At 71.2% G+C, this 162,458-nt stretch carries 151 protein-coding genes and 2 pseudogenes; 69 read left to right on the top strand and 84 right to left on the bottom strand.

Features of this window, described 5'->3' with window-relative positions:
* Positions 1-245: 245 nt before the first annotated feature.
* Together Ato02nite_RS19740 and Ato02nite_RS19735 are read right to left on the bottom strand one after the other, a co-directional pair.
* Positions 246-1,415, bottom strand: a complete 1,170-nt coding sequence (locus tag Ato02nite_RS19740) for a TetR/AcrR family transcriptional regulator (RefSeq protein WP_213008039.1) — start codon at positions 1,413-1,415, stop codon at positions 246-248.
* A 13-nt stretch (positions 1,416-1,428) separates the two neighbouring features.
* A complete protein-coding gene (locus tag Ato02nite_RS19735) occupies positions 1,429-2,148 on the bottom strand; it encodes a GntR family transcriptional regulator (RefSeq protein ID WP_213008038.1) in 720 nt (239 codons plus the stop codon).
* A 118-nt stretch (positions 2,149-2,266) separates the two neighbouring features.
* Between Ato02nite_RS19735 and Ato02nite_RS19730 the strand changes: the two genes are divergently transcribed.
* The 7 genes from Ato02nite_RS19730 to Ato02nite_RS19700 are packed head-to-tail and all read left to right on the top strand — an operon-like array spanning position 2,267 to position 10,680.
* Positions 2,267-3,616, top strand: a complete 1,350-nt coding sequence (locus Ato02nite_RS19730; protein WP_213008037.1) for an ABC transporter substrate-binding protein — start codon at positions 2,267-2,269, stop codon at positions 3,614-3,616.
* A 2-nt stretch (positions 3,617-3,618) separates the two neighbouring features.
* Positions 3,619-4,524, top strand: coding sequence for a carbohydrate ABC transporter permease (locus Ato02nite_RS19725; RefSeq protein ID WP_246607211.1), 906 nt, complete (start codon positions 3,619-3,621; stop codon positions 4,522-4,524).
* Between the two features lie 2 nt (positions 4,525-4,526).
* The gene (locus tag Ato02nite_RS19720; protein WP_213008036.1) at positions 4,527-5,339 is read left to right on the top strand and encodes a carbohydrate ABC transporter permease; all 813 of its coding nucleotides are present in this window, start codon (positions 4,527-4,529) and stop codon (positions 5,337-5,339) included.
* A gap of 4 nt (positions 5,340-5,343) precedes the next feature.
* A complete protein-coding gene (locus Ato02nite_RS19715) occupies positions 5,344-6,093 on the top strand; it encodes a 6-phosphogluconolactonase (protein ID WP_213008035.1) in 750 nt (249 codons plus the stop codon).
* A 3-nt stretch (positions 6,094-6,096) separates the two neighbouring features.
* Positions 6,097-7,398, top strand: coding sequence for a family 4 glycosyl hydrolase (locus tag Ato02nite_RS19710; RefSeq protein WP_213008034.1), 1,302 nt, complete (start codon positions 6,097-6,099; stop codon positions 7,396-7,398).
* Entirely contained in the window at positions 7,395-8,396 is a 1,002-nt protein-coding gene (locus tag Ato02nite_RS19705) for an N-acetylglucosamine kinase (protein ID WP_213008033.1), read from the top strand. Before Ato02nite_RS19710 ends, Ato02nite_RS19705 begins: the two co-directional genes overlap by 4 nt.
* 10 nt (positions 8,397-8,406) lie before the next feature.
* Positions 8,407-10,680 carry a beta-glucosidase family protein gene (locus Ato02nite_RS19700; RefSeq protein WP_213008032.1) on the top strand — a complete coding sequence of 758 codons (2,274 nt, stop codon included), beginning with the start codon at positions 8,407-8,409 and terminating at the stop codon, positions 10,678-10,680.
* Here the strand turns inward: Ato02nite_RS19700 and Ato02nite_RS19695 are convergent.
* Positions 10,658-10,912 (bottom strand): hypothetical protein, encoded by a 255-nt coding sequence (locus Ato02nite_RS19695; RefSeq protein WP_213008031.1) that lies wholly within the window; start codon positions 10,910-10,912, stop codon positions 10,658-10,660. The two genes, Ato02nite_RS19700 and Ato02nite_RS19695, sit on opposite strands and share 23 nt — an antisense overlap.
* 88 nt (positions 10,913-11,000) lie before the next feature.
* Entirely contained in the window at positions 11,001-11,804 is an 804-nt protein-coding gene (locus Ato02nite_RS19690) for a MerR family transcriptional regulator (RefSeq protein WP_213008030.1), read from the bottom strand.
* A gap of 78 nt (positions 11,805-11,882) precedes the next feature.
* On the opposite strand from Ato02nite_RS19690, the gene Ato02nite_RS19685 reads away from it, so the two are divergent.
* Positions 11,883-12,212: a nuclear transport factor 2 family protein gene (locus Ato02nite_RS19685; RefSeq protein WP_213008029.1), complete on the top strand. Its 330-nt coding sequence runs from the start codon at positions 11,883-11,885 to the stop codon at positions 12,210-12,212.
* 49 nt (positions 12,213-12,261) lie between these two features.
* Here Ato02nite_RS19685 and Ato02nite_RS19680 read toward each other — a convergent pair whose 3' ends face one another.
* A complete protein-coding gene (locus tag Ato02nite_RS19680; protein WP_213008028.1) occupies positions 12,262-13,992 on the bottom strand; it encodes a cellulose-binding domain-containing protein in 1,731 nt (576 codons plus the stop codon).
* Positions 13,989-15,377, bottom strand: a complete 1,389-nt coding sequence (locus Ato02nite_RS19675) for a hypothetical protein (protein WP_213008027.1) — start codon at positions 15,375-15,377, stop codon at positions 13,989-13,991. The genes Ato02nite_RS19680 and Ato02nite_RS19675 overlap by 4 nt, the downstream gene beginning before the upstream one ends.
* A 194-nt stretch (positions 15,378-15,571) precedes the next feature.
* Between Ato02nite_RS19675 and Ato02nite_RS19670 the strand changes: the two genes are divergently transcribed.
* A complete protein-coding gene (locus Ato02nite_RS19670; RefSeq protein WP_213008026.1) occupies positions 15,572-16,036 on the top strand; it encodes a GvpU-like protein in 465 nt (154 codons plus the stop codon).
* A 79-nt stretch (positions 16,037-16,115) separates the two neighbouring features.
* Complete coding sequence (locus tag Ato02nite_RS19665; RefSeq protein WP_213008025.1) at positions 16,116-17,390, top strand: cation:proton antiporter; 1,275 nt, start codon at positions 16,116-16,118, stop codon at positions 17,388-17,390.
* On the opposite strand, the gene Ato02nite_RS19660 is transcribed toward Ato02nite_RS19665, so the two are convergent.
* Genes Ato02nite_RS19660 through Ato02nite_RS19640 form a run of 5 tightly spaced genes read right to left on the bottom strand, consistent with a single transcriptional unit; the run spans position 17,353 to position 22,886 of the window.
* The gene (locus Ato02nite_RS19660) at positions 17,353-18,177 is read right to left on the bottom strand and encodes a carbohydrate ABC transporter permease (RefSeq protein ID WP_213008024.1); all 825 of its coding nucleotides are present in this window, start codon (positions 18,175-18,177) and stop codon (positions 17,353-17,355) included. The two genes, Ato02nite_RS19665 and Ato02nite_RS19660, sit on opposite strands and share 38 nt — an antisense overlap.
* Positions 18,167-19,051, bottom strand: coding sequence for a carbohydrate ABC transporter permease (locus Ato02nite_RS19655; RefSeq protein WP_213008023.1), 885 nt, complete (start codon positions 19,049-19,051; stop codon positions 18,167-18,169). Before Ato02nite_RS19655 ends, Ato02nite_RS19660 begins: the two co-directional genes overlap by 11 nt.
* Positions 19,048-20,286, bottom strand: coding sequence for an ABC transporter substrate-binding protein (locus tag Ato02nite_RS19650; protein ID WP_213008022.1), 1,239 nt, complete (start codon positions 20,284-20,286; stop codon positions 19,048-19,050). Before Ato02nite_RS19650 ends, Ato02nite_RS19655 begins: the two co-directional genes overlap by 4 nt.
* A gap of 13 nt (positions 20,287-20,299) precedes the next feature.
* Positions 20,300-21,898, bottom strand: coding sequence for an FAD-dependent oxidoreductase (locus Ato02nite_RS19645; protein ID WP_213008021.1), 1,599 nt, complete (start codon positions 21,896-21,898; stop codon positions 20,300-20,302).
* Positions 21,891-22,886, bottom strand: a complete 996-nt coding sequence (locus Ato02nite_RS19640) for a LacI family DNA-binding transcriptional regulator (RefSeq protein ID WP_246607209.1) — start codon at positions 22,884-22,886, stop codon at positions 21,891-21,893. Before Ato02nite_RS19640 ends, Ato02nite_RS19645 begins: the two co-directional genes overlap by 8 nt.
* Before the next feature lie 172 nt (positions 22,887-23,058).
* On the opposite strand from Ato02nite_RS19640, the gene Ato02nite_RS19635 reads away from it, so the two are divergent.
* The gene (locus Ato02nite_RS19635) at positions 23,059-24,018 is read left to right on the top strand and encodes a L,D-transpeptidase (protein WP_213008020.1); all 960 of its coding nucleotides are present in this window, start codon (positions 23,059-23,061) and stop codon (positions 24,016-24,018) included.
* 38 nt (positions 24,019-24,056) lie between these two features.
* Here the strand turns inward: Ato02nite_RS19635 and Ato02nite_RS19630 are convergent, their stop codons facing one another.
* Entirely contained in the window at positions 24,057-27,302 is a 3,246-nt protein-coding gene (locus tag Ato02nite_RS19630; RefSeq protein ID WP_246607216.1) for a S8 family serine peptidase, read from the bottom strand.
* Between the two features lie 152 nt (positions 27,303-27,454).
* Here Ato02nite_RS19630 and Ato02nite_RS19625 point away from each other — a divergent pair, with 152 nt between their 5' ends.
* Both Ato02nite_RS19625 and Ato02nite_RS19620 read left to right on the top strand, forming a co-directional pair.
* Positions 27,455-28,021 carry an RNA polymerase sigma factor gene (locus Ato02nite_RS19625; protein ID WP_213008018.1) on the top strand — a complete coding sequence of 189 codons (567 nt, stop codon included), beginning with the start codon at positions 27,455-27,457 and terminating at the stop codon, positions 28,019-28,021.
* Positions 28,018-28,992 (top strand): CU044_5270 family protein, encoded by a 975-nt coding sequence (locus Ato02nite_RS19620; RefSeq protein ID WP_213008017.1) that lies wholly within the window; start codon positions 28,018-28,020, stop codon positions 28,990-28,992. The genes Ato02nite_RS19625 and Ato02nite_RS19620 overlap by 4 nt, the downstream gene beginning before the upstream one ends.
* Position 28,993: 1 nt before the next feature.
* Here Ato02nite_RS19620 and Ato02nite_RS19615 read toward each other — a convergent pair whose 3' ends face one another.
* A complete protein-coding gene (locus Ato02nite_RS19615; protein WP_213008016.1) occupies positions 28,994-32,212 on the bottom strand; it encodes a GH92 family glycosyl hydrolase in 3,219 nt (1,072 codons plus the stop codon).
* Positions 32,213-32,401: 189 nt separating this feature from the next.
* Between Ato02nite_RS19615 and Ato02nite_RS19610 the strand changes: the two genes are divergently transcribed.
* On the top strand, positions 32,402-33,157 hold the full coding sequence (locus tag Ato02nite_RS19610) for a peptidylprolyl isomerase (protein WP_213008015.1): 756 nt from the start codon (positions 32,402-32,404) through the stop codon (positions 33,155-33,157).
* Positions 33,158-33,194: 37 nt separating this feature from the next.
* Here Ato02nite_RS19610 and Ato02nite_RS19605 read toward each other — a convergent pair whose 3' ends face one another.
* From Ato02nite_RS19605 to Ato02nite_RS19585, 5 genes are all read right to left on the bottom strand, one after another.
* Positions 33,195-34,487 (bottom strand): serine hydrolase domain-containing protein, encoded by a 1,293-nt coding sequence (locus tag Ato02nite_RS19605; RefSeq protein WP_213008014.1) that lies wholly within the window; start codon positions 34,485-34,487, stop codon positions 33,195-33,197.
* A gap of 62 nt (positions 34,488-34,549) precedes the next feature.
* Entirely contained in the window at positions 34,550-35,737 is a 1,188-nt protein-coding gene (locus Ato02nite_RS19600) for an endonuclease (RefSeq protein WP_213008013.1), read from the bottom strand.
* Between the two features lie 78 nt (positions 35,738-35,815).
* Positions 35,816-37,255 carry an ATP-binding protein gene (locus tag Ato02nite_RS19595; protein ID WP_213008049.1) on the bottom strand — a complete coding sequence of 480 codons (1,440 nt, stop codon included), beginning with the start codon at positions 37,253-37,255 and terminating at the stop codon, positions 35,816-35,818.
* 77 nt (positions 37,256-37,332) lie between these two features.
* On the bottom strand, positions 37,333-38,538 hold the full coding sequence (locus tag Ato02nite_RS19590) for a fatty acid desaturase family protein (RefSeq protein ID WP_213008012.1): 1,206 nt from the start codon (positions 38,536-38,538) through the stop codon (positions 37,333-37,335).
* 1 nt (position 38,539) lies between these two features.
* Complete coding sequence (locus Ato02nite_RS19585; protein WP_213008011.1) at positions 38,540-39,616, bottom strand: ferredoxin reductase; 1,077 nt, start codon at positions 39,614-39,616, stop codon at positions 38,540-38,542.
* Between the two features lie 90 nt (positions 39,617-39,706).
* Between Ato02nite_RS19585 and Ato02nite_RS19580 the strand changes: the two genes are divergently transcribed.
* Positions 39,707-40,879 carry a PucR family transcriptional regulator gene (locus Ato02nite_RS19580; RefSeq protein ID WP_246607207.1) on the top strand — a complete coding sequence of 391 codons (1,173 nt, stop codon included), beginning with the start codon at positions 39,707-39,709 and terminating at the stop codon, positions 40,877-40,879.
* Between the two features lie 140 nt (positions 40,880-41,019).
* Positions 41,020-42,375 carry a beta-xylosidase gene (locus Ato02nite_RS19575; RefSeq protein ID WP_213008010.1) on the top strand — a complete coding sequence of 452 codons (1,356 nt, stop codon included), beginning with the start codon at positions 41,020-41,022 and terminating at the stop codon, positions 42,373-42,375.
* Between the two features lie 44 nt (positions 42,376-42,419).
* On the opposite strand, the gene Ato02nite_RS19570 is transcribed toward Ato02nite_RS19575, so the two are convergent.
* Positions 42,420-43,046, bottom strand: coding sequence for a PaaI family thioesterase (locus Ato02nite_RS19570; RefSeq protein WP_213008009.1), 627 nt, complete (start codon positions 43,044-43,046; stop codon positions 42,420-42,422).
* Positions 43,047-43,140: 94 nt separating this feature from the next.
* On the opposite strand from Ato02nite_RS19570, the gene Ato02nite_RS19565 reads away from it, so the two are divergent.
* Complete coding sequence (locus Ato02nite_RS19565) at positions 43,141-43,572, top strand: type II toxin-antitoxin system Rv0910 family toxin (protein WP_213008008.1); 432 nt, start codon at positions 43,141-43,143, stop codon at positions 43,570-43,572.
* Between the two features lie 7 nt (positions 43,573-43,579).
* Here the strand turns inward: Ato02nite_RS19565 and kstR are convergent, their stop codons facing one another.
* Positions 43,580-44,191: a cholesterol catabolism transcriptional regulator KstR gene (kstR, locus tag Ato02nite_RS19560; RefSeq protein WP_213008007.1), complete on the bottom strand. Its 612-nt coding sequence runs from the start codon at positions 44,189-44,191 to the stop codon at positions 43,580-43,582.
* Positions 44,192-44,299: 108 nt separating this feature from the next.
* Here kstR and Ato02nite_RS19555 point away from each other — a divergent pair, with 108 nt between their 5' ends.
* From Ato02nite_RS19555 to Ato02nite_RS19540, 5 genes and pseudogenes are all read left to right on the top strand, one after another.
* Entirely contained in the window at positions 44,300-45,256 is a 957-nt protein-coding gene (locus Ato02nite_RS19555) for an acyl-CoA dehydrogenase family protein (protein ID WP_213008006.1), read from the top strand.
* Entirely contained in the window at positions 45,237-46,370 is a 1,134-nt protein-coding gene (locus Ato02nite_RS19550) for an acyl-CoA dehydrogenase family protein (protein ID WP_213008005.1), read from the top strand. The genes Ato02nite_RS19555 and Ato02nite_RS19550 overlap by 20 nt, the downstream gene beginning before the upstream one ends.
* Positions 46,367-47,230: pseudogene (locus tag Ato02nite_RS51690) on the top strand (bifunctional MaoC family dehydratase N-terminal/OB-fold nucleic acid binding domain-containing protein); the annotation flags it as partial. The gene Ato02nite_RS19550 and the pseudogene Ato02nite_RS51690, both read left to right, overlap by 4 nt.
* Positions 47,231-47,236: 6 nt before the next feature.
* Positions 47,237-47,590, top strand: coding sequence for a hotdog family protein (locus tag Ato02nite_RS51685; protein WP_246607215.1), 354 nt, complete (start codon positions 47,237-47,239; stop codon positions 47,588-47,590).
* Positions 47,587-48,717 (top strand): lipid-transfer protein, encoded by a 1,131-nt coding sequence (locus tag Ato02nite_RS19540; RefSeq protein ID WP_213008003.1) that lies wholly within the window; start codon positions 47,587-47,589, stop codon positions 48,715-48,717. The genes Ato02nite_RS51685 and Ato02nite_RS19540 overlap by 4 nt, the downstream gene beginning before the upstream one ends.
* Here the strand turns inward: Ato02nite_RS19540 and Ato02nite_RS19535 are convergent.
* Positions 48,704-49,507, bottom strand: coding sequence for a MaoC/PaaZ C-terminal domain-containing protein (locus Ato02nite_RS19535; protein WP_213008002.1), 804 nt, complete (start codon positions 49,505-49,507; stop codon positions 48,704-48,706). The two genes, Ato02nite_RS19540 and Ato02nite_RS19535, sit on opposite strands and share 14 nt — an antisense overlap.
* Entirely contained in the window at positions 49,507-51,093 is a 1,587-nt protein-coding gene (gene kstD / locus Ato02nite_RS19530; protein WP_213008001.1) for a 3-oxosteroid 1-dehydrogenase, read from the bottom strand. Before kstD (Ato02nite_RS19530) ends, Ato02nite_RS19535 begins: the two co-directional genes overlap by 1 nt.
* Before the next feature lie 50 nt (positions 51,094-51,143).
* On the opposite strand from kstD (Ato02nite_RS19530), the gene Ato02nite_RS19525 reads away from it, so the two are divergent.
* Genes Ato02nite_RS19525 through dmpG form a run of 4 tightly spaced genes read left to right on the top strand, consistent with a single transcriptional unit; the run spans position 51,144 to position 55,405 of the window.
* Positions 51,144-52,778, top strand: a complete 1,635-nt coding sequence (locus Ato02nite_RS19525; RefSeq protein ID WP_213008000.1) for an FAD-binding protein — start codon at positions 51,144-51,146, stop codon at positions 52,776-52,778.
* The gene (locus tag Ato02nite_RS19520; RefSeq protein WP_213007999.1) at positions 52,762-53,550 is read left to right on the top strand and encodes a 2-keto-4-pentenoate hydratase; all 789 of its coding nucleotides are present in this window, start codon (positions 52,762-52,764) and stop codon (positions 53,548-53,550) included. The genes Ato02nite_RS19525 and Ato02nite_RS19520 overlap by 17 nt, the downstream gene beginning before the upstream one ends.
* Positions 53,547-54,401, top strand: coding sequence for an acetaldehyde dehydrogenase (acetylating) (locus Ato02nite_RS19515; protein WP_213007998.1), 855 nt, complete (start codon positions 53,547-53,549; stop codon positions 54,399-54,401). Before Ato02nite_RS19520 ends, Ato02nite_RS19515 begins: the two co-directional genes overlap by 4 nt.
* A complete protein-coding gene (gene dmpG / locus Ato02nite_RS19510) occupies positions 54,398-55,405 on the top strand; it encodes a 4-hydroxy-2-oxovalerate aldolase (RefSeq protein ID WP_213007997.1) in 1,008 nt (335 codons plus the stop codon). The genes Ato02nite_RS19515 and dmpG overlap by 4 nt, the downstream gene beginning before the upstream one ends.
* Here dmpG and Ato02nite_RS19505 read toward each other — a convergent pair.
* From Ato02nite_RS19505 to Ato02nite_RS19495, 3 genes are read right to left on the bottom strand one after another with little or no spacing between them, the layout of a single operon-like run.
* Positions 55,392-56,363, bottom strand: a complete 972-nt coding sequence (locus Ato02nite_RS19505) for a ferredoxin--NADP reductase (RefSeq protein ID WP_213007996.1) — start codon at positions 56,361-56,363, stop codon at positions 55,392-55,394. The genes dmpG and Ato02nite_RS19505 overlap by 14 nt on opposite strands.
* Entirely contained in the window at positions 56,363-56,599 is a 237-nt protein-coding gene (locus Ato02nite_RS19500) for a hypothetical protein (protein WP_213007995.1), read from the bottom strand. Before Ato02nite_RS19500 ends, Ato02nite_RS19505 begins: the two co-directional genes overlap by 1 nt.
* Entirely contained in the window at positions 56,596-57,729 is a 1,134-nt protein-coding gene (locus Ato02nite_RS19495; protein WP_213007994.1) for a 3-ketosteroid-9-alpha-monooxygenase, oxygenase component, read from the bottom strand. The genes Ato02nite_RS19500 and Ato02nite_RS19495 overlap by 4 nt, the downstream gene beginning before the upstream one ends.
* A gap of 93 nt (positions 57,730-57,822) precedes the next feature.
* On the opposite strand from Ato02nite_RS19495, the gene hsaA reads away from it, so the two are divergent.
* The 4 genes from hsaA to hsaB are packed head-to-tail and all read left to right on the top strand — an operon-like array spanning position 57,823 to position 61,271.
* On the top strand, positions 57,823-58,998 hold the full coding sequence (gene hsaA, locus Ato02nite_RS19490) for a 3-hydroxy-9,10-secoandrosta-1,3,5(10)-triene-9,17-dione monooxygenase oxygenase subunit (RefSeq protein WP_213007993.1): 1,176 nt from the start codon (positions 57,823-57,825) through the stop codon (positions 58,996-58,998).
* A gap of 8 nt (positions 58,999-59,006) precedes the next feature.
* The gene (gene hsaD, locus Ato02nite_RS19485) at positions 59,007-59,819 is read left to right on the top strand and encodes a 4,5:9,10-diseco-3-hydroxy-5,9,17-trioxoandrosta-1(10),2-diene-4-oate hydrolase (RefSeq protein ID WP_213007992.1); all 813 of its coding nucleotides are present in this window, start codon (positions 59,007-59,009) and stop codon (positions 59,817-59,819) included.
* A complete protein-coding gene (gene hsaC / locus Ato02nite_RS19480; RefSeq protein ID WP_213007991.1) occupies positions 59,816-60,718 on the top strand; it encodes an iron-dependent extradiol dioxygenase HsaC in 903 nt (300 codons plus the stop codon). Before hsaD ends, hsaC begins: the two co-directional genes overlap by 4 nt.
* On the top strand, positions 60,708-61,271 hold the full coding sequence (gene hsaB / locus Ato02nite_RS19475; RefSeq protein WP_246607206.1) for a 3-hydroxy-9,10-secoandrosta-1,3,5(10)-triene-9,17-dione monooxygenase reductase subunit: 564 nt from the start codon (positions 60,708-60,710) through the stop codon (positions 61,269-61,271). Before hsaC ends, hsaB begins: the two co-directional genes overlap by 11 nt.
* Here hsaB and Ato02nite_RS19470 read toward each other — a convergent pair.
* The 7 genes from Ato02nite_RS19470 to Ato02nite_RS19440 form a co-directional block, all read right to left on the bottom strand.
* On the bottom strand, positions 61,268-62,131 hold the full coding sequence (locus Ato02nite_RS19470) for a hypothetical protein (protein WP_213007990.1): 864 nt from the start codon (positions 62,129-62,131) through the stop codon (positions 61,268-61,270). The two genes, hsaB and Ato02nite_RS19470, sit on opposite strands and share 4 nt — an antisense overlap.
* Positions 62,125-62,298, bottom strand: coding sequence for a hypothetical protein (locus Ato02nite_RS19465; RefSeq protein ID WP_213007989.1), 174 nt, complete (start codon positions 62,296-62,298; stop codon positions 62,125-62,127). The genes Ato02nite_RS19470 and Ato02nite_RS19465 overlap by 7 nt, the downstream gene beginning before the upstream one ends.
* A gap of 103 nt (positions 62,299-62,401) precedes the next feature.
* On the bottom strand, positions 62,402-63,427 hold the full coding sequence (locus tag Ato02nite_RS19460; protein WP_213008046.1) for an acyl-CoA dehydrogenase family protein: 1,026 nt from the start codon (positions 63,425-63,427) through the stop codon (positions 62,402-62,404).
* Complete coding sequence (locus Ato02nite_RS19455) at positions 63,424-64,407, bottom strand: acyl-CoA dehydrogenase family protein (protein WP_213007988.1); 984 nt, start codon at positions 64,405-64,407, stop codon at positions 63,424-63,426. The genes Ato02nite_RS19460 and Ato02nite_RS19455 overlap by 4 nt, the downstream gene beginning before the upstream one ends.
* Positions 64,404-65,489: an acyl-CoA dehydrogenase family protein gene (locus Ato02nite_RS19450; protein ID WP_213007987.1), complete on the bottom strand. Its 1,086-nt coding sequence runs from the start codon at positions 65,487-65,489 to the stop codon at positions 64,404-64,406. The genes Ato02nite_RS19455 and Ato02nite_RS19450 overlap by 4 nt, the downstream gene beginning before the upstream one ends.
* Positions 65,486-66,322, bottom strand: coding sequence for an enoyl-CoA hydratase (locus tag Ato02nite_RS19445; RefSeq protein ID WP_213007986.1), 837 nt, complete (start codon positions 66,320-66,322; stop codon positions 65,486-65,488). Before Ato02nite_RS19445 ends, Ato02nite_RS19450 begins: the two co-directional genes overlap by 4 nt.
* Entirely contained in the window at positions 66,315-67,832 is a 1,518-nt protein-coding gene (locus tag Ato02nite_RS19440) for a FadD3 family acyl-CoA ligase (RefSeq protein WP_213007985.1), read from the bottom strand. The genes Ato02nite_RS19445 and Ato02nite_RS19440 overlap by 8 nt, the downstream gene beginning before the upstream one ends.
* Before the next feature lie 50 nt (positions 67,833-67,882).
* Here Ato02nite_RS19440 and Ato02nite_RS19435 point away from each other — a divergent pair, with 50 nt between their 5' ends.
* The 3 genes and pseudogenes from Ato02nite_RS19435 to Ato02nite_RS51680 all read left to right on the top strand — a co-directional run.
* The gene (locus Ato02nite_RS19435) at positions 67,883-69,073 is read left to right on the top strand and encodes an acyl-CoA dehydrogenase family protein (RefSeq protein ID WP_213007984.1); all 1,191 of its coding nucleotides are present in this window, start codon (positions 67,883-67,885) and stop codon (positions 69,071-69,073) included.
* On the top strand, positions 69,070-69,858 hold the full coding sequence (locus Ato02nite_RS19430) for an SDR family oxidoreductase (RefSeq protein WP_213007983.1): 789 nt from the start codon (positions 69,070-69,072) through the stop codon (positions 69,856-69,858). Before Ato02nite_RS19435 ends, Ato02nite_RS19430 begins: the two co-directional genes overlap by 4 nt.
* Positions 69,765-73,046, top strand: a pseudogene (locus Ato02nite_RS51680) (alpha-(1->3)-arabinofuranosyltransferase domain-containing protein); the annotation flags it as partial. The gene Ato02nite_RS19430 and the pseudogene Ato02nite_RS51680, both read left to right, overlap by 94 nt.
* Positions 73,047-73,942: 896 nt before the next feature.
* Here Ato02nite_RS51680 and Ato02nite_RS19425 read toward each other — a convergent pair.
* A complete protein-coding gene (locus Ato02nite_RS19425) occupies positions 73,943-75,223 on the bottom strand; it encodes an acyltransferase family protein (protein WP_213007982.1) in 1,281 nt (426 codons plus the stop codon).
* A gap of 74 nt (positions 75,224-75,297) precedes the next feature.
* On the opposite strand from Ato02nite_RS19425, the gene pgfA reads away from it, so the two are divergent.
* Positions 75,298-76,344 carry a cell envelope lipid trafficking protein PgfA gene (pgfA, locus tag Ato02nite_RS19420; RefSeq protein WP_213007981.1) on the top strand — a complete coding sequence of 349 codons (1,047 nt, stop codon included), beginning with the start codon at positions 75,298-75,300 and terminating at the stop codon, positions 76,342-76,344.
* Positions 76,341-77,495: a glycosyltransferase family 4 protein gene (locus Ato02nite_RS19415; protein WP_438873057.1), complete on the top strand. Its 1,155-nt coding sequence runs from the start codon at positions 76,341-76,343 to the stop codon at positions 77,493-77,495. Before pgfA ends, Ato02nite_RS19415 begins: the two co-directional genes overlap by 4 nt.
* On the opposite strand, the gene Ato02nite_RS19410 is transcribed toward Ato02nite_RS19415, so the two are convergent.
* Positions 77,480-77,683, bottom strand: coding sequence for a hypothetical protein (locus Ato02nite_RS19410; RefSeq protein WP_213007980.1), 204 nt, complete (start codon positions 77,681-77,683; stop codon positions 77,480-77,482). The genes Ato02nite_RS19415 and Ato02nite_RS19410 overlap by 16 nt on opposite strands.
* Positions 77,680-79,386 (bottom strand): MmpA family trehalose lipid delivery protein, encoded by a 1,707-nt coding sequence (locus tag Ato02nite_RS19405; protein ID WP_438873056.1) that lies wholly within the window; start codon positions 79,384-79,386, stop codon positions 77,680-77,682. The genes Ato02nite_RS19410 and Ato02nite_RS19405 overlap by 4 nt, the downstream gene beginning before the upstream one ends.
* Before the next feature lies 1 nt (position 79,387).
* On the opposite strand from Ato02nite_RS19405, the gene Ato02nite_RS19400 reads away from it, so the two are divergent.
* Entirely contained in the window at positions 79,388-80,701 is a 1,314-nt protein-coding gene (locus tag Ato02nite_RS19400; RefSeq protein ID WP_213007978.1) for a polysaccharide biosynthesis protein, read from the top strand.
* Positions 80,702-80,720: 19 nt separating this feature from the next.
* On the opposite strand, the gene Ato02nite_RS19395 is transcribed toward Ato02nite_RS19400, so the two are convergent.
* A complete protein-coding gene (locus tag Ato02nite_RS19395) occupies positions 80,721-81,869 on the bottom strand; it encodes a steroid 3-ketoacyl-CoA thiolase (RefSeq protein ID WP_213007977.1) in 1,149 nt (382 codons plus the stop codon).
* Positions 81,870-81,987: 118 nt separating this feature from the next.
* On the opposite strand from Ato02nite_RS19395, the gene Ato02nite_RS19390 reads away from it, so the two are divergent.
* Complete coding sequence (locus Ato02nite_RS19390; protein WP_213007976.1) at positions 81,988-83,214, top strand: cytochrome P450; 1,227 nt, start codon at positions 81,988-81,990, stop codon at positions 83,212-83,214.
* On the opposite strand, the gene Ato02nite_RS19385 is transcribed toward Ato02nite_RS19390, so the two are convergent.
* The 3 genes from Ato02nite_RS19385 to Ato02nite_RS19375 are packed head-to-tail and all read right to left on the bottom strand — an operon-like array spanning position 83,186 to position 86,342.
* Positions 83,186-84,349 (bottom strand): thiolase family protein, encoded by a 1,164-nt coding sequence (locus Ato02nite_RS19385; RefSeq protein ID WP_213007975.1) that lies wholly within the window; start codon positions 84,347-84,349, stop codon positions 83,186-83,188. The two genes, Ato02nite_RS19390 and Ato02nite_RS19385, sit on opposite strands and share 29 nt — an antisense overlap.
* Complete coding sequence (locus Ato02nite_RS19380) at positions 84,346-85,389, bottom strand: thiolase family protein (RefSeq protein WP_213007974.1); 1,044 nt, start codon at positions 85,387-85,389, stop codon at positions 84,346-84,348. Before Ato02nite_RS19380 ends, Ato02nite_RS19385 begins: the two co-directional genes overlap by 4 nt.
* Positions 85,386-86,342, bottom strand: coding sequence for a Zn-ribbon domain-containing OB-fold protein (locus Ato02nite_RS19375; protein WP_213008044.1), 957 nt, complete (start codon positions 86,340-86,342; stop codon positions 85,386-85,388). Before Ato02nite_RS19375 ends, Ato02nite_RS19380 begins: the two co-directional genes overlap by 4 nt.
* A gap of 81 nt (positions 86,343-86,423) precedes the next feature.
* Between Ato02nite_RS19375 and Ato02nite_RS19370 the strand changes: the two genes are divergently transcribed.
* Complete coding sequence (locus Ato02nite_RS19370) at positions 86,424-87,953, top strand: acyl-CoA synthetase (RefSeq protein ID WP_213007973.1); 1,530 nt, start codon at positions 86,424-86,426, stop codon at positions 87,951-87,953.
* 335 nt (positions 87,954-88,288) lie between these two features.
* Here the strand turns inward: Ato02nite_RS19370 and Ato02nite_RS19365 are convergent, their stop codons facing one another.
* Positions 88,289-89,068 carry a crotonase/enoyl-CoA hydratase family protein gene (locus tag Ato02nite_RS19365; RefSeq protein WP_213007972.1) on the bottom strand — a complete coding sequence of 260 codons (780 nt, stop codon included), beginning with the start codon at positions 89,066-89,068 and terminating at the stop codon, positions 88,289-88,291.
* A 61-nt stretch (positions 89,069-89,129) separates the two neighbouring features.
* Here Ato02nite_RS19365 and Ato02nite_RS19360 point away from each other — a divergent pair, with 61 nt between their 5' ends.
* Entirely contained in the window at positions 89,130-90,716 is a 1,587-nt protein-coding gene (locus tag Ato02nite_RS19360) for an acyl-CoA synthetase (protein WP_213007971.1), read from the top strand.
* A complete protein-coding gene (locus Ato02nite_RS19355) occupies positions 90,706-91,800 on the top strand; it encodes an NAD(P)H-dependent flavin oxidoreductase (protein ID WP_213007970.1) in 1,095 nt (364 codons plus the stop codon). Before Ato02nite_RS19360 ends, Ato02nite_RS19355 begins: the two co-directional genes overlap by 11 nt.
* Here the strand turns inward: Ato02nite_RS19355 and Ato02nite_RS19350 are convergent.
* The gene (locus Ato02nite_RS19350; RefSeq protein ID WP_246607204.1) at positions 91,797-92,765 is read right to left on the bottom strand and encodes an alcohol dehydrogenase catalytic domain-containing protein; all 969 of its coding nucleotides are present in this window, start codon (positions 92,763-92,765) and stop codon (positions 91,797-91,799) included. The two genes, Ato02nite_RS19355 and Ato02nite_RS19350, sit on opposite strands and share 4 nt — an antisense overlap.
* 62 nt (positions 92,766-92,827) lie before the next feature.
* Here Ato02nite_RS19350 and Ato02nite_RS19345 point away from each other — a divergent pair, with 62 nt between their 5' ends.
* Genes Ato02nite_RS19345 through Ato02nite_RS19335 form a run of 3 tightly spaced genes read left to right on the top strand, consistent with a single transcriptional unit; the run spans position 92,828 to position 95,909 of the window.
* Complete coding sequence (locus Ato02nite_RS19345; protein ID WP_213007969.1) at positions 92,828-93,985, top strand: hypothetical protein; 1,158 nt, start codon at positions 92,828-92,830, stop codon at positions 93,983-93,985.
* Positions 93,986-93,988: 3 nt separating this feature from the next.
* Positions 93,989-94,765: an SDR family oxidoreductase gene (locus tag Ato02nite_RS19340; protein ID WP_213007968.1), complete on the top strand. Its 777-nt coding sequence runs from the start codon at positions 93,989-93,991 to the stop codon at positions 94,763-94,765.
* Between the two features lie 10 nt (positions 94,766-94,775).
* Positions 94,776-95,909, top strand: coding sequence for a sulfotransferase family protein (locus tag Ato02nite_RS19335; RefSeq protein ID WP_213007967.1), 1,134 nt, complete (start codon positions 94,776-94,778; stop codon positions 95,907-95,909).
* Between the two features lie 49 nt (positions 95,910-95,958).
* On the opposite strand, the gene Ato02nite_RS19330 is transcribed toward Ato02nite_RS19335, so the two are convergent.
* The 5 genes from Ato02nite_RS19330 to Ato02nite_RS19310 are packed head-to-tail and all read right to left on the bottom strand — an operon-like array spanning position 95,959 to position 100,394.
* On the bottom strand, positions 95,959-96,711 hold the full coding sequence (locus tag Ato02nite_RS19330; RefSeq protein WP_213007966.1) for an Mrp/NBP35 family ATP-binding protein: 753 nt from the start codon (positions 96,709-96,711) through the stop codon (positions 95,959-95,961).
* A gap of 13 nt (positions 96,712-96,724) precedes the next feature.
* Positions 96,725-97,297, bottom strand: a complete 573-nt coding sequence (locus Ato02nite_RS19325) for a pyridoxamine 5'-phosphate oxidase family protein (RefSeq protein WP_213007965.1) — start codon at positions 97,295-97,297, stop codon at positions 96,725-96,727.
* 45 nt (positions 97,298-97,342) lie between these two features.
* On the bottom strand, positions 97,343-98,215 hold the full coding sequence (locus tag Ato02nite_RS19320; RefSeq protein ID WP_213007964.1) for a TIGR03619 family F420-dependent LLM class oxidoreductase: 873 nt from the start codon (positions 98,213-98,215) through the stop codon (positions 97,343-97,345).
* Positions 98,212-99,225 carry an acyl-CoA dehydrogenase family protein gene (locus Ato02nite_RS19315; RefSeq protein ID WP_213007963.1) on the bottom strand — a complete coding sequence of 338 codons (1,014 nt, stop codon included), beginning with the start codon at positions 99,223-99,225 and terminating at the stop codon, positions 98,212-98,214. Before Ato02nite_RS19315 ends, Ato02nite_RS19320 begins: the two co-directional genes overlap by 4 nt.
* Before the next feature lie 8 nt (positions 99,226-99,233).
* Positions 99,234-100,394, bottom strand: a complete 1,161-nt coding sequence (locus Ato02nite_RS19310; RefSeq protein WP_213007962.1) for an acyl-CoA dehydrogenase family protein — start codon at positions 100,392-100,394, stop codon at positions 99,234-99,236.
* Between the two features lie 67 nt (positions 100,395-100,461).
* Here Ato02nite_RS19310 and Ato02nite_RS19305 point away from each other — a divergent pair, with 67 nt between their 5' ends.
* A complete protein-coding gene (locus Ato02nite_RS19305) occupies positions 100,462-101,595 on the top strand; it encodes an acetyl-CoA C-acetyltransferase (RefSeq protein WP_213007961.1) in 1,134 nt (377 codons plus the stop codon).
* Here the strand turns inward: Ato02nite_RS19305 and Ato02nite_RS19300 are convergent.
* Genes Ato02nite_RS19300 through Ato02nite_RS19285 form a run of 4 tightly spaced genes read right to left on the bottom strand, consistent with a single transcriptional unit; the run spans position 101,579 to position 104,875 of the window.
* Positions 101,579-102,571, bottom strand: a complete 993-nt coding sequence (locus Ato02nite_RS19300) for an NAD(P)H-dependent flavin oxidoreductase (RefSeq protein WP_246607213.1) — start codon at positions 102,569-102,571, stop codon at positions 101,579-101,581. The genes Ato02nite_RS19305 and Ato02nite_RS19300 overlap by 17 nt on opposite strands.
* A gap of 53 nt (positions 102,572-102,624) precedes the next feature.
* Positions 102,625-103,317: a CoA-transferase subunit beta gene (locus tag Ato02nite_RS19295; RefSeq protein WP_213007959.1), complete on the bottom strand. Its 693-nt coding sequence runs from the start codon at positions 103,315-103,317 to the stop codon at positions 102,625-102,627.
* Positions 103,314-104,141, bottom strand: coding sequence for a CoA transferase subunit A (locus tag Ato02nite_RS19290; RefSeq protein ID WP_213007958.1), 828 nt, complete (start codon positions 104,139-104,141; stop codon positions 103,314-103,316). Before Ato02nite_RS19290 ends, Ato02nite_RS19295 begins: the two co-directional genes overlap by 4 nt.
* Positions 104,138-104,875 (bottom strand): enoyl-CoA hydratase family protein, encoded by a 738-nt coding sequence (locus Ato02nite_RS19285; protein ID WP_213007957.1) that lies wholly within the window; start codon positions 104,873-104,875, stop codon positions 104,138-104,140. Before Ato02nite_RS19285 ends, Ato02nite_RS19290 begins: the two co-directional genes overlap by 4 nt.
* Before the next feature lie 46 nt (positions 104,876-104,921).
* On the opposite strand from Ato02nite_RS19285, the gene Ato02nite_RS19280 reads away from it, so the two are divergent.
* A complete protein-coding gene (locus Ato02nite_RS19280; protein ID WP_246607203.1) occupies positions 104,922-105,968 on the top strand; it encodes an SDR family oxidoreductase in 1,047 nt (348 codons plus the stop codon).
* A gap of 34 nt (positions 105,969-106,002) precedes the next feature.
* Positions 106,003-107,511 carry an aldehyde dehydrogenase family protein gene (locus tag Ato02nite_RS19270; RefSeq protein ID WP_213007956.1) on the top strand — a complete coding sequence of 503 codons (1,509 nt, stop codon included), beginning with the start codon at positions 106,003-106,005 and terminating at the stop codon, positions 107,509-107,511.
* Here the strand turns inward: Ato02nite_RS19270 and Ato02nite_RS19265 are convergent, their stop codons facing one another.
* From Ato02nite_RS19265 to Ato02nite_RS19250, 4 genes are read right to left on the bottom strand one after another with little or no spacing between them, the layout of a single operon-like run.
* Entirely contained in the window at positions 107,512-107,964 is a 453-nt protein-coding gene (locus Ato02nite_RS19265; RefSeq protein ID WP_213007955.1) for a pyridoxamine 5'-phosphate oxidase family protein, read from the bottom strand.
* Complete coding sequence (locus Ato02nite_RS19260; RefSeq protein WP_213007954.1) at positions 107,964-108,875, bottom strand: SDR family NAD(P)-dependent oxidoreductase; 912 nt, start codon at positions 108,873-108,875, stop codon at positions 107,964-107,966. The genes Ato02nite_RS19265 and Ato02nite_RS19260 overlap by 1 nt, the downstream gene beginning before the upstream one ends.
* Before the next feature lies 1 nt (position 108,876).
* A complete protein-coding gene (locus tag Ato02nite_RS19255; protein ID WP_213007953.1) occupies positions 108,877-109,629 on the bottom strand; it encodes a glucose 1-dehydrogenase in 753 nt (250 codons plus the stop codon).
* 28 nt (positions 109,630-109,657) lie between these two features.
* The gene (locus tag Ato02nite_RS19250) at positions 109,658-110,263 is read right to left on the bottom strand and encodes a TetR/AcrR family transcriptional regulator (RefSeq protein WP_213007952.1); all 606 of its coding nucleotides are present in this window, start codon (positions 110,261-110,263) and stop codon (positions 109,658-109,660) included.
* An 83-nt stretch (positions 110,264-110,346) separates the two neighbouring features.
* Between Ato02nite_RS19250 and Ato02nite_RS19245 the strand changes: the two genes are divergently transcribed.
* The 5 genes from Ato02nite_RS19245 to Ato02nite_RS19225 all read left to right on the top strand — a co-directional run bounded on the left by Ato02nite_RS19245 (position 110,347) and on the right by Ato02nite_RS19225 (position 116,921).
* Positions 110,347-111,435 carry a Zn-dependent alcohol dehydrogenase gene (locus Ato02nite_RS19245; RefSeq protein ID WP_213007951.1) on the top strand — a complete coding sequence of 363 codons (1,089 nt, stop codon included), beginning with the start codon at positions 110,347-110,349 and terminating at the stop codon, positions 111,433-111,435.
* A gap of 1 nt (position 111,436) precedes the next feature.
* The gene (locus tag Ato02nite_RS19240) at positions 111,437-112,480 is read left to right on the top strand and encodes an LLM class F420-dependent oxidoreductase (protein ID WP_213007950.1); all 1,044 of its coding nucleotides are present in this window, start codon (positions 111,437-111,439) and stop codon (positions 112,478-112,480) included.
* A 62-nt stretch (positions 112,481-112,542) separates the two neighbouring features.
* Positions 112,543-114,285, top strand: a complete 1,743-nt coding sequence (gene kstD / locus Ato02nite_RS19235; protein ID WP_213007949.1) for a 3-oxosteroid 1-dehydrogenase — start codon at positions 112,543-112,545, stop codon at positions 114,283-114,285.
* A gap of 1 nt (position 114,286) precedes the next feature.
* A complete protein-coding gene (locus Ato02nite_RS19230; protein ID WP_213007948.1) occupies positions 114,287-115,846 on the top strand; it encodes a GMC oxidoreductase in 1,560 nt (519 codons plus the stop codon).
* 46 nt (positions 115,847-115,892) lie between these two features.
* Positions 115,893-116,921, top strand: coding sequence for a LacI family DNA-binding transcriptional regulator (locus Ato02nite_RS19225; protein WP_213007947.1), 1,029 nt, complete (start codon positions 115,893-115,895; stop codon positions 116,919-116,921).
* Here the strand turns inward: Ato02nite_RS19225 and Ato02nite_RS19220 are convergent.
* The 5 genes from Ato02nite_RS19220 to Ato02nite_RS19200 are packed head-to-tail and all read right to left on the bottom strand — an operon-like array spanning position 116,904 to position 122,865.
* The gene (locus Ato02nite_RS19220; protein WP_246607202.1) at positions 116,904-118,625 is read right to left on the bottom strand and encodes a glycoside hydrolase family 2 protein; all 1,722 of its coding nucleotides are present in this window, start codon (positions 118,623-118,625) and stop codon (positions 116,904-116,906) included. The two genes, Ato02nite_RS19225 and Ato02nite_RS19220, sit on opposite strands and share 18 nt — an antisense overlap.
* Positions 118,622-119,914, bottom strand: coding sequence for a family 1 glycosylhydrolase (locus Ato02nite_RS19215; RefSeq protein ID WP_213007946.1), 1,293 nt, complete (start codon positions 119,912-119,914; stop codon positions 118,622-118,624). The genes Ato02nite_RS19220 and Ato02nite_RS19215 overlap by 4 nt, the downstream gene beginning before the upstream one ends.
* An 8-nt stretch (positions 119,915-119,922) precedes the next feature.
* On the bottom strand, positions 119,923-120,732 hold the full coding sequence (locus tag Ato02nite_RS19210) for a carbohydrate ABC transporter permease (protein ID WP_246607201.1): 810 nt from the start codon (positions 120,730-120,732) through the stop codon (positions 119,923-119,925).
* Positions 120,722-121,624 (bottom strand): carbohydrate ABC transporter permease, encoded by a 903-nt coding sequence (locus Ato02nite_RS19205; protein ID WP_246607199.1) that lies wholly within the window; start codon positions 121,622-121,624, stop codon positions 120,722-120,724. The genes Ato02nite_RS19210 and Ato02nite_RS19205 overlap by 11 nt, the downstream gene beginning before the upstream one ends.
* Positions 121,621-122,865, bottom strand: coding sequence for a sugar ABC transporter substrate-binding protein (locus tag Ato02nite_RS19200; protein WP_213007945.1), 1,245 nt, complete (start codon positions 122,863-122,865; stop codon positions 121,621-121,623). Before Ato02nite_RS19200 ends, Ato02nite_RS19205 begins: the two co-directional genes overlap by 4 nt.
* A gap of 214 nt (positions 122,866-123,079) precedes the next feature.
* On the opposite strand from Ato02nite_RS19200, the gene Ato02nite_RS19195 reads away from it, so the two are divergent.
* From Ato02nite_RS19195 to Ato02nite_RS19180, 4 genes are read left to right on the top strand one after another with little or no spacing between them, the layout of a single operon-like run.
* Positions 123,080-123,811, top strand: coding sequence for an SDR family NAD(P)-dependent oxidoreductase (locus tag Ato02nite_RS19195; RefSeq protein WP_213007944.1), 732 nt, complete (start codon positions 123,080-123,082; stop codon positions 123,809-123,811).
* Positions 123,798-124,574, top strand: coding sequence for an N-acyl homoserine lactonase family protein (locus Ato02nite_RS19190; protein WP_213007943.1), 777 nt, complete (start codon positions 123,798-123,800; stop codon positions 124,572-124,574). The genes Ato02nite_RS19195 and Ato02nite_RS19190 overlap by 14 nt, the downstream gene beginning before the upstream one ends.
* 13 nt (positions 124,575-124,587) lie before the next feature.
* Positions 124,588-125,337 (top strand): MBL fold metallo-hydrolase, encoded by a 750-nt coding sequence (locus tag Ato02nite_RS19185; RefSeq protein ID WP_213007942.1) that lies wholly within the window; start codon positions 124,588-124,590, stop codon positions 125,335-125,337.
* Between the two features lie 9 nt (positions 125,338-125,346).
* Positions 125,347-125,859 carry a GNAT family N-acetyltransferase gene (locus Ato02nite_RS19180; RefSeq protein ID WP_213007941.1) on the top strand — a complete coding sequence of 171 codons (513 nt, stop codon included), beginning with the start codon at positions 125,347-125,349 and terminating at the stop codon, positions 125,857-125,859.
* Here Ato02nite_RS19180 and Ato02nite_RS19175 read toward each other — a convergent pair.
* The 9 genes from Ato02nite_RS19175 to Ato02nite_RS19135 form a co-directional block, all read right to left on the bottom strand.
* Entirely contained in the window at positions 125,831-126,568 is a 738-nt protein-coding gene (locus Ato02nite_RS19175) for a carboxymuconolactone decarboxylase family protein (protein ID WP_213007940.1), read from the bottom strand. The genes Ato02nite_RS19180 and Ato02nite_RS19175 overlap by 29 nt on opposite strands.
* Entirely contained in the window at positions 126,565-127,419 is an 855-nt protein-coding gene (locus tag Ato02nite_RS19170; RefSeq protein WP_213007939.1) for an NAD(P)-dependent oxidoreductase, read from the bottom strand. Before Ato02nite_RS19170 ends, Ato02nite_RS19175 begins: the two co-directional genes overlap by 4 nt.
* Positions 127,416-127,772 carry a cupin domain-containing protein gene (locus Ato02nite_RS19165; RefSeq protein ID WP_213007938.1) on the bottom strand — a complete coding sequence of 119 codons (357 nt, stop codon included), beginning with the start codon at positions 127,770-127,772 and terminating at the stop codon, positions 127,416-127,418. The genes Ato02nite_RS19170 and Ato02nite_RS19165 overlap by 4 nt, the downstream gene beginning before the upstream one ends.
* Positions 127,769-128,656, bottom strand: a complete 888-nt coding sequence (locus tag Ato02nite_RS19160; RefSeq protein WP_213007937.1) for an NAD(P)-dependent oxidoreductase — start codon at positions 128,654-128,656, stop codon at positions 127,769-127,771. Before Ato02nite_RS19160 ends, Ato02nite_RS19165 begins: the two co-directional genes overlap by 4 nt.
* A complete protein-coding gene (locus tag Ato02nite_RS19155) occupies positions 128,653-129,594 on the bottom strand; it encodes a DUF6282 family protein (protein ID WP_213007936.1) in 942 nt (313 codons plus the stop codon). The genes Ato02nite_RS19160 and Ato02nite_RS19155 overlap by 4 nt, the downstream gene beginning before the upstream one ends.
* A gap of 20 nt (positions 129,595-129,614) precedes the next feature.
* Positions 129,615-130,700 carry an ABC transporter ATP-binding protein gene (locus tag Ato02nite_RS19150; protein WP_213007935.1) on the bottom strand — a complete coding sequence of 362 codons (1,086 nt, stop codon included), beginning with the start codon at positions 130,698-130,700 and terminating at the stop codon, positions 129,615-129,617.
* On the bottom strand, positions 130,697-132,385 hold the full coding sequence (locus tag Ato02nite_RS19145; protein WP_213007934.1) for an ABC transporter permease subunit: 1,689 nt from the start codon (positions 132,383-132,385) through the stop codon (positions 130,697-130,699). Before Ato02nite_RS19145 ends, Ato02nite_RS19150 begins: the two co-directional genes overlap by 4 nt.
* 2 nt (positions 132,386-132,387) lie before the next feature.
* The gene (locus Ato02nite_RS19140; protein WP_213007933.1) at positions 132,388-133,443 is read right to left on the bottom strand and encodes an extracellular solute-binding protein; all 1,056 of its coding nucleotides are present in this window, start codon (positions 133,441-133,443) and stop codon (positions 132,388-132,390) included.
* 67 nt (positions 133,444-133,510) lie between these two features.
* Positions 133,511-134,242, bottom strand: coding sequence for an IclR family transcriptional regulator (locus Ato02nite_RS19135; protein ID WP_213007932.1), 732 nt, complete (start codon positions 134,240-134,242; stop codon positions 133,511-133,513).
* Positions 134,243-134,463: 221 nt separating this feature from the next.
* Between Ato02nite_RS19135 and Ato02nite_RS19130 the strand changes: the two genes are divergently transcribed.
* Positions 134,464-135,294: an SDR family NAD(P)-dependent oxidoreductase gene (locus tag Ato02nite_RS19130; protein WP_213007931.1), complete on the top strand. Its 831-nt coding sequence runs from the start codon at positions 134,464-134,466 to the stop codon at positions 135,292-135,294.
* A 544-nt stretch (positions 135,295-135,838) separates the two neighbouring features.
* On the opposite strand, the gene Ato02nite_RS19125 is transcribed toward Ato02nite_RS19130, so the two are convergent.
* From Ato02nite_RS19125 to Ato02nite_RS19115, 3 genes are read right to left on the bottom strand one after another with little or no spacing between them, the layout of a single operon-like run.
* Positions 135,839-137,578, bottom strand: a complete 1,740-nt coding sequence (locus tag Ato02nite_RS19125; protein ID WP_213007930.1) for a thiamine pyrophosphate-binding protein — start codon at positions 137,576-137,578, stop codon at positions 135,839-135,841.
* Positions 137,575-137,973 (bottom strand): carboxymuconolactone decarboxylase family protein, encoded by a 399-nt coding sequence (locus Ato02nite_RS19120; RefSeq protein ID WP_213007929.1) that lies wholly within the window; start codon positions 137,971-137,973, stop codon positions 137,575-137,577. Before Ato02nite_RS19120 ends, Ato02nite_RS19125 begins: the two co-directional genes overlap by 4 nt.
* A gap of 29 nt (positions 137,974-138,002) precedes the next feature.
* The gene (locus Ato02nite_RS19115) at positions 138,003-138,683 is read right to left on the bottom strand and encodes a GntR family transcriptional regulator (RefSeq protein ID WP_213007928.1); all 681 of its coding nucleotides are present in this window, start codon (positions 138,681-138,683) and stop codon (positions 138,003-138,005) included.
* Between the two features lie 126 nt (positions 138,684-138,809).
* On the opposite strand from Ato02nite_RS19115, the gene Ato02nite_RS19110 reads away from it, so the two are divergent.
* The 3 genes from Ato02nite_RS19110 to Ato02nite_RS19100 are packed head-to-tail and all read left to right on the top strand — an operon-like array spanning position 138,810 to position 141,916.
* Positions 138,810-139,565: an HpcH/HpaI aldolase family protein gene (locus Ato02nite_RS19110; protein ID WP_213007927.1), complete on the top strand. Its 756-nt coding sequence runs from the start codon at positions 138,810-138,812 to the stop codon at positions 139,563-139,565.
* A 9-nt stretch (positions 139,566-139,574) separates the two neighbouring features.
* The gene (locus tag Ato02nite_RS19105) at positions 139,575-140,474 is read left to right on the top strand and encodes a cupin domain-containing protein (protein WP_213007926.1); all 900 of its coding nucleotides are present in this window, start codon (positions 139,575-139,577) and stop codon (positions 140,472-140,474) included.
* A complete protein-coding gene (locus Ato02nite_RS19100) occupies positions 140,471-141,916 on the top strand; it encodes a flavin-containing monooxygenase (protein ID WP_213007925.1) in 1,446 nt (481 codons plus the stop codon). Before Ato02nite_RS19105 ends, Ato02nite_RS19100 begins: the two co-directional genes overlap by 4 nt.
* 558 nt (positions 141,917-142,474) lie before the next feature.
* Here Ato02nite_RS19100 and Ato02nite_RS19095 read toward each other — a convergent pair.
* From Ato02nite_RS19095 to Ato02nite_RS19075, 5 genes are read right to left on the bottom strand one after another with little or no spacing between them, the layout of a single operon-like run.
* Entirely contained in the window at positions 142,475-143,302 is an 828-nt protein-coding gene (locus tag Ato02nite_RS19095) for an N-acyl homoserine lactonase family protein (RefSeq protein ID WP_213007924.1), read from the bottom strand.
* Complete coding sequence (locus Ato02nite_RS19090) at positions 143,299-143,862, bottom strand: carboxymuconolactone decarboxylase family protein (protein WP_213007923.1); 564 nt, start codon at positions 143,860-143,862, stop codon at positions 143,299-143,301. The genes Ato02nite_RS19095 and Ato02nite_RS19090 overlap by 4 nt, the downstream gene beginning before the upstream one ends.
* Positions 143,859-144,755, bottom strand: a complete 897-nt coding sequence (locus tag Ato02nite_RS19085; RefSeq protein ID WP_213007922.1) for a DUF6282 family protein — start codon at positions 144,753-144,755, stop codon at positions 143,859-143,861. Before Ato02nite_RS19085 ends, Ato02nite_RS19090 begins: the two co-directional genes overlap by 4 nt.
* 32 nt (positions 144,756-144,787) lie before the next feature.
* Entirely contained in the window at positions 144,788-145,861 is a 1,074-nt protein-coding gene (locus tag Ato02nite_RS19080) for a tartrate dehydrogenase (RefSeq protein ID WP_213007921.1), read from the bottom strand.
* Positions 145,858-146,544 (bottom strand): GntR family transcriptional regulator, encoded by a 687-nt coding sequence (locus Ato02nite_RS19075; protein WP_213007920.1) that lies wholly within the window; start codon positions 146,542-146,544, stop codon positions 145,858-145,860. Before Ato02nite_RS19075 ends, Ato02nite_RS19080 begins: the two co-directional genes overlap by 4 nt.
* A gap of 88 nt (positions 146,545-146,632) precedes the next feature.
* On the opposite strand from Ato02nite_RS19075, the gene Ato02nite_RS19070 reads away from it, so the two are divergent.
* The 4 genes from Ato02nite_RS19070 to Ato02nite_RS19055 are packed head-to-tail and all read left to right on the top strand — an operon-like array spanning position 146,633 to position 150,398.
* The gene (locus Ato02nite_RS19070) at positions 146,633-147,865 is read left to right on the top strand and encodes an MFS transporter (protein WP_213007919.1); all 1,233 of its coding nucleotides are present in this window, start codon (positions 146,633-146,635) and stop codon (positions 147,863-147,865) included.
* Complete coding sequence (locus tag Ato02nite_RS19065; protein WP_213007918.1) at positions 147,840-148,748, top strand: NAD(P)-dependent oxidoreductase; 909 nt, start codon at positions 147,840-147,842, stop codon at positions 148,746-148,748. The genes Ato02nite_RS19070 and Ato02nite_RS19065 overlap by 26 nt, the downstream gene beginning before the upstream one ends.
* Positions 148,745-150,112 (top strand): acyclic terpene utilization AtuA family protein, encoded by a 1,368-nt coding sequence (locus tag Ato02nite_RS19060; RefSeq protein ID WP_213007917.1) that lies wholly within the window; start codon positions 148,745-148,747, stop codon positions 150,110-150,112. Before Ato02nite_RS19065 ends, Ato02nite_RS19060 begins: the two co-directional genes overlap by 4 nt.
* A complete protein-coding gene (locus Ato02nite_RS19055) occupies positions 150,096-150,398 on the top strand; it encodes a DUF4387 domain-containing protein (protein ID WP_213007916.1) in 303 nt (100 codons plus the stop codon). Before Ato02nite_RS19060 ends, Ato02nite_RS19055 begins: the two co-directional genes overlap by 17 nt.
* A gap of 12 nt (positions 150,399-150,410) precedes the next feature.
* Here Ato02nite_RS19055 and Ato02nite_RS19050 read toward each other — a convergent pair whose 3' ends face one another.
* The 8 genes from Ato02nite_RS19050 to Ato02nite_RS19015 form a co-directional block, all read right to left on the bottom strand.
* Positions 150,411-151,061: a PAS domain-containing protein gene (locus tag Ato02nite_RS19050; protein ID WP_213007915.1), complete on the bottom strand. Its 651-nt coding sequence runs from the start codon at positions 151,059-151,061 to the stop codon at positions 150,411-150,413.
* A 71-nt stretch (positions 151,062-151,132) separates the two neighbouring features.
* On the bottom strand, positions 151,133-152,092 hold the full coding sequence (locus tag Ato02nite_RS19045; RefSeq protein WP_213007914.1) for a cyclase family protein: 960 nt from the start codon (positions 152,090-152,092) through the stop codon (positions 151,133-151,135).
* Positions 152,079-152,816: an IclR family transcriptional regulator gene (locus Ato02nite_RS19040; protein ID WP_213007913.1), complete on the bottom strand. Its 738-nt coding sequence runs from the start codon at positions 152,814-152,816 to the stop codon at positions 152,079-152,081. Before Ato02nite_RS19040 ends, Ato02nite_RS19045 begins: the two co-directional genes overlap by 14 nt.
* Before the next feature lie 30 nt (positions 152,817-152,846).
* Positions 152,847-153,914, bottom strand: coding sequence for an extracellular solute-binding protein (locus tag Ato02nite_RS19035; protein WP_213007912.1), 1,068 nt, complete (start codon positions 153,912-153,914; stop codon positions 152,847-152,849).
* A 14-nt stretch (positions 153,915-153,928) separates the two neighbouring features.
* The gene (locus tag Ato02nite_RS19030) at positions 153,929-155,047 is read right to left on the bottom strand and encodes an ABC transporter ATP-binding protein (protein WP_213007911.1); all 1,119 of its coding nucleotides are present in this window, start codon (positions 155,045-155,047) and stop codon (positions 153,929-153,931) included.
* 9 nt (positions 155,048-155,056) lie between these two features.
* A complete protein-coding gene (locus Ato02nite_RS19025) occupies positions 155,057-155,878 on the bottom strand; it encodes an ABC transporter permease (RefSeq protein WP_213007910.1) in 822 nt (273 codons plus the stop codon).
* Positions 155,875-156,720, bottom strand: a complete 846-nt coding sequence (locus Ato02nite_RS19020) for an ABC transporter permease (protein WP_213007909.1) — start codon at positions 156,718-156,720, stop codon at positions 155,875-155,877. Before Ato02nite_RS19020 ends, Ato02nite_RS19025 begins: the two co-directional genes overlap by 4 nt.
* Before the next feature lie 4 nt (positions 156,721-156,724).
* Positions 156,725-157,438 carry an IclR family transcriptional regulator gene (locus Ato02nite_RS19015; RefSeq protein ID WP_213007908.1) on the bottom strand — a complete coding sequence of 238 codons (714 nt, stop codon included), beginning with the start codon at positions 157,436-157,438 and terminating at the stop codon, positions 156,725-156,727.
* A 172-nt stretch (positions 157,439-157,610) separates the two neighbouring features.
* Here Ato02nite_RS19015 and Ato02nite_RS19010 point away from each other — a divergent pair, with 172 nt between their 5' ends.
* From Ato02nite_RS19010 to Ato02nite_RS18985, 6 genes are all read left to right on the top strand, one after another.
* Positions 157,611-158,510 (top strand): DUF6282 family protein, encoded by a 900-nt coding sequence (locus Ato02nite_RS19010; RefSeq protein ID WP_213007907.1) that lies wholly within the window; start codon positions 157,611-157,613, stop codon positions 158,508-158,510.
* Entirely contained in the window at positions 158,510-159,427 is a 918-nt protein-coding gene (kce, locus tag Ato02nite_RS19005; RefSeq protein ID WP_213007906.1) for a 3,5-dioxohexanoate:acetyl-CoA acetone transferase, read from the top strand. Before Ato02nite_RS19010 ends, kce begins: the two co-directional genes overlap by 1 nt.
* Entirely contained in the window at positions 159,424-160,317 is an 894-nt protein-coding gene (locus Ato02nite_RS19000) for a cupin domain-containing protein (RefSeq protein ID WP_213007905.1), read from the top strand. The genes kce and Ato02nite_RS19000 overlap by 4 nt, the downstream gene beginning before the upstream one ends.
* Positions 160,314-161,177 (top strand): HpcH/HpaI aldolase family protein, encoded by an 864-nt coding sequence (locus Ato02nite_RS18995; RefSeq protein WP_213007904.1) that lies wholly within the window; start codon positions 160,314-160,316, stop codon positions 161,175-161,177. Before Ato02nite_RS19000 ends, Ato02nite_RS18995 begins: the two co-directional genes overlap by 4 nt.
* A complete protein-coding gene (locus Ato02nite_RS18990; protein ID WP_213007903.1) occupies positions 161,174-161,929 on the top strand; it encodes an SDR family NAD(P)-dependent oxidoreductase in 756 nt (251 codons plus the stop codon). Before Ato02nite_RS18995 ends, Ato02nite_RS18990 begins: the two co-directional genes overlap by 4 nt.
* The coding region (locus Ato02nite_RS18985; protein ID WP_213007902.1) for an iron-containing alcohol dehydrogenase at positions 161,922-162,458 on the top strand (537 nt) is incomplete at its 3' end. The genes Ato02nite_RS18990 and Ato02nite_RS18985, both read left to right, overlap by 8 nt.

Here is a 162,458-nt window from a genome sequence, read left to right as displayed (position 1 = left end):
ACCGTTCGTGGCACAGTCCCGCTCTCGGATACCGGTCGTCGTCCCGAATCCCGGGCCTGGTCCCGGTCCCGCCTGATGAGCAGCACTTCCACACCGTGGGCCACCCGGCGGTCAGGCGTGGTTGCGCGAGAGGCGCGGCACGTGCCGGTGTTGCAGGCTGGTCGCGGGGTGGCGGCGGTCGGGGGCTGTTGCGGTTGTTGACGGTGTTGCCCGTACCGGAAAAGGGTTTGATTCTCAAAAGGCTTCTAGATGGTCAGGGCGCCGGTGACCAGGGCGGTGACGGTGTCCCGGTGGCCGGGGGTGTTCTGCCAGCGCAGCGCGCGTCCGGCCTCGACCACCACGCCGAAGCCGGCGTGCACCAGCAGCCGGGCCTGGCGTGCGTCCAGCTCCGGGCGGGCCGACCGCAACTGCTGCTCCCAGACGGCGATGTGCTCGCGCTGGGCCAGCATCAGCGGCCGCTGCCGGTCGGCCGGCAGACCGCGGATCTCGGCCTCGGCGACGCTGTTGAGCGCGTTGTGCTCGAAGCTGTAGGCCACGTACGCCGAGGTCAGCGCGACCACCGCCTGGCGTGGGTCGGCCGCCTGGTCGAGGCTGCGGTCCACCGCCTGGGCCAGCAGTCCGGCCGCCTGCAGGCACGCGGCCACCAGGATGTCGACCTTGCCGGGGTAGTGCCGGTAGATCGCGGACGGGGCGAGGCCGACCGCCTGGGCGATCTGCCCGTTGGTGACGTTGGCGAAGCCGTCCCGGGCGAACAGCGGGATGGCCGCGGCCAGGATCTCGGCGCGCCGGGTGCGTGGCACGGGCTGGGCCGGCAGTTCGACCAGCCGCGCACTGCCCGCGGCCGCCGGATCGGTGGCGACCACCCGCAGGGCCGAGGACAGCAGCAGGTCCTCGGTCCGGCGCTGGGCGATCGAGGTGTGGTGCATGGTGATCGAGCCGATCGCCCCGAGCGCTGCCACCGCGCGCAGGTGCTCGCCGGTCAACGGGTATTCGCTGCGCACCTTCTTGGCCACCCGGTCCACGACCTGCGCGAACTTCGTCCGTAGTTGCCGGCGGTCGGTGCGCTCGAGGTAGCGGGCCTCCCATCGGTACAGGCCGCCGGACGCGCGGTGCGCGACGGTGACCCGGACCAGCGCGGCGAGCATGTCGGGCAGGGAGGCGTCGGGCGGCGTCTCGTCGAGGGCCGCGACGAGCCGGTCCACCATGACGTCGGCGCACTCGGCGAACAGCGCGTACTTGTTCGGGAAGTGCCGATAGAGCGCGGCGGCGCTGATGCCCACGCCGGCCGCGATCTCCTCCATGGACGCCGCGTGGTAGCCGCGCTCGCTGAACACCTGGCCGGCCGCCTCGATGATCAGCTGCTTGCGGTTGGGCGGTCGGGTCGCGGCCGCGGAGGTGGGCGGACGCAGGACCATGCGGGCTAGTCAATCACGCGCGCCGGAACAGGTCCGCCTCGAAGCGGTACGCGTCGCCGCGGTATTTGTTGTGGCCGATGAGAACCGGGGTGCCGTCGGAGGTGTAGGCGATCTCGTCGCCGACCAGGACGGGCGCGCCGGCGCCGATGCCGAGGAGCCGGGCCAGCTCCGCGTCGGCGCTCTCGGCCATCAGCGTGTAGGCGCTGCGGTGCACCTCGATGCCGCACCGCTCGCGCAGCACGTCGTAGAGCGACGCGTCGGTGAGGTCGGCGGTGGCCAGGGCGGCGGCGCGATTTTCCGGGACGACGACCACGTCGAAGCAGACCGGGGTGCCGTCCATGCCGCGCAGGCGGTCGACCTCGATGACCGGGGCGGCCGGCGCGATGCGCAGCTTGGCCGCCTCGTCCATGCCGGCCGGCCGGACCTCCTGGCGGATCACCCGGGCGGTCGGGCGCAGGCCGCGGGCCCGGGCCATCTCGGTGAAGGACTGCAGCGTGCTGGGCGGCTCGCCGATGACCTGGGTCGGGACGAACCAGCCGCGCTGCGCGGAGCGCTGCAGGATGCCCTCCGACTCCAGGCGGCTGAGCGCGAGGCGCAGGGTGGCCCGGCTGACGCCGAGTTGGGTGGCCAGCTCGCGCTCGCCGGGCAGCCGGGAACCGGGCGCGTAGCGGCCCACGGTCAGGTCGCGGGCCAGCTGTTCATAGGCCTGCGTCGAAGCGGTACCGGTCGTCACGCCAGCAGAGTACCAGTTAGCTCTTTGGTTGGACCAGTTCCGATTTGTGGTTCAGGACTGGACTAACTGGTATAGGAACGCTTAGTGTCCGTGAGACCAGCGACACAACGGAGTGAAGATGAGCGTTCGTAAAGCGATAGCGGGAGTCGCGGCCGGTCTCGCGCTGAGCCTTGGCCTCACGGCGTGCTCGCCGGGCGGCGGCTCGACCGACAAGGCCGAGGCCCCCTCGACCGTCTCCACCGACGTCGCCTCGGCCGGCGCCGTCACCCTCAAGTTCACCGACTTCTGGGGCGCCGCCGAGGGTGAGTGGATCAAGCAGGTCATCACCGACTTCCAGAAGAAGTACCCGAACGTCACGATCCAGCGCACGACCGAGGACTGGGGGCAGCTCAACTCGACCCTCAACCTTCAGCTCCAGGACGACGGCGGGCCGGACATCGCGACCGCCAACAACGGCTGGCAGTCGCTCGGCACGCTGGCCAAGGGCGGCCTCGTGCTCAACCTCGACGCGTACGCGAAGGCCTACGGCTGGGACAAAGAGGTCCCGACCACGATCGCCCGGCAGAACCAGTTCACCACCGACTTCAAGACGATGGGGTCGGGTTCCTGGTTCTCCACCCCGATGGCGCGTACGTCGCTGATCGGTCTGTACTACAACGCCGACAAGCTCAAGAGCCTCGGGATCGACCCGCCCGCCTCGCTCGCCGACCTCGAGACCGCCGCGGCCAAGGCCAAGGCCGCCGGTGAGGTGCCGTTCGAGTACGGCAGCCTGGACAGCTCGACGACGGTGCTGCTCGGTGTGCAGGCGCTGCTGGCCGACAAGAAGAAGCTCAACGACTACATCTACGACGACCCGTCGGTGAAGGCCGCCGACGTCGGGATGACCGAGGCCATCACGCTCGTCAAGAAGTGGGCCGACGAGGGCTACTACCCGAAGAACTACCAGGGCATCGACTACCAGACGGCGGTCGCCAACTACGTCGGCGGCAAGGGCGTCTTCCGCTGGGAGTACACCGGCTCGCTCGGCCTGAACGCGTCTCAGCAGGGCCACTACGGCTACATCCAGCTGCCGCAGCAGTCCGGCAGCGGAACGGTCGGCGTGGGTGCCGCACCCGGGGCCATGGTGGTCTCGTCGAAGAGCAAGCACCCGGACGTCGCGGCGGCGTTCCTCGACTACATGATGTCGGCCGAGACCGGTCAGGCGGCGGTGGACCGCGGTCTCGTGCCGGCGCTGTCACCGGACGCCAAGGCCCCGGCCTCGTCGCTCAGCCTGACCGGGGAGTCGGCGGCCGCGGCCAAGCTCGACTCGGACGACGGCTACGTGCCCTACTTCGACTGGTCCAGCCCGACCATGCTCGACACCATCGGTGCGAACCTCCAGCTGGTGCTGGCCGGCAAGATGACACCGGACAAGTTCACCGAGGCCGTCGACAAGGACCGCGACGCCTTCCTGGCTCAGCAGAGCTGACCGTGGCCGCCTCGTCCTCGGCCACCGTCGTCCGGCGCCGCTCCCTGCGCCGCCGGACGCGGTGGGTCGGCCTCGGCTTCGCGGCCCTGCCGCTCGGCTTGTACGCGCTGGTCGTGCTCGTCCCGCTGGCGCAGTCGTTCCAGTACTCCTTCTTCAAGTGGGACGGCGTCACCGCGTCCACCTGGGTGGGGTTCGACAACTACGTCTCGTTCGTGACCGACCCGGTGCTGCGCTCGACCTTCGGGCACGTACTCGTATTGATCGGCTTCTTCGCTCTTCTGCCCATCGCCCTCGGCCTGTTGTCGGCGGCGCTGCTCACCCGGGCGAAGCAGCCGGGCATGGCGGTCTACCGCTGGATCTTCTTCCTGCCGCAGGTGATGACGACCGTGGTCATCGCGCTGGTCTTCAAGCGGATCTACGCACCGGACGGCCCGCTCAACACCGCGTTGCGCGCGGTCGGGCTGGACTCGTTCGCGAAGACCTGGCTCGGCGACTTCACCTGGGCGCTGCCGGCCCTCGGGTTGATCGGCACCTGGGTGACCTTCGGGTTCTGCATGGTGCTGTTCATCTCCGGCACCTCGGCGATCGCCCCGGAGCTGTACGAGGCGGCGCGGATGGACGGTGCCGGGCCGGTCCGCGAGTTCTTCGCGGTCACGCTTCCCGGATTGCGGGGGCAGCTGGCGGTCGCGCTGACGCTCACGATCACCGCGGCGTTGCGCACGTTCGACCTGGTCTGGATCACCACCCACGGCGGTCCGGGGACGTCGACCCTCACTCCGGCGGTCGCGCTCTACAAGGCCGCCTTCCAGAACCCGCAGGTCGGGCTGGCGGCGGCGATCGGCGTGGTGATGGCGGCCCTGTGCCTGGTCATCGCGGTGGTCATCACTCGGCTCTCGGAGAGGGACTGAGCATGATCTCCAAAACGGAACGTGTCGTGAACTACGTCGTTCTGACGTTCCTGGCGCTGCTCGTGCTCTTCCCGATCGGGTCGTTCATCCTGTCGGCGCTCAGCCCGGACCGCTCCGGCAAGCCGGTCGGGGTCGGCGACTTCGCGTGGGGCAACTTCGCCACCGCGTGGCGTGACGCCGACTTCTCCCGGGCCATGGCGGTCTCGATGATCATCGCGGTGGTCGTGGTGGCCGGGCAGGTCATGCTCGGGCTGCTCGGCGGGTACGCCTTCGGCGTCCTCGGCGTGGTGGGGGACAAGGTGCTGTTCCCGATCGTCCTGCTCGGCATGATGATCTCCCTCGAGGCGATCATCGTCCCGCTCTACTACCAGTTCCGGACGTTCGGGCTGACCAACACGATCCCCGGCATCATCCTGATCCACCTCGGCATGGGCGTACCCTTCGGGGTTTTCTGGATGCGCGCGGCCTTCCGCGCCCTACCGCGCTCGGCCTTCGAATCGGCCGAGATGGACGGCGCCGGCCCGCTGCGCATGCTGCGGTCGATGGCCGCACCGATGGCCAAGCCGGCCATCTACACGCTGATCCTGCTGAGCTTCATGTGGACCTGGAACGACTACTTCCTGTCCCTGGTGTTCCTGCACGGGGACAACCAGACGGCGACCGTCGCGCTCGGCGTCTTCCAGGGTAAGTACGTCACCCAAATCAACCTGATGGCCGCCGGCGGCCTGATCGTCGCCGCGCCCGTCCTCGCCCTCTACATCGTGTTCCAGCGCAAATTCATCTCCGGAATGCTGGCCGGCGCGATCAAGGAGTGAAGCCGTGTCCCTTCAACCCATCGTCCTGCCCGACGCCGACGCGGTCGGCGAATCGGTCGCCGCGACGATCCTCGATCGCCTGGGCGCCATCGACAGTCGGCCCTTCCTCCTCGGTTGCCCCAGCGGCCGTACGCCGATGCCGGTCTACCGGGCTCTGGCCCGGCACGCCGCCCGTGGCGTCGACCTGTCCCGGCTGGTCGTCGTCATGATGGACGACTACGTCGAACCCGACGGCCGGCGCCGCGTCGACCCGTCGCTGTCCTATTCCTGCTTGGGCTTCGCGCAACGGCAGATCGTCGCGCCGCTCGGCCAGGCCATCGAGATCTGGGCGCCCGACCCGGTCGAACCGGAGCGCTACGACGAGGCCATCGAGGCGGCCGGCGGGATCGACCTGTTCCTCCTGGCCACCGGGGCCGGGGACGGGCACATCGCGTTCAACCAGCCGGGCACGCCAAGGGACGCCCGCACCCACGTCACGCCGCTCGGCGAGGCCACCCGGCGGGACAACATGGGGACGTTCCCCGAATTCACGCGCCTCGACATGGTGCCCACCCACGGGGTGACCGTGGGCGTCGACACGATCGCCGCGTCATCGCGCGAGGTGATCATGGTGGTAACCGGTTCGCACAAGCATGAGGCTTTTATCCGAATAAATGGGGCCACAGCCTACGAACCGGACTGGCCGGCCACCGTCGTCGTCGAATGCAAGAACCCCACGCTCATCGCGGACCACGCAGCTTTTGAAGGGAACTGAAGAATGGCAGCCATCAAGCTGGTCTACATCGGCGGCGGATCCTCCCGCGGTGCCGGGACCATGGCGTCCATCCTGGCCCACGGCAAGGAATTCGACGGCTCGGAGATCGTCATCCAGGACGTCAACCCGGACCGGCTGCACGCCGTCGAGACCATCGCCCGGAAGATCGCGGCGGCGGAAGGCCTGGACATCAAGATCTCGTCGACCACCGATCGCCGGGCCGCCCTGACCGACGCCGACGCCGTCCTCGCCAGTTTCCGCCCCGGTGACTTCGCCGCCCGCGCCCTGGACGAGCGCATCCCGCTCAAGCACGGCGTGATCGGCCAGGAGACACAGGGACCGGGCGGCTTCTTCATGGCGCTGCGCTCGATCCACATCTACGAGGACATCATCCGCGACCTCGACGCGGTCGCACCGAACGCGGTGATCTTCAATTACACCAACCCGGTGAACATCGTGTCCCAGGCGGTCACCCGGTTCACCGACCGCACGATCTGGTCGATGTGCGAGGGACCCATCGTCTTCCCTAAGACCGTGCTGCACGCGGCCGGTCTCGACCCGGCCAAGGCCGACATCGTGATGGCCGGCGTCAACCACAACATCTGGTCCTACGAGCACACCTACGAGGGCCAGGACCTCATGCCGCTGCTCGACGCGGCCTGGGCGGCCCGCAGGGACGACCCGACACTCAGCGTGCACGCCAAGCGGATGCTGCGGCTCGCGGTGACCATGCGGTCGGTGCCGGCCGACTACTTCCAGTACTACTACTTCCGCGAGGAGGTGCTGCGCGAGCTGCAGGGCGCCCGCACCACCCGGGCCGAGGACCTGCTCGCCGCGCTGCCCGGCTACTGGCAGCACTACGAGGAGCAGACCCAGGTCGAGGTCCCCGCCCTGGACCCGGCACGATCCCGCGGTGGCATCCATGAACTCGAGCTGGCGATCGACGTGATGAGCGCCTACTACAACGACAGGAGCGCCAAGCTGCCGGTCAACCTGCCGAACATCGGGGGAGCGCTGCCCGGCTTCGACGAGGACGTCGTCGTCGAGATGTGGTGCACGGTCGACGGGCAGGGCGTCCGCCCGCTGCCGCAGAAACCGTTGCCGCACGCGGTCCGCGGCCTGGTCCAGCAGCTGGCCGAGTTCCAGTACCTGGCGGCCGAGGCCGCCTGGAAGGGCGACCGGGCCGACGGTATCCGGGCCCTCGCGGCCAACCCGATGGTGCCCACCCTGGCCGTCGCCGAAGAGCTTTACGACGAGATGGCGTACGCCCACCGCGCGTACCTCCCGGAGCGTCTGCTCAAGTGAGCCGGGCGTATCTGGCGGTCGACGCCGGAAACTCCAAGACGGTCGCCCTCGTCACCGACGCCGAGGGCGCCGTCCTGGGCCGCGGCCGCGGCGGAAACGGCGACATGTACGGGGCATTCTCGGTGGACGAGGCGATCGAGTCGGTCTTCAGCGCCGTGTCGCTGGCGTTGGCCGGCGCCGGAATCACCGCCGGGGACGTCACCTCGGCGGCGTTCCGGATCGCCGGCGTCGACTACCCCGAGGACGCGTCCTTCTGGGATTCCCACATCCGGGAACGGCTCGGCGAGATGCGCCGCTGGAGCGTGAAGAACGACGCGTACGCCTCCCTGCGGCTGCTCGACGGGTCCGGCATCGCCGTGTCGATCACCGTCGGCACCGGCCCCGCCGTCGCCGCCCGGGCCAAGGACGGCCGCGAGGAGCACTCCGGCTTCTTCGTCTTCGACCACCTCGGCGGCGGCGGGCTCGGCAACGCGGCCCTGCGAGCGGTCTGCCAGGCGTGGATGGGCATCGGCCCACCCACGGCTCTCACCGAGTCGATGTGCTCCTTCTACGCGGTCGCCGACGGCTGGGAGCTGCGCCACGAGTTCACCCGCCGCTTCGGTGCGCGCCCCGCGACCGATCTCTGGAAGGCCGCCCGGCTCGTGCTCGGCGCGGCGGAGGCAGGCGACCCGGTCGCCCGCGACATCGTCGAGACGCAGTCCGAGGCCTTCGTCCGGTACGCGGACTGGTGTGCCCGGCGGGCCGGTGTCGAGCTCGCGTCCGGCGAACTGCCGGTGCTGCTCAACGGATCGGTCGCCACCTCGGAGCACCCGGCCATGCGCAACGCGCTCACCGCTTCGCTGGGGCGGGTCGCTCCGGCCGCGCGGGTCGTGGTCGCCGATGCCTCCCCGCTCAGCGGTGTCGTGCTCGACGCCCTCGCCGAAGGCGGCATCGACATCGGCCCCGACCTGCTCACCCGGGTGCGTGACGACCACCCGCACGACTTCCTCACCACCTGAAGGACTCCCGATGAACTTCGACATCTCTGCTCTGACCCTGGCGGAGAAGGCGTCCCTGCTCTCCGGCCACGACGACTGGTACACCGAGACCATCGACCGGCTCGGCATTCCGGCCATCGAGGTCGGCGACGGCCCGCACGGGCTGCGCAAGGAGACCGGCATCGACATGGTGTGGGTGCCCGCCACCGGGTTCCCGACCGCGTCCGCGATGGGCGCCTCCTGGGACCGCGACCTGGTCCGGCGGGTGGCGGTCGCGATCGGCGAGGAGGCCCGTGCCGAGGGAGTTCAGGTCGTGCTCGGGCCCGGGGTCAACATGAAGCGGTCGCCGCTGTGCGGGCGCAACTTCGAGTACTTCGGCGAGGACCCGATGCACTCCGGTGAGCTCGGTGCCGCGTACGTCATGGGTGTTCAATCGGTGGGGGTCGGCTCTTCGCTGAAGCACTTCGCGGCCAACAACCAGGAGATCGAGCGGACCCGCATCTCGGTCGAGGCCGACGAGCGAACGCTGCGCGAGATTTACCTGGCCGCGTTCGAGCGGGTCGTGACGACCGCCGACCCGTGGACGGTCATGTGCTCCTACAACCGGCTGCACGGCGTGCACGCCTCGGAGAACCGCTGGCTGCTCACCGAGGTGCTGCGCGACGAATGGGGATACCGGGGCCTGGTCGTCTCCGACTGGAACGCGGTGCACCACCGGGTGTGCGCGCTGGCCGCCGGCCTCGACCTGGAGATGCCCGGCACCGGCGGGAAGACCGACGCGGAGATCGTGGCCGCCGTCCGATCCGGCGAGATCGACGAGAGCGTCGTCGACGCGGCGGCCCGCCGGGTGCTCGACCTGGTCGCCCGCACCTACCCCGGCCCCGACCTGGTGAACGGCCCGGTCATCGACCTCGGCGTCACCCCCGGCCGGCGGCTGTCCGGCGAGCAGCTCGCCCTGCTGCGCGCCGACGAGCACCACGAGCTGGCCCGGGAGGCCGCCGCCGGTTGCGTGACGCTGCTGCGCAACTCGCGTTCGGTGCTGCCACTGGCCGACACCGGCCGGGTCGCCGTCATCGGCGCGTTCGCTGCGCACGCCCGCATCCAGGGCGGCGGATCCTCCGGGGTCGACCCCACCCGCGTCGACAACGCGCTCGACCTGCTCGGCGACGTCGTCTACGCCCCCGGCTACGTGCACACGCCGAAGGACGCTTACCAGGACGACCTCGACGCCTATCTGGCCGCGCACGACGCCGCGTTCGTCGACGACGGCACCGGACCGGCCCGCCGTTCGGCCACCCTCGCCCGCGCCCTGCGGCTGGCCGCCGCGGCCGAACGCGTCGCCGCCGGCCCGCTCTCGGCCCGGGCCGCCCAGCTCATCGACGACGCCGTCACGGTCGCCTCGAACGCCTCGACGATCGTCGTCTTCGCCGGGCTGCCGCTCGCCTTCGAGCAGGAGGCCGACGACCGGACCACCCTGGCGCTGCCCAACGATCAGGTCGCGCTCATCGGCCGGCTGGCCGACCTGCGCGAGCGGACCGGTGCCGCGCTCGTCGTGGTGCTGTCCAACGGGGCGGCCGTGACCATGGACCCGTGGCACGACCGGGTCGATGCCATCGTCGAGGCCTGGCTGCCCGGTCAGGCCGGCGCCGGTGCCGTCGTCGACGTGCTGCTGGGCCGGGTGAACCCGTCCGGCAAGGTCGCCGAGACGTTCCCACTGGCGGTCGAGGACACCCCCGGTTACGTGACCTGGACGGGGGAGCGGGGCACGGTGCTCTACGGGGAAGGGGTGTTCATCGGCTACCGGTGGTACGACGCGCTGCGCCGGGACGTGCGCTACCCGTTCGGCCACGGCCTGTCCTACACCACGTTCGAATACACGGACCTCGAAGTCTCCGGCGACACCCGGGTTTCCTGCACGGTCACGAACACCGGTGCGGTCTCCGGTCGCGAGGTCGTCCAGCTCTACGTCGGCGACCCGGACGCCGCGGTCCGCCGCCCGGTGCGCGAACTACGCGGCTTCGAGAAGATCGCGCTGGCGCCCGGCGAGAGCACCCGAGTCACCTTCGACCTGGTCGGCCGCGACTTCTCCTACTGGGATGTCGCCGCCGACCGTGGCGACGGCCGGTTCGGCGCCTGGCGCCTGGAGGGCGGCGAGTTCGTCATCGAGGTGGGCGCCTCGTCCCGCGACATCCGCCTGCGCACCAGCATTTCGCTGCCCGACGACCCCGGCCTCGCGCCCCTGGTGCCTGACGAGGAACTGCTCGGCCTCGGCAGCTCCCGCTTCACTCAGGGCTATCGGTCTTAGGAACGGTGCGCTCGACCGTCTTCTCGATGAGGCCCCAGGCGAAGAGGCCGGCGACGGTCAGGGGCACCATCACATACCACTTTCCGAGCACGCCGAAGTCGTCGGAGCGGCCCATCGAGTGCAGCACGCTGAGTGCCGCGAGCGGCAGGCAGGAAGCGCCGATCAGCAGGCGGCGCAGCCAGACGGGCGTTCGGCGGACCGGAGTGATCTCCAGGTTCTCCATGCTGTTCATGCTGGAAAGTCTGGCAGCGGGCGGGCCGCCGGCGGATCTGCCGGCAGGCGGAAAACGGTCTATAACCCGGGGTATAGGCGGCCTCCCGTCACCTGGCGACCGCGAAGGTCGGCCAGGCTATCTCGGTGCGCCAGGACGCGGCGTCGGCGGTGTCGCGGGGGCCGCACAGGTAGTGCTCGCGGACCGGGCCGGCGACGGCGAGGGAGTGCTCGGCGACCCAGCGGCCGAGCCGCCCGTAGGTGACCTCGATCGTCTCGTGCGAGCCCGCATGGGTGGTCACCGCCAGCTCGGCGGCGGGCAGCCGGGTGGGCCGCACCCGCCCGCCGGTGGGTGGCTCGGCCGACGGCAGATAGACCAGCACGTGGCCGCGCCCGTGGGTGAACAACTCGTTGTCGTAGGCGCCGCCCGGCGGACCGGCCGGCGCGGGGACCGCGGCGTCGAGCTCGGCCATTGCCCCCGAATACCAACTCAGCACGTCGTCTCGGGCGACGGTGGCCTCGATCGCGGCGACCGTGTGCTCCGGCACCTGGCGCAGCTCGACGGCCATCGGTGCCGGCTGCGGCTGGAGGAGTTGCTGCAACGAGGCCACCGCTTGCCGGGTGCGCTCCAGCTGCTCCTCGAGGCGGTGCAGGTGGGTGGCGATGACGTCGGCCCGCTGCGCCGGGTCGGGGCTGGCCAGGACCTGGCGGACCTCGGCCAGGGGCAGATCGAGCTCGCGGAGCCGGTGGATGACCTGAGCGGTCGGGATCTGGGCGGGCTCGTAATAGCGGTAGCCGGTGGCGTCGTCGACGTGCGCCGGGGTGAGCAGGCCGGAGTCGTGATAGCGCCGCAGGGTGCGGATGCTCAGATGGGTGAGTTGGGCGAACTCGCCGACCGCCAACAACGTGGGCATGACCTGATCCTTCACCCTCCCCCAGGGGGAGAGTCCAGTCCTTGACCCTCCCCCTCGGGGAAGGCCCACGCTCGACACATGGACGACATGAACTCCCTTCCCGAACCCGTTCGCACCTACCTGGCCGCGGCCGGCGCCCCCGACGCCGTCGCCGGGGTCTTCGCCCCGGACGCCACGGTGACCGACGAGGGGCGGACGCATTCCGGCCGCGCGGCCATCCGCGCCTGGCGGGAGCAGGTGGCCGCGGCCTACACATATACGACGGAGGTGACCGGTGTCCGCCGTGAGGGCGACGACCGCTGGATCGTGTCGATGCGACTGGAGGGTGACTTTCCCGGCAGCGTCGTCGACCTCGACCAGCGTTTCACCGTCCGGGACGGCGCCGTCACCGACCTGCTCATCGCCTGATCCAGAGGGCTGGCCCCTGAACCCGGGCGGGGTCCAGGGGCGCCGAGCGCTACGGATATTGGTTGTCGAGCAGCCCGTTGACGTACTTCTCGACGTTCGTGTAGCCGGTCTTATCGAAATCGCCGCCGGCGTCGTTGACCGACGGGTTCAGGCCGTACTTCGTCTCCCACGCGTCCGGCATGCCGTCCCGGTCGGTGTCGGCCTTGGCGGTGCCGGCGGCGAGCGTGCCGTAACCGTTGTTGGCCAGTCCGGTGGCGGTCTGGCTGCTCCACAGGTCACCCTTGGTGCCGAGCGAGGTCACATCGGCGACGACGAGCTTGTCGACGTCGTCGCGCGGCAGGGCGCCGGCCTTGGCGATAACGTCGGCGTAACCGGCCGCGGCGCCGAGGGTGGGGATCTTCGCGGTGTCGGCCGAGAAGGGTGCGGTCAGCTCGGTGGCGCCACCGCGGACGACGGCGGCCGAGCCGTTCAGCGCACCGTCCCGGTTGCTGTCGACCCAGTTCTCGGCGTTGTAGATCTGCTGGTTGCCGGTTTGGTAGTAGTAGTTGGACGCGCTGGTGGTGCGCGGGCCGGTGACGAAGTAGTTGCCGACCACGTCGTGCAGGAAGTGCCCGCTGGAGTTACCGGCGGTGTAACCGGCCTGGTAGTTGTAGACGATGTTGTTCACGAACTGCGTGTTGGCCTTGGCCAGCGGGTTGCGGTTGTGCGAGTTGGCCCAGAGGTTGCGCCACCAGGTGTAGGGGCCGGTCTCGGTGTGCGCGCCGAACTGCTGGCCGATCGGGTTCGCGTCGATCGAGTACTGCACGGTGATGTTCGAGGCCCGGACGGCGTCGATGTTGTTCCACGCGCCGAACTCGATCGAGACGTGGTCGAAGATCAGGTTGCTGGCGTCCAGCCAGTTGATGCCGTTGTTCTTCTGGTCCGCGTCCTCGGTGCCCATCCGGAACCGGAAGTTCCGGACGATCACGTTGGTGCCACTGTTGAACGACACCTCGCCGCCCTGGACACCGATGCCACCGCCCGGCGCGGTCTGCCCGGCGATGGTGATGTTGCTCTTCACGAGCACGGTCGAGGACAGCTTGATGTAACCGCCGACGTCGAAGACCACGATCCGGCCGTTCGCGCTGACCGCGTCCCGGAAGGACCCGGAGCCGGAGTCGTTCAGGTTGGTCACGTGATAGACGGTGCCGCCCCGCCCGCCGGTCGCCGCCGCCCCGACACCGACCGCGCTGGGGAACGCCTTGACCGGTCCGGAGGGCGGCGGAACGGTGCTGGGCGCGGTCGTCGGCGCGGTGGTCGGCACCGCGGTGGTGGGCGCGGTGGTCGGCGGGGCGGTCGTCGGTGGCGCGGTGGTGGTCGGCGCCGTGGTCGGTGTCGCTGTGCCCGCGCAGGCCGTGCCGTTGAGGGTGAAGGCGGTCGGCATCGGGTTGGTTCCGGTCCAGGTGCCGTTGAAGCCGACATCGATGGCCGCGTCGGTGCCGATGGCGGCGGTGTAGTCGGCATTGGTGGCTACGACCGCGCCCGAGGCCGGGCTGGCGGTGAAGCCCCAGGACTGGGTGATGGTCTGCCCGGCCGGGAAGGTCCAGCCGAGCTGCCAGCCGTTGATCGGATCGCCCAGGTTCCTGATGGTGATGGCGGCCGTGAAGCCGCCGGTCCACTGCGAGCCGACCTGGTAGGTCACCTGGCAGCCGGCGGCCTCGGCGTTGGCGGCAACGGCAACGGCGACGGATGCGACAGTGGCGGCGGCCGCGACGGCGGCAAGTACGGATGGCCGCCTCATCGCGCGCTCCGAAGCGGCGGGCTGCCCAGGGACGCGTAATCCAGGTACTCCTCGATGTTGCGGTAGCCGTCGCCGTCCGCGTCACCGTTGTGGTCGTCGGCGCTCGGGTTCAGGCCGGACGCCTTCTCCCAGGCGTCGGGCATGCCGTCCCGGTCGGTGTCCCAGCCGCTCGGGGCGCTCACCGCCGCCGCGTTCCAGAGCGCGTTCCACTCGGTGGCGTTGGCGTTTTTGATTATCCCGCCGCTGGTCGAGCGGGTCTCGCTGACGACCCGGGTGTCGACGGCGTCGCGTGCCCACCAGAACGCGCCGGCCTGGTTCAGCACCCCGGGCAGCGCCGCGGCCGCCGACTCGGTGGTCATGCCGGGCACGTCGAAGCGGGTCGACCGGTGGGTCGGGATGCCGGTGAACCGGTCCCAGGCGATGCCCACTCCGTCGGTCAGGTTGGCGTCGCCGTCGTAGTCGGCCCGGTTGCCCGAGAGGTAGGCGCTGGTGCCGGTCGCCCCGGTGTAGACCTCGGGGCTGCTCGTGTTCTGCCGCAGGTAGGTGTTGCCGACGAAGTTGGCGTTGGCGAGCTGGTTGTCGCCGCTGTACCCCTTGCCCTCGAAGACGACGTTGTTGCTCCACTCCACGTAGTTGACCGCGCCGGTCTCGTTGCCGAGCCGGGGCAGGCGACTGAGGTGGTGGGCGAACAGGTTGTGGTGGTAGGCGATGTTCGACCCGGTCACGTCGCTGCCGACGAGCGCGCCGTAACTGTGGCCCTTGTAGTTCAGCCCGTCGGAGACGATCGCGTACTGCACCGACACCTGCCCAGCCGCGTCGCTGGTGCTGATGCCCTCGTCGTCGTGCCAGCTGACCGAGACGTGGTCGACGATGACGTTGTCGCCGGTGATCCAGATGCCGTCGTTGGTGGCGGTCTCCGGGTTGGCCTGGTCCTTGCCGGGGCGGAACTTCACGTGCCGGATGACGACGTTCTTACCGGTCACCTTGGTGGCCTGGCCCATGATCGTGACGCCCGGGCGGGGCGCGGTCTGGCCGGCGATGGTCAGGTTGCTCGCGTTGATCGTCAGCCAGCCCTGCCGGCCCGCCGGGGAGAGCCGGATGGTGCCGGCGACGTCGAAGACGATGGTCCGCCCGGTGCCGGGCGCGTTGTTGATGCCGTACCGCAGTGAGCCGGCCGCCGGGCCGGTGGCGTTGTCGGTGAGGTTGGTGACGTGGTAGACGTCGCCGCCCCGGCCGCCGGTGGCGTACATGGCCGGGCCGGACGCGCCGGGGAAGGCCGCGACGGTGGCCGCGCCGGCCGGGCGGCTGGTGGCAACCAGCCCGGCGAGGACGAGGACACCGGCCGCGGCTGAGGTCAGCCATTTCCGTGATCGTGATGGGGACATGTGGACCTTCCTTTGGGAGCGCTCCCATATGAGAGGACAGAGTCCTTTCCTGGTAGTAGACGCCGGGCGCGCCCCCGGATAACACCAACTACATTCACAAACTTCGATTGTGTACGGCGTTCGGCGAATCCGACATATCCGGTCTTAGGGGAGCCTAGGGTGGTCGGAGAAGGGTCCATCGGAACGGGGGCGACGTGACCGTACAGGCGAAGGAAATCCGGGAATCAGCACCGGACCGGGTGCTCGGCTTGATGGTCGACGCGCTGAACTCCCGCAAGGAGGCCGTCGACGGCGGGATCTGGGTGTCGCTGAGCGTTCGCGGCACGATGGTCTCCGGCGAGATCATCCCGCACTGGCAGTGGTTCGACGAGCAGACCACGCTGTTCGGCGAGGAGTCCCACGTGGCGTACTTCGCCTCGCTCATGAAGGAGTCCCGCGACGAGCACGTGGCCCTCATGGACAAGGACGACTCGGAGCTCACCGCCGATCAGCGCTGGGAGCTGAACCAGCCGCCGGCCTTCATCCACCTCCGCCACGCCCGGACCTTCCTGCCGGAGCCGGTTCCGGCGCGCGGCCACTACTGGCGCGGCCGCCTCGAGGACGTCTCCGGCTGGTCCTTCGGGCCGCTCCGCGAGGACGGCGCCCCCGGCTTCCGGTGAGCCTCGGCGCGGCCGGCCCGAACCACATCGACCGACCGCGAGCTGCATGGATCGTGTCCGGCCGGGCACGAGAGAGGCCGTGCAGACGTCTGACGTAATCTTCGCGGTCGTCGGGGTCGGTGCCCTGCTGGCCGGGATCCTCCCGCGGGTGCTGGAGCGCCGGCCGCTGTCCATGCCGATCGTTTTCCTCGGACTCGGCATGCTGGTCTTCGGGTTGCCGATCGGGTTGCCGGACGCCGACCCGCTGGCCCATCCCGAGCTCACCGAGCACCTGACCGAGCTCGGCGTGATCGTCGCGCTGATGGGGGCCGGGCTCAAGATCGACCGGCCGTGGGGCCGGCGGGCGTGGGCATCCACCTGGCGTCTGCTGGTGGTCGCCATGCCGGTGACGATTGCCGCGATGGCGCTGCTCGGCTGGTGGTGGGCCGGTCTGGTGCCGGCGACGGCGCTCCTGCTGGGTGCCGCTCTCGCCCCGACCGACCCGGTGCTGGCCGCGGACGTGCAGGTCGGCGAGCCGACCGACGAGGAGGACTCGGAGGACGAGGTGCGGTTCGCCCTCACCTCCGAGGCCGGGCTGAACGATGGCCTGGCCTTTCCCTTCGTGTACGCGGCGATCGCCATGGCCGGCAGCACGGGTCTCGGCTGGATCGGCGAGTGGGCGTTGCGGGACGTCCTTCTCAAGGTCACGGTCGGGGTCGTCGGCGGGGTCCTCGTCGGAAAGCTGCTGGGCCGGCTGTTCTTCCGGGCCCGCAAGGAGTCGCTGCGCCTGTCCCGGCACGCGGAGGGCTTTCTCGCCCTGGCCGCCACGATGCTGGCCTACGGGGTGGCCGAGGTGGCCCACGGGTACGGCTTCCTGGCGGTGTTCGTGGCCGCGCGGACGATCCGGGCGGCGGAGAGCTCGCACGAGTATCACCAGGTGCTGCACGACTTCGCCGAGCAGACCGAGCGGCTGCTGACCGTGCTGCTGCTGTTGCTGTTCGGCGGTGCCGTGGTGGGTGGCCTGCTGGCACCGCTGACGTGGCCCGCGGCCCTGGTCGGACTGGTACTGATCTTCGTCGTACGCCCGCTGTCGGGTTTTCTGTCGTTGCGCGGTGCGCCCGGCCGCCGGGCGGAGCACTGGGTGATCGCGGCCTTCGGCATCCGGGGGATCGGGTCCTTCTACTATCTGGCCTACGCGCTGACCCAGGCCGACTTTCCCCGCGCCGACCTGGTCTGGGCCACGATCGGTTTCGTGGTGCTGGTCTCCGTGGTGCTGCACGGGGTGACCGCCACCCCGGTCATGCGGCGGCTGGACCGGGCCAACGACCGCACCGGGCTCAGCCCTTCAGACCGGTGTGCGCCAGACCCTCGATGAACTGGCGTTGGGCCAGCACGAAGACGATCAGCACCGGGATGGCCGTCATCGATGCCGCGGACAGCTGGACGTTCCAGAGCTGGCCCTGGTACGGGTCGGTGAACTGGGTCAGCGCCTGGGGGAGCGTGAACATCGACTTGCTGGAGAGGTAGACGATCGGTTCCAGGTAGAGGTTCCAGCTGGTCAGGAACGTGAAGATGGCGACAGCGCCGAGGGCCGGGCGGGCCAGCGGCAGGGCGATCCGGCGGAAGATGGCGGCCCGGCTCAGGCCGTCCATCCGGGCCGCCTCCTCCAGTTCGGCCGGCAGCGTGATGAAGAACTGCCGCATGATGAAGGTGGCCAGCACGCTGGGCGCGCCGAAGATCGGCACCAGGATGAGCGGCCAGTGGGTGTCGATCAGCCCGAGCGAGTTGAAGATGCGGAACAGCGGGACGATGGTCACCTCGCTGGGGATCAGCAGGCCGGTCAGCACGACCAGGAACAGCGCGTTCTGGCCGCGGAACCGGATCCGCGCGAAGGCGTACCCGGCCATCGACGCCATCACCAGCGTGCCCAGGGTGACCACGACGGCGATGTAGGCGCTGTTGAAGTACTGCCGTGCGAACGGCTGCATGGTGAACACGTCGTGCCAGGCCGCGAACGACACGTGGCTGGGCCACAGGCTGCGGCCGAAGATGTCGGCGTTCGGCTTCAGCGAACTGGTCACCATCCACCAGGTCGGAAAGACGAAGGGCACACACAACAGCAGGAGTACGCCGTACAGAAAGGTCTTGCCCTTACGACTCATGGAAGACCCACCTCTTGCGAAGCTGCCACTGGAACAGGGTCAGCGCGAGCACGATCAGGAACAGCAGCACGGACAGGGTGGCGCCGTAGCCGAACGCGTGGAACTGGAACGCCTGCTGGTACAGGTAGTAGACGAGCACCGTGGTGGAGGTGCCCGGCCCGCCCTCGGTGAGCACCGCGATCTGCGCGAAGACCTGCAGCGACCCGACCACCGTGATGATCGAGGTGAGCAGGATGGTCGGGCTGATCAGCGGCAGCGTGATGCGGCGGAACACGGTCCACGCGTTGGCGCCGTCGGTGCGCGCCGCCTCGTACAGCTCCTGCGGTACGCCCTGGAGGGCGGCCAGGAACAGCACCATGTTCAGGCCGACGTTCTTGATCACCTGGACCACGATCACGGCGGCCATCGCGGTGCCGCCGGAACGCAGCCAGTTCGGGCCGTCGACACCGGCGGCGTCCAGGAACGCGTTGATGCCGCCGTTGTCCTGCAGCATGAACCGCCACACGATGGTCCAGGCGACCAGCGACACCACCACGGGGGAGAAGAACAGGACCCGGAAGACGGTGGTGCCGCGCAGTTTCTGGTTGAGCAGCACGGCCAGCAGCAGCGCCAGGCTGAGGTTGACCACGACCAGGCCGGCCGAGAAGAACAGCGTGGCCAGCAGCACCTTCGGCACGTTCGGGTCGTCGGCGAGTTGCCGGTAGTTGTCGGCGCCGGTGAAGGTGAACGTGTTGGCGAGCACGTTCCACTCGTGCAGGCTGTACCAGAAGACCAGCACGAGTGGAACGAGAACGAAGGCGACCGTGCCGGCCAGCTGGGGCGCGATGAACGCGTACGCCGTCAGCCGGTCCTGTCGTCTTGTTGCCTTTGTCATTTAGCCAGCACCGGCTGGATCGCCGTGCACACGCTCTTCAGGACCGCGGGCACGTCCGCGTCGGCCTTCCACATCGGGTCGAGGGCCGACCGCACCGCCTGGCTGATCTGGGCGTTGTCGGCGTGACTGGGCTTGACCACGCCGTTCGAGATGCCGTCGATCACCACGCTCTGCAGTTGTTCCTTGCTGAGCAGCGGGTTGGACTTGGCCAGGGTGTCCGCGGTGAGCTGCGGGGTGCGCGGCGGCGGGAAGAACTGGGCGAGCTTGGCCGAGTTGGCGTCGTTGGTGAAGAACTTCAGGAAGTCCTTGGCCGCGTCGACATGCTTGCCCTGCTTCATGACGCCGACCCCGCCCTGGCCGATGACCGAGTACTTGCCCTTCGGCCCGGTCGGCAGCGGGACGAGCGCCCACTTGAACTTGCCGTCCTTGAGCAGCGAGGCCCGGGAGATCTGGGTGATCGTCATGGCCGATTCGCCGGCGAAGAAGTCGGCCGCGACGCCGGGGCCGGGGATCGCCTTCTTCGTGAAGATCGCCTGGTGGATGAAGGTCATCGCGTCGACCATCGGCTGCTGGTCGAAGCCGCAGGTCTTGCCGTCGGCGGACCACGCCTGGGCGCCCCAGCCGTCGAAGACCGGCGCGAGGTTCGTCCAGTCCTTGTAGTCGAAGTCGCGCGGCACCAGGCCCTGCTTGCCGGTCTTGGCGGCCGTCGCGGCGGCCACCGCGATCGCGTTGTCCCAGGTCCAGTCGGTGCCGGTGGGCAACTGCTGGCCGGCCTTCGCGAGCAGATCGGTGTTGACGAAGACCCCGAACGGCGAGGTGGAGAACGGATACGCGATGAGCTTGCCGTCCTGCTTCCACAGCGCGGTGGCGCTCGGCGCGAGCTCGGCCGGGTTCTCGATCGCGTCGTCGACCGGGGCGAGCGCGCCGGACGACACGAAGTCGGGCGCCGAGCCCTCCAGGATCCAGGCCAGGTCGGGCGCGTTGCCGCCGGCGATCTGGGTGGTCAGCGTCGTGGTGTACGTGTCGACCGGCAAGGCGTCGAACTTGACCGTGACGTCCGGATGGGCCGTGGTGTAGTCGGCCGCGATCTGGTTGAACAGCTGGACGTGGGCCTCGTTCGCGGACCAGGTGGTCATCCGCAAGGTGACCGGACCGTCGGACGAGGAGTCGCCGCCGCCGCAGGCCGCGACCGAACCGAGCAGGACTATCGAGGCGATGGCCGCCCTCAGCTTCATGGGGGATGTCCTTTCAGTAACCGCTGATGTCGGGCCAGCGCAGCTCGACGCCGTCGGTGCTCAGGCGTTGCTGAAAATCGGCCAGCAGGGCCGGGTTGTGGCGGACCGCGCGCGGGGAGCAGCCGCGGTCCAGGCAGAAGGCGGCGAGCGCGCCCGCCACCTCGCCGACGTTCCACTCGACCGGGTGCAGCCGGTGGGATCCGTTGGTGATGTGGGTGGTGCCGATGTTCTTGCCGGCCGGGAGGAGGTTTTCCACCCGCTGCGGCAGGAGCGCGCCGAGCGGGATCTCGAACGGGCAGGAGCCCACGTCGATGTAGTTGTCGCCGCCGGTCGACGGGTGCAGGTCGATGCGGTACATGCCGACCCCGATCGAGTCGGGATGCGACACCGCGCCCTTGTCCCCGCGGACGGCCAGCGAGAGGTCCTGCTCGACGACCGTGTACTCGGCCCGGATCCGGCGCCCTTCCCGGATGTACGGCGCCATCGCCAAGCCGTCGTCGCTGCCGGTCACGTCGCCGCGCAGCCGCAGCCCGGGGAAGCCGGTGCCGCCGTCCGCCCGGGGTGCCTCGGTCTGCAGCCAGTACAGGACGCTCTTCGACAGGCCTCGCGCCCGTTCGATGTGCGTGGCGGCGTCCGGCACGTCGACGATCGGCGCCTCGAAGTAGTCGATCATCGGCCAGTTGACCAGGCAGATGTCGCTCTCGTAGGCGCCGTCGGTGAAGTTGCGCCGGGCCGCGATGCGGCGGAACGTCCACAGGTTGCCGTCGCCCGGGTTGCGGCGCTGGTCGGCCTGCACCAGCCAGGGGTCGTCGCCCGGGTTGGGGGTGAAGCTGCGGGTGGACAGTTCGAGCGTGCGCGGGTTCGGCGTCTGCCAGGAGAGCATCTTCGCTCCCCAGAACGACGGCTGGTAGTCGCGCCAGAAGGCGTACTCCAGCGGCCGGTCGATCGTGTGGTCGCCGTCGACGTGATCGACCGCGAAGCACACCGAGAACGCCTGCATGTTCGCCGGGTCGGCGCGGTCCGGGGCGCTCGGCTCACCGGTCTCCTCCGCGGACTCGAAGCCGGTCACATACTCCGTTCCGGTCAGCGGCAACAGCTCGCCGGTCTCGGTGGCGTCCAGGAGGTACGCCCCGATGAGGGTTATCTCGCCGGATTCGGTGGAAACTGTCACCGACGTGACGCGATCGCCGTCCACCGAGGCGGACACCGGAGTCGCCGGCTGGAGCACGGTGAGCCGGCCCGACGACCGGTGGGGCGCCAGCATCGCCTCGATCACCGCGACCGCGACCCGAGGCTCGTGACACAGCCGGCTCACATGACCGGCACCCGGATTGAGGGTGCGGTCGAGCCGGGCCCGCGTGGTCAGCGGATAGTGCCGGCGGTAGTAGGCGCGGATTCCGTCGCGCAACGAACGGTAACTGGCCGTGATCCCGAACTGCTCGACCCAGCTGTGCTCGTCCGGCGGCACCGCCTGGCTGGTCAGCTGGCCGCCGAGCCACGCGAACTCCTCGGTCAGCAGCACCGACCGCCCGGCCCGCAACGCGGCCAGCGCGGCCGCCACCCCGCCCAGCCCGCCGCCGATGACGACCACGTCGGCCCGCAGCTCACGCACGGGCCACCGCCAGCGTGCTGCCGGCCACCGGTTCGCACGGCAGAATGCGCTGCTGACTCGGCCGGCCTTCAAGGATCGCCGACAGCACCTCGACCGCCTGCCAGCCCATCTCCCGCCGCGGGATCCGGAAACCGGTGAAATCGAGGTCGGTCGGCGCGCTCCGGGTCGGATCGCCCAGGGCCACGAACGACAGATCCTCCGGTACGCGGAGACCGCGCTCGGCCGCGTGCGCCGCCAGTGCTACCCCGTCGGCGAACTCCTCCACGAACACGCAGGTCCTTTCGTCGATGATGATGGCGTCGAGGTCGGGCCTCGCCAGGCGGATGCCGTCGGTGCCGGCCGCCTGGACGAAGCCACGCCAGCGATCGGCGTGCGACTCGGGGCCGGTGTCGCCCTCGCCCACGTAGACCAGCCGCCGGTGGCCGAGCTCGACGGCCGCCCGCACCTGGGCCGCGGTCGCGCCGGGGTAGTCGGCACCGACGTAGGGGACCGGCCCGCCGGCGTCGTCGCGGCGGCCGACGCTGACGAACGGCTGGCCCTCCTCGAGCAGCCGGGCCAGCTCGGCCGGGTCGAGCCACTGACCGAGCAGGATGCACCCGTCGGCCAGCCGCAGCCGGTTGTCCTGGTGGAAGATGCGGCGCCGGCCGTCGACGACCGGGGCGCTGGTGAACAGCAGCAGGTCGCAGCCGACCGACTCGGCGCATTCCTCGATGCCGACCAGGAACGGGTGGTAGAAGTCGCCCATCCCGGCCGGGAACACCGACTCGTAGGTGAAGACGCCGAGAATCCGGTTGTGCCGGGCGGCCAGCCGCCGGGCGATCGGGTCGGCCACGTAGCCGGTGCTGCGAATGGCCTCCAGCACCCGTTCGCGGGTCTCCGGCGCGATCCGCACGTCGCCGTCGTCCCGCCCGTTGAGCACCAGCGACACCGTGGCCTGGCTGACTCCGGTCATCCGGGCGATGTCCTGCTGGGTCACGCGTCTCGACACCGTTCGACCCCTCTTTTGCAGTGGTGATACGCATTAGTTACGTGCGGATCACATCGTGGGGTGGAGGATCGGCGAGAGTCAAGGACTAATAGGTATTAGCAGGCAAGTAATTCGTATTAGCAGACTTGCACCCCGGGTGGCGGCCGAGCCCGGTTGGGAGCATCGTCGCAGCATGAGATTTTCTCGTTCGTGGCGATCCGCGGCCGGAGCGACGGTGCTCGGGGTGACGCTCGCCCTGGTGGCGGCCTGCGACGGATCGTCGTCCGAAGGCGCCTGGCAGGGCGGGCCGTCGTCGTCGGCCGGCCCGGCGTCGACCGGCCCCTCGGCCTCCACGTCGCCGGCGGTGACCGGGAAGCCGGTGCACGTCCGGTTGCTGGAGGGGGACGGATCCACCTGGGGCGTGGGCATGCCGATCATCGCCTACCTGTCCGCCAAGATCACCGATGCGCACGCCTTCGCCGCGGCGACCACGGTCACCGTCAACGGCGCGCCGGCACAGGGCGCCTGGTTCTTCCAGAACTCCGCGATCTACCGCGGGTATCCCCTGGAGGCCCACTACCGCACCGAGAAGTACTGGCCGGCCCACGCCAAGATCCATATGGATCTGGCCGTCAAGGAACAGCCAGCCGGAACCGGACTGGTCTACGACAACAGCCTGACCCTCGACATGTCCACCGGCGCGGCCAACATCAGCAAGGTCGACGGCAAGACGAAGCGGATGGTCGTCACCTCGGACGGCAAGCAGGTGTTCAATTTCCCGGTCTCGCTCGGCAAGGCGAGCACACCCACGTTCAGCGGCGTCAAGGTCGTGATGGAGAAGGACCGGGTCCAGCGCATGACCGGCGCCGGCTACGACCTGAAGGTGCCCTGGTCGGTGCGGATCACCAACTCCGGCGAGTTCGTCCACGCGGCCAGCTGGAACGGCGGCAACATCGGGCAGCGCAGCACCTCACACGGCTGCACCAACCTCACCGTGGCCGACGCCCAGCGCTACTTCAACTTCGCCCAGGTCGGCGACGTCACCGTCTTCACCGGCACCGGCGGGCCGACCATGCCCAGCTGGGACGGGTACGGCGACTGGAACCTGCCGTGGAGCACCTGGCAGGCCGGGGGCCTGCTGAAGACCGGCTGAGTAACCGGGCGGGTGGCACGCCACCCGCCCGGTGGTCCTCAGTACGCGTCGATGATCGTCTGTTCGATTCCGCTGCCGGCGGCGCCGGTAGCGGTCACCCGCAGCGAGACGGTGCCGCCCTCGGCCGGTTTCGGCAGGCCGGCCCGGAACGTGTCCGAGCCGGTCTTGGACACCACCGCGGGCTGCCACGTCGCACCGCCGTCGACCGACGTCGCGACCGTGAATCCGGTGACCTGCTGCGGGCGTACGCCATGGGCCTGCCGGACCACGAACGTCGCCGCACCGGACGGCAGGGGTTGGTTGGCCGCGTCCAGCGGCAGTTGGTAATCGACCGCGAGCAGCGGCAGGGGAGCGGTGCCGGTGCCGGACGGGCCGGCCGACCGGAACGTCCACGCCGTCGAGATGCGGGTCGACAGCGGGATCGCCCGGCTCGCGTCGACGTCGTAGGTCAGCCGGTAGTCCGCCACGCTCCTCGGCACCGCGAAGTCGGCGATCGAATCGGTGGCGGTGCCGACGGTCTGACCGTTCCGGGTCAGCGTGAGCGTGCGGTCGAGGTCGAGGCCGAAACCGCCCGCCAGGCAGTCGAACCGCTGGTGCTGGTCGGTCAGGGTGACCAGTTCGACGTGGATGTTGCCGCTGGTGCGGCTCGGGGCGGCGGGCACGCATCCGCTGGTCGAGCCGGCCGGATCGTCGAACCAGTCGGACCGCAGCGGCTGCCGGACCCACGTCTTCGCCTGCCGGCTGCCCGGCGCGTAGTGACCGATTCCCTCCTGGGTCACCGTGTCGTTCCAGAACGCCTCGTCGATCCAGCCGTACCCGGGCGTCACGTAGTCGGTGCGGTCCCCGCTGACGTCATAGGTGGTGTTCTCGGCCAGGAAGGCACCGTCCGGGCTCAGGCCGTAACGCTTGTGGCCGGTCACCGCGTCCGGCATGTCCAGGCGGTGGAAGTGCTGGTCGATCCGGGCCAGGCGGGCCTGCTCGGCCGCGGTCACCCGATAGGCGGGATCGGCGGGCAGGCGGTCGGACGGGCGGATCAGGTCGTAGTGGCGGCCCGGCGCGTCCAGCCCGAACGCCGAATAGACGCGGAAGTCGCCCACCCCGGCGCCGTCGCTCGGCAGCACGTAGACGTTGCCCGCCTTGGCCGGTTCGCCCCACAGGAAGGCGAAGTCCGACCAGGTCGGGCCGCGCCGCCCGGTCTGCAGGTAGGTCAGGCCGAGCGAGCTCGTCCCGGTCGTCACGCCGTCGACGCTCGCGGCCAGCCGAGTGGCCTTCGACAGGTCGAACTTCACGGTCGTGTCGGCGTCGATCACGACGTCCGGGTCACCGGCCATGGCGGCCCGCTCGTCGGAGAAGTCGTCGGTGAACGCGTCGAACGCGGCCATCACGCTGTACCGGCCGGCCGGGACCCGCACGGTCAGCGTGTCGCCGGGGTCGCCGTAGACGCCGGTGGCGAACACGGCCGGGTCATCGATGTTGACCACCTGCACCGACGCCCAGCCGAGTGCCCCGTCCGGCGTGCCGGGGATCGCGCTCGTCGCGATCGTGAGGTCGTAGCTGGGCGGTTCGACGTAGAAGGTCACCGGTGTACGCGTCGTCGCGGTGCTCACCAGGGCCGTCCAGAAGCCGGGGGCCAGCGCCGTCTTGTCGATCTTCAACGTCAGGCGGCCGGTGGCGCCCGGGGCCAGCCGCAGCGTGCCGGCCGACAGGGTGACCGCACCGGCCGGGGCAGCGGCTCCATTATGGTCGGTTGCGGTCACCTCGGCCTTGATCGTGACCGGCGCGGTGCCGGTGTTGGTCCAGCCCAGATCCGGGGCCGACACCACCCCGGCCAGCGGCCGCGCCACGTCGAGGCGGCCGGCGCCCACGGCGTACGCGTCAAAAGCCGGAACCGGATCCGCGGCCCCGACCAGCGCCGCCTTGAGCTGGGCGCCCTTCCAATCGGGGTGGCGCTGCGCGAGAACCGCGGCGGCCCCGGCCACCTGCGGGGTGGCCATCGACGTGCCCGAGGAGGCCACGTAGTTCGCGTCGATCGCCGTGCCCATGGTGGTGCCGGCCGCGCGGGCCGCGACGATGTCCACGCCCGGCGCGGCGATCTCCGGCTTGCCGGCGTGCGTGTTGACCAGCGGGCCGCGGCTGGAGAACTCGGCCACCACGTCGTGGCGGTCGACCGCGCCGACGGTCAGCGCGTCGGCCGCCGCACCCGGCGCGGACACCGTGCCGTCCACCGGCCCGTCGTTGCCGGCCGCGACCACGAACAGCGCCCCGGTCTGCTCGCTCAGCGCGTCCACCGCGAGCGACAGCGGATCGGTGCCGTCGCTGGGCTCGAACCCGCCGAGGCTCATGTTCACCACCGCGGCGCGGCTCGCGGCCCACTCCATGCCCGCGATGACCTGCGCGTCCGTCCCGAACCCGAAGTCGTCGAGCACCTTGCCGACGGCGAGCCGAGCGCCCGGAGCGACACCGCGACGCGCGCCGTGCGAGGCCGCCCCGGTGCCGGCGATCGTCGCGGCCACGTGGGTGCCGTGCCCGAAGTGGTCGGTCGCGTCCCCGCCCTCGACCGTGAAGTCCATCTTCTCGGCGATCTGCCCGGCCAGGTCCGGGTGGGTGGCGTCGACGCCGGTGTCCAGCACCGCGACGGTGGTGTTCCGGCCGGTCCAGCCCGCGGCCCAGGCCTGCGGCGCGGCGATCTGCCGGAGGTTGGCGTCGAGCCGGTCGCTCGTGTCGGGCGCAAGGGTGGCCCGCACGCGGCGGTCGAGCCAGATCTTGGGCGCCGAGCCCGCCGCCGAGCGGGCCACGTCCGCACGACCGGCCAGCGACGCGAGCAACGCCGGCCCGGCCGACTTGGCGCGGCGGCCGGCCACCGCCGCGATGCTCGGCAGCGCACGGGCCCCGGTCAGGCCGGCGGTGAGCGGGTCACCCGCGATCCGGGCCACCGATCCGCCGGGCCGCACGATCAGCGGCAGGTCCCGCGACCGAGCGTCGTCATAGCCGTCGTTGATCAGAGCGGTAACGTCGAACAGCGCGGGATCGAGCTGCTTACCGATCATCGGCGCGACCCGCCCCGGCACGACGTGCACGTGCCCGTCCGGCGTGCAGGACCGGTGCATGATGCCGCTCTTCGCGACGGGCCGCACGGTGACGGCCGCACACCCGCTCGCCGAGCTGCGCACGGTGACCACGTCCCCGGTCAGCAGCGTCACGGTATAACCGGCCCCGGCAGCGGGTTTCTCCTCGGCGGCGGAGCTGACACCGGGCACCCCCAGAGCAGCGATCAGAATTCCCACGGCGGGCAAGGCCCGAATCATCGACACATTCACACGTCTAAGTCGTGTTCGGGCGCCCATCCGGTTGTCCGGGTGCGAACACTTCTCGCGGGAACGGCGAAGTGGGGGTGTGATGCAACTGGAGCGACGACGAAGACGGGGCTGGTGGTGAGATGGTGACGCAGCCGGGCACGACGGGCTTGGGCACGGATGCCTACCTCATCGAGCAGTCCTTCACGGCGATCTTTGACCGGCACTATCGGAGCATCTACGCGTACGTGGCTCGGCGGCTCGGGCCGGATCTGGCCGAGGACGTGGCCTCCGAGACCTTTCTGACCGCGTTCGACCGGCGGCACAGTTTCGATCCGGCTCGCGGTGACGCACGGCCCTGGCTGTACGGGATCGCCTCGAACCTGGTCGCCCGGCACGTCCGGGCCGAGTCGCGGCGGTACCGGGCGATGGCCAAGGCCGGCGGCCAGGACCTCGGTGTTCTGGAGTACGCCGATGCGGTCGCCGGTCGGCTGGACGCGGCGGCCGTACGCGGGAAGCTCGCCGAGGCCCTGGCCCGGCTGCCGGAGCCGGTGCGCGCGGTTTTGTTGCTCGTCGCCTGGGCCGGACTCAATCAGCAGGAAGCGGCGGCGGCCCTGGGCATCCCGGCCGGCACCGCCCGGTCCCGGCTGCACCGGGCCCGTCAGGAGATGCGGAAGGCGCTCGGCGCCGATATCGAGGTGGACGAATGATGGACGAGATCAGCATCCTGCGGGAGACCTTCGGCCCCGACCCCGAGCCGTCCGCCGAGGCGGAGCAGCGGGCCCGCGCCGCGCTGCTGGGCCGGATGACCACCCGGCGCCGCTCCTCCTGGCGGTGGAGCATCCCGATGACCGCGGCGGTCGCGGCGGCGGTCGTCGTGGCCTTCGTGGTCGGCATCCGCGGCCAGGGTGCCCCGGCCGGCCCGGGCGTGCCGCCGCGGCAGCAGCAGGAGTCGGCGAAGCCGGTGGCCGCGCCGCCGTTCCTGAAGCCGGTGAGCGCCGCCCAGTACCTGGAGAACGCCGCCTGGACGGCCGAGCAGGAAACCTGGGTCGACCCGCGGCCGGACCAGTTCATGTACGTCGAGACGCTGGAGATGCGCAACAAGCCGGCGTACGAGAACAAGTACCCGAACGGCGCGCTGCAGCCCGGCAAGGCGTCGTACCGGAAGGTCCAGCGGTGGCAGCGCATCGACGGCCAGATCGTGGCGCAGACGCGCAACAACGGCAAGGTCGAGGTGTACAAGCAGAGCAAGACCGAGACGTACGCCTTCATCCCCTGGTCGCAGATCCTCAAGCTGACCTCGCCGGAAGCGGTGGTCGCCTTCCTCGACCATCCCGAGGGCGGGGTCGCCCAGGAACCCGGCGCGCTCGCCGGAACCTATGTCCTGCCGCCGAACGTCAAGGCCGCCATCTACCGCTACCTGGCCCAGCAGCCGGGCATGAAGGTCAACCCGGACGCGGTCAACCTGGACGGCCGGCCGGCGATCGGGTTGGGCCGGATCGAGGAGGGCTACCTGTCCCGGCAGCTCCTCTTCGACCCGAAGACGTACACGCTGATCGGTGACCGGCTGGTCGCGGTCAACGACGAGAAGGCCGGCGGTGACGGGAAGAAGGGCGACCTGTACCGGCAGGTGATCTACACCAGGATGGCGATCGTCGACAAGCTGGGCGACACGGCCTGAGTCAGGCCAGCAGCTCCCACTCGGCCAGCTGGGTCTCGGCGGCACCGTGGTTCGCGGTGATCTGCAGGCGGTAGCGGGAGTAGGCGGTGGTGTTGGCGATCGTGAAGGCTCGGGTCTGCCGCCGGTCGCTGAAGTCGAGACCGGTCCGCGTGTCCAGCGTGATCCAGGTGGTGCCGTCGGTCGAGCCCTGCAGCGTCCAGCCGCGCGGGTCTCGGCCGGCGGCGTCGTTGGCCGAGGTCAGTGTGTACTGCTTCACGGTTGCGGCGGCCGGCAGGTCGTACTGGATGGTGGCGGTGTTCTGGAAGGTCAGCCACTTGGTCAGGGACGTGTCGTCGACCAGGGCGGTGCGGGCCTCGTTGGGTGCGTTCTCGCCGCTGGCGGTGAGGGTGCCACCGGTAGCGCGGTCGGTCAGCGGACGGGGGACCGCGCTGCCGGTGGTGATCGACGGGGGTACGTCGTTCGTGCCGGTGCCCCAGGTGGACGGATTGGGGCCCATGACGAAGCTGAGCGTGCCGCCGGCCAGCAGGTCCGCGTGGGTCAGGTAGTTCTTCGCGTACGCGACGCCGTTCAGGGTGGCGCTCTGGATGTACCGGTTGGTGTCGCTGACCGCGGGCGCCTCGACCGTGAAGGTGCGGCCGTTCTCCAGGGTGACCGTGGCCTTCGGGTTCAGCGGCGCGCCGATCGTGTAGTCGGTGCTGCCCATCCGGGCGGGGTAGAAGCCGAGCGCGCTGAAGACGTACCACGCCGACATCTGGCCGTTGTCCTCGTCGCCGAGGTAACCGCCGCCGTTGCCGGCGCCCGAGCCGTACAGCTTGGTCAGCACGTCCCGGACCCGGGTCTGGGTCTTCGCCGGGGTGCCGGCGTAGTTGTACATGTAGAGCATGTGGTGGATCGGCTCGTTCGGGTGCGCGTACTGGCCCATGTTGGTGTCGTAGGCCTCGCGCATCTCGTGGATGACCCCGCCGTATCCGCCGACGTTGTAGTCGCGGGACGCCGCGAACACCGAGTCGATCTTCGCCGATAGCTGGGCCCGGCCGCCGTACAGATTGGCCATGCCCTGCGGATCCTGCGGTGCCGGGGTCGCGTAGTGCCAGGGTGCGCCCTCGGTGAATTCGTAGCCCCACGCGTTCGGCTGGAACGCCGAGTCGGCCGTGCGCCACGAGCCGTTGCTCTGCTTGCCGCGGAAGAAGCCGACCGAGGGGGACCAGAGGTTCGCGTAGTCCAGCGCCCGGTTCTGGAAGTAGTCGGCGTCCTCGGCGTAGCCCAAGGCCCGGCCCAGCTGCGCGATGCCGAAGTTGTTGTCGGCGTCCTCGAGGGTCCAGGACGCCGACTCGCCGAGCACGTCCGACGGCACGTACCGCTTGAAGGTCGACACCTCCACCGCCTTGCGCCCCTTCGAACCCGACCCGGAGTAGACGCTCGCGTTCTTCACCATCGACGCGTACGCCGCCTGGTAGTCGAAATTCCGGACCCCTTTGCCGTACGCGTCGGCGAAGGCCAGATCCTGGTTGGTGCCGACCATGATGTCGATGTAGCCCGGCCCCGACCAGCGCGGCGTCCAGCCTCCGTTCTTGAAGGCATTGACAAAACCATCGAGCATTTCTCCGGTACGGGTGGGGGAGAGCAGCGTGTAGAGCGGCCAGACCGCCCGCGCGGTGTCCCAGAAGCCGTTGTTGACGTACATCTGCCCGTCGTGCACCGCGTTGTCGTAGGGGCTGAAGTATTTACGCACCCCGCCGACCATCTCCGACATGTTGTTCGGGTACATGAAGGCGCGGTACATGTTCGAGTAGAACGTGACCCTCCGGTCGGCCGAGGCGCCCTCGATCCGAACCTTGCCGAGCGCCGCGTCCCACCGGCCCGCGGCTTCTTCCCGGACGGCGTCGAAGCTCTTCGCCCCGACCTCCTGGCCGAGGTTGGCGGTGGCCTGCGCGACGCTGATGTACGAGGTGGCCATCCTCAGCGTGACCTGCTCGCCGGCCGCCGTCGCGAACCGGACCCAGCTGGTCACGCCCTGCCCGCTGACGGTGCCGGTGGCCGCGATTGCCTTGTCGACGGTCGCCGAGAAGTACAGCCGCGGTCCCTTGTGGTCGACGTAGCCGGTGATCGTGCGGGCGGCGGCGTCGACGCTGATCGAGCCGCCGACCTTGTCGATGGTGTCGAAGACGATGACCGCCTCGGCGGTGGCCGGGTACTTGAAGCGCAGCGCCCCCGCGTGATCGGTGGGCGTCATCTCGGCGGTGATGCCGTACGTGTCGAGCTGGGTCTTGTAATAGTGCGCGTTGGCGACCTCGTTGCCGTGGCTGAACGCCGACTTGCGGGCGTCCGGCGTCGTCTTCACCGCGCCGGTCATCGGCATGACCTGCAGTGCGGCGTAATCACCGATCCACGGGCTGGGCTCGTGGCTGATCCCGAAGCCCTGCACGGTGGATGAGCCGTACTGGTAGAGCCAGCCGTCGCTGTTGCCGTTCGTGATCGGCGTCCAGAAGTTGAAGCCGTTCGGCACGGTCGCGCCGGGAAAGGTGTTGCCCCGCGAGTAACTGGAGTCGGAGTTCGAGCCGCGCCGGGTGTCGACCAGGTCGGACAGGCGGGTGGCCGGCGCGGCCGCGGTGATCGCCAGGTCGTCGAGGTAGCCGCGGAACGTCCCGGTGTTGGCGGGCTGGTCGTAACCGATCAGGATGCGGTCGATCGTCCGCCCGGCCACGTGGTCGCCGATCGCCGAGGAGACGTAGTTCCACTTGTCGAAGCCGAGAACCGACCCGCTGCCCTGGGATGCCGGGTGCAGCCGGACGCCGTTCTGGTCGACCGCGCCCGAGTCGCGCAGCCGGCTCCCGTCGGTGAAGACCAGGTCGACCGCGACGTCGAGATGCCCACCGGACTGCGGGTAGAGCCAGTAGGACAGCGTGGTCGAGGCGGAAACCGGAAGATCAACATCAAAGATCCGATTGTACGAGTACGACGTGGTCGCGCTCTGATCGTTGCCCGAGTACATCAGCGCCGACGTTCCACCGTGCGCGGTCTCGGCGCGCGTCCCGGTCTCCATCGCGGTCAGTGCACAGCAGTAGCCGCCGACCCCCGCACTGGATTCCACGAGGTTGGCGCTCGGCTGCGGATCGGCGGACTCGAAGCCGGTGCTGAAGTCGCCGGCCGCGGCGTCCGCCGGGGAGGCGACGGCAAGGCCCAGGCCGATGGTCAACAGAAGTGTGGCGAGTATGCGCATCGGTGGGCCCTGCCGTTCCCGAGTCCGTGACAACGATGTCAAGCGTTTCGGAATCGTAAACAAACCTATGGAAGAGCGTCAATGGCCAGCCGGCGTTCGGCGTCTACCCGCGCACCCCGCCGGGGGTCGGTCACGGGGCCGGCCTCTGCGTCGCTTGACGTATCTACCTCTGTCGATTAGACCGGTCTGATGTCCAGATATCGTCTGCCCGCCCTGCTGGTGATCACCCTCGCCGTGGGGCTCGGGCTCGCCGCCCCCGCGGCGGCCTCCGCGAGCGCACCGTCGCCGACCACGGTTGCGAGCTCGCCGTCGCCGACCGGCCCGACCGCCGGCCCCTGCGCCTACACGCCGACCCCCGACGAGCCGGCCGCCCGCCCGGTCGGGCTGCCACCCGACCCCCGGCACACCCCCGCGCGCGGCAAGGTCCGCGTCGTGTTGCGCACCAACCTGGGCGCGATCCCTCTGGTGCTGGACCGGGCCGAGGCGCCGTGCACGGTGCAGAGCTTCCTGCACCTGACCCGGAGCCGCTTCTACGACCGGACGATCTGCCACCGGCTCACCACGTACCCCACGCTGTCGGTGCTGCAATGCGGCGACCCGTCCGGCACCGGTGAGGGTGGCCCCGGCTACCGCTACCGCGACGAACTCCCGACCGACCTGCCGCCCGCGCCGACCGACCCGACCGGAGCCCGCAAGGTCTACGCCCGAGGCGTGCTGGCCATGGCCAACGCCGGCCCGGACACCAACGGCAGCCAGTTCTTCCTGGTGTACGCGAACTCGGCGCTCCGCCCGAACTACACGATCTTCGGCGAGATCACCCAGCCCGGCCTGCGCACCCTGGACCGGATCGCGGCCGGCGGCGTCACCCCGACACCCGAGGACCCGGCGCCACTGGACGGCCCACCGGCACTACGCACGGAGATCCGCGTCGCCCACCGCGGCTGACACCACCGGGTGCCGCCGTCGAGCCGGTCGCTGATCATCAGGCGATGCGGCAGGCGGCGGCACCGTCGTGCAGGAAGCGGGCGCGGCCGAGCCGGTCGGCGCCGACCAGGGACAGGACCTGGTGGCGGCCGGACTCCGACTCGACGGTGATGACCGAGTTCTCGTCGAGGCGGACGACCTCGACGCGGTTCGCGGACCCACCGGCCCCGTTGCGCGGGCGGTAGGTGAGGAACGCGCGCCCGTGCTCGCTGGTGAGCGTGATGTCGTACCGGGTGGATCGGTAGGTGCCGCACATCCGGCTCGCATCGATCGCGGCCGGGTTCGCGGGCGGCACGGGCAGCGGCGCCGTCGCGACGCCGGCCAGGTCCCGGAGCGCCGCCCCGAAGATCTCGTAGGCCAGTGGCTCACCTCCCGTGCTGTTGGTCAGCACGGCCACCGCGACACCGGCCGACGGGGCGACGCGAAGGAATGCCTTCTGTCCCTTGGAGACGCCGGTGTGGCCGACGACGCCGCCCTGGTGGAGCATCCAGCCGAGCCCCCAACCGGTGACGCCGCCGCCGAAATCCGGGACGGATTCGACCTGGGGTTCGCGCAGTGCCGCCAGCGCATCGTCGGTGAGGTGCAGGCGGACGAACTCCAGCAGGTCGCGTGCGCTGGTGGCGAGGTGCGAGCCGCTGGGCGCGCAGTAGTAGGAAACCGCCCACTGTTTCGTCGGAACGATCTCTCCGCCGGCAAGGACGTGACCGACCGCGGCGCGCTTCAGGATGGCCTCGTAGGTGTCGGTAGCCACGGTGCGCAGGCCCAGAGGAGTGATCAGGCGTTCGCGGAGCACGTCGTGGAAGGGCTTGTCGCGCAACACCTCCACCAGCCGGCCGAGCACCACGTACCCGCTGTTGGAATAGGAGAAGACGGTGCCGGGCGGCAGGAGGTGGTCCGCCTCGGCGAGGGTGGCGACGAACTTCTCGATGGCGTCGTCGTTGCGGCCCGTGTCGGTGAAGTGGTTCCCGTCGATCCCGCCGGTGTGGGTGAGCAGGTGGCGGGCCGTCAGTGACGCGGTGGCGGCCGGATCGCTGAGCCGAAAGCCGGGCAGGTAGTCGCGAACGGGCCGGTCGAGATCCAGCACCCCGTCGCCGACCAGTTGCTGGATCAGTGTGGCTGTCCAGATCTTGGTGATCGAGCCGATCTTGAACACCGAGTCGGTCGTGGCCTCGACCCGGGTTCGCAGACTCAGCACGCCCGCGGCCTCATCCCGGATCTCTCCGTCGGCCAGGACGGCGACCTGTGCGCCCGGCACCCTGTGCTTCGCGACGAGCTCGCCCAGGTTCCACATCCCGCCAGGCTAGTTCGGCGGAAACAGCCCGGCCGCGAGCGACCGGGCTGCCCTCTCGTCGGCTAGCCGAAGATCGACGAAACCCACTCGGGGTGGTCGATGAACGGGTTGCGGTTGTGCTGGTAGCTGGCGTAGATGACCTGGTTGCGGTTCTTCTCGAAGGAGTCCGGCGGGTCCTGGGCGTTCCAGGTGAGCAGGACGGAGAGCTTGCCGATGTACGGGTTGCTGCCGTTCGAGACGGAGTTGTTGACCTCGAGGTCGGCGAAGCCGTCGTCGCCCTCGTAGCGCACCGCCATGTAGAAGATCATGCGGGCCACGTCGCCCTTGACGGCGTTGCGGGGCTCCCAGGAGTCCGAGTCGGTGTAGTTGCCGGGGGCGCCGGTGGCCGCGCTGCCGCCGGTGTCGAAGTCCTTGTTGTCGCGCAGCGCGTTGACCGCCACGTCCTCCGGGCGCAGGTGGTGCAGGTCGGTGCCGGGGCCGGCGGTGGTGCCGAAATCGCCGTGCGACTTGGCGTAGACGTGCTCCCGGTTCCAGTCGCCGGAGTCGCCGCCGTTGAGCGTCTTGGACCGGCTGATGCCCGAGTAGAGCAGGATCACGTTCGACGAGTTCGACGGGTCCTGGTCGGTGACCTTCAGGGCGTTCCAGACCCCGTCGTACGACAGCTTGGTGACGCCCGTCGAGATGATCGTGTGCAGGGCGTTCTTGAGGCTGTCACCCGACTTGCCGATGGCGTTCGCGTAGTAGGTGTCGGTGGAACTGGAGGACGTCGGCGTCGCGGTCGGCCCGCTCGTCGGGCTCGTGGTCGGGCTGGAGCCGCCGGCGGTCATCGAGGTCGGCGACTTGAGGCCCGCGTGCGAGAAGTACGCGGTCAGCGTCCCGGTCACGGTGATCTGGGTGCGCATCCGGCCCGGGTTGGTGAGCAACCCGAACGACGACCGGTAGGCGCTGGTGATCTGCACGTACAGCATCGAGCCGGTGCTGGTCTGGGTGCTGCTGTCGGCCAGCGCGAGCGCCGTGTCCCCGGTGAAGCTGCTGGTCCGAACGGTGCTGGTGGCGGTCGGTTCACCGACGACGTAGCCGGTGACGGTGCCGGTCCCGCCGGTCTGACTAGCGATCGCCTGCGCGACCGTCATGCTGGCCGCCGCGGTAGCGGCAGGCGTGCGGATGAAGGTGACCACGAGGGCCAGGACGGCGAGCAGAGCGGGCACGGTCAGCGCCGCCCTGCGTCGATGGCGGGTCTGCGCGATCATGGGCGCTCCGATCACCAAGGTATATAGATGGCGATCAGCCTATGGAGCGGCACTCTGCAACCCGTCATACCATGTTTGTCATACGGGCCAGGCGGACACGACTTCGCCGGGGCCCCACACGACATCCACCGCGTCGGCCGGCAGGTCCGCACCCGAGCGGGTGACAGCGATCAGCCCGGTGCTCGACCCGTCGAAACCGGGCACGAGGCGGGCGTCTTCCTGGAGTTGGCGCAGGTCGTGCGCATCGAACGGGGTCCCCAGCCACTTCAGCGACCCGCAGAAGTGAATCCGCGAGGCGACCGGCGCCCGGTCGGCACCCACCAGGTCGATCTCCGGGTTGAATTGCCGGTTCCACCAGCCGCCGACGACCTGGGCGTCCGGCCAGGGCAGCGACCCGGTGACCGTGGCCTGCTCCAGCGACGCACGGATCAGTGGCTCAACCGCCCGGCCGCGCCAGCTCGACCATCGGTTCTGGAACAGGGTGAAGCCGGTCCCGGGCCGGCCTCGCAGGGTCAGATTGTGGACCTCGCGCAGAATGGCGAGGTAGAGGCGTAGGTTGCTGTCGGCGATCCGGTACAGGGCGGGCTTGCCGCTGCTTGTCGACAGCGGGTGGTCGATCGCCAGGACCTGCTTGTCCTCGGTGAGCTGTCGCAACAGCGGGGACAGGGTTCCGGAGCTGACCGTCCCCTCACGTCCACCGGCCGTACTGGCGATGTTGGCAAAAGCGCGGGCGTCACCACCGACCGCTTCGACGACGCGCCGCGCGACGTCGGGATTGGGAAATTCCGAGGCGAGAGACTGTTCCGGTACGGCGAACAGCGGTGACGCCGGGTCAGCAAATTCGTCGCGGAGATAGTCATCGGCGGCTGTTCCGGACGGCCAGCGCAGCAGGATCCCGGGCAGGCCGCCGGTGATCAGGTGCGCATCGATGGCGTCGGAACCAGTGAGGCCGGTCGCGGCGGCGGTCTCGGCGAGGTTCAGCGGGCCGAGCACGAGGTTGTCGGCGCGGCCGTAGAACGGCCGGTCGTACGCAGTGAGGCGCTGCATCATGTGCAGGTCGCTGCCGAGAAGCAGCAGCAGGACCGGCCGGCGGGACAACAGTCGGTCCCAGACCACCTGCAGCTGCCCGTCGAACGTGTCGTCCTGCTCGGTGAGCCACGGCACCTCATCGACCACGACGATGCACGGTCCGTCCGGCAGCGCCCCGGCGAGCAGGCGCAACATGTCACCCCAGCCGCCGGACGGAGGCGTGCCGGGAAGCAAGCCGTGGTCGTTCGGCAGGTCGGACTCGGACAGGTCGGCGAGAAACTGAGTCGTCGATTCGGTGACCGATGCGCCTTTGACGGCGGTGAAATACAGGTAGGGGAGGCCGGAACGGTCACAGAGCTCTTGGACGAGGCGCGACTTACCAACCTGGCGGCGGCCGCGAATCGCGACGGCCAGCCCGGTCCCGGCCCGCGTGATGTGGTCGATCCGCTTCGTCAGCAAGGACAACTCGGTGCGTCGGCCGACGAACACGGCAGCCTCCCGTGAATAGATTGCTTCTAGGTAGATGACATCTACGTAGAAGCAATCTACATCAACGGACCGAGGGATCAGGGCGCTGCGGTCTCGGCTGCCGGGCTGAGGGGCGTTGTGGGGACTTCGGCTCGGCGCCAGCGGGCTGCGGTGGCCGGGGCCTTCTTCTCGATCGGGCGGCGGATGGCTGCCTCGCCCCGGTTGGGCAGGGAGAGCCGGATGACCTTCCACCAGGCCGACGCGACCTGCTTGGGCAGTGGGCCGGTGGTGTAGGTCAGCCCGTACCGCTGGAAAAGGTCTTTGATCCTGGGGGCCACCTGGTGGTACCGGTTGCTCGGCATGTCCGGGAACAGGTGGTGCTCGATCTGGTGGGACAGGTTGCCGGTCATCAGGTGCATGGCCTTGCTGCCGCTGATGTTGGCCGAGCCGAGCATCTGCCGCAGGTACCACTCGCCGCGGGTCTCGCCCTCGATGGACGTCTTCTCGAACGTCTCGACGCCGTTGGGGAAGTGGCCGCACATGATGACCGAGTGGGTCCACAGGTTGCGGACCAGGTTGGCGACCGCGTTGGCGGCGATCGTGTGCAGGAAGGACGGACCGGACAGCGCCGGGTGGATGATGTAGTCCTTGAGGACCTGCTTGCCGATCTTGCGGCGGGTCTGCTTCAGCCGGGCGCGGAAACCGGGGTCCTGGCGGCGCTTCTTGGTGGCCAGGTTCTTGCCCAGCTCGAGGTCGTACGCGGCGATGCCGTATTCGAAGAAGCAGGCGTTGACGAAGTTCCAGAGCGGCTGGCCCAGGTAGAGCGGGATCCACTTCTGGTCCTCGTCGACGCGCATGATGCCGTAGCCGAGGTCGTTGTCGCGGCCGACCACGTTCGTGTAGGTGTGGTGCAGCTCGTTGTGCGAGTGCTTCCACTGCTCGGACGGGGAGGCGTTGTCCCACTCCCACTTCGTCGAGTGGATCTTCGGGTCGCGCAGGAAGTCCCACTGGCCGTGCATGATGTTGTGGCCGATCTCCATGTTCTCCAGGATCTTGGCGATCGACAGGCCGGCCGTGCCGACCAGCCACGCCGGCGGGAACAGGGAGAACAGCAGGATCCCGCGGCTGCCGAGTTCGAGCCCGCGCTGCCAGGCGATCACCCGCCGGATGTAGGCGGCGTCCTTCGCGCCTCGGCTCGCCATCACCTCGTCGCGGATGGCGTCGAGCTCGATGCCGATCTGCTCGATGTCCTCGGGCGTGAGGTGGGCGACGGGGCTGGTCTTCTTGCGCTGGATCGTCGTCATGTCATCCTTCGATGGTGCAGGGGCCGGCGGCGGCCGAGATGCAGGGCTGGATCGGGATGTTGTCGCCCGGCTCGGCGACGGTGAGCCGGCCGTCGCGCAGGTCGCGCACGGCGCCCTCACGCAGCGGCAGGACGCAGCTGAAGCAGATGCCCATCCGGCAGCCGGACTTCATCAGCACGCCGGCGGTCTCGCCGGAGTCGAGGATGGGCTCGGTGCCGTCGGTCTCGACGACGGTGCCGGACTTGGTGAACGTGACCGTGCCGCCCCCGCCGTCGGTGAGCAGCGTCGGGCGGAACCGCTCGGTGCGCAGCCGGTGGGCGGCACCGCCGTCGGCCCAGTGGGTTTCCAGGTCGTCGAGCATCTCGTTCGGCCCGCAGGCCCACGTCTCGCGCTCGAGCAGGTCGGGGACGAGTTCGGCGATGTCGGCCGGCTTGAGGCGGCCGGAGTCGGAGGCCCGGGTGTGCCGCTCGATCAGCCGGATCCGGCCCTCGGCGGCCAGGCCGCGAAGTTCCAGACCGAAGACAACATCCTCTTTGGTACGGGCTGAGTGCACCACGACCACGTCGGTCATCTCGTGCAACGCGCTGCGCAGCATGCCCATGACCGGGGTGATGCCGCTGCCCGCGGTGATGAACAGTGCCTTCGCCGGCCGGGTCTCGTCGAGCCGGAACGCGCCGGTGGGCGGGTCGAGGTGCAGGATCATGCCGCGCTTGACGTTGCGGACGAGCTCGGTGCTGACCGCTCCGCCGGGCACGGCGTTGACGGTGATGGTGATCCGGCCGTCGCTGCGCCAGGGCGGGCTGGTGATCGAGTAGGAGCGCCAGAGGCGTACGCCGTCGACGTCCACGCCGAGCCGGACGTACTGCCCGGGCTCGTGCCGCACCCAGCCGCGGCCCGGCCGGAGCACCAGGGTGACGCTGTTCGACGTCTCCGGGCGCACGGCCTCGACCTTGGCGCGCAGCACCTGCGCGTTGCGCAGCGGTGCGATCACGTCGAGGTAGTCGGCGGGCACCACCGGCGTGGTGATCAGTTCGACCACGCGCCAGGCGCCGGCCCCGAGGGTACGGATAACGGCCACGTAACAAGCTTCCTGTGCGCCCGGGGGTAGGTGCCTGACCGCTCGAAGTGAATCTGGTCGTGTTTTTTGTTCGGCTGGTACAAACGTAGGGTGACAAACCCCCTGCCCGACGTCAAAGCCTTCCGGTTGTCGCCGGAAGTGGTCGCGCCGCTACGGGAGCGGCTGCCGCACGTGGCCACCCAGACCATCGACGCGATCATGACCGAGGTGCCGGCCTACGCCGAGGCCTTCGCCGGTGATCTGGGCGCGAAGATCGAGCGAGCGGTCCGCACCGCGCTGGGTGCGTTCCTCGGTCTGGTGTCCCGCCCGCACGGGCCCGACCCGCAGTCCCCGCTGGGCCCGGCCCTCCAGGCGGCCTACGCCCTCGGCCGCGGGGAGGCCCGCAACGGCCGCAGCCTCGACGCGCTGCTCGGGGCCTACCGGGTCGGCGCCCGGGTCTCCTGGCACGAGCTCGCCGCGATCAGCGTCGCCACCGGGCAGCCGGCCGCGATCATCGCGCACTTCGCCGAGCTGGTCTTCGCCTACATCGACGAGCTCTCCGCGGCCAGCGTCGCCGGGCACGCCGACGAGCTCGCGTCCTCCGGCCGGGCCCGGATCCGCCATCTGGAGCAGCTCACCCAGGCCCTGCTGGCCGGCGAGACCGAGCACACGATCATCGCGGCCGCCCAGCGTGCCGACTGGTCGCCACCGCAGACCCTGACCGCCGTCCTCGTTCCCGAGCACGCCGCGCGCACGGTGGTTGACCTGCTCGACCGCCGCACGCTGTCGTTGAGCGAGGCCGGACCGGACTTCTCGGTGCTGCTGGTCCCGGACGCCGACGGATCGCGGGCCGCGATGCTGGGCCTGTTGCGCGGCCAGACCGCGGTGGTCGGCCCGGCGCGCCCCTGGCTGCGGGTGAAGGCGTCGTACGACCGGGCGGTGCGCACCATGGAGATCCCGGGCCTGCCCACCGGCAACGTCGTCAACACCGAGGACCACCTGGCCGCGCTGGTGCTGACCGCCGACCCGCAGGCGCTCGCCGACCTGCGGGCCAAGGTGCTGGAACCGCTGTCCGGCGACTCCTCGGCCGAGAAGCTGACGGAGACGCTGCGGAGCTGGTTGCGGCATCAGGGGCGGCGCGAGGAGGTCGCGGCGGAGCTGTTCGTCCACCCGCAGACCGTGCGGTACCGGATGACGCGGCTCCGGGAGCTCTACGGCGACCGGCTGCAGGATCCGGAGTGGATCTCCGCGCTGTTCATCGCCCTGTCGGTCCCCGCCGCCTAGGAAACTGGTGTTTCCGAGCAACATGCCCGTAACACTATTGACATCGATGTATTCACCTACTTGGCTGGAGGAAACAGTTTTCCCGCTGCGCCGACGAGGTCGGTCAACTCCCACGGCGGCTTCCCCCAAGGAGCTGGCAGATGCGGAATCGATGGCTGCGGCTGATCGCCGTACCCGTGCTGATCGTCCTTGCTCTTGTCGCCCAGCCCGCCGGGCCGGCCCTGGCCGCGGTGGAGACCCTGACCGTCGACATGACCGCCTACGGCGGGGCGCCGACCTACCGGGCGTCCGGCTTCATCTACGGTATCTCGCAGAGCGGCGCGTCCCCATCGGCGTCGCTGCAGAGCCAGATCAAGGTCAAGGTGATGCGGGCCGGCGGCTCGCAGATCGGGTGCCCCAACGGTGGGTACGTGAACGGCGGCTACACCGCGCGGTGGAACTTCATCAAGGCCTACTACGCGCGAGCCAGGGCCACCGGCGCGAGGTTCAGCCTGCTGCTGTCCGGCATGTGGGGCTCCGACGGGGTCTGCAACGTGCCGCGCTGGCCGGGTGACAGCGGCAACTGGACCGAGTACACGAACTTCGTCAACCAGCTCATCGCGGACGCCAAGGCGAACGGCATGACCGGCTCCGACGTGCGCTGGGACCTGTGGAACGAGCCGAACATCTTCTTCTGGGGCCGCACCCAGGCCCAATACCTGGAGATGATCCGCCGCGGCACCCAGCTGGTGCGGGCCGCCATCCCCGGCGCGGTGCTCGAAGGCCCCAGCTACGCCGGCGTGCCCACCTCGTCGAACTCGTGGTGGACCACCTACCTCGACTACGTCAAGGCCAACAACGTCGTGCCGAACATCATCAGCTGGCACGACCTGCCCGGCGACCCGGCCACCGACGCGGCCAACCTGTCCGGCATGCTCTCGTCCCGCGGCATCACCATCAGCGGCACCTCGGTCAACGAGTACGGCGCGTTCGGCGACGAGCAGCAGCCCGGCCCCTCGGCCTGGTACATAGCCCGGCTCGAACGCTGCAACTGCGACGGCGCCCGGGCGAACTGGGGCATGGTCGGCCAGACACCGTCGCTGTACGACACGTTCGGCTGGCTGGTCACGGCGAACGCGAACCAGCCGATGGGCCAGTGGTGGGTCTACAAGCGCTACGCCGACCAGACCGGCCAGCGCACGAAGATCACCGCGAGCTCGAGCCACGACGGCACCGTGTTCCAGGACTCGTCGGCCCGTAGGTCGGTCGCGGTCTACGGCGCGAAAGCCGGCGGAGCGCAGGGCGCCATCGACATCCGCTACACCGGCATCCCGTCCTGGCTGGTCACCAGCGGTTCGGTGAACGTACTGGTGGAACGGTTGCCGTCGACCAACGCCTACGTCAGCGCGCCTGCCGTGGTGTCCAACACCCGGGTGACGGTGAGCGGCAGCGCGATCACCGTCCCGGTCAATTGGACCAACGCCAAGGATGCGTACGCGGTGACCCTCACGCCGTAGTCGCCCGCTGCCCGGCCCTTCCGTCATCGGGGCCGGGCAGGGGTTCAGGCCTCGGTCTGCAGGACCGGGCCGAACAGGCGGCGGGTCTGGTCGGCTCGCAGGCCGACGAACGTGCCGGAGGCCGAGACCAGGGTCGTGCCCGGCTCGGCCTCCGTGGCGATGGTGCCGGTCGCGGTGACCCGGCGGCCGTCCACGTGCCGCACCTCGGCGGTCAGCCGCAGCGGGGTCAGCAGCGGCACCGGCGCGCGGTAGACGGTGTCGAGGCGGACCGTCATCCCGGGGTTGCCGGAGGCGACCACCGCGTGGCCGAGGATCTGGTCGAGCAGCATCGCGCTCACGCCGCCGTGGGCGAACCGTGGCGGGCCCTCGAACGCCAGGCCGAGCGTGCACCGCCCGATCGCCACGCCGGCTACCACCTCGATGCGTAGCGGCGGTGCCAGGGCGCTGCCGCCGCCGGTGACCGGGTTGTACATCCGCACGCCGCCGAGCAGGTCGTCCGCGCTCGGCAGCGTCGACCGGCCGCGGGACCGCTCGCCCAGCCGCGCGGCGATCTCGCGAAGCTCGGCGGCCGCGCGGAGCAGGTCGCCGGCCGGCATCTCGGTGGTGGTGGCGTGCTCGGCGAGCGTCCGCAGTGCGTCGCCCAACTCGGTGATGGCCTCGCGTCGTTTCACATGGACAGCATCGCCGTCGGCGAGCGGGCGGAGCTAGTGAATCAAGTCACACTGCTATAACCTGTTCTAGTTACTCGGGAAGAGGAGGAGCGCGATGGCCAAGGTGACCGTTGAGGCCGATGCCAAAGCGGATCCGCAGCGGGTCTGGGAAGTGCTGTCGACCCCGTCACGGGTCCCGGAATGGAACACGATGCACGAGGGATTCACCGGTGACGTGCCGGCGACTCTCGACGAGGGCACGACCTACAAGCAGAAGGTGAAGCTGATGGGCATGCCCGCCGAGATGGCCTGGCGGGTGACCACGGCGGCGGCGCCGGGGCGGCTCGAGCAGAACGGCGACGGGCCGATGGGCGTCAAGGCGAAGAACCTCTTCGTGATCGAGCCGAGCGACGCCGGCTCACACATCACCTACGAGATGGAGTTCATCGGCCCGGCGCTGAAGGGCCCGATGGCCGGCATGCTGGAGAAGCAGGCCGGCGCCGCGGGTCAGCAGGCTCTGGCGAAACTGGTGGCGCTGGTCGAATAGGCGGCGCCTAGCGCAGGAGCAGGCGGCTGGCCAGTTCCAGGTGGTTGACCACGTCGTTGGCCGAGGCGCGGCGGGTCACCCAGGCCACCAGGTTGGACAGCCACACGTCGCCGATCACGCGAGCCTTGGCCCGGTCGTCGGCGGTCGGCTCGCCGTCGGTCATGGCCCGGGTGAACATGTCCTCCATCAGTCGCGCGACCGCGTTGACCTCGGCGCTCGCGGACGGGTCGGCGAACATGAAGGCCCGGGTCATCGCCTCGGTGAGCAGCGGCTCGCGCTGCATCGCCCGGGTCACCATGGCCAGCACGAACTGCATGCGCTCGTGCGGGGTGTCGCCGGGGATCGGCTTGCGCTCGAGTTTCTCCTGGATCTTCTCCAGCTCGAGAGCCAGCGCCGACACCAGCAGGTGGATCTTCGAGGGGAAGTAGCGGTAGAGCGTGCCCAGGGCGACCTCGGCGCGCTCCGCGACGGTGCGCATCTGAACCGCGTCGTAGCCGCCCTTGGAGGCCAGCGACAACGTCGCCTCGAGGATCCGGCGCCGCCGGTCACGCTGGGCGGCCGAGCCGTCCAGGGCGGTGAGTGCGGTGGTCGTACTGGTATTTGTTCTCGGTGTTGCCATGGCTACCCCTCGCGGCCTGAATCGTCTCCCCAGCCTAGCAACGCGACGTTGACAACCTGTTGCGCCGGGCGCTGTTCCCGGCAAACTGAAACGTGTTCTAATGACGGAATGGGTCCGGACTTCGCGCTCGACGACGATCAGGAAGCGATCGTCCGCCTCGCCGATGAGGTGCTCAGCGACAACGACGACACGCCGGAGCGACTCTGGAAATCCCTCGGCCAGGCCGGTCTGCTCGGCCTCTCGGTGCCGGCCGAGCTGGGCGGCGCGGGGCTGGGCGCGATGGCGACCGGGCTGCTGCTCACCGAGATCGGGCGGCACGCCGCCCGGGTGCCGGCCTGGTCCACACTGGCCCTCGGCGTGCTGCCGGTGGCCCGCTGGGGCACTCCCGAGCAACAGCGCGATCTGCTGCCTCGGGTGCTGGCCGGACAGGTCCTCACGGCCGCCCCGGGCGAGCCGGTCACGGCCACCGAGGACTGGCGGCTCACCGGCACCTGCCACGAGGTGCCGGACGCCGACCGGGCCTACCGCGTCCTCGTCCCGACGAACCGGGGCGTGGCCCTCGTCGATCCCGCGCACGCGACGCTGTCGCGGACCCCGACCTCGGCCGGGACCGACGAGTTCTCGCTTCGGCTCACGGAGGTCGCCGGCGAGCCGCTGGCGGGGGCCGACCTTCGGCGGTACGCGGTGGCCGGCGCCTGCGCGCTCGGCGACGGCGCGCTGGCCGGGGCCCTGCGGATGACCGCCGACCACGTGCGCGACCGGCACCAGTTCGGCCGCCCGCTCGCCACCTTCCAGGCGGTGGCCCAGCAGATCGCCGACGTCTACATCGCCTCCCGCACGATGCACCTGGCCGCCCTCGCCGCCATCTGGAGCGATGCGGATCTGTGGACCGCCGCCTATTGGTTGTGCAGCGAGGCCCCGCCGGCCCTGCGCACCTGTCACCACCTGCACGGCGGGCTCGGTCTGGCCGCCGACTACCCGCTGCACCGGCACACCGCGCTGATCCGTGACCTGGTCCGGCACCTGCAACGGCTGGGAGCCCTCGATGTTCATCGACCTGAGTGACGAGCAGAAGGCTTTGCGGACGCGGCTACGTGCGTACCTTCAGAAGGTTTTGACCGTCGAGGAGCGGGCGGCCGTGCAGCGGGAGCGGCACGGCGCGGTCTACCGCGACCTGGTCCGGCGGCTCGGCCGGGACGGCTGGCTCGGGCTCGGTTTCCCGGAGCGGTTCGGCGGTGGCGGGCTCGGCCCGATGGAGCAGCAGATCTTCGTGAACGAGGCGGCCCGCGCCGACGTGCCGCTGCCCGCGGTCACCCTGCAGACCGTGGCGCCGACGCTGCTCGCGCACGGCTCGGCGGAGCAGCAGGAGTTCTTCCTCCCGCGAATCCTGACCGGGGAGATCCACTTCGCGATCGGCTACACCGAACCGGAGGCCGGCACCGACCTGGCCGCGCTGCGCACCCGGGCGGTCCGCGACGGCGACGGGTACGTGGTGAACGGCCAGAAGATGTTCACCACCGGCGCGCACGACGCCGACTACCTGTGGCTGGCCTGCCGCACCGACCCGGACGCGCCCCGGCACAAGGGCCTGTCCATCCTGATCGTCGACACCGCCGACCCGGGCTACTCGTGGACGCCGATCATCACCTCCGACGGCGCGCACCACGTCAACACCGTCTACCTCACCGACGTACGGGTGCCGGCGAACCGCCTGGTGGGCACCGAGAACGGCGGCTGGCGACTGCTGACCGCGCAGCTCAACCACGAGCGCGTGATGCTGGGTCCGGCCGGCCGCTTCGGCGCCTTCATCGATCGGGTACGCGCGTGGGCGGGCACCCGGGATATCCCCGAGGTGGAGCGCGCCCTGCTCCGCGCGGAAGCCTGCCGCCGGGTGAACGAGCTGCTCAACTGGCAGGTGGCGGGGACTTCGTTGAACGCCGCGGACGCGTCGGCCACCAAGGTCTTCTCCTCGGAGCGGCTGCTGCGGATCGGCCAGGAGCTCGAGGAACTCGTCTGGCGGCACGGCGACCCCACCGACCCGGCCACCGCCGAACTGCTCACCTGGCTCGACCTGCAGGCCAAACGCAACCTGGTGCTGACGTTCGGCGGCGGGGTCAACGAGATCCAGCGGGAGATCATCGCGTCGGCCGGGCTCGGGCTGCCGAGGGTGCCGCGATGACCGACCCGATCAGCACCGCCGCGCACCGGATCGCCGCGGCCGGCCTGTCCCCGGCCCGGACCGCCCGGGACCCGGTCAACCGCCCGGCGATCCGGGACTGGCTCACCGCGATCGGCGACGACAACCCGGTCTACGAGCGGGACGGCGTCGCCCCGCCGGCGATGGTGCAGGTGTGGACGATGCGCGGGCTGCGGCCGCGCGACGAGGACGACGATCCGCTGCGCGCGATGTCGGCCGTGCTGGACGAGGCCGGCTACACCTCTGTGGTGGCGACCGACTGCGCCCAGACCTACCACCGCTACCTGCGGGTCGGCGAGACCGTCGCGGTGCGTACCCGGCTCACCGACGTCACCGGGCCCAAGCGCACCGCGCTCGGCGAGGGCTGGTTCTTCACCACCGAGAGCGTCTGGGAGGTGGCCGGCGAGCCGGTGGCCGACATGCGGTTCCGGATCCTGAAATTCCGCCCGGAGGCGGTTCCTCAGGTCGAGCGGCAGGCTCCGATCCGGCCGGTGGCCGGCCCGGACACCGCGTTCTTCTGGGCCGGGATCGAGGCCGGCGAGCTGCGCATCCAGCGCTGCGGCGAATGCGGCGCGCTGCGCCACCCGCCCGGTCCGGGCTGCCCGCGCTGCGGTGCCTTCAAGCCGGCGTACGCCGTCGCGGCCGGCACCGGACGCATCCACAGCTACGTGGTGCACCGCCATCCGCCGCTGCCCGGCCGCCGATCGCCGGTGGTGGTCGCCCTGGTCGACCTGGACGAGGGGGTGCGGATGGTGGGAGAGCTTCTGGACGTACGCCCGGACGAGGTGCGCATCGGTGCCGAGGTGCGGGTCGCCTTCGCGGACGGTCTGCCCGTCTGGCGCCCGGACCTGACCGAACTGCCGCCGTGGGAACTCGCGGTCACCCCGACCGTCATCATCAGCACGGCCCTGGCCACGCGCGACTTCCAGGACGTGCACCACGACCGGGACGCGGCCGTGCGCCGTGGCAGCAAGGACATCTTCCTCAACATCCTCGCCACCACCGGCCTGGTGCAGCGGTACGTCACCGACCGGCTCGGGCCGGACGCCGCGCTGCGCGGGATTTCGCTGCGGCTCGGCGGGCCCTGCTACGCGTACGACACGCTGACCTTCGCCGGCCGGCAGCGCGCGGGCGAGGTGGCGGTGACCGGGCGGACCGCGACCGGCGAGCACGTCACGGCGACCGTACGGCTGGCGTCGTGATCGCCCGGACCGCGGCCATCGCGGGCATCGGGGCCACCGAGTTCTCCAAGGACTCCGGCCGCAGCGAGCTGCGGCTCGCGGCCGAGGCGATCCGGGCCGCGCTCGACGACGCCGGCCTGCGGCCGTCCGACGTCGACGGCCTGGTCACCTTCACCATGGACGACAACGCCGAGATCGCGGTGGCCCGGGAGATCGGCGCGGGCGAGCTGACCTTCCTCAGCCGGATCGGGTACGGCGGGGGAGCCGCCTGCGCGGTCGTGCAGCAGGCGGTGCTCGCCGTGGCGACCGGTATCGCGTCGACGGTGGTCTGCTACCGCGCGCTCAACGAACGCTCCGGCCGCCGGTTCGGGCAGGCCACCCTCCCACCCGGGCTGGACGCGAGCTGGCACTACCCGATGGGCCTGGCCACCCCGGCCGCGATGGTGGCCATGGTGGCCCGGCGGTATATGCACGACTACGGCGCCACCACCGATGACTTCGGCCGGGTCACGGTCTCGGCCCGGCGGTACGCGGCTACCAACCCGGCCGCGTGGTTCTTCGGGCGGCCGATCACCCTGGACGACCATCGGGCCTCGCGCTGGATCGCCGAGCCGCTGCGGCTGCTGGACTGCTGCCAGGAGAGCGATGGCGCGGTCGCGCTGGTGGTGACCTCCGCTGAGCGGGCCTGCGATCTGCGCCGGCCGTCCGCCGTGATCAGCGCGGCGGCCCAGGGCAGCGGGACCGACCAGTTCGTGATGACCAGTTACTACCGCGACGAGGTGGCCGCGCTGCCGGAGATGGGCGTGGTGGCCCGCCAGCTCTGGGGGCAGTCCGGGTTCGGGCCGGGCGACGTGCGGACCGCCGTGCTCTACGACCATTTCACGCCGTACGTCCTGATGCAGTTGGAGGAATTGGGGTTCTGCGGCCGTGGCGAGGCGCGGCATCTGATCGCTTCGGCCGACTGCCCGCCGATCAACCCGAACGGCGGGCAGCTGGGGGAGGCGTACATCCATGGCATGAACGGCATTGCCGAAGCCGTCCGGCAGGTGCGCGGGACCGCGGCCAACCAGGTGCCCGGGGACGGGCCGGTGCTGGTCACGGCGGGCACCGGGGTGCCGACCAGCGGGCTGATCCTCAGCGCAGCGTGACCACCGCGTCGGAGAGCACCGGGCGGTCGCCGACGCTCGCCTGCAGGACGAGACGGCCGTCCTCGCGCCAGATCCGGGTGCGCAGCGTGTCGCCCGGGAAGACGACCCCGGCGAAACGGGCCCGGTAGCCGGCCACGCTTTTCATCTCCGCGCCGACGGCCGCCTTCAACACCATGCCGTACGTGCAGAGGCCGTGCAGGATCGGACGGGGGAAGCCGGCCCGCGCCGCGAACGCCGGGTCGACGTGCAGCGGGTTGCGGTCGCCGAGCAGGCGGTACCAGAGCGCCTGCCGCGGATCGGTGGGGGAGAGCACCTCGTCGTCGGGTTCGCGATCGGGCAGCGGCACCCGGGTGTCCGGGCCGCGGTCGCCGCCGAAGCCGCCCTCGCCCTTGACGAAGATGCTGATCCGGCTGGTGAACAGCTCGGTGGTGGTCTCGGTGACGACGATGGCGGCGCTGCCCTTGTCGTGGACGGCGGCGATCCGTGAGCGCGCCGTGCACCTGCCCGCGATCGGGATCGGGCGGTGGATCTCGATCTCCTGCCGGCCGTGCACGACCCGGGCCAGGTCGACGTCGATGCCGGGCATCCGCACCGTCGGCGGCTCGGTGTCGCGCAGCGTCGTCGCCACGGTGGCGAAGGTCGGCAGCACACCGGCCAGCGCGCCCTCGTACACATAGGACAGCTCGTCGGCGCCGATGGCCAGGTGGTAGAGCAGCACGTCGGTGCTGTCCCAGCTCAGGTCGCGGCTCGGCAGCTCGGCACCGACCGCCTCGTCCGGGTCGATGGGCATCAGGCCATGTCCTTCGCCGCCAGGTAGCCGAACGTCAGGGCCGGGCCCAGGGTGGCGCCCGCACCGGCGTAACTGCGGCCCATCACCGCGGCGCTGACGTTGCCCGCCGCGTACAGCCCGGGGATGACCGTGCCGTCCGGGCGCAGCACCCGGGCCCGCTCGTCGGTGCGCAGCCCGCCCTTGGTGCCCAGGTCGCCGGGCACCATCCGGAACGCATAGAACGGCGGCTTCCCGACCGGGCCCAGGCACGGGTTGGGCCGCTGCCGCGGATCGCCGTAGTAGCGGTCGTAGGCCGAGTCGCCGCGGTGGAAGTCGTCGTCTCGCCCGCCGGCCGCGAACCCGTTGAACCGCCCGACCGTCGCCACCAGCGCCTCCGCGTCGATCCTGGCCGCCAGCTCGGCCAGGGTGCCGGCCCGGTGCGCCATGCCGTCGTCGAACCAGCGGCGCGGCAACGGCGTTCGCGGACCGCGCCCGGCGAACAGATAGCGGTTCCGGTAGGTCTGATCGGCGATCAGCCAGGCCGGTTGAGGCGCGGCCAGCATGGCGTGGACGGCATCCACGTACGGTGCCGCCTCGTTGACGAAACGGCGGCCGGTCGCGTCGACCATCAGGCAGCCCGGCTGGTTGCGCTCGGCGAGACAGAAGTACGGCTCCCGGCCGACCGGAATCGACGGGCCCCACCACGCCTCGTCCATCAGGTCGAGGGCGGCACCCAGCCGCTCGCCCGCCTCGATGCCGTCGCCGGTGTTGCCCTTCGCGCCGACCGTCCACTCGGTGCCCATGCCCTGATACTTCTGGCGCATCGTCTCGTTCTGCTCGAAGCCGCCGCTGGCCAGCAGCACGCCCCGGCGGGCACTGATCACGCCGGTGGTGCGGACCCCGGTCACCCGGCCGTCCTCGACCACCAGGTCGGTCATCGGCGTCCCGAGCAGCACCGGAACGCCCGCCCTGCGCAGCCCGGCCCGCAGGCCGGCGGCGAGCGCCTGGCCCATGGTGAGCTTCCGCTTCCGGGACAGGCCGCGGGCGACCAGGCGGGCCGCGGTGAGGATCGAGCGCGGATGCCGTACGCCCAGCGACAGCCACCGGTAGTCGACCTGGGTGACCGCGATGCTGCCCGGCGCGGCCCGATAGGGCGCGGCGAGCGTCGCCAGGTCGGGCCCGATCAGCCGGGCGTCCAGCGGCCGGGGCTCGATGCTGCGTCCGCTCGCCAGCCCGCCGGGGGCCTCGGGGTAGTAGTCCGGATAGCCGGGCACCCAGGCGAAGTCGAGCGGGGTGTGCGCCCGGACGAACGCCAGCATCTCCGGCGCAGCCGACAGGAACGCGTTCTGCCTGGCCGGGGTGGCGTCCGGTCCCGCGACGTGCGCCAGGTAGGCGTGGGCGTCCCCGGTCACGCCGGCTTTCGTCAGCACCTCGTTGCCCGGCAACCACAGACCGCCGCCCGAGCGCGCGGTGGATCCGCCGTAGGATTCGGCCTTTTCCAGCACTATCGCGCTCAGCCCGTGGTGCGCCGCGGCGAGCGCCGCGACCATGCCGGCGCCACCACTGCCGACCACGACGACGTCGAACTCTTCCGCTGCCTTCGACACTAGAACAGGTTACAATTCTTGCCGCTGCGCCGCACCCCTACGGAGGCACCGTGACCGAGCCCTGGGACGAGACGGCCGACGTCGTGGTGGTCGGCTTCGGCGCCGCCGGGGCCTGCGCCGCGATCGAGGCCGCCGACGCGGGTGCCCGTGTGCTGGTGCTCGACCGGTTTCTCGGCGGTGGCGCCACGGCTATCTCCGGCGGGGTCGTGTACGCCGGCGGTGGCACCCGGCAGCAGCGTTCGGCCGGGGTCGCCGACTCGCCGGAGGCGATGGCCGGCTATCTGCGTGAGGAGGTCGGCGACACGGTCTCGGCGGCCACCCTCCGCCGCTTCTGCGAGCAGAGCGCGGGCATGATCGACTGGCTCTCCGGGCTCGGGGTGCCGTTCGACGCGCGCCTCTGCCCGTACAAGACGTCCTACCCCACCAACCGCCACTACCTGTACTACTCGGGCAGCGAGTTGTCGTTCGCCGACCCGGCGCCGCGCGGCCACCGGGTCGTCGCTCGCGGCACCTCCGGCCGGGTGCTCGCCGCCCGGCTCGCCGCCGCCGCGCGCGGTCGCGGTGTCTCGGTGCACGCCCAGACCCGCGTCGAACGCCTTGTCACCGGGCCGGACGGCCGGGTCGTCGGTGCCGAGTGCCGCACCCTCCGGGGCGCCCCGGGCTGGGTCCGGCTCGGTCATCGGGTGCTGCACCGCTGGTCGGTCAAGCCCGGCCTCTATCTGCCGGGGCTGGGCCGGGCGCTGCATCGGCCGGTTGCCTGGCTGGAGCGGCGTTACGGGCGCCCGCTGCGGGTCGGGGCCGGGCGCGGCGTGGTGCTCGGCGCCGGTGGGTTCGTCTTCAACCGCGAGATGATGCGCGAGCACGCCCCGGACTATCGCGGCGGGCTCCGGCTCGGCACGCCCGGCGACGACGGCTCGGGGATCCGGCTCGGGGTCGCGGCCGGTGGCCGCACCGACCACCTCGGCCGCGTGACGATCTGGCGGTTCCTGGCGCCGCCCTCGGCCATGCTCGGCGGGCTGCTCGTCGACCGGGACGGGCGGCGGGTCTGCGACGAGTCCCGCTACGGCGCGGCGGTGGGCGAGGCGATCCTGCGCTCGCCCGGTGCGCGGGCCTGGCTGCTGCTCGACGCGGCGGTGCTGGCCGAGTGCCGCCGCCAGGTGTGGACGCAAACCCTGTGGTTCCAGCGCTGGCAGGCGTTCTGGCTGCTGACCGCCGGCCGGGTGACCGGCCCGACCCCCGAGGCGGTCGCCCGCCGGGCCGGCGTCGACCCAACCGGCCTGACCGCAACCCTCGCGACCTACCAAGCCGCCGAGCCGACGCGGACCGCCGCGTCCGTCGGCGAGTCTGCACACCCGGCCCTCCGGCCCGCCTACCCAGCCGGCAAGCCCGCCGAGTTGGTGCGTCCGTTGGCTTCCCCGCCGTACTCGTTGATTGATGTCTCGGTGCGGAACCGGACCGCTCTGCCGGCACCGATGCTCACGCTCGGGGGTTTGCGGGTCGATGAGGCGACCGGGCAGGTGCTGGGCGTGCCGGGTCTCTATGCCGCCGGGCGGACCGCGGTCGGCATCTGCTCGCGCAGTTATGTCAGCGGGCTGTCGCTGGCCGATTGCGTTTTCTCCGGGCGCCGGGCCGGTCGCAGCGCCGCCATCCAGGACCGGGGAGGTCTGCATGCTCACCGAGGCTGATCGACTTGCCCTCGCCGACCGGTTGCGGGTCGCCGAGCGCGACCGGACGCCGATTCCGCCGCTGGTGCGGGAACGGCCCGATCTGACAGCCGCCGACGCCTACGCCATCCAGCTCCACAACATCCGGCGCCGCGGCGGCGAGGTCGTCGGGCACAAGGTCGGCCTGTCGTCGAAGGCGATGCAGCAGATGATGGGCGTCGACGAGCCCGACTACGGGCACCTGATGGCCGACATGCGACTGCCCGAGACCGAGCCGGCCGATGCGTCGCGCTACTGCTTTCCCCGGGTCGAGATCGAGGTGGCCTTCCTGCTCGGCGCCGACCTGCCGGGCGAGGGCTGCACCGAGGCGGACGTGCTGGCCGCCACCGAGGCGTTCGCGCCGTCGATCGAGCTGATCGACAGCCGCATCCAGGACTGGAAGATCAGCCTGGCCGACACGATCGCCGACAACGCCTCGTCGGCCGGCTTCGTCGTCGGCGCGGGCCGGGTGCCACCCGGTGCGATCGACCCACGCGGGATCGACGCCGTGCTCTACCGCGACGGTGAGCCGGTCGTGCGGGGCCGCTCCGATGCCGTGCTCGGCAATCCGGTGACCGCGGTGGCCTGGCTGGCCCGCACGGTCGCCGGCTTCGGGGTGCGGCTGCGCGCGGGCCACCTGGTGCTGCCGGGTGCGTGCGCCCGCGCGGTGGACGCCCACCCGGGCGACGATTTCCGCGCGGTCTTCACCGGCCTCGGCGAGGTCCGGCTGTCCTTCACGGAGGTGTCCCCATGACGTTGACGGCGGCCATCGTCGGGTCCGGCAACATCGGGACGGACCTGCTCTACAAGCTGATGCGCTCCGAGCGGATCGAGCCGCGCTGGATGGTCGGCATCGACCCGGACAGCCCGGGCCTGCGCCGCGCCGCGGACCTCGGTCTGGAGACCAGTGCGAAGGGCGCCGACTGGCTGCTGGCCCAGGATCCGTTGCCCGATCTCGTCTTCGAAGCCACCGCGGCGGCCGTGCACCGGGCCGGCGCCCCGCGGTATGCGGAGGCCGGCATCCGGGCCGTCGACCTCACCCCGGCGGCGGTCGGCCCGCTCGTGGTGCCCGAGGTCAACCTGCGCGAACACCTCGGCGCACCGAACCTCAACCTGATCACCTGCGGCGGGCAGGCGACGATCCCGATGGTGTACGCGGTCTCCCGGTGCACGCCGGTCGGCTACGCCGAGATCGTGGCCACCGTCTCCTCGCGGTCGGCGGGGCCGGGCACCCGGGCCAACATCGACGAGTTCACCCGCACCACCGGCCGGGCCCTGGAGCTGGTCGGCGGCGCGGCCCGGGGCAAGGCGATCGTCGTGCTCAACCCGGCCGACCCGCCGATGGTCATGCGGGACACGGTGTTCTGCGCGATCGGCCCGGATGCCGACACCGAGGCCGTGGCGCGGTCGATCGAAGACATGGCCGCCGAGGTGGCTCGGTACGTGCCCGGCTACCGGCTGCTCAACGAGCCGCAGTTCGACCAGGGCCGAGTCGCGATCTTCGTGGAGATCACCGGGGCCGGGGACTTCTTACCGCCGTACGCCGGGAATCTGGACATCATGACCGCGGCCGCCACCCGCGTGGGAGAGGAACTGGCCTCATGAGCGCCGACATCCGGATCACCGATTCCTCGCTGCGGGACGGTTCGCACGCCAAGCGCCACCAGTTCACCGTCGCGGAGGTTACCGCGGTGGTCGCCGCGCTGGACGCGGCGGGCGTACCGGTGATCGAGGTGACGCACGGCGACGGCCTGGGCGGTTCGTCGTTCACCTACGGCCTGAGCCGGACTCCGGAGCAGGAGCTCATCAAGGCAGCCGTGCGCACCGCGAAGAACGCCAAGATCGCATTCCTGATGCTGCCCGGGATCGGGCTGTTCGACGACATCCGGGCGGCGGCCGGCAACGGCGCGACGGTTTGCCGGATCGCCAGCCACTGCACCGAGGCGGACATCACGGAGCAGCACTTCGGACTGGCCCGCAAGTTGGGCCTGGAGACCGTCGGTTTCCTGATGATGGCCCACTCCCAGCCGCCTCTCGCTCTGGCGAGACAGGCTCGGATCATGGCCGACGCCGGCTGTCAGTGCGTGTACGTCGTCGACTCGGCCGGTGCGCTCGTCCTCGACCAGGTCGGCGACCGGGTGGCGGCGCTGGTGGCCGAGCTCGGCGACGACGCCCAGGTGGGCTTCCACGGGCACGAGAACCTGGGCCTCGGCGTGGCCAACTCGGTCCTGGCGGTGCGGGCCGGCGCGAAGCAGATCGACGGCAGCACCCGCCGGTTCGGGGCCGGTGCCGGCAACACCCCCGTGGAGGCGTTCGTCGGCGTCTGCGACAAGCTCGGCATCCGCACCGGCATCGACTTCTTCGCGATCGTGGACGCGGCCGAGGACGTCGTCCGCCCGGTCATGCCGGACGAGTGCAAGCTCGACCGGCTCGCCCTGATCATGGGGTACGCCGGGGTCTACTCCAGCTTCCTCACCCACGCGTTCACCCTGGCCGAGCGCTATCAGGTGTCCGGCGCCGAGATCCTGGTGCGGGCGGGCGAGCGGCGCCTGGTCGGCGGCCAGGAGGACCAGCTCATCGACATCGCCGTACAGCTCAGTAATAGGTGACCGCGACCTCGTCGCTGCGCGCGATCGCCTGGCAGGCGAGGGTGTAGCCCTCGTCGAAGTCGTCCTGCTCGAGCACCTCGTTGTCGACCAGGTCGACCTTGCCGCGCAGCAGCCGCAGCGTGCAGGCGCCGCAGTGGCCCTGCCGGCAGGAGAACGGCGGGTTGAGGCCGGCCTCGATGATGACGTCGAGCATCCGTTTGCCGGCCGGCCACGGCAGCCGGCGGGTCTGCCCGTCGATCTCGACCTCGAGGGTGGCCTCCATCGACTCGTCCTGCCCGACCTCGAAGCGCTCCACGTTCACCAGACCCTCCGGCACTCCGGCTCGCTGCAAGGCGTCGCGGGCGACCGCGACGAAGGGTTCCGGACCGCAGATGTACGCCGCCCGCCCGGCCGCCGGCGCAACGAGGTCTTGCCATACCGCGGCATCGGGCGCCCCATGCTCGCTGTCCAGCCAATGTGTCACGGTGAGGCGGTCGCCGCTCAGCGCGGCCAGCTCCCGGCCGAAGATGATCGATTGCTCGTCCCGGTTGGCGTAGATCAGGGTGAGCCGGCCGCGGCCGTGCGCGAGCACCGACTTGATGATGCCCATCACCGGCGTGATCCCGCTGCCGGCCGCCAGCAGCAGGAGGTCGTCGTCGAGCGAGCCGGGGGTGAACTCCCCGGCGGGCGGCAGGAACTCCAGCGTCTCGCCGGCCCGCACGTGGTCGCAGATCCAGTTGGACGCCTGCCCGTCCCGTACCCGCTTGATGGTGATCTTCAAATCGGTGTCGGTGTGCGGCGAACTGGACAGCGAGTAGCAACGGGCCACGGTCCCGCCGCTCTGCGGCACCAGCACCGTGAGGTATTGCCCGGGGCGGTAGGCGAACTCGTCCCGCAGGGCGGGCGGCACCGTCAGGACCAGCGAGTGCGCGTCGGCGGTCTCGGCGATGACCTCGGCGACGCGCAGCCGGTGGACCATCAGGTCACCCCCAGCCGGCCCGCGCGCACCGCGTCGTCGATGCTGGCGCGCAGATCGAGGCAGGTGGGCACCAGAGCGCTCAGCGGGTTCGCGCACTCTTTTTCGGCCTGAGTCGTCCACTGCACGCTGGTCTGCTGCGGGCTCGACTTCCGCACCCGGACCAGGGCGCGGCAACGCGCGCAGGACAGTTCGGCGAACCCGCCCTCCAGGTATTCCTGCCGTTCCGTCAGGGTCATGCCGCCGGTCCCGCCTGACGTGCCAGGTTCTCCTCCACCTCGGCCGTCCAGGTCTCGACGGCCCGGGTGGTGTCGACCTCGAACTCGTAGCGGGCCACCATGTCGTCGGTGACGTCCTCGACGTCCACATAGAACTGTTCGTACCACCGGCGCAGCTGGTAGACCGGGCCGTCCTCGGCGCACAGCAGCGGGTTGTCGATCCGGCTCTTGTTCTTCCAGATCTCCACGTCCTGCTCGAAGCCGATCCCGATGCTCTTGGCGAACTTCGCCGCCGCCTTGGCCGCCTGCTCGCTGGTCAGGCCGGGCAATCGCTTGACGATGACGCCCCACTGCAGCACGAACGAGTTGGGCGTGACCGGGTAGTGGCAGTTGATCAGCACGGACTCGATCTCGAACCCGTGATAGTTGTTGAACAGGTAATCGATCATGTAGGAGGGGCCGTAGTAGGCCGCCTCCGAGCGCAACGTCGTGTCGCCCGACTGCTTCGCGGTGATCGGCACGTCCGGCCGCGGCCGGGTCTGCAGGAACTGCGCCGCCACCTGGCCTTCGAGGACGTTCTTGAAGAACGTCGGGAAGGCGAAGTGGATGTAGAAGAAGTGCGCCATGTCGACGACGTTGTCGATCACCTCGCGGCAGTTGGCGCCCTCGATCCGGATCGAGTCCCAGGTCCAGGTGCTCCACTCGTCGGAGAAGGCGCCCTCGATCCGCGGGATCACGACGTCCGGCGGGGGTGGGGCGCCCTGCGGGTCGTGCCAGACGAACAGTTGCCGGTTCTGCTCCTGGGCGTGCCAGGACCGGGTGCGGGCGCGCATCGGCACCCGATGCGCGTACGGCACCGAGGCGCAGCGGCCGTCGCCCCGCCAGCGCCAGTCGTGGAACGGGCAGGCCACCTCGTCGCCCTTGATCGTGCCCATCGTCAGGTCCCCGCCCATGTGCCGGCAGTAGCCGTCGAGCACGTGCAGCGTGCCGGCCGAGTCGGCGAAGACCACGAGTTTGGTGCCGAACGCCTCGACGGCGTGCGGCTTGCCGTCCCGGAAGGAGTCGGCCAGGCCCAGGCAGTGCCAGCCGCGGGCGAACCTGGCCGGCAGGACCCCGCTGTCGATCCTGCGTGCTGCTGCGCCGTCGCTCATCTGTCGCCTCCCGCTTGGGCGTAGCCCGTTAGGTAGAACGTGTTCTAGTATAGGGACCGTCCAGTTCGCCAGCCAAGCCAGCGGAGGGATCTCATGGAGGGCACCGAAGCGGTCGTGTCGGGCGTGCGGGAGTTGTTACCGGTTCTACGAGATCGGGCGCAGGAGGCGGAGGATCGCCGGCAGGTGTCCGCCGAGACGGTCAAGTCCCTCGCCGCGACCGGTTTCTTCCGGCTGCTGCAGCCGGCCCGGTTCGGTGGCTTCGAGGCCGACCCCACCACGTTCTTCGGCTGCGTGCGCGACATCGCCGCGGCGTGCGGCTCGACCGGCTGGATCGCCTCGGTGATCGGCGTGCACAACTGGCAGCTCGCGCTCTTCCCCGACCAGGCCCAGCAGGACGTCTGGGGCGACGACCCGGGCACGCTGATGTCCTCGTCCTACGCGCCCACCGGCAAGATCCAGGCGGTCGACGGCGGCTACCGGGTGAGCGGGCGCTGGAGTTTCTCCTCCGGCAGCGACCACGCGAGCTGGGTGCTGCTCGGCGGCATCGTCCCGCCCGGCGAGGACGGCACGCCGGCCGACTTCCGTACGTTTCTGGTGCCCGCGGCCGACTACACCATCGAGGACGTCTGGCACACCATCGGGCTGCGCGGCACCGGCAGCAACGACATCGTGGTGCCCGGCGCGTTCGTCCCGGCCTACCGTTCACTCAGCTTCGGCGACACCGCCCGCTGCTTCGGCCCCGGCCAGGAACTCAACCAGGCGCCGCTCTACCGGATTCCGTACGGCTCGATCTTCCCGTACACGATCACCACGCCGATCATCGGCATGGCCACCGGGGCGTACGACGCGCACGTCACCTACATGCGGGAGCGGGTCCGCGCCGCGTACGCCGGGGTGCGCGCCGCCGAGGACCCCTACTCGCAGGTGCGGGTCGCCCGGGCCGCGGCCGACGTGGACGCCGCCTGGCTCGCCCTGACCGCGAACATGACCGAGCTGATGGCGCTGGTCACCGCGGGCGAGAAACTGCCCATGCGGCTGCGCCTGCGGGTGCGTCGCGACCAGGTGCACGGCACCGAACTGGCGATCCAGGCGGTCGACCGGCTCTTCGAGAACTCCGGCGGCCGGGCGATCTACACGAGCCACCCGATCCAGCGCTTCTGGCGCGACGCGCACGCCGGCCGGGTGCACGCCATCAACGACCCCGAACGGGCCCTGTCCATGTACGGGCGCGGCGAGTTCGGCCTGTCCGTCGCCGACGCGATGATCTGAGGCCGTCGATGACACTCCACTTCCATCGCGCCGGCCCGGCCGGCGCCAACCCCGTGGTCCTCCTGCACGGCGGCGGGCCGGGGGCTTCGGCCCAGAGCAACTTCGGGCGTACGATCCCCGCCTTCGCCAAACGCTTCGACACGCTCGCCGTCGACCAACCCGGTTACGGCGGCTCCGAACTCGGGCAGCTGACAACGCAGTACTTCACGCACTCGGCCGACGCCCTCGCCGCGCTGCTCGACGAATTGGGCCTGGAGCGGGTCGACCTGGTCGGCAACTCGCTCGGCGGCGGGACCGCGGTCCGGTTCGCGCTCCGGCACCCGTCGCGGGCCGGTCGGCTGCTGCTGATGGGACCGGGCGGCCTCAGCCTCAACGTGTTCGCCGCCGACCCCACCGAGGGCGTCAAGCGGCTCGGCGCGTTCGGGGCCGGTCCCACCCGGGAACGGCTGGCGGCGTTCCTCCGTACCCTCGTCTTCGATCCCTCCCTGATCACCGACGAGCTGATCGATGAACGTCTGGCCGCCGCCACCACCCCGGGCGCCCTTCGCGCCCTGCGCGAGATGGGCGCCTCGTTCACCGATCCCGCGCGGTTCTCCGACGGCCTGCTCTGGCGGGACGCCCACCGGCTGCGCAACGAGGTGCTGCTGGTGTGGGGCCGCGAAGACCGGGTCAACCCGCTCGACGGCGCGCTGGTCGCGCTCAAGCTGATCCGCCGCTGCCGGCTGCACGTCTTCGGCGGCTGCGGCCACTGGGCGCACCTGGAGAAGTTCGACGAGTTCAACCGCCTCGCATTCGACTTCCTGGAAGGGGACAGGCCGTGAGCCTCATCCGATCCCTCGGCTACCTGCGCGTCGAGGCCACCGACGTGCCCGCCTGGCGGGAGTTCGGCGTCAAGGTGCTCGGCATGGTCGAGGGCCGCGGCCCCGACCCGACCGCCGTCTACCTGCGCATGGACGACCTGCCCGCGCGCATCGTGGTGGTGCCCGGCGACCGCGACCGGCTGGCCGCCAGCGGCTGGGAGCTTGCCTCACCGTTGTCGTTCGCGCAGCTGGTCACTGTTTTCGAGGAGGCCGGCGTCGCGGTCAAACCGGCGGGTGCCGACGAACTCGCCGACCGCCGGGTGGCGCAGCTGGTCGCTGTCGACGATCCGGCCGGCAACCGGCTCGAGTTCTTCTGCGGCGCGGCGCTCGACACCCGGCCGGCGCTCAGCGCGTACGGGACCAGGTTCGTCACCGGTTCGCAGGGCATGGGCCACATCGTGTTGCCGGCCTTCGACGACGAGGCCTCGCTGCGGTTCTGGACCGAGATCCTCGGCTTCCGGCTGCGCGACACGATGCGGCTGGTCCCCGAGCACATCGGCCTGCCGCACACCGACGAGCCACTGTGGATGCGCTTCCTCGGTTGCAATCCCCGGCACCACAGCGTCGCCCTGGCCCCCATCCCCGCCCCCAGCGGCCTCATCCACCTGATGACCGAGACCGCAACGATCGACGACGTGGGCCTGGCCATCGACCGCTGCGCCAAGAACAAGGCCCCACTGATCTCCACCCTCGGCCGGCACGCCAACGACGACATGATCTCGTTCTACGTGCGCACCCCGAGCGGCTTCGACATCGAATACGGTTTCGGCGGCCGGACCGTGGACGACCACACCTGGGTGGCCCGCCAGACCACCGCACACAGCGTGTGGGGCCACCGGTTCGCCCACGGTGGACACTGAGGCCCCGGTGGCCGTCGACCCGGCGGAGTTCCGCCGCGTGTTCGGCCACTTCTGCACCGGCGTCACCATCGTCACCACGACCGACGAGGACGGCCCGGCCGGTTTCGCCTGCCAGGCCTTCGCCCCGCTGTCCCTGAACCCGCCGCTGGTGCTGTTCTGCCCACAGGCCCGCTCGGAGACCTGGCGGCGCATCCGGCACACCGGCCTGTTCTGCGTCAACGTCCTGGCCGAGGGCCACGGCGAGATCTCCCGGGCGTTCGGGGCCCGCGGGGATGACAGGTTCGCCGGCGTGCCCTGGACCCCGTCCCCGGCCGGCATCCCGATCCTGACCGGGGTGTTGACCTGGGCGGAGTGCCGGCTCGAGGCGGTGCATCCGGGCGGCGACCACGAGATCGTGGTGGGTCGGGTGCTCACCCTCGGCGAGTGCGGAACCGACGGGCCGCTGTTGTTCTTCCGGGGCCGTTATCGCGCCGCGGCCCCGGCGCCGCCGGGCGCGACGCCCGAGGTGGTCGACACCCTGCTGGCCTGGCCCCGGCACACCGACTGGATCTAGCCGCGCTCGGCCACCACCCGGTCCAGCGCGCTGCGGGCGGCGCCCAGCAGCGTGCGGTCGACGCCCGGCACCTGCTCCGCCGCGGCGAACAGGTCCAGCAGGCTCTGCACCTGCGTGCGCGGCGCACCGGACCGCACGAAACGGTCGGTCCACTCCGGGCCGGAGTGGCGCAGGTCGTCCTCCAGATGGGCCAGCGCGGCCAGTTCGGCGTTGAGCAGTCCGGGGTCACCCGCGGTCAGCTCCGCCATCCGGGCGGTCGCGGCCTGCCGGGCCGGTCGGTCGCCCGCCGCGGCGAACAGGACGATGGCGAGCATCAGGACGTACTCCTGCGTTCTGCGGCCCGACGCGGCACAGCGCAGCAACAGGTCGAGCGGATCTCGCGGCCGGATCCGGGTCCAGGTGACGACACCGAGCTGGACCAGGGCGGCACGCACGTACCGCTCCCGGCGGATCAGAACGGAGAGTGGCGCCGGTAGTACCTCGTCCAGCTCCCCGGCCGCCGTCATGGTGAAGAAGGCCCCGCTCGCGGCGTAGGCCGGAAGGTGCATGCCCCGGTCGGCGAGGACGGTCCGCGCCCGGTCCCACTCGACAGCCAGGTTCAGGTGGACCGGTGGGGGCCGCTGAAATCGCAGACCGGCGCGCCCGAACGGCTCGTCCTCCACCGGCACCACGACGCCGTCCGGTTGCTCGCGGGCCGGCTCCGGCATGAAGAAGACGGTCTTGCCCAGGTGGCCTCCTTGCCGGATCCGATCGATCTCCCACAGCGTTCCGTCGTACGCGAGCGGGATGATGACGATGAAGGAGGCGGCGTCGATCAGCGGCTCCACCGTCTCGTGCCAGGTGTCGTCGGTGGTCACCACGCGTGCCGCCCCCTGGGCGATGTCGCCCGGCTCAGCGCGACGAACGCGGCCGTCGTGGCGCCGGCGACGAACGCGAGGTAGGGATGGTGCCGGACGAGCCGTGCGCCGAACACCGCGATCACCACGAGCGCCGCGATGACGCACAGGTAACCAAGCCATCGCAGCACCGTGCGTCCGCTTGGTGCACGCCGCCGTCGTCCCATTACCGAGTCCTACCGCATTCGCGGCCGCACGTCAGTCCTCGAACCGACGCTGCGGTGCCGGCCGGCCTCAGGTGGGCAGCAGCGTCGCCGCGAGCCGGTCGAGATGGGCGGCGGGGGCACCGAAGAGTTGGGCGTCGGCGTAGGCCCGGCGCAGGTAGAGGTGGGCGTCGTGTTCCCAGGTGATGGCCAGGCCGCCGTGCATCTGGACCATTTCCGCGGCTATCGCCTGCAGGGCCTCCGAGCAGTACACCTTGGCCATCGCGGCCAGGGTCGGGGCGTCCTCGGAGCCGGCCACCAGGGCCTCGGCCGCGGTCCAGGACGCCGTGGTCGCCGCCTCCAGGCGTAGGTAGGCCTCGGCCAGGCGGTGCTGCAGCACCTGGAAGGAGCCGATCGGGCGGCCGAACTGGACTCGCTGTTGCACGTACTCGTGGGTGGCCGCGAAGGCGTGGGCCGCCGCACCGACCTGTTCGGCACTCAGCGCCACATAGGCCAGATCGCCCAGCCACGGCCGGAGGTCGCCGTCGCCGATCTTCGTGGCGCGTGCGCCGTCCAGCCGCACCGTGGCGAGCCGCCGGGTCGTATCCAGGACGTCCGCGGGTCGCACGGTCACCCCGGGTGCGGCCGCGTCCACCTCGTACAGGCCGGCGTCCGTCGGCACCAGGAGGATCTCGGCGCTCTCGGCGTCGAGCACCTGATGGGCTTCGCCGACGAGGCTGCCATCGGCGACCGGGTCGCCGGACCAGACCAGTGTGGCTATCCGGTCGCCGGCGCAGATGCCGGGCAGCAGGCGCTCGCAGGCCTCCGTGTCGCCGGTGCGCAGCAGGGCCTGGGTGGCCAGTACGCCGCAGCCCAGCATCGGGCCGGGGGTCAGGGAGCGGCCCCACTCGGTCAGCACCACGTGCTGCTCGAGCAGGGTGGCGCCGGCGCCACCGAAGGCCTCGGGGACGGCCAGCCCGGCTACCCCGATCTCCTTGCACAGCCGCTGCCAGAGGCCGGCGTCGTAGCCGGCCGGCTGCTCGACGGCCGCTCGGGTGGGGTAGCCGGACAGCAGGCCGCGGACCGCGTCGCGCAGTGCCCGGTGTTCCTCGGTCAGTTCCATCCGGCCTCCTTGGTCAGCTCTGCCATCACCCGGGCGCGGTGCTCGGCCGGGGTTCCCCAGGAGAGGCTGAGCACCCGCACCTTCGTCAGCCAGCGCCCGAGGCCGTGCTCCTGCGTGTAGCCGATCGCGCCGTGCACCTGCAGTGCCGCTCGCGCGGCCCGGCCGGCGGCGTCCGAGCAGGCGACCTTCGCGGCCGAGAGGTCCCGGGTGGACAGCGTGACGGCGGCCGCGTGGACCAGTGGCCGGGCGAACTCCAGCCCGACCGCGACATCGGCCAGCCGCTGCTGGACGGCCTGGAAGCTGCCGATCGGCCGGCCGAACTGGACCCGGGTGCGCGCGTGCTCCACCGAGGCCTCCAGCAGGGCCCGGCCGGCGCCGAGAAGTTGCGCGGAGCAGACCAGCGCACCGAGGTCGAGGGCGCGATCGACGGCCGGGCAGCTGTCCATCGGCCCGGCGGGGGACACCTCGTAGAGCCGTCTCGTGCGATCCATCGAGGAATGGGCGGCGCCGATGCGGGCCGGGCCGACCGTGTCCCGATCGGCGAGCAGCACGAGGTCCGCGGCGCACGCGTCGGCCGCGAACGGCAACCAGGGTGGTGCGGCCAGGGTCGCCAGGGCCTGCCCGGCGGCCAGCGCGGGCAACAACCGGCCGGCGTCGAGGGTTGCGGCGCCGAGGGCGGCCAACAGGGTGGGGACGGCCGCGAGGGTTTCCGCGGCCGGGCCGGGCACGGCGTGGTGGCCCAGTTCCTCGGCGGCGATGACCAGATCGGCCGGGGTGGCTTCCAGGCCGCCCCGGCGGGCCGGGATCGCGAGCGCGGTGACGCCCAGGTCGGCCAGCCGCGACCAGAGCCGCCGGCCGGGCGCGTAGTCGCCGTCGGCCCAGCTGTCCGCCACCGCCGGCACCCCGGCCGCGGACAGCATGTCGTGCAGGGTGGCCGCGAAGCCGGCCTGCTCCGGCGACGGGACGAGTCTCATCGGGGCAGCCCCAGCACCCGCTGGGCGACGAGGCCGCGCTGGATCTCGTTGGTGCCCGCGTAGATCGGGCCGGCCAGGGCGAACAGGTAGCCGCCGGCCCAGTCGGCGTCCACCTCGGCGTGCGGGCCGAGCACGTCCAGGGCGGTCTCGTGCAGGGTGACGTCCAGCTCGGACCAGAACAGCTTGGTGAGGCCGGCCTCGGTGGTGGGGGCGTCGAGGGCGGCGAAGGCGTGCAGCCGGTAGGCCTGGGCGCCGATCCACACGTCCACCACCCGGTCTCGCGAGGCGGCGTCGCCCTGTTCCTGCCACAGATCGACCAGCCGCCGGGCCGCCGCCACGAACCGGCCGGGGGCCCGCAACGTCAGGCCGCGCTCGTGCCCGGCGGTGCTCATCGCCACCCGCCAGCCGTCGCCGGGCGAGCCGATCACGTCGGCGTCGGGGACGAACACGTCGTCGAGGAAGATCTCGGCGAAGCCCGGACGGCCGTCCAGCTGCCGGATCGGCCGCACGGTCACGCCGGGCGCGCGCAGGTCGAACATCAGGTAGGTGAGGCCGCGATGCCGGTCGGCCCCGGGGTCGCTGCGGAACAGCCCGAACGCGCGGTCGGCGACGGCGGCCCGGCTGCTCCACGTCTTCTGCCCGGACAGCCGCCAGCCGCCCTCGGTGCGGTGGGCGCGGGAGCGGATGGCGGCGAGGTCGCTGCCCGCCTCCGGCTCGGACCAGGCCTGCGCCCACACCTCGTCGGCCCGGGCCATCGGCGGCAGGATCCGGTCGCACTGCTCCGGCGTGCCGTGCGCCAGCAGGGTCGGGGCCAGCAGGAACAGGCCGTTCTGGCCGATCCGCATCGGGCCGCGGGCGGCGTGGTACTCCTCCTCGAACAGCAGCGTGTGCAGCGGAGGGGCGGCCCGGCCGCCGTACCGTTCGGGCCAGGAGACCACCGCGAGGCCGGCGGCGGCGAGCCGGCGCTCCCAGGCGCGGTGCGCGGCTTCGTCCTCGAGGGCGACGGCCGGGACGTTGGCCGCGAGCCAGGCACGCACCTCGTCCCGGAAGGCCAGCGCGCCCGGGTCCAGGTCGAGGTTCACGACGCGGACCTCTTCATCGCGGCCGGGTCCAGGCCGGCCAGCGGGTTGCCGGTGACCTCGGCGTTGTGGGCGTGGGCGACGTGGTGCAGGCCGAAGACCGCGTCCATCCCGGCGCGCATGCCCATCAGGTCCTCGCACTGGTTCAGCGCGCGTTTGGCCAGGGCCAGGCCGAACGGCGGCATCGCCGCCACGCGCTCGGCGAGCGCGAAACCCGCGGATTCCAGCTCGGCGCGCGGCACCACGCGATTGACCATGCCGATCTCGTACGCCCTTCGCGCGCCGAAGCGGTCGCCGGTGAACAGCACCTCGCGGGCGAACCTCGGCCCCAGCGCCCACGGGTGCGCGAAGTACTCGACGCCGGGGATTCCCATGCGCAGCACCGGATCGGCGAAGAAGGCGTCCTCGGCGGCGACGATCAGGTCGCACACCCAGGCCAGCATGAGACCGCCGGCGATGCACGCGCCCTGCACCATCGCGATCGACGGTTTCGGGATCTCCCGCCACCGCCGGCACATGCTCAGATAGACCTCGACCTCGCGGGCGTAGCGGCGGTCGGCGCCCGCCCGGCCGGTGTGGTCCCACCAGATCGCGGCGCGCCGGGGGAACTCGGTGTCCGCGTCGCGTTCGGGGGTGCCGATGTCGTGGCCGGCCGAGAAGTGGTCGCCCGCCCCGGCCAGGACGATCACCCGCACCTCGTCGTCGTCCACCGCCCGCGTGAACGCGTCGTCCAGTGCGTACGTCATGGCGGAGTTCTGCGCGTTGCGGTAGCGCGGCCGGTTCATCGTGACCACCGCGAGCGGGCCCCGCCGCTCGTAACGCACCTCGTCAGCCATCGGCCGCCTCCGCCCGCAGCAGGTATTTGAGAACCTTGCCCGAGGCGTTGTGCGGCAGCTCGGCCCGCAGCTCGACGCTGCGCGGCACCTTGTAGCCGGCCAGCCGGCCCCGGCAGAACTCGATCACTTCCGGCTCGGTGACGGTCCGGCCGGAACGGCAGACGACGTAGGCCTTGCCGACCTCGCCGAGCCGCGGGTCGGGCACCCCGATCACCGCGGACTCGGCCACCTCGGGCAGCCGGGCCAGGGCGCGTTCCACCTCGGCCGGGTACACGTTGAAGCCGCCGCAGATGTACATGTCCTTGAGGCGGTCGGTGATGGTCAGGTAGCCGTGCTCGTCGAGCCGGCCGATGTCGCCGGTGTGCAGCCAGCCGTCGGCGTCGATCGCGGCGGCGGTGCCGGCCGGGTCGTCGAGGTAGCCGAGCATCGTGTTGGGCCCGCGCAGCAGCACCTCGCCGCCGGGCTCGGCGATCCGGACCTCGAAGCCGGCCGCGGCCCGCCCGCAGGTCTCGGCCACCACCCGCGCGTCGTCGCCGGGCCGGCACATGGTGGCCACCACCGCCTCGGTCAGCCCGTAGGCGGTGAGCACGTCGGCGCCGAGCTCCTTGCGCATCCGCTCGACCAGGGCGGGCGGCACGGTCGCCGCCCCGGTCACCGCGAGGCGCAGGCTGGACAGGTCGAACCGGCCGGCCTCGGGATGGTCCATCAGGCTGGTGTAGAGGGTGGGCGGGCCGGGCAGCACGGTGATGTGCTCGGCCGCGATCAGCGCCATCGTGCGGGGCACGTCGAAGACCGCCTGCGGCACGATCGTGGCGCCACTGACCAAGCAGGCCAGGATGCCCGCCTTGAGGCCGAAGCTGTGGAAGAACGGGTTGACCACCAGGTAGCGGTCGTCGGGGGTGAGCCCGGCGATGCCGGCCCAGGCGGTGGCCACCGCGAGGGACTGCCGGTGCGCGCTCATCACGCCCCGGCTGCGCCCGGTGGTGCCCGAGGTGAAGAGGATGTCGCTCAGATCGTCGGGCGTCACCGCGGCGGCCCGGGCGTCGGCCTCCGCCTCGGCGATCGCGTCGCCGCCGGCCAGGAACTCGTCCCACTGCGACGGCACCCGCAGGACCATGCCGGGGAGGCGGCCGGCGCCGTCGGCGGCCCGTAGCGTGGCGAGCCGGTCGACGCCGAGGAAGACGTCGGTCACCACGAGGCCGCGCGCGCCGCTGCGGTGGATGATGTCGAGCGCCTCGACGCCGGTGAACCGGGTGTTCACCGGCACCAGGGTGACGCCCGCGTAGCTCGCGCCGAGCGCGGCGAGCACCCAGTGCGCCGAGTTCGGCGCCCAGAGCGCGAGCCGGTCGCCCGGTCGCAGGCCACCGGCGATCAGCGCCCGCGCCACCCGGCGCACCTCGGCGAACAGCTCCTCGTAGGTCAGCCGGACACCGCCCGGCTCGACCAGGGCCGGCACCGGGCCGAACGCGCGGGCCGCGCCGACAACGGCCGCCGGGACGGTCGACGTCATCGCGGACCTCCTGCCCACGCGCATGGTCAACCAAGCAAGTGCTTGGTAGGGTGAGCCTACCCACGGAGCGGGAGGCCACGCCAGTGGACGATGACCAGGAGTTCAGGCGCGAGATCCGGGACTGGCTCGCCGCGAACGTGACCGACGAGCTGCGCGGCGCCGGCGGTGCGGGCCGGGAGAACGAAGCGTTCGAGCAGCGCCGCGATTTCGCCCGCCGGCTGGCCGCGGCCGGTTGGTCCACGCTGGCCTGGCCGGTCGAGCACGGCGGGCAGGGTGCGTCGCTGGCCCGGCAGGTCATCTTCCACGAGGAATACGCGAGGTCGGGCGCCCCCGGCCGGGTCGACCACATCGGCCTCACCATGGTCGGGCCCACCCTGATCGGCCTGGGCAGCGACCGGCAGCGCAAACGTTTCCTGCCCGGCATCGCCGCGGCCACCGAGCTGTGGTGCCAGGGCTACTCCGAGCCCGGCGCCGGATCCGACCTGGCCGCCGTCACCACCCGGGCCCGGCTCGACGGCGCCCAGTGGGTGATCACCGGGCAGAAGGTGTGGACCTCGCTCGCGCACGTGGCCGACTGGTGCTTCATGCTGGTCCGCACCGCGCCCGTGCCGGCCGGTGCCTCCCGGCACGCCGGCCTGTCCTACCTGCTCGTGCCGATGCGCCAAGCCGGCGTCACGGTCCGGCCGATCCGCCAGCTCACCGGCGACAGCGAGTTCAACGAGGTCTTCTTCGACGAGGCCCGCACCGAGCGCGACCTGGTGGTCGGCGAGCCCGGCCAGGGCTGGCGGGTCGCGATGGCGACGCTCGGCTTCGAGCGCGGCGCGGCCACGGTCGGCCAGCAGGTCGGTTTCCAGCGCGACCTCGACGACCTGGTGACGCTGGCCCGGCGCACCGGCGCGGCCGACGACCCGGCCGTGCGCGAGCGGCTGACCCGGGCCTGGATCGACCTGACCGTGCTGCGCGCCCACACCCTGCGCGTGCTGGCCGCGCCGCCCGCGACCGGCACCGCCACGGTCATCAAGCTGCTCTGGTCGCGGTGGCGGCAGGGGCTCGGCGACCTGGCCATGACCGTGCTCGGCCCGCGCGGCATCGCCCCCGCGCCGGGCGACGACGAGGCCGACCGGTGGCGGCGGCTGTTCCTGTTCAGCCGGGCCGACACCATCTACGGCGGCTCCAACGAGATCCAGCGCGGCATCCTCGCCGAGCGCGTCCTCGGCCTGCCCCGCCAGGACCGCCGGTGACCGCCGCGCTCGTGCCGCGGCCGCCGGGCGGGCACGGCCTGCTGGCCGGCAAGGTTGTCGTGGTCACGGCGGCGGCCGGCACCGGCATCGGCGCCGCGATCGCCGAGCGCTGCCTCGCCGAGGGGGCCGAGGTCGTCCTGAGCGACAGCCACGAGCGGCGTCTCGACGCGTCCGCCGCGCGCCTGACGGAGGCGTACCCGGATAAGGTTTTGACCGTGGTCTGTGATGTCACCGACGAGGACTCGGTGCGTGGGCTGGTGGCGGGGGCGACCGCGAAGTTCGGGCGGATCGACGTCATGATCAACAATGCCGGGCTGGGCGGGAACCGCGCGGTCACCGAGATGACCGACGACGAATGGGGGCGGGTCCTCGACGTCACGCTGACCGGGACGTTCCGCTGCACGCGGGCCGTGCTGGGGCAGATGATCGCGCAGGGTGGCGGCGGTGCGGTGGTCAACAACGCGTCCGTGCTCGGCTGGCGCGCCCAGGCCGGGCAGGCGCACTACGCCGCGGCGAAGGCGGGCGTCATGGCGTTCACCCGATGCGTCGCGATGGACGTGGCCCGGCACGGCATCCGGGTCAACGCGGTCGCGCCGAGCATCGCCGAGCACCCCTACCTCAGCAAGGTGATCAGCGAGTCGGAGTTGGCGGCGCTCGCCCGGCAGGAGGCGTTCGGGCGGGCCGCGCAGCCGTGGGAAGTGGCGACCGTGGTGGCGTTCCTGGCCAGCGACTACGCGTCCTACCTCACCGGCGAGGTGATCTCCGTGAGCAGTCGGCACCCGTGACCGGTCCGGTGGTGTGGCGGCTGCGTGTGGTCACCTGCTGCGTGCTGCTGACCGCGCTGTCGTTCTGGCAGCAGCCCGGCCGGATCGTGCCGGACACCAAAGTGGACCTGGTGGTCGCGCCCGGCGCGTGGCTGGCCCGGTCGCTGCACGCCTGGGACCCGGCCGGCAACTTCGGGCAGATGCAGAACCAGGCGTACGGGTACCTCTGGCCGATGGGGCCGTTCTTCGCGGTCGGCAAGCTGCTCGGGTTACCCGAGTGGGCCGTGCAGCGGGCGTGGTGGGCGCTGCTGCTCTGCGTCGCGTTCACCGGGGTGGTGGTGCTGGCCGGGCGCCTCGGCATCGGTACGCCCGCGGCCCGGCTCGCCGGTGGGCTGATCTTCGCGCTCTCGCCGCGCATCCTCAGCGAGATCGGTGCCGTCTCGGTCGAGGCGTGGCCGGGTGCGGTGGCGCCCTGGGTGCTGATTCCGCTGGTCGGCCCGCTCGCCCGGCGTGCGCCGGTGCGGGCCGTGGCGCTCTCCGCCCTCGCCGTGGCCACGGCGGGCGGTGTCAACGCCACGGCCGTGCTCGCGGTGCTGCCGCTGCCCGTGCTGTGGCTGCTTGCCGTGCGGCGTTCGCCGGCCCTGACGGCGGGCTGGGGAGTCGCGGTCTTCGGCGCCACGGCCTGGTGGGTGGTGCCGTTGCTGGTGCTCGGCCGGTACAGCCCGCCGTTCCTCTCCTACATCGAGACCGCCGCCACCACGACCAGCACCACTGATGTGGTCAGCACCGTGCGGGGCGCGTCGCACTGGCTCGCCTATCTGGGCGGGGCCTACGGGCCGGGGTGGCCGGCGGGCTGGCGGCTGGCGGTAGAGCCGGCGCTGGTGGTCGCCACCATGGTGCTGGCTGGGCTCGGGATCGCCGGTCTCGCTCGACGTGGGATGCCGCATCGGCGGTTCCTCATCGCCGGTGCGCTCCTCGGCGTGGCGCTGGTCGGGCTCGGCCATCTGTCCGCGGTGGCCGGGACCGGCGCGGGTGCCCTGCACGCCTGGCTCGACGCGGGCGGGGCGCCGCTGCGCAACCTGCACAAGTTCGACGTGCTGGTGCGGTTGCCCTTGGTGCTCGGGCTGGTCCACCTCATCGGCGTCGCCCTGCGGGCGGCGGCCGCTCGCCGCCGGCTCGCCTATGTGCGAGCCGGTGTGCTTGCCGTCGCGGCCGGCACCGCACTGGTGGTCGCGGCCGGGCCGGCGCTGTCCGGCGGGCTTCCGGGGTCGGGCACTTTTCCCGAAGTGCCACCCTATTGGCGTACGGCGGCGGCCTGGCTCGACGCGCACGCCGGCGCCGGGCGGACGCTGGTCGTGCCGGGTGCCCGCTTCCCGAGCTATCTGTGGGGCGCGCCCGGCGACGAGATGGTCCAGCCGTTGCTCAGCACCGGATGGGCCGTGCGCAACTCCAACCCGCTGGTGCCGCCCGCCACCGTGCGGCTGCTCGACACCGTCGAATCCGTGCTCGCCGCCGGCCAAGGCTCACCCGGCCTGGCCGCCCTGCTGGCCCGTTCCGGCGTGCGGTACCTGCTGGTCCGCGCCGACCTGGACACCGGCCGCACCGACTCGCTGCGGCAACTCACCGTGCGGGCCGCGCTGGACGGCTCGGCCGGGCTGCGCTCGGTCGCCACGTTCGGGCCGTCGGTCGGTGGGCAGGCGGCCGGCTTCCACGTGGACCGAGGGCTGGACATCCCGGTGCCGGCGCTCGAGGTCTTCCAGGTCGCCGACGCCGCCGGGCCGGTGGGCGCATACGACCTCGCCGACGTGCGGACCGTGGTGGGCGGGCCGGAGTCGCTGCTCGAACTCGCCGACGCCGGGCAGCTGAGCGCGGCGCCCACCGTGTTCGCCGCCGACCAGCCGGCCGGGCTGCACACCGGCGGGACGGTCGTCACCGACGGGCAGCGCCGCCGGGAGGTCACGTTCGGGCAGGCCCGGGACAACGCGTCGGCCACCATGACCGCCGGCGAACCGTGGCGGCTCGCCCAGCCCGCGCACGACTACACCGCCGAGGACGGGACCCGCTGGCAGACCGTTGCCCGCTACCTCGGCGTCCAGGGCGTGACCGCGTCCAGCTCCTATGGCCAGGCACTGGTACTGACCGGCAACCGGCCGGAACACCTGCCGTTCGCGGCGATCGACGGCGATCCGGCGACGTCCTGGCGGTCGGCGCCCGGCACCGCCGCGGTGGGGCAGTGGCTCAGCGTGGCGCTCGACCGGCCCCGCCGGATCGACCGGGTGCGGATCAGCTTCGACCTCGGCGCCGACGCCGTCCCCACCCGGATCGTGGTGCGGGCCGGCAACGAGCGGCACGAGGTCGACGTCGGCAACGGGGCGGTGACCGTGCCGCTCGACGGATGGTTCGCGGTCGGCTCGGTCACCGTCGAGGTGGTGGCGGTCTGGAGCGTACGGGTCGGCTACGGCGGCGTCGGCATCGCCGAGCTGTCCCTTCCCGGCGTATCGGCGCAGCGCACGCTGATCCTGCCCGGCTCCTCGCCGAGCGCCGTCACTCCGGTCGCGATGTCGACCCGGGTGGCCGCGCCCGCCGTCCTGCTCAGCATGGCTCCGTCGGTGCCGTCCTGCTTCTTCCTCGACGGGCTGCCCTACTGTGCCGCCGCGGCCTCGCGCGGATCGGAGGACGGCACCGTCCTCGACCGCATGGTGCCCTGGTCGCTGCCCGGCGACTACACCGTCCGGCTGTGGGCGCGGCCGCGGGCCGGACCGGCCGTCGACGGCGCCCTCGACCGGGCGATAGCCGGACCGGACACGCCGTGGGTCACGGCCTCCTCGACCGGGGTCGCCGATCCCGCCGCGCGGGCCGGGGCGGTGGTCGACGGCTACACCGACACCGTCTGGTACGCGGGCGACGAGGACCGCACGCCGTGGCTGCGCCTCGACTGGGCGTTCCCGCGCACGCTCACCCGCCTGCGCATCACGGTCCCCGCCCGGGCCGCCGCGGCCCACCCGTGGGCCGTCACGGTGCTGACCGACTCCGGTTCGCGCTCCGGCAGCCTGGACGCCGGCGGCTGGCTCGACCTCGACCCGCCGGTGCGCACCGACGACCTGACCATCCTGTTCGGCGGCACCTCCGACGCGACGTCGTTCGACCCGTACGGCAACCGCTTCGAACGTCTCCCGGTCGGCGTCGGCGAGCTCACCGTGCTTTCCGCCGACGGCCAGTCCGGTCCGGCCGGGGGGCCGGAGACCGTGGTCCGCCTGCCGTGCGGCAGCGGCCCGACCCTGGACATCGGCGGCCGGAAGATCCGGACGTCGTTCACCGCGACCGTGTCCGACCTGCTCGAACGCCGCGAGCTGCCGATGCGCTTGTGCGAGACCGACCGGGTCCGCCCGGCGGGCTCGGTGCGCGTGGTGGCCACCGGCAGCGCCGCCGCCGAGCCGACCCGCCTCGCGCTGCTGCCCGCCGCGACCGGGACCGCGACGGCGCCGATCGACAGCGTCCTCTCCGTCGACCGCTGGGACCCGGACACGCGGCGGGTGACGCTGGCGCCGTGGGCGTCGCCGCGGGTCCTGGTGCTGCGGGAGAACACCAATGCCGGTTGGCGGGCCCGGATCGGCGACCGAACGCTGCGCCCGATCGTCGTCGACGGCTGGCAGCAGGGCTGGATCGTGCCGGCCGGCCTGGCCGGCATCGCGACCATCTCGTTCGGCCCGGACCGGATCTACCGCGCCGGCCTGATCGGCGGCGCACTCCTGGCTGCCGCCGTCCTGCTGGCCGCCCTGCCGTTCGGCCGGCGGAGGACCGCCCCGCCCGGCGGGGCGGGCACCGTCTCAGCACGTCGTTCACCACGCCGGCGTGGCATCCCGCTTGTCCTGCTGGGTGGGCTCTTCCTGGTCGTGGCCGGTGGCTATGCCGCAGCGGCCGTGGCCCTGCTCGGCAGCCTGGCGTTGGTGGTGCTTCCGACGGTGGCGCGCACCGCGCCCGCCGAGAAGCAGCGCGCGTTCCGCCGAGCCGTGCTGCGCGTCGAGCGATGGGCCCCGGTCGCCCTCTTCGCGTTCGCCTGCCTCCTGTCGCTGCGCGCGCCCTTTCCACACTCCGCGCCAGGCCCTCAGCTGGCCGGGCTGGCGGCGCTCGCCTCGCTCTGGCTCGGCACCCTGCCGTCGGCCCGACGCCCGGCCGGCGCCTCCGCATCGCCTGCCTCGAGCGGGGTCGGCTCGGGCGAGGAAGTCGCTGCCGGGGTCGGCTCGGGTGGGCCTGCGGGGGAGCGGGGCTGAGCGAACCGGTGGCGGCCGAGCTGCTGCAGGGGCTGCTCCAGGCCGTACCAGCTCAGGGTGGCCAGGATCAGCCCTCCGCCGACGACGAGGGCGTAGGTGCGCAGGGCGCCGGCCAGGGTCTCCGAGGTCATGTTCGGGTGGACGAGGACCAGCACCAGCGGGTGCCACAGGAACAGGCCGTAGGAGACCATCCCCAACCAGCGGGCGAGCGGGCCGGAGAGCGACGACCGGAGCAGCCCGGGGCCGGCGAAGGCGACCGGCACCACGATCGCGACCGACACCGCCAGGAACAGCACCATCTTGGCCGCGAACTCGCCCGGCGTCGGCTCGTTGAGGTCGCGTGGGCCGGTCAGCGGCGTCGACGCGACGACGAACAGCCCGGCCGCGAGGGCCCAGCAGGTCAGCGGTGCCCCGGCGACCGGGGTCAGCACGGACCGCGCGCCGGTCGACACTCCTACGTGGACGGTGGCGAGCACCATCCCGCCGGCGAACCACGCCGCGAACCCGGGGAACCACATGGTGTGCAGACCCATGTCGAGCAGCCCGGCGGTCATCGCGATCAGCCACCCGCCGGTGATGACCGCTCCGCCCGCGCACAGCAGCGCGATCGTGCGCCGTGGCCGCCAGACCGAGCCCAGCGCGAGCACCGCGAACAGCGGCAACAGCAGGTAGAAGACGGCCTCGACGGACAGGCTCCAGGTGTGCCCGAGCGCGTCGCGGATGTGCCCGCGATCGTAGAACTGGGTGAACGTCGCGTACCGCAACCAGTCGCTCCCCGGCACTCCGATGTTGCCCGGCGCGACCAGCAGGCACACCGCCACGGTCAGCCAGTACGCGGGCAGGATCCGCAGGGCGCGCCGCCACAGGTAGCCGCCGGTCCGCGGCCGGACCCCGCCGTGTGCGACCGCCCACGCGAACGGTCGGAACAGCAGGAACCCGGAGAGCACGAAGAAGACCGCGACCCCGACGTCGAGCCGGACGACCAGGCCGCCCCACTGCCCGGCGCCCCAGCCGGTGGCGAATCCGACGTGGACACCGGCCACGGCAGCGGCGCCCGCGGCGCGGAGCGCGTCGAGGGCGGGCAGTCGTGGCGGTGCGGTTGCTTCGGAAGACATCGTTCCCCCAGGCTTTCGCCGGCGGTTACGCGGCAGTAGATTGTAACAAGTTCTACCTCGGAGGAGGTACTCCCATGCGGCGGTTCGCCGGTGCGGTGCTCTTCGGTCTCGGGCTGCTGTGCGTCGTCGCCGCGGCGGCTCTCGCCTGGCTGATAGTTCCCGGGCTCAAACAATATCCGTACGATTTGAAGCCACCAGATGTCGTGGTCACCGCGCCGAATGCCAGCTTCGTCAGTGCGCGCCTGTTGCCGAACGGCACCCCGCAGGTCGGCATCGAGCACGGCACGCTGCGCAATACGACCGGCATCAAGCCCGATTTCAAGGCCGCCGCCGGCCTGACCGGCGACCTCGCCGAAAAGACCCTGATATGGAACGTGTATCAGGCGACCGACTGGGTCGAGGAGAACGTGCCGATCAACCGCGCCGAGGGCCGCATCGCGCTCGACCGGAAGACCGGCGCCGCGGTCGCGTGGAAGGGTCAGTGCCACAACGACGTCAAGATCGACAAGCCGGACACGAGCGTCTGCGAGCCGGGCAACATCGCATACGCCGGGCAGCTCTACCTCTTCCCGTTCGGCACCGGGAAGAAGACGTACCAGTACTTCGACGGCACGCTGGAGAAGGCGCTGCCGATGCAGTACAGCGGCACCGAGACCGTCGCCGGCCTGAGCACGTACGTCTTCCAGCAGACCGTGCCCCAGCAGGACCTCGACGTCGACGCGGAGACCATGGCCGGCCTGATCGGCATGATCGCACCGGGGGCGAAGTCCGCGACGATGAACTATCAGGCCGCCCGCACGCTCTGGGTGGAGCCGATGACCGGTGCCATCGTGGCCTACCGCGAGCAGCAGCACCGCCAGCTCGTGCCGGCCGGCGAAACCCCCATCCCGATCCTCGACGCGAGCTTCCAGTACGACAAGGCCACCGCCGACGCCATCATCGGCCAGACCAAGGACGGCCGCTCCCAGCTGCTGCTGTACGGCCGCACCCTGCCGATCGTCCTGCTGATCGCCGGAATTCTGGCCGCCGTCGCCGGACTGCTGATCACCCGCCGGGCCGCGAAACCGGGGCCGCCGGCCGCGCACCGCGCCCCGGAACCCGAAGCCGTGCCGCAAGGCTGACCGCCGCCGCCGTGCCGCACATCCTGTTCCTCAACTGGCGGGACACCCGCAACCCGGAGAGCGGCGGCTCCGAGGTCTACACCGAGCGGATCGCGGCCGAACTGGTGGCGCGCGGCCACCGGGTCACGCTGCTGTGCGCGAAACACGCCGGATCGCCGGCCGAGCAGGTGCTGCCCACCGACGTCCACGTGCTGCGCCGCGGCGGGCGGCACACGGTCTACCTGCGGGCGGCGCTCACCTACCTGGCCGGCCGGTGTCGCCTGGGGCGGCTGGCGCCCGGCGCGCGCGGCCGCCCCGACCTCATCGTCGACGTCTGCAACGGGGTGCCGTTCCTGTCCCCGCTCTATGCCCGGTGCCCCACCCTCGTCGTGATCCATCACGTGCACCGGGAGCAGTGGCCGGTGGTGTTCGGCGGCGTGAAGGCGCGTTTCGGCTGGTGGCTCGAGTCGCGGGTGGCACCTCGCGTCTACCGGCGGTGCCGCTACGTCACGGTGTCCACGGCCACCCGCGACGAGCTGGCGGAACTGGGCGTGGCCCCGGCCCGGATCTCGCTGATCCACAACGCACTCGCCGGCCCGAAGTGTGCTTCGGTGCCGCGGTCCGCGTACCCGAGCCTGGTTGTTCTCGGTCGTCTGATGCCGCACAAGCGGGTCGAATTCGCGCTGGACGCCCTCGCCGCGATCGCCCCCGAACAGCCCGGCCTGCGGCTGGTGATCGCCGGCCGCGGCTACTGGGAGCCGCGGCTGCGCGAGTACGCCACCCGGCTCGGCATCGCGGCCCGCACCGACTTCGCCGGCTACGTCAGCGAGCACCGCAAGCACGAACTGCTCAGCCTCGGCTGGGTGGTGCTGGTTCCGTCGCTCAAGGAAGGGTGGGGACTGACCATCCTGGAGGCGGCCGCGCACGGCACACCGGCGGTCGCGTTCCGCAGCGCGGGTGGGGTGTGCGACGCGATCCGGGACGGCGTCACCGGGCTCCTCGCCGACGATCCCGCCGACTTCGTCGCGAAGATCCGGTGGTTGCTCACCGATGAGAAGGCACGGCAGCAGATGGGCACGGCCGCCGGTGCGTACGCGGAAAGCTTCACCTGGGCCGCCGCCGGAGAACGGATGGCGGCCCTGGTCGACGAAGCCGGTCAGCGAGCGCCGTAGAAGTTCGGCGGTTCGTTCGGGTCGGCGGCCGCTTTCCCGCCGGTGCCGCCGGCGTTCGCCTGGTCGGCCATCTCGGTCGCCACGTCACCGGCGGTCGGGTTGAGCACGGCCATCGCGGCCGCGACACCGGCCACGGCGAGCAGAGCGCCCACCGCCGCACCGACGATCAGAGTCTTGAACGTGGTCATCGTGGTCTCCTCCTTGTCGTTGCGCGCCGCCAGCCGGCACCGGCGACAACCGAGCCGGCCAGCAGATAGCCGGCCAGCCCCGCCACCGGGTCCCGGCCCGCCGCGCGATATCCGGGATTGCGATAGAGCGTGAGTTCCGTTCCCCGGTAGACCTCGGTCAGCCCGGCCGGCCGGTCGCCGCCGCCTCCCTGGGCGAGAACCCACCGGATCGTCTCGTCGGCGGCCGGTCCGCCCACGGCCAGCCGGTCCCGCACCGCGGCCGCCGCCCGGCTCTCCCCCCGGATCACCAGGACGCCCGGCCGCAGATCCACCGCCAGCCGGTCGTCGACCACCACCGGCGCCGGCAGATAGCGGCTCGCCGGGTCGTAGACGGCCGCCCCCGGATTCCACGGATAGGACCGATAGGCGGACATCGGCAGCGACAGCAGCGGTCCCGGATCGGCGGCCACCGCGTCGGCGACGGCCGCCCACTCCGCCGGATATTCGACCGGCCGCAACTTGCCACCGGCTCCCCAGGCCAGATCGGGCAGCGTCACCACCGGCAGCAGCGCGAAGCCGACCAGCACGAGACCGCCGGCCGGCACCCGATCGGCGATCCGCTCGGCCCCCAGCGAAACACAAAGGACCAGGCCGAGGGCGTACGGGATGAGGAACTTCTGCCCGTCCCGGAACAACCCGGCTCCCGGCAGCAGGTCGACGGCCGTGCCCAGCGCGCCGGACGTGCCCGGCAGGATGCCGGCCGCGCCCAGCAGCAGACTTCCGCCGGCGAGCCAGGCCAGCCGGGTCGCGGTACCGTCCGCCCACCGGTTGCGCAACCGCCCGAGACCCAACGCCGCCACCGCGAGCAGCCCGAGCGTGACCAGCGGAACGAGCGGCCCGGTGCGGCTGCCCGGCACGGCGTCCGCGTTCCAGATACCGCCGGTCCCGGCCAGCGCGACCAGCGGGCCGCCCCAGTTCTCGGCGCGGGCGGCGAACGCGGCCACCGCCCGTGAGTCGGACACCAGCGGGGTCGTCGCAACGGCAGCGGCCACCAGCCAGGGCGCGTTCAGCGCGGCAACCGCAAGCGCCACGACCACACCCCGCCTCCGAAGCCCGGGCCGCCCGTCCGGCCGGGCCAGGACGAGCGTCGTGGCCAGCGCGAGCAGGCCGCCGGTCGGAGTTATCGAAGCGCAGGCGGCGGCCAGGACGACTCGAGGGCCCGCTCCCGGGTGGCCCAGCCGGACGTCGCGTGCGGCCCGGACCAGCCACGGCATCGCGGCGTAGCAGATGAGCAGACCCCACTGGCCGATCAACAGGCGCTCGGCGAGGAACGGCGTCCAGGCGTACCCGATCGCCGCGACCACCCGGGTGAGGTCGCGCCTCGCCGGAACCAGCCGGCCGGCGCCGATCGCCGCCGCCGCGAGCAGGCCGGCCAGCGCGACCCGCTGGGCCAGCCAGCCCGGCAGGATCAGCGCGGACAGGCCGACCAGGGCGTCCTGCGGCACGGCCCGGGGCAGCGTGCCGGACGGGACGAGAAGGTCCCAGCGCAGCGGCTGCCGGGGAACGAAGACCATGTCGTAGCGCAGGACGTACCCGGCGCGGGCCAGCGGGGCCAGCACTGCCACCACGACCACCGCGGCGCAGCCGTAGAGCAGCAGCCGGGAACGCTCCACATCGGATTGCGGGACGGTTACCCTGTCGGCACTCAGCGACGGTGGAGGCATCGTGGACTCTTCGCCGGGCATGCGCGGCTCCCTCACCGCTCTCGGGCGGGCCGGTCTGGCCGTCACCGCGGCCAACGTGCTGGCCAACCTCCTGGCATACCTGGCACCCGTGCTCGGCGCCCGCCGGCTCGCCCCGGCCGACCTGGGTGCGCTCGCCACCGCGCTGGCACTGGTGGCGATCGCGACGATGCCCGGCATCGGCCTGCAGACCGCGGTTGCGGTGGCGGTCGCCCGCGCGGGTGGCGGAGTGGTCGCGGCGGCCCGCCCGGCCCGGCTCACCGCCCTGGCCTGCGGGGGAGCGATACTGCTGGCCACGCCGCTGCTGGCGGCCGGGCTGCGTCTGCCGCTGCTGGTGCCGCCGCTGCTGGCCGCGATGACGGTGCCGGCCGTGCTGGCCGGCCGGCCGCTGGGCGCGCTCCAGGGCAGCGAGCGCTTCGGCCGCCTGGGGTTCGGCACAGTGCTGCTGGCCGTCGGCCGATACGGCGGCGTGCTCGCCGGCTTGATCGCCGGCCTGAGCCTGACCGGCACGCTCGCCCTCGGCGCGCTGGTGGCCTGGTCGGTGCCGCTCACCCTGAGCCGGCTGCTCGGCCCGCCACCAACCGCGGAATCCGCCGGGACGCGGCCCGGGGCGGGCGCTGAAGCGGACGGCGCGCCGCCCACCGCAGCGGGGCCCGAGTCGTCGGCCGAGGTGGGGGTGGGGCGTGCGGAGGCTGCCGCCGGCGTGCTTCGGGGGCGGGCGGTGTTTGCGGCGGCTAGCGCGTCGCTGGCCATTCTGGTGGCCTCCTACGCCGATCTCATCCTCGCCCGGTGGCTGCTGCCGGCGGGTGAGTCGGGGGCGTATGCGGTGGGTGCGGTGCTCACCCGGGCCGCCATCTGGGCGCCGCAGGTCGTCACGATCGTGGCGTTGCCTCGGCTGGTGCGGGGTGGGGCCGCGCTGCGGGTCGGGCTCGGGCTGATCGGACTGGCCGGCACCGTGCTGGTCGGCGGCGCGGCGGTGGCCGGGGACGCGCTGGTGCGCGCGGTCGGTGGCGGGCGGTATGCCGCGCTGGGCGAGCTGGCGCCGTACTTCGTGCTGGTCGGTGGTCTGTACGCGGTTACCGTCCTGTTGCTGAACGCCCGGATCGCGGCCGGCGCCCGCCGGCCGGCGGCCGGGGTGTGGGCAGTGGTCGCGGGGCTGGCGGTGGTGGTCGCGATCGCGCGGCCGGCGACCGTCGGGCAGCTGCTCGCGTGTGCGGTGGGCGCGGCGGCGGCCGGCGTGCTGGTCACCGGGGCCGCCGTGTGGTGGCGGCGAGCGGCATTCACCGTCGATCGGTGATGGTGGCGGCGGGCGGGGTTCATAGCCGCTCGATGATGGTCGCGGTGGACATCGCGCCGCCGGCGCACATGGTGATCAGGGCGGTGCTGCCGTCCGCGCGTTCCAGCTCGTGCAGGGCGGTGGTGATCAGGCGGGCGCCGGTGCTGCCGACCGGGTGGCCGAGGGCGATCGCGCCGCCGTTGACGTTGACCCGGGCCGGGTCGGCCTGGTGGACGCTGAGCCAGGACAGCACTACGGCGGCGAACGCCTCGTTCACCTCGACCACGTCCAGGTCGTCGATCTTCATTCCGGTGCGGGCCAGCACCCGGTCGGTGGCCGCGATCGGGCCGTCCAGGTGGTAGTAGGGTTCCGCGCCGATCAGGCACTGGGCCACGATGCGGGCCCGGGGGCGCAGGCCCAGCCGCCGGGCCAGGCCGGCGTCCAGCAGCAGGACCGCCGCGGCGCCGTCGGAGATCTGTGAGGAGGTGCCCGCGGTGTGCCGGCCGTCGGGCAGCACCGGCCGCAGCCCGGCCAGACCCGCCATCGTGGTGTCGCGCAAACCCTGATCGCGGGTGACCGGGGCGCTCGCACGATCCGTGCGGTCCTCCGGCGCGACGACCGGCACGATCTCGCGGTCGTAGCGGCCCTCCCGCCAGGCGCGGGCCGCGTTGGCCTGCGACCGGACGCCGAACGCGTCGAGGTCGGACCGGGTCAGCCCGCGCCGGTCGGCGATCCGTTCCGCCGCTACGTACTGGTTGGGCAGGTCGATGGCCCACGAGTCGGGGCGGGGGAGGCCGGCGTCGCCGAGGTTGGCGCGCAGCGGGACGCGGCTCATCGATTCCACCCCGCAGGCGACGCCGGCCTCGATGGCATCGGCGGCGATCAGCCCGGCGATGAGGTGGGTGGCGTGCTGCGCCGATCCGCACTGGGCGTCGATGGTCGTGCAGCCGGTGGTGTGCGGGAGGCCGGCGTGCAGCCACGCCGTACGCGTGATGTTGTTGGATTGTTCGCCGCCCTGGGTGACGCAGCCGCCGATGGCCTGTTCGACCAGCGCCGGGTCGAGGCCGGCGCGGTCGAGCAGCGCGCGTTGCGCGGTGCCGAGCAGTTCGGCCGGGTGCAGGCCGGCCAGCCAACCGCCGCGCCGGCCGATCGGGGTGCGGACCGCGTCGACGATCACCGGAACGCCCACGGCGTCCTCCCGTTCCTAGAACGTGTTCTCATATCAAAGCACAGGAGGCATACCGCTGTGCGTGGAAGGCGTGCTTGAATCGGTAGAACTTGTTTCTGCGGGAGAAGTAGGAGGCGTCGTGGCCGAGCCCCATATCCCCACCGGGTTTGACTTCACCGACCCGGAGATCTACGTCCACGGCATACCGCACGCCGAGTTCGCCGAGATGCGCCGCACCGCTCCGGTCTGGTGGATCCCGCAGGAGCGCGGCAGCGCCGGCTTCGACGACGAGGGTTACTGGGCGGTGACCCGGCACGCCGACGTGGTGGCCGTGTCCCGCGACAGCGAGACGTTCTCGAGCTGGGAGAACACCGCGATCGTCCGGTTCCAGGCGGGCATGCCGCGAGATCGGATCGAGATGCAGCGATACGTGCTGCTCAACATGGACCCGCCGGAGCACACCGCGCAGCGCGCGATTGTTTCCCGCGGCTTCACCCCGCGGGCGATCAACAGCCTGCGCGAGGCGCTGAGGGCGCGCGCCGAGCGGATCGTGCGGAAAGCGGAAGGCGACGGCGACTTCGTCACCGAGATCGCCTGCGAGCTGCCGCTGCAGGCCATCGCCGAGCTGCTGGGTGTGCCGCAGGAGGACCGGCGCAACGTCTTCGACTGGTCGAACGCGATGATCGGTTACGACGACCCGGAGTACAGCGAGGCCGCCGATCCCATGGAGCCGGCGATGGAGCTGCTCGCTTACGCCATGAAGATGGCCGAGGAACGGCAGGCCTGCCCGCGCGACGACATCGTGTCCACCCTGGTGCAGGCGGAGATCGGCGGCGAGCACCTGTCGTCCGACGAGTTCGGGTTCTTCGTGCTGATGCTGGCGGTGGCCGGCAACGAGACCACCCGCAACGCGATCTCGCACGGCATGCTGGCGTTTCTCGAGCACCCCGAGCAGTGGGAGGCGTTCCGGGCGACCCGGCCGCGCACCGCGGTCGACGAGATCGTCCGCTGGGGCACCCCGGTCAACGTCTTCCAGCGCACCGCGACCCGGGACACCTCGCTCGGCGGCCAGCAGATCAAGAAGGGCGACCGGGTCGCCATCTTCTACGGCTCGGCGAACTTCGACGAGGACGTCTTCGACCACCCGGAACTCTTCGACATCACCCGCAGCCCCAACCCGCACCTCGGTTTCGGCGGCAGCGGCGCGCACTTCTGCCTCGGTGCCAACCTGGCCCGGCTGGAGATCGACCTGATCTTCAACGCGATCGCCGACCTCGCGCCGGAGATCAGCCTGGCCGGGCCGGCCGAACGGTTGCGCTCCGGCTGGCTCAACAGCATCAAACACTTGCCGGTGCGGTATCGCTGACCACCCACATCGAAAAGAATTGAGACCCTCCGCCGTACGCATGACCGAGTGCCGTGCGAGCCCCGGCCACCTGGTGCTCGCCGGCCCGGCCCATCACCTGCATGGCCGCCTCGGCGAAGCGCAGCATGCCGGACGCGCCGATCGGGTTGGAGCACAGCACCCCGCCGGACGGGTTGACCGGCAGCCGCCCGCCGATCCGGGTCTCGCCCGCCTCGACCAGCTTCCAGCCGTGCCCGGCCTCGGCGAAGCCCAGGTTCTCCAGCCACATCGGCTCGAACCAGGAGAACGGCACGTAGATCTCGGCCACGTCCACCTCGTCGAGCGGATCGGTGATGCCGGCCGCGTGCCACAGCGCCCGGGCCGCCTCGGCGCCGGCCCGCGGGTTCACGTGGTCCTTGCCGGCGAAGAACGTCGGCTCGGTGCGCATCGCGGTGGCCCGGATCCACGCGACCCTCTTCGCCGAGGCTTCGGCCGCGGCCTGGTCGCCGATCACCAGGGCGCAGGCGCCGTCGGAGGACGGGCAGGTCTCGTCGTAGCGGACCGGGTCCCACAGCATCCGGGACGCCTGCACCGACTCCAGGGTGATGTCCGGCTGGCGCAGATGCGCGTACGGATTGCGGGCGCCGTTCCTTCGGTCCTTGACCGCGACGAGCGCGCCGATGTGCCCGGGGGCGTGTGAACGCCGGATGTAGGCCCGGATGTGCGGCGCGAAGTAGCCGCCCGCCCCGGCGCCGATCGGCGCGGTGAACGGCGGCTGGATCGACAGCGCCCACATGGCGTTGGACTCCGACTGCTTCTCGAACGCGACGGCCAGGACCCGCCGGTGCACGCCCGCGCGGACCAGGCTGGTCGCGACGTTGGCGGTGGCGCCGCCCACCGACCCGGCCGTGTGCACCCGCAGCAGCGGCCGGCCGGCCGCGCCGATCGCGTCGGCCAGGAACAGCTCGGGCATCATCACGCCCTCGAACAGGTCGGGCGCCTTGCCCAGCACCACCGCGTCGATCTGCGGCCAGTCGACACCGGCGTCGGCGAGCGCCCGGTCGATCGCCTCCCGGCACAGCCCGGCCATCGACACGTCGGTGCGCCGGGTGCGGTGGTGGGTCTGCCCGGTGCCCAGCACGGCCGCTCGCTTCACGACTCCGCCTCTCGCACGTCCGCCTCCAGCACGCAGATCAGGTTTTGTTGCAGGGCCGGGCCGCTGGTGGCGTGCCCCAGCGCGCGGCGGGCTCGGCCGGACCGCACCTGCTCGGCCGCCAGGCCGATCCGGGCGAGACCGGCCGAGAACATCGGGTTGCCGCAGAGCGCGCCGCCGGACGGGTTGATCCGGACCCGGTCGCCCAGCCCGAGCGCGGCACGAAGCAGCAGCTCCTGATGGGTGAACGGGGCGTGCAGCTCGGCCACGTCCAGGTCGTCCGGCAGGCCGGCCGCCGAGGCCGCCGCGGTCGCCGACGGCACCGTGGTGAGGTCGCGCTCGCCGAGACCCTGCACGTCGATCCGATGCGCCACGCCGGTGATCCAAGCCCGGCGTGGGCCGGCCAGGGCGCGCTCGCCGGACGCGATGACCAGGGCGGCGGCGCCGTCGCAGACCGGCGCGCAGTCGTGCCGCCGCAGGGGGTCGGCGATGTAGGGCGCGGCGAGGTCCACCGGTTCGGACACCCCAGCGTCGGCGCGGCTGCGCGCCGCCACCTCGGCCATCGCCCGCTCGGTGACGATTCCGGCGTCGAGCGCGGCGCGGGCCTGGAGGGCGGCGACGCTGACCGAGTCGGGCCAGAGCGGCGCCACGACGTACGGGTCGAGCTGCAGCGCGAGGACCCGGCGCAGCCGGCCGGCCGAGGATTTGCCGAAGCCGTACACCAGGGCGGTCTCCGCCTCGCCGGCCAGGATCTTCACGTACGCCTCGTAGAACGCCCACGCGGCGTCCATCTCGACGTGTGACTCGGCGATCGGCGGGTAGGCCCCGATCGCGTCGACCGCGTTGACGAACGAGAACGCCCGCCCGGCCAGGTAATCCGACGAGCCGGAGCACCAGAAGTCCACCTGCCGCCGGTCGAGGCCGGCGTCGGCGAGGGCCTCCCGGAAGACCGGGACGAGCGTCTCGACGCCGCTGGTGGTGCCGGCCGACGGAAGGCACGGCGCCTGGGCGAAGCCGATGACCGCGACCCGCGGCGCGCTCATAGGTGCTCCTCGAAGGACTCGTAGGGTGCGTCCGGCTCGCCGGTCGGGCGGAAGTGCGCGATGTTCTCCGGGGTGGTCGTCCAGCTCTCCGGTTCCCGCCAGACCGCGGCCACCCGCATGCCCATCCGCACGTCGCCGGCGTCGCCGACGACGAAGTGCGGGATCGGGATGTCGGCGCCGTCGAGCAGGATCTGGGCCACGACGTACGGCGGGTCGAGCCGCTGCCCCGCGAACGGCACGTTGACCACGCAGAACGTGGTGACCGTGCCGTGATCGCGGATCGGCACCTCCTCCTCGGTCGGCACGCCGTCGGCGGGGCAGACCCGGGGCGGCACGTAGACCTTGCGGCAGACCGGGCAGCGCTGCCCGAGCAGCCGCCCCTCGGCCAGGGCGCGCAGGTAGCGGCTCTCGTCGGCGGAGGTGGTGTGCGTGTACGACAGGCGGATCGGCGTCGTGATCATCATGACCGGATCGCTCTTCCCAGTGCCCGGCGGCCCGGCCGGTTCGGCGGAAGGCTCGAAGCACTCGATGTCCCGGATGTGTCCCACCCGCTCGGCGGCCCAGCGGATCCGGACCCGCATGCCGGTGTGCATCCGCTCGCGGGCGCCCGCGTCGACGGCGTGCAGCAGGGCGGTGTCGGCGCCGTCGAGCCGGATCAGCGCGAAGCCGAAGGGCCGGTCGAGGGGCTGCCCGGCGAGCGGCCGATCGGTCCACGTCCAGCTCGTCACGGTGCCGGTGGGCCGCACGTCGACCAGCTCGGTCACCGGGGCGTGGGTCACCGGGTCGTACTCGAGCGGGGGCACGTGGACGCGGCCGTCGGCGGTGCGGCTGCCGAGCACCCGGCCGTCGCGCAGGCCGGTCATGAACCGGCCCAGCACCGGGCCGAGCGAGCGGGTGTAGTCGAAGGCGATGTCCAGCGGGGCGGAGAGCGGAGGCGCAGCCACGTTCGCCAGTGAAACACGTTCTAATTGAACGAATCAAGGGCCGCACGTGATGGCTGTTCGTCCGGTAGAACGCGTTATAGAGTGGCGGCCATGAGCGGCATCGGGCTGTGGAACATCGCGAGTCGGACTCCGGGCGGGATCGCCGTCGTCGACCCGGACGGCCGCACGGTGACATACGGCGAGCTGGCCGCCGAGGCCGACCGGATCGGCGGCGGCTTCCAGGCGCTGGGCCTGGTGCCCGGCGACACGGTGGCGATGCTGCTGCCGAACGGGGCCGACCTGCTCGCCGTCGAGTTCGCGACGCTGCAGACCGGGCTGTACTCGGTGCCGCTGAACTGGCATCTGACCGCCGCCGAGATCGCCTACATCCTGCGTGACAGCGGTGCCAAGGCGTTCGTCGCCCACGAGCGCTTCGCGGAGACCGCCGTGGCCGCCGCGGCCGAGGCCGGGGTGCCCGCGCTGTTCGCGGTGGGGGAGGTGCCCGGCTTCCGCCCGCTCACCGATCTCGACGGCCCGCTCGGGGAGAGGACGAGCGGCGCGCTGATGGTCTACACGTCCGGCACCTCGGGGCGGCCCAAGGGGGTCCGGCGGCCGCTCACCGGCGCCGACCCGTACGCCGTACCGTCGGTGTCGCTCTGGTTCTTCGGTCTTTTCGGCCTTTCGCCGTTCGACGAGCACGTGCATCTGTGCTGCTCGCCGCTCTACCACACGGCGGTGATGAACTTCGCGGTCATCTCCCTCCAACTAGGACACCCGGTGGTGGTGATGGACCGCTGGGATCCGCACGAGATGCTGCGGCTCATCGAGCGCCATCGGGTCACCCACAGCCACATGGTGCCCACCCAGTTCCGGCGTCTGCTCGCACTGCCGGAGAAGGTCCGCACCGCCTACGACCTGGCCTCGATGCGCGTGATGATCCACGGCGCGGCCCCGTGTCCCAACGAGGTCAAGCGCCGGATGCTCGCCTGGTGGGGCCCGGTGGTGGTGGAGTACTACGCGGCTTCCGAGGGCGGCGGCACGCTGATCACGGCGGCCGACTGGCTGGCCCGGCCCGGCTCGGTCGGGCAGGCCTGGCCCGGCTCGCGGGTGCGGGTGCTCGAACCGGACGGCAGCGACGCACCCGCGGGCCGGCCCGGCACGGTGTATCTGCAGATGGGCGACGCGACCTTCGAATACCTGGGCGACGAGGAGAAGACCCGGCAGTCCTGGCGCGACCACATGTTCACCGTCGGCGACATCGGCTACCTCGACGAGGACGGCTATCTCTTCCTCTGCGACCGCAAGAGCGACGTGGTCATCACCGGCGGGGTGAACGTCTATCCGGCCGAGATCGAGGGCGAGCTGGCCGCCCACCCGGCCGTCGCGGACGTCGCGGTCTTCGGCATCCCGCACGAGGAGTGGGGCGAGGAGATCAAGGCCGTGGTGGAACCCGCGCCGGGCGTGACCGCGGGCCCCGAACTCAGCGCCGAGCTGCTCGCCTTCCTCACCGCCCGGCTGGCGAAGTTCAAGCTGCCGCGCAGCATCGACTACACCGACGAGCTGCCCCGAGACCCGAACGGCAAGCTCTACAAGCGACGGTTGCGCGACCCGTACTGGGCCGACCGCCAGCGGGCGATCTAGGCACCTTTTGAGGTCAGGGTCGCGAGAACCGAACCGCTCTGCCCGGAGGGGTTCGGGGGGTATCCGGCCCGCGGTGACGCGGTCGATCCCCTGCCGGGCGCCCGGCAGGGCAGTTCTTGTGGAGTTGCCGCTCTGTCCGCACGTCAAGTCCACAAGATCGGGCGCAGCCAGGGGCGGGCCAGGCCCGCCCGTAGCGGGCGCGCGGAGGGTGAGGTGCACCCTGCCGGGACCGACTGCCACGGGACTGTTGGCAGCGCGTACGGAAAAGATTTGAAGGCGGGAGGAAGCTGGGGCTGGGGTCCCGTCCTGTCCGTTCTGGGAAAATGGCGGGATCCCTATCGCCCCTGGAATTGCGGGGGCCGCTTCTCGATGAAGGCTCGTGGGCCCTCCTTGGCGTCCTCGCTGCGGAAGACCGCCATGCCGATTTTCGACTCGACGGCGAACGCGTCGTTCTCCGGCAGGGCCTCGGTCTCCCGGATGGTGCGGAGGATGGCCTGCACGGCGACCGGGCCGTTCGCGGCTATCGCGCTCGCCAGCTCCAGGGCCTTGGTCAGGGCTTGGCCGTCGGGCACCACATGGCCGATCAGGCCCGCGGCGTGGGCCTCGGCGGCGGTCAGCTGACGGCCGGTCAGCAGCATTTCCACCGCGATGGTGTACGGGATCTGGCGCACCAACCGCACGGCCGACCCGCCCAGTGGGAACAGGCCCCAGCGCGCCTCGGAGACCGCGAACCGGGCGCTCTCGCCGGCCACCCGCACGTCCGTCGCCTGCAGGATCTCGGTGCCGCCGGCTACCGCCGGGCCCTCCACCGCGGCCACCAGCGGCTTGGTCAGTCGCCGGCCCTTCAGCAGCGCGTCGATCCGGGACAGGTCCGCGCCGTTGAAGTTGTCGCCGGGGTGGGACTCGGTCATCGCCCGCAGGTCGGCCCCGGCGCAGAAAGCGTTGCCGGCGCCGGTCAGCACGGCCACCCGGATCTCCGGATCGGCGTCCACCCGGTCCCACGCGTCGCGCATGATGGCCATCATCTCGGTGGAGAGCGCGTTGCGGACCTGCGGCCGGTTCATCGTCACGATCAGGATCGGTCCACGTTGCTCGACGAGGGCGTGCGCCTCCACGGTGCCTCCTGCGGTGATTCTGGGGCTTGTCACGAACAATAACAGGTTCTACTTTCTGGTGATGGCGGCAAATATCGCGGACCTGTTCGAGCACGCGGCCGACGCCTTCGCCGACCGCCCCGCCGTTTACTTCGGCGAGCAGGAGATCAGTTACGCCGGGCTGGAGGAGCGCGCCAACCGTCTGGCCCATTTCCTGCATGATCGCGGGGTCGGCCCGGGTGACCACGTCGGGCTGTACGCCGGCAACTCGATCGAGGCGGTGGTCGCCATGATCGCCGTTTACAAGCTGCGCGCCGCAGTCGTCAACGTCAACTTCCGGTATGTCGAGAACGAGTTGCAGTTCCTGTTCGCGGACGCCTCGCTGGTCGCGCTGATCCACGACTGCCGTTTCACGGATCGGGTCGCCGCGGTCGCGCCCGGCCTGCCCACCGTCGTTCTGCCGGACGAGTCGGGCGGCGGGTCCTATGCGGACGCCCTGGCCGCCGGCGATCCCCGCCGGGACTTCGGCCCCCGTTCCGCCGACGACCTCTACCTGCTCTACACGGGCGGCACCACCGGCTACCCGAAGGGCGTGATCTGGCGCCACGAGGACGTGTGGCGGGCGCTCGGCGGTGGCGTCGACTTCATGACCGGCGTGCCCCTCGAGGACGAGTGGCAGCAGTCCGTCCGGGGCGCCGCCGGGGACGGGATGGTCCGGCTCTGCCTGGCTCCGCTGATCCACGGCAACGCCCAGTGGGCCGCGCTCATGGCACTGTTCGCCGGCGACGTCGTCGTCATGTTGCCGCACTTCGACCCGGGTGAGGTCTGGCGCACCATCGAGCGGCGCCGGGTCAACGTGGTGGTGCTGATCGGCGACGCCATGGCCCGGCCGATCATCGAGGAGTACGCGGCCGGTGGCCACGACGGCTCCTCGATCGTCGCCGTCTCGTCGAGTGGTGCGCTGTTCTCCCCGGTGGTGAAGCGGCAATACCTGGAGCTGCTGCCGGACATCCTGGTCACCGACGCGATCGGCGCCTCCGAGACCGGCTTCACCGGGCTGGGCGTGGTCGCCGACGTGCCCGGCGGCGCGGTCGAGGACCCGCGGGTGATGCCCGGCCCCACCACCGTGGTGCTCGGCGACGACGGCCGCCCGGTGCCACCCGGTGGGGTGGGCCGGCTGGCCAAGAGCGGTTATCTGCCGCTCGGCTACTACAACGACCCGGTCAAGACCGCGGCGCTGCTGACCGAGCTGGACGGGGTGCGCTACGCACTGCCCGGTGACCTGGCCCGGCTCGAGGACGACGGCACCATCACCCTGCTCGGCCGGGGCAGCACCTGCGTGAACACCGGCGGCGAGAAGGTCTTCCCGGAGGAGGTCGAGGGTGCGCTGAAGACCCACCCTGACGTCTTCGACGCGCTGGTGATCGGGCTGCCCGACGAGCGGCTCGGGCAGCGGGTGGCGGCGCTGGTCCAGGGCCGCCCCGGCGCGAAGCTCGACCTCGCCGCGGTCGAGGAACACCTGCGGGAACGGATCGCCGGTTACAAGGTGCCCCGGGCGGTCTGGCTGGTCGACGAGATCGCCCGCACGATCAGCGGCAAGGCCGATTACCGCTGGGCCCACCGGCACGCCACCGAACATCCGGCCGAGGAGGTCAGCCATGCGGACTGAGCTGTGCGAGCGGCTCGGCATCGAGCACCCGATCGTCGGCTTCAGCCCGTCCGAGCAGGTGGTCGCGGCGATCAGCCGGGCCGGCGGCCTGGGCGTGCTGGGCTGCGTGCGCTACAACGACCCGGGCGAACTCGACGCGGCGCTCACCTGGCTGGACGAGAACACCGGCGGCCGCCCGTACGGGGTGGACGTCGTCATGCCCAGCCACGAGCCGACCGAGGGCGTGGCCGCTGACCTCGACAAGCTGATCCCGCCCGGGCATCGCGACTTCGTCGAGCGCACCCTGCTGCGCCTCGGCGTGCCCCCGCTCGGCGTCGAGGAGTCGCGCCGGGCCGGCGTGCTGGGCTGGCTGCACTCCGTGGCCCGCGCGCACGTCGAGGTGGCGCTCACCCATCGGCCGCGGCTGATCGCGAACGCGCTCGGGCCGCCCCCGGCCGACGTCATCGCCCAGGCCCACGAGCACGGCCTGCTGGTGGCGGCGCTGGCCGGCCGGGCCGACCACGCCCGCAGCCACGTGGCCGGCGGCGTCGATCTGGTGGTGGCGCAGGGCTACGAGGCCGGCGGGCACACCGGAGAGATCGCCAGCATGGTCCTCGTCCCCGAGGTGGTCGACGCGGTGGGGGAGGACGTGCCGGTGCTCGCCGCGGGTGGGATCGGCAGCGGCCGGCAGATCGCGGCGGCCCTGGCGCTGGGCGCGCGCGGCGTGTGGATGGGCTCGGTGTGGCTGGGCACCACCGAGTACCAGACGTCGGACGCGCTGCGCGAGGCCCTGCTGCGGGCCGGATCGAGCGACACGGTCCGCAGCCGGATCTACTCCGGCAAGCCGGCCCGGCTGTTGCGCAACCGCTGGACCGACGCCTGGAACGAGGAACAGGCGCCGCGCCCGCTGCCGATGCCGTTGCAGAACCTGCTGGTGGCCGAGGCGCACACCCGGCTCATGGAGTCCGGCGACCCGACCGTCGTGCCGATGCCGGTCGGCCAGATCGTCGGCCGGATGAACGCGGTGCGCCCGGTCGCCGACGTCCTGGCCGACCTGGTCGCCGAGGCCGACGAGACCCTGACCCGGCTGGGCAAGACCGTTTAGAGGAGTACGACGGCGCGGCCGGTGAGCGTGCCGGCGGCCAGCCGCTCGTACGCCTCGGCGGCCTTGTCGAACGGGAACTCCTCGACCTGGTTGCGGATCAGACCGGCCGCGGCCAGGGCGATGACCTCCTGCGCGTCGGCGATGGTCGAGCCCTGGAAGGTGAACACCTCGCCGTCCCGGGGCAGGACGCCGAACCATGGCCGGTCCAGGTGGCCGCCGGCCGAGCCGATCAGGCCGTACGCCCCGCCGGACCGGACCGCGGCGATACCGGCGGCGATGGTCTCGTTCGTGCCGACGAAGTCGAGTACGGCGTCCAGCTCTCGATCGTCCAGAGTGGATGTTGCCGCATGGGCGCCGATCGACTCCGCGTAGGCCAGCCGGGCCGGATCGACGTCGACGGCCAGCACCCGGGCGGCCGTCAGCACCCGGAGGAACTGCACGGCGAACGCGCCCAGCCCGCCCGCACCGATCACCGCCACCGTGCCGCCGGGAACGATGCGGGGCAACGCCCGCCGCACCGCGTGGTAGGCCGTCGCGCCCGCGTCGGTCAGCGGGCCGGCGTGCCGCGGGTCGAGGTCCCCCAGCGGTAGCACGCTGCGCCGGTCGGCGACCACGAACTCGGCGAGGCCGCCGTCGCGCCCGTAGCCGCGGCCGGCCAGCCCGTGCGGGCAGCTGTTGTCCAGGCCGCGCAGGCAGAACCAGCACGTGCCGCACGACTCGGCGGTGGTCAGCGCGACCGGCGTGCCGTCGGCCAGCCGGCCCGCGACCTCGTGGCCGAGCGTGAACGGCATCCGCCAGCCGAGGCGCTCGCCGGCCTTCCGCGGCATCTGCCGCATGGTCAGGTCGGAGCGGCACAGGCCGCAGCCGGCCACCCGGATCAGCACCTGCCCCGGGCCGGGCGTCGGCTCCGGCACCTCGACGTGCTCCGGTGGGGATCCCCAGCCGGTCATCCGATAGGCCCGCATGGACCCAGAGTGGAACGCGTTCTACATATGGTCAAGAGTTAGAACACGTTCTAGCATGAGGTGTGCTTACTCAGCCGTTCGCCGACGCCATCGCGCAAGCCGAGCGCGTCGTCGCCGAGGCCCCCCACATCCGCGGCGAACTGGACCTGATCGAGGGCTACGACTACCTGGCCGGCGGCATCCGGGCATCGATCCAGATGGCCTGGGCGTACGACCGGGATTTCCCCTACTTCGTGCGCTCTACCGGCCCGTACACCAAAATGGGGTTGGATAATCCGGACACGCTGTATTTCCACGCCTGGCTGCGTGACGACGCCGAATACGTGGTGACCGGCCGCCGCGGCAGCACCACCGACCTGAGCTTCCAGATCCTCGACGGCTCCTACTCCCCGGTCAACGTGCCGGGCAGCCTCGCCGCGTTCGACGACCGGGAGATCGACATCGACCCGGACGGCTGTTTCGAGATCCGGTTCGGGCCGGGCCTGTCCGGCCGCAACGCGTTCTCGCTCGCGCCCGGCTCGGCGATGCTCGTGGTGCGCGAGGTGTTCAGCGACTGGGCCACCGAGAAACCCGGGATGCTGCGCATCCATCGGGCCGACCGTCTCGGTGCGGCACCCGCGCCCCTCACCCAGGAGGCCATTTCCAAGCGGTACGCCGTGGCCGGCAAAATGCTGGTCGGCCGCATCCGTACGTTCCTGGCGTTCGCCGAGCGCTTCTACCTGAACCTGCCGGTCAACACCCTCACACCGCCCCGACTCACGCCCGGCGGGCTGGCCACCCAGTACTCGTCGGTGGGCCACTACGAACTCGCCGACGACCAGGCCATGGTGGTCACCGTGCCGGTCTCCGACGCGCCCTACCAGGGGCTTCAGCTCGGCACGATGTGGTACGTCTCGCTCGACTACATCAACCACCAGACCAGCCTCACCGTCCCGCAGGCACGGGTCGACCCGGACGGCATGGTGCGGTATGTGATCAGCGAACGCGATCCCGGTGTGGCGAACTGGATCGAGCGCACCGGCCACGACCGCGGTTACGTGCAGCTGCGCTGGCAGCGGCTGTCGCGCGCGCTGACCCGGTCCGACGGCCCGCGGGCGGAGGTGGTCGCCGTCGACGACCTGCCCAAGCAACTGCCGTACCACGAACCGATCGCCCCGGCGGCGTGGCGGGAACGCATCGCCGCGCGACAGGCCGCCACCGCGGCCCGGATGCTGGGCTGAGCCGTGCTGCTCGCCGAGAAAGTCGTTCTGGTCGCCGGGGTCGGGCCCGGCCTCGGCCAGGCCGTCGCGGTGCGGGCCGCCCAGGCCGGCGCCGACGTGGTGCTCGCCGCGCGCACCGAGTCGTACCTGGCCGAGGTGGCCGGGAAGGTGACCGCGGCCGGCCGCCAGGCCCTCGCCGTGCCCACCGACCTCACCGACGACGACTCCAGCGCGGCCCTGGTGCGGGCCGCCATCGACGAGTTCGGCCGGGTCGACGCCCTCGTCAACAACGCGTTCGTGATGCCGCCGATGCGCAGCCTGGGCAAGGTCGACCTGGACGATCTGCGGTCCAGCTTCGACGTCAACGTGCTCGCCGCGCTCCGGCTGACCCGGCTGCTGACCCCCGCGCTCGTCGCCTCGGCCGGCGCGGTGGTGATGGTGAACTCGGCCGTGCTGCGGCACTCCCGGCGCCCGTTCGGGCCGTACAAACTGGCCAAGGCCGGGCTGCTCGCGGTCGCGCAGAACCTGGCCGGCGAGCTCGGGCCCAAAGGGGTACGGGTCAACTCGGTGGCGCCCGGCTGGATCTGGGCGGACAGCCTGCGCATGTGGTTCGACTACCAGGCCGCCGAGCGCGAGGTGCCGGCCCGGCAGATCTACGACGAGATCGCGGCCACCACCGACCTGCGCCGCCTGCCGCTGCCCGACGAGGTCGCCGACGCGGTGCTGTTCCTCGCCTCCGAACTGGCCCGCGGCATCACCGGCCAGTGCCTCGACGTCAACTGCGGCGAGTTCCATCACTGAGGGGGTTCGCATGCAGGACACGCGCACCGACGTCGGCACCATCGACGAGCTGCACGCCTCGGCGACCCGCCGGACCGGCCTCGACGATTTCGGCGACGGCGACTATCGCGCCGGGATGCTTGCGCTGCTTCAGGCGTACGGCACGGAAGCGGCCCTGACCCCGGCCGGCAGCAAGGTGTCCCGGGCGCTGTTGCGCTCGGCCCTGGTTTCCAGGCTGCTCAGCGAGGCCGCCTGGAAGCAGTTCCCGTCGCACGCCTCGGTCGAGGTGCCCCGCCCGGTCTTCGTGACCGGCCTGCCCCGCACCGGCACCACCGCCCTGCACCGGTTGCTCACCGCAGACCCCGCGAACCAGGGCCTCGAACTGTGGCTGACCGAGGTGCCGCAGCCCCGGCCACCCCGCGCGACCTGGGAGTCGAACCCGATCTATGCCACCCTGCAGGCCGGTTACGAACAGCACCACGAGGCGAACCCGGCGTTCGTGGGCGCGCACTACACGGCGGCCGACCAGGTCGAGGAGTGCTGGCGGCTGCTGCTCCAGTCGATGATGTCGGTGTCCTTCGAATGCCTGGCCCACATCCCGTCCTACGCGGCGTGGCTCAGCGCCCAGGACTGGACCGCCGCCTACCAGCGCCACCGCCGCAACCTCCAGCTGATCGGCCTGCACGACCCCGACCGCCGCTGGGTGCTGAAGAACCCCAGCCACCTGTTCGCCCTGGACGCGCTGCTGGCCGCCTACCCCGACGCCGTGATCATCCAGACCCACCGCGCCCCGCGAGCGGCGATCGCCTCGGTATGCAGCCTCAACGCCCAGGCCTGCGCCGGTTGGTCAACGGTGTTCAACGGCCAGTTGCTGGGCCGAGACCAGCTGGCAACGTGGTCCCGAGGCCTGCGGCGCTTCGCGACCGACCGAGCCCGCCACGACCGGTCCCACTTCATCGACGTCGACTACGACACCTTCGTGGCCGACCCGCTGGGCACGGTAGAGGCCATCTACGACCGGCTGGGCGCGCCGCTGACCGAGCGGGCCCGAGCCGCGATGACGGATTTCCGATCAACCGCGAGGCAGCCGACCCACCGCTACACGCTGGACGATTTCGGCCTGACGACGGCCGAGGTCGACGCCGCGTTCACCGACATCGATTAAGGAGCTTTCGGGATTCCCGCTTTGTGGGAGCAGGGCCGGCGGCCTTGGCTCACGCCTCGATGTGTGCCGCTACCGCTTCGAGGACCGGGGTCAGGTCGGTGGGGGCGATCTCCGCCTTCGGGCGGAACGGCAGGCGGGTCAGGCGTTGCACGCCGTCGGCCCAGATGGTGCGGTCGGCGGGGGCCGGCTCGTGCAGTTCGGTCTTCTCGCCGCAGCACGGGCACTCGAAGTAGGCCATGTTCTCCACGCCGCCCAGCACCGGCGTCCGCACCTGGCGGAGGGTGGTCAGTGCGCGGCTGGTGTCCAGGTGGGAGACCTCGGCCGGGGTCACCACCAGGATCGTCGTCACCCGGCCGGCGCCGGAGAGGACACCCTGCTGGGTGAAGTTGATGCCTGGTGGCAGGTCCACTATCAGGGCTTCGACGTCGCCCCAGTTGGTTTCCTTGATCAGGCGGCCGAGCATCAAGTCGCCCAGGTCCGAGCCGAGGGCCAGGCCCTGGCTGCCGGACATGAGGAAGCCCGCGGAGGCGACCTTGAGGCCGTCCACCTCCATCGCTTCCAGGCCGGGTCCGGCTTTGCCGCCGCGACCCCACGATGCGAGGGTGATCGTCCTGGCCGGCGCGTCGCGGCGCAGGCCCAGCATGCGGGGCACGTCGGGGCCGGCGATGTCGGCGTCGACCAGGCCGACCTTGCGGCCGGAGCGGGCCAGTTCCCGGCCGATCGCGACCGCGACGCTCGACTTGCCGACGCCGCCCTTGCCGCTGGCCACCGCGATGATCGGCAACTGCGCCGGTGGTTTCATGCTGCCACCGTACTCAAGAGGTGCCGGGCTGGGCCTCGGAGAAGATCGGGCGGCCGTCGATGCTCACGCTGTTCTTCACCCGGCGGTACTCGGCCAGGTCCTCGTCGCTTCGGCGTTCGTGGGAGCGGATCAGCAGGTCGCGGTCGCCCTCGTAGGACATCAGCGGGACCGAGTAGCCGCAGGAGTCGCTGATCCGGTCGACCTCGATGTCGATCACCGAGCGGACGCCGTGGGTGTCCGGCGGGGCGGGGAACGCGCGGGACAGATCGGCGTACTCCGGGGAGGTGACCGGGACGGCCCGGCCCTGGCCGTGCAGCCGCACGATGTTGGGCGGGCCCTCGAAGGCGCAGAACATCACGGTGATCCGGCCGTTCTCGCTCAGGTGGGCGATCGTCTCCGCGCCGCTGCCGTGATAGTCCAGGTATGCCACCCGATGCTCGCCGAGCACCACGAACGTGCCGCCCATCCCCTTGGGCGAGACGTTGACGTGGCCGCCGGGGCCGTTCGGCGCGGTGGCCACGAAGAACATCGGCTGCGCTTCGATGAAGGACCGCAACCGCCCGTCGATACGCTCATGCAGCTTCATGAGGTCGATCCTGCCTCCTGGCCGCACGGCGAGGGCACCCCCGGGTCACGTGAGCTTGGCGACCACCTCGTCGGCGAAGCGGCGCAGGCCGTCGCGTTTGGCGGCCAGCGGGCCGTCGAAGCCGGTGCCGTAGAAACGCCACGGCACCACGATCGCGTCGGTCACGCCGGCCTCGGCCTGCTGCCGGAAGCCGTCCAGGCCGAAGCGGTCGATGCACACCGCCTGGATCTCGAAGGGGTCGTCGGCCCGGCCGTACTCGGCGCGCAGCTCGGCGAGCCGGGCGATGACCGCGCGCAGGTCGTCGAAGCGCATCATGGCCGAGGACCAGCCGTCGCCGACCCGGGCGGCGCGGCGCAGTGCCACGTCGGCGTGACCGCCCACGTAGATCGGCACCGGCGCGGTCGGTGCCGGGCTCATCTGGAGGCGGCCGAAATCGAAGTGCTTGCCGTGGTACTCCACCATGCCGCCGCCGAGGATCAGTTTCAGCACCTCGATCGCCTCGTCGCCGCGCGCGCCGCGATCGGCGAACGGGGCGCCGCACCACAGCGACTCCTCCGGCGACCAGCCCAGGCCGACACCGAGGCCGAACCGATTGCCGGTCAGGTGGGCCACCGATCCGACCTGCCGGGCCAGCAGCACCGGATTGCGCGGGCCGAGCTTGAGCACCTGCGTGTAGAACCGGATGTTGCTGGTCGCCGCTCCGAGCGCCGCGGCCGTGACGAGCGGATCGGCCCACGGTGTCTCGGCCGTCCAAAAACGACTTCCATCCGGGGTGTACGGGTATTTCGCGCTGACCTCTTCGGAGTAGAAGAGCGAGTCGGGCAGCGCGATGGACGCGAAGCCGCACTCCTCCGCGGTCTGCGCCAGGTCGATGAGTTGGTCGAGCGGGCTGAGCGCGATCCCGAGACTGAACCTCATCCCCGGACTGTAACGTGTTCTATTTCCGTCGGGAAGGTCTCGGCCAGAGCGAGGAGCTGTCCGGTGGCGCCGCCCAGCAGGAACTCGTGGTGCTTGGCGGCCAGGAAATAGCGGTGCAGCGAGTAATCGACGTCGAGGCCGACGCCGCCGTGGACGTGGACGGCGGTGTGCAGCACCCGATGACCCGCCTCGGCCGCCCAGAAACCGGCCGTCGCCACCTCGGCCGCCGCCGGTCGGTCCTCGGCCAGCAACCAGGCCGCCTGCCACAACGACAGCCGCAGCGCCTCGACGTCGATGTGCGCGTCGGCGAGCCGCTGCGACACCGCCTGGAACGAGCCGATCGGGCGGCCGAACTGGACGCGCTCCCGGGCGTACTCGGCGGTCATCTCCAGGGCCCGCTCGACCACGCCGAGCTGGGCGGCGCAGGCGCCGACGGTGGCGTGCGCCGACAGCCGGGCGGACGCACCCTCCAGCGGATGGCCGACCGCCCCGGCCAGCCGGAGCAGGCCCGCTCCGGGGTCGCCGGCGACCCGCTGCGGCTCGACGGTGACGCCCGCGTCGCCCGGCCGTACGAGGAACACGTCCGGCCCGGCCGGAACCAGGATCAGTACGGCGTCGGTCGCCGCTGGCACCGCGGTCACCTCGCCGTCCAGGCGCCAGGCGGCACCGTCCGGCCGGGCGTCGACCGAGCCGAGCGGCGCGGCGGTCAGCACGACCTCACCACGGCCGGCCGGGCCGACCCACTCGTCGCTGCCGAACCGGGCCAGGGTCGACGCCGCCACGGCGATCGAGGGGAGGTACGGCACCTCGGTGGCGGCGGCCCGACCCAGCTCGACCAGGATCGCGCACTGCTCCACCAGCCCGTACCCCTCGCCTCCGGCCCTTTTCGGCAGGGCCGCGGCCAGCACGCCGGCCTCGGCCAACGCCGGCCAGAGGGATCGGCCGGAGGCCGTCAGGTCGCGGGTGAGGGCGGCCAGGTCGCGTGCCTCGCCGCTGAGCGAGAAATCCATCGGGTCTCCTATCGCCGGACCGGCAGGCCGAGGGCGCCGGCCGCGATGATGTCGCGCTGCACCTCGTTGGTGCCGCCGCCGAAGGTGAGGATCAGGGCGGAGCGGTGCGCGCGCTCGATCCGGCCGTGCAGCAGGGCGCCGGGCGAGCCGCCGCGCACGGTCGAGGCCGGGCCGAGGACCTCCATCAGCAACCGGTACGCCTCGACGGCCAGCTCCGTCCCGTACACCTTGCCGGCCGAGGCCCGTACGGCCGCGGGCGGGCCGTCCTCGCCCGCCGCCACCCGCCAGTTCAGCAGTTTGAGGACCTCGGCCTTGGCGTGCACCCGGGCCAGGTGCAGCCGCACCCATTCCTGGTCGATCCGCCGGGTCGCGATCGCCCACTCGATGACCTCGTCCAGCGCTCGGCGCAACGGAGCGGCCGAGGTGAGCGCCACCCGCTCGTGGTTGAGCTGGTCGGTGATCAGGCGCCAGCCCTCGTTCTCGGCGCCGACCCGGGCGGACACCGGCACGCGCACGTCCGAGTAGTAGGTCGCGCTGGTGGTCGGGCCGGCCACGGTGTGCACCGGCGTCCACGAGAAGCCGGCCGCGTCGGTCGGCACCACCAGGATGGACAACCCTTTGTGGCGCGGCGCCTCCGGATCGGTGCGGCAGGCCAGCCAGACGTAATCGGCGTACCGGATCAGGCTGGTCCACATCTTCTGACCATTGATGACGTACGCGTCGCCGTCCCGGATCGCGCGGGTGCGCAGGGCCGCCAGGTCGGTGCCGGCCTCCGGTTCCGAATAGCCGATCGAGAAGTGCACCTCGCCGGCCGCGATCCTCGGCAGCAGCTCGGCCCGCTGCTGGTCGGAGCCGTGCCGGGCGATGGTCGGCCCGACCGTGTAGATGGTCAGGAACGGCACCGGCACGCCGGCCATCGCCGCCTCGTCGGCGAAGATGAGCTGGTCGAGGCGGGAGCGCCCGCCGCCGCCGTGCTCCCGGGGCCAGCCCAGCGCCAGCCAGCCGTCCCGGCCCAGGCGGCGCACCACCGCACGGTAAGCCCCGCCGTCGCCGTACTCCCCGTCCTCGTCGGTGAGCGCCGCGCGCAGCTCCGGCGTCATCAGGTCGGCGAAGTAGGCCCGCAGCTCCCGGCGGAGCTGCTCCTGCTCGGGTGTGTATCCCACGTGCATGTGCCCGCCCGGTGTCATAGATTAGAACAAGTTCTAGTAGAGTCCATCCGGCGGAGGGGCGTCAACCGTGGAAACCGCATACCTGGTCGGCGCGCTCCGCACGCCCGTCGGCCGGCGCGGCGGCGGCCTGGCCGGCGTGCACCCGGCCGACCTCGCCGGCCAGGTGATCGCCGCGCTGCTCGACCGGACGGGCGTCGACCCGGCCGCGGTCGACGACGTGATCCTCGGCTGCGTCGACACGCTCGGCCCGCAGGCGGGCGACATCGCACGCACCGCGTGGCTCGCGGCCGGCCTGCCCGAACACGTGCCCGGCGTGACCGTCGACCGGCAGTGCGGCTCGGGCCAGCAGGCGGTGCACTTCGCCGCGCAGGCGGTCATGAGCGGTACGGCCGATCTGGTGGTGGCCGGCGGCGTGCAGAGCATGAGCCAGGTGCCGATCGGCAGCGCGATGGCACCCGGCGGGCCGTACCGGGGGTCCGCGGGCTGGGCGGCGCGCTACGGGGATCAGGAGGTCTCCCAGTTCCGCAGCGCGGACGACATCGCGGCCAAATGGGGGCTGGGGCGGGCCGACCTCGAGGAGTGGGCACTGGCGAGCCATCGGCGGGCGGTGAGCGCGATCGACGAGGGCCGCTTCCGCGCCGAGACTGTGCCGATCTCCGTCTGCGACCGCGATGAGTGCCCGCGCCGGGACACCAGCGCCGAGCGGATGGCCGGGCTTGCCCCGCTGCGGCCGGGCGGCCTCACCACGGCCGCGACGTCCAGCCAGATCGCCGACGGCGCCGCGGCTCTGCTGGTCGCCTCCGGCCACGGGGTCCGCGCGCACGGCCTGCGCCCGCGCGCCGTGATCCGGCACCTGTCGGCCCGCGGCGGCGACCCGGTGCTGATGCTCACCGCGCCGATCGAGGCGACCGCGCACGCACTGGCCCGGGCCGGTCTGCGGGTCACCGACATCGACCGGTTCGAGGTCAACGAGGCGTTCGCGAGCGTGGTGCTGGCCTGGCTGGCGGAGACCGGAGCCGACCCGGCCCGGGTCAACGTGAACGGCGGGGCGATCGCCCTGGGGCATCCGCTCGGCGCCACCGGTGCGCGGCTGCTCACCAGCCTGCTGCACGAGCTGGAGCGCTGCGAAGGTCGCTACGGCCTGCTGACCATGTGCGAGGGCGGTGGCCAGGCCAACGTAACCGTCATCGAACGGCGGTGAGGGCGGTCAGGCGGTCGTCGGCCTCCTTCATGATGCGGTCGATCAGCTCGGCGCAGGACGGCAGGTCGTCGATCAGGCCGGCTACCTGGCCGGCGGACATCACGCCGGCTGAGGGGTTGCCGTCTACCATGGACTTTCGTAGCAGGGCCGGCGTGTTGGCGGCCATCAGCGTCTGCGCCCAGGGCAGGTCGCGGCCGTGCCGGGCGGCGCGGCCGGCTCGCAACAGGGCCGGCCAGGACAGGGCGGCCTCCCGGCGGAACCCCGCCGCGTGCTGGACCGATCGGATCAGCTGAGCAACGGGGCCGGAGCGCTCCAGGGTGTCGACGAACGGGGTGCGCAGCACCCGGTGTGGCACGCCGTCGATCCGGGTCGTGACCACCGTGCCGGTGACCGTGGCGGCCAGGTAGTGCTGCTTCACCTCCGGGGCGACCGGGCTGTCCGAGGTCAGCAGGAAACGGGTGCCCATCGCTATGCCGGCGGCGCCGTAGGCCAGGGCCGCCACCAGACCGCGGCCGTCGAAGAAACCGCCCGCCGCAACCACCGGGACGGCGACGGCGTCGACGACCTGCGGCAGCAGCAGCGTGGTCGGCACCGGGCCGGTGTGGCCGCCGCCCTCGCCGCCCTGCACCAGCACCGCGTCGGCGCCCCAGTCGGCCACCTTCTCGGCGTGCCGGCGGGCGCCCACCGACGGCATCGTCAGCACCCCGCCGTCGGCGCAGCGGCGGATCAGGTCGCGGTCCGGGGCCAGGGCGAACGAGGCCAGCCGCACCTTCTCGCTGATCAGCAGGTCGATCCGGGCGGGAGCGTCCGGCGCGTCGGCGCGTATGTTGACCCCGAAGGGCGCATCGGTGCGGGCGCGAATCTCCCGGACCGTGTCCCGCAGCTGGTCGAGGGTCATCGTCGCGGAAGCGACGATGCCGAAGCCGCCCGCCGCTGATGTCGCGGCGACCAGCCTGGCGCCGGCGACGTAGCCCATGCCGGTCTGCACGATCGGGTGCCGGCAGCCGAGCAGGTCGGTGAGCCGGGTTCTCACCGGATCTCCTTTTCCCGCCGGCCGTCCGGGTCGAGCCGGTCGCGGATCAACGCCGACTCCGACGCCGTGGGTGAACGGGTGACGGGTACCTCGACCGGCACGGTGAGCGGGAAACCGGTGGCCGCCTGGACCTCCGCGACGGACACGCCGGGATGCACCGAGCGCAGCCGCATGGACCGGTCGGGCGTGGCGAAGTCGAGGACGGCCAGATTTGTCACCACCACCCGGATCTCCACCGCACCCCGGTCGTGGCCGACGCCGCACACCATGTCGACGTGGTCGACGAACACGCGCGGCTCGTGCCGGGGCACCCAGTAGCTGGTCGTGTGGTTGACCGTGTTGCCGGGTGCGCCGCGCACGCCGAGCAGCTGCCGGGTGGGGCGGGACCAGTCGCCGACGCAGGAGATGTTCTGGTTGCCGAAGCGGTCGATCTGGCTCGCGCCCATCATCACGTGCCGGGTGCCGGCCGCGACGACGCCGAACACCGCGCGGTACGGGAGCCAGCCCTCCACCTCGTCGCCGTACGTCAGGGTGGCCTCGCCGTCGCTGAGCACCAGCGACGGCGCGAAGGTGAGCTGCGCCAGCTGGGCGCCGAGCCGGGGGATCAGGCCCATCGGGGAGGCCAGCAGCGCGCCGTCACCGCGCCAGGCCTCGGCGCACGCCACCACGCAGACGTCGGCCCGGGTCATCGCGCGGCCACCGCCTTCTGGTAGTGCTCCTCGTCGCCGTCCAGGTAGGTGGCGCGGAAGCGATCCCAGTCGGCCGTCGCGTATTCGCGCTGGAATCCCTCGTCCCGGTCGTAATCGGGGACGCAGCTCGTGAAATGCGCGCCGTGCGGGGTCTCCACCACGCCGTCGACCATCATCCGGTTGAGCAGCAGGCCCTGCGGCGGTCCGCCGTCGACCAGCTCCGCGGTGCTGACCAGCCGCTCGCAGGAGACGTAGCGGCGGCGGGCGGCCAGGCAGAACAGGTCGTCGAAGTACGGGTCCGGGCCGAGATAACGCGCGTTGCCGCGCCTATCGGCGCGATTCAGGTGGACCAGCGCGGCGTCCAGGGTCACGGCCGGCATGGCGATCAGCTCGCTGCCGTCCGGGTACGGCGAAAGCACGGTTCGCAGATCTGGATTGACTCGTGGCACGTCCGAACCGAGACCGGCCCGGATCGGCAGGAACGGCAGTCGGTTGGCCGCCGCGAGCAGTCCCCAGTAGAGCATCCCCTCGTCGTACTCGGTCAGCTCGATCGTGCCGCGCTGGCGGGCCTGCCGGAAGTGCGGTTCGAGCGGGATGCTGTCGAGCGACACGAAACCGGTGACCACCCGCCGCACGCAGCCGGCCGCGACCAGCAGCCCGACGTCCGGCCCGCCGTAGGAGACCACGGTGAGGTCGCGCAGGCCGGCCCGGCAGACGGCCCGGACGAGCGCCATCGGCTTGCGGCGCGACCCCCAGCCGCCGATGCCGACCGTCATGCCGTCCCGCAGCTCGGCGACCACGTCGTCGACCGTCATCACGGTCATGCGCCCTCCACGAATCTCTGCCGGGCGCGGTCGCCGGCGCCGTTGAGGTTGAGCTCGAACGTGAAGCCCTGCTCGAACCGGTACGACCGCTTCACGTCGACCGGGTCGATGCCGTTGAGCGCCTCCTTGGCCCGGCGGATGACCACCGGGTCCTTGGCCGCGATCTCGCCGGCCACCGCCCGCGCGGCGGCGCGCAGCCGGTCTTTCGGCACGACCTCGTGGACCGTGCCGAAACGGTGCAGGTCGGCGGCGGTGACCGGGCGGCAGGTGTAGACCATCGCCCGCATCAGCTGGGGTGGCACCAGGCGGGCCAGGTGGGTGGCCGCGCCGAGTGCGCCCCGGTCGACCTCGGGCAGGCCGAAGGTGGCGTCGTCGGCGGCGACGATGAGGTCGGCGTTGCCGACCAGGCCGATGCCGCCGCCGAGGCAGAAGCCCTGCACGGCGGCGACCAGCGGGACCGGGCAGTCGTAGACGGCGGCGAACGCGGCGGCGCAGCCCCGATTGGCAGCCAGCAGCACGTCATGGCCGGCGGAGTGCTGCATCTCCTTGATGTCGACGCCGGCGCAGAAGCCGCGGCCCTCGGCCGACAGCACGACCACCCGGGTCTCCGGGTCGGTGCCGGCCGCGGTGACCAGCTCGGCGATGGACAGCCAGCCGGCCGCCGGCACCGCGTTGACCGGCGGGAAATCGATCACCACCTCGGCGACCGGGCCGCGCTCCAGATGTACGCCCATGCGGCGAGGCTAACCTAGCGCTTGCTTGGTCGGCTAGCATTCGTCGATGGACCCACTCGACTTCACCGGCCGCGCCGTGGTCGTGACCGGCGGAACGCGGGGGATCGGCGCCGCGATCGCCGCGGCCTTTCTCGCGGCCGGCGCGCGAGTGCTGGTCTGCGGCCGCACCCCACCCGATCCGTCGGCCGCCGCTGATGCCGATGCCCGCGATTCGGTGCGCGCGGACAATTTCGACAGGGAGGCTGTGGGCGACGGGGGTCGGGTGTCTGATGTCGACAGGGCGGGTGCGCGCGACGGGGGTCGGGTGCCTGATGTCGACGGGGCGGGTGCGCGCGACGGGGGTCGGGCGCCCGATTTCTTTCGATCCGACGTGCGCGACCCGGCGCAGGCCGCCGCGCTCGTCGAGGCCGCGGTCGCCCGGCTGGGGCGGATCGACGTGCTGGTCAACAACGCCGGCGGGGCGCCGCCCGCGCCGGCCGCGACGGCCTCGCCGAGGCTGCACGCGAAGATCATCGAGCTCAATCTCCTCGCGCCGTTGCATGTGTCGCAGGCGGCCAACGCGGTCATGCAGCGGCAGCCCGGCGGCGGCGTGATCCTCATGATCGGCAGCGTGAGCGGCACGCGGCCGTCGCCCGGCACCGCCGCCTACGGCGCGGCCAAGGCCGGCCTGCACCACCTCGCGACCACCCTGGCCGCCGAATGGGCGCCGGCGGTGCGGGTCAACAGCGTGATCCCCGGGCCGGTGGCGGAGGCCGAGCCCGACTCCAGGGCGGTGGCGGGTGCCGGGCCCGATTCCAGGTCGGCGGTGGGGGCCGATTCCGGGCCGATGGCGCCGGCCGGGCCCGATTCCGGGGCGGCGGCGCAGATCGGACCGGACGCCGGGGTGGGCCTCGGGCTCGACCCGGAGGCGGTGACGCGCACCGTGCCGTTCGGGCGGCCCGCGACCGCGGCCGAGGTTGCCGGGGTCTGTCTGCTGCTGGCCTCGCCGTTGGCCTCCTATGTGTCCGGAGCGGCCCTCGCCGTGCACGGCGGTGGGGAGTGGCCGGGCTATCTGGCGGACCTGCGGGCCGCGGCGTACCCTGCGCAGAAATAGAACGTGTTTCAATTCCCCGTACCGGAGGTGCCGGATGGTTCTCTCGATCAAGACGAGGCGGGACGCGGTCGGCCTGAGCACCGGCGAGCTGCTGATCGACGGCGTGTGGCGGCCCGCGGCCGACGGCCGCACCTGGACCCACCAGCACCCGGCCACCGGGGAGCAGGTCGGCGACTTCGCGGTGGCCACGGCGGCCGACGTGGACGCGGCCGTGCGCGCCGCCCGCCGCGCCTTCGATGAAGGATCGTGGTCGCGGTCCCGGGCCAAGCAGCGGATCACCGTGCTGCGCCGGACGGCCGACCTGATCCGCTCGCACACCGACGAGCTGCGCACGCTGCAGGCGCTGGACAACGGCGTGCCGCTGACCTTCGGCGACGAGTACGCCATGTCGATCGAGTGCGTGGCCGACGTCTTCGACCACCACGCCGGCTGGGTCGACAAGCTGGCCGGCGAGACGCTGCCCGGCTACCAGGGCGGCGACCACCTGGTGATGACCCTGCGCGAGCCGGTCGGGGTGGTGGCCGCGGTGGTGCCGTGGAACGGCCCGCTGCTGCTGGCCGCGCAGAAGATCGCCCCGGCCCTCGCGGCCGGCTGCACCGTGGTGCTCAAGCCGTCGGAGTTCGCGACGTTCGCGGCGCTGCGACTGGCCCGGTTGCTCGAGGAGGCCGGGCTCCCGGCGGGCGTGCTCAACGTGGTGACCGGCCCGGGTGACCCGACCGGCGAGGCGCTGATCACCCACCCGCTGCTCGACAAGATCACCTTTACCGGTAGCCGGGCCGTCGGCAAGCGGGTGCTCGCGGCCGCGGCCGAGGGGATGAAGCGGGTCAGTCTCGAACTCGGCGGCAAGAGCCCGTCGATCGTCTTCCCGGACGCCGAGGTGTACGCGGCCGCGACCCTCACCATGGGCACCGTGACGCTCGGCCTGTCCGGGCAGGCGTGCGTGGCGCACTCCCGGGCACTGGTCCACCGGGACGTGTACGACGAGTTCCTGGCCATCGCCGAGGGCATGACCACCCTGGTCACCTACGGCGATCCGTTCGACCCGGAGGTCACCGCCTCGCCGCTGATCAACGAGCGACAGCTGGAGCGGGTGCTCGGCTACATCGAGCGCGGGCAGGCCGAGGGTGCCCGGCTGGTGTGCGGCGGCGGGCGGCCGGACGGTGAGCTGGCGGCCGGCAACTTCGTCGAGCCGGTCGTCTTCGCCGACGTGTCCAACGACGCCACCATCGCCCGCGAGGAGATCTTCGGGCCGGTGCTCGCGGTGGTGCCGTTCACCGACGAGGACGAGGCGATCCGGCTGGCCAACGACACCTCGTACGGGCTGGCCGCCACCGTCTACACCGCGGACGTCAAGCGGGCGATCCGGATGGCGCGCGCGGTACGGGCCGGGACGGTCGGCATCAACGGTTACCAGCTCGAACCGCACGTGGCGTTCGGCGGGTTCGGGCAGTCGGGGCTGGGGCGCGAGGGCGGGCGCACGGCGATCGAGGCGTACACCGAGGTCAAGACCGTCCTGATCCCGACCGGCGACGAGATGATGTGATCAGCCGGCCAGGCGCCGGTGGTCCCAGCTGACCACCCGGCGCGGCTCGACCAGGTAGGCCGACCGCTTGGTCGCCGCGTGCGCGACGTAATCGTCGAGCACCGCGGCGTCCTGGCCGGCCATCCGCGCGGCGACCAGGCGGCCGATCTCGGTCACCCCGGCCAGGTCGTCGATCCGCCGCACCTCGCCGGCGATCTGCACGCCGCGCAGCTCGAAGTAGTCGTCGCCGTCCTCGACCAGGCAGGTCACCCGGGGGTCGCGGGCCAGGTTGCGGGCCTTCTGCGAGGCGCGGTAGGTCCAGAACGCGATCCGGCCGTCGAGCATCGCGTAGAACATGCTGATCAGGTGCGGTGTGCCGTCCGGGTTGATGGTGGCGAGCTGGAGTTTGCGGCCGCCGTCCAGGAGCTTCTCGATGTCGGCGGTGGGCATGGAGACGGTGTCGCGCTGTTTCATCAGTCCTCGCCGAGAGTCGAAGCAGCCAGCGGCAGTGTTTCCGAGCAGACGAAGCCGGGCTGCGGCGGGTCGGCGGTGAACACCTTGCCCAGCGTGGCGTCCAGCTCGTCGACCGTCCACTGGTCGCCCGAGGCGTGGAAGGCGGCCCGCACGGTCGGCGGGCCGAGCAGCGCCACCATGTCGCCGTGCGCCACGAAGACCTCGCCGGTGATCCGCTCACCGGCCGGCCCGGCCAGGTAGATGACCAGCGGGGCGACGCGGGCGGGGGAGAGGGGGTCGGGGCCGTCCGGTGGTGCGCCCATCAGCGACCCGGTCATCGCGGTGCGGGCGCGCGGGCAGATGGCGTTGGCGCGCACCCCGTAGCGGGCGCAGCCGCGCGCGGTGGCGAGCGTGAGCGCCACGATCCCGCCCTTGGCGGCCGCGTAGTTGGGTTGCCCGGCCGAGCCGAGCAGGAATGCCTCCGAGGCGGTGTTGACGATCCGGGCGTACACCGGCCGGTTGTTGATTTTGCTCTGTGCCCGCCAATGGGCGGTGGCGAGGCGGGTCGTCACGAAATGGCCGCGCAGGTGCACCCGGATGACGGTGTCCCACTCCTGTTCGGACATCGAGAAGACCATCCGGTCGCGCAGCACCCCGGCGTTGTTGACCAGGATGTCGAGGCCGCCGAATCCACCGACTGCCGTGCGCACCAGCAGTTCGCCGGTGGACCACTCGGCGACGTCGCCGGGGCAGATCGCGGCCTCGCCGCCGGCCGCGCGGATGTGCTCGGCCACCCGGTCGAGGGCCGGACCGGGCAGATCGTTGAGCACGACGCGCGCGCCCGCCGCGGCCAGCGCGGATGCCTCGGCCGCACCGAGCCCCTGGCCGGCGCCGGTGACGATGGCCACGCGGTCTGCCAGAACCCCGGGCATCTCAGTACCCCGGCCCGGCGAGGAGCCCGCCGTCGGCGACGAACTCGGCGCCCGTGGTGTAGGACGACTCGTCCGAGGCGAGGAACGCGACCAGGCGGGAGATCTCGATCGGCTCGGCGAACCGGGCGATCGGCAGTGCCTTGAGGAACGCGGCCGGGTCGACGTCGGTGAGGTGCTCGGCGGCGGCGATCGCCATCGAGGTCATCACCCCACCGGGGTGCACCGAGTTGACCCGGATGCCGGCCGGCCCCAGCTCCTGCGCGGCGGACCGGGTGATGCCCCGGATGCCGAACTTGCTGGCGCTGTAGGCGGACAGGCCGGCCGCGCCGGCGAAACCCTCGATCGACGACACGTTCACGATGGAGCCGCCGCCGGCCGCGATCATCGCGGGCGCGGCGAAGTGCACACCGAGCCAGCAGCCGACCAGGTTGACGTCGATGACCTGCCGGAACACGGCCGGGTCCATCTCGGCGATCGGTCCGTGCCGCAGGATGCCGGCGTTGTTGACCAGCACGTCCAGCCGGCCGTGGGCGGCCTGGACCGCGGCGAGCGCGGCGGTCCAGTCGGCCTCGCTGGTCACGTCGTGGTGAACGTAGTGGCAGCCGAGGCCGTCGGCGACGGCCTGGCCGCGGTCGTCGAGGACATCGCCGATCACCACCCGGGCGCCCTCGGCGGCGAAGTGCCGGGCATGCGACTTGCCCATGCCACGGGCGCCGCCGGTAATGAGTGCCACCTTGCCGTCCAGTCGGCCCATCGCACCTCCCAAGCGCTTGCTTGGGAGACTAGCGCGCGTTGATGCCGTCGAAAAGCAGGCGCAGCAGACCGTCGACGATCTCGTCGGTCTTCCAGGACTTACCCCGGCTCTGCTTCCACGAGGTCGGGATCCACAGGATGTCGCGCAGCAGCCGGTAGATCAGCCGGGCGTCGAGGTCGGCCCGGAACTGCCCGTCCCGCTTGCCCCGCTCCAACTGGTCGATCCAGGTCTGCTCGATCTCCCTCATCGCCGTGCGCAAATAGGCGAAGCGTTTCTGGGCGCTGAAGTAGGCCCAGTCGTTCTGCAGCATGGTCAGGGCGGCCCGGTGCCGGCTGAGCGCGGCCGTGCTGAAGCGCACCATCCGCTCGATCGCGACCCGTGGGTCGTCGGTGCCGGCGACCGCTGACCGGTAGCCGCCGACCACGTCGTCGAGGAACTCGCGGAGGATCTCGTCGCCGATCGACTCCTTGGAGTCGAAGTGGTGGTAGAGACTGCCGGAGAGGATGCCGGCGGCGTCGGCGATCTCGCGGACCGTGGTGGCCCGGAAACCCTTCTCCGCGAACAGGTCGGCGGCCAGCCGGATCAGATGCGTGCGGCGCTCCGACGGTGGCGCGGCCTTCTTCGTGGTTGTCACCGGCCGATCCTACTTGCCCAAACGCTTGCTCGGTCCTAGCGTAGAACGCGTTCTAGTTCTGCCGACGAACGAGGGGTGGCGAGATGCGGGCCGCTGTGCTGCACGACCTCGGCGAGAAACTCGACGTTCGCGACGACGTGACCGTGCTCGGGCCCGGCCCGGGCGAGATCCGGATCCGGGTGCGCGCGGCCGGTGTCTGCCATTCCGACCAGTCCGCCCGCGACGGTGGGTTGCCCCAGCCGATGCCCGCGGTGCTCGGCCACGAGGCGGCCGGCGACGTGCTCGAGGTCGGCGACGGCATCGACGACCTGACGGTGGGCGACCGCGTCATCGTCAACTGGCTGCCGTCCTGCGGCACCTGCGCCGAGTGCGTGCGCGGCCTGCCGTTCCTGTGCATGACCCACGTCATGACCGGGTACGCGATGCCCCGCTTCATGGCCGGCGACCTGCCGGTGTTCGGGATGGCCGGCTGCGGCGCCTTCGCCGAGGAGATGGTGGTGCCGCGGATCGGTGCCGTGCGCATCGACGACGACGTGCCCTACGAGGTGGCCGCGCTGGTCGGCTGCGGCGTGATGACCGGGGTGGGTGCCGTCGTCAACACCGCGAAACTGCGGCCGGGGGAGACCGCGGTGGTCATCGGCTGCGGCGGGGTGGGCATCTCGGCGATCCAGGGCGCCCGGCTCTCCGGCGCCGCGCAGATCGTCGCGGTCGACACCGTGCCGGAGAAGCTCGCGGTGGCCCGCCGCTTCGGCGCCACCCACGCGGTCACCCCCGACCGGCTGAGCGACCTGGTCACCGAGATCACCGGGGGAGAGGGATTCGATTACGCCTTCGACGTGGTCGCCCTTCCGCAAACCTTGCGTACGGCGTGGTCCGCGGCCCGTCGCGGCGGCACCGTCGTCGTGGTCGGCGCCGGCCGGGCCGAGCACCAGGTCGAGTTCAACCCGTTCGAGCTGCTCTTCGAGGGCAAGAGCATCATCCCCTCGCTCTACGGCTCGGCCTATCCGCCGCGCGACTTCCCCCGGTTGATCGCGCTGTGGCGGGCCGGCCGGCTCGACCTGGAGGGCATGGTGAGTCACCGCCTGCGCCTCGAACAGGTCGACGACGCGCTCGGCGCCCTCGGCCGGGGCGACGTGATCCGCCAGGTGATCGTGTTCGACCCGAGCGCCTGACATGCGACTGGGCATCCAGCTCGGCTACAGCGGGGAGGGTTTCGCGCACGCGGTCGAGGAGGTCGTCGAGTTCGAGGCGGCCGGCGCCGACCTGGTCGTGGTGCCCGAGGCGTACAGCTTCGACGCCGTCAGCCAGCTCGGCTACCTCGCCGCCCGCACCGGCCGGATGCAGCTCGCGTCCGGGGTGATGCAGCTCTTCACCCGCACGCCGACGCTGACCGCGATGACCGCGGCCGGCATCGACTACGTCTCCGGCGGGCGCTTCTCGCTCGGTCTGGGCGCCTCCGGGCCGCAGGTGATCGAGGGCTTCCACGGCGTCACCTACGACGCGCCGCTCGCCCGCACCCGTGAGGTGGTGGAGATCTGCCGGAAGGTGTGGCGCCGGGAGACCCTCGTGCACGAGGGGAAGCACTACCGCATGCCGCTGCCGGGCGGGCTGGGCAAACCGCTCAAGCTCATCAACCGGCCGGTCCGCGACCGCATCCCGATCCTGCTGGCCGCCATGGGGCCGCGCAACGTCGCGCTGGCCTCCGAGATCGCCGAGGGCTGGCAGGCGCTCTTCCTCGACCCGGCCGCGCTCGACCGGGTGTTCGGGCCCGCGCTCGCCGAGGGGCGGGCCCGCCGCGATCCGGCCCTCGGGCCGCTCGACATCATGGTGCCGCTGCCGTTCGCGGTGGCCGAGCCGACCGAGGCGCTGCTGGCCCGGCACCGGGCGCAGCTCGCGCTCTACATCGGCGGGATGGGCGCGCGCGGCCGCAACTTCTCCAACGATCTCGTCCGCCGGTACGGCTACCCGGACGAGGCCGCCGCGATCCAGGAGCTGTACCTGAGCGGCCGTCGCGCCGAGGCGGCCGCCGCCGTCCCGGAACGCCTGGTGCGCTCGACCGCCCTGGTCGGCCGCCCGGCCGAGTTGCGCGACCGGGTCGCCGAGCTGGCCGCCGCCGGGGTCACCACGCTGCTGGTGTCCCCGCTCGCCGCTACCCGGGCGGAACGAGTCAAGGATCTCGCCGAACTGAAACATGTTCTCATAAACGTATCCCTTTGACAGGGCGGGCTCAGCGGCCTGATAGTAGAACACGTTATAGCTCCAACGTCCGAGGAGCTTCTATGTCCGCTCACCTCAAACGGCGCCAGGTCCTCACCGGCGCCGCCGCCATCGGAACCGGCCTGGTCGCCGGTTCGTCCGCGCTGGGCAGTCCGGCGCGGGCTGCCCAAGCGGCGTACGACGTCGTGGTCATCGGCTGTGGCGCCGCCGGGATGACCGCGGCCCTGCGCGCCGCCAAACGCGGGCTCAGCGTCCTGGTGGTGGAGAAGGCGCCGACCTTCGGCGGTTCGGCCGCCCGCTCGGGGGCCGGCATCTGGATCCCCAACAACCAGGTCATCCTCGCCGCCGGGGTGCCGGACACGCCGGCCAAGGCGACCAGTTACCTCGCCGCCGTCGTCGGCAGTGACGTCCCGACCGCGAAGCAGCGGGCGTTCCTCGACAACGGTCCGCCGATGATCTCCTTCGTCATGGCGAACAGCCCGCTGCGGTTCCGCTACATGGACGGCTACTCCGACTACTACCCCGAGCTGCCCGGCGGCATCGCGCGCGGGCGCTCCATCGAGCCGGACCTGTTCGACGGCAAGCTGCTCGGTGCGGAACTGGCCAACCTCAACCCGGCCTATCTGGCGACGCCGCCCGGCCTGACCGTGTTCAGCGCCGACTACAAGTGGCTGAACCTGGCGCTGGTCAACGCGAAGGGCACGGCCGTCGCGGCCGAGTGCGTCGCGCGCTACACGGCGGCCACCCTGGCCGGCAAGACACCGCTGACCATGGGGCAGGCGCTCGCCGGAGCCCTGCGCGCGGGACTGGCCGCCGCGGGCGTGCCGGTCTGGCTGAACACGCCGCTGACCGATCTGCAGATCGCCCCGAGCGGCCGGGTCACCGGCGTCGTCGTCACCCGCAACGGGGTCGCGACCGGCATCACCGCCAACCGGGGTGTCCTGGTCGCGGCGGGCGGATTCGAGCACAACCTCGCGATGCGGCTGGCCTATCAGCAGCAGCCGATCGGCGTCGACTGGACCGTGGGCGCCAAGGAGAACACCGGCGACGGCATCCAGGCCGGGCTGCGCGCGGGCGCGGCCACCGACTTCCTCGACGACTCGTGGTGGGGGCCGGCCATCCCGCTGCCCGGGGAGCCGTACTTCTGCCTGGCCGAGCGCACCCTTCCGGGCAGCCTGATCGTCAACGACGCCGGGGTGCGTTTCGTCAACGAGGCCGCGCCCTACAGCGACGTCGTGCACGTCATGTACGCCAAGCAGGACATCCCGTCCTGGCTGATCTTCGACCAGAACTACCGCAACCGGTACCTGTTCCGGGACGTCGCGCCCCTCCTGCCGTTCCCGGCCGAGTGGTTCTCGTCGGGGGCGGTCGTCAAGGACTGGACGCTCGGCGGACTGGCCGCCAAGATCGGGGTCCCGGCCGCCGCGCTGTCCGCCACCGTCTCCCGGTTCAACGGGTTCGCCCGCAGCGGCAAGGACACCGACTTCCACCGCGGCGACAGCGCGTACGACCACTACTACACCGATCCCGCGGTCACCCCGAACTCCTGCCTCGCCCCGCTCTGGCTGGCGCCGTACTACGCCTGCAAGCTGGTGCCGGGTGACCTCGGCACCAAGGGCGGCCTGCGGACCGACCCCCGCGCCCGGGTGGTGCGCGCGGACGGCACGGTCATCCCCGGCCTGTACGCGGCCGGCAACTCCAGTGCCGCGGTGATGGGCCACAGCTACGCCGGAGCCGGCTCCACCATCGGACCCGCGATGACGTTCGGATACATCGCGGCCGACGATCTCGCCGACGGAGCCTGAGATGGTGCGCCGGCGCACGTTGATGAAGGCCGCCGCGCTCGGGCTGCCGCTGGCCACCCTGGCCAACGACGACCACGTGCCCGCGCTGGTCATCGGCAGCGGCTACGGCGGCGCGGTCGCCGCGCTGCGCCTGACCCAGGCCGGGATCGCGACCGTCGTCGTCGAGATGGGCATGGCGTGGAACACGCCCGGCTCGGACGGCAAGGTCTTCTGCGGCATGCTCAGCCCGGACCAGCGGTCGTACTGGCTGCGCACCACCACCGATCAGCCGCTCGGCTACTTCCTCGGCATCCCCGTCAACAAGTCGATCGCCAGATACACCGGGGTGCTGGACTCGGAGAAGTTCCCCGGCATCCGGGTCTACCAGGGCCGGGGCGTCGGCGGCGGCTCGCTGGTCAACGGCGGCATGGCCGTGGTGCCCAAGCGCGACTACTTCGCCCAGATCCTGCCGTCGGTCGACGTCGCCTCGATGTACGACACGTACTTCCCGCGGGCCAACGCGGCGCTCGGCGTCAACGCCATCGACCCCGCCTGGTTCGAGACCGCGGACTGCTACCAGTTCGCCCGGGTCAGCCGCGATCAGGCCAAGGCCTCCGGCTACGCGACGACCTTCCTCAACAACGTCTACGACTTCGGCTACATGAAGCAGGAGCAGGCGAATACGGTGCCGCGGTCGGCGCTGGCCAGCGAGGTCATCTACGGCAACAACTACGGCAAGCGGTCGCTGGACAAGACCTACCTGGCCGCCGCGGCCGCCACCGGCCGGCTGACGATCACCGCCCAGCACGCGGTCACCGCGGTCGCACCGGCCGCCGCCGGTGGCTATTCGGTGACGATGAACCAGCTCGACACCGCCGGGGCCACGGTGGCCACCAAGACCGTCCGGGCCGATCGGGTGTTCTTCGCGGCCGGCAGCGTCGGCACCAGCAAGCTGCTGGTCGCGATGCGGGCCCAGGGCAGGCTGCCGAACCTGCCGGCCGCGGTCGGTCAGGGCTGGGGCAACAACGGCAACGTCATGGTCGCCCGGGCCAACCACATCTGGAACACCACCGGTGCGCTGCAGTCCGGCATGCCGGCCATGGGCATCGACAACTGGGCCGACCCGGCCGGGCCGGTCTTCGCCGAGATCGCCCCGTTCCCGGCCGGCACCGAGCTGTGGATCAGCCTCTACCTGGCCATCACCAAGAACCCCAACCGGGCCCAGTTCAGCTGGAACTCCTCGACCGGCGCGGTCGGGCTGAGCTGGCAGACCGCGCAGAACCAGCCGGCCGTCAACGCGGCCAAGCGGGTCTTCGACACCATCAACAAGGCCCAGGCCACCGTCTACCGCAGCGACCTGTTCGGGCCGAACAAGGTCTGGGGCGACGACCTCACCTACCACCCGCTCGGCGGTTGCGTCCTCAACCAGGCCACCGACAACTACGGCCGGCTGCCCGGCTACCCCGGGCTGTACGTGGTGGACGGCTCGCTGATCCCCGGCAGCACCGGGGTCAACCCGTTCGTCACGATCACCGCCCTCGCCGAGCGCAACCTCGAGAGGATCCTCACCACGGACATCTGACCGCACCCACCCCGCTACGATTAATCGATCAAGCGGGGGAGGCGTGGTGGCCAGGAGTGCGACGGGCAAGCGGGTCACGTTGCGGGACGTCGCGGCCCGGGTCGGCATCACCCCGGCGGCGTGCTCGATGGCGCTGGCCGACAGCGACCGGATCAGCCCGGCCACCAAGGAGGCCGTCCGGCTGGCCGCGGCCGAGCTCGGTTATGTGGGCAGTTCGGCGGCACGGGCCCTGCGCAAGCAGCGGGCCGGCGCCATCGCCCTGATCGTCCCCACCACCTCGCGGCACGTGTTCGGGCACAGCTACTTCATGCACGTGCTCAGCGGCGTCACCTCGGTGGCCAACGACCACGACACCCAGGTGCTGATCGCCACCAACGCCGACACCGCGCGCGGGCTCACCGCCTACGAGCGGGTGATGCGCTCCAACAGCGCCGACGGCGCTGTCCTGACCAGTGCCGCGATCGAGGACGAGACCGTTGACCGGCTGCTGGCCAGCGGGCTGCCGCTGGTGCTGATCGGCAACTTCCCGCAGCTGACCGACGCGATCACGATCGGCGTGGACGACCGGTCGGCCTCCCGGGCCGCGACCGAGCACCTGATCGAGGTGCACGGCCGGCGTCGCCTGCTGCACCTGACCGGGCCGCTCGACCATCAGACCGGGGTCGACCGGCGCGACGGTTTCCTCGACGCCGTCACGGCGTACGGCATCGGGGCGGACGCGATCGTCCTGGAGGGCGATTTCAGCGAGGAGCGCGGGCGCGAGCTCGTCGACGGGCTGGAGGACACGTTCGACGGGATCGTGGCGGCCAACGACGACATGGCCTTCGGCGCGCTGACCGCGCTGCGCGGGCGCGGCCGCGACGTGCCGGGGGATGTCGCGCTGATCGGCTTCGACGACTTCGGACTGTCCCGGGTGACCACCCCGGCCATCTCCACCGTGAGTGTTCCGGCGGAGGAGATGGCCGTGGCGGCGACCGAGCGGCTGCTGAAGCTGATCGACGGCGGGACCGCCGAGTGGACCCGCCGGGACGCCGAGGTCAGCTTCCGCTTCCGTCAGTCATGCGGTTGTGCCTGACACGATCGACCGGATCAGCGCGGGGTCCAGCTTGGGCTTCCGGTCGGCGGTGAGCAGGCCGTTGGCCTCCTGCATGGTGTCGGTGAGCTGGGTGTAACAGGTGCCGGCCAGCTCGGGCGACGCGCGCAGCGCGGCGTAGAGCGCGGCCAGCCGCTCCGCGAACTGCTCGGGCGACTCGGCCGCCGTGTAACCCCAGGACGCCGCGCCGTCCGGCGCGAACTTGATGCCGCCGAACTCGGTCAGCATCAGCGGGGCGGACGGCAGAATCGGATCGCGTACGCGCATCCGCCGTCCCGCCGGGCCGATCCCCTCGGCCAGGCGATCGCGGGCCCCCGGGCCGTAGCGGTCGCGCAGGGTGGCCGGATCGTCGTCGTAGTCGTGCACGGACAGGATGTCGGAGCCCACGTGCTCCCACCCGTCGTTGGCGATCACCGGCCGGGTGCCGTCGACGGCGTGGGTCAGTTCGTACAGCCCGCGGACGAACGCGGCCTGGCGTGGGTCGTGCGCGACGTGCTGGATGCCCCAGCTCTCGTTGTGCGGCACCCAGGTGATGATCGACGGGTGTGAGCGGTCCCGCTCCAGCACCTCCAGCCACTCGCGCGTGGTGCGGGCCACGGCGGTGGGGGAGAACTCGTAGGCGGCCGGCGCCTCACCCCAGACCAGCAGGCCGAGCCGGTCGGCCCAGTACAGGAACCGGGGGTCCTCGACCTTCTGGTGTATGCGCGCGGCGTTGAAGCCGAGGCTGAGGATGAGCCGGACCTCGTCCTCGAGGGCCTGCTCACCCGGAGCGGCCAGGTGGGACGAGGGCCAGAAGCCCTGGCTCAGCACCGATCGCAGGTAGCAGGGGCGGTCGTTGAGCAGGAACTGACCGTCGGCCACGGCGGTGGACCTCAGCCCCAGGTACGAGGCGACCTCGTCCCCGCCGACCCGGACCGTCGCGTCGATCAGGGTGGGCCGCTCGGGCGACCAGAGCAGTTCCTCGTACGCCTGCCCGTTCTGCTGGCCGGGCAGCGTGATCGTGGCGACCGTGCGCTGCCCGGCGACCGGAACCCGGACCGCGCCGAGCAGGGAGTCGTGCCACAGCTCGATCTCGCACGACGTGCCCGGCGGCGGGGGCTGGTTGAGCCCGATCTCGGCGCGCACCGTCGCGGTCGGCAGGTCGGCCGTCCAGTGCAGGCTCTCCACGGCCACCGCGGCGGTCGCCTCGAGCCACACCGGCTGCCAGATCCCGGAGGTCCGGTCGTACCAGATGACGTGCGCGTCGCGCCGCCAGTCCTGTTTGCCCCGCGGCTGCCCGACGTCGGCGGCGCGGTCCTCCGCCCGTACCGTCAAAATTTGATCTTGATCGGGTTTCAGATGGTCCTGCACGTCGAAGCCGAACGGGGTGTGACCGCCCTCGTGGTCGCCGAGCTTGGCGCCGTTGAGCCAGACCGTGCAGCGGTAGTCGACCGCGCCGAACCGCACCACCAGCCGGGGTCGCAGCTCCGGGTCGTACCCGGCGGCGACGATGGTGTCCCAGGGGACGTCGCGCTCGTACCAGAGGACGTCGTGAAAGCCGGTGTCCCCGATACCGGAGGCGGCGGACTCGGGCGGGAACGGCACCACGATGGTCCGGCTCCAGCTGTCCGGTTCGTAGTCGAACCGCCACTCGCCGGACAGGTCGGCCCAGTGTTCACGAACCAGTTGCGGACGAGGAGTCGTCATGCGCTGGTCTCCTTCCGGTACGCCGTGGAGGCCTCGGTCTCCGACCGGAGCAGTTCTCCGTCCACGGTCTCGGTGACGTGCAGCAGTCCCATCCGCCGCAGGAACGGCGTGACACCCTGGGCCACGTCGGCGTACACCTCGGCGGTCGGGGTGGCGCCGCTGCCCGGGTCGAGCATGAACTCCTCGACGTTGCGGCCACCGGAGGCATAGGACCAGTCGACGAAGTCGAGCAGCGGCCACCAGGTGTAACCGCGGATGTCCAGGCCCTGCTCGCGCAGCCGGCGGACGGCCGCGATGGAGTCCTCGGCCCACCGGCGGCGGGTGTTCTCGTCGCCCTCGATGCTGGTCTCGGTGATCGCCATCGGCAGGCCGTAGCGGTCGTGGGCGGTCCGCAGCGCGTACTCCAGTCCCTCGGCCCACCGATTGGCGGTGACCTGCCGGACCTGCCCGTCCACCTCCTCGATCACCCGCGGGGTCAGATCGGGGTAGTAGTTGACGCCCAGGATGTCGATCCGGGGAACCTCGGTCCGGAAGCGATCGAGATCGGTCGCGCCCTGCGAGACCAGCCAGTCGTGCAACGAGTGATCGGAGTCGACCCGGCCGAGCAGCAGGTCGGTCGGCAGGTGCCCGATCCCGGCCAGCAGCGCGGCGTGGCCGGCCAGCGAGTCGTCGGCCGACGAATACATGCTGGCCGCCTCGACGTGCACGATCACCGCGTCCGGGTTCGCCGCCCGCACCCCGGCGATGGTCCGCCGGATGCCCTCGACGATTCCCATCGTCACCCGGGTCCAGCCGGTCCAGCCGGTCAGCGCGGGTGGCCACACGCCGCGCAACCCGCAGAACGACGCGGTGGTCAGCGGCTCGTTCAATGGCGTCAGATGGTCGACGACACCGCGGTAGCGGGCGGCGAAAGCGGCCGCGAACTCCGCGATCGCCGCCGGGTAGCGCGGGTCGGCGAAGGCGCTGTCGAGCCAGGTCGGCGTCCCGTAGTGGACCAGGTCGGCGATGACGGTCAGGCCCAGCTCACCGGTGGCGAACCGGAGCCGCTCGTCCAGCTCCGACCAGTCGTAGACGCCGGGGGCCGGGCAGATCCGGGGCCAGCTCACGCCGTACCGCAGACCGCCGGCGCCGAATTCGGCGGCCGCGACCATGTCGTCCCGCCATCGGGCGTCATGGCCGGTCAGCGCGTGCTCGTCGAGCCGGGTCATGCCCGACGCGCCGGGCGGATAGACGCAGGTGTCCTCGATGCCCAGCAGCCACTGGAGATCGCCGGGGGAGAAGAATGGCACCGCTGAGCTCATTTCAGGCCGCTGGTCGAGATTCCGGCGACGAAGTAACGCTGCGCCAGGAAGAACACGACCGCGATCGGTAGCAGGGAGATGATGGCGCCCGCGAACAGCACCGCGTGATCGGTGACGTGCTGTCCGGCGAAGAGCGCGAGTCCGGCCGGCAGGGTCTGCATGGTGTTGTCGGTGCTCACCACGAGCGGCCAGATCAGGTCGTTCCAGAGGTTGGTGAAGTTGAGCAGGGCGACCGTGGCGATGGCCGGCTTGGCCAGCGGCAGGATCACCCGCCAGTAGATGCGCAGGTGCCCGGCGCCGTCGATGCGAGCGGCCTCGTCCAGCTCCTTCGGGATGCTCATGAAGAACTGGCGGAACAGGAAGATGCCGAACGCGCTGGTCGCGCGGGGGAGGATCAGGCCCTGGTAGGTGTTGAGCCAGTCGAAGTGGAACAGCTCCATGAACACCGGGATCAGGGTGACCTGGAACGGCACCATCAGGGTGACCAGCACCAGCCAGAACGCCACGGTGCGGCCGCGGAACCGCAGACGGGCCAGGGCGTACGCGCACATCGAGTCGAACAGCACGGTCAGCGCGGTGGTGACCCCGGCGAACAGCACGCTGTTGAACAGCAGGCGCAGGAACGGCAGCTGCTGCCACACACCCCGGTATCCGTGCAGCGTCCACTCGTGCGGGAGCAGGCTCGCGGTGTGCCCGTAGAGGTCGGCCTCGGTGCGGAACGAGCCCGCCACCATCCAGATCAGCGGCACGATCGCCAGCAGCAGGCCGATGCCTACGTAGATCCACTTCAGCGATTTAGTCAGCATCGTTGTACCTGAAGATCCGTAGTTGCAGGGCGGAGACCAGCACGACCACGATGAACAGCACCCAGGAGGTGGCCGCCGCGTAACCGGTCTCGTAGTTGACGAACCCGTCGCGGTAGAGCTTGGTGACCAGCGTTTCGGTGTGGTCAAGCGGTCCGCCGCCGGTCATCACGTAGACGAGGTCGAACAGCTGCAGCGACTGGACGGTGACCATGAAGGTCACGAAGAGCATGGTCGGGCGCAGCGCCGGCAGCGTGATCGACCGCAGCGTCTGCAGCCGTCCCGCTCCGTCGAGCGACGCGGCCTCGTAGTACTCGCCCGGGATCGCCTTGAGCCCGGCCACCAGCACGATCATCACGAAGCCGGCGTTCTTCCAGACGTTCACGAAGATCACCGTGGGCAGCGCCAGGGCGGTGGACTGCAGCCAGTTGACCGGGTCCAGCCCGAGCGCCCTGGTCACGCCGCCGACCAGCCCGATGTCCGGGTCGAGCAGGAAGCGCCAGACCATGCCGACGGTGGTCAGCGAGATGACCGTCGGGAAGAAGAACGCCGACCGGATCACCCGGCTCACCACGTTCTCCGACTGCAGGGCCAGGGCCAGACCAAGACCGATCACCACGAGTACGGCGGTGGAGGCGACCGTGATGATCAGGGTGTTGGCCAGCGCCCGCCGGAACTGCGCGTCGCCGAACAGCTTCGTGTAGTTGTCCAGGCCGGTCCACGGTTGCTCGGCCGCGCCGACGGTCCAGTTGTGCAGGCTGTACCAGAGCGACCGGCCGATCGGGAAGAGCACGAACACGCCGAGGATCAGCAGGCTGGGCGCCATGAACAGATAGCCGGCGGCCCGGCCCCGGCCGCCGAGGACGGCCGGGGCTTTGCGGAGGAGCGTGGTCACTGCGTGCAGCCGGTCAGCTCGTTGATCTTCTTGGCGGCAGTGGCGGCGGCGCCCGCAACGTCTCCGTCCCGCGTCGCCGTCTGGATCAGCGGTACGTACGCGTCGGTGTCCACCTTGGTGGCGTTCGGCACCTGCGGCAGGTAGAGCCGCGCGTTGGACACCTGGCTCGCGAAGATCGACACGGTCGGGTCGGCCTTGAGGTCGGCGTCGTCACCCAGGTCGGTGCGCAGCGGCGGGAAGCCGGTGGTCTTGGAGAACTTCAGCTGCGCGGTCTTGCTGGTCCAGTAGGCGAGGAACTCCTGCGCCTGCTGCGGGTGCTTGGTCTTGGCCGAGATCGCGAGCGGCGCGGTCGAACCGAGGGTCACCGGCTTGCCGTCGGCGCCGGCCGGCACGGCCGCCAGGCCGAAGTCGACGCCCGCCTTCTGGTAGCTGGGCGCGGCCCACGGGCCGTTGATCTCCATGGCCGCCTTGCCGGCCGAGAAGAGCGAGTCGGCCTCGGCCCCGCTGAGCCCGACCGGGGAGATCTTCTTGTTCTTCACCAGGTCGACCCACGGCTGCAGGCTCGCGATGCCGGCCGGGGTGGAGACCACGCTGCAGTTGTTGGCGTCGACGATGTCGCCGCCGCTGAGCCACTGCAGGATCGGCCACATCTGGATGGTGTTGTTGTCGGCCAGCACCAGGCCGTAGTTGCCGCCGGTGGTCAGCTTGGCCGCTTGATCCTGGAGCTCGGCCACCGTGGTCGGGGGCTTGCTGACCAGCTTCTTGTTGTAGTAGAGGCTCAGCGTCGCGTAGTTGGCCGGCACCGCGTACAGCTTGCCGTTGTAGGTGAATTCCTTGACCAGCTCGGCCGCCAGCTGGTCGGTGTTGACCTTGTCGTCGCCGGTGCCGGTGTTGGTGATCTCCAGGACCGAGTTGGTCTTGACGTACTGCGCGATCGCGTTCGGGTCGGACGAGGGAGCGGCGATGTCCGGCCCCTGCCCGGTGACCCAGGCCGAGGGCAGTTTCTGCTGGATGGTGTCCCAGGACATCTTGGTCATCGTCACCTTGATGTCCGGGTGCGCCGCGTTGAAGTCGCTGACGATCTCGTCGTAACCCGGGGCGTCACCGCCGGTGAAGCCGGTCCAGACGGTCAGGCTGACCGGTCCCGAACCCGAGCTGTCGTCGCTGTTGCCGCAGCCGCTCACCAGCAGCCCGGTCAGGGCGACGCTGGCCAGGGCGGCGAGGGCTCGCTTGTTTCTCATGGCTCTCCTTCGACTCCAAGCCGACCGGCTGAGTGTCAGCCCAGCACGTCGGTGATCTTCATGTCGGCGTTCCAAGTCAATGAACATCTGCAGGTGGAGCCTGCTTCATCGATTAAGCAGGAACATACGCGCCCGTTCCCGGCTGATCAAGGGTCTGTTACGGCCATGTGACAAGCCCTCGATTATTGTGTACGACTGTCATACAATCCAGCGCATGGATCTGGTAGCGGTGGTCACGGGTGCGGCGCGGGGAATCGGCCGTGAGGTGGTGCTCCGGCTCGGCGACGAGGGTTACCGCGTCGTGGCAGCCGACGTCTCGCCGGACGTGAAGGAGCTGGGCGCGGCGGGGCGGGTGGTGCCGGTCGTCGCCGATGTCACGGACGAGGGTGCGCCGGCGGCCGTGGTCGGGCGGGCCGTCGAGGAGTTCGGGCGGCTCGATCTGCTGGTCAACAACGCCGGGCGGTTTCTGCGGCGGCCCATTCTCGAGACCGGGGACGACGACTTCGATCGGCTGTTCGGGATCAACGTGCGGTCGGCGTTCCGGTTCACCCGGGCGGCGCTGCCACACCTGATCGACGGTCGGGGCTGCATCGTCAACACGGCGTCGATCTCCGGGCTCGTCGGGGTGTCCAACCAGAGCGTCTACGCGATGACCAAGGGCGCGATCGTCCAGCTCACCCGGCAGTTGGCGATCGAGTGCGCGCCGCTCGGCGTACGCGTCAACGCCGTCGCCCCGGGCGCGGTCGACACCGGTTTCATGGACGAGGCCCGCGCCGCCGACCCGGACCCGGCCGCCAGCCTCGCGGTCACCCTGAGCAACCACCCGATCGGCCGGATGTCGACCCCGGCCGAGGTGGCCCGGGCGATCGTCTTCCTCGCGGCGCCGGAGTCGGCCGGCATCACCGGTACGATCTTGAGCGTGGACGGTGGTTATGTCGCCCGCTGAATACCAGGTGACGATCGTCAAGTACGGCACCCGCGAGACCGTGCGCAGCGACGTCTACCTGAACTACCACCTGTACGACGAGCCCGACGGCCCGATCGGCATGGACTACTTCTTCTGGGTCGTCCGCAACACCGACCGCACCATCGTGGTCGACACCGGCTTCTCGGCGGCCGGCGGCGCCCGCCGCAAACGCACCACGCTGATCGAGCCGGCCGCCGCGTTCGAGGCGCTCGGCGTGCGGCACCCGACGATCGTCGTCACCCACGCCCACTACGACCACATCGGCAACCTCGACCTCTTCCCGGACTCGCCGCTGGTCATCGCGAACGCCGAGGTCGACTTCTGGACCGGCCCGTTCGCGAACCGGGTGCTGCTGCACCACTCGGTCGAGGACGACGAGATCAACCACCTGCGGCAACGCCCGCTGCGCACGTTCGACGGCGAGCTGGATCTGGCCCCGGGCGTGCGGGTGATCCAGGTCGGCGGGCACACCCCCGGCCAGAGCGTGGTGCTGGTCGACACCGCCGCCGGCCCGGTGCTGCTGGCCTCGGACGCGGTGCACTACTACGAGGAGCTCGAGCGGAACATGCCGTTCACCCAGGTCTCCGGCCTGGTCGACATGTACGCGGCCTTCGAACGCATCCGCGCCATGCTCGCCACCGGCGAGGCGCGCCACCTGGTCGCCGGCCACGACCCGGACACGCTGGCCCGCTTCACCCCGGTCACCGGCCCACTGGCCGGCCTGGCCGCCACCATCGGCTGACACACTGGCTGACATGGTCGACTGGTTCACCCGCGCCGAGGTGGGCGGCGGCGTCGTCCGGATCGGGGAGCCGCACGTCAACGCACTGCTGTCGGCGAACTTCTGGTGGTTGCGCGGCACCGATCGTGACCTGGTGATCGACGCCGGGCTCGGCGTGGTCTCCCTGCGGTCGGCGATCCCGGGCATGTTCGAGCGCGAGCCGATGGTGCTGCTCACCCACGCGCACCTGGACCATGCCGGTGGCGCGCCCGAGTTCGATGAGCGGGCCGCCCACCCCGCCGAGGCGGAGATCCTGGCGGCCGGCATACCGGCGAGCCTGTACGGCGCGGAGCTCTACGCCGAACTGGGCCTCGACGCGGCCGGGGAAGCCGTCCCGGAACTCATGATCGACGTGCTGCCCGATCCCGGTTACGACCCGGCGACCTACCGGGTCGAACCCATGACCCTGCACCGCACGCTGAACGACGGCGACCGCGTCGACCTGGGCGGGCGCACACTGACCGTGCTGCACCTGCCCGGCCACACCCCGGGAAGCATCGCCCTGCTGGAGGAGCACACCGGAACCCTGTATTCCGGCGACGTCGTCTACGACGACACCCTGATCGACGACCTGCCGAACTCCGACGTGGCCGCCTACCGCCGAAGCATGGAGTTTCTCGCCGGCCTCGACGTCTCCGTCGTCCATCCCGGCCACGGGCACAGCTTCGACCGGGCCCGCCTCCGTCAGCTGGCCGAGACCTACCTGCACCCGCCACCTGAGTAGGGTCGGGTGATGCCCGAGCTGGAGCGGTTGCACGCCGGTCACGCCCCGGCGGTCCTGGCCTTCGAGCTGGCCAACCGCGGCTACTTCGCCGCCTCGATCGCCGACCGCGGCGACGACTACTTCGACCGGTTCGCCGACCGGCACCGCGCCCTGCTGGCCGAGCAGGAGACCGGCGTCTGCGCCTTCTACGTGCTGGTCGCCGAGGACGGCGCGGTACTCGGCCGGTTCAACCTGTTCGACATCGAGGACCACACCGCGGTGCTCGGCTACCGGGTCGCGCAGCAGGCCGCCGGCCGTGGCGTGGCGACCGCGGCCGTCCGGGAGCTGTGCCGCCTGGCCGCGGCCGAGCTCGGGCTCCGCACGCTGCGGGCGGCCGCCGCCGACGACAACGTCGCGTCCCGGAAGGTGCTGACCAAGGCCGGATTCGTCCCGGTCGGACCGGCCCACCCGGGCGGCAAGCCGGGCACCTGGTATGAGCGCGACGTCGCGCTCGCTACCGCTCCATCTCCTCCAGGAGAATAGGCGCGGCCGCGGTCACGGCGTGGATGCCGAGGACCGACGCGATCTCCATGACCTCGAGGATTTCGCGCGCGGTCGCCCCGTACCCGATGGCGTTCTCGATGTGCAGTTTCAGGCCTTTGACGTAGAGGTGCGTGGCGGCGGTGTCGAAGGCGATGTAGACGAATTCCTTGACCTTCGGTTCCAGGACGCCGGTGCGCCACGGGACGGACGAGAATTCGGTGTACGCGGTGAACAGTTCCGGATCCAGTTCGAGGATCTCGTCCCAGAACGAGTGCCAGTAACCGCGCGTACTCGTGAAGTCGTCCTTGATCTTCTCCTGCCCGGGGGTGAGCGGGGCCGGGCCGGTGCGCAGGCCTTTCTCCTCGAGGACCTCGACCAGGATCGGCACGCCGATGTTCATCGCGTGGATGCCCAGCGTGGCGGCCAGTTCGAGCACCTCCATGATTTCCTGCGGGGTGACGCCCAGCTGCAGGGCGGCGCGAATGTGCTGGCGCACCCCGGGCAGGTACATGTGGGTGGCATTGGCGTCGATCGCTATGTAGATGAGTTCCTTGACCTTCGGGTCGAGCACCCCGTGGCGCCACGGCACGGCCGAGAAGTTGAGGTAGGCGAGGAGAAAATCGGGATCGAGCCGGAGTACGGCCTCCCACGTCTCGCTCCAGGTCCCCCGTACCCGGATGAATTCGTCCTTGATCTCTTCCGGGGTCATCCGGGGTCCTTTCGCAGCCAGGTGACGATCTCGGTGTGGTCGGCGTCGGCCGCCAGGGTGGAGGCCGCGCGCGACCACATCTCGACCGCGGCCCGGCCGAGCGGATCGGGCGTGCCGACCTCGGCGGCCAGGCCGACGGCGATGCGCATGTCCTTGAGCATCAGCCGCAGCCCGAAACCGGAGTCGAACGTGCCGGGCAGGACGAAGTTGGGCCACTTGTTCTCGGTGGAACCGCTGCGGCCGCTGGAGCGGTTGAAGATCTCCAGCATGATCGCCGGGTCGATGCCGAAGCGTTCGCCGGCCAGCATCGCCTCCGACGTGACCAGCAGGTGGGTGGCGGACATCAGGTTGTTCAGCGCCTTGACGGCGTGGCCGCTGCCGACCGCGCCGGCCCGGGTGGTCGTGCCGAGGACCGACAGGATCGGCTCGACGCGGGCGAGATCGGCGGGTTCGCCGCCGGTCATGATGGTCAGCTTCCCGGTGCGGGCGCGGGCGACGCCGCCGGAGACCGGGGCGTCGACCAGCGTGACGCCGGTCAGGGAGGCGGCGAGCGCCCGGGTGCGCAGCGGCTCCGACGAGCTCATGTCGACGATGATCGCGCCGGGCTCGGCGCGGTCGGTGAAGTCGCGGACCGTCGCCTCGACGATGTCGGAGTTCGGCAGCATCAGCACGATCACGCCGGCGCCCCGGATCGCGGTGGCCAGGTCGTCGGCGGCGATGCCGCCGGCGTCGGCGAGCGCGCGGCGGGCCGGTTCGGCCAGATCGAATCCCTGTACGCGGTGACCGGCCCGGACCAGCCGCGCCGACATGGGAGCGCCCATGTTGCCGATCCCGATGAACGCGACCGTCATCCGACGACCTCCTCGGCCCACCTGGTCGTGCCCAGCGAGATCGCGGTGTGCGACATGAACGAGTCGGCGGTGGCGCCGTGCCAGTGTTTCTCGCCGGGCGGCACCCACACGGTGTCTCCGGCGGTGATCTCGCGCGGCTGCTGACCGGCGGTGCAGATCAGCCCGCGCCCGGAGAGCACCTGCAGGATCTGCCCGTAGTCGTGGGTGTGCCAGAACGTGCGCGCGCCCGGCGCGAAGAACACCGTGGTGATCGTGGTCCCGTCGGTGGCCGGCAGCACCGGGTCGAACCACGCCTCCCCGGTGATCGTCGACGGTCGCTGGTCGGACGGGCCCTGCCCGCGCACGATCTTCATGGCTTCTCCTGGAGGCGTACGCCGCCGGACAGGTCCCCGATGGCGTCGACGACGGTGTTGCTGATCTCGTCGGCGTAGCCCAGCGCCCGGGCCGCCCCGAAAGCGGCCACCGGACCGGCCGCGTTGAGGCTGGCCACGCCCAGCTTGGCGGCCAGCGCGACGTAGAGGTTGACGTCCTTGAGCATCAGGCTGTTGGTGAGCCCGCCCTTGAGGTAGTCGCCGTGCACGATCTTCGGAAACCGGTTGAGGGTCGCGAAGTTGACGCCCGAGCTCGCGTTGAGCACGGCGAGCAGCACGTCGAGGTCGAGCCCGGCCTTCTTGCCGGCGACCATCACCTCGGCGGTGGCCGACAGCGCGGTCGCGTTGAGGAAGTTGTTGAGCAGCTTCACCGTGTGCCCGGCGCCGCTCGGTCCGCAGTGGAACACCTGCGCGGCGAACAGGTCGAGCACCGGCCGCGCGCGGTCGAGCACGTCCGCCTCGCCGCCGACCATCAGGGTGAGCGCGCCCTTCTCGGCCGCCGCCGCACCGCCGGAGATCCCGGCGTCCAGATAGGACGCACCTTTTTCGGTCAGCAGGCGGTGGATCCGGGTGGTCGAGTCGGGCGCGGCCGTGGACAGGTCGACGACGATCAGGCCCGGCCGGGCATGCGCGAGCACCCCGTCGTCGCCGAGCACGACCGCCTCGACGACGTGGCTGTCCGGCAGCGACAGCAACACGATGTCACTGCCGTCGACCATCTCGCCGATGTTTGCCGCGGCCTTCGCGCCGGCGTTGCTGATGTTCGACGGAAGGACGTCGTACCCGAGCACTGAACGGCCGGCCCGCACGATGCAGGCGGACATCCGGCCGCCCATGTTGCCGAGCCCCGCGAAACCGATCCTCATTTGAGCAGCAGCCCCTCGGCGTTGACCCCGAACAGCTGCCGGATGTCCGCCGCGGGCAAGCCGGCGTCGAGCAGCCCGCGGGCCGCCCGGCGGTAGAGCGTCACCGGCAGCGGGTTCGTCTTCTGCCCGGAGTCGGACGAGATGATGGTCTTCCCGACGCCGACCTCCTTGATGAAGGTCAGCAGCTCACCGAGGTCGCGGCGGCGTTCCGGGCGGCCGAAGTACATGATCGCGCAGTGCTCGATGAACACGCCCTGGCGAGCCCACGCGACGGCCTGGTCGACCGAGGCGCCGACCACGAAGACCGGATGGTTGACCACGATCCGGGTGACGCCGGCCGCCAGCGCCGCGTCGATCAGCGCGGACGACTCGGTGATGCCGAGGTGGCCGCAGGTCAGCACCGCGTCCTCGGCCGCGATCACCGACAGGATGTCGCGGACCACGGGCAGCACGGCGCCGTTCTCGTCGAGGATCGTGATGATCTCGTTGGGCCGCAGGTCGACCTCGGGGGTCGGGAAGCCGGTGTCGTGGTTCTCGTGGTGGCTGACGTGCGCGGCCGAGGACAGCGTCGGGAACCAGACCATCCGGCCACCCATCCGAAGAGCCAGTTCCACGGCGTACGGGTTGAGCCCGCCGACCGTGCGGTTGAGGGCGATCCCGCCGTACACCTCGGTGGAAAGCTCGTTGAGGCCCGCGGCCTGGAGCGCCATGATGTCGGTGACCATGCTGTGGTGGTGCGATTTCGCCACGATGGCCCGGAAGCCGAAGTCGGACGCGTCGCGGGCCGCGTCGAGGATGCTCATCCGTCGCGGGAACGGGCTGGGGCCCGGGTGCTGGTGCAGGTCCACGGCCCCGACGAGCAGCGCGTCCGCCTCCGGGTCGGGAACGAGACGGTCCTCGTCGGCGGACGGGTTGAACGGGTAGTCGACTGTGCTCACGCTGATCTCCTCAGGGGGTTTTACTCGGCGACCAGGACCTGGTCCTCGGGCCGCCAGTGGGCGATGACCCGGGCGCCGGGGGCGAGGGCCGCCGGTGCGCCGACGGGCAGCACGGCGCAGCCGCCCACGCCGCCGCCGTCGCTCGCGCCCTCGAAAGCGAGTTCGACCCGGTGGTAGGTGCCGTAGAAGGACACGTCGGTGACCTCGGCCGGAGCGGTGTTCGATCCGCTCGGTACATCCCGCTCGTCCAGCGCGACCGCGATTTTCTCGGGCCGCACGATCAGGGTTTCGCCGTCGCCGTCGCCGACCGTCCATTTGCGGTCGTGCCAGGCGTAGACGTCGGGGCCGAGGCGCCTGCCGGCGAAGACGTTGGACTCGCCGAGGAACCGGGCCACGAACTCGGTGGTGGGCCGGTGGTAGAGCGCCGTCGGTGTGTCGATCGCGACGATCTTGCCGCGGTTGAAGATGGCGACCCGGTCGGAGAGCGTCATCGCCTCGTCCTGGTCGTGCGTGACGAACACGAAGGTCAGGCCCAGCTCCTGGTGCAGCCGCTTGATCTCGCGCTGCAGCGACTGCCGCAGCTTGCGGTCGAGCGCGCTGAGCGGCTCGTCGAGCAGCAGCACGCTGGGGGAGAAGACCACCGCGCGGGCCAGCGCCACCCGCTGCTGCTGGCCGCCGGAGAGCTCGTGCGGCCGGCGGTTGCCCATGCCGCCCAGGTCGACCAGTTCCAGGGCGTCGCCGACCAGCTTGGCCGAATCGGCGGCCGGCACCTTCCGCTCGCGCAGCGGGAACGCGATGTTCTGCGCGACCGTGAGGTGCGGGAACAGCGCGTAGTTCTGGAACACCATGCCGAAGTTGCGCCGGTGCGGCGGCATCCGGGTGATGTCGGCGCCGTTCAGCTCGATGCGGCCCGCGGTCGGCTCGGTGAACCCGACGATCATGTTGAGCGTCGTGGTCTTGCCGGAGCCGCTCGGGCCGAGCAGCGTGATGAACTCGCCCGGCTCGATGGTGAGGTCGATGTCGTCCACGGCGGGCGGTTCGGACGTCCCGTACCGCTTGACGAGACCGGTCAGGTCGAGCCGGCCGCCGGTTTTCGCGGAACTCATCGCTTGCCTCTCCTTCCGCGCCGGGCGCCGGCGATCTGTGCGAACAGGATGGGAACGCTGACCAGCACGACCATCAGGCTCGACGCGGCCGAGATGGTCGGGTCGATCTGCACGGTGACGCTGTTGTACATCTGCACCGGCAGCGTGACTGCGCCCGGCGCCTGCATGAACAGGGCGATGACGACCTCGTCCAGGGACGTCACGAAGGCCAGCACGGCGCCGGACAGGATGCCCGGCAGGACCAGCGGCAGCGTCACCCGGCGGAACGCGTTGGCCGGGCTCGCACCGAGGACGCCGGCCACGCCGGCCAGGCGGCTGTCCATGCCCTGCAGCCGCGCGGTCACCGCGATCACGACGAACGGTACGGCGAGAGCGGTGTGCGCCAGGATGATGCCGATCAGCGTGCCGTTGAGGCCGAGCCGCAGCGACACCGAGAAGATCGCCAGCGCCACCAGGATGTGCGGCACGATCATCGGCGACAGCAGGAAGCCGTTGACCGCTCCGCGCCACCGCGACCGCAGCCGGGCCAGGCCGAACGCGGCGGTCGTGCCGAGCAGGGTGGCGAAGACGGCGGTGAAGAAGCCGACCTGCAGCGAGTTGAGGATCGACGCGACCCAGTCCGGCGACGTGAACAGCTCCTGGTACCAGCGCAGCGACCAGCCCTGCGGCGGGAACCGGAACGTCTGGGTCGACGAGAAGCTCATCGGGATGACCACGAGCGTCGGCACGACCAGCACGAATCCGACGACCGCGGTGTAGACGCGCAGCCACGGGCGTACCTCGCCGGCTTGCTCCGACCGCGCGGGCGCCACCAGGCTGGTCGCCGCACCCGCCATGCGCCGGCTCAGGCCCAGCACGATGAGCGTGACAACCAACAGGAAGATGCCCATCGCGCCGGCTCCGCCGAAATCCAGCAATTCTTTCGTACGCACGTTGATGACCTGGGCGATCATCGCGTTGCGGGTGGAGCCGAGCAGCGCCGGCGTCACGTAGAAGCCGAGCGCGAGCACGAACGCCAGGGACATGCCGGCCAGCACGCCCGGGGCGGACAGCGGCAGGTAGACCCGCCGGAACGCCCGGGCCCGCGGTGCGCCGAGGCTCTGCCCGGCCGCGATGAGCCGCCCGTCGATCTGCTCCATCGCGGTGTACATGGGCAGCACCATGAACGGCAGCAGCACCTGGGTCATCGAGATGCCGACGGCGAGTGTCGTGCCGAGCAGCGTGACGTTGCCGAAACCGATCGCCTTCAGGAAGCCCTGCACCACGCCGCCGTCCTGCATGAGGACCAGCCAGGCGAAGTTACGGGCCAGCATGCTCGTCCAGAACGGGACGAGCACCACGGTCACCAGCACGGCGCGCATCATCGGGCCCACCAGGGTCATCGCGTACGCGTACGGGTAGGCCAGCGCGCCGCCCACCACCGCCACCACGAGTGCGACGAGCAGCGTGCGGCCCAGCACCCGCAGCGTGTAGCCGTCGGTGAACAGCGACGCGTAGTTGCCCAGGCCGGTGGTCGGCTCGGTGAAGCTGTCCACCACCACGCTGATCAGCGGGACGACGAACAGGATCACCAGGGCGATCAGCGCCGGCAGCAGGAGCAGGTGTTTCCGGGCCCTTCTCGCCTTGCTCGCCGGCGCGGGGCGCCCCGTGGTGCGGGGCGCCTCGACCATGGTCGGCGTGGCCATGATCAGCCGACCTTCCAGCTCGTCCAGCGCTTGGTCAGCGCGTCGGTGTTGTCGATCCACCACTGTTTGTCCTGCTCGAGGGTGGTGCCGCGATCGGGCAGGAAGGCGTTGAACTTCTTCTGGACGTCGCTGTAGCCGACCGAGTTGAGGTCGACGTCGGGCTTGGCCGGCGCGGTGCCGGTGAGCTTGGCGTAGGCGACCGACTGGGCCGGCTCGGTGACGAAGGCGAGCATCTGCTGGGCGAGCGCCTTGTGCGGTGCGCCCTTCGGGATGACCAGCGCACCGATGTCGGTGGTGTTGAAGTCCCAGACGGGTACGAGGTTCGCGCCGCTCTGCGCCGACACGATGGTCCGCGCGGTGACCGTGATGACCATGGCGGCCTGCTTGTCGACCAGCATCTGCTGGATCGCGCCGTAACTGGGTGCGAAGACCAGCGAGCTCTTGATCGTGTCGATCTTCTTGAACGCCCGGTCCAGGTCGAGCGGGTAGACCTGGTCGGCCGGCACGCCGTCGGCCACCAGCGCCGCCTCGAACAGACCGGCCTTCGGGTAGTCGTAGACGACCCGCTTGCCCGGGAACTTCTTGGTGTCGAAGAAGTCCTTGATCGAGGTGGGCTTCGCGTTCGGGTAGAGGTCGGCGTTGTAGCTGAAGACGTTCGCGTACCGGTAGGTCGGCACGAAGCAGTCACCGGTCGTGCCGGGCGGGAACTTGCTGCGGTCCAGCGCCGGGTCGTCGAGTTTCTCGAAGAGCGTGCCGCAGTACGCGCCGGCGTAGATCCAGCTCATGTTGGCCAGGTCCCAGATCGTCTTGCCGGCCGCGACCATGGTCTTGACCTGGGACTGCTCGGCCGGGCTGATGTTGGTGAAGGTGGTGCCGGTCTTCGTGGTGAACGGCACCTGGAGGGCGGTCTTCTCGTCCTCCTGGAACTGCCCGCCGGTGCTGGCCCAGGTCAGCTGGTTCGGCGACGCGCTGTCGCCGGAGTCGCCGCCGCCCACGCCGCAGGCCGCCAGGAGAAGGGTGCTGGCCGTTATCAAGGTCAAGAAGCGGTGTGTCTTCATAGTCATCGCCTTTTCCGGCTCACGGTGATCCTGGGCCGGGACTCCCGGCCCTTTCAGGCTTGGTGTGTCAGTCCGTCGGGCTGACCATGCGGCGGCTGATCCTCTCGGCGCCCTCGAGAAGGGCGTGCGCCACCGGGCTGTCGATTTCCTCGGGTACGAATTGGGCGATGCCGACCACGGCCAGCGTCGCGATGAGCCGGCCGGCCGGGTCCAGGACCGGGGTCGCCACGGCGCTGACGCCGTTGGCCCGGCTGACCCGGACCACGATCCCGGTCCGGCGGGCCTCTTCGAGCTCCGCCTCGGTCGCGTTCACCGGCGGCGCCCCCTCGCGGAACCGGTAGTACGACCTGTCGCGGTAGGCCCAGAAGACAACCGTCTGCGCGGCGTCCGGGCCGAGGAAACTGCCGACCGCGATCGAGACGTGCGCGGTGCGGCTGGTGTCCTCGCGAACCTGCGCCACCACGGGGCTGTGGCCGTTCCACACGCTGAGCACCACCGTGTGGCGCATGCTCACGCTGATCTCCTCCATGACCGGGCCGGCCAGGTCGATCACCCCGAGCCGGGACAGGGCCATGGTGCCGAGCTCGGCGAGCAGGACGCCGAACTCGTAACGGTTACGGTCGCGGCGCTGGAGGAGACCGTGGTTCTCCATCGACGCCAGGTAGCGGTGGGCGGTGGACTTGCCGACGCCCAGTTCTTCGGCCGCCGACACCAGGTCGATGGTGTCGTGCGCGGCGAGCAGCCGCAGCAGCTGGACGACCCGCGCCACCACCTGGAGGTCCCCGCTGGCGATCTCCATCGGTGCCTCCCTGAGGTTTTCCGGGGCCGTCCCGCAATGCGGGGTGGTCATCCGGCTATCCGGTACCGAGGAATGTAGGTGATCCATCCCGACGCCTGTCAAGAGGTGAACGAGATTTCGATCCGACTTCCCCGAAGTTAAATGTCCAGGGTGGTCAGGGCTTCCCTGGTAGTGGCATGATTGTATGATTGCCCGACAATCTTGCGAGGTCGGGAGAAACGATGCGAGGACTTGCCGGAAAGGTCGCGGTCGTCACCGGTGCGGCCGGAGGGATCGGCGCGGCCACCGCGCGACGGCTCGCCGACGAGGGCGTGCACGTCGTCGCCGTCGACCTGGACGCCGACCGGGTCGAGCAGCTGGCGAAGTCGCTGGCCACCGAGGGGGCGTGGGTCCGGGCGGACGTGTCGACCGAGGAGGGCGTTGCCTCCTACGCTAAAGCGGCGACCGACCGCTTCGGGCGCATCGACCTGCATCACCTCAACGCCGGCATCCCCGGTTCCTTCGCCACACTGCCGTCGCTGACCGTCGACGAGTTCGACCGGGTGATGGCCGTCAACGTCCGCGGCGTCTTCCTGGGCGTGCGCGAGGCGTTCCGGCGCTACGCGACCCTGGGCGGCGCCGGCAGCATAGTGCTGACCGGCTCGATCGGCAGCCTGCGCGGCAGCGCCGACCTGCTCGCCTACCAGACGTCCAAACACGCGGTGCTGGGCATCCTGCGCGGCGCCGCGATGTACGGCGGCCCCCTGGGCGTACGGGTCAACGCGGTGGCCCCCGGCATCGTCCCCACCGACCTGTTCGCCGCCACCCCCGACGTAGCCGGCGGCAAGGACGACATGTCCCGCCGCGCGTCGAGCACCCCGCTGCGCCGAGCCGGCACCGGCGACGAGGTGGCCGGCGTGGTCGCGTTCCTGCTGAGCGACGACGCGTCCTACATGACCGGCGAGGTGGTCTCGGTGGACGGCGGCGCCAGCATCGTGAGCGTGGTCCGCCCATCCGGCGGCGCCGGAGCCTGGGACTTCACCACCTACGACCAGACGCTCTACAACTCCTGACCCCGCGCCGGTCCCAGCCCTCGGCGCTCGGTTCCCATCCCGGCAGCGAGCCCAAAACGTGAGATCCCCCGCCCCGCGAGCGTTGCAGCCAGCCCGATAAAGCACCTATTTACGCGTATGCCGGGCGCTGAGTCCGCAAGGTTGCGGAGTTCCGGTTCGCTCCGAACGCGAACTCCGCAAGATCGCCCCAAGCGACGCCCCGCACGCAACCGACGACGCACGCGCCCTTTGGCCGGGCCGACGTGGGGGCGTGCCGCGTGCGCGGCCTGAGCGCGTTCCCGGTTGGCGGCGACGGTGTGTGGGCTTACGCGGTCTGAGCGCGTTCCCGGTTGCGGGGTGACTCTGCGCGGGGGTGTGAGCGAGGAGATCACCAGCCCGCTCTAAGCCCAGCCCTCACCCAGCCCGAAGCCACCCGGCAGCTGATCTCCGAGCGCGTGGCCGGGCCCCGGGGCGGAGCCCCGAAGCTCTGACCGCAACCACAGGGCTGTGCCGGAAACCGCGGTGCCCGCAACCGGAAAGCGCCGCGCCAAAAGCAGAATGAGAGCTACGAGACGACCGGTTGAGGCGCGGTCACCCCGATGTCGGTGTGCACGTCGATGACCACCGGCCGACCGGCCTCCAGCGCCCGCTCCAGCGTCTCCGCAAGATCACCCGGCCGGTCGACCCGAATGCCCAGAGCCCCCATCTCCTCGGCGATCCGGGCGAAGTCCACCTCCCGATAAGTCCACAGCTCCCGTGACTTGGCAGAAGGCTCCCCGCCGTACGCCCGATCGAAGCCTCTTTTGCTCTGGTTTCCGCCGCTGTTGTTGTTCACGACGGTGATCAGGTTGATGCCGCGCCGGGCGGCCGTCTCGATCTCGCCGAGGTGGTAGTAGAGGCCGGCGTCGCCGGTGAAGGCGACCACCGGGCGGTCCGGCGCACCGCACTTGGCGCCGATGCCGGCCGAGAACGCCCAGCCCAGGTGGCCGGCGCTGCGCAGGTAATCCTGCCCCGGCGAGGTGGTGTCGTGGAACTGGGCCATCCACATGCCGGCGTGCCCGGTGTCGGTCACCAGAACCGCGTCCGCGGGCAGGGCGGTGGTCAGCTCGGCGGCGATGCGCTCGGGCCGGATCGGCATGGCGTCACTGGTGAGCACGTCGCGATAGCGCTCCCGCCAGTCGGCTTTGCGGCGTTGCACCTCGGCCAGCCAAGAGGCCTGTTGCTGTTGTCCTGACAAAGCCAACCCGTCTTGTTCGGACAAACCCTGTCCTGACAAAGCTTGTTCGGACAAAGCTTGTTCGGACAGGGCCAGCATGCGGGTCAGCGCCTGGCGGGCGTCGGCGGCGATGAAGGCGCGCAGCGGATAGTTGCGGCCCAGGTGGGACGGCTCGATGTCGATCTGGACGGCCGGTGTGCCGATCGGCGGCACGGCCCAGAAGTGGGTGGTCATGCCGCCGGTGCGGGTGCCGATGAAGCAGACCAGGTCGGCCCGGTTGACGATCTGGTTGGCGCACTCCCGCGAGTACGTGCCGACCACGCCGGCCGACAGCGGATGCGTGCCGGGGAAGGTGTCCTTGCCGTTCGCCGACGTCGCCACCGGAATGCCCAGCCTCTCGGCCAGCGCGACCAGGGCGGCCCCGGCGCCCGACGCCCGCACCCCGCCGCCGGCCACGATCACCGGCCGTTGTGCCGAGGCCAGCAGGCGCAGCACCTCGGTCACGTCGTCGTCGGCGGGCTCGGGGCGAATCGGCGGCACCTGACCGAACGCCGGCTCGACCAGCGGCGCGACGTCCGTCGTCGCGACGTCGAGCTGCCCCTCGTTGCCCTGGATCTGCAGGTGGACCGGGCCGGGCGCGCCGGTGGTGGCGACCCGGAACGCCTGCCGGAGCATGTCCGGGAAACGGTCGGCGTCGTCGATGGTGGCATTGAACTTGGTGACCGGGTCGAACGCGGGCAGGTCGTCGATCTCCTGGTAGACGTTCCGGAACTTGGTGGCGGGGGAGCGGCCACCGGTCAGCGCGATCACCGGGGAGCCGGCCAGGAACGGTTCGCGCAGCCCGGCGGCGAGGTTGAGCGCGCCGACGATCTGGGCCATCGCGACGCCGGGCCGGCCGGAGACGCGGGCGTACCCGTCGGCCATGTAGACCGCCGATTTCTCGCCGTGGGTGACCACCCGCGAGACGCCGGGGTGGTGCCGTTCGAGTTCGGCGAGGGTGCGGCGCAGCACGGCCGGGACGAGGAAGACGTGGCTGACGCCGTAGCCGGCGAGCATGTCGGCGACGACGCGGGCACCGGTGCGGGTCATGCGACCGGTGCTTCCGCCAGGACCTCCTGGATGACTTTCTCGGCGAGCCGGAACGACTCGAGGGCGGCCGGTGCGCCGCAGTACACCGCGGTCTGCAGCAGCACTTCCTGGATCTCGGCGACGGTGACGCCGTTGCGCAGCGCGCCGCGGACGTGCACCGAAAACTCGTGCGGGCGGTTCAGGGCGGTCAGCATGGCCAGGTTGAGCAGGCTGCGGGTGCGCCGGTCGATGCCGTCGCGCGACCAGACGTCACCCCAGCAGCTCGCCGTCACGTATTCCTGCAGGACCCGGGTGAAGTCGGTGGCCTGGGCCAGGGACCGGTTGACGTGCGCGTCGCCGAGCACTTCCCGCCGGATCCGGTTGCCGCGTTCGAGGCGGCTGTCGTCGTCGCTCATGGGTCGCAGCGTACGACGATCATACAATCTTAGGGAATGGTCTCCTGCTGAGAGAGTGCGATCAGGCCCGAGCGCCCGGCCTCCTCGACGTGGCGGGCGCAGGCCGCAGCGGCCGCGTCGGGATCGTTCGCCTCGACCGCGTCGACGATCGCGTGCAGCTCCTCGAGGCTGTGCGCGAGGCGGCCCTCGACCGAGAGCGACAGCGAGCGCAGCACGCTGACCCGGGCGTGCAGGCCGGCCACCACCGAGCGCAGCGCGTCGTTGCCGCCGCCGGTGAAGATGACGTCGTAGAACGCGTCCTTCGCGGCGAGGATCGGCTGACCCTTCGCGGCCAGGCGGTCGATCTTCTCCAGCGCGCGGACCAGGGCCTTGCGCTGGGCGGGGGTTGCGTTTTCGCAGAACAGCCGGCCGGCCAGCGCCTCGAGGGCGGACCGCACCTGGTAGAGCTGGCGCGCCTCCTCGGCGCTGACCATGGTGACCACGGTGCCCTTGTTGGGGATCGCGGTGACCAGGCCCTCGGCGGCCAGCTCGCGCAGCGCCTCGCGGACGCTGGTGCGGGAGACGCCGGTGAGCTCGACCAGTTCCCGTTCGATCAGGCGCTGACCCGGCGCGAGACGCCGGTCGATGATCGCCTGACGGAGGTTGTCGAGGACCTGTGAGCGGATGAGCGCCGGAGCGCGTTCCACGCGTAGCGCATTGGTCTGTGTCACTACCCGCCCCCTCCCGTCTGTTCGTGCCTGCCATCGTACCGAGCCGGTAATGGGGCGACGCGGTTGTCGAGGATCGTATGACGATGCTACATTCTCGAAACCCAAAACCCCTTGTGAGGAGCCATCATGGCGCGCTTGGGTTTCGCTCGTAAACTGGCTTCGGCCGACCGATGCCTGTTCGGTACGTGGGTCAAGATCCCGGCCTTGGAGCCGATCGAGATCCTGGCGGACGCCGGTTTCGACTACATCGTCATCGACCAGGAGCACGCGCCCCTGACGTTCGAGTTCGCCTACCAGGCGACGGTCGTCGCGCAGGGTGCCGGCCTGTCGGTGCTGGTCCGGGTGCCCGATCGCAGCGGCAGCCATCTCCAGCGGCTGCTCGACGCCGGCGTCGACGGCATCCTGGTGCCCCGGGTGACCTCGGTCGACGAGGCGAGTGCCGCGGTCCGGCAGATGGTCTTCTCGCCCGGCGGCGACCGCGGCATCGGCATCACGTCCCGCGCGGGCCGGTGGGGCGGCCTGGACCGCGCCGAATACCTGCGCTTCGGCGACGAGGAGGTGCTGCGGGCCGTGCAGCTGGAGGAGCGGGCCGCGATCGAGGCGGTCGACGACATCCTCGACGTACCCGGCCTGAATGGTGTTTTTCTTGGCATGGGTGATCTCCAGCTGTCGTCGCGGCTGCCGTCCGCCGACCCCCAACTCCAGAAGCTCGTCGACAAGCTGCTGTCCGCCGCCGAGGCCCGCGGCATCCCGGCCGGCACCGCCGTGCAGACCGCGGCCCAGGCCCGCGAGGCCGCCGACCGCGGCTACCGGTTCGTGATGGTCAGCAACGACACCAGCCTGCTCAGGTCCGCCGCGTCGGATCTCCGCTCACAGATCTAAGGAGCCCTCATGGCGTACGACCCCACGGATTTGCGCTCCACGCTGCCCACCGGCAAGCCGGCCGTGCCCGAGCGGTTCTCCGGCTCCGAGCACGTCAAGTTCGGCGACCTGCCGCCGGTCGAGAAGACCGGCGAGATCTCCACCTGGTACGCCCGCGGCCAGAACTTCGTCGTCAGCTACTCCGACCTCGACGGCACCGCTCTTTTCCCCCGGCAAGATCAACCCGATGAGTACGTCGTCCTGCTCGCCGACGACGGGTTGTCCGCCACCGCCGAGGCGGGCGGCGAGCGAGTCACGGTCAGCGGCAAGACGATGCTCGTGATGCCGCCCGGCGACAGCACGGTCACGATCACCGGCCGGGGCCGCGTGCTGCGCCTGCTCACCACGAAGTCGGCCGACGTCGCCGCGCTCGCCGCGAACGCCGCCTCCTACGACGAGCCGCACGAGAACATCCCGCCGTTCCAGCCCTGGCCCGACCCGCCGGGCGGGTTCCGGATCCGGGCGTACGACCTGACCGTCCCGTCGCTGGCCAACCCGGCGTTCCGGCTCTACCGGTGCACGACGTTCATGGTGAACTTCATCGACCCCAAGCAGGGCCCACGTGACCCGGCCAAGCTGTCCCCGCACACCCACGACGACTTCGAACAGTGCTCGATCGTGCTGGCCGGCGAATACATCCACCACCTCCGCTGGCCGTGGACGACCAACAAGGCGAACTGGCGCGCCGACGAGCACGAGCGGGTCGTCGCCCCGGCCGTCACGGTGATCCCGCCGCCGTCGCAGCACACCAGCGAGGCCGTCGCCCCCGGCACGAACCACCTGATCGACGTGTTCTCGCCGCCCCGCTTCGACTTCTCCGCGATGGACGGCTGGGTCTTCAACGCCGACGACTACCCCGCACCCCGATGACCAGGGTCGCCATCATCGGCGCCGGGATGGGCGGCATCGCGGCGGCCGTGAAGCTCGGCCGGGTCAAGGGCGTCGAATACACGATCTTCGAACAGTCGGCCGGCGTCGGCGGAACCTGGTTCGACAACCGGTACCCGGGCTGCGAGGTCGACGTGCACTCGCACGCGTACTCCTTCTCGTTCCTGAAATACGACTGGCCGCGCACCCATGCGACCCAGCCGGAACTTCTCGCGTACGCCGAGCACGTGGTCGACCGCTTCGGCCTGCGACCGCACCTGCGGCTGAACACCCGGGTCACCGACCTGGTGTGGGAGGAGTCGACCAGCAAATACACGCTGCAGACCGAACACGGCGACACCGAGTCGTACGACGTCGTCATCTCCGCGCTCGGCCTGCTTAGCGTGCCGCGCTACCCGGAATGGCCGGGCCTCGACGAGTTCACCGGCCCGAGCTTCCACACCTCCCGCTGGGAGGAGCACGACCTGACCGGCAAGTCGGTCGCCGTGGTCGGCACCGGCTCCACCGCCGTCCAGATCGTCCCGGCGATCGCGCCCACCGCCGGCCAAGTCTACGTCTACCAGCGCGAACCCGGCTGGGTCGAACCGAAGAACGAACACGACTTCACCCCGCGCCAACGCTGGATCTTCAAGAACGTGCCGCTCGCCCAGCGCGCCAACCGCGCCTGGATCTTCCACAAAGGCAACCGCCGCTTCCGCGGCTACGACACCGGATCCGGCCGCCAGCAACGGATGCGCGCGCTCTGCGAGCGCTTCATCGCCACCACGATCAAGGACGAGACGACGCGTACGGCGGTGACGCCCTCGTATCCGTGGGGTTGCAAGCGGCCGATCCTGTCGTCGACCTTCTACCCGACTTTGAACCGTTCGAATGTCGAGCTGGTGCCGCACGCTGTGCGCCGGGTTACGCCGTTGGGGGTGGTCGACGCGACCGGGGTGGAACGCCGGGTCGACGTTCTGGTGCTCAGCACCGGTTTCCAGCCTACGAAGTTCCTTGCCGGGGTGGACGTGAAGGGGCGGGACGGCCGCAGCATCCATGATGTGTGGCGAGAGCGGGCCAGCGCGTTCATGGGGATAACGGTGCCGGGGTTTCCCAACTTCTTCATCCTGTACGGGCCTAACACCAATGGGGGCGTCTCGGTCATCGCTCAGTTGGAGCGGCAGGCGGAGGTGGTTGTGGGGGCCGTGCGGCGGCTGGCTCGCGGTCGTGCCCGGGTTGTTGATACTTCGCCGGAGGCGGCTCGGCGCTTTGTTGCTTGGGTTGATCGGAAGCTTGCGTCCGGTGCGTCCGCTATGGAGTCGGGGTGTCACAACTATTATCACGACTCGTCGGGGCATAACGTCACGCAATGGCCGGGTGGGCATCTGGCCTATGCGGTGGGTACTCGGGTTGTGGCTCGGTTTGGGCTTCGGGCTGGGCGGTAGGTCCGGTTTCGTTCGTGGCCGGCGGTGCTGGAGCTTGGGACCGCGTCGGCTGGATCTGGGGCGCTGGGGCAAGACCGTGGGGCTCTGCCCCACACCCCGGCCGGGCGCTCGGAGATCGCGCCTGCCGGTTGGCGTCGGGCACTGGTGGGTGGCTGGGCTTACTGCGGGGCTTGGGGGATCTCCTCGCGGCGGCACTTGAGGCGATCACACCGGTGGTTGGCGGGGCGTGCCGCCGCGAGGAGATCCCCCGAGCCAAAGACCATGAGCGGGCGTCCGCTCGGCGTCCTGCCTCCGCTCGGCGTTCGCCGCGCTCGGCGTTCTGCCTCCGCTCGGCGTCCGCCCGGCGCCCTCCTGGCGCCTGGCGATTTCTGCGGATCTTGTGGACTTCGCGTTCGGAGCGAGCAGCAAGTCCACATCCTTGGCGGCTCCGTCCGGCGCAGATGCGAAATATCCGGCTTATTCGTCGCGCAGCGCCCGAGTAGTGAGACGGCTGTCCTATCTGCTGGGCGGCGGTCGGCTACCTGGAGAAGTGGCGGCCTTTCGGCGCTTGGCTGCGCATCACGATGAGTGGGTGGACACCTCGGCCACGTGCAGGCCGTCGCTCCATGTTGTGGAGGGGAAGGTTTCCCAGAGGGCGGCCTCGTGGAAGGGCAGGATTCGGCGAGTCTCGCCGCCTACGCTCCCCAGCATGTCGTCGGCCAGGTCTAGCCAGGTGGCGGCGCTTCCCGTGGTCATCGCGATCGGGGCCAGCACGCCGTTGCCGCCCAGGCCGGTCAGGTTTTCGTAGGTGTAGACGTTGTCGCCGGCGAAGATCCATGGGCCGTCGGCCTCGTTCGTCACCGTTACCAGCTGTGAGCCGGCGGTGTGGGTGTCGTGGGCTGGGCGCAGCTCTATGCCGGGGGCCACCTCGGCTCTGCCGTCGACCAGCGTTGCCCTGCGGCCGGCCAGGTGTTGTGGCAGGTCGGCCTGGCAGGAGCGGGTCAGGAACTCGAAGCGGGTTGGGCGGGCGGCCGCGGCTAGGTAGTTGTCGATCTCGCGGCGCTGGATCCAGACGTGTGCATCCGGGAAGGCGTCTACGCAGCCTGCGTGGTCGAAGTGGTTGTGGGTCAGCAGGATCGTGTCGACCTGGTCGGGGGTCACATCCACCCGGGCGAGCGCCTCCACGGGCGTACACCAGCGGGTTTCTCCGTATTTTGCGGTGAGCCGGCGGTGGACCGCCTCGTCGGCGAAGCCGGTGTCGACCAGGATGTGGCGGCCGGGTGCGCTCAGCAGGCCGAAGCAGTACGGCATGCGCCGGTGGCCCTCGTTGGGCTGGGCGGCGAACAGGTTGCTGGCCGGGAAACGGTCGACGTAGCCGTATTCGAGGATTTTGATCGACCAGTTCATGATGGTGGCCGCACGTCGAAGACGGCCAGTTGCAGGGCCACCATGTTGTAGTAGCCGACCACCGTGACCAGCTCGAACAGGCCCGCCTCGCCCAGAGTGGCGGCCGCGGCGGCGTAGGACTCGTCGTCCAGCGTGCCGTGTTCGAGGAGGTGGCGGGTGGTGTGGAAGCAGCAGGATTCGATCTCGGACGTTGTAGTGGGCTCCTTGCCGTCGGCCAGGTTGGCCAGGTCGGCTTCGGTCAGGCCGGCCGCTGCGCCCGCTCGCTCGTGGGCGTAGAGCTCGAACTCGCTGTTGTGGTGGTGGCCGACCAGCAGGATGGCTATCTCCTGGGCCCGCCACGGCAGGCTGGAGCCGAAGCGGACCGCGCCGCCGATCTTCTGCAGTGCGTGCCCGAAGGTGGGGCTCAGGATCCAGACCGCCGGTGGCCCCTGCAGCTTTCCGTCGAGAGTGACCAGCTTGAACGGGTTGTCCGGCGCGGCTCGCGGGCCGGTGGCGTACCAGTCGTAGAGGGAGCGCTGCTCGTCGGTCATGTCCGCGAGCTTGACGTCGGCGACTCTCATGCTGGTTCTCCCAGGAACGTGCGCGGGTTGGTGGAGACCATGGTGGCGATCTGCTCGGCGGTCCAGCCGAGGTAGGCGAGCTGTTCGAGGAACATGCGCAGGCACTCCGGCTCGGGCGGCACCCAGCGGGAGAACACGTCCGTGGTGAGGACCGCCCGCTCCGGGCCGACCGTGGTCAGGGCCTCGTGCACCTGGCGGATGGTCAAATTTCCGTCCGGGTGGAGCAGGGGCGCGTTGCAGAACTCCAGCCAGGCGCCGGTGGCGGCCAGGTCGCGCAGGTCGGCCGTGTAGTGCAGGGGATGGGTGATCAGCAGTCGCTGGCCGATGTCGGCGCAGTAGGCGGCTACGGCGTGGCTCTCGGCGAGTGAGACGTGGCCGGAGGCCAGGGACAGGCCGAGCGCTCGGCACGCGTCGATGACCGCCCGGGCCCGCCCGGACAGTGAGCCGTCGGTCTCCAGCAGGGTGATGGCGGTGCGGCTGTTGTACTCGGCGAACGACGGCGACGCCCGCCGCAGCAGCTGGGAGATGTAACCGTCGCGGTCGACGTCGGCGGCCGAGCCCCAGGTGGGCAGGAACACCACGCGGGCGCCGTGGGCGGCGGCCAGCTCGACGACGCTGGGCTCCAGGCCGCCGACCGGTGGGTTGAGCGTGATGCTTCCGTGAACGGCGAAGCCGGTCGCGTCGCGCAGGGCCCGGGCGCGGTCCATGGTGGCCCACAGGTGGGATTTCAAAACCCACCCCGCCATCCCGTACGCCTGGGCCAGCCGCACCACGTCGCGGTCGTCCCCGCGGTTGGCGAGCTGGGCCGACACGTCCGGCCGGCCGTGCACGTGCAGGTCGATCGCGCCGCGCAGAAGCCGGTCGAAGCCGTCCGGCAGGGCGTCCTGGATCATCGCCAGATTGTATGACGGTATTACCGGCGCCGCTAGCGTTCGCGGACCCGCTCCGCGATCGCGTGACCGAGTTCGGCGGTGGTGCCGGTGCCGTGCAGGTCGGGGGTGAGGGGCGCGTCGCGCGGTCCGAACGCCAGCACGTCCTCGATCGCGCCGAGCAGGTGGGCGGCCGCCTCGGGGTGGCCGAGATGGTCGAGCATCAGCGAGCCGCACCAGATCTGGCCGACCGGGTTGGCGATGCCCTGGCCGGCGATGTCGGGGGCGGAGCCGTGCACCGGCTCGAACAGGCTCGGGCTCGCTCGGGTGGGGTTGATGTTGGCGCTCGGGGCGATGCCGAGCGTGCCGGTGCAGGCCGGGCCGAGGTCGGAGAGGATGTCGCCGAACAGGTTGCTGGCGACCACCACGTCGAACCACTCGGGGTGCAGCACGAACTGGGCGGCCAGCGCGTCGATGTGGAACTTGTCCACCCGTACACCCGGGAAGTTGTCTTTCATCGCGGCGACCCGCTCGTCCCAGTACGGCATCGAGATGGAGATGCCGTTGCTCTTGGTGGCCGAGGTCAGATGCCCGGCCTCGCGGCGGGCGGCCAGCTCGAACGCGTAGCGCAGGACCCGGTCGACGCCGACCCGCGTCATGATCGTCTCCTGGAGGACGGTCTCCCGGTCGGTGCCCTCGAAGATGCGGCCGCCGACGCTGGAGTATTCGCCCTCGGTGTTCTCCCGGATCACGACGAAGTCGATGTCGCCGGGCTCCCGGCCCGCGAGAGGGCTGCGCACGCCGGGCATGAGCCGGCAGGGGCGAAGATTTACGTACTGGTCGAAGGTGCGGCGGAACTGCAGCAGGCTGCCCCAGAGCGAGACGTGGTCGGGGACCACGTCGGGCCATCCGACCGCGCCGAAGTAGATGGCGTCGAAGCCGCGCAGCGTTTCCTCCCAGTCGGGCGGCAGCATCGTGCCGTGTCGCTGCCAGTAGCCGGCGCTGGCGAAGCTGAACTCCGCGAACTCCAGCGTGAGCCCGAAGCGGGCGGCGGTGGCGTCGAGCGCTTCCAGCCCGGCCGGGACGACCTCGGTGCCGATGCCGTCGCCGGGGATGACCGCGATCCTCATCGGGCTGCCCGCAGCGCCGCGAGACCGCCCTGCGAATCCTCGATCGCGATGCGCTCGGCGGCCACCTCGTCGCGGTCGCGCAGCGCCCGGACCAGGGCGCGGTGGCTGGTGTAACGCTCCAGGCCGAACGTCTCGTCGGCGGCCACCCGTTGCAGCAGCAGCTCGCGGCGCCGGGGCCGGCTGAACACCCGGCTCTGCTCGAGCATCCGGATCAGGACCGGGTTGTGGGCGCAGGCGTCGACGGCGTCGTTGAACTCCTGCATCGTGTCGAGCAGCACGTTGAGGTGCCGGTCGGCCGGCTGACCCAGCCGGCGTTTCTCCTTGGCCAGGATCAGCAGGTCGTCGGCGCGGTCGAGGAGCACGTCGAGAATGTCGAGCTGGGTGGACGTGGCGTGCCGGGCGGCGAACCGGGCCACCAGCCCGCGCAGGCCCACCTCCACCTCGGCGAGGTCGTCGATCGCGGCGTCGCGGATGGTGGCGACCAGCACCGTGCGCGGGCCGATCCGCTCGATGAGCCCGTCGAGCTCCAGCCGGCGCAGCGCCTCGCGGACCGGGGTGGGGCTGATCGCGAGTCGCTCGGCCATGCCGCGCTCGGTCACCTTGGCCCCCGGGGCGAGCTCGCCGGTGGCGATGGCGGTGCGGACGTCGCGGTACGCCTGATCGGCGAGCGTCTCGGTGGTCATGCCCGGCACTCTATCGCATTTCTCGGATGCACCCGTTGACGATTTTGCTGTAGCAAAGCTAGCGTGACGCCGGTCACCTGGAGGCGACATGGCGGAAACACACAACCGGAAGATCATCTTCTTCATCGCTCTGGCCCTGTTCGCGCAGGAGTCGACCTGGAACTTCTACGACAACCAGGTGCCCGCCCTGCTGCGCGAGCACATCACCAGCGCCGCGCTGGTCGGGATGTTGATGGGCATGGACAACCTGCTGGGGATCTTCATCCAGCCCTGGATCGGCAACCGGTCCGACAACACCCGCACCCGGTGGGGCCGCCGGATGCCCTACCTCGCGGTGGGCATGCCGATCGCCGCGCTGCTCTTCGTGCTGCTGCCGTGGACCACCTCGGTGCTGACGCTGATCGCGGTGATGTTCTGCTACGCGCTGGTCGCCAACACGATGCGGCCGCTCGCCGAGTCGCTGGTGCCCGACTTCATCTCGCCCGAGCGGCGCGGCCGGGCCAACGCCACCGTCAAGATCGCGACCTCGCTGACCATCATCGTCGCGTCCCTGATCAGCCTGCTGGTGGTCGACGACCACCCCCGCGCGGCGTTCGCGATCCCGGCCGCGATCATGCTGGCCGCCACCGGCGTACTGATCGTCAAGGTGCGCGACAACCGGTCCCGTGGCTACCAGGAGGCGCTCTCCCTCGAGGAAAAAGACGAGCCCAGGACGTCGCTGCGGCAGGTCGTGGCCGGGCTGGACCGCCGACGGTTGCTGCTCCTGCTGACCGTGCTGCTGTTCGGCGGGGCATGGTTCGCCTCCCGCTCACTGATGACCCCGTACGGGATGGAGGCTCTCGGTCTGACCCGCGGCGAAGCCGGCGGGCTCACCCTGCCCAGCGGCGTCGCCTACCTGCTCGCCGCCTACCCGGCCGCCCTGCTCGCCGAGCGGATCGGGCGGCTGCGCACGATCGCGCTCGGCATGACGGTCTTCGCGGTCGCGCTGGCGATCGGCTCGGTCGTGCAGAACCCCACCGCCACCGTGGTCCTGCTCTGCGTGGGCGCGGCCGGCGCGGCCGGGTTCTCGATCAACGCGGCGGTCGCGCTGTGGAACCTCGCGCCGTCCAGCCGCGTTCTCGGCGCCTACACCGGCCTGTACGCGGTCACCTGGTACCTCGGTGGCTTCGGTGGTCCCGCCCTGGTCGGCGCCATCGTCGACCTGACCGGCTGGTCCGGGATGCTGCTCGACATCGCCGCGCTGGCCGCCCTCGCCGTTCTCGTGATCATCCGCCTGGCCAAGATGGAGACGAAGGTTGCCGACCCTGCTCATCACCACTGACTACCTGGTGCCCGGCGACGAGGTGGACACCTACCTCACCGGCCTGGGCCACACCACCCGGCACGACCCGATGCGCGGCCGCCGCGACCCGGCGCAACTGGTCGCCGCGCTCGACGGCGTCGACGGGGCGCTGATCGCCAACGAGCCGATGACCGCCGAGGTGCTCGCCGAGGCGCGGAGCCTGCGGGCCGTCGTGCGCACCGGCGTCGGTTACGACTCGGTCGACGTGGCGGCCGCCGCCCGGCTCGGCATCACCGTCAGCAACCTGCCCGGGATCAACGCCAACGCGGTCGCCGAATACACGATCGCGCTGATCCTCGCCCAGGCGCGGAACCTGGTGCCGATGGCGGCCGGCGTCGCCGCCGGCGGCTGGCCCCGGCGGGACGGCTTCGAGCTGCGCGGCCGGACGCTCGGCATCATCGGGCGGGGCGCGGTGGCGCAGCGGGTGCGGCCACTTGCCGAGGCGTTCGGCCTGACCGTGCTGACCGGCCCGCTCGACGAGGTGCTGCGCGAGTCGGACTTCGTGTCGATCCACACCGCGCTCACCGACCGCACCCGGCACCTCATCGACGCCGCCGCGCTCGCCCGGATGAAGCCGACCGCCCACCTGATCAACACCGCCCGCGGCGGCATCGTCGACGAGGCCGCTCTCGCCGACGCCGTCCGGTCCGGGCGGATCGCCGGTGCGGCCCTCGACGTCGTCGAGACCGAACCCCTGCCGGCCGCCTCGGTGCTGCGCGGCGTCGACGGCATCACCGTCTACTCGCACATGGCCGGGCAGACCGCCGAGGCCCGGCGCGACGCCGGGCTGCGCGGCGCCGAGGAACTGGTGGCCGCGCTGGCCGGCCACCCCGCCCACCCGATCACAGGAGAAGACCGATGACCGTACGCGTTCTGGTGCCCACCGGCATGCTCGGCGGTGGCTTCCCGCCCGAGACCGTGGCGCGCGGCCTCGACCTGGGCGCCGACGTCATCGCCGTGGACGGCGGGTCCACCGACTCCGGCCCGTACTACCTGGGTTCGGGCATCGCCAAGACCGCCGCCGCGGCCGTCGCCCGCGACCTTCGGGTGCTGCTGCGCGCCGCGGCCACCGCCGGCATCCCGCTGATCGTCGGGTCGTGCGGCACCAGCGGCACCGACTCCGGCGTCGACTGGGTGGCCGGCATCGTCCGCGGCATCCTGGCCGAGGAGGGCCTGAGCCTGCGGGTGGCCACCATCTACAGCGAACAGCAGGCCGCCGACCTCAAGGAACACCTGCAGCAGGGCCGGGTGCACCCGTTGCCACCGGCCGGCGAGCTCGACCCGGAAACCCTGGAGAGCTGCCGGCACATCGTCGCGATGATGGGCCACGAGCCGATCGCCGAGGCCCTCACGGCCGGCGCCGACGTGGTGCTGGCCGGCCGGGCCACCGACACCGCGGTCGCCGCCGCCTTCCCGCTGCTGCACGGCATGCCGGCCGGTCCCACCTGGCACGCCGCGAAGATCGTCGAGTGCGGCGGGCAGTGCACCACCAACCCGCGGGCCGGGGGAGTGCTCGCCACCATCGACGCCACCGGCTTCACCATCGAGCCGCTCGACCCGGCCGTCGCCTGCACGCCGGCCTCGGTCGCCGCGCACATGCTCTACGAGACGGTCAACCCGTTCACCATGCGCGAGCCGGCCGGCACCATCGAGGTCGCCGATGCCCGCTACACCGCCCTCGACGACCGGCGGGTGCGGGTCGAGGGCTCCCGCTTCGAGCCGGCCGCGCAGTACACGAACAAGCTCGAGGGCGCCCGGATCACCGGCTACGAGACGATGTCGTTCACCGCGATCCGCGACCCGCACATCCTCGGCCAGATCACCACGTGGGCCACCCTGCTGCGCCGGATGATCACCACCTGGGTGCGGGACACGCTAGGGCTCGGCCCCGAGGAGTACGCCCTGGACATCCGCCTCTACGGCTACGACGCGATCCTCGGCGACCTCGATCCGGACACCCGGCCACCCCGCGAGGTCGGCGTGATGCTGCTGGTCAACGCGCCCGACCAGCAGACCGCCACGGCCGTCGCGAAGGTCGCCAACCCGCTCATGCTGCACCTGCCCACCCCGGACATGGACTACCTGCCCAGCCTGGCCTTCGCCACCTCACCGGCCGAGACCGAGCGGGGAGCGGCCTACGAGTTCGTCCTCAACCACGTGGTCGACGCCGCGCCGACCAGCCTGTTCCGTATCCACCTGGAGGACCGCGATGCGTACGGTAAATGATCTTTCCCGCGAGGTCCGTTCAAAGAACGCCGGCCCGTTCTGGGTGACCATGGAGGTGTTCCTGCACGACGCCGCCGGGTTAGCGGCGATCGCCTTCCTGGACGAGCGGGTGATCGCCGAGCTCTACCGGGTGCCGGAGGGCGACGTCCAGATCTTCCGGATCCCGTCGCTGAACGTCGTCAAGATCTCGTTCCCCCGCCCGGTCGTGCAGGGCAGCCTGCACGACCGCGACATGCACGCGGGCCAGCACCACGTCCCGCTGGCCACCCTGCCACTGCCCGGCTGAGCCGGAACGCCTCTACGCCTTCTCGTCGGAGGTGTCCAGGTCGAGGATGATCGTGCGGATCTGCTTGAGGGTGGTGTCGAGCGTCTCGATGGCGGTGCGGACCCGTTGTTCCGCCGTCGGGTTGGTGATGAGCCCGAGCGCGGCCTCCATCGTCATGGACGCCTCGAAGATCCGGTGGACGATCGTCTCGTGCATCGCGCCGGCGATGCGTTCCCGGTCGCTGAGCAGTTCGAGTCGGCGTACCTGCTCCTCCATCCGGCGACGGTCGGTGTCGTCCCGAGTGATCTTGGCGTACCCCTCGAGGCGGCCGTCCGTGCCGGTGATTGCCGTCAGCGTCACGTTGGCCCAGAACCGGCTGCCGTCCTTGCGGATCCGCCAGCCCTCGTCCCGGCTCTGTCCCTGGGCGGCCGCCGCGGCGAGTTCCCGCGCGGGTTTGCCGGCATTGACGTCCTCCGGCGTGAAGAAGACGGAGAAGCTCCGGCCGATGATCTCTTCGGCGGTGTAGCCCTTGATCCGCTGAGCGCCCCTGTTCCACGTCGTGACGACGCCGTCCGGCCTGAGCGCGAAGATCGCGTACTCATCGACGGCGTCGACCAACAGCGCGGCCAGGTGCGAACTGAGCTCGGCCGTTACCCCGAGTGGTGACCGCTCCGGGCTGTCCATGGTCTCTCCTCAGCCCTGTGCGCGAACCGTATTGAATTCGTCAATGTACAGCGGCGTGGGATCCGGGCGAATCACTTGAGGGCGAGAGCGTTCGGCGGGGAGCCGACGCCGCCCGGGATGTTGAGGGGCTTGGCGGTGAGGAAGAAGTCGTAGCGGCCGTCGGCGGCACAGTCGGCGGCCAGGTCGTCGAGTTTCCACAGTTCGCCTATAGCCATGCCGAGCAGGGCGATCAGCGGGCGGTGCAGCATGCCGCTGTGGTTGACGCCCTTCTCGGGCGGGCGTTCGCCGGGTGTCCGGAAGTCGGACTCGAGCACCGGGTCGGCCTCGACCGCCGGGGTGTCGCTGGCTACCAGGGCGATCTCGTGGTCCCAGAGCCAGCGCAGGATCTCGGTGCGCTGGGCCAGGCCGGGCGATCTGTTGCGGGTGTTGAACTCGGCGCGTTCGGCCGGCGACTTCGCGACGTAGTTGCCGGCCCAGCCGGTGCGCAGCAGCAGCATGTCGCCGCCGTGCCAGGTCACGCCCTGGGCGTCGGCGATGGCGTCGAGGGTCTTCGCGTCGAGCACCACCGTGGTCTCGCAGTCGAAGGACGGACCGAAGAAACGGGCCACGTCCAGCAGTACGCCGCGGCCCGCGATGCCGCTGTCGGCCCAGTTGTGGATGCCCAGCCGAGTGGAGTCGGCGTTGTTTTCGGCGGCCGGGAGCCCGTTGTAGAAGCCGTGTTCCGGGTGGCCGATGTGCCGCAGCGAGTCCAGTTGCGACGTCGACTGCAGGTAGAAGGAGTCGAGCCAGTCGTCGCGGTGGAACTCGTTGTTGGCGAAGACGTGGTGCCGGGTCGCGGGGCGGGTGCCGGTGGGGTACGGCTCGAACGCGTTCACCGGGTGGTCGAGGCTGAAGCGTTTCCCGTCGACGATCAGGCGGGCCGCGGCGGCCACCCGGGTCGGGGTGAGCAGGTTGATCGTGCCCAGCTCGTCGTCCCGGCCGAAGTGGTCCCAGCTGGAAAAGGGTGGTCCAAGTTCGTCATAACTCGGCATGGAAGCCCATCTCGTTGCTCAGCTCGGCCGCGGTGCCCTGCACCTGGTCGAGCACGGGGGAGAGGTCGGGCAGGTCGCCGGCGCCCAGGACGGCGACGGTGGCGCACAGCCCGTTCTCGTCGAAGATCGGGGCGGCGACCACGAACGGGCCGCCGCTGGGCCGGACGAAGGCGAAGCCGCGCTGGCGGGCCGAGTAGACCTCGGACTCGAGGCGGACCCGCTCGGCCGGTGACAGGCCGGCCGCGGCCGCGTCCATCGCCGCGGCGTCGGAGTGGGCCAGGAAGAGGTGGGTCTGGGCGGCGGTGGCGTCCAGCCGGGTGCCCGGGTGCACGGTGACCACCACCATCCGGCTGCTGTCCTCCTCGACCAGCGCGACCACCGGGCCCTGCGGGCCGCGGATGCTGAGCACCGCCGTCATCCGTACGGCGGCGCCCAGCTTGCGCAGGTGCGGGCGGGCGATCTCGACGACCCGCTGCCGGCCCAGCGCCAGGGTGCCCAGCTCCAGCATCAGCGGGCCGAGGGTGAACGTGCCCCGGCGGTCGCCGCGGGTGAGGATCCCGGCGGTCGCCATCGACGCGCAGTATCGGTAGGCGGTGGTGCGGTTCAGGCCGGTGCGTTCGGCGATGTCGGCGGCCGACAGTTCGACGACCCGAGGCCCGAAGAGCCCGCAGATCTGGGCAACGCGGGCGACGGCCTGGATGTCGGACGTGTCGGTGTTCGGCATCGCCAAATCCTAGTTCAGTAGGTGAACGTGTCAGCCGACCAGCCAGTTGCTGAGCTTGGTGGTCGCCTGGTCGAAGTTCTTGGCATACCAGTCGATGTCCTGCAGCACGGTCTCCCCGGTGTTGGCCGGCCCGTACACCTCGACCTTCTTGGCGTTGTCGGAGAGATCGGGTTTCGCCGCCTTGTTCACCGGGGCGGTGCCGAGCGCCTCGGAGATGCCGGCCACCTGCTCCGGGCCGGCCAGGGTCTTGATGAACTCCTGCGCGGCCGCCTTGTGCGGGGAACCCTTGGGGATGGCGAAGCCGTTGATCGCGGCGACCGTCTTGTCCCAGACCATGGTGACCTTGGTGCCGTCGTTCATCAGCGGCACGAGCCGGGAGTCCGGCAGGATGAACATGTCCACCTGCTTGGCGCCGACGGCCTGCTGGAGTGCACCGACGTTCGGGGCGAACAGGGTGTTGTCCCGGATCGTGTCGAGCTTCTTCAGCGACCGGTCGATGTCCAACGGGAACAGCTGGTTCGGGGCCACCCCGTCGGCCAGCAGCGGATATTCCAGGATGCCGTTCTGCAGGTTGGTCAGCATGCCCCGCTTGCCGGGGAACTTCCGCAGGTCGAAGAAGTCCTCGACGGTCTTCGGCGCCTTGGCCGGGTCGGGGAACGCGTCGGTGCGGTAGGCGATCGGGTTGGCGTTGATGAAGTTGCCGATGTAGCACTTGCCGATCGTGCCGGGCACCAGGCTCGACGGGTCCACGCTGGAGAGGTCCAGCTCCTCGAAGAGGGTGCCGCAGTTCTGGGTGGCGGCGGCCGGCGCGACCGAGACCAGGTCCCACTTCACCGACTTGCTCATCACCTGCGCCTTCACCTGGGACAGGTCGGGCGGGGAGGTGTTGACGAAGCTGACGTTGGCGTGCGTCACGGTGTACGGCTGCTGGTAGATCTTGATCATGGCGTCCTGGCCGGCGCCGCCGTAGGCGGTGAACGTCAGGGTCACCTTCGCGTTGGGGTCGGACGAAACCTGCTCGCCGCCACCGCAGCCGGCGAGAACGGCGACGGCCAAACCGGCACTGAGGACGGGGAAAAGGCGGGTTCGAGTGGACACCACTGTCACTTCCTTCACAAAGTGGCGACGATGTGCTGGCGGGCGACCGGCCACCAGGCGGTAACGGCCTGGCCGGGGCGGAAATCGGCGGCCAGGGCGTCGAGGCGGGCCCGCCCGGCCACGCCGTCGTGGCCGAGCGCGAGCACCGCGGTGCGGTAGGCACCCATGTATTCGATGTCGCGGATGGTCGCGGTCACCGCGTTGGCATCGGCCGGGACGGCGCCTTCCAGCCGTACGTCCTCGGGCCGGACGACCAGCGCGACGTGATCGCCGGCCGCCGCCCGCGCGGAGACGGTCGACCTGTCGACCGTCCAGATGTTGTCCTCCCAGGCGAACGTCCCGTCCGGCGCCGGGGAGGCGTCGAAGACGTTGGAATCGCCCAGGAAGGTGGCCGTGAACAGGGTCTCCGGCCGCTGGTAGAGATCTTCCGGGGTGCCGACCTGCTCGATCCGGCCGTTGTTGAAGAGTGCGATGCGGTCGGACAGGTTCATCGCCTCCTCCTGGTCGTGCGTGACGAAGACGAAGGTGGTGCCGACCTCGCGGTGGATCCGGTGGATCTCGGCCTGCAACGTGCCGCGCAGGTTGCGGTCGAGCGCGCCGAGCGGCTCGTCGAGCAACAGCGCGTTCGGGCCGAACACGATCGCGCGGGCCAGCGCGACCCGCTGCTGCTGCCCGCCGGACAGCTGCGCCGGATGGTGGTTGTCGCGGCCGGTGAGCTGGACGAGTTCGAGCACCTCGGCCACCTTGCGGGCGATCTCCGGCTTGGCGAGCTTGCGCTCGCGCAGCGGGTAGGCGACGTTCTGGGCGACCGTCAGGTGCGGGAAGAGCGCGTAGTTCTGGAAGAGCATGCCCAGGTTGCGCTTGTGCGGCGGCAGGTTGCTGACGTCGGTGCCGTCGAACGCGATCGACCCGGCGGTGAGCGTCTCGAACCCGGCGATCAGGTTGAGCGTGGTCGTCTTGCCGGAGCCGCTCGGCCCGAGCAGCGTCATGAACTCGCCCGGCTCGATGGTCAGCGAGACGTCGTCGACGGCCGGCGCGGCCAGCCCGTAGTCCTTGGTGACGCCGGCCAGCCGGATCTGGGTGCCGGTGCGCGCGGGTGCCGTCGGCTCGGTGTGCGAGATGAGAGTGGGCATCGGGAGCTCCTAACGGTTCCGCCGCCGGCCGCCCACGAACTGCAGGACGAGGCAGATGGTGGTGACGGCGGTGACCACGACGCTGGACGAGGCGGCGATGGTGGGGTCGATCTCGACGGTGACGCTGTTGTACATCTGCACCGGCAGCGTCTGCAGGGCCGGCGAGCGCAGGAAGAGCGCGATGACCACCTCGTCGAAGGAGGTCACGAACGCGAACACGGCGCCGGTGACGATGCCGCGGCTGATCAGCGGCATCGTGACGGTCAGGAAGGCGCGCAGCGGCGGGGCGCCGAGCGAGGCCGACGCCCGCAGCAGCTTCGGATCGAAGCCACCGAGCGCGCCGGTCACCGAGATCAGCACGAACGGCACCCCGATGGCCGCGTGGGCGAGCACGTAACCGCCGAGCGTGCCGACCAGCCGCCACTGGAGGAAGGAGATGTAGACCGCGACGGCCAGGACGATCGCCGGCGTGACGATCGAAACCATCAGGAGGGTACGGGCGAAGCGCGCGAGCCGGCCGGTGAGGTTGTGCAGGCCGATCGCCGCGGCGGTGCCGACCACCGTGGCCAGCAGCGCCGCGAGCAGTGCGATCAGCACCGAGTTGCGCAGCGCGTCGAGCCAGACCGGGTTGGTGAAGAAGTTCTGGTAGAGCCGGAGCGAGAAACCGCGCGGCGGGAACTGGAACGTGGTCGCCGTGCTGAAGCTCATCGGGATGACGAACAGGGTGGGCAGGACGAAGTAGAGCGCCACCGCGAGGCCGACGAGCTTGAGCCACCAGGGGATGGGGTCGACCTTCGTCGCCCGGCGCGGCTTTTCCAGGGTGACGGTCATGAGCGGGCGCCTTTCGCCGGGGCCGCGGCCACCAGACCGATCGCCGAGATGGTGCCGCCGAGCCGGTTGGCCCAGGCCACCAGGGCCAGGGTGACGACCAGGACGAGCATGCCGAGCGCGCCGGCGCCCTCGAAGTCGAGCAACTGGGTGGTGCGCTGGCCGAGCAGTTGCGCGACCAGCGACTGCTGGGGCGCGCCGACCAGGGCCGGGGTGACGTAGAAGCCGAGGCTGAGCGTGAAGACCAGGATCAGGCCGGCCACCACGCCACCGCGGGACAGCGGCCAGTAGACCTTCCAGAACGCCCTCACCGGGTGCGAGCCGAGGCCGCGGGCGGCCAGCAGCAACCGCCGGTCGATGCCGCTGAGCGCGCTGAACAGCGGCAGCACCATGAACGGCAGCAGCACCTGGCTCATCGCGATCGCCACCCCGGCCACCGACTGGTAGAGCACCAGGTCCCAGCCGAACAGCCGGAAGAACGAGTTCACCGGCCCGCCGCGCTGCAGGATGATCACCCACGCGAAGTTGCGGGCCATCACCGAGGTCCAGAACGGCACCAGGACGATCACCATCAACAGGCCGCGCAGGCGCGGCTCGACCCGGGTCATCAGATACGCGTACGGGTAACCGAGCAGCACCGCGATCAGGGTGACCACGGCCGCCGTGGCCGCGGTGCGGGCCAGCACGGTCAGCGTGACGCCGTCGGTGAACAGCGACTTGTAGTGCTCCAGGCTTCCGCCGGCGACGCTGAGCTTCAGGCTTCGGCCCAGGGGCACCAGCAGGACGGCCGCGAGCAGCGCGAGCGCGGGCAGCACGAGCAGCCACTGCTTCGCCTTGGCTTGCATGTCCTCACATCCTCGCGATCAGGGAACTGAAGTTCTGGGCGGCGCTCTCCAGCTGCCGGACCCGCTGGGCCGCCCGGTCGGAGGTGCGCAGCATCGCGGTGGTGCCGATCATCGCCATCGCGGCCTGCACGTCGTGCTGCCCGAAGATCGGGACGGCGACCGAGGCGAGACCGTCGTGGCCGAGGTCGCCCCAGGCCATCCGGTCGCGGCGGGCGGCGGCCAGCACCTCGTACTCCTGGGCGGCCTGGGTCGTGCTGAGGCCGGCGTGCGCGCGGGTCATCGCCGAGCTGTCGGCCTGGAAGGCCAGCAGCACCCGGGACTGGGCGGCCTTGAGCTCGAGCACCGTGCCGATCCGTACGGTCAGGACGATCGTGCCCTCGCCCTCCTCGACCAGGGTGACCACCGCCCCGGCCAGGCCCAGGAAGCTCAGCACCGTGGTCAGCCCGGTCTCGTCGGAGAGCCGCCGCATGATCGGCGGGGCCAGCGACAGGATCTGCTGGCGCACCGAGACCAGCGCGGAGAGCTGGTCGAGCAGCGGTCCGGGGCCGAAGGTGGCGCCCAGGAAGCCGGCCCGCTGCAACGACGAGAGGTAGCGGTGGGCGGTCGTCCGGTTGAGGCCGAGCCGCTCGCTCACCAGCGCCGGCGTGAGGCTGCGGGTGTTCTGGTCGAGCAGGGCGAGCACGGCGGCCGCGCGCTCGATCGACTGGATGTCGCTCATCGGTTCCTCCCTCCCGTCGGCGTCGTGCCGATCAGTAGAGCAGCCGATTGTTCATTATGCAATCGTCAAATCCGCATAGTGAACGAAACCTGGTCGCTACGGGCTGGACACCGGGTTCATGCGTGCGTAGCTTGAACTTCGAGTTCGAGATACGAACATTAGGAGGCCCTGGATGGACATCGCGCCCGGACTGCTGAAGGTTCTCGACGGCACGGTCGACCTCCACTGCCACTCCGGCCCGAGCCCGTTCCCCCGCCGGTTCGACCACGTCGAGGCGTCGCACGACGGCGCCCGCATCGGCATGCGCGCGATCCTCGTCAAGTCGCACCACCACAACACGGTGATGGACCTGCTGGCGATGAAGACGCAGCTGGCGGACGCGCCGACACCGATGTACGGGGGAGTGGCGCTCAACAGCGAGGTCGGCGGGATCAACCCGTCCGCGGTGGCGGTCGCCATCAACATGGGCGGCCGGTGCGTGTGGGGGCCGACCGTCTCGGCCGGGCAGCACATCCGCGCCCACAGCCACGACGACGGCTTCCCCAGCGCGACCGGCAACCTCTACGAGAAAGAGGTGTCGATCTTCGACGGGACCGGGGACATCTCGGCCGACACCGACCTGGTCACCCGCCTGGTCGCGGACGCCGGCATCCTGCTCAGCGGCGGCCACCTGGACGGGCCGTCGATGACCGCGTTCTTCAAGACGGCCAGCGGCAACGGCGTCAAGCGGCTGCTGCTGCACCACCCCGACTTCATCGTCAACGCGGCCGAGACCGACATCGAGGAGATGCTCGGGTACGGCGCGTTCGTCGAGCACGAGCTGTCCATGTACCACCCCGACGTGCCGGCCCCGCGCTGGCCGATCGAGCAGCTCGTCGATTGGATCCGCAAGATCGGCCCGGAGCGTACGGTCCTCGACTCCGACCTCGGCCAGCAGGGCAACCCGCTGCCGGTCGACGCCTACCTGCTGATCATCCAGCAGTTGCTCGACCACGGGATCCCGGCCACCGACATCCGCCAGATGATCTGCCGCAACACGGCCTACCTGCTCGGTCTCGAGGAGACGAACTGATGCGCCGGGCCGGCAAGGTCATCATCACCACGGCGGTGACCGGCTCGGTGAACGTCCCCTCGCAGAGCCCGCACCTGCCGCTGACCGCCGAGGAGGTGGTCGAGGCGGCGGTCGGCGCGGTCGAGGCCGGCTCGGCCGTCGTCCACCTGCACGCCCGCCACCCCGACGGGCGGCCGGCCTGGGAACCGGAGATCTTCGAGCGGATCGTGCCGCCGATCCGGGAGCGCACCGGCGCGGTCATCAACATCACCACCGGCGGCTCGTCGCAGATGACGATGGACGAGCGGCTGGCCGCGGCGACCCGCTTCGCGCCCGAACTGGCCTCGCTGAACATGGGCTCGATGAACTTCGTCTACTCCGGCATCGCCGACCGGGTGACCACCTGGAAACACGACTGGGAGAAGCAGTACGTCCTGAACACCTACTCCCACCCGTTCATCAACACGTTCGACCGGATCGAGCACACGCTGCGCACGCTGAGCGCCGTGGGCACCCGGTTCGAGTTCGAGTGCTACGACATCGGGCACCTCTACTCGCTGGCCTACTTCGCCGACCGGGGCCTGGTGGAGGCGCCGCTGCTCATTCAAGGCGTGTTCGGCATCCTCGGCGGCATCGGCGCCGACCACGAGAACCTCGAACACATGGTCCGGATCGCGGACAAGCTGTTCGGCGACGACTACGCGTTCTCCGCGTTCGCGGCCGGCCGCGACCAGATGCAGTTCGGGACGCACAGCGCCTGGCTCGGCGGGCACGTCCGGGTCGGCCTCGAGGACAGCCTGTGGATCGGCAAGGGCCGCCTGGCCGAGAGCAACGCCCAGCAGGTCAACAAGATCCGTGGCGTCATCGAGGACCTCGGCAAAAAGATCGCCACTCCCGACGAGGCCCGAGCCATCCTCGGCCTGAAAGGACGCTCATGAGCACCTACGCCGCCGACGACATCCGGTCCAAGCTCGCCACCGCCGGGCCGGCCCTCTCGGGCCCGATCAAGGCGTCCCAGTGGATCGAGTTCCTCACCTACGAGCCGACCGTTCTGGACGGCACTCGCACCTGGTTCGCCCGGGCCGCCAACCTGGTGATCGCCTACAGCTACGCCAAGGCCGGCGACGTCTTCCGCCGCGTGGGTCAGCCCGACGAGTACGCCGTCCTGATGTACTCGGAAAGCGCGCCGGTGACCGTCACCGCCGGGGGCGAGACCTCGTCGATCGCCGAGGAGGCGTTCGTGGTCGTCCCGCCCGGCGACAGTGCCGTCACGGCCGACGGGGACGGCGTACTCATCCGGCTCTTCTCGTCGGTGGCGGACGACCTGACCGCTCTGGCGGTGAATGCCGACGCCTACGCCGAACCGGACCTGCGGGCCGCGCCGCTGGTGCCCTGGCCCGACCCGGTCGGCGGGTTCCGCTTGCGGGTCTACCGCCTGGCCGACACCCCGATCGTCGAGGGCCGCTTCGGCCGGATCTTCCGCACCACCAACCTGATGGTCAACTTCCTGGCCGAGGAACCGGCGCCGCGCAACGCCCGCAAGCTGTCCCCGCACCACCACGACGACTTCGAGCAGATCTCGCTCGCCGTCAAAGGCACGTTCGTGCACCACATCCGCTACCCGTGGGGCCCGGACTCGTTGTCGTGGCGCCCGGACGAGCACGGCGAGATCCCGGCCCCGTCGATCTGCGTGATCCCCCCGCCCACCGTGCACACCACCCAGGGCATCGGCCCGCACCAGCAGCTGATCGACATCTTCTCGCCGCCCCGCACCGACTTCTCCGCCTCGGGCTGGGTGCTCAACGCCGACGATTACCCCGCGCCGTGACGGGCTTCATCACCGGCCGTGGCACCGGGCCGGACGGCGGGTCTGGTGCCGGGCCGGACGGCGGGTCTGGTGCCGGGCCGGACGGCGGCTCTGTCCGCGGCCGGGTCGCCGGCCTTCTGGCGGGCGGGCGTGGGCCGGCGCTCGGCACCTGGATCAAGATCCCGGCGATGGAGATCATGGAGTTGGTCGCGCTGGCCGGCTTCGACTTCGTCGTCATCGACCTGGAGCACTCGCCGATCAGCGTCGAGACGGCCTACCGCCTGATCGGCACCGCGCTGCACACCGGCGTCGCGCCGATCGTCCGCGTCCCCGGCATCGGCGACGGCCTGGCCCAGCGGGTTCTCGACGCTGGTGCCGCCGGAATCATGGTCCCGCACGTCGACACTGTCGAGCAGGCGCGGGCCGCGGTGCGTGCGGTCCGCTTCCCGCCGCTCGGCGCCCGCGGCGTCGGCTCGACCGGCCGGGCCGGCGCCTGGGGCCTCCGGTCCCGCGCGGATTACCTGCGCTACGGCCGGGAGGAGGTCGTGCTGATCGCTCAGATCGAGAGCGCCGAGGGTGTCCGCAACGCCGGCGAGATCGCGGCGGTCGAGGGGGTTTCCGCACTGCTCGTCGGCGCCGCCGACCTGTCGGTGAGCGAGGGCCGCACCGAGTCCGACCCGGAGATCGTCGAAATGATCGCCTCTGTCGTCAAGGCGTCCGGAGTTCCGGTCGGCAACGCCGGGGGTGCTACCGCCGCGTCGGTTCGTGCGGCCATCGAGGCCGGATTCACTTTCACCATGCTCAGCAACGACGCGAGTCTCTTCGGGGCGGCCGCGAAAGCGGCCGTCGAGGCGGCTCGCGGAGAGGAATTCCCCGCATGAACGAACTACTTTCCGGCAAGGTCATCCTGGTGGTCGGGGCCAGCGCCGGGATCGGGGCCGATGCCGCCCGGGCCTTCGCCGCCGACGGGGCCTCGCTGATGCTGGTGGCCCGGTCCGAGGGGCCACTCGCGGAGATCGCGGCCGAGCTGGCGAAGGACGGCCGCGAGGTCGCCTGGACGACCGGCGACGTATCGAAGGCCGAGGACGTGCGCCGGGTCGTCGACGCGACCGTCGCGCGGTTCGGGCGGCTCGACGGAGCGTTCAACAACGCGGCCACCACCCAGGGCGGGCGGCTCGACCGGGTGTCCGAGGAGGACTTCGACCGGCTGATGGCGGTCAACGTCAAGGGGACGTGGCTGCTCATCCGGGAGGAGGTGCGGGTGATGGAGCCGCGCGGGGCCGGGTCGATCGTCAACATGAGCAGCATCGGTGGGCTGCGGGGCAGCTCCGGGATGGGTGCCTATCAGGCCAGCAAGCACGCGGTCATCGGGCTCACCCGCACCGCGGCGCACGACTTCGGGCCGCTCGGGATCCGGGTCAACGTGATCGCACCCGGGCCGACCGAGACACCGATGCTGGATCAGACCCGGCTGGCCATTCCGGGCGGGGTCGAGGCGCGGATCGCGGCCACCCCGCTGCGCAAGGCGGGCACCGGGGCGGAGGTCGGCGCGGCGGCCTCGTTCCTGCTCAGTGACCGGGCCAGTCATGTCAGCGGGGTCATCCTGCCGGTGGACGGTGGTTTCGTTGCCTGACCTCGGAACGCTGCGGCTGCCGGCCCGGGTGCACTTCGGCTACGGGGCCCGCGCCCAGCTTCTGCCGGTGGTGCGGGTGCACGGCCGGCGGGTCCTCGCCGTCGTCGACCCGTTCCTGCTCGGCACGCGGTTCTTCGACGAGACCGTCGGCGCGCTCACCGCGGCCGGGCTCGACGTGCGGGTCCACTCGGAGATCACACCCGAGCTGCCGGTCGGCACCCTGGATGCGGCCGGCGCGATGGCCCGGGACGTCGACCCCGACGTCATCGTGGCGATCGGCGGGGGCAGTGCGCTCGACGCGGCCAAGCTGATCGCGCTGCTCGCGGTGTACGACGGGCCGCTCAGCCGGTACTACGGCGAGAACCTGGTGCCCGGGCCGGTCACGCCGGTGGTGGCGCTGCCGACCACGGCCGGCACCGGCTCCGAGGTCACCCCGGTGGCGGTCATCTCCGACCCGGGCCGGGAGCTCAAGGTGGGCATCTCCAGCCCGTTCCTGGTCCCGGCCGCGGCGATCGTCGACCCGGAGTTC

Source organism: Paractinoplanes toevensis (assembly GCF_018332695.1).
GTDB lineage: Bacteria > Actinomycetota > Actinomycetes > Mycobacteriales > Micromonosporaceae > Actinoplanes > Actinoplanes toevensis.
Note: the sequence above shows the minus strand (reverse complement) of the source record. Positions and strands in the feature narration are given on the sequence as shown.

Coding starts and splice junctions, on each gene's coding strand:
- Ato02nite_RS19740 (WP_213008039.1), bottom strand. CDS start 1,415: ATGGTCCTGCGTCCGCCCACCTCCGCGGCCGCGACCCGACCGCCCAAC.
- Ato02nite_RS19730 (WP_213008037.1), top strand. CDS start 2,267: ATGAGCGTTCGTAAAGCGATAGCGGGAGTCGCGGCCGGTCTCGCGCTG.
- Ato02nite_RS19720 (WP_213008036.1), top strand. CDS start 4,527: ATGATCTCCAAAACGGAACGTGTCGTGAACTACGTCGTTCTGACGTTC.
- Ato02nite_RS19710 (WP_213008034.1), top strand. CDS start 6,097: ATGGCAGCCATCAAGCTGGTCTACATCGGCGGCGGATCCTCCCGCGGT.
- Ato02nite_RS19700 (WP_213008032.1), top strand. CDS start 8,407: ATGAACTTCGACATCTCTGCTCTGACCCTGGCGGAGAAGGCGTCCCTG.
- Ato02nite_RS19695 (WP_213008031.1), bottom strand. CDS start 10,912: ATGAACAGCATGGAGAACCTGGAGATCACTCCGGTCCGCCGAACGCCC.
- Ato02nite_RS19690 (WP_213008030.1), bottom strand. CDS start 11,804: ATGCCCACGTTGTTGGCGGTCGGCGAGTTCGCCCAACTCACCCATCTG.
- Ato02nite_RS19685 (WP_213008029.1), top strand. CDS start 11,883: ATGGACGACATGAACTCCCTTCCCGAACCCGTTCGCACCTACCTGGCC.
- Ato02nite_RS19680 (WP_213008028.1), bottom strand. CDS start 13,992: ATGAGGCGGCCATCCGTACTTGCCGCCGTCGCGGCCGCCGCCACTGTC.
- Ato02nite_RS19675 (WP_213008027.1), bottom strand. CDS start 15,377: ATGTCCCCATCACGATCACGGAAATGGCTGACCTCAGCCGCGGCCGGT.
- Ato02nite_RS19660 (WP_213008024.1), bottom strand. CDS start 18,177: ATGAGTCGTAAGGGCAAGACCTTTCTGTACGGCGTACTCCTGCTGTTG.
- Ato02nite_RS19655 (WP_213008023.1), bottom strand. CDS start 19,051: ATGACAAAGGCAACAAGACGACAGGACCGGCTGACGGCGTACGCGTTC.
- Ato02nite_RS19650 (WP_213008022.1), bottom strand. CDS start 20,286: ATGAAGCTGAGGGCGGCCATCGCCTCGATAGTCCTGCTCGGTTCGGTC.
- Ato02nite_RS19635 (WP_213008020.1), top strand. CDS start 23,059: ATGAGATTTTCTCGTTCGTGGCGATCCGCGGCCGGAGCGACGGTGCTC.
- Ato02nite_RS19625 (WP_213008018.1), top strand. CDS start 27,455: ATGGTGACGCAGCCGGGCACGACGGGCTTGGGCACGGATGCCTACCTC.
- Ato02nite_RS19620 (WP_213008017.1), top strand. CDS start 28,018: ATGATGGACGAGATCAGCATCCTGCGGGAGACCTTCGGCCCCGACCCC.
- Ato02nite_RS19615 (WP_213008016.1), bottom strand. CDS start 32,212: ATGCGCATACTCGCCACACTTCTGTTGACCATCGGCCTGGGCCTTGCC.
- Ato02nite_RS19610 (WP_213008015.1), top strand. CDS start 32,402: ATGTCCAGATATCGTCTGCCCGCCCTGCTGGTGATCACCCTCGCCGTG.
- Ato02nite_RS19605 (WP_213008014.1), bottom strand. CDS start 34,487: ATGTGGAACCTGGGCGAGCTCGTCGCGAAGCACAGGGTGCCGGGCGCA.
- Ato02nite_RS19600 (WP_213008013.1), bottom strand. CDS start 35,737: ATGATCGCGCAGACCCGCCATCGACGCAGGGCGGCGCTGACCGTGCCC.
- Ato02nite_RS19590 (WP_213008012.1), bottom strand. CDS start 38,538: ATGACGACGATCCAGCGCAAGAAGACCAGCCCCGTCGCCCACCTCACG.
- Ato02nite_RS19575 (WP_213008010.1), top strand. CDS start 41,020: ATGCGGAATCGATGGCTGCGGCTGATCGCCGTACCCGTGCTGATCGTC.
- Ato02nite_RS19565 (WP_213008008.1), top strand. CDS start 43,141: ATGGCCAAGGTGACCGTTGAGGCCGATGCCAAAGCGGATCCGCAGCGG.
- kstR (WP_213008007.1), bottom strand. CDS start 44,191: ATGGCAACACCGAGAACAAATACCAGTACGACCACCGCACTCACCGCC.
- Ato02nite_RS19555 (WP_213008006.1), top strand. CDS start 44,300: ATGGGTCCGGACTTCGCGCTCGACGACGATCAGGAAGCGATCGTCCGC.
- Ato02nite_RS19550 (WP_213008005.1), top strand. CDS start 45,237: ATGTTCATCGACCTGAGTGACGAGCAGAAGGCTTTGCGGACGCGGCTA.
- Ato02nite_RS19535 (WP_213008002.1), bottom strand. CDS start 49,507: ATGCCCATCGACCCGGACGAGGCGGTCGGTGCCGAGCTGCCGAGCCGC.
- Ato02nite_RS19520 (WP_213007999.1), top strand. CDS start 52,762: ATGCTCACCGAGGCTGATCGACTTGCCCTCGCCGACCGGTTGCGGGTC.
- Ato02nite_RS19515 (WP_213007998.1), top strand. CDS start 53,547: ATGACGTTGACGGCGGCCATCGTCGGGTCCGGCAACATCGGGACGGAC.
- dmpG (WP_213007997.1), top strand. CDS start 54,398: ATGAGCGCCGACATCCGGATCACCGATTCCTCGCTGCGGGACGGTTCG.
- Ato02nite_RS19505 (WP_213007996.1), bottom strand. CDS start 56,363: ATGGTCCACCGGCTGCGCGTCGCCGAGGTCATCGCCGAGACCGCCGAC.
- Ato02nite_RS19500 (WP_213007995.1), bottom strand. CDS start 56,599: ATGACCCTGACGGAACGGCAGGAATACCTGGAGGGCGGGTTCGCCGAA.
- Ato02nite_RS19495 (WP_213007994.1), bottom strand. CDS start 57,729: ATGAGCGACGGCGCAGCAGCACGCAGGATCGACAGCGGGGTCCTGCCG.
- hsaA (WP_213007993.1), top strand. CDS start 57,823: ATGGAGGGCACCGAAGCGGTCGTGTCGGGCGTGCGGGAGTTGTTACCG.
- hsaD (WP_213007992.1), top strand. CDS start 59,007: ATGACACTCCACTTCCATCGCGCCGGCCCGGCCGGCGCCAACCCCGTG.
- Ato02nite_RS19455 (WP_213007988.1), bottom strand. CDS start 64,407: ATGAGACTCGTCCCGTCGCCGGAGCAGGCCGGCTTCGCGGCCACCCTG.
- Ato02nite_RS19445 (WP_213007986.1), bottom strand. CDS start 66,322: ATGGCTGACGAGGTGCGTTACGAGCGGCGGGGCCCGCTCGCGGTGGTC.
- Ato02nite_RS19440 (WP_213007985.1), bottom strand. CDS start 67,832: ATGACGTCGACCGTCCCGGCGGCCGTTGTCGGCGCGGCCCGCGCGTTC.
- Ato02nite_RS19425 (WP_213007982.1), bottom strand. CDS start 75,223: ATGTCTTCCGAAGCAACCGCACCGCCACGACTGCCCGCCCTCGACGCG.
- pgfA (WP_213007981.1), top strand. CDS start 75,298: ATGCGGCGGTTCGCCGGTGCGGTGCTCTTCGGTCTCGGGCTGCTGTGC.
- Ato02nite_RS19410 (WP_213007980.1), bottom strand. CDS start 77,683: ATGACCACGTTCAAGACTCTGATCGTCGGTGCGGCGGTGGGCGCTCTG.
- Ato02nite_RS19405 (WP_438873056.1), bottom strand. CDS start 79,386: ATGCCTCCACCGTCGCTGAGTGCCGACAGGGTAACCGTCCCGCAATCC.
- Ato02nite_RS19380 (WP_213007974.1), bottom strand. CDS start 85,389: ATGAGCGCGCCGCGGGTCGCGGTCATCGGCTTCGCCCAGGCGCCGTGC.
- Ato02nite_RS19370 (WP_213007973.1), top strand. CDS start 86,424: ATGAGCGGCATCGGGCTGTGGAACATCGCGAGTCGGACTCCGGGCGGG.
- Ato02nite_RS19360 (WP_213007971.1), top strand. CDS start 89,130: ATGGCGGCAAATATCGCGGACCTGTTCGAGCACGCGGCCGACGCCTTC.
- Ato02nite_RS19355 (WP_213007970.1), top strand. CDS start 90,706: ATGCGGACTGAGCTGTGCGAGCGGCTCGGCATCGAGCACCCGATCGTC.
- Ato02nite_RS19350 (WP_246607204.1), bottom strand. CDS start 92,765: ATGCGGGCCTATCGGATGACCGGCTGGGGATCCCCACCGGAGCACGTC.
- Ato02nite_RS19335 (WP_213007967.1), top strand. CDS start 94,776: ATGCAGGACACGCGCACCGACGTCGGCACCATCGACGAGCTGCACGCC.
- Ato02nite_RS19330 (WP_213007966.1), bottom strand. CDS start 96,711: ATGAAACCACCGGCGCAGTTGCCGATCATCGCGGTGGCCAGCGGCAAG.
- Ato02nite_RS19325 (WP_213007965.1), bottom strand. CDS start 97,297: ATGAAGCTGCATGAGCGTATCGACGGGCGGTTGCGGTCCTTCATCGAA.
- Ato02nite_RS19320 (WP_213007964.1), bottom strand. CDS start 98,215: ATGAGGTTCAGTCTCGGGATCGCGCTCAGCCCGCTCGACCAACTCATC.
- Ato02nite_RS19315 (WP_213007963.1), bottom strand. CDS start 99,225: ATGGATTTCTCGCTCAGCGGCGAGGCACGCGACCTGGCCGCCCTCACC.
- Ato02nite_RS19310 (WP_213007962.1), bottom strand. CDS start 100,394: ATGCACGTGGGATACACACCCGAGCAGGAGCAGCTCCGCCGGGAGCTG.
- Ato02nite_RS19300 (WP_246607213.1), bottom strand. CDS start 102,571: ATGGGCTACGTCGCCGGCGCCAGGCTGGTCGCCGCGACATCAGCGGCG.
- Ato02nite_RS19295 (WP_213007959.1), bottom strand. CDS start 103,317: ATGACCCGGGCCGACGTCTGCGTGGTGGCGTGCGCCGAGGCCTGGCGC.
- Ato02nite_RS19290 (WP_213007958.1), bottom strand. CDS start 104,141: ATGACCGTGATGACGGTCGACGACGTGGTCGCCGAGCTGCGGGACGGC.
- Ato02nite_RS19285 (WP_213007957.1), bottom strand. CDS start 104,875: ATGGGCGTACATCTGGAGCGCGGCCCGGTCGCCGAGGTGGTGATCGAT.
- Ato02nite_RS19280 (WP_246607203.1), top strand. CDS start 104,922: ATGGACCCACTCGACTTCACCGGCCGCGCCGTGGTCGTGACCGGCGGA.
- Ato02nite_RS19270 (WP_213007956.1), top strand. CDS start 106,003: ATGGTTCTCTCGATCAAGACGAGGCGGGACGCGGTCGGCCTGAGCACC.
- Ato02nite_RS19265 (WP_213007955.1), bottom strand. CDS start 107,964: ATGAAACAGCGCGACACCGTCTCCATGCCCACCGCCGACATCGAGAAG.
- Ato02nite_RS19260 (WP_213007954.1), bottom strand. CDS start 108,875: ATGCCCGGGGTTCTGGCAGACCGCGTGGCCATCGTCACCGGCGCCGGC.
- Ato02nite_RS19255 (WP_213007953.1), bottom strand. CDS start 109,629: ATGGGCCGACTGGACGGCAAGGTGGCACTCATTACCGGCGGCGCCCGT.
- Ato02nite_RS19245 (WP_213007951.1), top strand. CDS start 110,347: ATGCGGGCCGCTGTGCTGCACGACCTCGGCGAGAAACTCGACGTTCGC.
- Ato02nite_RS19240 (WP_213007950.1), top strand. CDS start 111,437: ATGCGACTGGGCATCCAGCTCGGCTACAGCGGGGAGGGTTTCGCGCAC.
- kstD (WP_213007949.1), top strand. CDS start 112,543: ATGTCCGCTCACCTCAAACGGCGCCAGGTCCTCACCGGCGCCGCCGCC.
- Ato02nite_RS19230 (WP_213007948.1), top strand. CDS start 114,287: ATGGTGCGCCGGCGCACGTTGATGAAGGCCGCCGCGCTCGGGCTGCCG.
- Ato02nite_RS19220 (WP_246607202.1), bottom strand. CDS start 118,625: ATGACGACTCCTCGTCCGCAACTGGTTCGTGAACACTGGGCCGACCTG.
- Ato02nite_RS19210 (WP_246607201.1), bottom strand. CDS start 120,732: ATGCTGACTAAATCGCTGAAGTGGATCTACGTAGGCATCGGCCTGCTG.
- Ato02nite_RS19200 (WP_213007945.1), bottom strand. CDS start 122,865: ATGAGAAACAAGCGAGCCCTCGCCGCCCTGGCCAGCGTCGCCCTGACC.
- Ato02nite_RS19195 (WP_213007944.1), top strand. CDS start 123,080: ATGGATCTGGTAGCGGTGGTCACGGGTGCGGCGCGGGGAATCGGCCGT.
- Ato02nite_RS19190 (WP_213007943.1), top strand. CDS start 123,798: ATGTCGCCCGCTGAATACCAGGTGACGATCGTCAAGTACGGCACCCGC.
- Ato02nite_RS19185 (WP_213007942.1), top strand. CDS start 124,588: ATGGTCGACTGGTTCACCCGCGCCGAGGTGGGCGGCGGCGTCGTCCGG.
- Ato02nite_RS19180 (WP_213007941.1), top strand. CDS start 125,347: ATGCCCGAGCTGGAGCGGTTGCACGCCGGTCACGCCCCGGCGGTCCTG.
- Ato02nite_RS19175 (WP_213007940.1), bottom strand. CDS start 126,568: ATGACCCCGGAAGAGATCAAGGACGAATTCATCCGGGTACGGGGGACC.
- Ato02nite_RS19170 (WP_213007939.1), bottom strand. CDS start 127,419: ATGACGGTCGCGTTCATCGGGATCGGCAACATGGGCGCTCCCATGTCG.
- Ato02nite_RS19165 (WP_213007938.1), bottom strand. CDS start 127,772: ATGAAGATCGTGCGCGGGCAGGGCCCGTCCGACCAGCGACCGTCGACG.
- Ato02nite_RS19160 (WP_213007937.1), bottom strand. CDS start 128,656: ATGAGGATCGGTTTCGCGGGGCTCGGCAACATGGGCGGCCGGATGTCC.
- Ato02nite_RS19150 (WP_213007935.1), bottom strand. CDS start 130,700: ATGAGTTCCGCGAAAACCGGCGGCCGGCTCGACCTGACCGGTCTCGTC.
- Ato02nite_RS19145 (WP_213007934.1), bottom strand. CDS start 132,385: ATGGCCACGCCGACCATGGTCGAGGCGCCCCGCACCACGGGGCGCCCC.
- Ato02nite_RS19140 (WP_213007933.1), bottom strand. CDS start 133,443: ATGAAGACACACCGCTTCTTGACCTTGATAACGGCCAGCACCCTTCTC.
- Ato02nite_RS19135 (WP_213007932.1), bottom strand. CDS start 134,242: ATGGAGATCGCCAGCGGGGACCTCCAGGTGGTGGCGCGGGTCGTCCAG.
- Ato02nite_RS19130 (WP_213007931.1), top strand. CDS start 134,464: ATGCGAGGACTTGCCGGAAAGGTCGCGGTCGTCACCGGTGCGGCCGGA.
- Ato02nite_RS19125 (WP_213007930.1), bottom strand. CDS start 137,578: ATGACCCGCACCGGTGCCCGCGTCGTCGCCGACATGCTCGCCGGCTAC.
- Ato02nite_RS19120 (WP_213007929.1), bottom strand. CDS start 137,973: ATGAGCGACGACGACAGCCGCCTCGAACGCGGCAACCGGATCCGGCGG.
- Ato02nite_RS19110 (WP_213007927.1), top strand. CDS start 138,810: ATGGCGCGCTTGGGTTTCGCTCGTAAACTGGCTTCGGCCGACCGATGC.
- Ato02nite_RS19105 (WP_213007926.1), top strand. CDS start 139,575: ATGGCGTACGACCCCACGGATTTGCGCTCCACGCTGCCCACCGGCAAG.
- Ato02nite_RS19100 (WP_213007925.1), top strand. CDS start 140,471: ATGACCAGGGTCGCCATCATCGGCGCCGGGATGGGCGGCATCGCGGCG.
- Ato02nite_RS19095 (WP_213007924.1), bottom strand. CDS start 143,302: ATGAACTGGTCGATCAAAATCCTCGAATACGGCTACGTCGACCGTTTC.
- Ato02nite_RS19090 (WP_213007923.1), bottom strand. CDS start 143,862: ATGAGAGTCGCCGACGTCAAGCTCGCGGACATGACCGACGAGCAGCGC.
- Ato02nite_RS19085 (WP_213007922.1), bottom strand. CDS start 144,755: ATGATCCAGGACGCCCTGCCGGACGGCTTCGACCGGCTTCTGCGCGGC.
- Ato02nite_RS19080 (WP_213007921.1), bottom strand. CDS start 145,861: ATGAGGATCGCGGTCATCCCCGGCGACGGCATCGGCACCGAGGTCGTC.
- Ato02nite_RS19075 (WP_213007920.1), bottom strand. CDS start 146,544: ATGACCACCGAGACGCTCGCCGATCAGGCGTACCGCGACGTCCGCACC.
- Ato02nite_RS19070 (WP_213007919.1), top strand. CDS start 146,633: ATGGCGGAAACACACAACCGGAAGATCATCTTCTTCATCGCTCTGGCC.
- Ato02nite_RS19060 (WP_213007917.1), top strand. CDS start 148,745: ATGACCGTACGCGTTCTGGTGCCCACCGGCATGCTCGGCGGTGGCTTC.
- Ato02nite_RS19055 (WP_213007916.1), top strand. CDS start 150,096: ATGCGTACGGTAAATGATCTTTCCCGCGAGGTCCGTTCAAAGAACGCC.
- Ato02nite_RS19050 (WP_213007915.1), bottom strand. CDS start 151,061: ATGGACAGCCCGGAGCGGTCACCACTCGGGGTAACGGCCGAGCTCAGT.
- Ato02nite_RS19045 (WP_213007914.1), bottom strand. CDS start 152,092: ATGCCGAGTTATGACGAACTTGGACCACCCTTTTCCAGCTGGGACCAC.
- Ato02nite_RS19040 (WP_213007913.1), bottom strand. CDS start 152,816: ATGCCGAACACCGACACGTCCGACATCCAGGCCGTCGCCCGCGTTGCC.
- Ato02nite_RS19030 (WP_213007911.1), bottom strand. CDS start 155,047: ATGCCCACTCTCATCTCGCACACCGAGCCGACGGCACCCGCGCGCACC.
- Ato02nite_RS19025 (WP_213007910.1), bottom strand. CDS start 155,878: ATGACCGTCACCCTGGAAAAGCCGCGCCGGGCGACGAAGGTCGACCCC.
- Ato02nite_RS19020 (WP_213007909.1), bottom strand. CDS start 156,720: ATGCAAGCCAAGGCGAAGCAGTGGCTGCTCGTGCTGCCCGCGCTCGCG.
- Ato02nite_RS19015 (WP_213007908.1), bottom strand. CDS start 157,438: ATGAGCGACATCCAGTCGATCGAGCGCGCGGCCGCCGTGCTCGCCCTG.
- Ato02nite_RS19010 (WP_213007907.1), top strand. CDS start 157,611: ATGGACATCGCGCCCGGACTGCTGAAGGTTCTCGACGGCACGGTCGAC.
- kce (WP_213007906.1), top strand. CDS start 158,510: ATGCGCCGGGCCGGCAAGGTCATCATCACCACGGCGGTGACCGGCTCG.
- Ato02nite_RS19000 (WP_213007905.1), top strand. CDS start 159,424: ATGAGCACCTACGCCGCCGACGACATCCGGTCCAAGCTCGCCACCGCC.
- Ato02nite_RS18990 (WP_213007903.1), top strand. CDS start 161,174: ATGAACGAACTACTTTCCGGCAAGGTCATCCTGGTGGTCGGGGCCAGC.